Below are 168,478 nucleotides of genomic sequence, written 5' to 3'. Positions count from 1 at the left end.
TCACGAGTTGGGGTCTCCGGCAAAGTCGGGGCGGTTCAATCTACCCGAGATCGACCAAATATCAGGAAGCTTTCGAAATTCCGTATCTCGACATGTTCGCCGCATTTCAAGCAGCTCTTCGTGAACCAGATACCGCACTTTTGATCGCTGGTTTCGGCTTCGCTGACGATCATATCAGCGCCCCCATCTGGTCAGCTTTGGAGTCAAACCTCAGCCTCCGGCTCATTTTGGTTGATCCGTCTTTCATCCCAGCCGTGAAGCTGGAAGCCTATCCGGCCCCCGACCACCTCCTCGACGTTGGGCTGCCAACAAGAAAATATCAGAACCGAATGGCTCGCCTGGTCGTAGAGGGCGATCCGCGAGTGACCTTGTTGAATGGCAGGTTCGAAGACTTGGTCGATGCCATTCCCGCGATCACGGGTGAGTCAGATCGACAACGCCTCCAGATGCGCCTTGATCAGATCAGGGATGTCGCATTATGACCGAACCAGTGATCGCGTTGATCGATCCTGACAAGCGCGTTGGCACCGTGACGAGGGTGAGTGCGTCGTCGATTGAACTGACGATCCCTAAGGCCCTGGCCGCTAGTGGGCAACGAGGCTTGGCAAGAGGCGCAACTGGTGACTTCGTGTTCGTCGATTGCGATCAGGAGACGATTCTCGGGCGGATAACTGACGTAGTCATTCCCGACCGGCAACGTCCGGGGCTAGAACGGCAGATGGAAGTTGATGCAAGCGCGGAACCACAAGGCCGTGCACAGCTTCTTGCGACCGTCAATAAAGCAACCCACAAAGTCACGCGGGGGATCAACGTCAAGCCGCGCGTTGGAGATGGGGTTTATCTGGCGGATGGCGGAGCACTCGCAGCGGCCATTCGAGAAGCGCTTCAAGGAGAAATCGAGCCGGGAAAGGATGAACGCCTTCTGGTGCATCTCGGTAGGCTCTCCGGTATCGCAGACGCATCAATTGCTATGCCACCTGAAAAGCTGTTCGGGAGGCACTGCGGAATATTTGGAGCAACCGGAGGCGGGAAGAGTTGGACATTGTCGAAGCTCCTGAACGAGATCGTTCGGCTGGGCGGCAAATGCATCCTGTTCGATCCCACGGGCGAGTTTGCTGGGAAGGTATCTGGAGCCAAGGAATTTTCCTTCTCGAAGGCGAATGACAAACAGCCCCTGGCCAGATTTCCATATCGGCAGTTGTCCGAGATCGACCTGTACGCCCTCTTGACGCCGTCAGTTCAAAGCCAAGGACCCAACCTTCGCAGCGCAATCAAGAGCCTGCGTCTAGTCACTGCCCTTCGTAAGACACCGCATAGATATGCGCAAACTCTAGATGGTGCGAATGAGCGCTATCAAATTGGAGACAGGGGGTACGTCGAGGTTCGACGTAAGGGCGTCGTCAAAAAAGCAGGAAACAGCCGGAATGCGCTGTCCGTAGCTGTTATCGAGTTTACTACCGAGCTAGATTCCCAGTTGTGCGACTTCGACATTCGCCTCTTATCTGACCAGATCAAAGAAGAGTGCATCAAGCAGCATACGCCTGACGAGATGGGAAAGTACGGTGCCTACGACGATTTTGCCTTGGGTAATTGCAATTCCTTGAACGTACGCATCGAGAATTACTTGTCTTCACCGGAAATGCGGTGCTTCTTCTCTCAAGACGGTGCTGACATATGCGAGGAGATAAAGAAATTCATCGCCGATCCAGATCGGCACGCGCTCGTTCTTTCTTTCGAGCATGTCAGTTTTAAATATAATACGCGTGAGTTGCTGTTGAACACGCTTGGTCGCTACCTGCTCGGCCTTGCTCGGCAGAACGTTTTTCAAAAGTGCCCCCTGGTCTGCTTTCTTGACGAAGCCCACCAGTTTATCGGTCGATCAATCGGGGACGATACGAACCATGTGACGCTCGATGCATTCGGTCTAATTGCCAAGGAAGGAAGAAAGTACGGGCTGACGACAACCATAGCCACGCAACGGCCGAGAGACGTTCCGACGGATGTCCTCAGCCAGCTCGGCACGCTTTTCGTGCACCGTCTGACCAACGACCGTGACCGTGAGACCATTGAACGTGCGTGCGGTGACCTGGATCGCGCCGCCGCCGCTTTCATACCCTCGCTTGCGCAGGGAGAAGCGGTCATCGTCGGACCGGAGTTACCGGCTCCGCTGCCTGTGCTCGTCGACCGTCCCGAGAAAGGGCAGCAACCAGAATCCCATGGACCGCGCTATCAGGCGTTCTGGGGAAATAACTCATAAATGGCGGATCACCCCGCTTCTTTGAATGCTGTTGTCTGTATTTGGCGTCTCGTAGGTTTCGCCGATACCTACGGGTGAGCTGTAGAGTCAGAACGGGCAACTCCGAAAGCGACGTTATGGTTTGACAGACCAGTCCGTTCAAATGGGTGGACATCGCTTCTATCGCCAATCTAGAGGAGGATTTTATTCGATACCGAAGCCGTCTTTTTCGTCTGAGCGGTGTTGAATTGTGCCTTTCTTCGATTCTGGGAGAAGAAGAATCAATGGACGTATCGGGACCAAATGTACTGAACGCGACTGATGTTGCCGCAAGCGATTCCGAATGTTTGTTCCTATAGCCCTGCAAGCTCGCGAATCGTCTGAAATCGCTGTAAAGTTGGGTGCATGAAAGCCGGTGCTGCGACTTCGTCGAAGGGCAAGCGACCAGCCTCATCGTATGTGAGGCCGGATCAAATCCGCACGGCTACTCTGCAGGAAGTGCTCCACCGCTTCGGGCGCAGTGCTAACACCACCGGTCAGGCTGATCTCCTTCGAAGCTACGGTGAACGCGATACGTTCCTCTATTTTGCTGGTGATCTCCGCCTTTTGAGCAAGCCCACGGTCTCGATTGTTGGTACGCGGCAAATCAGTCCCGATGGAATTCGTCGTGCATCCAAGCTCGCGCGTCAGCTTGCGGAAGCGGGTGTTCTTGTAATGAGCGGACTGGCAAAGGGCGTAGATACCGTCGCCCATAATTCTGCGCTGGACGCCGGTGGCAACACGGCTGCTGTGATTGGTACGCCCCTGGATCGGGTGTACCCGGCCGAAAACGCCGAATTACAGATGGAGATATACAGTCGTCACCTCCTGATCTCGCCGTTCAACACCGGTGAGCAGGTCTACAAGTCCAACTTCCCAGCCCGCAACAAGGTAATGGCGGTCCTGAGCGATGCAACGGTGATTGTCGAAGCGTCGGACACCTCAGGCACGCTCCACCAGGCGGCCGAATGCCAAAGAAATAATCGGTGGCTGTTCATCATGAAGTCGGTCGTCGACGATGTGTCGGTCACTTGGCCGTCCAAATTTCTGAAGCATCCCAAGACGCGAGTGCTGACTGAAACATCCGAGCTGTTGGAAGCCACGCGCCGATGACCGATATCTCTGTGACTTGCTTGATCCCATATAATGCGGAACATAAAGACAACCGCCCCCAGATTGAATGGGAAGCGATCCATATGAAGCGGGTGGTGAAAGCTGAACCTCTGAACGGCAGCTTCAATTTTATCGTGAATGGCGTGCTAACGAAAATCGACAAGAACAACGTTGGTGCTTTTCAGCATGAAATAAATCGGAGATTTGCAGCCAAGATAGTTGCAGACCACCCGTACCCAGTCGCAGTGGTCCCGATACCAAACGGCGACGGCGTAATTGGGCAAAATAATGTGTTCAGAACATTGAGCATTGTTCGCTCATTCGTTCGGGTAATGAACAACGGCTCGGTTTGTCTCGACCTGCTCCGATGGAATGCGCCCGTTGGCAAAGCTCATTTGGGACAACGTGCCCGTCGCGTCGACGACCACCTCGATGCGCTGCAGATCAATGGCGGAACGCATTTCCCGGTAGTAGTATTCGACGATTTCCTAACGACCGGGTCCCAAATGGCTGCCGCGAAGATCAAGCTCGAAGAAGCTGGCCTCAATGTGGTCGGCTGCTACACGATTTTCGAAAGACTTGATGCGGGCGACCCTGTGAACCCTCCAGGGTGGAGGATCGCGACACGCAGCGTCATGCGGATCGCGGATTTCTTTGGCTTTGGCCAATGACTGTCTCGCCGCCAATTCTCCGACAGGTCATTTCTCATATCATCGTCAGACCGAAGACGACGAACGCCGTTAGAGCTTCTCGCGCCGAGCCGAGCCGTTAAAATATCGCGCGATCATAAAAACTGGCGCGAAATATAATCTCACGGTTTGTTTTGCGCTCATCTTAATGGAACCTAGTACGTACTCCCAAAAGCCGCCAAGTTCACGCGTTTTCGACCCATTCTGCATTTGCCACCTTCCAAATATCTCTTAAGAATTGTGCGGATAATATTAACAAGACAATAGCGTACGCCAGACCATCAACGGCGAAAACAAAATATTCAAGCGATTTGAATCCCAGGAGTATTCCACCTGAGATGCCTTGGTGCTCAAGCCACTCTGTGAACCAATGCACGCACACCGCTGCCGCACCGATGCCAATAAAAATAGACGTGCTAAAGAGAGAGTGTAGGCAAAACCGCCAAATAAGCTTGAAAATTTCCATCACAATCACCTTTCAGGGGAAAGGTGCAACTTGCCTACAGCCAGCTAACAAAGTGTGAATTTCGGACTGGTGTAACGCCTGATTTAATGGCGCTTCAAGGCTCTTATTGGCGAGCACAGACAAGACTTCTAAGTAACCTGTCATGAGCCGCAGGTTCAGACTGAGCATATATCGATTGTATTAACCATATCTCCAACACGCAAATTCCCCGCTAGACTCCCGGTACCGCCGCTGACTATGTTTCGCCCCAGTTTCAAACACGGAGCCCCACGATGATACGCATCGTCAATCTAGGAAAGACCTTCCTCAGCTCCATCTGAAGTAAGGACACTGCGTCCTCTACCTCCGGATGGGCTGCCACCCATGTGCGCCCAGGAGGTATCTATGCGCCCATCGAAAAATGTGCTGCACCACGTGTTGGTGCGTCGTGCCATTCTGACCGAATTGCGCTCCGGCAACGGAGAAGGCGTTCATTCTCGCTTCCAGGTTTTCCAGGATGGCGGAATTGATGCCGACAAGAACGCAATGGTCGGGATGCGTACGTCCAAATGGTAAGCGCGACCAGCTTTTCCCCCAACCTCCACGATGAACCAGAACTTTGGGTGCCACCTCGTCTTCACGGTGGCGCACGCAACGTTCCTGTGAAGCACATGCTGAAAACCAACGGCGCGTCGGTCTTCGACAATCGCCAGGTTCAGCATGAAAGCGAGCTTGAGCAGCAGGTCTCTGCTGTCATCCAGGCCCGCCACGGCATCGTGGAGGTCCGTTCCCAGTTCCCGAAGGTGACGTTTGTCGATCCGGAGGGACAAGTGCGGGAACACACCTTCGATTACTGGGCCCGGTTCAAAAGCGGCTTTCGTTTGGCTATTGCGGTCAAATACGAGCGCGAAAAAGCCAAACTCCACCCGGTCTTTGCTGGTGTCCAGACAATACATCGTGCGCTGTTCGATGACATGAGGATCATGACTGAGCGGCATGCGACCAAGGACGATTTTCGCAATGCAAAGACCATCCTCTGGTCTCGCGAATTTCATGATGAGGGCCATGTACGCACGCTGTTGAGCGAGCTGCATGGGCAGAGCGATAGCCAGATACAGTTCTTCCAGCTGTATGCGCCGCATGTCGAACGGACGGATCGCACCATCGCGATCTGGCGGCTGATCGATCTGCAGGTCCTCAAACCAGTTCAACGCGGCCGGGTCAATGAACTGACCTGGTTCACCATCAACCTCTAACCAACCCCAATCCTGCCCTCACTCAGACACGTCGTGCCTGAGGACGGCGAAGCTATGTCCAAAGGAAATTAAGATGACCGAATATACTCCGATCACCGAAATGGGCCCACTCGACCGTTTCACCTACCGTGGCACCAACTGGGTCCCTGTTGACTACGACAGCAAGGAATACCGTTTCCAAAGGGAAACGGACCACCGTTTCGAGACGCGTATTTCCCATGCTGAAATCCGCCAGGCGCTGATGAACGACAAGGCATCGGTCCACTACAATTTCCACACCAAGACGGAGACGAAGCTGCGTCATCTCGTCGGGGACAAGCGCGTCGACGACTTCAAGCCGCGTGACGTGGCCATCGCTCGTTTCCACGAAGCGTTGATCCTTCGCTATGAGCAGCATTGCGCGGAAACCGGTCGCAAGTTCCCCCGTAGCGAGAAACTTGCGGGTCTGCTCAAGAAATGGAGCCTGGAAATCCAGATTGAGGCCCAGGAACTGACAGAACAGGAGGGCACCAAACGCAAGACGCGCTGCGATGCTAGTACAACCTTTTTTAACGCTCCTTCCGTTCGCAGCTTCAATCGTCACTACCGCGAGTACATGAGCTGCGGTCGTGATGTCCGTGCTCTCATTTATCGCCGCAATGGACCGGGGTTCCGCAATCCGAAGGTGGAGTGCGCCGAAAGCTATGCGATCTGGCTGGAGGAAGCACGCAACTATGCCAGCCGCCGCAAGCCGTCGAAGGCAAAGCTGCTCCGTGATGTCCATGCCCGCATTGCAGAGGAAAACAAAAACCGTGTTGGAAAGGCACCGCTCATTACTCCCGGGCGCAAACGTTTCGAAGCTCTGATTGATGCCATGGACGAGTTCGAGGTCGTTGCGGGCCGCGAAGGGCTTCCCTTCGCTCGCGCCCAGTTCAAGCCCAAAATGGATTCCTATGATACCGAACGTCCTGGCGAACACGTCGAGATGGACGATTGGAATGCCGATGCCATGACGTCCATGCAGGGATGCGGCTTTTGGCAAATGCTTCCGAAGGCAATTCAAGAATACCTGATTGAGAACCCCCAGCGCATCTGGTTCTGCGGTGCTGTAGACACGGCCACCAACTATGTGCTGGCACTCAAAGGAGGACGCAATCCGTCCTCGGCCCTTGTCGTCGATACCCTTGAAATGGTGATGACCGACAAGACGGATATTGCCAAGCTGGTGGGTGCGAAGACCCCGTGGTTCGGCGTTCGTCCTGAGGTAGTCTATACTGACAACGGTTCGCCCTACATCGCAGACGCGACGCGTGATGCATTCCTCATGTGCAAGATTGCGTTGACGCGTCCACCCGCCGGTCAAGCGTGGAAGCGCCCCTTTATCGAGAGCCTGTTCAAAACGCTCGCGCGCGACATCATGATGTTCTTCGACGGACGCACCTTCTCGAACGTGGTGGAGAAGAACGACTATGACGCTGAAAAAAACGCGGCCCTGGCTGTCGACGAGTTCATCAATCTGGTGATCCGCGCAATCTGCGACATCCACCACAATCGCCCGTCTGCACGCCTCAACAATCTGACGCCGCACGAAGCCTGGGTTCAGAAAACCAAAACCTATCGTGTACGTGCGATGCCCGGTCGTCACGAGAAGCGCCATATCTTCGGTGTGACGAAGAAACGCGTCATCGACAGCGCTGGTGTGACGGTCCACGGAATTCCTTACAACTCTGATATTTTGCAAACCCTCCGCCGCAAGGATGGCTCTAAGGAATACCCGGTGCGCATCCACCGCAACGATCTCTGGGCCGTGTCAGTCTTTACTGGGGAAGGTTGGCTGACGGTCGAAAATCGCATCGGTATGCCGACGAACATCTCGCTGGCAGAATGGTACCTTGCCAAGCAGGACCTCAATCGCCGCAACGGGGTGAAGTCCGAAGCCAACCTGCCGATCATGTACGAGGCGATCAACGTCATGCGTCGTGCTGGTACCAGCGCCGCAATGCGCGCGGGAATCTCCCTTCATACACTGCGCCCGGAAGAGATTTCGCACGCTACCGACCAGTTGTTCGAAGGCCGCCCGTTCACTGAGGAGGACAAGGTCGACGAGGTGAAACTGCACGAAGACGAGATCGCCTACGACCCGCTCCACGACGGCTACGTCGGTCCTCAAGGCGGTGAATTTGCCGGTCCTCCGACCAGCGAGGAGATGCAGGAAAGCAATTCGGAAGCTGACGCCTTTTCCCACAACAACGATGACGAACCTTCGCATTTTGGAGAGATCGAATGACTGACGCCAGCATGGCCAAGAACGCCCCCACCATGACCCCGTCGGACCGTAAGCTCCATCTCCATAAGCTGTACCTGCGCTACGCAAAATATCATGAGGTCGGCGAGCACCTTGATGCGCTTATTGCCAACGCGAAAGCCTGCCGTGAGGGCGGTGGCTTCAAGGAACGCGCCCTCTTCGTGATCGGTGAATCCAATACGGGGAAGTCGCGCATGCTGGAGGAGCTTTTCCGCGAAAAGGCGAGCTTCCAACCGTACCGGGATGAGGAGGGCGAGTGGGTGCGCCCCTTGATCAGCATTGAAGCACCGTCGCCGTGCAGTTCCAGGGAACTCGCCCTGAAAATCCTGAAGGAGCTTGGCGCTGTCGTTCGTAACAAACGAATTAGCAATCCCGAGCTGTACGATTTTCTGAAAGATCAGTTGCGCGATCAGCGGGTGGAGTACCTGCATATCGACGAAATGCAGGACACGGTTCTCCACAATACGGAGTTCGCCATCAAGTCCGTGCAAAGCGACGTGAAGAGCCTTCTCCAGATCAAGAACTGGCCGCTTCACGCCATCTTCTCTGGCGTCGATGAGTTGGCAAACTTCATCAGTGGCGGTGATGATCAGCTGAGCAATCGCTCTAACACCGTTCGGCTCGAACTCTTGAAAGACCCGAGGGACCTGCGAGCAGCTGAACAGATTTTGTCCAATATCGTCGTTAAGCACGCAGGCCTTGAGCCCGGCTGGTCCGAAAAGGATGAGCTTCCTGCACGTCTCATACTGGCGGGGCAGGGACGCTTCGGCACGATCTGTGACGACGTCAAGAAAGCCTGCTTTGCGGCGATTAACGCTAATCGCCGCAAAGTCACGCTGTCTGATTTTGAAGCCGTGTACCAGGTCCGCATGGCACCATTGCCCCAGGACAACCCTTTCCGTGGAAACAAGTGGCGGGACATTCTTCCAGAGAACGCGCTCGCTGACAGGCGTAAACCAGTATCCAAACGAAAGAAGTGATGATGTTCGGTTCAAAGCTTTCCCGTGAGATCGTTCTCCACGATGACGAGTGCCAGGTAATGTTCGCCTCCAGGTTGGCGAAGGCCAACGGCTACCATGACCTGGAAGAGTTTTGCTGGATGACCAGCCTGTCGCTGTCCGGCCTGCAGGCCATGAATGATGAGACCGCAGGCTTGTTGTCGGCTTGGTCTGGCGTCCCGGCAACACGCCTCAGCAAGTTCGCATTGACCGGTAACAACGTGACGAGTTTCGGGGCGACATCCGTCCGGCGGTCACAATTGGAAATGGCAACTCTCCGGGTTTGCCGCCATTGCCTTTACCAGGACATGGCTGCAGGGCATGGTCGCGCGGTCACACGTCCTTATGTTCGTGCTGCATGGAGGTGGATGGTGATTGGCACATGTCCGATCCACGGGTGCGAACTTGAAGTGATCTCCGCAGGCGATATCACCGCATGGATCGCACGGCGCGGTGACGCACTGGGTTTGAACCTTCCTGAAATTCGCGAGCCGGACCTGGCTGATGTCTACTTCTCTAACCGCGTGAACGGCGCAGGAAAGGCGTCCGAGTTTCTGGACGAACTCCCGGCCTATGTGGCGGCAGAGTTCTGCACCGTCATCGGGCATTTTAAAAACCTTCCTGAGGACGGACGTGCGCGAAACCGCATTCCGGATGGATTCATGAATGGCTCATGCCGCCGGGAGGGCTTCCTGATTGCCAAGCAGGGCAAAGAAGCGGTCCTGTCTTTTCTCTCCCACCACGTTCATGCGGCTATCGAAACTGCCACCGAATTCATGGATATCTATGGCGTAGCACGTCGTTGGCTGCGGAAGTTCGTAAATGACCCTGACTATCGACCGGTCGTTGAGCTGTTTCAGCGCCACGCCGAGCAGCACATTCCCATGGAGGCAGGCGATGTCTTCCTCACCGAAGTCAAGGAACGTCAAGTCCACACAGTTCGCTCTGCGGCCGTCGAGTACCAGCTTACGCCTGACCGGGTGAAGAACGTAATCGAGAAATACGGCTTCACTACCGGCACCCCGGATGGTGGTGTTAAGGCCGCACGCGTGTTTCCTCGTGCAGCTCTGCATGAACAGCTGGTTCTGGAGACACAGCTCCTCACGACACCTGAGGCAGCCAGCCTCCTGGGCTGCACATGGCAATTCCTCGACATCCTTCTCCAGCAGGGACACCTGCCGTATCATGCGAACTCGGAGGACTATGCAAGGGTATTCCGGCGCATCTCTCGTGAAAGCGTGGTAAGCCTCCTGGCACGGCTCAAGGCGCAACGGAACTGTGTGTCGAACGATGGCCTCGTCTCGATCCACATCGCCACAGCTATCTGCCATTGCAAGGTTCCCGAGATCGTTGATCTCATTTTCGGCGGCAAGCTGACAAAGGTGTCGTGGTCAGGCGATGAGCTGCTCCTTAAGAACCTGCTCGTTGATCCGCAGGAGGTCCTTCCGCACGTGGCCCTTGATGAGGCAGAGAACTATCTTGATGTAGCTGCGCTGGAGAAAGCACTGCGCACGACGACCGTCACCATCGACGAACTCCTTAAGCGCGAGGTCCTCCCGGTAGAGATGCGGCGTCATCCTCGCACTCGCGTCCACCAACGTTTCGTCCATCCGGTCGCCGTCGAGCAATTTCTGGAGAAGCACATTTCGTTGAGCACAATGGCCCGTGAGAATGGCAAACAGATTGCCGGTTTGAAGCAGACGTTGGACAAGGAAGGGATCAAACCGATCTTTGAAACGACCGGCAAGATTGCCAGATTTTATCGAAGGTCTGACGTTCAACGGCTTGGATTGGCGTAACGCAGCATCCGGATACAGTTTTCAAAACCCGCGAAAGCGGGTTTTTCTTTGCCTATGAGGCTATTCCGGCCACCGATAATCGCACTTTCTGCAATGGGCAGATGAACGATTTTCCTCCGAAACCCCAGGAAACCTGGGCTCTCATATTCATCAGGGCCAAACTTTAGGGGCCGCACCAGCCGCTGGCGGAAATGCCGTCCGTGTGCTGGCCGGGACTTGTCTCAATTCTCTGATCCTCGCGATTTACGCTCGCCCTTCCGAATATCCTGCGCTAGATCGGGGCCGGTAGGGAGATCGCATGTCCAGGAAATCAAAGCGCAACCGCCTTCAGAAGCTTCAGAATTCCTGGGAGAAGGCATCCGAGCAGCAGCGCTATGCATTCCTGCAATGGCTCGGCGGTGCCACGCATGTCAGCGACGGCGACATGGCGGGCGAGGCAAATATAACGGGACTGCTTTCCGGCTCGCCGATTGCCAGCGGGCGTTATCTCATGCCATCGAGCGTGGCGCGTATCAGGGCGATCATGGCGGCACGTTCGCTTTCTGCAAGCGAGGTCATGGCGGAAATAGGCTTTGAGGAGGATGGGACAGCGCTAGAACGCGCCCTTTCCGAGGGCGCATGCCTGAGGCTTGCAATCGTCGCAGCACTGCAGAAGTGGCTTGTGGCGAACCGGGGTCACTGACGGCCAGCACAGGATACCGCGCCACACCCTAATGCATTACGGTCAGTCGAGCTGGCTGATTCGCAAGTTACTTTCGCCGATCATGCCGACATAAAGGCCTGGCTCTTCCTTGTCCGCCCGTCCGACCATCTCCAGGCCCGAATAGGTCGTGTAGAGCATGATGGTGTTGTCGCCATTGCTCATCGAGTAACCCGACACGGCCTTCAGAGTCTCGGGGCAGACATCGTCGTGCTGCAAGGTGGCAAAGACGCCATCGGCGACCGGGTCCTCATGAAAGGAAATGCGGCAGGTTCCCTCAGAAGTGGTCATCGCCCAGATTTCCTCGGCCGCGGCCGGAGCGGCCAGAAGCACGAGAGTTGCGATCATAATCGGGAGGCGGAAGGTCTTTGCGATCATCTGAAACATCTCCGAAGAAAGAACGGCTTCCAGCTAGGCGCGGCCCCCAGGGCCGTCAACGGGCAAGAAGCTCACAACCGGGGCGCACCCATATTTGGGCGATCCTTGACGACGGTTCGTCGACGAAACGCGAGTTCCGCACATTGCCAAAAGCCCGCCCGGCATATACATATTAATTGCTATATGTTTTATCGCGGAAGCGGTCACCAACAATCCCGCTTTCTGCGCTGCAGGCCGTCATCGAAAAACGAGGGAAAGAATGCATATACGCCCGGTTACCCAGAGCTATCATGTGAGTGGCCAGCTCGACCCGGCTGACATGGCCCAGGTCGCGGCGTCAGGCTACGCCGCTGTTATCTGCATGCGGCCGGATGGTGAAGGCTGGGGACAGCCGAAGTTTTCTGCCATCGAGGAGGCTGCGAAGGCCGCCAAGCTGAAGGCTTACTACTTGCCTGTCATCCCCGGTTCCGTTGCCATGGAACAGGCGACGACGTTGAAAGATCTGTTGAGACAGACGGAAGGTCCCGTTCTCGCTTTCTGTGCTTCCGGGGCGCGTTGCGCCGGCCTTTACCAGATGGCGCAGCAAATCGGCTGATCTGCCGAAGGCTGGAACGGCGGTCCACCGCGCCCCACCGACGAACTCCGACCGATTTCAGAAACTGCTCGCGGCAAGACGGCGGCGCAGACCTTCGATATCGGGCGTCTCGTCGTGGGAAAGACGACGCTCCCAATCGAGCGTCGTCGCAACGATCGTCTTCAGATCATCGTGACGCGGCACCCAGCCCAGGGTGGAGCGGGCCAGCGTTGCATCGGCAACGACAAAGGCGGCATCTCCCTCTCGTCTGGGGCGGTATTCGATAGAGATCGGCGCATCCGCAACCTTTTGCACGGTGCGAAGTACATCGAGAACAGAATAGCCTTTTCCGTAGCCGCAATTGGCGGTCAGCGTGGCTCCGCCGCGGCGCAGATAGTCGAGGGCGTTCAGATGCGCGAGCACCAGATCGCTGACATGGATATAGTCCCGAACGCCGGTTCCGTCCGTCGTGGCATAGTCTGTGCCGAAGACCTCGACAGAGCGTCGTTTGCCGAGCGCGGCCTCACAGGCCACCTTGATGAGATGGGTCGATCGCACGGTCGATTGGCCCGTGCGGGCGAGCAGATCGGCGCCGGCGACGTTGAAGTAGCGGAGCGCCACATAGCGGAAATCATGGGCGCGGGCCGTATCCTTCAGCATGATCTCGCTCATCAGCTTGGACTGGCCATAAGGATTTTCCGGCCGCAGGGGCGCGGTTTCGACCACCGGCACGGGCGCATCCGGCGTGCCGTAGACGGCTGCCGTCGAGGAAAAGATGAACTTGTCGATACCGGCCCTGACCGCCGCAGAGAGCAGGATGCGGGTATTGCCGGTGTTGTTGTCATAGTAGCCAAGCGGGTCGGCGACGGAATCCGGGACCACGACTGAACCCGCAAAATGAATGATGGCCTCAATATCGTTTTCGGCGAAGATCTGCGTCAGAACCTTGTCGTCGCCCACATCGCCGAGATAGAAACGCGCCGCGGGAGCAACGGCCCAGCGAAATCCAGTGGACAGGCGATCGATGACAACCACGTCTTCACCGGCATCCAGGAGAGACCAGACCATATGGCTGCCGATGTAGCCAGCGCCGCCCGTAACCAAGATCGCCATTTTTACTTCCCGTTTCTTTATCGATCGGGAAGAACATATTCATTTCCGGCTTTAACAAGATTTACGTCCGGCGCCCAATCCGTCCATTCGCGCCGTTTAACTTTAACTATACTAAATACAGGCTTTCGAAAATCGATCTAATTTTACCGATCGGCAGGGCAAGCCGTTGCAGCGCGCCCTGCCGGACGCGATCAAAGGGAGAGGATGTCGCGGCTAAGGCGGTCCGCTGCCTCTTCGATCTGACGGGGATCGCGTAGGAAACAGGCACGCAGGAAGCTTTCGCCGCCCTTGCCGAAGGCTGATCCGGGCGCCAGCGCGACACCGGTGCGATCGACGATATCCATCGCCGCCTGCCGGCTGTCGGTGATGCCGTCGATCTTCAGGAAGGCATAGAGCGCACCTTCCGGCTTCAGCGTCTCAACACGGTTCGTCGCAATCAGGGCATCACAGAGAAGGTCTCTCGACCTTGCGGCGCGGTCGAAATTCTCGCGCACGAAGCCATCGCCATGGTCGAGGGCCGCAACCGCGCCACGCTGCATGAACTGCGCGACGCCGGAAGTGGAATACTGGATCAGGTTTTCAAAGACCTGTCCGGTTTCCGGGGGCGCCACGATCCAGCCGACCCGCCAGCCGGTCATCGACCAGTTCTTGGAGAAGGAATTGGCGAACAAGACGCGGTCGCCCGGCTCCATGACATCAAGGAAGGAAGCCGCACGCGGTCCTGCTCCGTAGTAATAGAGCGCGTAAATCTCGTCGGCGAGGATCCAGAGATTATGGCGGCGCGCCAGGGCCAGGATGGCGGCGAGATCATCGCGGCTTGCGGTCCAGCCGGTCGGATTGGACGGCGTATTGATGAAGAGCGCCCTCGTCTTCGGCGTGACCGTCGCTTCGAGCGCGTTCATGTCGAGCGACCAGCGGCCCTCGGCAAAGGTCAGCGGCAGGCCGACAGCTCGGCCACCGGCAATCTCTATGGCGGAAACGATGTTGGGCCAGGCCGGCGACAGATAGACCATTTCGTCACCGGGCTCTGTCAGCGCCTGGACACACAGCGCAATCGACTGCATGCCGGAACCGGTCACATAGAAATGCTCCGGCGGCAGGTTCACGCCGAAATGCCGCGCGTAATATCGCGACAGAGCCTCTCGCAAATCCGGAATGCCGCGCTGCCATGTGTAGAAAGTTTCACCCGCGAGAAGCGCATCGCTTGCGGCTCGATTGACAAAATCCGGGCTGGGCAGATCGCCCTCGCCTGCCCAGAGCGGCAGCAGGCCATCACGCCCGCGGGCGTAGTTGATGATTTCGACGATCCCGCTCTCCGGCGCCGCCAGAGCGCGCGGGCTGAGATCCTTGACGAGCGACATGCGGAACCTCTTTGAAAGTCTTTCAGATGTTCAGGAGCTCTACCCCATCACGCACGGAAAATCCCATGACATTCGGTGAGCACAGAATCGATTCTGGTGATGAATGAAAAAGACCGCAGACTGGCTGCGGTCTTTGGATTGTCTGCAGATACGATCAACGGGTCTTCAGCAGGTCGCGGATTTCCGTCAGAAGCTGGATATCGGCCGGCGGCGGAGCTGCTTCGGCAACCTTCTGATCCTGCTTTTCGAGCGAGGCTCTCAGCGTGTTGACGCCCTTGACCATGAGGAAAATGATCCAGGCCAGGATGAGGAAGTTGATTACCACGGTGATGAAATTGCCGTAGGCGAAGACAGCCCCCTGTTCGCGTGCGGCGGCGAGCGATGTCGCCGTCACTTTCGAGCTCAAGGGCAGGAAGTAGTTGGAGAAATCGAAACCGCCGAAGATAACTCCGACGATCGGCATGACGATATCCTGAACCAGAGAATTGACGATCAGACCAAACGCGCCACCGATGATGACGCCGACTGCGAGATCCATGACATTGCCGCGTGCAATGAATGTCTTGAACTCGTTCAGCATTACCCTTCTCCTTCTAAAAAGACAGCAAGACGCGCCCGCCGCCCCGGACACCTCACCTTCCGCATGGTTAATCAAGTTTCGAGCTTTCGAAAACAGTAAATCTGCAATCGCGGAACGGGCATCTTCGACTTAATGTCAAGCTGTAAGCGATTTCAAATGGATGGAAACTCCCTTAAAGTTCCCTCCAGTTCCAGCGCGCCGTTCATGAGGAGGAAGCGTGCTTCCGGGTTGGGTCATTTTCGCATCGGCCTTCGCCTATCTGCTGCTGCTCTTCGCAGTGGCGAGCTATGGCGATCGGAAAAGCCGGGTCTACGGGGTGCCCGCAAGCGGGCGGCCGGTCGTCTATGCGCTCAGTCTTGCCGTCTACTGCACCTCTTGGACCTATTTCGGCGGCGTTGGGCTCGCGGCCGAACGCGGGCTGGAATTCACCGCCATCTATATCGGCCCGATCCTGATGTTCACGATCGGAATGCCGATCGTGAGACGCATCATCGAACTCGCCAAGGCGGAAAAGCTGACCTCCGGCGCCGACTTCATCGCAGCCCGCTACGGCAAGAATCCCATCGTCGGAATGCTGGTGACCGTGATCTGCCTTGTCGGCACGATCCCTTATATCGCACTGCAACTGAAAGCCGTTTCCAATTCGGTCACGGCCATGGTGGACCCGACCGACTACGGCATCGGCACCGGCAATCTCTATTTCGTGGACCTTCCGCTGGTCGTTGCGTTCTTGCTCGCCTGTTTCGCAGTCGTCTTCGGTACCCGCCACACCGACGCGACCGAACACCAGGACGGCCTCATTCTCGCAATCGCCTGGGAATCCGTCGTCAAGCTGGTAGCCTTCTGGACACTCGGGATCTACGTCGTCTTCTTCCTGTTCGACGGGCCGGCCGATCTCTGGCAGAAGGCCGTCGAGAACCAGGCCGTCATGGCGGCCCTGACGCATCATACGCCGCCCGGTCGCTGGATCCTGCTGATTGCGCTTTCGGCCTTCGCCATCGTCATGCTGCCCCGGCAGTTCCATGTGACCGTGGTCGAGAACCGCACCACGCGGGAACTGAAGCTTGCCGGTATATTGATGCCGCTCTACCTGGTGGCGATCAATATCTTCGTGCTGCCGGCCGCGATGGGCGGCGTCATGCTGTTCGGCGGCACCGGCGACGCCGATCTCTACGTGCTTTCGCTGCCGCTCACGCACGAGATGCGGTTCGTCTCGCTCATCACCTTCCTCGGCGGTTTCTCCGCCGCCACCGCGATGGTAATCGTCGCGTCCGTGGCACTGGCGATTATGATTTCGAACGACATGGTGCTGCCGATCTTTCTCCGGCAGAAGCTGCTCGTACGGCCCAGCCACCGGGCCGACTTCGCCAAGACGCTTCTCCATATCCGGCGAACCTCGATCTTCGGGGTCATGCTGCTCGGCTATGTCTACTATCGCTCGGCGGACAATTCGACCGGGCTTGCCTCGATCGGCCTTCTGGCCTTCGCCGCGATCGCCCAGATCGCACCGTCTCTGTTCGGCGGTCTCTTCTGGCGCCGGGCCAATGCCCGCGGTGCGATCGCGGGTCTCAGTTCCGGTTTCTTCGTCTGGGCCTATCTGCTGTTCCTTCCGAGTTTCGGCGCCGAGGACAACAGCCATATCGCGGCATCGATCCTGAGCTTCCTCTTTCCGGGCATCGACATGTTCACGGGTGCGGAAGCCGATCCGCTGGTCAACGGCACACTGCTCAGCCTGCTGGTCAACACCGCCGCCTTCGTCGCCGGCACGCTCAGCCGCAACCCCAGGCCCGTCGAGCGCATCCAGTCCGGCATCTTCGTCAAGCGTCATCCGCGCACGCAATTTGCCACGCGAGGCTGGAAGACGCGGGTCTCCGTCGGCGACCTCAAGGCCGCCATCGCCCGCTATCTCGGCGACGAGCGCATGCAGCGGTCGTTCCGCAGCTACGAGCAGACGGTTGGTCGCAGGCTGGACGACGACAGCCCCGCCGATATGGCGTTCATCCATTTCTCGGAACAACTGCTCGGCAGCGCCATCGGCTCGTCCTCCGCACGCCTTGTGCTGTCACTGATCTTGCAAAAGGCCGAGGATACCTCTGCCGATACCGCCTGGCTGCTCGATCAGGCAAGCGAAGCCCTGCAATACAATCAGGACATGCTGCAGACGGCACTTTCGCAGATGGAACAGGGCATCGCCGTCTTCGATGCCAGCAATCGGCTGACCATCTGGAACCGACGCTTCCGCAGCCTGCTCGATTTGCCCGAGCATGTGGGACAGGTCGGCTATCCGCTTGCCGAGATCGTGGCGATGCTGGCGGAACGCGGCGACGTGGCGGCGGGCGAACAGGCACCGCTCGTCCGACGCTTCCAGCAGTTCGACACGCCCTTTCAACTGGTGACGGCGGGGGGCGACCGGATCATCGAGGTTCGCTGCAACGCCATGCCCGACAAGGGCATCGTCGCAACCTTCACCGACATCACGAGCCAGGTGGCCGCCGACAAGGCGCTGAAACAGGCGAACGAGACGCTGGAACAGCGCGTAAGCGAACGCACCGCGGAGTTGACCCGGGTGAACCATGCGCTCGCCGAAGCCCGTGCCGCCGCCGACGAGGCCAATATCGGCAAGACGCGCTTCTTCGCAGCGGCCGGCCACGATATCCTGCAGCCGCTCAACGCCGCACGCCTTTACTCCTCCTCGCTGGTCGAAAGGCTCGGCGAGAGCGAGAACAGTTCGCTGGTGCGCAACATCGATTCTGCGCTGGAGTCCGTCGAGATCATTCTCGGCGCCGTGCTCGACATCTCGCGTCTCGACACCGGCGCCATGAAACCGCGTGTAACCTCCGTCGCGCTGCGGGATCTGCTCGAACGCATCGAGACCGACTTCGCACCCATGGCACGCGAGAAAAACCTGAAACTGATCGTCATGCCGACCTCGCTCAGGGTACGCTCAGACCCCAACCTGCTGCGTCGGCTGGTGCAGAACCTCGTCTCCAACGCCATCAAATACACCCCTTCCGGCCGCGTTCTGGTCGGAGCCCGCCGGCAGGGCAAGGAGGTCGCGATCCAGGTGATGGATTCCGGCATCGGCATTCCGTCTTCGAAATTCCGCACCGTCTTCAAGGAGTTCGCACGGCTGGAGGAAGGCATGCGCACGGCCTCGGGCCTCGGCCTGGGCCTTTCCATCGTTGACCGTATCGCGCGTGTGCTCAACCACCCGGTGCAGCTCTCTTCCAAGCAGGGCAAGGGCACAACCTTCCGGGTCCTCATGCCGCTCGACCAGTCGGTGCCGATGGGCAGCGGCGTGGCGGAACTGGCAAGGCAGGACAAGGGTGTACAGCCGCTTCGAGGCCTCAATATCCTTTGCATCGACAACGAACCCAAGATCCTCGAGGGCATGCAGCTCCTGATTTCCGGATGGGGATGCAACATCCGCTGTGCGGGCTCCATCGAGGAACTGGATGCCATCGTCGCCGCGGACAGGGAACCGCCGGACCTCATCATTGCCGACTATCATCTCGGCGACGGCAGCGGCATCGGCGCCATCCTTCGGCTGCGCGCGCTCTATGAACGCGATGTGCCGGCTCTGCTTTTAACCGCGGACCGCACGCTCGAAGTACGGGCGGAAGCCGAGAAACAGAATATCGCGCTCCAGCACAAGCCGGTGCGCCCGGCAGCGCTTCGCGCCTTCATCGCACAGATTTCAGCGCTGAAACAGACGGCGGCCGAATAGGAGGCCGTTCGCCCGCCGAAGGCGGTCATGGCGCGGTCACCAGGACTTCAACGCTCTCAGCGTCGGCGTCTTCTTCTGGATATGCTCGTCCATACGCGACAGAAGACGATCGAGCAGTTCTACTGCCTGGGCGACAGCAGGGCCTTTGTTCAGCATGACGCATTCCGCGCGGACCGCCATGGCGGCATCGGTCATTTCCCCGCGCGTTGGAATGCCCTCACGCACCAGATCCTCCAGAACCTGTGTCGCCCATATGGCTGGCACGGAAGCCGCCTCACAGATCCACAGGATCTCCTCCTGCATTTCCGCCAGCCGCTCGAAACCGATTTCCGCGGCAAGATCGCCACGGGCGATCATGATGCCGAACGGCCCCCTGCGGCGGGCGCGGGCGATCAGTGCCGGCAGATTGCGCACCGCTTCCGGCTGTTCGATCTTGGCGATCAGGCCGAGGCTGCGCCCCCCGACGCCGTAACGCTTCAGCACCTCTTCGAGAAGATCGATGTCTTCCGGACGGCTGACGAAGGAGTAGCCGATGATGTCGCCGCACTCGATAACGGTCGCAAGATCGGTCTCGTCCTTGGCGGTCAGGGGCGAAAGGCCGAGCGACGTATCGGGCAGATTGATTCCCTTTTCAGGTTTCAGCCTCGTGCCGCCGGCCTTGGTCTTCTGCACCAGTATCACCGCCTCGCCATCCGCAAGACTTTCCACCACGGCTTCCAGTTTACCGTCATCGTAACGCACACGGTCGCCGACGGACAGGCGGGTGACCATTTCCGGAAGCGAGACGCCAGCAGAGAATTTCACCCGGTCGCAAACGCGCGGCTTGCCGGAGGCCACGAGGCGAACTCTGTCGCCAGCGACAAGTCTGGCCTTCTTTTCCGGCAGCACCACTTCTGCCGTGCGGATTTTCGGGCCGGCAATATCCATCAGCACGGCGATTTCGCGGCCGACCGCCGCTCCCGCGGCCCGGACATGGTCTGCCATGGCCCGCCAGGCTTCCGGTCCGTCATGGGCGCAATTGATGCGCGCCACATCCATGCCGGCCTTTGCCAGGTCCAGCAGAAAATCCGGATTTGTCGCCGCCTCGCTCGGAAGCGTTACCATGATGCGCGTGCGGCGGGTGGGATGCGCCGGTCCGATGAGATCGCGTGCGGCTTCGGCAAGACGAACCTCGCCCACAAAGAAATCGGATTCGGACGGCATGGCGACGGGAACCGGCCTGCCTGCAAGCGCACCGAGTGCCCCAATCACCGCATCGAGCGTCGGCAGTACGCGGCTTTCAAGCCTCCCCAGTGAGGAGAGACCCAGACACATCAGGCGCCTTTGCAACGACCGCAGGTCATGGTGGCGGAGCGCGAGATAGTGCGCCAGATTGGCAAGCGCCGGATCAGCCTCCACCGCATCGACCCCAAACTTTTCGATCAGTACTGCCGAGGAGTCGAGGATTTCGGCACGCAGGCCGACGACTTCCTCGAGGAGTGCTTCGACAGGCCTTTCGGTCACATGCTTTGGCAGCGTGTTCATTCCTTGCTCCACTTGGCGATACATCACCGTCCCATAGACGTTGCGGCTTCACCAGAGGGGCGAATGCCGCAGTTACGGACCGGAAGATCTTCACGCTACTTCGGCTGTTTGACGCAGCGATGACGCCTTCAGCTTACTTTCGCAAAAGCGAAATAAGGTTCGTTGCATGACAGTTTTGTGACCGCTAAGGTCTTCCTTATGCTTCGCGGGGCGGGCGCGGCACACAGGGATAAAGAAGAAGATTTACGAGGCTCTTGTCGACGGCGCGTCCGCCGGATTGGTAGACGCTGCATTGTTTGCCTATGTCCAGGAACGCTGCCCGCAGGTAAACAACAAGAAGCTAGTGCGTGCCTCTCTTCTGGCCCTGACCGATCCGCATCTTGCCGACCGTAACATCCTTCAGACAATCTATTCGCTTTCGATCAAGAAACGGCTCGAAGACCTGCACGCCACGGGCTCTGCAACATCGGAGAACTCAGAGCGCGACAAGAAGGCTCCTCCGGCAGAGCTACAGGGGCTTCATCCCGGCTGAGGCAAGGGTCTGGACAACCCTGTACACCCTCCTTCCGGCCAATAGCGCACCCTCGAAAAGCACCCTAGATTGAGGCTCAAGCATTCGTCGCCAGGGAGGGGCCATGCGGATCGCTTTGCTTTCGGACATTCACGCCAACCGCGAGGCCTATGAAGCCGTGCTCGAAGCGGCCGAACGACAAGGCGCGGCGCGCTACGTCGTGCTCGGCGATATTGTCGGTTATGGTGCTGATCCGGTCTGGTGCACGCGCAAGACCATGGAACTTGCAGAGCGTGGTGCGATCGTGGTGCGCGGCAATCACGATCAAGCGCTGGAGGATACGGCAATCTCCATGAACGAAACCGCGGCAGCCGCCATCAACTGGACGCGCGGTCTGATGAACACCGACGAACGCGCCTATCTTTCGGGGTTGCCGCTGTCGGAGGAGGATGGAGACCGCCTTTACGTACACGCGAATACGACGACCCCGGGGCGCTTCAGCTATGTGACGGATACCGATGATGCGCTATCGCAGTTTTCCGCCTGCAGCGCCCGGCTGATCTTCTGCGGCCACCTGCACCGCCCGGCGCTCTACTGTCTCGGAGCGAACGACAAGGTATCCGCCTTCACGCCAACCTCTTCCCACGGCATCCCGCTCCTGGCCCACCGGCGCTGGCTTGCCGTCATCGGGTCGGTCGGACAGCCGCGCGACGGAAATCCCGCAGCCGCCTTCAGCATTCTCGACACGGACAAGGGTGAACTCGAATTTCATCGCGTCGGCTACGACATCGAAACCGCAGCGGCGAAAATCCGCGCGGCGGGCCTGCCCGACAGCCTCGCTGCACGACTGGTCAAGGGACGATGACGATGGGAAAGGCGCATCCAGCAAGCGGCAGCGTTATCGACGGCTTCACCATCGGCAATCTTGCCCACAAGGGAGGGATGGCCCGTCTGTTCGAGGTCACTCGGCCGGACATCGATTTTCCCATGCTGATGAAGGTGCCTGATATCGGCGGCGGCACCGATCCGGCCATGATCGTCGGCTTCGAGATGGAACAGATGATTATGCCGCGACTCTCGGGTCCGCATGTGCCCCGCTTCGTCGCGAACGGGGATTTCGCGGTTCAACCGTATATCGTCTTCGAAAGACTGCCCGGCGCCTCTCTCTATCCCCTTCTCGATGATCTGCCCCGCGCGGCGGAAGAAGTTGCGATGCTCGGCAACCGCATCGCCACGGCGCTCGCCGATCTGCACCGGCAGAACGTTGTGCATCTCGATATCAAACCCTCCAACATCATGTTCCGCGAAACGGGCGAGGCCGTTCTGGTCGATTACGGCCTTGCCCGGCATCTGCAGCTACCCGATCTGATGCACGAGGAATTCCGGCTCCCCTACGGCACGGCACCCTATATGGCGCCGGAACAGATACTCGGGGTCCGCAGCGATTTTCGCAGCGATCTCTTCGCCCTCGGAGTCCTGATGTATTTCCTCGCCACGGGCCGGCGACCCTTCGGCGATCCCCAGCGGATGAAGGGGCTGAAGAAGCGGTTGTGGCGAGACGCCATCCCGCCCCACTTGCTGAACCCGGATATTCCCAAGGCGTTGCAGGAGGTCATCCTGCGATGCCTCGAGATCAACCCGGCGCGGCGCTATCCGACGGCCGCGCAACTGGCGATGGACCTGCAGGATCTTTCGAAGGTGACGCTGACCGCGCGGGCGGAGAAGCTGAAGCGGGACGGTCTCTCCCTCGTCATCAAACGCAGGTTCAATCCGGACCCGATCGAGCTTCTCAAACCGGCGAATGCCGTCGCTAGTCTTGCGAACGCGCCGATCGTGATGGTGGCGATTGACCTGTCGAGTGGATCCGAACCGCTTGCCGATGCCCTGCGGCTCACGGTGGGCCGTATCATCGAAAAGACACCCGACGCCCGCATCGCCTGCCTGAACGTTCTGAAGATCGCGCGCATCAGCCTGGAAAGCGATCTCGATGCAGAGGGCAACAACAAGCATGTGGCACGACTGGTGCAACTCAAGCACTGGGCTGAACCGATGAAGGCGCCCGAGGGGACCGTGACCTACCACGTCATCGAGTCGGTCTCGCCGGCGCAGGCCATTCTCGATTACGCGCAGGACAATATGGTCGACCATATCGTCATGGGGGCGCGCGCGAATTCGGCCATGCGCTCGCTGCTCGGCAGCGTTTCCGGCGAAGTGGCAGCAACCGCTCCCTGCACGGTGACGGTTGTGAGGGTTCGCGGAGCCACCGCAGCGGCGGAATAGGGCGACGCTAGAGCCTCAGCGCCCAGATAGTTGCCGAACGGATCACACCGGCGGCGGCAAGAAGCCGGGCGGATCGGACCGGCTCGAAGCCTTCGATGCGCTTGGTGCCGGCGTAACGTCCTCCATCGGCGAAAACCTCGATGGAACCGTAATCCAGAAAGACGCGGAGACGGCTGACGCGCGCTCCCTCCGCAACGTAGCGCGGCCTCGCGTCGTCATCTCCGCCATAGCGGATGAAGAGCCCTGCTTCATCCTGCACCACACCCAGCCGGAGATTGGGATGATCCAGCACAAGATCGAAGGGAGCGCCGGCTTCTGCAAGATCGAACAGGATTTCGACCGCGCCGTTGAGGAAGGTGACGTCACTGCCGGCCGCAAGGCGCGTCCGGTCCAGAATATGGCTTCTGAGGCTCTCCGCGGCACCGATCGGAGGGGTAAGAAGCTGACCACTCTCCAGCCGTAACGTACGCGGCAAGGTCATGGCGCTCGGGAACTCGATTGTCGGCCCGGTGTCGACCCAGTTGCCGAGCCAGCCGATACCGACGGGCGTCTGGCCGTCCATGAAGGCCTGAAAGGCGTAATTGTCCGTAGCGAAGTCGAGCTCCCGGCTGAACTCCCGCGAAAAGGTCCGCCCGTCGAACCAGCCGACATCGACCATGGTCAGGTTTCGCCGCCCGGTCTTTTCGTCAAGCGAATGCATCAAGCCGTAGATCAGTGCCCAGCGCGTCTTCGGGTCAGTCGCCTCGCCATCGATCGGCAACAGGCACGGGCATTCCAGCGCGGTCGTGCGATAGCGGCGGTCGACCATCAACTTGCCGCGATAGGTCCAGCCGCTCGCGGCCTGGGAATCATCTGTATCATAAAGCAGGATGACGCCGCCCTCCTCGCTCTGGCTACCCAGCAACATCTTCCAGAGGCCATCCGGTCCCTTGAAGACATAGGGGTCGCGAAAGTCGAAACTCAGGCCTTCCCCGGCCGGGCGTTGTGCCAGAAGAACGGAAGCTTCCCCAGCGGTAAAGAGATCGGCGGAAGCGGCCGTCATCTGAATCTCCTGCTCGGGCATCCGCTCCGCCACCTTCTCGGTGAAGAAGACACGGATGCCGGGTCCGTTCGGCAAGGGGATCGCCGAGCCCGAGAAAGCACCACCTCGCTTATCCGGGCGTGCCGTCAGGTCCTCCGAAGGAAAGAGGAAAACCGGCATGTGACGCCAGCGCAGGTAATCCGAGGAGACGGCATGGCCCCAATGCATGTTGTTCCACATGCGGCCATGCGAATAATGCTGATAGAAGAGGTGCGGCCGGCCACCGAAGCGACCGAAACCGTTCGGATCGTTCATCCAGCCGAAAGGTGGGCGGAAGTGATAGCTTGCCGGCAGATCCGGCGGCTGGTTGGCCAGGCTGGTGTGCAAAACTGTAATACCGGTTTCCAGCACGTCCGCGGCGGTGAACCAGTAGGCGACGGAAACGGCGGTGTCGCGGCTGTCGTAGCGCAATTCGATCGGCCCGCCGCCGAACACCTGATAGATGCGGAAGGAATGTTCCTCGGCATTGATCGCCTGCACCTCCCCGAACTTGCCATTGACGCTGTGCAGCGACACAGATCCGGGCCTTTCCTCGTTCACCGCTTTCAACCACAGATGCAGCGTCGCGTTAACGGGCAGGTCCGCATGGATGACCCGTATGGTTTCCTCAACTGCATCGTCCGTCTGGTCCATACCGATCACCCTTTCTTCGTTATCCTGTTTTGGAGAAGCAACGACCGCGGCGGCCCCACTGTTCCATGACTTGCGTCACGCAAGCGTCACCAATCCTTCATCCCCCTGTGATCCGGCGATTCTATCGCGACGTCATGTTCCATCCGGACCAGGAGCCGTACCATGCGTCTGATCGTTCCGTTCATCGCCGTGTTTCTGTCTCTCGTCCCCATCTTTCCTTCCGATGCCTACATTTCCGAAACCGGTCATACGACGCTGATCCGCGAGAGGCTGACGGACGCCAACCGATGGCGCGATCATGTGATGGTGGTCGCCCATCGCGCAGGGTGGAAGGAAAACGGCAAGGTCGTACGCGCGGAAAATTCCAGGGACGCCATCGATCATTCCGTGTCGCTAGGCGTCGATATGGTCGAACTCGACGTACGCCGGACGCAGGACGGAGCGCTTGTCGTTATGCACGACGCGACGCTGGAGCGCACGACGACATGTAAAGGCGCGGTCGTGGAACGGCGCCTCGCCGCGTTGAGAACCTGCCGGCTGGTGGTGGAAGGAACGGGCATCGTCACCGACGAGCCGGTGCCGACGCTGGAAGAAATGCTGCTGCACGCCAAGGGCCGCATCCTCGTCAACATCGACAATAAGCTTGAGCCGGAAGACCTGGTGGACATCGTCGATAGCGCGCGCAGGATCGGTATGGCCGACGGCATCCTGATCAAGACGGCGATCTGGAACGAGGAGCGGCTGGAGCGTGCCCGCGCGGTGATGGCGCGGATCGGACCCGATATCGCCTTCATGCCGATCCTTGCAGACGATGCCGTACGGGACAGCGCCTTCGTGGCTAAGGTCGCAGGAGCATTCGACGCTCCCGCCGCCGAAATGATTCACTGGCACAGGGATGCAGCCGAACCTCTGACGGCAACGGGCGGACCGCTTTTTTCCCCGCGCGCCCGGGCAGCGGCAATCTGCGGCAATTTCCACATGTGGATCAACACCTATCCGATCACCGACCGTCCGGAAGGCATGGTCGCCGGGGGGCGCGGTGACGGAATGGCATGGTCGCAGGGGCAGACGGATGCGGTCTACGGCTTCTGGATCGACCGCGGTGCAACCATTATCCAGACCGACGAGCCGGAAGCCGTGATCGGCTGGCTGGAAGGTCAGGGCTTGCGGCAGTCCTACGCCGTCCTACCTCAGCGACTTCTCTGACGGCAACCGAAGAGCAAAAAGCGCCGATGGAATACGCGCGGGCGCTTTGCCTGAGATCGCAGCGCCGATATAGCGTGGCCTCAGATCTGCAAAGCGAGGCCGAACGACCATGATAACCACCGAGCGCCTTCATCTTCGACGTCCCGAACTTCAGGACTTCGAAGCCTATTCGAAGATGTGGTCCCATCCCGACGTTCTGCGCCACATCTCGGCCGAGCCATTTTCGGAAGAGATGATGTGGGGCCGGTTTCTGCGGCAGGCCGGAGGCTGGCAATATCTGGGTTTCGGCTACTTCATCATAGAAGAAAGGGATAGCAGTCGGTTCGTCGGGCAGATCGGCTTTCAGGACCTGCATCGGGACATTACGCCCTCGCTTACCGGGACGATGGAGGCCGGCTGGACACTGCATCCGACGGTGCATGGAAAGGGCTATGCCAGCGAAGCGGCCTCAGCGATGTTTCACTGGGCAGAGCGCCGTTTTTCCGGCAGGCGCGTGACCTGCATCATCGCTCCGGAAAACATCCGGTCGCTGAAGATCGCGGCCAAGATGCAGATGCGCGAATTTGCCCGCAGCACCTATCGCGGCAAACCCGTCATCATGATGGAACGCCATCTTTAAAAAGACGGGAAATCCTTCTCCCCGCGAACGGGGAGAAGGACAGGGGCTCGCTCAGGCCGCCTTCTTTTCCTCGCCGTAAGGATCGAACCGTCCGTAGAAGGTCTCTCCCTTGGCCGCCATGTCGATGAGCAGCGGCGTCGGCTTGAAGTGGGCGCCGTAGTCCTTCGCCAGACGTTCCAGGAGTTCGACGAAAGCCTTCACGCCCATCCCGTCGATGTAGCTCAGCGCGCCGCCGGTGTAGGGCGCAAAGCCGAAACCGAGGATGGAGCCGACATCGGCTTCGCGCGGGTCGATGACGATGCCTTCCTCGACGGTGCGGGCAGCTTCCAGCGCAATCGTTGCGAGGAAACGTTCCTGCAGCGTCTTAATGTTGACGTCCTCGGCCTTCTTCTGCGGGTAGAAGTCCTTGAGGCCCGGCCACAGGAACTTCTTGGCCGGCTTTGCCGGATATTCGTAGAAGCCCTTGCCGTTCTTGCGGCCGAAGCGGCCTTCCTTCTCGACCATGCGGGAAACGAGTTCCATATGGCGCGGATCGATGGCCTTCTCGCCGAGATCGGCGACAGTCGCCTTCAAGATCTTGAGCGAGAGATCGATCGCCACTTCGTCATTGAGCGACAGCGGGCCGACCGGCATGCCGGCGAACTTCGCGGCATTCTCGATCATGACCGGGGGCACGCCCTCGATCAGCATGTTGTAGCTTTCCGACATGTAGCGCAGCACGCAGCGATTGACGAAGAAGCCGCGGGTATCGTTGACGACGATCGGGGTCTTCTTGATCGCGGCAACGTAATCGAGTGCGACGGCGAGCGCCTTGTCGCCCGTTTCCTTGCCGAGAATGACCTCGGTCAGCATCATCTTCTCGACCGGCGAGAAGAAGTGAATGCCGATGAAATCGACCGGACGCTTCGAATTCTTCGCCAGACCGGTGATCGGCAGCGTAGAGGTGTTGGAAGCGAAGATCGCGCCTTCCGGCAGAACGGCCTCGACCTTCTCGATGACGGCCTTCTTGACGTCGCGGTCTTCGAAGACGGCTTCGATGACGAGGTTGGCATCCTTCAGGGAGCCATAGTCATCCGTCGGCGTAATCAGCGAAAGCAGCGCCTCGCCTTCTTCCTTGCTCATCTTACCCTTGCCGACGGCGCCAGCAACCAGCCCCTCGGACACGGTCTTGCCCTTGCCGGCGGCCTCCATGTCGCGGTCGATCAGCACGACCGGAATGCCTGCGGCAGCCGTTACGTAGGCGATGGAAGCGCCCATGAAACCTGCGCCGACAACGCCGACCTTCTTCAATTCGGTCTTGCCCGCGCCTGCCGGACGACGGGCGCCCTTGCCCAGTTCCTGCATGGAAACGAACAGCGAGCGGATCATCGAGAAGGCTTCGGTCGTCTGGACAATCTGGGTGAAATAACGCTGTTCGATCTTCAGGCCCGTATCGAAGGGAACCTGCAGACCTTCATAGACGCATTTCAGGATAGCCAGGGCGGCCGGATAGTTGCCGGCAGTCTCGCGGCGCAGGACTGCCGGAGCAGCCGGCCAGAGCTGTGCTGCGGCAGGCGTCCAGATACCGCCGCCCGGAGCCTTGAAACCCTTTTCGTCCCAGGGAGCCACGGCTTTCAGGCCATCTTTTATCATCTGCTTGGCGGCCGGGATCAGCTGATCGGGCTCGACCACCTGATGCACAAGGTTCATGGCCTTGGCGCGCGATGCAGTCAGGCTCGAGCCCGTCGTCATCATCTGCAGCGCATCCTGCGTGTTGGCAAGGCGCGAGACGCGCTGGGTGCCGCCGGCGCCTGGGAAGATCCCGACCTTGACCTCGGGCAGAGCGAGCTTCACCGACTTGGAATTGGAAGCAACACGGCCATGGCAAGCCAGCGAAAGTTCGAAGGCACCGCCCATGCAGGTGCCGTTGATCGCGGCGACCCACGGCTTGCCGCAGGTCTCGATCTTGCGCCACAGCCAGGTCATGCGGCCGGCAGCGTCAAACAGCTTCTTCACGGCTCCGGCAGGGTCCTTCGCCTTTTCCTCCTCGAGCATGGAGAACATGCCCTTAATCATGGTGAGGTCGGCGCCGCCGGAGAAGGTCTTCTTGCCGGAGGTGAAAACCACGCCCTTGACACCGGCATCGGCCACGGTCTGGTCGACGATCTTCTCGATCTCGTCCATGACTTCGACGGTGAAGACGTTCATCGACTTGTCGGGCATGTCCCAGGTGACAAGGGCAATGCCGTCTGCGTCGGTCTCGATGGTGAAGTTCTTGTAGGTCATTGCTTCCTCCCAGAAATCAGACGCGTTCGATGACGGTTGCCGTGCCCATGCCGGCGCCGATGCAGAGCGTGACGAGTGCCGTATTCAGGTCACGGCGCTCCAGTTCGTCCAGCACCGTACCGAGAATCATCGCGCCGGTGGCACCGAGCGGATGGCCCATGGCGATCGCACCGCCGTTGACGTTCATCTTCGAGTGGTCGACTTCGAAGGCCTGCATGAAGCGAAGCACGACAGCGGCGAAAGCTTCGTTAAGCTCAAACAGGTCGATATCCGAAATCTTCATGCCGGTCTTGGCGAGGAGCTTCTCGGTGACGTCGACCGGGCCGGTCAGCATCAGCGCCGGATCGGAACCGATATTGGCGAAAGCCCTGATGCGGGCGCGGGGCTTGATGCCCATGGTCTCGCCGCCGGTCTTCGAGCCGATCAGCACGGCGGCCGAGCCATCAACAATGCCCGACGAGTTGCCGGCGTGATGGACGTAGTTGATGCGTTCGATTTCCGGATGGGCCTGGATGCCGACGGCTTCGAAGCCACCCATTTCACCCGGCATCTGGAACGAGGGCTGAAGCTGGGCCAGCGCCTGCATGTCGGTGCCCGGCCGCATGTGCTCATCCTTGTCGAGGATGGTCAGGCCGTTGATGTCCTTCACCGGAATGACGGACTTCGAGAAGTAACCCTTTTCCCAGGCATGGGCGGCGCGCTTCTGGCTTTCCACGGCATAGGCGTCGACATCATCGCGGCTGAAGCCGTATTTGGTGGCGATCAGGTCTGCGGAGACGCCCTGCGGCATGAAATAGGCCGGGAAGTTGACCGACGGGTCCATGTACCAGGAGCCGCCCGACATGCCCATGCCGACGCGGGACATGCTCTCGACGCCGCCTGCAATGACGATATCGTCCGAGCCCGCCTTGACCTTGCCGGCCGCGAAATTCACGGCATCGAGACCGGACGCGCAGAAGCGCGAGATCTGCATGCCCGGAGCCTTGTTCGAATAGCCTGCCTCGAAGGCGGCCGCCTTCGGGATCACGGCGCCGGCATCCATGACCGGATCGACGCAGCCCATAATGATGTCGTCGACGGTCGCGGTATCAAGACCGTTGCGGTCACGGATCGCTTCCAGCGACTTGGCTGCCAGACGGACGGACGGCACTTCGTGCAGCGAACCGTCCTTCTTGCCGCGCCCGCGCGGCGTGCGCACGTGGTCGTAAATGAAGACTTCTGTCATCGTTCTCTCTCCCTTTGGCGCTCAAGCGCCGAATTGTTGCTGGCCATACGATGATGGCCCCTTCATCCGCCTGCCGGCACCTTCTCCCCGTCCTGACGGGGAGAAGGACGATTGCCGACCTCTCCGTGCCGCATTTAGGGCACGTTCCCTCTCTCCGTGCACGGGGAGAGGGCCAGGGTGAGGGGCAAATCCTCAGAATGCTTCCGCCGTCATCTCCATCAGGCTGTCGCTGCCAGCCTCGATACGGGTCTTGCGCAGTGCCGTTTCCGGCATGATCTTCTCCATGTAGAAGCGGCCGGTCAGAAGCTTGTTCCGGTAATAGTCTGCATCGCCATTGCCGGCGGCAAGAGCCTCGTTGGCGGATTTCGCCATCTTCGCCCACATGTAGCCGAGGACGACGAGGCCGAAGAGGTGCATGTAGTCGGTGGAGCCGGCACCGGCATTGTCCGGCTTGGCCATGGCGTTCTGCATGAACCACATGGTCGCGGCCTGCAGGTCGTTCAGGCCCTTCTTCAATCCCTTGGTGTAGAGGACGAGGTTCTCGTCGCTACGGTTTTCCTCGCAGAAGGCACCGATCTCGTTGAACAGCGCCATGACGGCGCGGCCGCCGTTCATGCCGAGTTTGCGGCCGACCAGGTCGAGCGCCTGAATGCCGTTTGCGCCCTCATAGATCATGGCGATACGGGCATCGCGGACATACTGGCTCATGCCATGTTCTTCGATATAGCCGTGACCGCCGAAGACCTGCTGCGCCATGACGGCGTGATCGAAGCCCTTGTCCGTCAGCACGCCCTTCAGGATGGGCGTCATCAGGCCAAGCAGATCGTCGGCCGCCTGTTTTTCCTTCTCATCGCCGGAGCGATGGGCGATATCGGACTGCAGCGCGGTCCAGAGCGTGAAGGCGCGGCCGGCTTCGGTGAAGGCCTTGATGGTCAGGAGCGAACGGCGGATGTCCGGATGGACGATGATCGGATCGGCCTTCTTGTCCGGCGCCTTGACGCCGGAAAGCGAACGGCCCTGAATGCGCTCGCGGGCATAATTCGCAGCGTTCTGGTAGGCGACTTCGGCAATGGAAAGGCCCTGCAGGCCGACGCCGAGGCGGGCCTCGTTCATCATCACGAACATGGCGGAAAGGCCCTTGTTCTCCTGACCGATCAGGAAGCCGGTTGCCTCGTCATAGTTCATGACGCAGGTGGCGTTGCCGTGAATGCCCATCTTGTGCTCGATCGCACCGCAGGAAACGCCGTTGCGCGCACCGAGCGAACCGTCTTCATTGACGATGTATTTCGGCACGATGAAGAGCGAGATACCCTTGGTTCCCTCGGGCGCGCCCTCGATGCGGGCAAGCACCAGATGAATGATGTTGTCAGTCATGCCGTGTTCGCCGGCGGAGATGAAGATCTTCTGGCCGGAGATCCTGTAGCCGCCGTCGCCGTTCGGAACGGCCTTGGTGCGCAGCAGGCCGAGGTCGGTGCCGCAATGGGGTTCCGTCAGGTTCATCGTGCCCGACCAGGTGCCCTCGACCATCTTCGGCAGATAGGTCTGCTTCTGCTCTTCCGAGCCGTGGACGAGGATGGCTGCAATCGCGCCCTGGGTCAGGCCGGGATACATCATCAGTGCCATGTTGGCGGACGACATGTATTCGCCGACAGCAGCGTGAAGGGTGTAGGGCAGGCCCTGCCCGCCGAATTCCTGCGGCACGGCAAGGCCGATCCAGCCGCCCTGGCAATAGGCATCATAGGCTTCCTTGAAACCCTTCGGAACGCTGACGCTCGCATCGTCGTGGCGCTTGCATCCTTCCTGGTCGCCGGAAAGGTTGAGCGGGAAAAGTTGTTCCTCAGCCAGCTTCGCGGCCTCCCCGACGATCGCTTCGACCATGTCCGGCGTCGCATCCTCGAACCCGGGCAGGTTGTGGTAGCGCTCGAGGCCAAGAACATTGTTCAGAACGAAAAGCGTGTCGTTTACGGGAGCCTTGTAGACAGGCATGGATCATCTTCCTCCGAGACTTGAAACCGGGCAGGCCGGCATAGTTCATGCTTATACAAATAATTGACGTGCGCGTAAACGTCAAAATCTGGATGCAACCGCATTTTTGCTGTGCTGACACTCCCCCACACCTCACCCGAAGGGGTTAATCCGCCCACTAGCCGCCGGATCTTATCGCTCAAACGTTAAAAAATTTTCAGGCAGGTTAACGGCTTGTTTACCACGTTTCATGAATTGTGGCCGGAGAAAGGTGATGATCCGCAATCCGTGATCGCATTGAGTCGGCACCACCGCCGAAACAGGCGAAAATGCGCATCGTCGGCCCCAATTGTTCACCTTCAGCCCAACCGAAGGTGCATTTTCGAAGCGAGCAAGACCATGAACGGATCGCGATCCACTTCTTCCCGCCCCGGCGGATCTTCGTCGCTTGATGCGCTGAGCCGCACGATCGAGGGATTGGAAGCGAGGATCGAAGGACTGATGGGAACCACCTCGTCTCGCGGACGTCTCGCGGAGGACATTGCGCGCGAAGCCTATCGTGAGCGCGGCGACGATCGCTATGCGCGGCCCGCGCGCGAAGCCTCGACGGATCCGCTTGCCGAAATACGCCAGCGCCAGCGCGCTCTGGAAGACAGCCGCCAGCGCCCCGCCGAGCGGACGACTGCTGGTTACGGCCGCGCTTACGACCCGCAGGAAGACCGCCCGCGGCAGGCGCCGTTCCGCCAAAACCCACCCTCGCCTTACGGCGCGGCTTCGGCCGTCGCGAGCCCTGACACCATGACCCGTGAAATCACGCAGGCCCTGCTCGGATTGCGCCAGGAACTGAAGCAGGACATTTCCGAGAGCCTTTCACGCGAAGTCGGCACCCTGCGCGCAGAGATGCGCAGCATACGCGCGCTCGCCGAAGACCAGCGGCCCTCGGAGGCGCTGCGCAACGATATCGCCCGTCTCGCAGAGAGCATTCAGCATCTCAGCCTGTCACGCGCTCCGGGCGCCGACGGTCTGCGCGAGGAATTCGAGGAGCTTCGCTCTCTCATGGACGGACTTGCCCGCGAGGATTCCGTGCGCCGCATGGACAATCGCTGGAGCCATATCGAGGAAAAGATCAGCGACGTCGATCCGGCTGCAATGCGCGAGGAACTGGTGCTTCTTGCAGACCGTCTCGACGACATCAAAAGCCATATCGGACGCACCGGCGACAACCGCGCCCTCCACGCGCTCGAAGACAAGCTGATGAAGGTCGCGACCGCGCTCGAGCAGATCGGTTCGCATATCGACCCCAGCGAGCGGATGATGAGCGAACAGTTCGCCGGCATCGACATGCGGCTGGACGAGATCAGCCGCGCCATCGTGGCCGGCGCACGTAATTCCGGCGGCCCGGACAACGGCTTTTTTCAGCGTCTCGAAGACCGGATTGCCGGACTTGCCCACCAGATCGAGGCCTTTGCCAATCGTCGGGCCACCGAAGAACAGCCCGCCTCGGATCTTGCCCGGCGCATCGAGTCGCTGACCGGCCGCATCGAGCAACTGTCCGAAGCTCGCACCGCAAGCCATCTCGAGGAACGGCTGGACATGCTCTCGCACATGCTGGAGCGCACCCAGGCGCCGGTGCCGCAGCCGGAACTGACCGGCTATCTGGCTGACATTTCCCGCAAGATCGACGCTTTGGATCACGGCGCCGTCAACGACAGGCTGGCTGACAGGCTGGAGCTTCTCGCACGCCGCATCGAAGGTCTGGAAGTACCGCAGCCCGCCGTCGTCGCGCGTATCGACGACAGCCTGTTGCGCGGGCTCGAGGACCGTCTGAATGCCGTGGTCGACCGCATCGAGGAGAATGCCGGCGTACCGGCCGGCGAAAGCGCCAGCCTGCGGGGACTGGAAGAGCAGATTGCCCATCTTTCCACGCTGATCGCCAGGCCGTCAACGGGTGGCGGCATAGATGATGCGGTTGCGGAACGTATCTCGGCGCTCGAAGACTATATGGCGACGAGTGACGAATACATCATCGAAGCCGCCCGGCAGGCCGCCGAGACCGTTATGGAAAGCTATGCGCAGCGGCTTCCGGCGCAAGGGGCCGCCGGGTCGGCGGATATCGCCGCACTCTCGGCGCTTTCAGAGCATCTGCGCAATCTTGAGGATTTCAGCCGGAACTCCGAGGAACGCACTCATCGCACCTTCGAAGCGCTGCACGATACCCTTGTGCAGATCGCGAACCGGCTCGACCAGATCGATGACCGCACGGCCCATTTCGAGGAGCCACAGGTTCCCTTCCGCCAACCGTCGCAATCCGTCGAAACGCCCTCTATGGCAGAGGAACCGTCGATCCGGGCTCCCCTCGCCTCTCATGCCATGGAAACGGCAGACACCGGCCGGAATGATGTCCCACATATCGAGGCGCCAGCCGTCGAAGCGACGATGACGGCCCTGCCAGTCATCGAGGCAGCGCGATCCGACAGGAAACCGGGCAAGCCGAGCCTGCTCGCCGGATTGGGCAAGCGCCTCCTTCCCGGCCAGAAGAAGAATGAGGAGCCGGTGGCAGGCCGGCAGGTGATCGATCCGACGCCGTCGATCGATCCCTCCGATATGCTGCCGCCTGAACAGGCAAACGAACTGCTGGAGCCCGGCTCCGGGGCTCCCGACGTCCGCAAGATCCTGGAGCGCGTGCGCGCCAGCCAGGCGAAGAACGAGAGCGGTGCTCCCGCAGGAGAGGCAGACCGGGCCGACTACATCGCCGCCGCTCGGCGCGCAGCGCAGGCCGCCGCCCAGGAAATGGACCTCAGCCAGAAGAGTGTGCGCGGCGCCAAGCCCGGCGCCGCCGCGCTTACGGGCTTTGCCCGTTATCGCCGTCCGATCCTGATGGCCGTCGGTGCAATCCTGCTCGCCGCCATGGCAATGCCGCTCGTCACGACCCTCATCCGTGGCGAGAAGGCGCCGCCCGTCGTCATCGAGACGCCGAAGCCGCAGGAAAGCGGCATGGCGCCGGCCACCGCACCCGTGGAAGAGCGGCCGGAAACCAATGTCGCCGCGGCCATCGCTCCGCCCGCTTCAGAGGCAACCGGCGCTTCCGAACCCGTTCCGGCGGCTCCGGTTGCACGTGTGGAACAGGCGCCGCTTGACAGCGGCGACGCTCTTTCGACGCTACAGCCCGCGACCGAGGACAGCCAGCAGGACAGCGCCGCCTTCGCGCCTGCGACCGGAGAGGCCCAGACGGCAGAGACGACGGACAACACGCCGGTGCAGCCTCCGCAGTCGGAAACCGCTCCGGCCGTCGCGATTGTCGTTCCGGACGCAATCTCGCCGCCCTCGCTTGCCATTGCCGCGAAGGAAGGCGATCCGATCGCACTTTTCGAAATCGGAGCCCGCTATACGGAAGGCCGCGGTGTGGCCAGCGATTTCGCCGAGGCGGCAAAATGGTATCAGCTTTCCGCCGACCGCGGCTTCGTGCCGGCGCAATACCGGCTCGCCAACCTCTACGAAAAGGGCACAGGCGTTTCACGCGACATCGCCAAGGCCAAGAGCCTCTACCAGCAGGCGGCTGAAGCGGGCAATGCCAGCGCCATGCACAATCTCGCCGTGCTCTTCGCATCCGGCGCCGATGGCGGCCAGGACTATGCAAAGGCGGTGGAATGGTTCTCGAAGGCCGCCGAATACGGCGTATCGGACAGCCAGTTCAACCTAGCCATCCTCTATGCGCGCGGCAACGGCGTGCAGCAGGATCTCGAGGCTTCCTACAAGTGGTTCGCGATCGCAGCGAGAGACGGTGACAAGGACGCAGCGCAAAAGCGCGACGAGGTCGCGAACGCCATGCGGCCGGAACAGCTCGAGCGCGCCCGCGCGCAGGTCGATCTCTGGAAGCCGAAGCCACTCGACCCCGATGCCAATACGGCCAACACACCGGACGAATGGGCAGGCAAGGGCCTGAAGACCGCGAGCGTCGACATGAAGAAGGCAATCCGCAACATCCAGGCGATCCTGAACAAGAACGGTTTCGACGCTGGCACACCCGATGGCATGATGGGCGCCAAGACCACCGCCGCGATCAAGGCCTTCCAGACCTCGATCGGCGAGCAGCCGACGGGTCAGGTCACCGACAAGCTGGTGAATGCGCTGCTGGAACGCAACAAATAGTCGCTAACGGTCATAAAAATCGGAAAATGCCGGCGTATGGCTTGAGCGCGAATTGACTTGACCGGCCTGTGAGCGCAAGAGAAATGACGGGGATCAAGTCCGGCAAGGACTTGAGCCCGTTTAGCTTTTGCCTGAGACCGGCCGCATTTCCGATCCCGTTTTGTACCAGCTCGCTCCGGCGGGCAGACGCATTCAGAGGCCCGAGCGTGACGATCTACCTGCCGATAGCAGAATTGTCGGTGAACATCTTCATCATTCTCGGGATGGGCGCGGCGGTCGGTTTCCTTTCCGGCATGTTCGGCGTCGGCGGCGGCTTCCTGATTACGCCGCTCCTGATCTTCTACAATATCCCACCGGTGGTTGCCGTTGCGACGGGCGCCAATCAGGTGGTCGCCTCCTCGGTTTCCGGCGCTATCACCCATTTTCGCCGCGGCACGCTGGACGTTAAACTCGGCACGGTGCTGCTAATCGGAGGCCTTGCGGGCGCCTCGGTCGGTGTCGTGATCTTTTCCTGGCTCCGGCGGCTCGGCCAGCTCGACCTTGTCATCTCCCTGCTCTACGTCATCTTTCTCGGCACGGTCGGCGCCCTGATGCTGATGGAAAGCCTGAACGCCATGCGGCGGGCCGCGAAAAACCAGCCGATCAGCCTGAAACGACCGGGGCAGCACAACTGGGTGCATCGCCTGCCGTTCAAGATGCGCTTCAAGAAGTCGAAGATCTATCTGAGCGTCCTGCCGGTGCTCGGTCTCGGTTTCGCCATCGGCATCCTGACCTCCGTCATGGGCGTCGGCGGCGGCTTCATCATGGTGCCGGCGATGATCTATCTCCTGCGCATCCCGACAAGCGTGGTCGTCGGCACGTCGCTGTTCCAGATCATCTTCACCACCGCCTTCACCACTGTGATGCAGGCCGCGACCAACTATTCCGTCGACATCGTGCTCGCCTTCATCCTGATGCTTGCCGGCGTGATCGGCGCGCAATACGGCGTTCGCGTCGGCCAGAAGCTGCGCGGCGAACAATTGCGCGCCCTGCTCGGCCTGCTGGTCCTTGCCGTGGGCCTGAGGCTCGCCATCGAATTGGTGGTGACGCCGGACGACCTCTATTCGATCGCGATCGGAGGCTGACATGCGCAGGCTCCTCGCAACGCTCTCCATCGCAGCCGGCCTCTTCTCCGCCTCCCACGGTCTCGCGCAGATCCCGCTTGCCGGCGACATGATGGGTAAGGAAGGCCTGGATATTGGGACGTCGACCAGCGAAATCGCCATCACCTCGGATTTTCGCGGCGCAGACCTTACGATCTTCGGGGCGCTCACCAATGCCGATCAATTGCTGCTGGCCATCGGCCAGTACGACGTTGTGGTGACGCTGGAAGGCCCCCGGGAAGAAACGACGGTACGCCGCAAGGACCGGCTGTTCGGCATATGGATGAACCGGACCTCGATGACCTTCGAGCGCATGCCGATCTCCTATTCGCTGGCGAGTACCCGCCCGGTGGAACAGATCGCACCGGCTCAGACACTGACGGGTCTCGGCATCGGCATCGACCATCTGTCGCTGACGCCGACCGGCTATATCAGCTACGACGCCAACCTCACCGAATTCCGCGACGCCTTCCGTCGCATCAAGCAGTCGCACGGGCTCTACCAGCGCGACACCAACGGCGTCCGCTTCGTCAGTTCCAGCCTGTTCAAGGCGACGCTGCGGCTACCGGCAAACATTCCCGATGGCGTACACATCGTGCATGCCTATTTGTTCAAGACCGGCGAATTCATCGGCGAGAAGGAACTGGCGCTGCGGGTCATCAAGACTGGTATCGAGGATTCGATTTCGAGAGCCGCCCACGAAAATCCCCTCTCCTATGGCATGCTTTCCGTACTTCTGGCGTTGGTCACCGGCTGGGGTGCAAGCCTGTTGTTCCGCAAGGATTGATAGCGAGTTCCCGCATCCATCAGCCGAGCAGGTTGGCAAAGCGCACGGAGTAGATGCGGTCGCGGCCGAGCAGATGGGCAACGAGTTCAGCCCGGTCGAACAGACCGGCAAACGCCCGGTGGCGAAGGTCGAGCCCTCCTGTCATGACCCCGAAAGCCGGCATCAGCAATCGCTGCCCATCGGTCGCGAAACAGGGGCGCCGCACCGATTTTTCCCTTCGCCGCACGGTGGCGCAGGGATGGAGGTGGCCCGAGACCTCCCCCTTGCCGGCAATCAGGCTCGGCTCGTGGCGAAACGTCAGGCCACCGAAGACGATTTCATCGGCGGAGATACCCGGCAGGTCGGCAATGCCGTCGGGATCGTGGTTGCCGTTGATCCAGATCCATTCGCGGCCCCGGGCCATGGCGGCGATCTTCTCGCGAAACGGCGCCGGCAGCAGGGCGGAGCCGACGGGATCGTGGAAATTGTCGCCCAGGCTGATAACGATCTTCGGATCGTGTCGCGCAATCGCAGCTTCGAGGATGCGAAGCGTCGACAGCGTGTCATAGGGTGGCAGCAACAGGCCGCGGCGCGCGAAGGCGGCACCCTTTTCGAGATGCAGGTCCGACACGACGAGCATGCCGAGTTCTGGCAGGATCAGCACGCCACCGGCATCGGCGATCGCCTCCACTCCGTTCAGCACGAAACGGGCAGAGTAATCGGGATCATCGAGGGCCGGAGCCTTGAGTTGGGCCAGGCGGTTCATGCGGTGTTCTTTTCCTTCACGCCATGGCCTCGGCGATCAGATCGTCTGCGGCTTCGGCAAGCACGTGTTCCTGGGCTTCACCAGCGACCGGCTCCCGGCCGATCTCCAGCATCACCGGCACGGCGAGCGGTGAAATATGGTCGAGCCGCATGTGTGTGATATGCCCTTTGATTCTCTTTAGCATATCGCCGAGCCGGGCAATATCGAGAAGACCCGCGGCGGCATCCTGTCGCGTCGCTTCCAAGAGGATATGATCCGGTTCGTGGCTGCGCAGCACGTCATAGATCAAATCCGCCGACACCGTCACCTGCCGGCCGCTCTTTTCCTTGCCGGGATGCCGCTTTTCGATCAGGCCGGCGATGACGGCGCAGGTGCGGAAGGTTCGCTTCAGCATCCAGGATTCGTCGAGCCACGCCTCGAGATCGTCGCCCAGCATGTCCTCGTCGAACAGATCGGCGAGGCGCAGGCGGGCAGAGGCGATCATGGCGCCCATGTCCTCCAGCCCCCAGACGGCCAGCGAATAGTCGGTCGCGACAAAGCCGAGGGGTTTCGCACCCATTCGCTCAAGCCTACGGGTGAGCAGCATGCCGAGCGTCTGGTGGGCCAGCCGTCCCTCGAATGGATAGGCGACCAGAAAAAAGCGGTTGGCGCGGGGAAAGGTCTCGATCAGCAGTTCGCCACGCTTCGGCAGGATAGACTTCTCCCGCTGGATTTCCAGCCAATCCCGGACCTGATCCGGCAGGCCGGCCCGCCGGGCGGGATCATCCAGCATGGCACGGACCTGTTCGGCGAGATAGGTGGAGAGCGGAAACTTGCCGCCGGCATAGGCCGGGATCTTCGGGTCCTGAGAAAAGGCATTGGAAGCGAGGCATTCATTGTCCCGGATGCCTTCGAAGCGGAGCACCTTACCAGAAAACAGAAAGGTGTCTCCCTGGCTCAACTGCTCCAGAAAATACTCCTCGACCTTGCCAAGCGACATGCCGCCCCGGCCGATGGAGCCGAGATGGTTGCGCTTGACGAGCCGGATGTTGAGCATCGGCATTTCGACGATGGTGCCGAGATTCAGCCTGTATTGCTGTGCGACCTGGGGGTTGGAAACCCGCCAGCGTCCCTCCCTGTTCAGCCGGATGCGGGCATAGCGTTCATAGGTTCTGAGCGCGTAGCCGCCGGTGGCGACGAAATCGACGATACGGTCGAAGGTCTCGCGCGGCAGCAGCGCATAAGGCGAAGCGCTCGTCACCTCCTCATACAGGTCATCGGCAAGGAAAGGTGCCGCACAGGCCATACCGAGCACATGCTGCGCCAGAACGTCGAGCGAGCCGTCGCCGATGGGCGGCGTGTCCTGTGCCCCCACGTAGTTGGCATCCAGCGCCGCCTGACATTCCATCACCTCGAAACGGTTGGCCGGCACGAGGATCGCACGGCTCGGTTCGTCCATGCGGTGGTTGGCACGGCCGATGCGCTGGGCAAGCCTCGATGCCCCTTTCGGCGCGCCAACGTGAACCACGAGATCGACGTCGCCCCAATCGATGCCGAGATCGAGCGTTGAGGTAGCGACGACGGCCCGGAGCCGGTTGTCGGCCATGGCTGCCTCGACCTTGCGGCGCTGGGCGACATCGAGCGAACCGTGATGGAGCGCAATGGGCAGGTTGTCGTCGTTGATCGTCCAGAGTTCCTGAAACAGCAATTCGGCCTGCGAACGTGTGTTGACGAAGATCAGCGTCGTCCGAAATTCCTTGAGCACCTGATAGAGCTCCGGCATGGCATAGCGAGCCGAATGGCCGGACCAAGGAACACGTTCCTCGGTCTTCAGGATTGTGATCTCCGGCTTGGCGCCGCCGGTCACCGTAATCAGCCCGGCATGGCTTGCCCCCCGCGGCGGCTGGCCAACCAGCCAGCGCTGCAACTCCATGGGCTCGGCCACCGTAGCCGAGAGACCGACGGTGCGCAGATCGGGTGCGAGGCGACGAAGACGCGCAAGCCCGAGCGACAGCAGGTGACCGCGTTTGGATGTGACCAGCGAGTGTAGTTCGTCGAAGACCACATAACGCAGGTCGCGGAAGAAGCGTTCGGAATCCGAGTGGGAAAGCAGCAGGGCCAGCTGTTCGGGCGTGGTCAGTAGTATGTCGGGCGGATTGAGCTTCTGGCGCTGGCGCTTGCCCTGGGGGGTATCGCCGGTGCGGTTTTCGATCGTAACCGGCAATGCCATTTCCGATACCGGCTTCATGAGATTGCGCTCGATATCGACAGCAAGCGCCTTCAGCGGCGAGATGTAGAGCGTGTGGACGCCGGTGAACGGCGCGCCGGGCGGAAGACGTCCACGTTCGGCAAGTTCCGTGAGCGACGGCAGGAAGCCGGCGAGTGTCTTGCCAGCGCCAGTCGGCGCGATCAGCAGGAGGCTTTCCCCGTCTCGCGCTCTTTGCAGAAGTTCCAGCTGATGGGCACGCGGCTGCCATCCCTTTTCCGCAAACCAGCGGATGAAGGGAACGGGCAGCGGCATATCGGCGGCCTGATTCATGAACACAGCGTCAACCTAGTGCATGCAGCGCGAAAGAGAAGCGCTGTTGACAGCATTGAAAATCACGGATAATTATTATCCACGATTTGGAGATGACGATATGAAACTCGGCGACGGCGTTGAACAGGCCATTCACAGCATGACCATGCTGGCTTCGCTTTCTGGGGACGGCGTCCTGTCGGCGGCAGCGCTTGCGGAATTTCACGGCGTTTCTCCCAGCTATCTCCTGAAACACCTGCAGGCGCTTTCCGCTGCGGATCTGGTGACGACGGTTCCCGGTCCCAAGGGCGGGTATCGCCTTGCACGCAAACCGAACGAGATCACCCTGCTCGACATCGTGATTGCGGTGGAAGGCCCCCAGCCAGCCTTTCGCTGTCAGGAAATCCGTCAACGGGGACCCAATCCCCTCCCCGGGCGGTATTTCGAAAGACCCTGTGGGATTGCCGCTGCGATGCTGGCGGCCGAGCGCGTCTACCGGGCGGAGCTCAAGAAGACGAGCATCGCGGATCTTATTTCGGATCTGAACGCCACCGACGATGGAGGTATCGCCGCCCGCGGCTGTGCCTTCCTCGAAATCAACGAACGCAAATCCGCCCGCCAGGGGCAGGAATGAAAGGAAGAAAGCCATGCATCCGCGTCTCGATCTCCAGAAGGCATCCCCGGCCGCATTCAAGGCCGTCTATGCACTCGAACTCTTCGTGCAGAACAGCGGCCTCAGCCGCGCCGAAATCCACCTGATCAAGCTTCGGGCATCGATCATCAATGGCTGCGCATATTGCGTCGACATGCATGTGAAGGAATCCCGCCACGACGGTCTTTCCGAGCAGTGGATCAACCTGATGAGCGTGTGGCGGGAATCGCCGATCTACACGCCTCGCGAACGGGCCCTGCTCGCCTGGGTCGATGCCGTCACCAATATTGCCGCCACCGGCGCACCGGACGCTGAGTTCCAAGCGCTGAAGGAATATTTCAGCGAAGCGGAAATTGCCAACATCACGGTCGCAATCGGGACTATCAACGTCTGGAACCGCATAGCGGTCGGGTTCCGCTCCCAGCATCCGATCGACCAGCCGGCCGTTGCGGCCTGACACCAGTCGGGTTGATGCCAGCAGAAAGACCGTTACATCGCGATGTAGCGGTCTTTCCGGTGATTGATGGCAAGCGTCAGATTGAGCACGACAGCGCCCATGACCGAGCAGAAGATGATGAAGGGCGTGGCGACAAAAAAGGAAAAGACCAGCACGAGGCCATCGAAGCCGAGTTGCACCAGTCCGGCGCGCCAGCCGAAGCGATCCTGCAGATAGAGCGCGAGGATGCCGAACCCGCCAAGGCTCGCCCGGTGGCGAAAGAGCGCCAACATGCCTGTTCCCACGAGCAACCCGCCGAAGACCCCGGCGATCAGGGGGTCGAGCGAGGAGAACGAGACGAAGCGTGGCAGCGTTGCTGTGAGGAACGACGTCAGGGCCACAGCGGAAAAGGTCTTGATGGTGAAGGCCGCGCCGAGTTGCCGGTAGGCGAAATAATAGAACGGCAGGTTGAGGATGAAGAAGATGGGGCCGAAGCCGGTCTCCGTCAGGTAATGCAGCAGGAAGGCCACGCCCGCCGTTCCGCCTGAAAGCAGCTTTCCACCCGACAGCAACAGAACACCGAGAGCCGCCAGCATGCTGCCGGCGAGCACACCCTGCACATCGTCGACGAGCGAATGCCGTTCGGCCGAAGACGCCAGCAAGCCCTTTAACCGCGTCTTCACCTCACCTGTCGCCATAAACCGACTCTCTCCTTTGAAGCCTTTCAGTTTCGGTATCGCGCCCGAGACAATTGCTCAAGAGGCAAGGCGAACAGGTTTCAGCGGAGAGCGATGTAGCGGTCCGAGCGGTGATTGATCGCAAGGAAGAGATTGAGCACGACAGCACCGACCACCGAATAGGCAACCACCATGGGCGAGAGAACCGCGAAGGCGAGCGCCATGATGCAGAGATCGAAGGCGAGCTGGACAAGGCCCGCGCGGATACCGAAACGATCCTGGATATAGACCGCGAGAATGCCGAGGCCGCCAAGGCTTGCGCGGTGGCGATAAAGCGCAAGAAGGCCGAAACCAAGAAGCAGGCCGCCAAGCACAGCGGCCCAGAAGGGCGCGACCGTCTCGATAACGAGGAAACGGCTCTCGATTTCAACGAGGAAAGAAGTCAGGCCGACGGCGACGAAGGTCTTCAGGGTGAAATCGACGCCGACGCGACGCAGTGAAAGCCAATAGAACGGCAGGTTGAACAGGAAGAAGAGAAGACCGAAGCTCACGCCGCTCCAGTAATGGATGACGAAGGCCAACCCGGCCATGCCGCCGGTCAGCAATCCCACTTTTGCCAGAAGATAGAGGCCGAGCGCGGAAATCATGACCCCGGCCAGAATTCCCTGTATGTCTTCCACGGGCGTGTGACGAGAGGGGTTCGTGTTCCAGATACCCAACATGCTGCTGATCTGTGCCATGCCACCATCTCCGGATACCGGGCTTCGATGGCTTTAGGGTAGCGCAGATTCAGGTGTTCGCAAGCGCAATACGTAAGCAATACTGACCTATCGCAATCTTCGCAATTTTCGGTCGGATCATGCCTTTCGCACCGCAATAAAAAGTATACCGGAGACGGGTTTTCCGCCATCCATGCGAATGACTGTTCGCTCGATATCGGCGACCTCGAAGCCCGCAGCGACAAGCTTCGCGCGCACATGCGCCTCAGAATGGGCATAGCGGAGCGACGGCGCGAGATGGAAACCCTCGTCCGTGCCGGCATCCTCGACGGAAAATGCAAAGAGAGCACCCGGCCGGGACAACTCGGTTGCGAGCGACAGGGCCGCATCAAGGTCACCGAGATACATCAGCACATCGGCCGCAGTCAGCAGATCGGCACGATGCCGGGCAAGCCCTGCGCCAAACAGACCGGACCCTTCCGCATCGAGCGAAAGGTCAGCGCGCCCGAGCAGATCGTAGACGCCCTTTTCCGCGGCCTTGGCCAGCATGTTGACGGAAAGGTCGAAGCCTTCGAGACGCTTCACGATTGAACGGACCTCCACGCCGAAAAGGCCGGTTCCGCAGCCGAGATCGACGGCAAGCCGGAAAGGCGGGGCGTCGCCATGGTAGCGCGCGAGAAGCGCCGAGAGTTTCTGCGGCACACTGTAATCGAGCCGTTCGACGAGGGCGGCCTCGAAGCGGTCGGCATAATCGTCGAAAAGTGCCTCGACATAGCGGCTCGGAGGTTGGACCGGCACATCGACAGCGCCAAGCAGCGCGAGTTTCAGCCGCGCGCCGAAGATTTCCTCCGCATCGAGTTCCTCGACTTTCCGTAAGGCTTTTATCGCTCGCTTACCGTCTCCCGCCTTTTCCAGATATTCGGCAAAGCGCAGCCAGCCGGCGGCCCATTCGGGCGCCAGTTCCAGCGCCTGTTCCATCAATTCGGCTGCTGCCGCAGGATCGCCACTTTCGGCAAGCATTCGGGCATAATCGGCGCGGCGGTCGGCGATAACGTCGCCGGACGAGAACTGGATCGTCTGCATGATGAAACCTCTGGCGGCGCGCGGTCTTGACCGATACGTGAGAAAAACACAAGAGCTATTTGCTGCGCTGCGCGCCGGCCGTCCGCGCACCGCGCTTGCGGGACCGGAAGAGTCGACCTATCTCAGGCGAAACAGGAGATTTGCATGTCGGATCGAGTGAACAGATTTCTGGGCGACACACCGGGCCGGACCCTCGTCAAGCTTGTGGTCGTATCGCTGATCGTCGGTTTCATCATGACCGTCTTCGGCATCTATCCGCTCGACATCGTGGAAGGCATCCGTCATTTCTTCCTCGAACTCTGGTACAGGGGCTTCGCCGCGCTCGGACGGGTCGGCGATTATCTCCTGCTCGGGGCGACTGTCGTCATACCGGTTTTCATCGTTCTTCGTCTTTTCAATAGCCGCAACTGACATGCAGCTTTCCGTCATCGCTCAGCCATTGCAGCGCCGCGGCCTGCTGATTCTTGCCGGCAGCGGGCTCGCGATCGCTCTTGCCGGCTGCCGCAGCACGGAAGTGCTGACAGTTTCGGACGACACGGCCAAGCCCGAGACGGACGCGGCACTTCCGCTCGTCAACGCGCTGCGCGCAAAGAAGGGACTTGGCGCGCTTTCCAAGAACCCGGCGGCGGAGACGGCGGCGATCTTCCAGGCGCGACGTATGGCCAGGGCCGACAAGATGTCCCATCTGATCGGCTTCAACGACAGCTTTCTGAGCCGCATGAAAGCCGGTGAAGTGCCTTTGCCTGCCGCTGAAAACATTGCAACGGGCCAGGACACGGTCGAGCGGGCGGTACAGGCCTGGATCGACTCGAAGAAGCATCTCGAAAACATGCTCGGCCAATATAACGGGCTTGGCGTTGCCGTGGCCCACGCGCCCTCTTCCGCCAACAGACCTTTCTGGGCCATGGTGCTATCGGCCTGAGCGATTCCCGCCCGGCCGGAAAAGAGCGATGGCATGGATCAGGCCGGCAGACAGCAGAACTCCTTCGCGGTGACACATCGACTGGTGCTGTCGATCGCCGTCCCCATGACGCTCGGCTTCGTCACCACGCCACTGCTGGGTCTCACCGGAACGGCAGTTGTGGGACGCACCGGTTCGGCGGAAGCTCTTGCGGGGCTGGCGATTGCAGCCGTTCTCTTCGATCTGATCTTCGCCGCCTTCGGCTTCGTACGCGCCTCGACCACGGCACTGACCGCGCAGGCGCTCGGTAGGGCTGATCGGGTAGAACAGCAGGCGGTCTTCTACCGCTCCTTTCTGCTGTCAATCGGCCTCGGCGTCGTCGTCCTTGCGGCTTCGCCATTGATCCTGCGCATCGGCATCGTGCTGATGGGTGCGGAAGGACGGGTTGCCGAGGCGACTGCGACCTATTTCGCTATCCGCGTGCTTGGAGCGCCGCTGACGCTCGGCAACTTCACCCTGCTGGGCTCGGTGCTCGGCATGGGGCGGGGCTCCATCGGACTTGCCCTGCAGATCCTGCTCAACGGCGTGAACATCGTCCTGTCGATCTGGCTGGGGCTTTGGCTCGATTTCGGCATTGCCGGTGTTGCCTGGGGAACGCTGGCGGGCGAAGCCGTCGCCTTCATCGCCGGGCTCGCTTACATGCTGTTTGCCTTTCGCGGAACCCCGCGCCCCAAGCTGCCGGTCGTTCTATCCCGCGAAAAGCTGAAAGCGCTGTTTTCCATCAACCGCGACATCATGATCCGTTCCCTGGCGCTGGTGGCCGCCTTCACGCTGCAGACCCGGATCGGCACACTTTTCGGACCGGAACTGCTGGCGGCCAATGCGCTGCTGATGAATTTCTTCCTGATTGCAAGCTTCTTCCTCGACGGCATGGCCAACGCCGCCGAGCAGATTACCGGAAGGGCCGTCGGCGCCCGTTTCCGCATCGGCTTCGAACGGGCAATCCGGCTCACGGCCATCTGGTCGTTCGGGCTTGCCTCGGTCTGCGCCCTGTTCTTCCTCGTTCTCGGCGGCACGCTGATCGACGTCATGACCACCTCTGAGCCCGTGCGGGCGCTGGCGCGCGATTTTCTGCCCTGGGCAGCGCTCACGGCACTGACCGGTGCGCTCGCCTTCCAGATGGACGGCGTCTTCATCGGGGCAACATGGTCGCGCGAGATGCGCAACATGATGCTCGTCGCGCTTGCCGGCTATTGTGCAGCGCTTGCGTTATTTGCCCCGACGCTCGGCAATCACGGCCTCTGGCTGGCGCTGAACGTCTTTCTGGCACTCCGCGGCCTCACCCTTGCCGCGATCCTGCCGCGCAAGCTCGCTCAGACCTTTACCGCCAGCCAGTGATCCAATCTGGTGTCGCGCAACTGCGAAACCGAGTTCACCTTCTCCCGATCCATAAGCGCCGAGAGACCTCGGACGATGCTACCGGGAAGACCCGGCCCCTCATACACCATGCAGGAATAGAGTTGCACCAGGTCGGCGCCCGCGCGGATCTTTTCCAGTGCCGTCTCGGCAGACGAAACACCGCCAACACCGACGATCGGAAGCGCGGCACCGACCCGCTTGCGCATGCGCGCGAGAACCGCCGTCGACTTTTCGAACAAAGGCCGCCCGGACAAGCCTCCGGTCTCATCGGCAAGACGGGCATCGACAAGCCCCTCCCGCGACAGGGTGGTGTTGGAAACGATCAGGCCATCGAGATCGTGGGTCAGCGCTTCTTCGGCAATGTCGTCCATGCCCTCTTCGGTCAGATCCGGCGCGATCTTCAGGAAGACCGGCCGCCGCTTGCCGGTCGCCTTCGCACCCTCGTCGCGGGCCGTGAGAACGGCGGAAAGGAGAGCCGCCAGACTTTCGCGAGCCTGCAGGTCGCGCAGGCCGGGCGTGTTCGGCGACGAGATATTGACGGTGAAATAATCCGCAACCGACTGGAAGCGCCTGATACCGAGGACATAATCGCCGATGCGATCCGCGCTGTCCTTGTTGGCGCCGATGTTGACGCCGACGATGCCGGAAGGCCGCCTGGCGGAAAGACGCGCAAAAGCCGCCTCATGGCCTTCATTGTTGAAGCCCAGACGGTTGATGACCGCCATGTCCCGCTCCAGACGGAAAATGCGTGGCTTCGGGTTGCCGGACTGCGGCTTCGGCGTCAGCGTGCCGACTTCGGCGAAACCGAAGCCGAGGCGTAAGAGAGCGTCCGGCACTTCGGCGTTCTTGTCGTAGCCTGCGGCCATGCCGAGCGGGTTTGGGAAGCGGAGACCCGCGACCGTTACGGCAAGCCGGGAATCCTCGGACTGGCGGCAGGCCGGCAGGAGGCCGGATTTCAACGCAGCGATCGACATGCCGTGTGCCGTTTCGGCATCAAAGAGAAAAAGGCCGCGGCGGGCAAAAGTCCTGAATGCATCGATCATCATGCCATCTCCGGAAAGTCATGGGTGCCGTCCGGCTTCAGCGGCAGCGGCTTTTCCCAAAGCACGGCGCCAAGTGGCAGGTCGGCGTAAAGATGCGGGAAGAAATCCCCGCCCCGCGATGGCTCGTAACGCAGCGCATCGCCGAGGGCCGCCGCCTCCACGGCGACCAGCAGCAGGCCGGCAACACCGGCGAAATGACGCTGCGCCGTCTCCACGGCCTGCTCCGCCGTCGAGAAGTGAATATAGCCATCTTGAAGGTCGATGGCCGCGCCGCGAAATATACCTTCGGCCCGCGCCTCTTGCCATAATTCCTGCGGCACGATCTTGTATATGATGCGTTGCAAGGGCGCGTCCTTCCGTCTCCGATGCGATCGATGCATGCGGTTTGCCGGAAAGTGCCCGGCTTGTCCACGCCCATCACCGCTTCATCCTTCGGTGTCGGGTCATTTCGGGAGACAGATGCATGAAGCCGATAAGTCTGATGGCAGTGCCGCTGCTGAGTGTGCTGGCCTGTGGCGCCACTCAGGCCCTTGCCCAGGACGCCGACACCACCCGTTTCACACTCGAAAAGACCGATTCGAGTTTCGTGCGGCTCGACCGCAGGACCGGCGCGCTGACGCTTTGCCAGGAGAAAGACGGCACGCTGACCTGCCGGATGGCCGCCGACGAACGCGCGGCCTATGAAGAGGAACTGGACCGTCTGGAGAAAAGAGTCGCAGCAATCGAAAAGACGTTGGGAGACGGTCAACCGCTTGCGAAATCAGGAAAAGACCTGCCATCCGACGAGGAGATCGAACGCTCCATCGGCATCATGGAACGCTTCATGCGCGCCTTCTTCGGACTGGTGGAAGAGTTCAAGCAACAAGAAGAGAATGGTTCTTCGAACAAAACATAGACCATTGTATATATTCACAGCAGCGGCTAAAAGAAAAACATCCGCCGGCGCGGCGTAAGGACTTCGCTCTTGGGAGGGGGCTTCGACATGACGGCATCCACTTTCATCATTGCAGACGACCATCCGCTTTTCCGCGGAGCGCTTCGACAGGCTGTCGGGGGGTTAGAAGGCGAACAGACGATCATCGAAGCCGGTGATTTCGAGGCAGCCCGCAAGGCCGCATCCGCCCATCCGGAAGCGGACCTGCTGCTGCTCGATCTCGCAATGCCAGGCGTCTCCGGCTTTTCCGGCCTGATGGCGTTGCGCGCAGAATTCGCCAGCCTACCAATCGTCATCGTGTCGGCCTCCGACGATCCGACCACCATTCGCCGTGCGCTTGAACTCGGCGCCTCCGGTTTCATCTCGAAATCCTCCGGCATCGACGATATCCGCGCGGCGATCCAGTCCGTCCTCGAAGGCGATATCTGGACCCCGAAATTCTATCATGGCGGGCAGGAACAGGATCCGGATGTTGCCGATCTCATCAATCGCCTGCGCACGCTGACCCCGCAGCAGAGCCGTGTTCTCGGCATGCTCGGCGAAGGACTGCTCAACAAGCAGATCGCCTATGAACTCGGCGTTTCGGAAGCGACCATCAAGGCGCATGTTTCGGCCATCCTGCTGAAGCTCAAGGTCGACAGCCGTACCCAGGCCGTGATCCAGCTCAGCAAGATCAACATGGCGATGGTCGCCTGACGGACCGGCAGCAGACCAAAGAGGATTTTATTCCTCTTTGGTCTTTACTCCAGGGAATGGCTTCGCTAGAATCGCGGCCAGCGCCCGGCAGGAAGGAATGCGTCAGGGCTTGGAGCATGGGCGACAATGCTTTCGCACGACAAGATCTGGGCCGCGATCGACAGGCTTGCCGAACGGCATCACCTGACCCCCTCCGGACTGGCGCGCCGCGCCGGTCTCGATCCCACGTCGTTCAACAAATCCAAGCGGATCGCGTCCGACGGCCGCATGCGCTGGCCATCGACGGAATCGATCTCCAAGGTCCTGGAGGCAACCGGTGCCAGCATCGACCAGTTCATGAGCTACATGCAGAGCGACGGCGTTCCGAACGGCACGTTTCCGCCGCAGGCCGGATCGATCCCGCTTCTCGGCTTTGCGCAGGCAGGCGCCGGCGGGTTCTTCGACGATGGCGGATTTCCGGCCGGCCAGGGCTGGGACCTCGTCGAATTTCCGGCGGCCCCGGGTCTGAAAGCCGGCGTCTACGCGCTTGAGGTACAGGGCGACAGCATGAAGCCGCTTTACCGTGACGGCGACGTTCTGATCGTCGAGCCGGGCGCTCAAGTGCGCCGTGGAGACCGGGTGGTGGTCAAGACTCGCGAGGGCGAGGTGATGGCAAAGGTGCTGGCGCGGCAGACCGCGAAGGCGATCGAACTCATCTCCCTCAACCCCGAACATCCGAACCGCAATCTCGACATGGCCGATGTCGAGTGGATCGCCCGCATCATCTGGGCAAGCCAATAGGAATTACGACCTATGCGATCAGCATCGACGCTCGTCATCGGATTTGCCGGCCTGACGCTGTGGGGGATCGCCGTCGTCGCGGGTGCGCGCAATATCGACACGGCCGAAGAGACCGCGTCCGAGTTCGATCCGTCGACCATGGAGACTATCGACATCACAGATGTTCCGCCGGCGGCGGAACCGGAGATTTCGTCGGAAGCATCCTCCGCGCTCGAACCAGCGGCACAGGATGGCGAACAGCAGTCCGCAGGCCTGCCTGAAAAAAATGCGGCGGAGGCCGCATCCACCGGAACCATCATTGCGCAGACGCAACCACAGCAGTCTTCCGGCACACAAACCGCGACGGGGCAAGGCGAAGGCATCGCCCTGCCTCGGCCGCAGACTGCGGAAGCCGGCATTCTGACCTTCGGGGACAGAATCTTGAAGCTTGCCGACATAGAGCCGACGGACCCGGCCCGTACATGCACGGGCGCCGGAGGCACGCAATGGCCATGCGGCATGCTGGCGCGCACGCAGCAGCGGCTGTTCATCAGAAACCGCACAGTCACCTGCGACGTCGACGGCGCGGAATGGCAGGGAACGCTTGAAACCCGTTGCCGGCTCGGAGAGATCGACCTTTCCTCCTGGCTTGCGGAAAACGGCTGGGTCGAGACCCCACAGGGCTCACCACTTCGGCCGCTGACCGAAAAGGCGCGTTCGGCGCGTCTTGGACTGTTCGGCGGCGATCCGCGCTGATCCGCGGGGCGAACTTGAAAGCGGCGCCATCACTTCCTACTCTCCGCCAAAACAACGAGGAACCCTGAGCAGATGACAAACCGCGTAACGCCCCATGACGCCCTTATCTTCGTCATGGTGATGGCCTCCGCCGTCGACAACTCGATGAACGAGAAAGAACTGCGCCGGATCGGCCAACTGATCGACATCCTTCCGGTATTCGCAAGCTTCGAAAAGGAGCGGTTGATCGAGGTTTCGCAGCGCTGCGCGGAGATCCTCGCCGGGCAGGAAGGTCTCGATATCGCACTCGAGACAATCAAAGACGCGCTGCCGCCTCATGCCTATCGCGCTGCCTATGCGCTCGCCGTCGAGATCATGGCCGTCGATCTTGCCGTCAAGCCGGAAGAAATCCGCTTCCTGCAATTGCTTCGGGACCGCCTCAACCTGGACAAGCTGACCTGCGCGGCGATCGAACATTCCGCCGTCATCCGCTACCGTTCGCTCTGAGTGGCACCGGTGACCGAGACGCCGTTTCAGAACAGTCCGTAGGGAAAATACCGCAGGTAGATTTCCTCCAGCCGGCCATCGTGCGACAGGGCTGCGAGTGCGCTGTCCAGCGCCTGCGCGAGGTTCGCGTCCTGCTTGCGCACCATGACCGTCAGGCCTTCGCCGAGAAAACGTTCCGACACATAAGGCCCGTCGAACAGGGTGCAGCAGCCGGCGGAGGCCTCACCCGATGCCCAGAACGAGAGCTGAAGGCCGTCGGCGAAAACAGCATCAATCTTGCGCTGCTTCAGTTCCTCCAGCATCGCAGCCCGGTCAGTGAACCCAACCGCGCGAATATCGGGAAAGAAGGCCTTGAGCATGGCCTCATGGGCCGTATTGCTCATGACACCGACGGGGCGGCCGAACAAGGCGCGGGCATCCTGCCCCGCAAGCTCCGCCTGCCTGTTGCGAACGAACCGCGCCGGCAGCATCATGAACGGCCGGGTGAATGCAAAGCGCCTGCGCATCTCCTCCGTCACCGCGACCCCGGCGATGATCGCTTCCCCCTGTCCGCCGTTTAACGCCGTCTCAAGCTCGGCATAGGGCAAGGCCTGAATCTGACACTTGTTCTCGATGCCAAGCTCAATACAGATGGCGCGCGCCAACTCCACATGGAAGCCTGCGAGCCGGCCGGTCTGGTCGGTGAAATTGAACGGTGGAAAATCCGTGGTTGTGAGAAAGCGCAACCGCAGCAGCGTCGAAAGATCCGGCCGTACCAGCCGCTCGCGCACGTCGAACATGACCGGCATGTCATCGGCGCGAGCCGTGCCGGGAACGAAAAATGTGGAAAGAACCGCCAGAAGATATGCAATTATAAGCTGCAACCCCCTGAAATCCGGGGATGAAAACGTGGAGTGTTTCATTATCATGCCGATCCAGGGGTATGTGGGGCGTCATCACGTATGACGATGTAACAGAGTCATGCAGATCGGGGAATACGGCAGTCCGGAGCACGCGGCCGCCACAGCGGCATTGCGTGAAAAATCCGAAAATATGGCAACGACGGATGGCGGTTCGGGAAATCTGTCCTCGCTGCAGGCCGAAGCGTTGATCCTGAAATCACTGGGCTTCGCAAAGCCGCTAATCGCGCGCATGGGCCGCGCGGCCATTGCGAACGGCACGACGATCGAGCGGGAACTGCTGACCAGCGGTCACGTGCGCGAAGAGGCCTATTACGAAGCCATGGCCAGGCTATTGCGGCTGCCCTTCGTCGAGACCATTCCCGAGACGGCAGTCGTCGATCACCGGGGGCTCGACAGCCAGTTGAAACGGCCCTGCACGATCCGCCTGCACGATGCGAGCCGCCCGCCTGTCACGTTGATCGCTCCGGAAGCCAAGCGCATAGACCACCTGATCGAACGGCTTCAGCGTTTTCCCGCACTTCGAAATGCGCTGGCGATCGCGACGCCTTCGGCAATCCGGGCGGTCGCCTGGAGAGCCGGTGCGGAACGGCGGGTGGAGCGAAGCGTCAATCACCTTTTCGAACAGCACCCCCGGCATTCGGCTCGCATCGTCATGACGGGACGGCAGGGCTTTTTCTCCGGCACCCTGCTCAGCCTCGCCATTGCGTTCTTCCTGCTTCTCCCGGAAGAGGCCGTGCTGACGACCCATATCGTTCTGTCCCTGCTCTATCTCGCGGCACTACAGCTTCGTCTTGCCGCTCTCTTCCATGGTAATCGCCCGAAAAGCCATCTGCCCGCAAACCGGGAGGACGGCGATTTGCCCGTCTACACGGTTCTTGTCGCGCTCTACAGGGAACAGGATGTCGTGCCGCAGCTTCTGGCTGCGCTTGATCGTCTCGACTGGCCGCGGTCCCGGCTCGATATCAAGCTGGTATGCGAGGCCGACGACGCGGCAACGATTTCGGCAATCCGGGCACTTGCGCCCGGTCCGCACATCGAGATCGTCGAAGTTCCGCCCGTGGCGCCCCGCACGAAGCCGAAGGCACTGACCTATGCGCTTGCCGGCGCACGGGGCGCCTATGTCGCCGTATACGACGCCGAGGACCGGCCACATCCCGGCCAGTTGCGGGAAGCCCATGCGAGGTTCCTGGCGGCGCCACCGGAAGTCGCCTGCCTGCAGGCCCCGCTCATCATCACCAATATCGAACAATCCTACATGAGCGCGTTGTTCGCGCTTGAATATTCGGCACTCTTCCGGCGATTGCTGCCCGTTCTCTCCCGCTACCGGATGCCGTTGCCGCTCGGCGGCACCTCCAACCATTTCCGCACCCGCCCGCTTATCGAAGTCGGCGCATGGGACCCTTTCAACGTCACGGAGGATGCCGATCTCGGCATGCGCCTCTATCGGCAGGGCTATCGCTCGCAAACCATGCGCCGCCAGACGCTGGAGGATGCGCCGACCACAACGCTTGTCTGGCTCGGCCAGCGAACCCGCTGGTTCAAGGGCTGGCTGCAGACCTGGCTGGTGCTGATGCGCGAGCCGGTGAGGACGGCACGGGAGATGGGCGTCATCGCCTTTCTCGTGGTCCAACTGATGGTGGGCGGCATGCTCATCTCCTCGCTCGCCCACCCCGCCATCATCTTTTTCCTCGCTTCATCGGCCATTGCGATGATGCAAAGCCCGGCGGAAAACATCGGCCTGCTGCAGGCGGTGCTCTTCTCGATCGACTTCATCAACATCTTCGGCAGCTATGCGGCCTTCCTTGCGCTTGGGGCTGCCGCGATGACCGAGCATGAGAAGAAGCGGATCGGACGTCGCTGGGCCGGCGTTCCGTTTTACTGGGTCATGACCTCCGTCGCCGCATGGCGCGCCGTGTTCGAGCTCCGCTCTCGCCCATTCTTCTGGAACAAGACACCGCATCAACCGATCGCAGCTCAATCGCCGCAGGCAGCGACTCTGCCATCCGCCGAGACGAGCCCCGAGCCCGCTTGACGGCAGCGGCCGAATCCCGAACATCTTCACCACCGCCGCCCTCAATGCGTCGGACCAACCGGAGCTTCGGACGATGGGCCACAAGAGGACGGCAATCGCTGCCTGGCGCAGAGTGCCGCGCAGCATCTGGACCATCGGCTTCGTCTCCTTCTTCATGGACATCTCCTCGGAAATGATCCATGCGCTACTGCCGCTTTACATGGTCGGCGTTCTCGGCACATCGACACTCGCGGTCGGTATCATCGAAGGCATCGCGGAAGCGACCGCTGCGATCACCAAGGTCTTCTCCGGCGCCCTGAGCGACTGGCTCGGCAAGAGAAAACTGCTCGTGGCGCTTGGTTACGGGGTCGCGGCCCTGACCAAGCCGATCTTTCCGCTCGCGCCTCACATCGGCTTTCTCGTAGCGGCCCGCTTCATCGACCGCATCGGCAAGGGTATTCGCGGGGCGCCGCGCGATGCTTTGATTACCGACATAACGCCGCCCGACCTGCGCGGTGCAGCCTTCGGCCTCCGGCAATCGCTGGATACCGCGGGCGCTCTGCTCGGCCCCCTGCTTGCTATCCTTTTCATGGCGCTCTTCTCCGAAAATTTCACGCTCGTTTTCTGGATCGCCGTGGTTCCGGCCTTTCTTTCCGCGGGATTGGCCGTTTTTGCGGTCGAGGACCCGAAGCGCGGTGACGGCCAGCACAAGGTGCGTGCACCGCTCAGCCGCAAGGAACTCGCCAAGCTCGGAGCGACCTATTGGTGGGTGGTGATCGTCGGCTCGGCTTTCACGCTGGCGCGCTTCAGCGAAGCCTTCCTCGTGCTCAAGGCACAGGATATCGGCGTATCCATCGCCCTTGTGCCGTCAATCATGGTGGTCATGAACGTCGCCTACTTCCTGTCGGCCTATCCTGTCGGTGCACTCTCCGACCGGATGAACCGGCTGTCGCTGCTTGCGAGCGGGCTTCTCCTGCTGCTTGCCGCCGATCTTGTGCTTGCTTTCGCTCCGGGCGTTGCCGGCCTTGCATTGGGGGCAACACTCTGGGGTCTGCACATGGGCTTCACGCAGGGCCTGCTGTCGACGCTGGTCGCAGATACGGCGCCACCGACGTTGCGGGGGACTGCCTTTGGCATGTTCAACCTGGTGACGGGTCTGGCGCTGCTTCTTGCAAGCGTGATCGCCGGCGCGATCTGGGACGGCATGGGCCCAACCGGCACCTTCATCGGCGGGGCAATCTTCACACTTCTAACGCTTGCCGGCCTGTTGCCGCTCAGGGAGCGGATAGGCATGAGCCACAAAAACGAGACATGAAGCACAATCGGGAAAGCTGGAGCGGGTGAAGGGAATCGAACCCTCGTATTCAGCTTGGGAAGCTGCTGCTCTACCATTGAGCTACACCCGCAACGGCCCGCACAGTTCCAACAGTTGCAGCGTCATGTCAAGAGTGAAAGCCGCGGACGAGACGAACGCGCGGGGTGCCCTACAGATCATTTCCAAGGGAAGATATTAACCTCGGGCCGCCAAGATGCGCTTCGGATATTCTCTCTTTTCTGTTGCTACGGTTTCATCATGAATGCCTTGCGCCGGCTCATCGAGTCCCACGCCTTCGAATCCGCCATCACCGCGCTGGTCCTTGCCAATGCGCTGACACTCGGGCTTGAGACCTCGCCCGAACTGATGGCGCGTTTCGGTCATTTTCTGCATTGGGCGGATCAGTTCCTGCTCGGCCTTTTCGTGCTCGAACTCGTGGCAAAGCTTCTGGTCTATCGCCGGGATTTCTTTCGCGAGCCGTGGCGCATCTTCGATCTTGGCGTCATCGCCATTTCGATCGTCCCCGCGACGGAGAGCATTTCCATCCTGCGCGCACTGAGGGTAATCCGGATCTTCCGGTTGATCTCCGCGGTTCCGTCGATGCGCAGGGTCGTGGGCGGGCTTTTTTCCGCCCTTCCCGGCATGGGATCGATCTTCCTGCTGCTCGGCCTCGTCTTCTATGTCTCGTCCGTCGCGGCCACAAAGCTGTTTGCTGCGGATTTTCCCAATCTCTTCGGCTCGATCGCCACCTCCGCCTTCACACTGTTTCAGGTGATGACACTCGAGGGATGGACGAGCGAGGTGGTTCGGCCGGTCATGGCGCTGCACCCGCTTGCCTGGGTGTTCTTTATCCCGTTCATCGTCGCGACATCATTTACCGTGCTCAACCTGTTCATCGGCATTATCGTGTCCTCGATGCAGGCCGAACACGAGATCCCGACACAGCATGCGCAGGACAAGATGGCTGAAGAGCAAAGGCAGATCCTCGACGAGTTGCGGGCGCTTCGCCGCGAGGTGGCCATGATACGCGCCGAGGGACGGTCAACCCCGGCGGAAGTGCTTGGATAGCTTGAGGCCCTGGGCCTGATAGTTCGAACCGACGCCGGCGCCATAAAGGCCCTGCGGGTGTTCCTGCATGTGCTCATAGACCAATCGGCCGATCACCTGGCCATGTTCGAGGATGAAGGGCACTTCATGGCTGCGCACCTCGAGCACCGCCCGGCTGCCCGAACCGCCGGCCGCCGCATGACCGAAGCCGGGATCGAAGAAGCCGGCATAATGCACGCGGAATTCTCCCACCAGCGGATCATAGGGTGTCATCTCGGCCGCATAGAGCGGCGGGACATGAACCGCCTCGTTCGAAACGAGGATGTAGAATTCGTCCGGGTCGAGGATCAACTCGTTGCCGCCACGACTGTAGAGCGGTTCCCAGAAATCCAGAATATCGTGTGCGTCCTTGCGGTCGACATCGATGACGGCGGTATGATGCTTGCCGCGATAGCCGATCAATCCGTCGCTGCCCGAACCCCTGAGGTCGATGGAGAGCGCGATGCCACCGCCGGAAACGTTGGGAGCATCGCTCGCCACAAGGGTCTCGGCTGCGTGCAGGTCCAGCAAATCCTTCTCGTTGAGCAGGGCATGCCCGACGCGGAAGCGGATCTGAGAGAGGCGAGAGCCGCGCCGGACAATGATCGGGAACGTCCGCGGGCTGATTTCCAGATAAAGCTGTCCCCGGTAACCCGCAGGCACCTTGTCGAACTCCTGGGCATGATCGACCATCACGCGGGTAAAGATATCGAGCCGGCCGGTCGAGCTTTTCGGGTTCGCCGACGCCGAGATTTCTTCCGGCAGGTCGAGGCTTTCCATCAGGGGTACGATATAGACGCACCCAGTCTCGAGAACGGCTCCCTCACTCAGGTCGATCTCATGGAGCGTCAACCGTTCGAGCTTTTCGGCAACCGTATGGGCGCGACCCGGCATGAAGCTCGCACGCACACGCATGGCCTTTGAGCCTAGACGCAAATCGAGGCTCGCCGGCTGGATCTGGTCGTGGTCGAGCATGACCTCGCTCTTCAACCGGCCTTCTCCGAACAGTGCGCCGATGGCACGGTCGGCCAAAATCCCCGAATTCCTCATCATTCTGCCCATCCTTTTCGGAGCCGACAAAACCAAACTCAAGGAATTGACGCAAGCCCGAGATAGGCGTAATGCAGCCTTATCCCGTGGTGATTTGGCCGGTCGGCTTGCAGCCACGTTAAACAAATGGCTAAAGAGACCGGGGTGAAACCGGTCTGCTTCCTGCGACCGGTTTTTTTGTTTTGAAAGGCGCATGGCATGAGCAAGAACTGGCGTCCGGCAACGCAGCTGGTGCATGGCGGAACCCTCCGTTCACAGTTCGGCGAAACCTCAGAGGCGATCTATCTCACCCAGGGCTTCGTCTACGAAACGGCGGAGGCGGCGGAAGCCCGCTTCAAGGGCGAGGATGACGGCTTCATCTATGCCCGCTACGGCAGCCCGACCAACGACATGTTCGAAAAGCGCATGTGCCTGCTCGAAGGCGCCGAGGAAGCCCGCGCCACCGCTTCCGGTATGGCCGCCGTCGCCGGCGCCATCCTCTGCCAGTTGAAGGCGGGCGACCATATCGTTGCGGCACGCGCCCTGTTCGGGTCCTGCCGCTGGGTGGTCGAAACGCTCGCCCCCAAATACGGCATCGAATGCACGCTCGTCGACGGACGCTTCCTGGAAAACTGGGAAAAGGCGATCCGTCCCAATACCAAGGTCATGTTCCTCGAAAGCCCGACCAATCCGACGCTCGAAGTGGTCGACATTGCCGGGGTGGCAAAGCTTGCCAACCAGATCGGAGCGAAGGTCGTTGTCGACAACGTCTTTGCAACGCCGCTGTTCCAGAAGCCGCTCGAACTCGGCGCTCATGTCGTCGTCTATTCGGCGACCAAGCATATCGACGGACAGGGGCGCTGCCTCGGCGGCGTTGTGCTTTCGAGCAAGGAATGGATCGAGGAGAACTTCCAGGACTATTTCCGCCACACCGGCCCGTCCATGTCGCCGTTCAACGCCTGGACGCTGCTGAAGGCCGTCGAGACGCTGCCGCTGCGTATCGGCCAGCAGGCCCGCAACGCTGCGCGCATAGCCGATTTCCTGGCCGAGCAGAAGCAGATCGCCAAGGTCATCTATCCGGGTCGGGCCGACCACCCGCAGGCCGATATCGTCGCCAAGCAGATGAAGGGTGGCTCGACGCTTGTCGCACTTGAACTCAAGGGCGGCAAGGCTGCCGCGTTCGCGCTCCAGAATGCCCTTGAGGTCGTGAAGATCTCCAACAATCTGGGCGACGCCAAGAGCCTGATTACCCATCCGGCCACCACTACCCACAAGAACCTGACCGAGGAGGCTCGTGCCGAACTCGGGATTTCCGGCGGCACCCTGCGTCTTTCCTGCGGCATCGAGGACACGGACGACCTTCTCGAAGATTTCGCCCGCGCGCTGAAGTCGGTACCCGCCTGAGGCATCAAGCCCGGCGGCCAAAAGGCCGCCGACGCGGCACTTCCGGGCGGTTCCAGCATATTCGCCCGGAACGGTTTCACCGCGCAACCATTAGCGTTAACGACGTTACCCAAGGCAGCCGGTAACCTTTCCGGCATTATTGAATTCCAGAGCCGGGCCGCTTGCTGTAAGCTATGGTAAGTGAGGCATTAAGAAGGTCTGGTGCATGTATCGCGCCCTGACACGAGATATAGAGGTCTGCGTCGAGCCATACTATCTGGAGGAGCAATCCGATCCGGATGACAGTCGCTATGTCTGGGGCTACCGGATCGTGATCGCCAATCATTCCAAGGTGCCTGTCCGGCTTACCCATCGCTATTGGCACATCACCGACCAGAACGGTCAGGTCGACGAGGTCAGCGGACCGGGCGTGATCGGCGAACAGCCGCGTCTGCGGCCCGGCGACACCTACGAGTATTCCTCGGGCTGCCCGCTGGACACTCCATCCGGCATGATGTTCGGCCACTATCGGATGGAAACGGACGACGGCGACGAATTCGACGTCGCCATCCCCGCCTTCTCGCTCGACGCACCGGGCATGCAGCGCATCCTTAACTAACCTCTGAACAGGCCGCAGAGCGGCCTCCTCAGGCGTCGCGAACCTCTTCCGCCTCATAGTGATACACTGTCGAGCAGAACTCGCAGGTGACGGTGATCTTGCCATCTTCAGAGCTGGAGGCGATCTCGTCTTCGGAAAATCCCTTCAGCACGCCTTTTACCTTTTCACGCGAACAACTGCAGCGATCATAGACAGCCTGCGGCTCGTAGACCCGAACGCCGCGCTCGTGGAACAGGCGGAACAACAGGCGTTCGATCCCGACCTGCGGATCGGTGAGTTCGTCCGCATCGATCGTCTCGACCAGCATGCGGGCTTCCGACCAGGAATCGTCTTCGGAGAATGCCCGTTCGCCGTTATCGCCGTCGCCACCGTGCAGGTCCGGTTGACGCATTCGCTCCGGCGCTTCGGGAAGGAATTGCGCAATCAGGCCGCCGGCCCGCCAGCCGCGGCGCGGACGCCCTTCCCCATCGCGATCGAACAGTTCGGCCACGCCGAGACGCACGCGGGTCGGGATCTGCTCCGACTGGCGGAAATAAACGCCGGCTATATCTTCAAGCGAGGCCCCGTCCAGCGGCACGATGCCCTGATAGGGCTGCATGAAACTGCCCTGGTCGATGGTAAAGGCCAGAACGCCCGTCCCGAGAAGCTCCTGCGGCGAGGTGCGGCCAGCGGCAATGGCTTCCGCCAGCGCTTCTTCATTGAACCGCGCATAGGCACGCAGGTTCTCCGGCGTCGAGAAATCGGCGACGAGCAGATCGACCGGGCCATCACTCTTCGTCTGGACGATGAACTTGCCCTCAAACTTGAGAGAGGTTCCAATCAGAACCGTCAGGACGATCGCTTCCGCAAGCAACTGCGCCACGGGCTGCGGATAGTCGTGCCGTCCGAGAATTGTGTTGAGCAAGGGACCGAGCTGTACGGCTCGGCCGCGCACATCGAGCCCCTCCACTTGGAAGGGGACAACGCGGTCGTCTCCGGCGAAACCGAATTCGCCGAGTTCGGCAGGCCTGCTTTGCATGTCATGAACTCCTGGCGCCGAGGCGCATAAAGATGCGGGGCGAACACCCCATTTTCGGCACAAATGGGGTCCTTGCACAACAAGGTCAAGCGAATGGCCGGCACAATCCCGTTAAACAACGCTCCGGCACGTCATGTACTCAGATGGCGCCGAGGCACCACGCAAGGATCGCCTTCTGGGCATGGAGACGGTTTTCCGCTTCATCGAACACTACGGATTGCGGCCCGTCGATCACATCGTCGGTCACCTCCTCGCCGCGATGGGCAGGCAGGCAATGCATGAACAGCGCATCAGCCGAAGCGCGCTTCATCAGCGACGAATTGACCTGGAAGGGCTGGAAGACATTGTGCCCACGCGCCTTATGCTCCTGGTTCATCGACACCCACGTGTCGGTGATAACCGCGTCGGCTCCGTCGACGGCCCGTTCGGCCTCATGGCACAACATGATCTCGCCGCCATTGTTGCGGGCCCAGTTCAGGAACTTATCGTCGGGCTCGGAACCGAGCGGCACCGCCATGTTCATGCGGTAACCGAAGCGGGCGGCGCCTTCGACCAGGGAATGAAGCACGTTGTTGCCATCACCCGTCCAGGCAATGGTCTTGCCCTTGATCGGGCCGCGATGCTCCTCGAAGGTCATGACATCCGCCATGATCTGGCAGGGATGCGTGCTGTCCGTCAGCGCGTTGATGACGGGAACGGTTGCATGCTCCGCCATTTCCAGCAACCGGGAATGATCGGTCGTGCGGATCATGATGGCATCGACGTAGCGCGAGAGAACCTTGGCTGTGTCGCCGATGGTTTCGGCACGGCCAAGCTGCATCTCGGTTCCGGACAGGAACAGCGTTTCGCCGCCGAGTTGGCGCATGCCCACATCGAAAGATACGCGCGTGCGGGTGGACGGCTTTTCGAAAATCATCGCCAGCATCTTGCCGGCCAGCGGCTTGTCAGCCGTGCCGGCCTTCGTGGCCTGCTTGCGGGTTTTGGCGTCTTCGAGAATCTGCCGAAGGTCGGAAGAATTGACTGCCGAAAGATCGAGAAAATGCTTGGGAGCGGCCATGCTGTTACCTGTTTAAATCCGGGCAGTCGTGTCGAGTGTCGTCTGAACCTTTTCCGCCGCAAGGCCGATGCGGTTCAGCCCCTCCCTGGCATCCTCGGTCGTGACGACAAGCGGCGGCAGAAGGCGGATGACGTTATCGCCCGCCGGTACGCCGAGGATATGCTCGTCGCGCATCGCCTGCAGCAGTTCCGCGGAAGGCACCTTCGCCTTGATGCCAAGCATAAGGCCTTCGCCGCGTATCTCCTCGATGACACCGGGGAACCGGTCCTTGAGCTCGGCAAGACCCTGGCGGAAGACGAGCGCAACGTCGCGCACATGTTCGAGAAAACCGTCGGCGAGGACGACATCGAGAACGGCATTGCCGACTGCCATGGCAAGCGGATTGCCGCCATAAGTGGAGCCATGAGTGCCGGCCTTCATGCCCGAGGCAGCGTCTTCTGTCGCAAGGCAGGCGCCGAGCGGAAACCCGCCGCCAATGCCCTTTGCCACGGCCATGATGTCAGGCGTGATACCCGTCCATTCGTAGGCGAACAGCTTGCCTGTACGGCCGATCCCGCACTGGACCTCGTCGAAGATCAGGAGAAGACCGTTGTCATCGCAGATCTTGCGCAGTTCCCGCAGGAAACCGGCAGGCGCGGTGCGGATGCCTCCCTCGCCCTGAACGGGCTCGATGAGGATCGCCGCCGTCTCGTCGGTGATCGCCGCCTTCACAGCTTCCAGATCGCCGAAAGGCACCTGATCGAAACCCGGCGCCTTGGGGCCGAAGCCTTCGAGATATTTCGCCTGGCCGCCAGCGGCAATCGTCGCCAGCGTGCGGCCATGGAAGGCGCCTTCGAAAGTGATGATGTGGAACCGCTCGCCATGTCCCTTGGAGAACTGATAGCGGCGGGCCGTCTTGATGGCGCATTCAAGCGCCTCTGCACCGGAATTCGTGAAAAACACCCGGTCGGCAAAGGTCGCCTCGGTCAGGCGCTTGCCGAGCTTTTCCTGGCCTGGGATCTCATAGAGGTTCGAAAGATGCCAGACCTTATCGGCCTGCTCACGCAATGCGCCGACGAGATGAGGGTGGGCGTGGCCCAGCGAATTCACGGCGACACCCGCTGCGAAATCGAGATATCGCTCTCCGTTTTCCGTAATCAGCCACACGCCCTCGCCTCGCTCGAAACGCAGCGGAGCGCGCATGTAAGTCTGATAAAGCGGAGAGGCCTCGGCCATAGCGAAAGACTCCTTTCGAAGAGCTTTTGTCTTTTCGGGTGCGGACCGACCGGAACCCCTGTTCCGCCGGGTCCAAAAAATCAAAAATGCCGCCTTGCGGCGGCGGCTGCACTATCGTCATTTCGCCCCTCCCTGTCAACGAAACACCGCGGAAAAGCGGAATTTTCGCCACTCGGAGTCGAGGGACAGAGCCAAGCGGCGCATGGGCGAACACGATCGCGCCTCGGTAGCAAGTTGGGGAAAACTTCGAAATCGATTCCCGATGATTCCGCCGACTCTTGTCACGGAGTCAGCCTCACACTAGGTTAAGAACCAATAAAGAAATTGCATGCGGCGGAATTAGTCACCGACAGTATCGAGGCAGTTTTGTTTCGGAATTTTCCGAAGCAACGGCGAGGGATTCTGCCAGCACGAATTGCGACCGGCGGAGAAAATGGCATGAACTGGACGGATGAGCGAGTAGAAAAGCTGAAGCGGCTTTGGGCCGAAGGCTTGAGCGCGAGCCAGATTGCCGCGCAACTTGGCGGAGTGAGCCGCAATGCCGTTATCGGCAAAGTTCACCGCCTCAGCCTTCCGGGCCGCGCCAAGGCCGGCGGCAGCGTCGCGACGACGCGGACGGCAAAGCGCACGGCGACGCCGCCCCGCGCCCAGAACTATGCGCCGCGCGTCACCACCCGCACCGTTGCGCGGCCTGCCGGCGCCAACATGCTCAAGGAAGAAATCGAGATCGAAGGCATCGAGGAAATCGATATCGCTCCGGCGAGCAACGTGGTCGTGCCGATTTCCCGGCGTCTGGCGCTGACGGAACTCACGGAACGCACCTGCAAGTGGCCGATCGGCGATCCTATGAAGGACGATTTCCATTTCTGCGGCTGCGAGTCGTCCGATAATTCCCCTTATTGCAACTATCACGCCAAGCTCGCCTACCAGCCGGTTGGCGACAGGCGTAGGTCGGCTCGATAAAGTCCGGCGTCTTCGGACAAAACCGGAAATGTAAAAACGGGCCTTTCGGCCCGTTTTTTGTCTGTCACAACGTATCCGCAATGTGATCCTGGAAAAACCCAATCAGGCTTCCATGGAATATCCCGCGCCGCGCACGGTGCGGATCACATCCTGCATATTCGAGAAGTTGAGAGCCTTGCGAAGGCGACCCACATGCACGTCGACCGTGCGTTCGTCGACATAGATGTCGTGGCCCCAGACGCCGTCCAGAAGCTGGGAACGCGAGAAAACGCGCCCGGGGGAAGCCATCAGGAACTCCAGCAGACGGAATTCGGTCGGCCCAAGCCGGACTTCGCGGCTCTTGCGATGAACCCGATGGGTCTCGCGGTCCAGTTCGATATCGCCGCAACGCAAGACACTGGAGAGGACCTCCGGACGTGCGCGGCGCAGCATGGCCTTGACACGCGCCATCAGTTCCGGGGTCGAGAACGGCTTGACGACATAGTCATCCGCCCCGGTCGCCAGACCGCGCACGCGCTCGCTTTCTTCGCCGCGGGCCGTCAGCATGATGATCGGCAGACGTTCCGTCTCCGGCCGCATACGCAACCGGCGGCAAAGCTCGATGCCCGAGACACCGGGCAGCATCCAGTCGAGGATGAGCAGGTCGGGAACCCGCTCCTGCAGCCTCAACTCCGCTTCATCGCCACGCAGGATGGTCTCGACCTCGTAACCTTCAGCCTCGAGATTGTAACGAAGAAGCACGCTCAGTGCTTCTTCGTCCTCAACGACAGCAATCTTGGGCAACATCGACTTCAACTACCTCTCTCAGGACCGACGGCTCACTCGGCGATGGCGCCGACGGTAGCTGTCAGGTCTTCCTTCGGGCGCTCGCCTTCCGGCTGAGCGCCGGTCGCCATGTAGTAGATCGTCTCAGCGATATTGGTGGCATGGTCGCCGATCCGTTCGATGTTCTTGGCGCAGAACAGAAGATGCGTGCAGCTGGTGATGTTGCGCGGATCTTCCATCATGTAGGTCAGAAGCTCGCGGAAGAGCGAGGTATAGATGGCGTCGATCTCCTCGTCGCGATCACGAATCGACTTGGCCTTTTCGGCCGAGCGTGTCGTGTAGACGTCGAGCACTTCCTTGAGCTGCACGAGCGCAAGCTCCGACAGATGCTCGATGCCGCGGGCGAGCTTGCGCGGAACGCCGGTGGCCTGAACGGCCATGACGCGCTTGGCGTTGCTCTTGCCGAGATCGCCGACCCGCTCCAGGTCATTGGCAATCTTGAGCGCGCCGATGATCTCGCGAAGATCAGCTGCAACCGGCTGGCGGCGGGCGATGGTGACGATCGCCTTGTCGCCGATCTCGCGCTCGGCGGCATCCATGATGACGTCGTCGGAAATGACCTTCTGGGCAAGGGCGGCATCGGAATTGACAAGCGCGCGAATGCTGTCGCCCACCATCTGTTCGGCAAGCCCACCCATCTCGGAGATGCGGCGCATCAGGTATTTCAGTTCCTCGTCATAGGCCGAGTAGATATGCGATGAAGACATGTTCTTGGTATCCTTGAAATGGAAGATCGATCACCGGATGCGGCGACATCAGCCGAAGCGGCCCATGATGTAGTCCTGCGTGCGCTGATCGTCCGGATTGGTGAACATCTTGTCGGTATCGTTTTCCTCGACCAGCAGACCGAGGTGGAACATCGCCGTGCGCTGGGAAACGCGGGCCGCCTGCTGCATGGAGTGCGTCACGATGACAATCGTGAAGTTGGTTCTGAGCTCGTGGATCAGTTCCTCGACCTTGGCGGTCGCGATCGGATCGAGTGCCGAGCAAGGCTCGTCCATCAGGATGACTTCCGGGCTGACGGCGACTGCACGGGCAATGCACAGGCGCTGCTGCTGGCCGCCGGAGAGACCGGTGCCAGACTCATGGAGGCGGTCCTTCACCTCGTTCCAGAGGCCGGCCTTCTGAAGGCTGGTCTCGACGATCTGGTCGAGATCGGCCTTCGACTTGGCGAGACCATGGATGCGCGGGCCGTAGGAAATGTTCTCGTAGATCGACTTCGGGAACGGGTTCGGCTTCTGGAAAACCATGCCGACGCGGGCGCGCAGTTCGACCACATCGATGGACGGATCGTAGATGTCCATCTCGTCGAGCGTGATCTTGCCGGTGACCCGGCAACCGTCGATCGTGTCATTCATGCGGTTGAGCGTCCTGAGGAAGGTCGACTTACCGCAGCCCGAAGGGCCGATGAGCGCGGTTACCGTATGCTCGCGAACGTTTAGGTTCACGTCGAAAAGCGCGCGCTTCTCGCCGTAGTAAACCGAGACGTCCTTGCCAATCATCTTGTAGTTCACATCGCTCATTTTCTGATCCAGCGCCTTTTCAACTGCTGATTCCGACATCATGTTCATGTCTCTTCTCCCTCTACCAGCGCCGTTCGAAGCGTCGCCGCAACAGGATTGCGCCCACATTCATTACCAGAAGGAACAGGAGCAGAATAATGATCGCTCCCGATGTACGTTCGACGAAAGCACGCTCCGCCTCGTTCGCCCACTGGTAGATCTGCACCGGAAGGGCGGTCGACGGCTCGAGCGGCGTACCTGGATAGTTGGCGACGAAAGCCACCATGCCGATCAGCAGCAACGGTGCCGTTTCACCGAGAGCATGCGCCAGGCCGATGATCGTGCCGGTCAGAATGCCCGGCATGGCAAGCGGCAGCACATGATGGAAGACCGTCTGCATCTTCGAAGCGCCGAGGCCGAGCGCGGCAGCGCGGATAGACGGCGGCACGGCCTTCAAAGCCGCACGCGTGGCAATGATGATGGTCGGCAAGGTCATCAGCGTCAGCACGAGACCGCCGACAATCGAGGCCGAACGCGGCAGGCCCATGAAGTTGATGAACACCGCAAGACCAAGAAGACCGAATACGATCGAGGGGACGGCAGCAAGGTTGTTGATATTCACTTCGATCAGGTCGGTGAAGCGGTTCTTCGGGGCAAACTCTTCAAGGTAGATTGAAGCCGCGACACCGATCGGCAGCGAAAGCACGAGGACGATCAGCATCATGTAGGCCGAACCGATGAGTGCCACCCCGACACCCGCCGCTTCCGGACGGCTGGATGCGCCGTTCACGAAAATGCCGGTGTTGAAGTGTCCGGCAAGCGCGCCGCTTTCGGCGAGCTGGTTCATCCATGCGAGCTGCTGGTCGGAAACCTTGCGGTTCTGCTCGGCAACCGACAGATCGATCTGGCCCTTGTAGGCGGAGTCGATGTTGGCGTTGGCAAGCAGGGTCACCGGAACCGTCTTTCCGATCAGCGATTGATCGGCAAGAACCATATCGCGCAATGCCACGCGAACGCTGTCGGACAGCATGTCCTGAACGGCGCGCGCCTTGACGCGATCACTCGTATCGACACCGAGGACTTTGGCGACCGCATCCCTTGCCAGAAGCGGATAATTCGCCATCTGCAACACATTCGGGTTTTCTGCCCGCTTGTTATTCGGGTCGATGACCTTTTCCGAAAACTCGATCGGAACGGTAATCATCGTCTGTTCAAAAGCCGTATAGCCCTTGGAAACGACCGAGAACAGCAGGAGGAACAGGAACAGCAGACCGAAGGCGATGGCGGCAACGCCATAGGCACGGAAACGACGTTCTGCGGCATAGCGGCGCTTGATGCCGATATCGCGGCGTCCGGAGGTTCTGGCGGCGCCGGAGACCGCAGTCGAGGCGGGGGTGACGACCTGGCTCATTCGTACTGCTCCCGGTATTTGCGCACGATGTAGAGCGCGTAGATGTTGAGGCAAAGCGTGATGACGAACAGCGTGATGCCGAGGGCGAAAGCCACCAGCGTCTGCGGCGAGGTGAACTCGAGGTCGCCAGTGAGCTGGTTGACGATCTTGACGGTCACTGTGGTCATCGGTTCGAACGGATTGAGCTGCATGCGGGCAGCAACGCCGGCGGCGAGCACCACAATCATGGTTTCGCCGATAGCGCGGGATGCGGTCATCAGCAAGGCGCCGACGATGCCGGGAAGAGCAGCCGGAAGGATGACGCGCTTGACTGTCTCCGACCGCGTGGCGCCGAGGCCGAGCGAACCGTCACGCAGCGCGCGGGGAACCGCGGTGATGATGTCGTCCGACAATGAGGAAACGTATGGGATGAGCATGATGCCCATGACGAAACCGGCGGTCAGAACGCTCTGCGCCTGAATGAAGCTGACATAGTTGCCGGTCGCAAGACCGCTGAGTTGAGCCGAAAGGTCGCGCAGGAAGGGACCGACGGTGGTCATCGCGAAGAAGCCGTAGACGATCGTCGGAATGCCTGCCAGGACTTCCAGCAGCGGCTTGGCGATGGAGCGGACCGTCGGGGTCGCGTATTCGGCCATGTAGATGGCTGAAAACAGGCCGACGGGCACCGCAAACAGCATGGCGACGAAGCCGATGTAAAGCGTGCCCAGCAGAAGCGGCAGCAGGCCGAACTGACCGGAGGAGTCCGTCGAACCGGCGGCCGCAAATCGCGGGTCCCACACTGTTCCGAAGAAAAACTCCCAGGCCGGAACCATGCGGAAGAAGTGGATCGCCTCGGTCAGCATGGACAGCACGATGCCGACGGTCGTCAGGATCGCGATCGACGATGCGACGATCAGGCCGATGAGCATCATCTGTTCGACGCGATTGCGTGCGCGGAAACGGGGGGCGATCAGGCGCTGGCTGACGATTGCGCCGATGACGGCGACGGCTATCACGGCGACGACCATGGCGAGACGATTGGTGTCGGCGAACTCAATCATCGCCTTCGCGGCCGTCACCATGTAGGGCTGCGGATCATCGGCGATCGCGACACCGCGTTCTGCGAGCAGCGCGCGTATCTCGGCCGGAGCTGCAGTCTCAACCGCAGCACGTCCGTTGTCGTCAAGCCGACGCAGACCGTTCGCAATCGACGAGATCATGCCGTAGTTGAGGTTGCGCGTCGTTTCGGGCAGCGCCTTGACCTCTTCCGGAAAAGTCGCGGCGACGCGGCTTTCGACCATGGCCGGCGTGACTGCAGCCCAAACGGCCAGCAGCAGAACGGCGGGCAATATGGCAACAAGCGCAGAAAATGCGCCATGATAGCCGTAACGGGAATGAAGGCTGGAGGGCCTGCCCGCAGCGAGACTTGCGGCTCTCGAGGAACCGATCACATAGGCGACGATGCCTATGACGATCACTATCAGCAGCAGAAGAGATGTACTCATCGTCACTTCCCCGGACCTGCAGGCCTGACCACCATGCGTCCGTTGCTCGAAGTTTCACCTGATCACGACTTAAAAAATGGGCCAGCGGCCCAGGCCGGAGCATTAGCGGGACGGCCACAGTATTCACGAAAGAAACCGGCGCGGCGAAAACGCCGCGCCGGGAATTCTCATTACTTGCCTTCGGCAAACTGGGTGCGAGCGGCTTCGCGCTCTGCATCCGGGGCGGGTACCAGGCCGTAAGCAGCCAGCGGGCCTTCCGGGCCAACCATCTGATCGTCGAGGAAGAACTCAACGTATTCCTTCAGGCCCGGGATCACGCCGAGGTGGGCCTTCTTGACGTAGAAGTACAGCGGGCGGGAAACCGGATATTCGCCGGAAGCGACGGTTTCAACGCTCGGCTTGACGCCGCTGATGGTGGCGACCTTCAGCTTGTCGGCGTTGTTTTCATAGAAGGAGAGGCCGAAGACGCCGACAGCGGTCTTGTTGGCGTCGATGCGAGCGAGCGTTTCGGTGTAGTCACCGTCGATATCGACAGCCTTGCCGTCCTTGCGAACAGCAATGCACTTCTTCGGCGCGGTCTTTTCGTCGACCAGCGTCTTGATTACGTCCTGTGCGCCGGTGTCCTTGCAGCCGTGGGCCATAACCTTTTCTTCGAAGACTTCACGGGTGCCATGCTTTTCGCCCGGAATGAAGGCTGCGATTTCAACGTCCGGCAGATCCTTGTTGACTTCCGACCACTTCATGTAGGGGTTGGCAACCAGCTTGCCGTCAACGACGACTTCAGCGGCCAGAGCCTTGTAGATGTCGGCCGGGGTCAGCGCGAGATCCTTGTTGGAAGCATCGACGGCGAAGACGATACCGTCATAGCCGAACTTGACTTCCTGGATTTCCGTCACGCCGGCAGCCTTGCAGGCCTCGACTTCGGAATCCTTGATCTTGCGCGAAGAATTGGCAATGTCGATCGTTTCAGCGCCAACGCCCTTGCAGAATTCCTTGAGACCTGCGGACGAACCGCCGGACTCAACAACCGGGGTTTTGAAGTTGGAGAAGGTCTCGCCGAAGGTTTCAGCGACGATCTTGGCATAGGGCAGAACGGTCGAGGAGCCAGCGACCTGCACCTGGTCGCGAGCAGCAGCGGCGCCAGCGAAGGCGACGGAGGCAACCAGGGCTGCAACCGAAATCTTGAGGATGTTCATACAAAATCTCCCGTCAGTGGGCTTGTGTGTCGATGCGACCGCCAACGGCATTCATTGTCGTCGCGATCGGCAGGCCCTTCTTAGACCCTGTTCACCCACCCTTTTATGTCAGTTCGATGAAACATTTATGACATATCAAGCTGTTGATATTTAAAACTTTTCTTAAGGCACGGGGGCATTTGGCGCGGTTTTTGTGTCAACCGCTGCAACATTTCACCCGACCGGGCGAGGCGGACGGCGGCGAGCCTTCAGAAGCGGACGGTGAACTCCGTACCCACGCCAACGGCCGACTTGACGATGAGCCTTGCGCGGTGCCGTGTCAGGATGTGCTTGACGATTGCGAGACCGAGACCGGTGCCTTTCTTGGACCGGCTGTCGGCGACGCTGACGCGGTAGAATCTTTCCGTCAATCGCGGAACATGTTCGGCTGGAATGCCGGGGCCGAAATCCAGAACGCTGACCTCGACCGGACCACCTTGCGGATTGCGCACATAGACATCGACGACACGCCCCTCCTGCCCGTATTTGCAGGCGTTTTCAATGAGGTTTTCGAAGACCTGGACCAGTTCGTCGCGATCCCCCAGAACCTCGACCCTATCTTCCGGCAAGTGCAGGCGGATTTCGACATCGAGATCCCTGGACAGAGGGGTCAGGGAATCCCGCACGTGGCCGATCACCGGCACCAGATCCACCTTCTGGTCTGGGGCCAGATGGGCTTTCAGCTCCAGCCGGGAAAGCGAGAGAAGATCGTCCACCAACCGGCTCATTCGGTTGGCCTGTTCAAGCATGATTGCCAGAAACCGCTCCTGCGCCTTCGGATCGCCGCGCGCCGGCCCCTGCATCGTTTCGATGAAACCGCGCAAAGAAGCGAGCGGCGTGCGAAGCTCGTGGCTCGCGTTGGCGACAAAGTCGCTGCGCATGCGGTCCAGCCGGCGCAGCTCCGAAATGTCCCTGAACGACAGAAGGAAGAGTGCTTCACCGCCCTTTTCCGCAGACTGCGGCACCGGGGCGATCCGAACAATATAGACCCGTTCGGAGGGAAGCCGTTCGGAATGTTCGATCTGGTTCGGCTCGTCTGTCGCGATCGTCTCTCGCACCATGTCGAGAATGCTCGGAGAGCGCCAGCGCGCGGAGATATGCTGCCCTGGGGAGAGGGCTCCGAAGGCTTTCTCCGCCGCGAAATTCTGCCCTCGCAGCATGCCGTCCCTGCCAATGATGAAGACCGGCAGGTCCAATGCGGAGAGCGTTGACAAGATGACAGGCAAAACCGGCTCGTCGTCCCCCGCCTCGTCCGCAACATGTTCTGGCGGGGCGACGAAGGAAACCTCAGCCTGTTCGTCGCCCTTCTGCACCAGGATGGCCAGAACGCCGAGGACGAGGAGAATGACGGCAAATACAGGATCGGCGCCGGACAGATAGGCGGCGACGGAAATCAGCACGGCCGCCAGCAGGTAAGCCCAGCCGGACCGCATCCGCCGCAGGAGCCTGCGCCACTCGAATGAACTTTCTGCCACAAGAACCTCGCCTGATGGATGCGTAGCCGATCATCAAACAACCGTGATATCGCCGATTCATGACAGATCTATGCGGGGGCCGCCATCATTCCCCCCGGTTATCCCCATGACTGAACACGACAGCGGCGAACCCGCGGTGTTATTTCAGCAAGATCTTGAAACAACGCAGCAAATATGTCCCTTTGGCGGATTACGATCGCATCGTCGCCGAACCGGGAGAGGAAAGAATATGGAAACCGGACAGGAAAGCCGTGCCGTCACGCTTGTCATCGACGGGGAAAGCCGCATCTTCGACATCGACGATCCCAAACTGCCAAAATGGATCGACGACGAATCCCTCGCTTCCGGTGATTTTCCCTATGACAAGAAAATGGACGAGGAAGAGTTCGAGGACGAACTGGAGAAACTGCAGGTCGAACTGGTGAAGCTGCAATTCTGGCAACAGAAGACCGGCAAACGGGTTATGGCGCTGCTCGAAGGCCGCGATGCCGCGGGCAAGGGCGGCACCATCCACGCCACCCTCTCCTACATGAATCCCCGCTCCGCCCGGGTCGTCGCGCTCACCAAGCCGACCGAGACCGAGCGCGGACAGTGGTATTTCCAGCGCTATGTCTCGCATTTCCCGACAAGCGGAGAATTCGTGCTGTTTGACCGCTCCTGGTACAACCGCGCCGGCGTGGAACCCGTCATGGGCTTCTGCACCAAGGATCAGTACGAGGATTTCCTGAAACAGGCGCCCCGCGTCGAAAAACTGATCGAACAGGACGGCATTCATTTCTTCAAGTTCTGGCTGGATATCGGCCGAAAGATGCAACTAGAACGCTTCCATGACCGCCGGCACGATCCGCTCAAAGTCTGGAAATTGTCACCGATGGATATCGCCGCCCTCAACAAATGGGACGATTATACGGAAAAGCGCGACCGGATGCTGAAGGAAACCCATACCGAGTATGCGCCCTGGACAATCGTAAAGGCAAACGACAAGCGGCGGGCACGCCTCAACGTTATCCGGCACATCCTGCTATCGATCGACTACGAGGACCGCGACGAGGAAAAGATCGGTAAGATCGATCGGAAAATCATCGGTTCCGGCCCGGATTTCCTGTCGAAGAAATAGCCCGCGGGCGGCGTCACTCTCCCGGCAACACCCGCACGGAGTAGAGATTGATGCCGCGCCCGGTGCCGGCCAGGTCGCCATTCAGCACGAGACGTCCGGGCGTACCCGGAGCAATCGATCGTTCGAACGACACCCGGAAAAGGGCGTCCGTCTTTTCAGGATTTGCGGTGAAGCGATGGCGGGCGCAATCGCCCAGCCGATCGAACTCGCAGGAGACCGAGATCTGCACCTGCTTGTCATCTGCCGACTGCAGGGTTAGCGCGATGGTCGAGGTACGACCCGCCATTTCCCTCAGCACCTCCGTCGGGAAAGTGATCTCCACGCTGCCATCGGCATCGCCGCTGCGCGAAAGGACGCGGACGGCTGTGCCGTCACTGGCGGTGACGACATCGACCAGGGCATTGCCACGCGGACGGATGGCAGAAATCTGCTTCGGTTCGAAAACCTCGATCCAGTCGTCGGAGAAACCGCTGCGCGCATCGAGCGCCTTCGGCTCCTGGGTCGGCTGGGCCGCGTCGAAATCTTCGGCTTCCGCATGCGGCGGAGGATTGGGCACGCTGGTATCCCGCTCGGCCGCAGTCAGCAGAACGCCCGAGGTATAGACCCACCAGACACCCATGCCGAGAGACGCGAGAAGCGTGCAGGATATGAAGAGCCGCGAATAAAAGCCCCGGCGGGGCCGGCGCCGAACGACGGCTTCCGGACGAATATCGAGCTTGGGGCCTTTCCCCCTTGCGGACACGTCCCCTCCCACCCTGATTTCAGGTTCGGGCTCGATTCTGTCAGACGGATCGTCCAGCCAAGGATCTGCCTCCCGCGATGGAGATTCCACATCGAAGGAGGGCTCGACGGCGGGGCGTTCGCCCGCATGGCGTTCAACGGCCTGATGGTCGGCGAAACGCGGTTCCTCGCGCAATCCCGGCCGAGCCGGCGCCGGGGGCGTCGCGACCGGGGGGACAGAGGCTGAAGGCGCGGGCACAGGCGGCGCAACCTGAACGTCGACGCGCGCCCGCTCCTCAAGCTCGATTGCATGAATGACCGTTTCCAGCCGATGACGCTGATAGGCTATCGTTTCGGGATCGTTGACATTCTGCTTGCGCAATCCGCTTTCGAGCGCCTGACGCGCCGACTGATAGATGCGGGCACGGGTTTCCGCATTGGTGCGATCCGACCGCTCGAGAGCGTTTCTGATGGCCGTTTCCAATCCGCTCACTGGCTATACTGCTCCTTCAGGCGGATTGACGCCGCCGAGACCCGTTTTCTTAACGATTCGGTAACGGCTGCCGATCCGATCCGCAAGCCCCGCCCTTTCGCTTCCCACCGATACCTGGCAGAAAGTCGCCGGCCGGAAGGCGGGCGGCAAGGGAAGGACATGCATCGAAAGAACATGAAGATGCCCGATCCGACCCCGCCTTATTTGCGATGCTTTCACGTGCCGGACCGGCATCCACACCCTTTTCCCGAAGACAGGACTCTGGTAGACAATTGACGTTTTCGTAAACGTCATAGTGGGGAGGTTACCATGGCGCTTCCGCCAGTTCTGTCCGACAACCTGAGGCTTCCTGTGGTCGCCTCGCCGCTTTTCATCATTTCCCATCCGGACCTGACGCTGGCGCAGTGCAAGGCTGGCATCGTCGGCGCCTTTCCGGCGCTCAATGCAAGGCCCGAGGCCCAACTCGACGAATGGCTCGCCCGGATCACCGAAGAACTCGCGGCACATAATGCGCGAAATCCGGATCGGCCCGCCGCCCCGTTCGCAGTCAACCAGATCGTGCACACCTCCAACAAGCGGCTGGAACACGACCTTATGCTCTGCGTCAAACACAAGGTGCCAATCGTCATCTCCTCGCTCGGCGCGGTGCCGGAAGTGAATGCGGCGGTGCATTCCTATGGCGGTATCGTGCTGCATGACGTGATCAACAACCGTCACGCCCATTCGGCAATCCGCAAGGGAGCCGACGGGTTGATCGCAGTCGCGGCCGGAGCAGGCGGGCATGCCGGTACGCTGTCGCCTTTCGCGCTGGTGCAGGAGATCCGCGAATGGTTCGACGGCCCCCTGCTGCTGGCAGGCGCGATCGCCACTGGCGGCGGCATTCTGGCTGCCCAGGCGATGGGCGCGGACATGGCCTATATCGGCTCGCCGTTTATCGCCACCACGGAGGCCCGCGCCAGCGATGCCTACAAACAGGCGATCGTGGAGGCCCATGCCAGCGACATCGTCTATTCCAACTATTTCACCGGCATACACGGCAATTACCTGAAACCCTCGATCGTCGCCGCCGGGATGGATCCGGACAACCTTCCGGTCGCAGACCCATCGAAAATGGATTTCGACAAGGCGACCACCGGCGCCAAGGCCTGGAAGGATATCTGGGGCTGCGGCCAGGGCATCGGCGCCGTCAAGGCGATTGATCCCGTGGCGAAGGTCGTCGACCGGCTGGAGAACGAATACAAGGCGGCCCGCGCACGCCTTTCGCTTTGAGACCTGCTCTAAGACGAGGTGTTGCGGCGATCAGGAGGAAAACCGCAACACCACCGATTTCCCCGCTTGAAATTCCGGCGCGATGCCTGTATCAGCGCCGACATATCGCAACCGCAGAGACGACGGTTGCCAAGGGCCGCTTTAGCTCAGTCGGTAGAGCACATCATTCGTAATGATGGGGTCACGTGTTCGAGTCACGTAAGCGGCACCAGTTTCCTCAAAAACCAATGAGAGATGGAAAATCGAGCGGCATGGGTCCGATCGTTTTCATCTGGTCCGTTCCTGCCGCGTGGAGCCGGTGCCCCCAAACAAAAAGGGCGCCCGTGTGGGACGCTCTTCTTGTTTCGGGGAGATCGGGCCGGAACACAGGCGCCCCGACCGTGCATCGTCAATCGGCACGACCAACGCTGTCGTAGATGAAGCCGTGGCTCAGTGGCTCGGACGGTACGTACACGTTGCGCAGATCGATCAGAACCGGCTGCTTCATCAACGACTTCAGCTTCCCGAAATCGAGCGCGCGGAAGTGCTTCCACTCGGTGATGATGACCAGCGCATCGGCATCCTTCGCAACGTCTTCGACACCGTCGCGATAGCTGATTTCCGGCATCAAGCCACGGGCAGCGGGCATACCCTCGGGATCGTAGGCCTGAAGGATGGCACCCTTATCGAGAAGGGCCTGGACGATCGCCAGAGCCGGCGATTCGCGAATGTCATCGGTGTCCGGCTTGAAGGTCAGTCCGAGAATGCCGATGGTCTTGCCGCGAATATCGCCTTCCAGGGCGCGTTCAACCTTGCGGGCCATGGCGCGCTTGCGGGTCTCGTTGATGCCGACAATCGTCTCGATGAGGCGGATCGGGCTGTTGTGATCCTGCGCGGTCTTGACGAGGGCGAGCGTATCCTTCGGGAAGCACGATCCGCCATAGCCGGGGCCGGCATTGAGAAACTTCTGGCCGATGCGGCTGTCGAGGCCCATGCCCTTCGACACGTCCTGCACATTGGCACCGACCTGTTCGCAGAGATCGGCGATCTCGTTGATGTAGGCAAGCTTCAGGGCGAGGAAGGCATTTGCCGCATATTTCGTCAGTTCCGCGGTACGACGCGATGTGAAGAGCACCGGATGCTTCTGCGGATCGAGGGCTGCATAGACATCGGCCATGATGGTCTTGGCGCGATCGTCATTCATGCCGACGACCACGCGGTCGGGCGCCATGAAGTCCTCGATCGCCGCACCTTCCCGGAGGAATTCCGGATTAGAAACCACGGCGACATCGGCATCCGGATTTTCTTCGGCAATGATTCGTTCGAGCTGGTCACCCGTACCGACGGGAACCGTCGACTTGGTGACAACGACCGTGAACCCCTTCACCGCGCGCGCAATCTCCCGGGCGGCGGCAAAGACATAGGCAAGATCGGCATGACCGTCGCTCTTTCGCGACGGCGTGCCGACGGCGAGGAAGACAACATCCGCCTCGCCGACCGGGCCGGCGAGATCCGTGGTAAAGCTCAGACGCCCGGCGGCGACATTCTTCTTGATGAGTTCCTCAAGACCCGGCTCGAAAATCGGCACTCTGCCGCTATTGAGCATGGAGATCTTTTCTTCGACCTTGTCGATACAAACGACATCATGACCGAAATCAGAAAGGCAGACGCCCGAAACGAGGCCGACATAACCGGTACCAATAATCGCTATGCGCACAACAGACTCCACTCGATTTTGTGTGGGGAATGGCAGTCTCGCATGACCCCTCCGCCGGCTTGGGAGACCCGGCGAGCGACCGCGAAAACCGGTCATTCCGCTGACCGATACTCAGAAATGTTAATTGCCGGTTAACACTTACCGCATTGCGAAACGTAAACCAAGCTCATCCTGCCAAAAGCCCCCGTTACTTTCCTGCTCCGTCACTTAAGGGATTTTGCCTTCCCGTTTTACATAAAAAAAACCCCGCCGAAGCGGGGCCTTTTCAGGGTGAAAGTCCTACATCCAATAGGGCGGCACGCCATAGTAATCATAAACGGAGCGGCCGTTTTCGCGATACCAGTCGCGGTCTTCGCTGCGGAAGCGCGGTGCACGCTCGATCTGCTCCCGGGTCAGGTCAACCCGATATCCATCGAGTTCCTCGTCATAGGTAAGCTTCTCCCACGGCAGCGGATAGTAATCGTCCCCGATACCGAGGAAGCCACCGAAACTCAGGACTGCATAGGCGACGCGACCGCCGCGCTTTTCGAGAATGATTCGCTGGATGGAACCGATACGCTTGCCATCGGCGCCGTAGACAGCCGTGCCTTCCACCTTGTCGCTGGCGATCAGGGTCGGGGTATCCTTCACATAAGGGTCACGACCAGAAGTTTGTCCGCTTTCGTGCAGCATGATGCACCTCCTTTTTCTCTTCGATACGTCAGGGGCAACGCCCCAGCGGCTCCGGTGTTCCTTGAACACCCGCGCAAAACACACCTGGTTCTCGCCGGCAGCGGCTCGAGCCATTGGAAATACATTGAAAAGCCGCGACCAAGGCAAAGACGAAGAGCACGAGATTTATTGACGCTTACGTTAAGGTTATATAGAGCTAAGAGGGCTTGAACCGGCTTACCAAAGGCATAAGCTCGGTTTGCGCGTCGAGGAGGGGGCATGCCGGCCACGGGAGGGCGGGCATGAAGGAAACTTTGACCGGGAGGTAAACATGTCTGATCTCGCGAGCCGCCATAGCGGCCGGGCAGCGGAAAAAATCTGGCTTTCATCTTATCCGTCTACGGTGCCGGCGGAAGTTCCTCCCCCGGAACATGCCTCGCTCGGCGCGCTTTTCGAGAGCAGTTGCGCCAGATATGCGGATCGTCTCGCCTTTTCCAGCATGGGACGCGGCATGACTTATCGCGAACTGGAAGCACAGTCGCGCAAGATCGGGGCTTGGCTGCAGGCGCAGGGCTTGCAGAAGGGTGACCGTGTAGCGGTGATGACGCCCAACATCCTGCAAAATCCCGTGACGGTCTACGGCATACTGCGAGCCGGCTTCACCGTGGTCAACGTCAATCCGCTCTATACGCCGCGTGAACTGGAACACCAGTTGAAGGACAGCGGCGCCAAGGTCATCTTCGTCCTTGAAAACTTCGCCCGGACTGTCCAGCAGGTGATCGCCCATACTCCGATCCGGCATGTGGTGGTGGCCACCATGGGCGATATGCTGGGCCTCAAGGGCCACATCGTCAATTTCGTGGTGCGCAAGGTCAAGAAACTCGTGCCCGCCTGGTCCATTCCCGGGCACAAGAGCTTCAATCGCGTGTTGGCGGAAGGCGCACGCCAGACGCTGAAGCCATCCGATGTCGCGGGCGATGACATCGCCTTCCTGCAATATACCGGAGGCACGACGGGTGTTTCCAAGGGCGCGACGCTCACCCATTCCAACCTGCTGGCCAACAAGGCGCAGATCGCACTGTGGCTCGAGGCGGCGTTCAACAGCAAGGGCCGGCCGGAGGTAATGACCTTCATCTGCGCGCTGCCGCTCTACCATATCTTCGCGCTGACGGTGAATTCGCTGATGGGGGTCGCGACAGGCAGCCACAATGTTCTGATCGCCAATCCGCGCGATATTCCCGCCTTCGTCAAGGAACTTCAGCAGCACAAGGCCCATATCTTTCCCGGTCTGAACACCCTGTTCAATGCGCTGATGAACAACCCGGACTTCAAATCGCTTGATTTCTCGTCCCTGCTTCTGGTGCTTGGCGGCGGCATGGCGGTACAGCGGCCCGTCGCCGAACGCTGGTTCCAGATGACCGGCTGCCCGATCACCGAGGGCTACGGTCTTTCGGAAACATCGCCTGTCGCAACCGTGAACCGACTCGATAGCAACGAGTTTTCCGGTATGATCGGCCTGCCTCTACCTTCGACCGATATCGAGATCCGAGACGAGGACGGGAATACGCTGCCGATCGGCGAGACCGGCGAGATCTGCATCCGCGGGCCGCAGGTCATGGCCGGCTACTGGCAGCGCCCCGACGAAACCGCCAAGGTGATGACCCCGGATGGCTTCTTCAGGTCCGGCGACATGGGCATGATGGACGAGCGAGGCTACGTGAAGATCGTAGACCGCAAGAAGGACATGATCCTGGTGTCCGGTTTCAATGTCTATCCGAACGAGATCGAGGAAGTTGCGGCCATGCATCCGGGTGTCCTGGAATGCGCGGCAATCGGCGTTCCCGACGAACATTCCGGCGAGGCGGTCAAGCTTTTCGTCGTGAAGAAGGACCCGGCGCTGACCGAGGCCGAGCTCAAGACCCATTGCGCCGAAAACCTCACCAATTACAAGCGCCCGCGTTACATCGAATTTCGCGCGGAATTACCCAAATCCAACGTCGGCAAGATCCTGCGGCGCGAGCTCCGCGACAGTTCGGCCGCCAAGTAACGTCTTTGCAACAATGGCCGGCCGGCGGAGCCGATACCTGCCGTCGATGTTTCATTCTCGCGGAGTGCGCCTTGATCGGGCGCATTCCCCAGAATAGTGTCGCCCTCATCTTTGCCAACCAGGGAAAAGAAGATGCAGGCTATCATCGACAAACTCATCAGCACTGCCGCCGCCACCCGCGCGGAGGATCTGCGAGCCGCCTTTGCCGCCGACGCCCAGCGCTTCACCCGGTTCAGCACGTCCCTTGACGATTTGCTGATGGACTACTCGAAATGTGCCGTGAACGATGAAATCATGGCGCTGCTGGAAGAACTCTGCATGGCCGCCGGCGTCGCGGAAAAGCGTGACGCGATGTTTGCCGGCGAGAAGATCAACTTCACCGAAAACCGTGCCGTGCTGCATACCGCGCTGCGCAATCGGGCAAATACGCCGGTGATCGTTGACGGCGCCGATGTGATACCCGACGTCAACGGCGTTCTTGCAGCGATGGGAAGGTTCGCCGATTCGGTTCGTTCCGGCCGGCTTACCGGCGCGACGGGCAAGACCATCACCGACGTCGTCAACATCGGCATCGGCGGCTCGGATCTCGGCCCAGCCATGGCGACACTGGCGCTCGCTCCCTTTCATGATGGCCCGCGCCTGCATTTCGTGTCGAATGTCGATGGCGCCCATATCGCAGATACGCTGAAGCAGCTTTCTGTGGAGACGACGCTGTTCATCGTGGCGTCCAAAACCTTTACCACCATAGAGACGATGACCAACGCACAGACGGCCCGCGCCTTCATCGCCAAGGCGCTCGGCGAGGATGCCGTCGGCGCGCATTTCGCTGCCGTGTCGACCGCACTCGACAAGGTCGCCGCTTTCGGCATCTCCGCCGATCGTGTCTTCGGCTTCTGGGATTGGGTCGGCGGTCGCTATTCGATCTGGTCGGCCATCGGCCTGCCGCTGATGATCGCCATCGGGCCTGAGAATTTCGGCCGCTTCCTCGATGGCGCCCATTCGATGGACCAGCATTTCCGCACGGCGCCGTTTTCGAAGAACCTGCCAATGCTGCTTGGCGCGATCGGCGTTTATCACCGCAACGTGCTCGGCTATCCGACTCGGGCCATCCTGCCCTATGACCAGCGTCTGTCGCGCTTTCCGGCCTACCTGCAGCAGCTCGACATGGAATCGAACGGCAAGAGCGTGACGATCGACGGCAAGCCGGTCGCCGGCGCCTCCGGCCCGGTCGTCTGGGGCGAGCCCGGCACCAATGGTCAGCACGCCTTCTATCAGCTCATCCATCAGGGAACGAGCATCATTCCGGCCGAATTCATGATCGCCGCCAAAGGCTTCGAGCCCGACCTCCGCCACCAGCACGAACTGCTGATTTCAAATTGCCTTGCCCAGTCTGAGGCCCTAATGCGCGGCCGCACGCTTGCCGAGGCCAAGGCGCAGCTGACGGCAAAGGGCGTGGACGAAGCGACAGCGGATTTCCTCGCGCCGCATCGGGTGTTTTCAGGCAACCGTCCCTCGATCACCTTCGTCTACGAGCAGTTGACCCCGTTCGCGCTGGGGCGATTGATCGCGCTCTACGAGCATCGCGTTTTCGTGGAAGGCGTGATCTTCCGCATCAACTCGTTCGACCAGTGGGGCGTGGAGCTCGGCAAGGAACTGGCGACCGGCCTTTTGCCGGTGGTGGAAGGCAAGGTCGCAGCAACCGGTCACGACAGCTCGACGGCCGGTCTCGTCGCCGCTCTTCGAAATGCGCGCGGCTGAGGCCGCGCTTATTTTCCTTAAAACCCGATTTCCGCTGCGAAGGGCGGATTGGCCCCTGCCCGCGAAACCGTCACCGCCGCGGCCTTTGCGCCCAGTCGAAGCGCCGCCTCGACACCCGCTTCGTCGAGCGTGGCGATCTTTTCCTTGGTAAGTCTATCCTGACGCTTCAGTGAGGCGAGAATACCGGCGTCGAAGGTGTCGCCGGCACCGACGGTATCGACGACCTCAACCCGTTCACTCGGCACGGAAAGCTTGAAACCGGCTGTATAACCGGTGGCACCTTCCGCACCGCGGGTAATCACCACGAGCTTGGCACCCTTGTTCAGCCAGTGACGGGCGAGAGTATCTTGATCGCCTTCCAGACCGAACCATGCAAGGTCCTCATCGGAGAACTTGATGATATCGGACATGGCTGCCATCCGGTTGATGCGCGCCATATGCGCCTGCTTGTCCTTGATGAAGCCGGGACGAATATTCGGATCGAGCGAGATCACGCGCTTCGCGTGTTCACGGGTCATCAGCGCTTCGTAGGTCGCGCCGCACGGCTCGGGGATGAGGCTGATCGCACCGAAATGCAGGGCCTCGCAATCGTCGCCGAGCACCGGCAAGTCAGACTCGGCAATCATCCGGCCGGCAGTGTTCTCGTCATAGAAGGCGTAGCTTGCGTGCCCGTCGACCAGCTTGACGAAAGCGATGGTGGTCGGACGCGAGAGCGTCGCGCAGAAGGCGTAGTCGACATTGCTCTGCTTCAGCGTCTCACGCAGGATGTCGCCCATCATATCGTCGGAAAGACCGGTGAAGAAACCGGTCGGAATGCCGAGGCGCCCGAGCGCAATTGCGGTGTTGAAGATCGCGCCGCCGGCATAGGGCGCAAATGCCCTCTCACCGCGCGTGGTTTCGCGCGGCAACATGTCGATGAGCGCCTCGCCACAGCACAGGATCATCCGGGCATCCTCCCTTACCAAGAACGACTTTCAATCGATTTAAAGCAATCCGGGTGGAAACGCCAGAGCTGCTTTCGGTTTAAGCGAGTTCCGTGACGCCACCGTGGCGGCCCGACCAGGCCAGCGGGGCATCGAGGAAGGACTCGACCTCGGTCAGCGTCCTTTCATCGAAAAGCTTCTGCTCGCGCGCGACGGCCAGCACATTACGCCAGGTGGCGATGTAATGCAGCTTCACATTGCCGTTGGTGAAACGTTCCTCGGCTTCGGCAAAGATACCGTAGTAGAAGAGGGCGATACCGTGATCGACCACGCCGCCGGCAGCGCGCACGGCATCGATGAACTTGAACATGCTGCCACCGGCCGTCGTCAGATCCTCGATGACGAGGACACGGGCGGCTTCCGGCATATGGCCTTCGATCTGGGCATTGCGGCCATGCCCCTTGGGCGCCTTGCGGACATAGATCATCGGCAGGCCGAGACGATCCGCCAGGAGAGCGGCGAAAGGAATGCCAGCCGTTTCGCCGCCAGCGATGCAGTCGAACTGCTCGAAGCCTGCATTGCGCATCAGGGTCGCGGCGGCGAAATCCATGACGGCCGAGCGGATGCGCGGATAGGACAGGAGCTTGCGGCAATCGATGTAGACGGGGCTGCGCATGCCGGAAGAGAGCTTGTAAGGTTCGGCCGCATTGAAATGCACCGCCTTGATCTCCCAGAGCATCCTGGCCACCAGTTCAGCCATCACGGCCGGTTCGGGAAATGTCGTCTGAATCATGCGCCCGCTCCTTGATCGTCCTTGTCAGGCGAATAGCAGCATGCGCCGGCGGATACTAGATAGTGCTGCCATTCAGGGGGAAACGTTGGTACGGGTTTCCACCGTTTCGACCCTGTGCAGGAAGTCTGCCATTTCGACCCGGTTACGACCGTTGCGCTTCGCCTGATAAAGGGCCGCGTCAGCGAGGCTCAGAACTGCGTCAAAGCTGTCTGTCTCCTTTGTACCGAAGGCAATGCCCGCGCTCACCGTGCATCGCAGCACCGCCTCCCCGATCCGGATTTCGCGCGCGGCAAAGCTGCGGACGATATCGCCGGTCACACGTTCGGCCCGGCCCGGCAGGGTGTTGGAGAGGATGACGGCGAACTCCTCGCCCCCCAGTCGGGCGACCGTCTGCTGGCCACCGGTTCCGGTCGTCAGTTCTTCCGCAAATATCCGGATGACCGCATCGCCGGTGGCGTGGCCGTGCTCGTCGTTGATCGACTTGAACCGATCGATATCGAAGACGACGACCGCCGTCTTCGATCCGATGGGGCGACCGGCGACCTGGTCGAAAAGCGCCCGGCGATTGAGAAGCCCGGTCAACGGATCGGTGTTGGCCTCGTGCCGATGGCGCGCCGCAAGTCGCCACTGGTGAAGCGCAAGCGACAGCGCGCCGATGCCGGACATGCCCGCAATGCAAATCGCGATATTCAGATCTTCCGCCCAATTGTCCGGCGCATGGCCGAGAACCCACTGGCGTTTGTCGATCAGCACGGCGGCACACAGCGCGAAGGACAGTCCACTGACGACATAAAGGAAAACCATTCCGATGAGCGGTCCCGGCGCCTCCGCACGCGCACGCCAATATTGCCATCCCGTGCCGATCAGGAGCAACGCGGTGGCCGCATTCATGAAAACGATGCCCAATCCATCGAGCCCGCCGAGTATCAGTGGCAATCCAGGTGCGATGGTGGCGATCGAAAGAACGATCGATCGCGTCCAGGGGGCCCCGCCGGTCCTAAACTGCACGGAGCCCGCGTAGATCATGCTGAAGCCGATCATCAGGAAGACATAGGCAAAAGACGCCCTGAGAAGACCCGCTTCCAGCGTGTAGGAACTGTAGGCAAAGATACCGATAACGATGAAGAGCAGCGCGACGACGAGGGTCAGCAGGAAGGAATCCGTGCGACGCGATACCCAGGTTCCCAGAAGGGTCACCATGAGACAGGTCGCGGAAAAACCCAGGGCGAGCAGAAGAGAATTATAGTCAAGCATCATGCCAAGCGCTCTCTTCAGCGTGAAACCGCCGCCGATCTTCCTTGGCGAAGGCTAACCACCGGTTCTCTCCAAAAGGTTACCCGGATCGCAACAATCCTAGCAATTCGCGGTCAATTCAACGGACCCGCCAAAATAGCGGGAACATCGGATCGAAGACCGTCACCGGACCCGCGCCAGTCTCGATCTTGGCGGGGAAGACCACCGGTTCGTCACCCCTCTCCAGCGTGATCGTTTCCTCGTTGGCGGCAAGGCCGTACCAGGCCGGCCCGTTGAGCGAGGCGAAAGCCTCCAGCCGGTCAAGCGCATCCTCCTGCTCGAAGACATGGGCAAGGCAGCTCATGGTGTTGATCGAAGTGTAGATGCCGGCACAACCGCAGGCGCATTCCTTGAGCGGATCGACATGCGGTGCAGAATCGGTGCCGAGGAAGAAGCGAGGGTCGCCGGACGTGGCGGCAGCCCTGAGTGCGAGGCGATGGCTTTCACGCTTGGCGACCGGCAGGCAATAGTAATGCGGCTTGATGCCGCCCACCAGAATGGCATTGCGGTTGATGATGAGGTGATGTGTGGTGATCGATCCCGCGATGTTGCGGGCGGAGGAACGGATGTAGTCCACGCCGTCGGACGTCGTGACATGTTCCATCGTCACCTTCAGTTCCGGCAGACGTCGGCGCAACGGGTCGAGGACCGTATCGATGAAGACCTTCTCGCGGTCGAAGATATCAACCTCGGGGGTCGTCACCTCTCCGTGAACGCAGAGCGGCAGACCGATCTTCGCCATGCGTTCCAGAACCGGCATGGCGTTTTCTATGTTGCGCACGCCGCCATGGGAATTGGTGGTTGCGCCGGCCGGATAGAGCTTCACGGCGGTGATGAGGCCGCTCTTCCTGCCCTCCTCGACATCGTCGGGGCTGGTATCTTCCGTAAGATAGAGCGTCATCAGGGGCTCGAAGCGATCGCCCTTCGGCAGGGCGTTCACGATGCGCTCGCGATAGGCCCGCGCGTCCGCCGTCGTCACGACCGGAGGCACGAGGTTCGGCATGATGATAGCGCGTGCGAAATGCCGGCTTGTATCGCCGATCACCCCTTCGAGCATGGCGCCGTCCCGCAGATGCAGGTGCCAGTCATCCGGACGGCGAATGGTGAGCGAGCGCATGATGTAACCTCCGGGCATCGATTGTCGCCCGCAGATACCATGTTCCGCCAGCCGGTCAAAGCCGCGTTTCGGGACCGCGTCTCAGGCAACCTTTTCATTACTGGTGGTAAACGTCTTCTGCACAGCTTCCTGGGCCTGTTCGCGACGATCGTCCTCCATGATCTGGCGAATGCGCGGCAGGGCACGCTCGAAGGCAGCGACACAATCCGGATCGAACTGGGTGCCGGCACGGCCGAGAATATGTTCGACGGTGCGTTCGAAACTCCAGGCCGGCTTATACGGGCGCTCCGTGGTCAGGGCGTCGAAATTGTCGGCGATGCAGACGATCCGGCCGGAAAGCGGTATGGCCGTGCCGGCGAGCCGGTTCGGGTAGCCCTGGCCGTCCCAGCGCTCGTGATGGCTGACGGCAATTTCCGAGGCGAGCTGCAGCAGCGACGAATGGGAGCGCGCAAGGATATCGCTGCCGATCTGGGCATGCGCCTGCATCTGGCGGTATTCCGCCTCGGTTAGCCGGCCCTGTTTCAGGAGCACCGTATCGGGCATCGCGACCTTGCCGATGTCATGCATCGGCGCCGCCATGCGGATGTCGTTGCAGAATTCCGGGGAAAGGCCGAGTTCGAGCGCAATTGCCTCGGAATAGGCGGCAACGCGCAGCGTATGGCGCGACGTTTCCGGGTCCTTGTAACCGGCAGCGACCGTCAGGCGGTGAATGATTTCCTGTTCGCGCTGCCGAAGTTCGCCCACGGCGCGATCCACTTCGCGACGCAGCCACTCGGCCTGATCCGCTAGCTGACGGCGCGCGCGCGACAGGCTGACGATATTCTGCACACGCGCCTGGAATTCCATCGGATTGACCGGCTTGGTAAGAAAATCGATCGCGCCGGCGTTGAGCGCGGCCATTCGGGTCGTCATGTCCTTATCGGCGGTGACGAAGATAACCGGCACATCGGCATATTTGTCGAAGCGCACGATCTCCGTGTAGAGTTCGACACCGTTATAGACCGGCATCTGGTAGTCGATGATGGCAATGTCGAAATCGATGTCCGGCAGCGAGGAAAGAACCTCATCCGGGCTCGAGAAAGCAACGGCCTCGCAATTGTCGAGCTTGCCGACGAGCTTCGTCAGAAGCTTCAGGTTGGTGCTGTTGTCGTCCACCAGCAAGATACGCATTGACGCCTCCTTCGTTCTAAGCGACCAGCTTGAACTTCATCGTTTCGATTTCGTTGTTGAGCATTTCGACATCGGCCGTCGTCGGCTGCTGCTCGCGCAGAGCGTTGGCCTTGCCGGCAATTTCCTTGAGCCCGACATTCACCGCCGCACCCTTGATCGTGTGGAGCACGCGGTCGACATGTTCGGCGTCGCGGCTTTCGAGCGCGCCATGCAGTTCGCCAATGAGCGCGGAAGCATCGTCGAAGAAGGATTCGACCAGTTCCTGGAAGACATCCTCGCCGAGAGCGTCCACAAGCTCCGAGTAACGGGCTTCGTCGAGGCCATCCGGGCAGAGCTGCTGAAGGCCGGGAATATTGAGCCCCTCAAGCAGCACGGGGTCCGGCAAGGCGCCATCGTCGGCCGGCGTGTCGACGAAATCGGCCACCAGTGTCTCGTTCAGCGAGGACAGCACGTTGCGCAACCTTTCCATGGTGACGGGTTTGGATTCGAAACCGGTCATGCCGGCATCGAGACAGCGGCGGCGATCGTCATCGGAGGCATTCGCCGTCATCGCGATGATCGGAACGCCGGCGCAGGGACCGCCGCCGGACATGATCCGGCGGGTGGCCTCGATGCCGTCCATCACCGGCATCTGCATGTCCATCAGGATGACATCGAAAGCCTGGCTTGCGGCGATGGCGACCGCCTCCGCACCGTCGTTGGCCACGACCACATCCTGGCCCAGATGATTGAGGAAGCGGGTTGCCACCTGCTGGTTGACCCTGTTGTCCTCGACGAGCAGAACACGAAGCTGCGGCAGCTCGTCCCCCTTATGGCTTTTGGCGGTGGAAAGGCGGCGCATCTCGTCCTTGCCCACGGCAACCACTGCCAGCTCGAACCAAAAGATGCTGCCGACACCGACGGTGCTGCTCATGCCGAGTTCGCCACCAAGCTTCTCCACGATCTGCTTGCAGATGGTGAGGCCGAGGCCCGTGCCGCCATATTTCCGGCTGATCGAGGCATCGACCTGCGAGAAGGGTTTGAAGAGCTTGGAAAGGCCGGCCTCATCGATGCCGATACCGGTGTCCTCGACCTCGAAACGCAGCATCAGCTTGCCGAGGCGATAGAATTCGCGCAGCCGGAGCGTCACCGTACCGTTGTTGGTGAATTTCACCGCGTTGGAGAGCAGGTTGAGGAGCACCTGGCGGAGACGGGTGGGGTCGGTGCGGACATAGAGCGCATCGAGCGATTCCGGGATGTCGAGAACCACGGTATTCTCGTGGTCGTCGGCGCGGCCGCGAATGATGCTGACGGTCGTCTCTGCCAGAGCGGCAACGTCGACGATGCGCTCCTCGAGTTCCAGCTTGCCGTGTTCGATCTTCGAATAATCGAGGATCTCGTTGATGATCTCGAGCAGCGCCTCGCCCGAGGACCTGATGGTCTTGACGCTTGAAAGTGCGTCGGGCGGAAGCTGCGATAGTTCCAACAGTTCGGACATGCCGAGGATGGCGTTGAGCGGGGTGCGGATCTCATGCCCCATGGTCGCCATGAACTGCGACTTGGCGCGATTGCCGGCATCGGCGCCTTCCAGCGCTTCGGTAAGCTGCCTCGCCATGGTTTCGAGTTCGAGGCCCGCCTTGCGAACCGATTTCAGCTGACGGCGAAGGGTGACGACAAGAAACACCACGGAGACCATCAGAAGACCCAGCATCACCGCGGAAGTCTTTTCGAGACTGACGATGTTTGCCCGAGCGGCGGCCCGCTCTTTCCCGAGCCGGGTGTTGGTATAAGCAAGAAGGCTTTCGCTCACCTCGGAAAGTTCAGCCAGCTCGGATGCGAGTGCATCAAGCTTTGCCGCGTCGGGCCGTGATGCCTGCTCACCGCTTCCAGACAGGAGAGCAAGACGTTCAACAGAGCCGGCAATCCGGTTGAAAAGGGGCGCGGTTTCGGGATTTTCCAGAATGACGCGGCTGAACTGCGGTTCGCGCAGGAGGGCGACACCAGAGCGAAGGGCATCGAGACGCCGAGACAATGCATCGCCAAGAACATCCCCCGGAAGGCGACGCAGTTCCTCAGCGGCGGCTCCTGCCGCACGGACATCCCGGTCGAGCTGGTAGACCGACCAGACGGTATTTTCGCCGGCACCGTCATGAAGAGAAAGGAATTGCCGGGAAATCTCAATCGCCAGCAAAATCAGCACGATCAGCAGGACAGTCGACAGAACCTGGAGGATCAGGGTCGTGCTGCCTGCCTTCTTCATGATTGCGCTGCTGGAAGAAAGGACTGTCACAGCATCACTCCGATGCGCTTGACTTCCTCGCCGCAACGGGCGACCTGTCCGCCATTGCGCAGCGCCATGAGACGGAGCGGGCGAAGCAGTCTATCCGGAAGTGCGTTGGAGAAGTGCGTCATGCGGATGTTCCGACGGCTCCCAGGGTTCAGCGGGCAGCCACGCGCGGCGGCGGCACATGACCGACATGGGCTGCGAGCAGATCTCGGAAGGTGACGGCGTCGACGGGCTTGGTCAGAAAACCGGTGACGCCCGTTGCGGACGCGGTTTCACGCAACTTCGGATCCTGATCGGCTGTGACCATGATTACCGGCACATCGTCATAGCGATGCAGCATGCGGATCGCCTTCACGAACTGCAGGCCGCTCATGCCGGGCAGCATCTGATCGACGACGAGCATGCTGAAGAAGGTATTGTGGCAAAGGGAGAGAGCGCGGGACCCGTCCGCCTCGATGACGATTTCCTCGTCCGTGACCTTTTCGGCGAGACGCTTCAGGATCAGCGCGTTGGTGGCATTGTCTTCCACGATCAGAATGGTCATTGGTTCTGTCCTCCAGCGTGCCGGCTGTCGAGTTCCATCCCTTTCATCCACACTGAAGGGGAAATTCCTCACCGGTTCATGGAGGGGTTGTAGCAACCGGACCCTGAAATTCGTTGAAGCAAATCGCGACAATTTTAACTGTTGCTACATTAAGTGCTCCTTAAATTTTTAGACGGAGCTAAAACGCCGCCTTTCCCTTTGGTTTCAGGGAAAAGACGGCGCAACAGGCAAATCGGGTTGGGTATCAGTTGTCGCCGAACACGAAGTCGGCCTTGCGGCTGCGTGAAAGCACGAGCCGTCCGTTCGGCAGGTCGTTCTGCTCGACCTTGGCGGCGACTTCGGCTTCGCCGAGGCCGAAACCCCGCCAGCGGGCTTCGAGGCGCCGCCTGAGTTCGTCCGCCGGCGGCGCGATCATCACCGTCAGGTCGAAGAGCGGCGCAAGCGCGAACCAGGGTTCGTCTTCAAGCAGGAGATAATTGCCCTCGGCAAGCACGATGCGCGGGCCCGCCGGAATCGTGCGGGCAGCGGCAATGGCAAGCTCGCGGCTGCGGTCGAATACCGGCACAAGAACTTCTCCGCCGGCCCTAACCGCGCGGACGATATCGATCAGTCCGCGGACGTCGAAGGTATCGGGTGCGCCCTTGCGCGCCAGCCGGCCGCGTTCTTCCAGCACGGCATTATCCATATGAAAGCCGTCCATTGGCAAGACGGAGGTCGGTACGCCCCGCGCGACCAGTTCCCGTTCCAGCGCTTCGGCGAGCGTGGACTTGCCCGAACCCGGAGGCCCTGAGATAGCAACGAGCAAGCGTGGAGAGCCCGCCGCCTGCTCGCTGATGGCTTTCGCCAGTGTGTCAACCGCCGACATGGCTGACGTCATGCCGCGATGCTCTCTTCCGGCGCCGGACGGGCGCCCGTCATGAAGGCAACGGCGTCCGACATCGTATAGTCCTTAGGGTTGATGACGCAGAGCCGCCGTCCGAGACGGTGGATGTGGATACGGTCGGCCACCTCGAACACATGCGGCATGTTATGCGAGATCAACACGATCGGCAGTCCACGCGAACGGACCTCCAGGATCAGTTCGAGAACGCGGCGGGATTCCTTGACCCCGAGTGCGGCTGTCGGTTCGTCCATGATGACAACCTTGGAGCCGAAAGCCGCCGCGCGGGCAACCGCAACCCCCTGACGCTGGCCGCCCGAAAGCGTTTCCACCGCCTGGTTGATGTTCTGGATGGTCATCAGGCCGAGTTCGGAAAGCTTGTCGCGCGCGACCTTTTCCATCTTCTTGCGGTCCAGGGTGCGGAACAGCGATCCCATGATGCCCGGCCGGCGGATTTCGCGGCCGAGAAACATGTTGTCGGCGATGGAAAGCGCCGGCGAGAGGGCGAGGTTCTGGTAAACCGTCTCGATGCCGGCGTCGCGCGCCTCCATCGGACTGCGGAAGTTCACGAGGTTGCCGTCCAGCCTGATCTCGCCTTCATCCGGCGTGATGGCGCCGGAAATCGCCTTAATCAGCGAGGATTTGCCTGCGCCGTTATCGCCGATCACGGCGAGGATTTCGCCCGGGTAGAGATCGAAATCGGCGTTGTCGAGAGCGGTGACACGGCCATAACGCTTGACCAGACCGCGGGTGGTAAGAATGGGGGTGCGTTCCATCAGCCTGCTACCTTTCTGATCCACTGGTCGACGGCAACCGCCGAGATGATGAGGACGCCGGTCAGAAGCACTTTCCATTGCGGATCGGCGCCAAGCATGTTGAGACCCATCGACACCACACCGACGATCAGCGCGCCGAACAAGGTTCCGAGAATGGAACCGCGCCCGCCGAAGAGCGAGATACCACCGATGACCGCCGCCGTTATCGCCTGAAGATTGTAGTCGGTGACGGCTGCGGACGGAGAAATCGAACCATTGCGGCCGATCGAAACCCAGGCAGCAAGCGCTGCAATAAACCCGGCCAGCGCATAGGTGCCGAGCAGCACACGATCCGAACGGATGCCGGCAAGCTGCGCCGCTTCCGGATCGTCACCGACAGCATAGAGATGTCGGCCCCAGGCGGTATGATTGAGCGCATACCAGAGCACGAAGACCAGGAGGACCATGAAGAGGACGCCGAGCGTAAACACTGCCTTACCGATCCGGAAGCTTTCGCCGAAGATCTGCAGGAAGGGCGCAATGGCCTCGATGTCGGCATCGCGCAACGTCTCGTTGGCCGAATAGATGAAGTTGGTGGCCATGACGATATTCCATGTGCCAAGCGTCACGATGAAAGGCGGCAGCTTGATCTTGGCTACCAGGAACCCGTTCAGGAGACCGCACAGCGTGCCCACCGCCAGCCCGACGATGACGGCGATTGGCGAGGGAATGCCATAATGCAGGGCGCAGTTACCCATCACCACCGCCGAGATGACCATGACGACGCCGATCGACAGATCGATGCCGGCTGTCAGGATCACGAGGGTCTGGGCCGCGCCGAGAATGCCCACCACCGCGATCTGCTGAAGGATCAGGGTGAGGGTGTAGCTGGAGAAGAATTTGCCGCCGATGGCCAGACCGAAAATGACGATCGATGCGATCAGCACGATCAGCGGCACTGCGGCCGGCGTGGAATGCAGGAAATGCTGGATCCTGCGAAGGGGCGAATGATCCTCGAACGCGGCAACGGACGTGTCGCTCTTTTCAAGAACCTTCTCGAATTCCTGGATGCTTGCCATGGACGTGTCTCCATCCCATAGGACAGGTGCGTTGCACCTTCGGAAAGGGCGGCCTACACCGCCCCTTCTTCATGATGTCGTGGTGTTATCGATCAGCCGATCAGCCCCAGCACTTTTCCGTGCCGACCTTGGTATCGATCGATTCCACGCCAGGGGCCGGCTTGTCGGTCACCAGCGAAACGCCGGTGTCGAAGAAGCTCTTGCCGGGCGTCGGCTGCGGCTTGGTGCCGTCCTTCGCATACTTGGCAATCGCCTCGATGCCGAGCGAAGCCATCAGCAGCGGGTATTGCTGCGAGGTCGCGCCGATCTGGCCGGCAGCAACAGACTTGACACCCGGGCACCCGCCGTCGACTGACACGATCAGGACGTCGTTCTCCTTGCCCACAGCCTTGAGAGCCTGGTAGGCGCCGACGGCAGCGGGTTCGTTGATCGTGTGAATGACGTTGATATCCGGGTCCTTCTGGAGAAGGTTTTCCATCGCCTTGCGGCCGCCTTCCTCGTTGCCGTTGGTCACGTCATGGCCGACGATGCGCGGATCGTCTTCATCGCCGATCTTGTTCGGGTCCTTCGGATCGATGCCGAAGCCGATCATGAAGCCCTGGTCGCGCAGAACGTCGACGGTCGGCTGGGACGGAGTGAGATCGAGGAAGCCAATCTTTGCATCCTTGGCCTTGTCGCCGAGGGTTGCTGCCGCCCACTGGCCGATCAGCTTACCGGCGAGAAGGTTGTCGGTCGCAAAGGTGGCGCCCGCTGCGTCCGCCGGATCGAGCGGCGTGTCGAGCGCGATCACCAGAAGACCGGCTTCCTGCGCCTTCTTCACCTGATCGACGATGGCCTTGGTATCGGAAGCGGTGAGCAGGATACCCTTCGCGCCGTCTGCAATGCAGGATTCTATGGCCGCGACCTGGCTGTCATGGTCGCCATCAACCTTGCCGGCATAGGATTTCAGCGTGACGCCGAGTTCCTTGGCCTTGGCGGTGGCACCTTCCTTCATCTTCACGAAGAAGGGGTTGGTATCCGTCTTGGTGATCAGGCAGGCGGAAACGTCGGCCGCGCTGGCCGGCGCGGCGAAGACTACGCCGAGAGCAAGCGTGGACAGGGCTGCTGCGATCAGTGATTTTTTCATATTTTCCTCCCGAAAAAGACTCGACCGGCTCCTCCGGCCACGAGATGTCGGCCCGGGCAAACCCATTTGCCCGGTCGGGCACGCCGTTCTCGGCCGTACCGCTCCTCCACGTCGCCATTTAGAACATCAGAAAATTCGAGCGTCAATAAATAAATCCAATTGAATTATTAATTGGATGTGACATGCTGGCGCCCTCTGCTGCTTCAAGGTAGGAGAGGGTCGAGAGGAGCGGCCATGTCCCTGACGCACGACAATTCATCATCGCCGACCCGCACGCCCGAACCGATCAGCACCGGCGGCGGCGCTAATCAGGTGCGTGTTCGCGCCTATAACGAGCGACTGGTGCTTTCGGTCGTGCGACGTCACCTGGGACTTTCAAAAGCCGATATCGCAAGGCGCACCGGTCTTTCCGCGCAAACCGTCTCGGTCATCATGCGGGCACTGGAAAAGGACGGCCTGCTGATGCGCGGCGAACCGATGCGCGGCAAGGTGGGCCAGCCCTCGATACCGATGTATCTCAACCCCGAGGCGGTCTTCTCGTTCGGCGTGAAAATCGGCCGACGCAGCGCCGATCTCGTGCTGATGGATTTTGTCGGAAAGATCCGCAAGCAACTCCATCGCACCTATCGCTATCCGGATCCGGAGGAAATCCTTTCCTTCATCAGCGATGGAATTGCCGAAGTCGAAGCTGCAATTCACTCCGCTCAGAGAGACAGCATCGCCGGTGTCGGTATCGCCGCCCCCTTCGAACTCTGGAACTGGGCAGAGGAAGTAGGCGCCCCCGAGGGCGCAATGGACGCCTGGCGAGGCTTCGACCTGCAGGCAGAAGTCGCCGCGCGGATCAGCTATCCCGTCTATCTCCAGAACGATGCGACAAGTGCATGCGGGGCGGAACTCGTCTTCGGCGCCGGCCCGCGCTATCCCGACTTCATCTATTTCTATGTCGGCTCGTTCATCGGCGGCGGCATCGTACTGAACTCGTCGGTCTTCGTGGGGCGCACCGGGACAGCCGGTGCGATTGCCCCCCTGCCCGTGCGCAACAAGCATGGCGAAACCCGGCAGTTGTTGGAAATCGCCTCCATTTTCGTCCTTGAAAACCTGCTCCGCGAACGCGGCCTCGACCCGCAGCCTCTCTGGTATGCGGCCGAGGAATGGATCGATTTCGGGGACCCGCTGGAAATCTGGATACAGGACAGCGCCGACGCCCTGGCACAGGCCATCGTCGCGGCGGTATCGATCATCGACTTTTCGGCCGCGATCATCGACGGCGGCTTTCCAGACTGGGTGCGCGCCCGCCTCGTCAAGGCGACGGTCGCAGCAGTCAACCGTCTCGACCTGCAGGGGATCGTCACACCCGATATCATAGAAGGCGTCGTCGGCCCCCAGGCCCGCGCCATCGGCGGCGCCAGCCTGCCGATCTTTGCCCGTTACCTCATCGACCAGACGGTCCTGTTCAAGGAAATAGACAATGCTGAAGGGAATTGACCCGCTTCTGAGCCCCGATCTGCTCGCGACACTGCGCGCCATGGGCCATGGCGACGAGATCGCCATCGTCGACGGCAACTATCCGGCGCTGGAACATGCACGGCGCCTCGTTCGCCTTGACGGACATCAGTTGGTTCCCGCGCTCAACGCCGTTCTCAGTGTGCTGCCTATCGACGACTTCGTGCCACAGGCAATCTTCCGCTCGACAGTGGGTTCCGACCCCCAGCGGCTCGATCCGGTGCATCAGGAAATCATTGCCTGCTGCACCCGTCACGAACCCAACACGAATGTCGTGCCGCTGGTGGGGGCTACCTTCTACGATCGCGTACGCGCGGCGCATGCGGTCATCCAGACGGGCGAACCTCGGCTTTATGCCAACGTCATCCTGCGCAAGGGCGTCATCTATCCCTGAGCGGGCTTAGCCCTCCAGAGCCTTCGAAATCCGCCTCGAAAGCTCGACGGGGTTCTTCAGCACGATCGCCCGGCTGGTGCGTTCGATCAGCTGCTCGCGGATCAGGCGGGACATTTCGCGGGATACCGTCTCGCGACTGGAACCGATGTGCTCGGCAAGCTCCGCATGCACGAGCGGCGGCGAGATAATGCGTTCGCCGCCGCCATCGCCGCGCGAACGGGAGAGCCGCAGCAAGGCGTTATAGAGCCTATGCTTGGTATCCAGGAAGGAAAGCTCCGAAACCCGCTCGTTCATGGCCCGGATGCGGAGAGACAGGAGCTGCATCAATGCCCGTGTCACGCCCGGGCAAGTGCGCAATATGTCGTGAAAAACTGCATAGGGAATGACGGTTACCACCGCATCCGTCACCGCCATCAGGCTTGCCGAACGGGAGAGATCGTCGATCGCCGACAGCTCGCCCATCAGGTCGCCCCGCCGAAACGTCCCGAGAATAGCTTCCTTGCCAACCGAGAAACGCAAGACCGCGCGCATCTCCCCGCTCTGCACCAGAAATACATCCTTGGTGAGATCCTCGTAATCGACGAGACTTTCGCCGGCGTAGAGGCTGCGGGTGTGGCACTTCGTCAACCACTCCCTGTCCTCCTCCACAGTCAGACTCGAAAAAATCGGGCCTCCACGCAAAGAAGACAAACTTTGCGAGATTGTCAGCAGGGTGGCTCCTGTCGTCAATTGTGCGTTCCACTTATTATACTTGCTAATTTACGCGATGCGCGGGCGGAATTCCTACATATTCCCTGCATTTCATCAATAGCAAGATGGGCGACGACAAGAAGCCTACTGAACTATTACCAATTTTGTTCGAGGATAACTTCTCTTCTTTTCTAGCCTATGGACCCGGCGGAGGGTCCCCAGACATCGGTCAGGGCAAAGCCGTTCCCGAGCGGATCGAATGGATCGAGCGCAACCTGATGCAATCCGAAGGTGAAGCCGCGCCCGCTGATCGTCGGGATCACGGCTGTCTGCCCAGCCACCTCGGCAACCGAATCAAGCCCTACCTCGAATTCCGAACCGATGATGGAGCGGGACTTGAAGGTGTCCCCGACCTTGACCTTGCCGCGGGCATAGAGCGTCGCGAGATTGGCGGAGTTGCCCGTTCCGCATGGAGAACGATCCACGCGCCCCGGCCACATGGTGGTGCAGGTGCGAATCGCGCCATCGGGATCGACGTCCCGGAACATTACGTAGGCCACACCGGAGATGGCCGGAATTTCCGGATGCACGACCGGGATCGCTCGGTTGATCTGCTCCTTGAGGATCATGCCCGCTTCGACAAGACCGCGTGCATTGGCCTTTTCAATCGTGAGGCCGATCTGGCCGACATCGACAAGCGCATAGAAGATACCGCCATAGCTCAGGTCGAAGGTGATTCGCCCCCATTCGGCGGTATCGATACCGACGTCGAGTTCATGCACGAAGGAGGGAACCATGGTGAGCCTCACCCGCTCGCAGCGGCCGTCCCGGCAGGTGGCCGTCGCCCGGACGAGTCCGGCGGCCGTATCCAGCATGATGATCGTCTCGGGCTCCTGCATTTCGACGATGCCACTTTCCAGCAAGGCGGTGGTGACGCAGATGGAATTGGAACCGGAGCTCGCGTGGGCCTGGTCAGGCTGCAGGATCACAAACCCTGCATCGGCCTTCGGGTTCTTCGCCGGCAGCAGCAGATTGACGGAACCGATCGGCGCGCCGCGCGGCTCCAACACGAGCATGCGGCGCAGTTCCTGGCCCTTGGGATCAGTGTTCAGCCAGTGCAATTGCTCGGCAATCGTCTCGCCCGGGACCTTCGGCACGCCTCCGATCGCCACCTTGCCGATCTCACCTTCCGCATGCACGTCGAGAAGCTGAAGGGTCCGTTTCCATCTCATGAGATTGCTCCGTTAATCAAAAGGGTTCATTCCGCCGTACGACCGACCGTCCTCCGGTGGCGTGTCGCGTCCCGGCGGGCAAGCGCGGCTTCGTCCGCCACGCGCGCGAGCGCTCTCCGCTGGCGCTTCAAGGCTTCAACCGCTTCGTGGCGGTTCACGATGGTGAAACGCAGTTCGGTTCCGACCGGCGCCTGCCCCAGGCGCCAGAGATCGGCCTCGATGACATGCGCGATCTTCGGGTAGCCGCCGCAGGTATTCGCTTCGGCGAGCTGTATGATCGGCTGTCCGGATGGCGGCACCTGGATCGTGCCGGGCATGATGCCGTGAGAGAGAAGTTCGAGACGGCGGGTCAGCTTCAGTTCGGGACCGGCAAGACGGTAGCCTTGACGGTTGGCCTCGTCCGTTACCCGCCATGGCGCGGCTTCGAAAGCCGAAAGCGAAGCGGGATCGAAAACCGGATGTTCGGCGCCGGCGATAACCCGGATCGCATCGCCTCCCGAGGCATTGAGCCTTATCTCGGCCGGATCGAGACCAAAGCCACCCGGCAGATTGGCAAGGACTGAAGTGCCAGGGGAAAGCTTCAGCCTGTCACCACGCCGAAGGCCCCTGCCCCCGAAGCCACCCCAGCCGCTCTTGATGTCGGTGGAGGCGGAGCCGAGCACGGGAGGGACGGAGATCCCCCCGGAAAAGCCGATATAGGCGCGCGCACCGAAACGCGGCAGGCCAAGCTCCAGGACGTCGCCAGCGCGAGCCTCCTGAACCCACCAGCTCGGATAGATCCTGCCGCCGAGCGATACCGGGCAATCCGCACCGGTCACGGCAATTAGAGTTGAAGAATCGAAGCGGGCGCGGAACGGGAAAACTGCAATCTCCAGTCCCGCGGCCTCCGGCCGATTGCCAAGCAGGAGGTTCGCGGTTTCGAGCGCCGGCCCATCCATCGCGCCGGAACGCGAAACGCCAGCCTCGAGATAACCGAAACGGCCGAGATCCTGTACGCTGTTGGCAACGCCTGTCGTCAATATCTCGATCATGCGATGACCTCCGTGGGCACAAAGCGGATCTTGTCCCCCGGGCGGAGCGCCGCCGGCTGTTCACGGAACGCATCGAAAAGACGGAAGTCGGTGTGGCCGAGAATATGCCAGCCGGACGGCGCCGTGAGCGGCATGATGCCGGCCTGGGCACCGCCGATAATCACCGAACCCTCGGGAACACCCATACGCGGCACCGCTCGCCGCGGGATTGCGAGCTTTGGATCGAGGCCGGAAAGATAGACAAAGCCGGGCATCGCGCCCACGGCAGCCACCGAATAGACCGGAGCGGCATGCAACTTCACCAGTTCCTTCGGCGTCATTCCCTTGACACCCGCGACCTCCTCGAGATCCGCGCCGCCCGACCCACCATAGATAACGGGAATTTCAACGAGACGGCCCCTCGAGTGACCGGCCTCGGCCTTTTCCCATGCGGCGAGAAGCTTCGTCTGAAGCACGTCCGGATCAAGTCGCAAGGGATCGAAAACGACCATGAGATTGTTCATGCCCGGCGCCGTTTCAAGAACGCCGGGAAGCCCCTTGAGGGCTTCCGCAAGCGTCCAGATGCGCTCCTGCTTCGACTGATCGAAGACAGGGCCGGCAACATCGAGCAAGAGGGAACCGGCGCCTTCCGCGTTCACTCTCGGATTGCCGTCCTGCTCATTCATACTGCCCGTCATGATAACCTCGCCAGATGTGATATATCAGAAGCCTGTGGAGACCCCAAGCATTTCTTCGCGGCCGCCATTGTCTGTTCCCCGAAGCTCCCCTTAGAATTGGCAAGGACCGAACACACGGAGCAAGGACATGAGCCTCAGCGTCGATCTCAACTCAGACATGGGCGAAGGCTTCGGCGCCTACAGGATGGGTGACGACGCGGCAATGCTGTCGATCGTCAGTTCCGCCAACATAGCCTGCGGCCTGCATGCCGGCGATCCCGAAATCATGGCGCAGACTTTTGCTCTGGCGAAGGAAAAGGGCGTGGCGGTCGGCGCCCATCCCGGCTTTCCCGATCTCTGGGGTTTTGGCCGGCGCAATATTCCCTTTTCGGCTGGAGAAATCGAACGGCTCGTCGCCTACCAGATTGGCGCGGCACAGGCGCTTGCAACCTATGTCGGTCACCCGATTACTCATGTGAAAGCCCATGGCGCACTCGGCAACCTGACCCAGCAGGACGAAAGCGTCGCGCGGGCCGTCAACAATGCGATCAAGGCGGTCGATCCGAAGCTTGTTTGCCTCACCATCGCGCTCGGCCATCAGGAGCGGCTGGCGCGGGAGATGGGACTTGCCTGTCGTTCCGAGATCTTCGCCGACCGCGCTTATACCGATGAAGGCTTCCTCGTTCATCGCAGCAAGCCGGGAGCGGTCATTCATGATGCTGCTACCGCTGCGGAACGGGTGGTGCGCATGGTCAGGAACGGCGCGATCGAGACCATCACCGGCCGGGCGATCGTTACGCCGATCGATTCCATCTGCGTCCACAGCGACACGCCGTCCGCCGTCGGGATTGCGGCACGCGTGCGCGCCGGGCTCGAAGATGCCGGCATCACCATCCGCAACTTCCTGCGCTGAGGACATCGCATGGATCTGGCCGTTATCGCCAAACTTATGGAAATGCTGCAGGATTCGACGCTGAACGAGTTGGAGGTTTCTGAGGCGGGCATGCGCATCCGCCTTTCCAAAACCTCGGGCCGGAACGGGGCATCGGTCGTTCCGGCCTCGGCGCGAAGCGAAACGCCGGAAGCAATGGCCGCTGCCGAAATCGCTTCGCTGCTTGCTCTGCCGGAGGTCGAAAGCAGCGTCGAAACGGTCGTGGTCGCCGGCCTGCCCGGCACCTTCTACCGCGCACCGGCGCCGGGCGCCGACCCCTATGCCCGGGAAGGCGATCTGATCGAAGAAGGCCAGACACTTGCGCTCATCGAGGCGATGAAGATGCTCAATCCGGTCGAGGCCCCCATTGCCGGTCGTATAGGCCCTATCCTCGTCGAGGACGGGCAGCCGGTGACAGCCGGGACACCTCTCATCACTTTGCTGACGGACTGAGGCGATGTTCGACAGCGTCCTGATCGCCAATCGCGGGGAAATCGCCCTGCGCATTCTCCGAGCCTGCCGCGACCTTGGCCTCAGGACCATCGCCATCCATTCCGAGGCCGACCGGGAGCTGCGCCACGTACAGCTCGCCGATCAGGCGCTCTGTATCGGGCCGGCTCCGGCCGCCCGCAGCTATCTCGACATCGATGAGATCCTGCTTGCGGCAAGGTTGACCAGCGCCGGAGCCATCCATCCCGGCTATGGCTTTCTCTCGGAGAACGCCCGCTTCGCAGCAATGGTCGAGGCGGAAGGGCTCGCCTTTGTCGGACCGCCTGCCGACGCGATCCGCATGATGGGCGACAAAGTAGCGGCCAAGCGTGCAATGATTGCAGCCGGCGTGCCTTGCGTGCCCGGACCGGACAGCAGCCTGCCGGACGATCCGGAAGCCATCGCGGCAATCGGCGATGAAGTCGGCTATCCGCTGATCGTCAAGGCATCGGGCGGCGGCGGCGGGCGCGGCATGCGCATCGTGCGCGAACCAACGGCGCTTGCCGCAGCGGTACAGATGGCACGGGAGGAAGCCGGGCGCGCCTTCGGCAATCCGGAAGTCTATCTCGAGCGTTTCCTCGAATTTCCGCGCCATGTGGAGATCCAGGTGCTTGCCGATGCCCACGGCCATGCGATCCATCTCGGCGCGCGCGACTGCTCTACCCAGCGCCGACACCAGAAACTGATCGAGGAAGCGCCCCCTCCCGGCATCGCATCCGAGACCATCGACAGCATAGGCAGGCGCTGCGCCGAGGCTTGTCTTGCCATCGGTTATCGCGGAGCGGGAACCTTCGAGTTCCTTTACGAGAACGGTTCGTTTTACTTCATCGAGATGAATACGCGGGTTCAGGTCGAGCATCCGGTGACGGAGGAAATCACCGGCATCGACATCGTGCGTGAACAACTGAAGATCGCGATGGGCGAACCGCTAAAGGTGAAACAGGAGGACGTTGCTTTCTCCGGCCATGCCATCGAATGCCGGATCAATGCCGAACATCCCTTCACCTTCACGCCCTCTCCAGCCGAGGTGTCCCGCTTCATCGCGCCCGGCGGGCCTGGAATCCGAATGGATACGCATCTCTATCCCGGCTACACGATCCCGCCCCATTACGATTCGCTCATCGCCAAGCTGATCGCCCATGGTCCAACACGCGAAGTCGCGCTTGCCCGCATGCGGCGCGCGCTGAATGAAACGGTCATCGCCGGACCGGAGACAACGATTGCGCTCCATCAGGCGCTTCTCGGTGAACCGGGCATCATACATGGCGGCTTCGACATCCATCACCTCGAACGCCTGCTCGCCGAGGGTTTCGGGAGAAAGAGCCGATGAGCGACGCATGGCTTGAGGCCGTCCTTAGACTTCTCGAACGATACGACATCGCCGAATTCGAATACGAGGACGAGACAAGGCATATCATCGCCGGCAACGGCCGGATAAGCGAAGCAACGCCCGCTCGACCCGCCGAAACTTTACCGCTCCCCGCACCGATCGAAATCGGGTCACCCCATATCGGCATCTTCCGTTCGGCACATCCCGTCTCACCGCAACCGGTCGAGTTACCACGGCACGTGCGGGAAGGCGAAATCATCGGTTTTCTGCAGATAGGCATGCTGTTACGTCCCGTGCTCGCGCCTCGGGACGGTATTTTGACCGAACGACTGATCGAGGACGGCACGCTTGCCGACTACGGCAGGCCCCTCTTCCTTCTGCATCCGGGAAGGCGCTGACCGGTCAGTTCCCCACGGTTCCCAGGCTGTCTCCCACCGCACCGACAGTATTTCCGGCGGAATTGCCGAGAAGCAGCAATTGCTGACCGTAGTTTCGGCGGGTGCGTGGATCGAAGATGGCAATCGGAGCCGAGATCACAGAACTCGCCGCCTGACCCACGGTATTGGTGGCGCCAATCGCCACGGCGCCAAGGCTCTCGCCAATGCCGATCTGGGATTCCGTCACCGCTTGGCCCGCGATCAGGCGGTCTCCAATGAGGCGAACGACCTCGGGACTTTCTGCAAACTTGCCGTGATTGAGGCGGTCGCCGGATTTCAGCTTGGTCAGGTCCAGAACCGTAATCCCGGCCTTTTCCAGTTCACTGCGATAGGGCTCAACCGATGGATCGATGCGGCCGAGGCGCTCGACATTGCCGGAAATACGCTTGGAAAGCGTCAGCGCACGATCGTCACGCGAAACGAAGAGCGTGAAATGCGGCGCCTTGCCCCGGAAACTCTGGAACTGCTGGGCGAACACGTCGACATCGAGGTCCGGCGCCGCTAGGATAACGTTGCCGATCTTCGGGTCGATGCGCCCATTGCGGATCGCCATCTGACGCAAGGCTTCGACGGCAAGCCAGGTTCCCATGGAGTGGGCCATGACAGTGATCTCGCCTACCGCCGGGTTGCGCGCGATCTGGGTCAACAGATCCTCCAGCGCGTCGCGTGAATAGTTGGTGCTCTCCTTGTCATAGGCGTAGTCGAAAATCGACCCGCGGGACGGCCATGTGAACACGACAGGCACGACGTCCGCCTTTGAGTCATGCACAATCTGGGCGAAGCGGTAGACCGCCTCTTCATAGAGATTGTTGAAGCCGTGCACGAAGACCAGGACGCGGCGGCTTTTCGGCACATGCCGGGCGAGCCATTTCTCGCCTTCCTGGCGCGTCTCGATCGGCTCGACAGCGACCGTTGCGAAATCCTTTTCAAGATCCGGCGGAAGCTTCTTGGGCCATTGCACCTGGCCGACGGTCCGTTTGTCATCGGGTGGAATGGAAATTGTGACCGCATCGATCATCAGGCCCGTGCCGCGCTCCCCGGTAAAGAGGATCGCCTTGTCGGCTGCGGGCGCACGGGTGGTCGCGGCAATCAGGTCCACTCGGGTCGCTCCATCGGCGATCTTTCCGACCGGCTCCATGACGCCGATCGGCCGGCCGGCACAGGCTGCAAGCACCGGAACGACGACCGAAAGGGCGCAAAGGCCACGGACGATCAAGCCAACTCGGCGAAGGAGAGCAATTCGAACTCCGGTATCAAGTTCGACGGATGTCAAGGACGGCAGCCCTCCAACGCAAGACGCAAGCAGCGGCTTTAGTTTTAGCGGGCTTCAAGGCCGGTTTCCAGTCCCCATACTCCCTCTGGATCGGGCGGTCAGGCAGCGCCGCCGAGGGTCCCCTTCGTCCAGTCGACGATCTGGCGGGCGGTCATTGCACCAGACACGCGGCCGATTTCCCGTCCGCCGCGAAAAAGCAGCATGGTCGGAATGCCACGGATGCCGAGGCCTGCGCTCACCTGGGGCTCTGCATCCGAATTGAGCTTCAAAAGGCGTACGGAAGGCTCAAGAGTCGCCGCTGCCTCCGCGAAGGCCGGTGCCATCATGCGGCAGGGACCGCACCAGGGTGCCCAGACGTCGACCAGCACCGGGATGTCGTTCCGGCTCGTGTGTTTTTCAAAAGTGACGCCATTCGCCTCCACGGGATGCCCCGCGAACAGCGCGTGCCCGCATTTGCCGCAACGCGCCTCTGCAGCCGGACGCGCCGATGACAGCCGATTGACGGCAGAACATTGCGGACAAACGATTTTTAGCTCGTCGGACATCTTGCAATTCTCCGCGATTTCAAACCCCATGCTGGCGGGGTGGGTCACTTGACAATATATTCATTCTAACGTAGATACGCAACAATGAAAATTGACCCCGATTCCATGCAAACTGCGGCCGACGACGCCAGCGAACTGCTCAAGGCGCTGGCCAACCGTCACCGGCTGCTGATCCTTTGCCAACTGGTGGATGGCGAACGCTCTGTCGGGCAGCTCGCCGAATTTCTCGGTATCCGGGATTCGACCGTGTCGCAGCATCTGGCGCTCCTGCGCCGCGACAAGATCATCGCCGGTCGCAGGGATGGCCAGACCATCTGGTACCGGATAGAGAGCGAACCGGCGCGCAACGTGATTACGGCTCTTTACGGAACCTATTGCGCCGTGTGACCCGCCTCAGGCGGGCCGCATGGTGCCTTTCTCACGCAGGTTCACATGCCAGGACAGCGCCTCCTCGATGACGTGAGGCGTCTGGCCGCCGCGCTTCACCGCGCGGTCGAAGTAATCCTGCAGGGCATCGCGGTAGCTCGGTTCGACACAGTTGGCGATGATGACCGCGGCACGCTCGCGCGGAGCGAGACCGCGCAGGTCCGCAAGGCCGACCTCTGTTACCAGCACGTCGACATCGTGTTCGGTGTGATCGACGTGGCTTACCATCGGCACGACGGAGGAAATGGCACCGTTCTTGGCAACCGATTTGGTCACGAAGATCGACATGAAGCCGTTTCGCGCGAAATCGCCCGACCCGCCGATCCCGTTCATCATGTGGGTGCCGCCCACATGGGTCGAGTTGACATTGCCGTAGATGTCGAATTCGAGCGCAGTGTTGATACAGATCAGGCCGAGACGCCGGATAACCTCCGGATGGTTGCTGATCTCCTGCGGCCGCAGGATCAGGCGATGTTTGTATTCGGCAAGGCGCGGCAGCACCTTCTGATACATGCCGGCCGACAAGGTGATCGATGAACCCGAAGCAAAGGTGAGCTTGCCTGCATCAAAAAGTTCGAAAGTCGAATCCTGCAGCACTTCCGAATACATCTTCAGGTCATGGAAGGGCGTATCGATGAAGCCGTGCAGAACGGCATTGGCGATGGTGCCGATACCGGCCTGCAGCGGCTGCAGTTCGTAGCCCATGCGCCCTTGCTTCACTTCGTTCAGCAGGAAATCCGTGAGGTGTCCGGCAATGGCCCTGGTTTCGACATCCGGCGACTGGATGGTCGCGGAACTGTCGAGCTTCTCCGACACGACGATCCCGACGATCTTTTCCGGCGGAATCGGAATGAAGGGCAGTCCCACGCGGGCTTCCGGCGTGACTACCGGGATCGGCATGCGGGCGGGTCGGCGGGTCGGAATATAGATGTCGTGAAGACCTTCCAGCGTCACCGGCTGGGAGAGATTGAGCTCGACGATGACCTTGTCCGCAAGAATCGCAAAACTTGCCGAATTTCCGACGGACGTGGTCGGCACGATGCCACCGTGCTCGGTGATGGCGACGGCCTCGATCACAGCGATATCGACCGGCTTGATCTGGCTGGTCCGCAACTGCTCGACCGTTTCGGAAAGATGCTGGTCGATGAACATGACCTCGCCGGCGTTGATCGCCTTGCGCAGGCCGGGATCGGACTGGAACGGAATGCGGCGGGCGAGCACATGAGCCTCCGCCAGGGTCTTGTCCAGATCGTTGCCCAGCGAGGCCCCGGTCATCAGCGTGATCTTCAACGGATCCTTCTTCGCGCGCTCGGCCAGAGCCAGCGGCACCGCCTTCGCTTCGCCCGCACGCGTGAAGCCACTCATGCCGACAGTCATGCCGTCCTTGATGAAGCTTGCGGCCTGTTCGGCGCTCACCACGCGGTCAAGCAAGGGCTTGTATCGGATCCGGTCGCGCAACATCTCTCGTCCTTATCGATGGAATAACTTTACGGGCGCCTGACAGCGAGGCGAGTGGCCAATGGCTTACCGGCCAGCCCGCCACGGACGCAATCATCCTTCAGTCTCATCGGCAGCAGATCTGATATGCAATCAGCGCATATCTTCTGGGCGCGAGTCGACCATGAGATGCGATGGGGACATGCGGGCGATACTCTCAGCAGCCAACACACGAGATGTCAGCGACGAGTCGTTCGAGGCCACGAGAAGGAAAGAATATATGGAAAGAAATGGCGCACCCGAAGAGATTCGAACTCCTGACCCCCAGATTCGTAGTCTGGTGCTCTATCCAGCTGAGCTACGGGTGCTTGCCTCGCCGGTGTGTCACCGGCTGCGTGGCGATCCTCTAAAGCGTGCCGCGCAGGAATGCAAGCGCCTTTCGGAAAAAAAGTCATTTTGCTGTAACAAGCTGATCGGCCCGCTGAAATCGCGGAATTTCCCGATCACGCCCGAACCCGCCAATCGTCAAGCGCCACAGGGCGATCCGGGATTTCGATGCGGAAAAGCGTCCCTGGCCCGGGTTTTTCCACAAGGGCAATCGTTCCCCCATGAGCGAGCACGAGTTCACGGGCAATGGCCAGACCAAGCCCCGTGCCGCCGGAACGAGCGGAGCCTCGAAAGGCTGCGAAGAGGTTTTCCCGCGCCTTGCGCGCCATGCCCGGACCGGTGTCATCGATGGCAATCGCGACGACACTGCCCACGCGCTGGGCGGAAACGGTGATTCGACGCAGGGCATCCGGATCATCGGCCCCATGGTTCGTCAGCGCCTGAACCGCGTTGCGGCAGATATTATGAACCACACGAAACAGCTGCTCGCTATCCCCGTCGACCTCGATGTCAGGCCCCACCAGATCGACAAACTCAATGCCGCTGTCGGAATCGAGCGCGAGGATATCCCGCACTTCCTGGCTGAGTTCAGCGAGACGGAAGCGGCGGCGGCGCGGCGCGGCCTCCGAAGCCTGGCCATAAGCGAGAACCTCGCTCGTATAGCCGACAGCACGGTCGATGGTGCGCAGAAGCTTCGGCGCAAAGCTCTTCACCATGGGGTCCTCGACGTCGACCAGCCGGTCCGACATCAATTGCGCCGAGGCGAGAATGTTGCGCATGTCGTGATTGATCTTCGAGACCGCGAGGCCGAGATCCGCAAGGTTCTTCTGCTGCTTCAGCGTCTTCTGCAACTGCTGCTGCATCATCGACAGGTGACGCCCGGCGATGGCGACCTCATCATCGCCGGGTGCCGGCACCAGCACACGCGCCGGATCCTCCGGCTGTTCCGCGAAGGCCTGCATGCTGTTCGTCAGCTGTCGTACCGGCCGGATCATCATGCGATTGATGGCGAGATACATCAAAAGCGCCGTGAATACGGAAATCAGCAGCGAGACGGTGAAAACGCTGCGAGCATAGGCTATCATCGCATTGCGCAGGCTTTTCTCCTGCATCACCATCTCGACGACGGTGCCGGTGTCTCCGACCGGGCCGTAGACGCGCACGATTCGATCGCCACCCAGCGCAAGTGTATAGAGTGCATCGCTGATCGATTGCAGGGTCGTCACGCTGGCAAGGTCGAACTTGGCATCGACCTCTGGTGGCATGTTATCGACCACGAGCAGCCGCGAGGTGCCTTCCTTGCGCAGCACGATCGCTTTCGTACCGGTGGCGAGGAGGGTATCGTCCTGGACGGTGCGCGGAAGTTCGAGCGGCTGGAGACCATCGATCACGACGGCGGCCGCGGCCGCAGTGTTCAGGCGATCCTGCAGCCAGCGCAGTCGCATGTTGGCAACCGAGGGCACAAAGATCAGCACCTCCGCAAGCATGACGAAACTGACTGTCAACCAGAGCAGCTTGCCGGAAAGGCCCCGCACCCAGCGCGGCCGCGCTGCGATGCCGCCGCCCTCCGCGTTCGTTTCGGCCCCTTCGTGCTCCAACATTCCACATCTCCGGACCGCCGCCTCCAGCGGCGCATCGGGTGCAAATCGCTCATTCAGACTTGCCATCATAAACGAGCGAACCGGACTTGGCCAATACTGGCAAATCACAGCCAAGGCGAATGAAAAGGCCCCGGAATAGTCCGGGGCCGATATCTCTGGGCAGCGATCGGGTATCGCTCAGAATTCTTCCCAGCTTTCGGTTTCCTGAACTGGGGCCCTGGCCGTCGCTGCGCGACCGCCGCCGAAGGCCCTGGCAACCGTACCGACCATCTGGCGGGCCGGAGACGACACTGGCTTGTGCTGCGTGGCACGGGCCACCGTCGCCGGCGAGGCCTGCGCATGCCCCTCGCCGGTGCGGAACCGGGCGACCAGGGCCGCGAGGTTGTCGGCCTCGGCCGAGAGCTTGTGCGTGGCGGCAGAGGTTTCCTCGACCATCGCAGCATTCTGTTGCGTCACCTGATCCATCTGGTTCATGGCGGTGGCAACCTCGGCAAGGCCGGTCGACTGCTCCTTGGCCGCCGATGCGATCGAATGAATGTGGTCATTGATCTGCAGAACCCGGGTCTCGATCTCGGCGAGAGATTCGCCCGTACGCTGGACGAGAGAGACACCGCCGGCAACTTCCTGGCCGGATTTGGTGATGAGCGCCTTGATGTCTTTGGCCGCATTGGCGGAACGCTGGGCAAGTTCGCGCACTTCCTGGGCGACGACGGCAAAGCCCTTGCCGGCTTCGCCTGCGCGGGCGGCCTCGACACCGTCGTTACGCGCCAGAAGGTTGGTCTGGAAGGCAATCTCATCGATCACGTTGATGATCTGACTGATCTCGCGCGAGGCCTGCTCGATGCGCCCCATGGCCTCGACAGCGTCGCTGACGACGATGGCGGACTGGGCAGCGCTTTCCTTGGCCTCGCTTACCATGCGGCTTGCTTCCTGGGCGCGTTCGCTGGAACCGCGGACCACGACGGTGATCTGGTCGAGCGCCGCCGAAGTCTCCTCGAGCGCCGCCGCCTGCTGTTCGGTACGCTTGGCGAGATCATTGGTCGCGGACGTCAGCTCATAGGTGCTGCCGTTGATCGTATCGGTCTTGCCGCGAACCTCCATCATGGTCTGGCGCAGGCGATCGAAGGTCGTGTTGACGTTGGTCTTGAGTTCGGCGAAGGCGCCGCGGAACTCGCCCCGCATCGACTGGGTGAGATCCCCGGATGCAAGGCTGGCAATGACGCGGCGGGTCTCAGAAACGCCCGAGTCGACGGAGGACAGGAGGTCGTTGATATTGGCCGCAAACTGGTTGAGATTTGCGTCCTGATAGTCCTTCTCGATGCGCTTGCTGAAATCGCCGGCCGCGGCCGAAGCGACCACGACGGACATGCCGGACTGCAGGTCGTCGCTCTTCGCCCGCATGGCGGCTTCCTGGGCGTTCAGACGCTGGACAGCGAGGCCGTTCTGCTTGAACACCTCGACGGTTGCGGCCATTTCACCGATTTCATCGGGCCGGCCGTTATAGGGTACCTCAGCGGAGAAGTCGCCCTCGGCCACCCTCTTCATGGCAGCGGTAACATTGCGGATAGGGCGGCTCAGATGATTGACGCCGATGTGGATGCCGAAACCGACGCCAATGGCAACAGCGACAAACGTGACACCGGAGATCAGAATGAGCATCAGCTGCTGAAAGGAGGCAAGCGAGCTGCTCAATGCCTGCAGTTCGGTCTTGTCGGCATTGACCACAGCATCGATTTCCGCCTGGAAGGCCTTGCGGTTCGCGCGGTTCGCTTCGTTGTTGCCCTGTTCGTTCGCGGCGGCGGGCGAAACCTCGGTGCCGAGACGCACCGTCTCGGATCGGAAGGTGCGGAATTCCTTGGCACGGCTGACCATTGCATCGAAGGTCGCCCTCTGAGCTGCCGGCACCAGCGGCTGCCATTCGGCAATCACCTTGTCCATTTCGTCCAGGTTCTTCATGAGACCCTTGCCGAAGGAGGCTGCCTTTTCAGTATTCGGCGCAGCATAGATGCCGCGTGCCTCCATGACCACCGCGGTCACCATGCGGTTCAGACGTTCGCCCAGATAGGCACGATCGGAAACCGTCTTGAGCTCGTAGGATTTCGCTCCATACTGAACGGTCACGAAAATGCCCATCGCCGCTATGACGATGGCCGCCAGTCCCAGGATGCCAACTAATGAATAAACCTTGCCGCTAATCTTCACGAACCTCTCCCTGATGGCCTCGACGGGCGTCTGCGAAGACCCCTACATTTTTACTAAAGTAGAATATGCTCGTTAACGAACTGTTGCAGCGAGGAATTTTCGATTTTTCACCTCTCCGACGCGCATGATTGACGCAAAATCCGTCGCTCGATGAGACCTTCATGCACGCGGCGGACCGATCCCGCCCATTATTGACGAAAAGCAAGATTCCCGCCCCCGACCGGCCGGGTCCGAAAAGTTAACAAATGACTGCGATTTTTTGCAGGGCCTACAAATCAAGGCGAAGACGGCTCCGGAATTGACTCAGGCGCCTTTCGCACCTATAAGCCGCGCACGTTCGGCTCGACCTGCCCGTACCGACGGGTGTCTGCCGTGCGCTCAATCCAACGCTCTTGCAGCAATGCAAACCCAAGAAGGGCCGCACACCGCGGTATTAAATAAATGAAGCGTACCTACCAACCCTCCAAGCTTGTCCGCAAGCGCCGTCACGGCTTCCGTGCACGTATCGCCACCACCGGCGGCCGCAAGGTCATCGCAGCCCGCCGCGCCCGCGGTCGCAAGCGTCTCTCGGCCTAAGGCCGGGCCGGCCCGTTGAGAGAGCCGGGCGAATGACTGCTCCCAAAGACAAGAAATCTGTCGGGCGGCTGAAAAGCCGGCCGCAGTTCCTTGCGGTCCGCGCAGGAGAGAAACGCAGGGGAAGCCTGTTCCTGCTCGAGGTTCTCGATCGCAAGGCGCCCGACAGCGAGGCCCGCGTCGGCTTTACCGTCACCAAGAAACATGGAAACGCCGTCGAGCGGAATCGCATGCGCCGCCGCCTCAAGGAGGCCGTGCGGCTGAACGCAGCGTTTGCAATGCAGCCCGGACATGACTATGTGGTTGTCGCCCGGAGGGACGTGCTGAACGCCCCCTTCCAGCAGCTTGCCGCGCAATTGGCCGACAGGATCAAGGCCAAACCAAGAAACGCTCGGTCCTCCGCGACCGATTCCAGGAAAGAATGATGCAAAACAACCGCAATTACATCATCGCGATTGCTCTGTCCGTGCTGATCGTCTTCGGATGGCAGTTCTTCATCATGAATCCGAGGATCGAGGCGCAGCGCCAGGCAGAGCAGGCCCGGATCGCCGAACAGGCCAAGACCGCACCCGCCGCAAACCAGAACACCGCCGCCTCCACACCCGGCACCGTCAGCGGGACGCTTCCGGGAAGCACGGCGCCGGCCACCGGGGGGCTCGATCGTGAAGCAGCGCTCGCAAAATCGACGCGGGTGGTCATCGATACGCCCGCCCTTTCCGGCTCGATCAATCTCGCCGGTGCCCGTTTCGACGACCTGAAGCTCAAGGGATATCGCGAAACCGTGGACCCTACGAGCCCGATCATTACACTCTTCAACCCGGCCGATACCAAGGACGGTTATTTCGCCGAGCTCGGCTACATCGCCGGCGCGGGCGCAGGTGCTGCTCCGGGGCCCTCGACTGTCTGGACGCTGGCCGAGGGCGACAAGCTGACCCAGACGACGCCGGTTACTCTTTCCTTCACCAATGAGGCCGGCCTCACCTTCCAGCGCAAGATTTCCGTCGACGACCGCTACATGTTCACGGTCGAGGACACGATCACCAATGCCGGTGCGGCAGCCCTCGACGTCGCCCCTTATGGCCGCATAACGCGCTACAACAAACCCTCGACGCCTTCCGTGTACGTCCTGCATGAGGGCTTCCTCGGCGTTATCGGCGCCGACAACGGCCTCACCGAGGACAAGTACTCGAACATCGAGAAGGAAGCCGTCGCCAACGAAGCCGCGACCGGCGGCTGGCTCGGCATTACCGACAAGTACTGGGCGGCCGCCCTCGTGCCGCAGCAAACGCTGAGCTACGAGTCGCGCTTCTCGCATTTCACCGACGGGCAGCCCCGCTTCCAGGCCGACTACAAGAACGCCGCGGTTTCCGTGGCTCCCGGTCAGAGCGCGAGCGTCAAGCAGTTGGTTTTTGCCGGGGCCAAGGAAGTTCCGGTCATCGACAGCTATGAAGCGACCTATGCTATCCCGAAATTCGATCTGATGATCGACTGGGGCTGGTTCTATTTCATCACCAAGCCGATGTTCAAGATGATGGATTATTTCTATCGTCTGGTGGGCAATTTCGGCGTCGCGATCCTGCTGACCACAATCGTGGTCAAGCTGATCTTCTTCCCGCTCGCCAGCAAGCAGTATGCCTCCATGGCCAACATGAAGCGCGTGCAGCCGAAGATGGAAGAGCTGAAGGCCAAGTTCGGCGACGACAAGATGGGCCTGCAGCAGGCGATGATGGAGCTTTACCGCACCGAGAAGATCAATCCGGTGGCCGGTTGCTGGCCGGTGCTCCTGCAGATCCCGGTGTTCTTCGCGCTCTACAAGGTGATCTACGTTACCATCGAGATGCGGCATGCGCCGTTCTTCGGCTGGATCCAGGACCTTTCCGCTCCCGATCCGACGACCTTCGTCAACCTGTTCGGCCTGTTGCCGTTCGAGGCGCCAACCTTCCTGCATCTCGGCATCTGGCCGATCATCATGGGCATTACCATGTTCCTGCAAATGCGCATGAACCCGACGCCCCCGGACCCGACGCAGGCGATGCTGTTCAACTGGATGCCGCTGATCTTCACCTTCATGCTCGGCACCTTCCCCGCAGGTCTCGTCATCTACTGGGCCTGGAACAATACGCTTTCGATCCTGCAGCAGGCGATCATCATGAAACGCCACGGCGTCAAGGTAGAGCTGTTCGACAATCTGAAGGGCATGTTCAAACGAAAACCGGCCGAAACCAAGTAAGACGGAAAAGCCCCGGTTCGTCCGGGGCTTTTTTTGTAAGGATCTTGCGAGTATACGGACCGATCAACACACCGGGAGAGGCGACGCCCATGACAGCCAAATTGCCAGCCGGCGAACAGCCCCTGTTCGGTCGTCCGTGGATCTTCATCCGCGGCGTACCCTCGATGAAGTTCCTGCCGCCGGAAGGACCGCTCGAGGTCGCATTCGCCGGCCGCTCCAATGTCGGCAAGTCGTCGCTCATCAATGCGCTGACCGGGCAGAAGGGACTTGCCCGCACCTCGAACACGCCCGGCCGTACCCAGGAACTCAATTATTTCGTTCCCGACGGGTATTCCGGCGAGGCAGGCGACCTGCCGCCGATGGCTCTTGTCGATATGCCCGGCTATGGCTATGCCCAGGCGCCGAAGGAACAGGTCGATGCATGGACCAAGCTCGTCTTCGATTACCTGCGCGGCCGCGCGACCCTCAAGCGCGTCTATGTGCTGATCGATGCTCGTCACGGCCTCAAGAAGAATGACGACGAAGTTCTCGACCTGCTCGACAAGGCCGCGGTTTCCTACCAGATCGTTCTGACCAAGACGGACAAGATCAAGGAGGCCGGCGTGCCGCGGCTTGTCGCGGAAACGCTCGACAAGATCAGGAAGAGGCCGGCCGCATACCCCTTCGTCCTCGCCACCTCATCCGAAAAGGGCAACGGTCTCGAAGAGCTGCGCGCGGCAATCGTAGAGACCGTCAGCTAGAGCATTCCCGGCAAGAACGGACGCGCATTCAAAGCCCTATTTCCCTGTTGTCACGCAATTTCGCGCGCAGGACAGCCGAACAGTTTTGCGCGGCAGGCCCTAGGACATCTCAGGGATGCGCCAAGCCCAGAGCCATGACGGGTCCGCTCGCCTTGCCCGAGGAGGAGCCTCCAAGGGGCTCGGCACTGAAGGCAAGGCTCGCTCCTTCGAGAAGCCGGTTTCGCAATTCCGGGGGAACGACAATCTCGCTTTCTCCGGTCTGCGGCAGAACGCCGAGCGAGCGCGGTTCCTCCTTTTCTCCGACCAACCATAGCTGGAGCGATTTCTTGCCGCCGCCGCCGACCACCGCTGGCGTCACCTGCAAGCGCCCCGAAACATCGTCATAATGGGCGACCAGGTTTATGGCCCCATCGCCGCCAACCGAGCGAAGGGCCATGGGCTGACCGGGGCCGGGGCGCATGTCGGCGCCAGCCTCGAGACAGAGATAAAGCGCGAAGGTGCCAAGCACGGCGAGCCCGATGCCACGCCAGAAGGGAAGCGAAGACCAGAAGGCAAAAACAATGCCCGCCACCGACCCCCGGCGCCGGCGGGGGGGCCACGGAAGGCCTTCCATCTTCGAGAGCAGCATTTCCGGCGGCACCTCGGCGCCATTGGCCGTATCGAGTTGCAGGAGATTATCCTCCCAGCGGCGAACCATGGCTGCAAACAGGCGATCGCCGCGCAGTCGTTCCTCCACATTCAGCCGTTCCTCGCTCCCGAGGACGCCGAGCACATATTCGCCCGCAAGGACCTCATCCCGCGAACGATCACCCTTGCTCTTGTGCGGTATCGTCATGCATGCCCTCCTCCCCCACGATCAAAAGGCTGCAACGCAGCCACGAGCGCACACCATCCCCTACGGCACGCCACGCCGTCCCATCGGTCCGGATATGAGAGCTCCTCCTCATCGGCACGCCTCCCCGCGTACACAGCATCAGGATCTATCGCTTATATACGAGTGTCAATCCGCTTTCGTTCCACGGGGATCGAGGTTTATTGAACGGACCCGGCGATAAGAGCCCCACTACCCATCGGGATCGATCTTGCACTGGAAGGCCGAGATCCAGCGACGATGGTATTCCATGACGGCTTGCCACCTGTCTTTTCGTCGCTGCCACCTCCTCGGAAAAAGGAAATGGCCTCGAGGATTTGCGCGCGGCAATCCTCAAGGCCATCGGCCAGGCCACCTGACGCAGTGGGCCCGGCCTTCTGGAGCCCCGCCAGAGGCGGGGCCAGCGGCTTGATCTTCAAGCCTTCGGCAACAGGACCTTGTCGATCACGTGGATGACGCCGTTCGATTGCTTGACGTCGGCAATCGTGACAGTCGCCACACCGCCGTTTTCGTCAGTGAGGGTGATCTTGTCGCCGTCCATCTTGGCCTTCAGCGTGCAGCCGCCAACGGTCTTGACCGCATGGCTGCCGCCCTCATCGGCGATCATCTTGGCAACGGCGGACGACATGGCTTCGGCTGCCACGACATGGCAGGTCAGTACCTTGGTCAGTTGTTCCTTATTCTCAGGCTTCAGCAGCGTATCGACCGTGCCTGCCGGCAGGGCATCGAAGGCGGCGTTGACCGGAGCAAAGACCGTGAACGGGCCAGCGCCGGACAGGGTTTCGACCAGGCCAGCAGCCTTCACGGCGGCGACCAGGGTCGTGTGATCCTTGGAGTTGGCGGCATTCTCGACAATGTTCTTGTCTGCATACATGGCTGCACCGCCGACCATGGGGTTTTCGGCGTGGGCGGCCACGGTACCGACTGCGAGTGCGGCGGCAAGGGTGAGCGGGCGAAGAGTGGTCTTGAACATTTCGGTTTTCCTCTGTCCTTGTGTTCTCGATCCGTCCTCGGCGGCAGAATTGCCATCCGGGCGGCTGTTTTGATCCCGATATCGGGAACACGACAAGGGACGAGAGGTCGGCGAAAAAAGTTTCAGAGAGCAGCCAAAAGATCGGAAAAAACTCAAGTCACTGAAACGAAAAGAGAGTTTTCGCGCAGCAAGAGCCCATCAGAGATGGGCGGGTCCGAGGGCAATGACCGGACCGGTGGCCTGGCCGGTCGGAGAGCCGCCAAACGGCTCGAGGCTGACAGCAAGCACGACTCCTTCGGCGAAACGGTCCCGGAGGCTGTCAGGAACGATGATCTCGCCCTCCCCCGTCTGTGGAAGGACACCGAGCGAGCGGGGTGCCATATCGCCCTCGATCAGCCAAAGCTCCAACGATTTCTGCTGGCGCTCGCCGGTCGCAACCGGCCTCACCTGTAGCCTGCCCGATCCGCTGTCATAACGCGCGACCAGACTGATGACACTGTCCTTGCCAGCAAGTTCGGCAACCAACGGAGGCCCACCCGCGGGCCTGTCCCACAGACCGGCTTCCGTCCCGGCGACAACCGCCGCGACAACCACGCCGGCGAAAGCAAGGCCACGCCAGAGAGCGAGCGAGTTCCACAGGGTCCCGAGGACGGAGGTCCAGGCGCTCTTCGGCGGTTCCCTGAACAATCGCCCCTCGATCCTGGCAAACAGCGCCTCGGGCGGCAGTTCCATACCGTAATCGTCGTTGAACTGCGAAAGATTGTCTTCCCAGCGGCGCACGATGGCAGCGAAGGTGCGATCGTGGCGCAGCCGCTCCTCCACCTTAAGGCGGTCCTCGACGCCGAGAACGCCGAGCACATATTCGCCAGCGAGGACTTCTTCTCGCGAGCGGTCACCCTTGCTCTGGTCTGGCGTGGTCATCCATGCACTCTCTCAATTTCAACAGGCTGCGACGTAGCCATGTCCGCATCGTGTTCAGCGGCACCGAGAACCGATCCGCAAGCTCCTGATAGGACAATCCCTCCACATAGGCATGCCTCACCGCGCTCGCACAATCAGGATCCAATGCTTGCAGACAGGTGTCAATCCGCTTTCCTTCCGAGCGCAGCACTGCGCTCTGTTCGGGGTTCGCCGCCCTGTCGGCAAGCTCGAGGACCGTTTCCAGTTCCTCTGTCGTCGGACGGCGGACCCTCAGACGGTCGATGCAGTGATAGCGTGCGATCGCCGCCAGCCATCCCATGGCGCCATTGCCGGACGAGGCGAAAGTCTCGGCGTGCTGCCAGACCTTCACGAATATATCCTGTAACGCCTCCTCGGCGTCGGCCCTGTTTCGCAATATACGCAGGCAGATGGCAAAGAGTTTCGGCGATGAACGGCTATAGAGTATGGAAAAGGCAGCGCGGTCTTTAAGGGCCACGCGGCTCAACAATACGGCGATCTCGTCGTTTGGCATCGGCTTTCAGGCCCTCTCCTCCAGACAGCCCCCGCCCGGGTGCAGTTTTTTTCTGTTCTGCTGGGGATTACGCCCACTGGTCATAGGCGGATCATCCACCTCGCTTATCTTTTCCCGGATTATTCCATCGGGATCGATCTTGCGCTAAAAGGCCGCGATCCAACGACGAGGGTATTCCATGACGGCTTCCGATAGCGAAATCCAGGCGCAACTTCTGGCCCAGGCCCTGCCCTTCATGCAGCGCTATGAAAACAAGACGATCGTCGTGAAATATGGCGGCCACGCCATGGGGAATGCGGAGCTCGGCAAGGCGTTCGCGGCGGATATCGCGCTGCTCAAGCAGTCGGGCGTCAACCCGATCGTCGTTCACGGCGGTGGCCCGCAGATCGGCGCCATGCTGACCAAGATGGGCATCGAATCGAAGTTCGAAGGCGGCCTGCGCGTGACCGACCAGAAAACCGTCGAGATCGTCGAGATGGTGCTCGCCGGCTCGATCAACAAGGAAATCGTCGCGCTTATCAACCAGACTGGCGAATGGGCGATTGGCCTTTGCGGCAAGGACGGCAACATGGTCTTCGCCGAAAAGGCCAAGAAGACCGTCACCGATCCCGACTCCAATATCGAGCGCGTTCTCGACCTCGGCTTTGTCGGCGAGGTCGTGGAAGTCGACCGGACGCTGCTCGACCTTCTGGCAAAATCGGAAATGATCCCGGTCATCGCTCCGGTCGCGCCGGGCCGTGACGGCCACACCTACAACATCAATGCGGACACCTTCGCCGGCGCCATCGCCGGGGCGCTGCGCGCCGACCGCCTGCTGTTCCTCACCGACGTGCCGGGCGTACTCAACAAGCAGGGCGAACTTATCAAGGAACTCTCGGTGGCCGAGGCGCGTGCCCTCATCAAGGACGGAACCATTTCCGGCGGCATGATCCCGAAGGTGGAGACCTGCATCGATGCCATCCATGCCGGCGTTCAGGGCGTCGTCATCCTGAACGGCAAGACGGCCCATTCCGTGCTGCTGGAAATCTTCACCGAACACGGCGCCGGCACGCTGCTGGTTCCCTGAACCGGTACATCCGTCCGGTCACAAGGCGAAAAGGCCGACCGGACGCATCTTGCCCTCGTGGCGCAGGAGCCATTTCTTGCGCCATAGTCCCCCGCCATAACCGACCAGCGATCCATCCGCGCCGATGCAGCGGTGGCACGGGACGATGATGCCGATCGGATTGGCGCCATTCGCCTTGCCGACGGCCCGCACGGTTTCCATGCCGCCCACATTTCTTGCGATATCGCCATAGGAACAGGTTTCGCCGAGCGGCACCTTGAGAAGCTCCGCCCATACCTTCTGTTCGAATTCGCTCCCAGCCGGTGCAAGTGGCACGGAGAACTCAAAAGCGCGGCCAGCGAAATAGGTTTCGAGCTCCTTGCCCACCGTCCGGGTCAGGGCATTGCCGGGCAGCACGGCATCCGCGTTCATCTGCCGCCGGATCGCTGCATCGTCGGTCTCCGGTGTCGTGCGTTCGCGAAACTGCAGCGCCAGCAACGCCTTATCGTCGGCAATCGCGACCAGATCTCCGACCGGACTGTCGAGCCATTCGCAATACACCGTCCGTTTCATGACCCGCTTCCTCTCCTGGAGCCACAGTCTACCCGCCTGCGGCGAAGAGAACAATCAGTGCACAGATGCAATCCGGGTGGCTCGCTTTCAGCCGAGCAACAACAGAAGGATGCCGGCAACGATCAGGAGGCAGCCGGCGACCTCCGTGCGATTTACGCGCTCGTGAAACAGAAAGAACGAGGCGAGGAAGGTGAAGACCAGTTCGATCTGACCGAGCGCTCGAACGTAGGCGACTTGCTGCAACGTCATCGCCGTGAACCAGCAGGCGGAGCCCAGGACGCCGGCGAGACCGACGAGCGAGGACGAGCGCCAGGAACGGATCACGTCGACGATCTCGCGCCTGTCCTGCAGGACCATCCACACAAGCATGAAAACCGTCTGGAAGGTCGTTACGCAGGCAAGCGTGACGGCCGCCGCGACGATGGGATTGTGATCCCCCAGCGACAGTGATGCCGATCGGTAGGCCACGGCGGATATGCCGAAAACCGCACCGGAGGCAATGCCTATCAAGGCTGTGCGACCGGCAAGCGCCTTCAACAGGTTGGCGAAAGTGAGCGGCATGCGCGCCACCGAGATCATCATCACGCCGGCCACACCCACGATGATGGCGCCCACCGCACCGGTCGTCACGCGCTCACCGAGCAGGATGAAGCCGAAAATCGCGGCCTGCACGGGTTCCGTCTTCGAATAAGCGGTTCCGACTGCGAAATTACGCAGCGAGAAGAGATGCACCAGCAGCATGGTCGCGAAAATTTGGGCAAGGCCACCGATGATGGCCCACAGGGCGAAGACCGGATTGGGGACCGGCAATTCATATCCGCCGAGAAAATGCAGACCAAGGACATAAAGAATGGCGATCGGAAAACCGTAGCCGAACCGGACGAAGCTTGCGCCTCTCGTACCGAGCGATGTCCGCAGATGTTTTTGAAGGGCCGACCGCAGGTTCTGCAGGAAAGCGGCAGCGACGGTAATCAGTATCCAAGGTTCCATGCGGCGGCGGTATCACGGCATCGACAGCGCCGCCAAGGTCACTTCCGGCTGGAATCGGAGTTTCGCATTTTCTTCTGCCGGCGAGGCATGCCATAAGGACGTCATGAACAAGAGAGCCTCCGCCCCCACAGCCGGCGATTTCGCCCATGTCCGTGACTGGGTCTTCGACCTGGACAACACGCTTTATCCGCATCACATCGACCTGTTTGCACAGATCGACCGCAACATGACGGCCTATGTTTCGGAACTCCTGCAGATGGAGCCCACCGAGGCGAAGCTTCTGCAGAAGAAATATTACTACGACCACGGTACGACGCTGGCCGGCCTGATGCTGCATCACGGGGTCGACCCGAACGACTTCCTCGCCAGGGCCCATGCGATCGACTATTCCGCGCTGCTTCCCGATGAAGCTCTGGGAGCAGCAATCAAGGCCCTGCCGGGCCGCAAATTCATCTTCACCAACGGCACCGTCGCTCACGCGGAAGCGGCGGCGCGTGCGCTCGGCATCCTCGACAATTTCGACGACATTTTCGATATCGTCGCCGCCGATTACCAGCCGAAGCCGGCCGGCAGCACCTATGACAAGTTCATGAGCCTCAACCGGGTGGATACGAAGAAGGCCGCCATGTTCGAAGACCTGCCGCGCAATCTGATGGTTCCGAAGGCTCTCGGCATGAAGACCGTGCTGCTCGTGCCCCGAAATCTGGAGAGCGTGGTTCTGGAAAGCTGGGAACTGGCAGAAAACGCCGAACCCGAGAACATCGATTTCGTCACCGACGATCTCGCCCGGTTCCTTGCCGGGCTGGTTGGCTGATCTCGGCAGGGCTTGCCAACATTACGGAAGTTTCATCCAGCCTTAACAAGGTTTAAGTCGGAATAGGCGAACGTCGGCGGTAATCTTTTCTTCGTAAACGAGGAAAGGAAAGTCTTATGTACGCTCGCAAAACGACGCTTGCCGCTCTTGCGACCGCGCTGCTTGTCAGCGCCTCCTCCGGTATCGCGCTCGCGCAAGGTGGCAAAGGTCCCGGACCGATGGACGGCCCCTGCGGCCCACGCCCGATGATGATGCGCGGACCGGCCGGCATGTTCATCCACGGGCTTCAGGAATTCGACGTCAACAAGGACGGCAAGATTTCGAAGGATGAAGCCAAGGCCGGCTCCGACACGCTCTTTGCCGCTATCGACGCGGACAAAGACGGCAACCTGACGCCCGGCGAATTGCGCAAATACCGCGAAGCTCGCATGGAAGCCTGGAAAGCTTCGATGCCAAAGCCGCCGGCCGCCGAAGATGCGGACAAGGCGCAGGCGCCTGCACCTCAGGACGATGCCTCGACCGCGCCCCCGCCTCCCCCGGACGACATGGCGGATGACGACGACATGGGCATGCCGAACGGTCCTCGCGATTGCGGTCCGCGGGACGGCAAGGGCCCGCACGATGGCAAGGGCTGGAGAGACGACAAGCCGCGCTTCGGCCGGCATGACGACCGCGACGGCCCCGATCGTAATCGCCCGCGCGACGAGATGGGTATGGGGCCGATGGGGCATCACGGGATGCGCCGCATCATGGCCCGGATGGATACCGACGAGAACGGCCAGATCAGCAAAGCGGAAGCAGCAGCAGCGACCGACAAGCTCTTCGACCGGTTCGACACGAACAAGGACGGCTTCATCTCCGCCGACGATTTCCCGGCCGGGCCGAAGATCCTGCCCTGACAAAATCCGATCAGGGAACAAAGGAAGCCGCCAGACATCTGGCGGCTTTCCGCATTTCTTGAGCTCACTTCACCGCGACATCGTGGGTGTGTTCATAGCGATCCGCGATGATCTTCCATGCCTCCTCTGCCGTCTCGACAAAATGGAGAAGCTTCAGGTCATCGGGCGCGATGGTGCCGAACTCGGCAAGCGCCTCGAAATTCACGATCTTGCGCCAGAATTTTTCGGCGAAGAGGATAAGCGGGATCGGTTCCATGCGCTTTGTCTGGATCAGGGTCACGGCCTCGAAAAGCTCGTCGAGGGTGCCGAAGCCGCCGGGAAAGATCGCGATAGCCTTCGCGCGCATCAGGAAGTGCATTTTCCGGATGGCGAAATAGTGGAAATTGAAGCTCAGTTCCGGCGTCACGAAGGCGTTGGGCGCCTGTTCGTGCGGCAGGACGATGTTTAGACCTATGGTCGGTGCGCCAACCTCGGCGGCCCCACGGTTGCCGGCTTCCATCACGCCCGGTCCCCCACCGGTGACGACCACATATTCCTGGTGATTGTGGAGGGCCGCATGCTCTCCGCAGAGACGGGCGAACTTGCGCGCTTCCTCGTAGTAGATCGACGCTGCCTCAAGATTGGCTTTCTGGGTTTCGTTGCGGGCCGCCCAGGCGCTTGCGCCGGGCGCGGGAATGCGCGCACCGCCAAACATGACGATCGTCGACTTGATGCCGCGCTCGGTCAGGATCATCTCCGTTTTCAGAAGTTCGAGTTGAAGCCTGACGGGCCGTAACTCTTCACGGCAGAGAAAATCGTCATCGAGATAGGCCAGCCGGTAGGAAGGCGATTCCGATTGCGGAGTCCGTGGGATGCCGGCCACGCGGCTGCGATCCGTCTGACTGCTCTTCAGCGTCTTCCAAACCCCGTCGTCCTGCCGATGCCGACCGTTGCGCAGCTTTGCCATGCTTCATGCCTTTCTTTGCCTTACCTGGACGCGAATGCGCCGGCGGCAGTTTTCAACCCCGGGCGAATACGCTAGATCAGTGCCGGTTCCCCGATTGAGAATTCGGATATCGTCCGTTTCCACGATAGACAACGAAATTTAAGGAAATCAAATGAACGCCACGGATATCAGCGCCCTCGAAAAGGTCATCGAAGCCGCCTTCGACAATCGCGATACGGTCACGACGGCGACCAAAGGCGAAATCCGCGATGCCGTGGAAGCTTCGCTGGAACTGCTGGACAGCGGCAAGGCACGCGCGGCGACCCGGGGAGCGGACGGCACCTGGACCGTCCATCAGTGGCTCAAAAAGGCGGTCCTGCTCTCCTTCCGCTTGAACGACATGGGCGTCGTCAAGGGCGGCCCGGGCGCTTCCACCTGGTGGGACAAGGTTCCGTCCAAGTTCGAAGGCTGGGGAGAGGAACAGTTCCGCTCGGCCGGCTTCCGTGCGGTTCCCAACGCCGTGGTACGCCGCTCGGCCTATGTCGCAAAGAACGTGGTGCTCATGCCCTCTTTCGTCAACCTCGGTGCCTATGTCGATGAAGGCACTATGGTCGACACCTGGGCGACGGTCGGCTCTTGCGCGCAGATCGGCAAGAACGTGCATCTATCCGGCGGCGTCGGCATCGGCGGCGTGCTGGAACCCCTGCAGGCCGGGCCGACCATCATCGAGGACAACTGCTTCATCGGCGCCCGCTCCGAGGTCGTCGAGGGTTGCATCGTCCGCGAGGGCTCGGTGCTCGGCATGGGTGTCTTCATCGGCAAGTCGACCAAGATCGTCGACCGCGCGACCGGCGAGATCACCTATGGGGAAGTCCCGCCCTATTCCGTCGTCGTTGCCGGCACCCTGCCGGGCAAGTCCTTCCCGAATGGCGAACCGGGACCGAGCCTTTACTGCGCGGTGATCGTCAAGCGCGTCGACGAGAAGACACGCTCCAAGACCGGCATCAACGAACTGCTCAGGGACTGATTTCCATGCTCGCTGCGGCCCGCCGGCCGACTGTCGCGTGGCTGTTCTTCAGCCCGTCCGGCCGGGCGGGCCGGCAGACCTTCATTCTCGGCTGGCTGTTCTGGCTGATGCTGAATTCCTTTGCCCTGGCAAAACTGGCGCTCGTTCCGGAAGACGACGATCTTCTGCCGCTCTACAGCCTGATGTTCCTTTCGAGCATGGGCTGTTCCATCGTGTCGGCGATGATGCTGAGCATCAAGCGGCTGCACGACATGGGCATGCCGGGATTGATCGCGCTTCTGATCCTGGTGCCGGCACTGTCCCTGGTGATGCTTCTCGTGCTCTGCCTCTGGCCGTCGGCGCGCAAAGCCAATACCTATGGAGGAGCGACCGACTGGCCGCAGACATGAAGCCGCCTTCGGTGGTGACACAAGGCAACCGATCGGATAAATCTGCCCGATCCTCTTTCGTGCCCGGTCCCCTGTTTACAGTTCCGGGCTGCATCCAGCGCAGTATGTCATGATCGCCACGAATCCTGTCGACGTCCTTCAAGCCCTTATCCGCTGCCCCTCAGTAACGCCCGCCGAAGGTGGCGCCCTGACCGCGCTGCAACGGTTTCTCGAGCCGCTGGGTTTCAAGGTCTCCCGCGTCATGGCGCACGAGGACGGCACACCCGACATCGAGAACCTCTATGCCCGTCTCGGAACAGACGGCCCACATCTGATGTTCGCCGGGCATACGGACGTGGTCCCCGTCGGCAACGAGGCGGCATGGAGCCATCCACCATTTGCCGCGGAGATTTCCGATGGCATGCTCTACGGTCGCGGGGCGGTCGACATGAAAGGCGGCATTGCCTGCTTCATCGCGGCGCTTGCACGGCTGGTCGAGGAGAAAGGCGCGCCGAAGGGTTCTGTCTCGCTGCTCATCACCGGTGACGAGGAAGGCCCCGCGGTCAATGGCACGACAAAGCTGCTCGAATGGGCGACTGCGCAAGGCGAACGCTGGGACGCCTGCCTCGTCGGCGAGCCGACCAACCCGGACCAGCTTGGCGACATGGTCAAGATCGGCCGTCGCGGCTCCATTTCCGGCACGGTGACCGTGCGCGGCGTGCAGGGCCATGCCGCCTATCCGCATCTCGCCGACAATCCGGTGCGCGGCGCCATCAAGCTGGCCGAATCCCTGATGCACCCGCCCTTCGATCACGGGACGGACAACTTCCAGCCGTCGAACCTCGAGGTGACCTCGATCGATGTCGGCAATACCGCGACCAACGTCATTCCGGCGAGCGCCGTCTTCAAATTCAATATCCGCTTCAACGATACCTGGTCGGCGGAAAGCCTGCAGACCGAGATCCTGCGCCGGCTCGATGCCGCCGCGGCCGATACGACGTTGCGACCCGGTCGCGAGCCTATCCGATACGACATCGTCTGGTCCGAACGCCCGAGCCAGGTTTTCCTGACCCGCAATAATGCCCTGATTGCGTCACTTTCCGATGCAATCGAGAACGTCATCGGCGCCACGCCGCAGCTTTCAACGACAGGCGGGACTTCCGATGCGCGCTTCATCAAGGACTATTGCCCAGTGGTGGAGTTCGGCCTCGTCGGGCAGACCATGCACATGGTCGACGAGCGTGTGGCGGTAGAGGATCTCGAAACATTGACCCGCATCTACCGTACCTTCATCGAACAATGGTTTGCGAATGCCATCGCTTAAGGAGGTCGAGACCTACCTGACCGGACTTTGGCTCCTGTTCCGACAGGACCCGCGAGGCTTCGCCTTTCTCGATCTTTCGGATCGCGGCGCATTGCGCTCCTTCTGGGCGGCAGCCTGGGCATTGCCGACCACGATCATATCCTTTCTCTGGTGGCGCAGCACTTTTCTCGAAACGCTTCCCGAAGGCGCCGAGGTCGGAACGCTCTTCTTCTTTCGCCTGACGTTGGTCGAGTTCGCCAACTGGATCGTGCCGCTGGTGCTTGTCGGCTTTCTGTGCTGGATGGTGGGGATCGGCTCGAAATTCTCCGCCGTCGTGGCAATCGCCAACTGGATGGCTTTGCCGGTATCCTATGCCTATGCGACACTCGTCGTTCTGATGATGCTTTTCCCGGCGATCGACACCCTGGTTGCGCTCGCCTGGCTCGGCTTGATGCTTGCCTTCGTGGTCAGTCTTTTTCGCATCTTCCGCATGGTGTTCGGCAATCACATCCTGACGATCTCGACCATCACGATGGTGTTGCTTGTGCCCTCGATGATCCTGTCGGAGATGCTGGAACGCTTTCTTGGGGTCTTTCCCGGCTGACCACCGCTCCGGCTCCCAGCCGTTTATTCGTCGCCGGGGTAATCCACCTTCAGAAAGAACAGGCCTTCAGGCGGCGCGACCGGCCCACAGGCCGAACGGTCGCGGGCATCCAGTGCCGCGCGCACATCCTCAGGCGTCATCTTGCCCTCGCCAGCCAGCTTCAGGGTACCGGCGAAGGACCGGATCTGGTTGTGCAGGAAGCTCTGCGCCGAGGCCCGGATTTCGATCAGTTCGCCGGTTCGCGTCACATCCAGCCGATCCAGCGTACGCACCGGGCTCGTCGCCTGACAGTGCGCCGAGCGGAAGGTGGTGAAGTCGTGGTGGCCGACGAGCATCTGGGCCGCCGCATGCATCGCTTCATGGTCGAGTGGTTTCGGCACCCACCAGGCACGCTCGGCCTCCAATGCGAGGCGGGCGGGCCGGGTGATGATGCGATAGAGATAATGCCTCCGCATCGCGGAAAAACGGGCGTCGAAAGCCTCGTCCACGGCGGCGACATCGAGAACGGCAACCCGTTCGCCCGCCAATGCCAGATGAGCGTTGAGCGCGTTGCGAAGCTTGTAAGGCTCCCAGGCACGTGCAAGGTCGACATGGATAACCTGGCCAAGTGCGTGAACGCCGGAATCGGTCCTGCCGGCACCGCGAATCGAAACGGTTTCCCCGGTCAGAGACAGGACTGCATTCTCCAGCGCGCCCTGAACGGACGGACCGTTTTCCTGTCGTTGCCAGCCGACATAGGGTGTGCCGTCATATTCGACGGTCATACGAAAACGGGGCATCAGGAAAGCACCGAGCCGGCCGCGACCGGCGTGCCCCGCAGGAATTCGGCAGCGTCGAGCGGCTTGCCGCCCGCTTTCTGCAGGCGCGTCAAGCGCACGGCACCGGAGGAACACGCAACCGTCAGTGCGTCGTCAAGCACCGTTCCGCCGGGTGCGCCTGCGCCATCCGCCATGGTCGAGCCGAGGACCTTGACCCGCTCAGACCTGCCGTTCAGTTCGATTTCAAACCAGGCGCCGGGGAAAGGCGAAAGGCCGCGAATGTGGTTGTGAACAAGCTCGGCCGGCCTGTCGAAATCGATCCGGGTCTCCGCCTTGTCGATCTTCGCGGCATAGACCACGCCATCTTCCGATTGCGGCATGGTCTCGAGCGTGCCGCCTTCCAGCCTGCCCATGGCCTCAACCATCGCCTCCGCCCCGACATCGCGTAGCCTGTCGTGCAGTTCGCCGGCGGTCATGTCAGGGCCGATCTTCACCCTGCGGGTCAATGCCACGGGGCCTGTGTCGAGCCCCCTGTCCATCTTCATGACCATCATTCCGGTCTCGGCATCGCCCGCCATGATCGCCCGCTGGATCGGAGCGGCCCCTCGCCAGCGCGGCAGGAGCGACGCATGGCCGTTGAACGCGCCGAGCCGGGTGCCCGTGAGGATCGCTTCGGGCAACAACAGCCCGTATGCCACCACCACGGCGACATCGGCGCCGAGTGCACGGAATTGCTCGCGATCTTCCTCCGCCCGGAAATTCGGTGGATGCCGGACGGGGATGTCGAGCTTTTCGGCGGCAAGATGTACGGGGGATTTCTGCAGATCGAGCCCACGCCGCCCGCCCGGTCGCGGCGGCTGAGTGTAAACGGCAACGATATCGTGGCCAGCGGCAGCCAGCGCCTCCAGCGTTGCGACCGAGAATTCCGGAGTTCCCATGAAGATAATGCGCAGTGCCATTGCCGTTCAGCCTCCGTCGATCACGCATGTCCGCCGCATTCGCGGTCAACGAACCATGAGATGGCTCAGAGCGCCTTCTGCTTGGCCGCCTTGGTGAACTTCTTGATGACCATATCGCGCTTCAAGCGAGAAATGTGATCGATGAACAACACACCGTTCAGGTGGTCGATCTCGTGCTGCAGGCAGGTTGCCAGCAGGCCATCGGCTTCGGTGATCTGCTCCTTGCCGTCGCGGTCGAGCGACCTGACGGTGACAAGCGCGGGACGCTCAACCTCGGCATAATAATCCGGAATAGACAGGCAGCCTTCCTCGTAGACGGAGCGTTCGTCCGAACTCGTCAGGATTTCGGGATTGATGAAGATGAGCGGCTTCTTTTCTTCGCCTTCCCGGCTGACATCGATCACCAGCATCCGGCGAGGAACGCCAACCTGGATGGCGGCCAGCCCGATGCCCGGCGCATCGTACATCGTCTCAAGCATGTCGTCGGCAAGCCGGCGCACGTCGTCATCGATGCGCTCGACCGATGCGGAAACCTGGCGCAGAAGGGGGTCGGGAAGGATAATGAGGGGCTTGATGGTCATGGCCTCCCATAACCGATCTTTTCCCCATATGGAATCGAAAAACGCGGGACATGCCCGCGTTTGAAGAGCTTAGGAGATCGTTGCGCCATCAAGCCGCGCGGGCACGGATGACGCGCTCTTCCCCGGGGTTGGTGCGAATGCGAATTTCGCCAAGCAACTCGACAAGTCCCGCCACCTCGTGGCGGAGACGCTGGGTTTCCGCCGAGGTCTGCTCGACCATGGTGCTGTTCTCGTGGGTCAGCAGATCGATGCTGTGCGTCGCCTGATTGACCTCGCTCAGGCCGGTCGCCTGATCCTTGGCCGCACCCGCAATATCCGAGACGATGGCATGCACCGCATCGATGCGGGAGATGATATCGCCAAGAGCCGTGCCGGTATTGGAGACGAGGCCGACGCCTTCATTGACCTGATCCGAGCTTTGCGAGATCAGACGCTTGATCTCCTTGGCGGCATCGGCGCTGCGCTGTGCCAATTGGCGCACTTCCTGCGCCACGACGGCGAAACCTTTTCCCGCATCACCCGCCCTCGCAGCCTCGACGCCGGCATTCAGCGCCAGCAGGTTGGTCTGGAACGCGATCTCGTCGATGACACCGATGATCTTGGAAATCTCGGCGGAGGATTTTTCGATCTCTGCCATCGCCGAAATGGCATCCGAAACGACTTCGCCGGAGGTTCGGGCCTGCTGCTGTGCCTCCTTTACAGCCTCGGAGGCGCGCTGCGCGTTGGCGGCGGTCTGGCTGACGCTCACCGACAATTGCTGCAGGGCGGTCGAGCTTTCCTGGATGCCGGCGGCCTGTTTCGTGGTTCTCACTGCGATTTCGTCAGAGGCATTGGCAATCGTTTCCGTGCCATCGAGGATCTCCTCGGATGCACGGCGGATCGAGGCGAAGGACTCGCTCAGGCGGACGACGGTTTCGTTGTAGTGCTGGGCCATTTCCTTAAAATTGTCCGGCAGATCGGCAGACATCCGATTTTCGAAATCGCCGCGGGCGAGCGCCTCCAGACCATGGCGAAGGTGTTCCATAGCCAGGCGCTGGTCGGCCTCGAACCTCTCGCGCTCCTCTTCCAGCCGGTGACGCTTCTCGTCGAGAGCGTCCAGGTAGACCGAGATCGAATAATCCATGTCCAGCATGGAGGCCTTTATCAGCGCGGCGAGCTTTTCGCCGAGCGCCGCCGCATGCTGCTTGCCGAAGGGAAATGGCCAGTGCTTCTTCAGGACACCGGAGACGAGTTCCGTCATCAGCATGGAGTAGCCGCCGATATACCATCGCGGCTCGAGGCCCGTGCGGGCATGCGCCATGCCCACGGCTGTTACGCCCTTGACATAATCGGCGGTAAATCTGCCGCTGGAAAGCTTGTCCCAATGACCGATCTGGGCGTTCTTGGCAGCATCCATGTGCCCCTTGTCGCGGAAGAAACGCTTCAGTTTCGGAGTCGCAGCCACCTTGGCATAAAACTTGTCGAGAGCGCCGCCGATAATTTCGGCAAGCGTCGGGCGAAGGGAACTCAGCGTATCGCAGGTCTTCTCGTCAAGCTCAAGGAAGGCAAGCCGCTCGGACAGATTGTCATCGGGGTTTATATTTTTCATCGTCTCGCCACGATTTTTCAAGCTCCCCCAGGAAGCTCATGAATGTCATCAATATGAGACGAGCATTCGTGAAAATCCTAAACGACCGATGAACAAGGCCGAACAAAATTGACAAATTCGAAGGCCGCGGCATGTGGCCACGCCCTTCTCTTTCCCAGTATCAGCCCGCCCTGCGATATGCCGGATGGTCGCCGGCGCGGCGATAATGAACGTTGTCCTCAGCAGCGTCAGCATTGCGGGTCCGGAAGCCGCGCAGGGCGGTTACCAGTCGTTCGACCTCATCCTTGAGGGTCGCGGTCTGGGCCGAGGTCTCCTCCACCATGGCTGCGTTCTTCTGGGTAATCGTATCCATCCCGCCGATGGCGGTATTGACCTCGTGAAGACCGCTCGACTGATCGGCGGCAGCGGAAGCTATGCCAGCCACGATCCCGTTGATCTCGTCGATCCGGCCGATGATCTTGTCCAGAGCCTCGCCGGCATTGTTGACGAGCCCGACACCGGTCTGAACCTGGGAGGAGCTTTGCGAGATCAGGCCCTTGATCTCCTTAGCAGCGCTTGCGCAACGCTGCGCGAGTTCGCGAACCTCCTGCGCGACGACGGCAAAGCCACGTCCAGCCTCACCGGCGCGGGCGGCCTCGACGCCGGCATTCAACGCCAAGAGGTTGGTCTGGAAGGCAATCTCGTCGATCACGCCGATGATCTTGGAGATTTCGTCGGAGGATTTCTCGATCGCCCCCATGGCGCTTACGGCATTCATCACGACATCGCCGGAAGCCCGCGCCTCATTTAGCGTGAGACCTACGACCTTTGCCGCCTTCTGAGCGCCCTCGGCGCTCAGCGTGACGTTCTGGGTCAGTTCATGCAATGCGGCGGTGCTTTCCTCGAGACCTGCGGCCTGCTGTTCGGTTCGCTGGGCGAGATCGTCGGACGCATCCGAAATCGCGGCGGTGGAGCGGAGAATTTCTTCGGCGGCGCTGCGCACCGTCTCTATGGTCGAGCGCAGTTTCTCCACCGAGGCATTGTAGTCGGATGCCATGCCGACAAAATTCGGTGGCTGCTCACTGGAAAGCTTGGCCTCCAGGTCACCGTTCGCGAGCTTGGTCAGCACATCGCTCAGGGATGCGAGGGCAACCGCCTGCTCCTGTTCGGTCCGAATGCGCGCCTCATCGGCGGCCTTCCGCTCCGACGCCAGAATGTCGAGATAGACGGTGATGGAATAGTCCATGTCCAGAAGCGCTGCCTTGACCAGGATGCCCACCTCCTCGGCAAGTGTCTGAGCTTCCTTTCGGGCAAAGCGCGTTGGCCAGCGTTCGCGGATTACGGCGTGGATCAATTGCTCGACGAGCACGGCATATCCGCCGATGTACCAACGCGGCTCCAGGCCGATACGGGCATGGGCCTTGCCGACGGCCACGACGCCTTCGACGTAACGTTCGTCGTATTGGGCATTGGCGACGACGTTCCAATGCCCCTCCTGCCTCTTCTTTGCACCCTGGATATGGTCTTCACTGCGGAAGAATGCGGCGGTTTCCGGCGTGCTGCGAACCTTTTTGTAGAAGATATCAAGCGCCGGACCGATGTTTTTCGTGATGGACGGCACCAGTTTGCGCAGGGTATTCTTTGCCTTTTCATCGAGACCAAGAAAGCTCAGGCGCGCCGCCAGCGCGTCTTTTTCGTCCACCTGCTTCATTATCATCCCCAGCTCGAAAAGGACTTGGATATGAGGCGTCGTGCACCTATCCAATTAGAATTTTATGAAATACCTGAATGGTAAACATTGTATTGCCCTAATATTTGAATTTTAGCATTTATTGCAATTCTTGCGTTCCGCCACTCTAGCGAGAACCCGAACCGAACGGCGGTTACGGCTACTGCTCCGGCCGCTCCTCCACAGTTTGTTCCCCATTTGATCTATCATCAATTCGGGAATCTGTTAGGATCGGGCAATGAACCAGATCGATACCTCGTTCCTCAATCCGTATCTCATCCACCTCACTCCGGCCATCGCGGTCATCTGCACGACCGCGATGCTGGCGCTGGTCGGCCTCGTATTGATGATCTTCCTGATACGGCGATCCAGCCGACTGCAGGCCGAGCGCCAACTGGAAGCCGACAGGCGCGAGGCGGCGGCCGAGGCAAGACTTTCCGAATTGCTGAAGGCACAAGCGGAAATGCAGGGACGGCTCGCCGCGATGTCGGAGGTTTTCGGCAACCGGCAAGCAGAACTGAACCAGGCAATCAGCCAGCGGCTTGACGGCATGACGCACCGGATCGGCGCGACGATCACCGAGCAAACCAAATCGACCCATGAAAATCTGCGCCACCTGCAGGAACGGCTTGCGGTCATCGACGCTGCCCAGAACAACATCCAGTCGCTCGCCAAGGACGTGGTCGGGCTGCAGGCCATCCTGTCAAACAAGCAGACACGCGGAGCCTTTGGACAATCCCGCATGGAGACGATCGTCGCCGACGGTCTGCCGATGGGCGCTTACAGTTTCCAGCCCACCTTGTCGAACGGCTATCGTCCCGATTGCACGATCCGCATGCCGAACGATGCTCCGCCTCTTGTGGTCGATGCAAAGTTTCCGCTTGAGGCCTGGAACGCGATCCGCGAGGCAGAAAGCCCCGAATTGAAGAAAACGGCGGGGCAGCAGTTCCGTCGGGATATCGAAGTGCATATCCGCGACATTGCCGAGAAGTATCTCGTGGCCAGTGAGACCCAGGATATGGCTCTTCTGTTCGTGCCCTCGGAATCGATCTTCGCCGAAATACACGAGAACTTCGAGGCCGTGGTTCAAAAGGCCCACAGGCAACGGGTGGTTATCGTCTCCCCTTCGCTGCTCATGCTTTCGATCCAGGTGATCCAGGCCGTTCTGAAAGACCAGCGGATGCGGGAACAGGCACATCTCATCCAGGGCGAGGTCATCCATCTGATGGAAGATCTCACCCGCCTGGACGAACGGACAAGGAAACTGCAGGGGCATTTCCTTGCGGCGCAGCGGGATGTCGACATGATCCTGACATCGGCGGACAAACTCAACAAGCGTGGCACCCGTATCGAGGCGATGGAGTTCGACACTGCCGGCGGCGGGAACGTCGGCGACAACGATCCGGCCGGCAAAGCGGTCGAAAGCCGCACGGGCTTCCTCAAGCTCAGGGTTGTTGACGAGGACTGAGCACTTCGTCCAAAAGGAGCGGAACGGAGGACGACAGTTCGATGATTACGGTATTCGGTTCCATCAACATGGATCTCATCGCCACGAGCCCCAGGCTTCCCAAGCCGGGAGAGACGGTCGGCGGAACCGGCTTCTCGACAGCGGCCGGCGGCAAAGGGGCCAATCAGGCTCTTGCGGCCCGACGCGCGGGGTCGACGGTGCGTATGGTCGGCGCCGTCGGCAGCGATCAGTTCGCCGAACCTGCCCTCCGCCTGCTCGATGAAGCCGGTGCGGATCTTTCGGCCGTAAAGCATGTGACGGAGCCGACGGGCACGGCGTTGATTATTGTCGGCGCCGACGGTGAAAACATGATCGTGGTCGTTCCCGGTGCCAACGGCACCGTCACAGCGGCCGACGCGCATAGAACGGTCGACAGCATGCAGGCTGGCGACATCCTGATGCTGCAAATAGAAGTCCCCGCTTCCGCCGTCGAAGAGGCCCTGATCGCCGCAAATCGGCGAAAGGTCACCACGATCATCAACATCGCGCCGCTGACTGCGGAAGCCGCCAGGCTTGGGCGCATGGCCGATATTGTCGTTGCCAACGAAACGGAGTTCGAGCGGCTTGCCGCACGGGATGGCATGAGCGCGGACGAGCGCGAGAAGGTCCTGCTGCAGTTGCATTCCGAAACAGGCCAGACGCTGATCGTCACGCTCGGTGCCGACGGCGTCATCGCGGCGCGAGACGGCAGGCTTTATCGCACGAAGGGGCTCGACATCACCCCGGTCGATACCGTCGGCGCCGGAGACACTTTCTGCGGTTACATCGCCGCCAGCCTCGACCAGGGGCTCGATTTCGAGCTTGCCCTGCGCCGCGCCGCAGTCGCGGGTTCACTCGCCTGCCTGAAGCCGGGAGCACAACCTTCGATCCCGGTGACCGAGGACGTCGCAAGGCATCTTTAGACCTCGAAGACGAAAAGACGCCGGCATCGCGGTTTACAAGAAAAACCACCCGTCCTTCAACGACCGTTAAACATTGGCGCATAGCTTCTCGGCAGATGAAGTGCGTTCCGGCATGACGCTAGACGCACACGTGCACCATGATGGCGCCGGAAATCCCCTGCTGTTCCGAGAACCCCCGGTCTCCCTTCGAGGTCCAAATGTTCAATTTCATCTCGCGCTCCATTGCCGCGAAACTTCTTATTGTTACCGGCGCCGCCATCGCCACGGTGCTTTTCCTTTCGAACTTCATCCTTATTTCCGAAACCCGAAGCCGCGTGTCCGGCCTGACGATGGATCAGGCGAATTCGGAGGCGAAGGCAATCGCCAACGGTGTTGCGAGCGACATCGGCGAGTTGGCAAGCGCCGCCCGGACCATGTCCGGCATCCTCGGTCGCGGCCAGTCTGAGAAGAGCTTCGACCGCAAGGGCGCGATCAACCTGCTGAAAGCCAATGTCGACCAGAACCCCTTCGCCTTCGGAAGCTGGTTCTGCGAGGAAATCAAGGCGTTCGACGGACAGCAGGAAACGGTTGCGGGCAATACCGAACTCGGCGCCAACGATCAGGGGGTCTTCACCCCCTACTGGTCCAAGGACCGTAACGGCAAGATCCAGTTTTCCACCTTCAGGAACGATTACAGCGCCGAATGGTATGCGCTGGCCAAGGCAAGCGGCAAGGGTGCGATCACCGCTCCATACATGACGCAGGATACCGATGTCCCGGTCGCGATGACATCGATCGGCTATCCCGTCTTTTCCGGGGACAAGCTGATCGGCGTTACGGGCGTCGACATCTCCCTTTCGTCGCTCTCGGAAAAACTGAAGGCTCTCCGTCCCTTCGAAACGGGTCGCGTCCTGCTCGTTGCCCAGGCCGGTCAGTGGCTGGTCGCTCCTTCGGACGACCTCATGATGAAGCCCTACGACACGACCGGCGCCGACGTTCTGAAGACGGCGCTCTCCTCCGGCAAGGCGGAACTCCTCTCCAACCTCCAGGCAGACGGCCAGGAAGGTTTCGACCGCCTCATCTACCCCTTCGCCGTTCCGGGTGTGAACACCAACTGGGCCGTCATCATCGATATTCCGCACAGCGCAACCGGCGCTGCCGTGGAAGCCCAGACCTTTACCATGATCATCGCCGGAATCATCGTGCTCGGCGCGGTGATGACCGCCCTCTTCTTTGCAGTCCGCTTCTTCGCCCAGAAGCCGCTCCACAGCCTGGTTGCCGACGTCGACCGCCTGAGCCAGGGCGAATACGGCGCTGCCGTGAACGGCCAGGAACGGGCCGATGAACTTGGCCTTGTGGCAAAGGCGCTGGAGGGCTTCCGCCATCGCCTCGCGGAAAGCCGGACCGTTGCAGCCGAAGCCGAACGTCACCGCAACGCCGCCGACGACGAACGCCGCCGCTCCGAGCAGGAGCGCAACGAAACGGCAAGCGTCCAGCAGCACGTGGTTGCGATTCTGGGCACCGGCCTTTCCGAGCTCTCACGCGGCAATCTGGGTTACCGCATCTCCGACGAGTTCCCCGGTGAATATGCGGGCCTGAAGCGCGACTTCAACGCAGCCCTTGCAAGCCTCGAAGGCACGATCGATGCGGTCAATGCGAGCGTAATCAACATCGGCAACGGCTCCGGCGAGATCGCCGACAGCGCGGCAGACCTTTCGAAGCGCACCGAACAGCAGGCGGCGAGCCTGGAAGAGACCGCCGCAGCGCTCAACGAGCTTACCGAGCAGGTCAACGCCAGCGCCGACAACGCCAATACCGCGGCGACGACGGTCAATCTTGCCTGTCAGGACGCGGAAAAGTCCGGGGAAGTGGTGCAGAAGGCCGTTGCCTCCATGCATGGCATCGCCCAGTCTTCGCAGGAAATCTCGCGGATCATCGGCGTCATCGACGAGATCGCCTTCCAGACGAATCTGCTTGCGCTCAATGCGGGCGTCGAGGCCGCACGCGCCGGCGAAGCCGGCAAGGGTTTTGCCGTCGTGGCCCAGGAAGTCCGCGAACTCGCCCAGCGTTCCGCCAATGCCGCCAAGGAGATCAAGACGCTAATCAACACCTCCGGCGCGCAGGTCAAGGACGGTGTCGAACTCGTCGGCCAGGCCGGCCAGACGCTGCACAAGATCGCCGAACAGGTCATGCAGATCAACGATCTGATCCGCCAGATTTCGGCGTCGGCAAGCGAGCAGGCTTCCGGCCTCAAGGAGATCAACTCGGCCGTCAATCAGATGGACCAGGTGACCCAGCAGAACGCCGCGATGGTCGAAGAAACCACCGCTGCCAGCATGACCCTGAAGAACGAGTCGGAAAACCTCAAATCGCTGGTTTCCCGCTTCTCCGTCTCGGGGGCAATAAACCCGGTCGCCGCCTTGCAGGCCGCCGCCCAGTCGATGCGCTCGCCCGCGCCGCGTCCGGTCGCTCCGGCCTATCAGCCGGCACCCCGGCGCACAGCGGCAGGCGGTACGGCTGCTGCGGTCGCGACGGACGACTGGCAAGAATTCTGAGCCATATCGCCTGCAAAAAACGAAAAGAGGCCGCCGGAGCGATCCTGCGGCCTTTTTCATTCAACCGTCGCAACACGATCAAAGGCGGGCGAAGCGCTCGATCAGCAGATCGAAGAACCCGTCGGCATCGACATTGCGCATGACGCGAACGTTTGGCTGGCGGCCGGAAACACGCCACCAGTCGACAACCGTCATGCCCATGGTCAGTTCCGACTGCGTTTCAATCTCGACATTGCAGTGACGGCCGGAAAAGAGTTCCGGCTTCAGCAGGTAAGCAATCACCGTCGGATCATGCAGCGGGCCACCATCGGAGCCGTATTTCTCCTCGTCGAAGCGCTCGAAGAACTGCAGCCAGTCCACCATCACCCTTGAAGGGCGGGTGCCTATCGCGGCAATCTTCGCCACACGCGCCTTTGTCGTCAGCAATTGATGGGTCACGTCGAGCGACATCATGACCACCGGAATTCCTGCGCCGAGCACGATGGCGGCGGCCTGGGGATCGACATAGATGTTGAATTCTGCGGCAGGCGTGATGTTTCCACCTTCGAAAAAGCCGCCACCCATCATCACCAACTCGCGGATGCGCGGTGCGATGTCCGGTGCCTTCTTCAGGGCAAGTCCGACATTGGTCAGCGGACCAAGCGTGCAGAGGGTGACCGTTCCCTCGTCTTCCCGCCGCAGCGTCTCGATGATGAAGTCCACCGCGTGCTGCGGCTTGACCATCATCTTCGGCTCGTCGAGTTCGGCGCCGTCGAGACCCGTCTTGCCGTGAACATGTTCGGCGGTCACCAGCTTTCGCTCGATCGGATGCTCCGCCCCCTCATAGACGGGAATATCGGTCCGGCCGCACAGTTCGCAGACAATGCGCGCATTCCTGCTCGTCAGCCGCAGCGGCACATTGCCCGCGACCGTCGTAATGCCGAGAACCTCAAGTTCCTCGCCGCTTGCGAAGGCGAGCATGAGTGCGGCCGCATCGTCCTGGCCGGGGTCGGTGTCTATGATAATCTTTCTGGGTTCGGTCATGATTGGGTCCTGATTTCCAAGGCCGGCCTGATGCCCGCGCCACTTGCCTTTGTCAAGGGTAAGCCCGCTTGCACGCAGGCTGGGCAGACACCATATAGTTCAGCAAGTATGCGGGCAGACGAGTGCCCGAAGCCGCTGCCCAAGGACCGCAATGAGCCAGACGAAAGCACCTGAACAGCCCCTGCCCGTAGGTTTCGAGACTGTACAGCGATCGGGCTCCCGAAACGGCCGCGCCGGAGACGGCTATCCGCCGTTCAACATCGAACGATTGCTCGGCTACGAGGTGGAGAGGCTGCGCATAACCCTTGCCGTGGCCGGCTTTTCGGAGGACGAACTGGAGATCATCCAGCAAGGCCGAGAACTCCTCATTCGCGGCCGACATGCGGAGCGTGGCGAGCCCGTTTTCCTTTTTCGCGGCATCGCCGCGCGGCAGTTTCAGCGCATTTTTCTGCTGGCCGAGGGAATGGATGTCGAACGTGCACATCTGCGAAACGGCTTGCTGTCGATCTATCTCTTTCGTCCCGAACCGAAGCATGGAGAAAAGAAAATTAACATTTCCGCTTCACTATAGAATCAACGGCCTGAAACGCCGTAGCTCCCTCATCGGTGGAGGATCGGAATGTTACTGAGAGAAGCGAACGCACGGCTGACCCAAACCGAACTTGCCCATTTGGGTTCCGGAGAGGTCGGTTACATCCGGAAAATGCGTTCGGAAGAAGTGTCCCGCTGCTTCCCGGAAGCTCCCGATATCGATCCCAGCCTCGATCTATGGGCATTGTTCGGCGCCGACGGCACGCCGATTCTCTTGACGGATAACCGTTCGAGCACCTTCTACAAGGCTGCGGAAGACGACCTGAAAACGGTCAGCCTGCACTGAAGCGCCGCAATCCGGCAAATCGCTCCAACGTCCAGGATCGACGTATCGCGCTTTGCGAAGATCATTCCGGTTTTCAGATCGATGCGGTATCGCAACGACACATTCCGTAATCAGATCTTCCGGAAGGTAAGATAGGCCGACGAACGGCCTTCACGCTTGGCCTTCGCCTCGTAGCGCGTGCCGGGCCAGCCGGCAAACGGCGTCACCCAGTCCGCGCGATTGCGCGCTGTCCAGTCAAAACCGCCGTGGTCCCGGCAGTGGATCAGCGTCCAGTTGACATAGGTATCGATGTCCGAGGCAAAGCAGAACAGCCCGCCCGGCTTCAGCACACGATAAAATCGATCGAGATTGACCTTGGAAACGAACCGGCGCTTCCAATGCTTCCGTTTTGGCCACGGATCCGGATAAAGCAGGTCGATCTGGTCCAGCGATGCCGCCGGAAGCCAATCCAGCAATTGCGTGGCATCGTTGTCGTAGACACGGATGTTGCGAAGTTCCTTCGTCTCCACTTCGGCCAGCAGCTTTGCCATGGAATTGACGAATGGCTCGACGCCAATGAAGCCCGTCGAAGGGGTCTCTCCGGCCCGGTGCACAAGGTGCTCGCCGCCGCCGAAACCGATCTCCAGACGCAGACGCTCAACGCGCGAAGGGAAAAGGCCCGCCAGATCTTCCGGCGCCGGTGCCTGAAGATCAATGCAGATCTCCGGCAGCAGGTGTGTCATGCGCTCGAGCTGCAGTTCCCGGAGGGGTTTTCCCTTGCGGCGACCGAAGAAAGCCTCGGTCGCCCGGCTGCGTCGTTCAGTTGGCGTCATTCCAGCATCAAGCCTTGATGGCTTCCTTGAGCGGCTTTACCAGATCAAGGCGCTCCCAGGAGAAGGAACCGTCGCGACCCGGCTTGCGGCCGAAGTGACCATAGGCAGCGGTCTTGGCATAGATCGGGCGGTTCAGATCGAGATGACGGCGGATACCGCTCGGCGACAGGTCCATGACCTTGCGGATCGCAGCTTCCACCGCATCTTCCGTCACCTTGCCGGTACCATGCAGGTCCACGTAGATAGACAGCGGCTGGGCAACGCCGATGGCGTAGGAAATCTGGATCGTGCAGCGATCGGCGAGGCCGGCGGCCACCACGTTCTTCGCAAGGTAGCGAGCGGCGTAAGCTGCCGAACGGTCGACCTTGGTGGTGTCCTTGCCCGAAAAGGCGCCGCCGCCATGGGGAGCTGCGCCACCATAGGTGTCGACGATGATCTTGCGACCGGTGAGGCCGGCGTCGCCATCCGGGCCACCGATCACAAACTTGCCGGTCGGGTTGACGTACCACTTGCAATCGTCAGCGATCCTGAGGTCGCCGAGCGCCTCGCGGATATAGGGTTCGACAACCGAACGAACCTTGGCCGAATCCCAGCTTTCGTCGAGATGCTGGGTGGAGAGAACGATCGAGTCGACTTCCGACGGCTTGCCGTCGACATAACGCACGGTCACCTGGCTCTTGGCGTCGGGACCGAGCTTGGCAGCGTCACCCTCGCCCTTCTTGCGGGCGGCGGCGAGAAGCTGAAGGATCCTGTGCGAATAATAGATCGGAGCCGGCATGAGATCCGGCGTCTCGCGGCAGGCGTATCCGAACATGATGCCCTGATCGCCGGCACCTTCGCTGTTGCCATGGTCGGCTGCCTTGTCGACGCCCTGGGCGATATCGGCCGACTGCGCATGCAGGAGAACGTCGATCTTCACCTTTTTCCAGTGGAAGCGGTCCTGCTCGTAGCCGATATCCTTGATGGCCTTGCGCGCAGCAGCCTTGAACTTCGCCGGATTGACCGCGGGATCACCATAGGCGTCCTTGGCCACGGAGCCGTCCTTGTCCTTTTTCAACAGGCTTGCCGGCAGCCGCACCTCGCCGGCAATCACCACACGGTTGGTGGTTGCCAGGGTTTCGCATGCGATGCGCACGGTCCAGGGATCGACGCCAGTCTTGGCAGCTTCGCGATAAACCAGGTCTACGATTTCATCGGAAATTCGGTCACAGACTTTATCCGGATGACCCTCGGACACGGATTCGCTGGTGAAGAGATAATTAGCGCGCATTCGGGATTCCCCTCAAAGAATTAGCCGTGTTCTTGTTAGTCAGTTCGTGGCGGAAAAACAAGCGCACAACGACATAAATATATCTTTATGTGAGCAAGCACCGCCCTGAAGACAGAAAAAAAGCGGCCTCAGGGCCGCTCTCTTTCAACACGACTGAAACCAGGCTCAGTCGGCATCTGCCTCGGCTGCAAGCGCCTTCACCAGATCGACGATCTTGCGACGCACCTTGGGATCGGAAATCTTCACGAATGCCCGGTTCAGCTGGAGACCTTCCGAAGAGGAAAGGAAGTCCACCACATAGTTCGAACTCGACGCCTCCGCCATACCCGAAGCACCGGTCGACTGTTCGCCCGGAGCGTCTTCGAAGAAGAAAGACACGGGAACATTGAGAATACTGGAAATATTCTGCAGCCGGCTCGCGCCGACACGGTTAGTGCCCTTTTCGTATTTCTGGATCTGCTGAAAGGTGATGCCGAGGCTTTCGCCCAGCTTTTCCTGACTCATGCCCAGCATTGTGCGGCGAAGACGAATCCGGCTGCCGACATGGATGTCAATCGGGTTCGGCTTCTTCTTATTCTCGATCATGTTTTGATCCTGATGATGATTGCATACTAATCATAAACCTTTCGTCCCAGGGAAGCCATAACGAGACGTTGTATTCGCCATCGCCGAACTTTAAGCATACGTAGAGACTTATGACCTTATCCACTATGCAATTTTAGGGGTTTTTGGTCAATTCTTTCCGAAAATAAAACCTGCGCGTGAAATTGCAGCTATCGCAGTGATGGCAAAAAATACATACCAAAAGTTGTATCGCGTCGACATTCTGTATCGTTCCGGGACAGATTCCACACTTATGGTTGAATCCACGACGCCACGTGAATTCAACGCCAGTCCCGAAAGAATACGGCCGTAGGGGTCGATTAGCGCCGAAATGCCGTTATTGGCGTCCCGAATGAGCGGGAGACCGGTCTCAACGGCGCGAATTCTGGCTTGCAGAAAGTGTTGATAGGGGCCGGGGCTGACACCGAACCAGGCGTCATTGGTGATGTTCAACAGGGCTTTCGCCTCGCCGAGATCATCCGTCCATTCGTCCGGGAAGATGATCTCGTAGCAGATCAAGGGATAAAGGCCGATCCCCGAAGGCAGGGTCAGCATCGAGCGCTGGGAAGCCGCCGAGAAGCCGCCCGGCAGGCTGATGACATTGTCGAAGCCCAAGCGGCGTAGGATGTCCTCGTAAGGCACATATTCACCGAAAGGCGTGAGGTGCACCTTGTCCGAGGCCGCCAGCATCTGCCCCTTGTCGTCGATCAGATAGACGGAATTGTAATAACGCGGCGCAAGACCGGCTCCACGGTCCTCGGACCGGACGGCACCGGTAATCAGCACCTGTCCGTCCTGGAGCATGTCGCCAATGCGTGCCAGGGCATCCGGGTTTTCGGTCAGGATGAAGGGCACGGAGGTTTCCGGCCAGACGATGATATCCGGCCTGGGCTTTCCAGGCGCTGACGGCTGGGCCGAAAGCGCCAGATGCTCGTTGAATATCTCGACCCGTTCGACGTTTTCGATCTTCCGCGCCTGATCGACGACCGGCTGCACCAGACGAATGTTCAGGCTGACGGTGTCCGGGCGGTTCTCCACCGGCAGGGACAGGCGCCAGGCTCCGTATCCGAGATGGGCCGCCAACAGCGAGGCAGCGATCGCCAGTCCCGGCACCATGCCCTTGCGCGTGCCGATCAGCGCCGGTGCGGAAAAGGCGAAAACGGCAAGTGTCGTCACGCCGAGCGCACCGATCACATGAGCCGACTGCATCATCAGTGGGATCGGCATCGCTCCGTAGCCGATGGCATTCCATGGAAACCCCGTTGCCACGAAACCGCGCAACCACTCGGCAAGGCCGAAACCCACGGCAAGCGCGGCAAGGCGTCCCCAGCCGTCCGACCAGAGAAAGCGGGCGACCAGCGTCGCCAGACCATAGAAGATTGCGAGCACCGCCGGCAGACCGACGATGGCAAGCGGCAGCGCCCAGGCGAACTCGTCGGCCTCCACCAGCAGGGCGTTTCCAAGCCACCACAGTCCGGCGACGAAATAGCCGAAGCCGAATAACCAGCCGGTCAGAAAAGCAGAGCGCAGGCCGAACGAGTGCCTTCGGTCGGGATTTCCGGTCGCCCCGTCAAGCAACCAGACCAACAAGGTAAATGAAACGAAGAGGGCAGCAAAGAACCCTATGGGCGGCAAAGCCAGGGCGCCGACCGCGCCTGCGACGATTGCCAGAAGGGCGCGCCTGACACCCCAGAGCAGCATGATCCTGCCCGCCAGCCTCTCCATGCCTTCTCCTTCGCCTCGCGCCGTGCGAATCACGGCGCGGGCAGTCTCCCAAAATTCGCGGGAGTTGTCCCGTCGTTTGAGGACGGGAGCGTCAGGATGCGACGTTGGTGTCCGTCGGCGAACCTTCCGCGCCGGGTGACGCGTTCGCCGACTTCGATCCGCCAGTCACTGCTGCGGCGGTTTCCGTCTCTGCCTTGGCACGGCGGCGTACCTGGGGCCGTTTGCGAGTGATGCGTATTCGCTTGATACGGCGCGGATCGGCGTCGAGAATCAGGAATTCAAAACCCGGAAGGGCCTGCACGACCTCTCCGCGCACGGGAATCCGACCAAGGGCGGAGAAAATCAGCCCACCCAGCGTGTCGACTTCGTCGATCTGATCGCGCACGTCGAAATCGGGGCCGATCGCTTCCGCGATCTCCTCAAGTTCCACGCGCGCATCGGCGACGAACACGTCGTCGGACGTGCGCGTGAACATGGCCTCGTCGTTATCGTGCTCGTCATCGATGTCTCCGACGACCATCTCGACGATGTCCTCGTGGGAAACGAGGCCGTCCGTGCCGCCATACTCATCGATCACCAAGGCGATCTGCGTGCGCGCCGCCTGCATCCGGCTGAGGAGATCGGAAGCGAGCATGGATGGCGGTACAAACAGGATCGACCGCACGATCCCGGCTTCCGCGACAGTCTTGGAAAGATCAACGCGGCCGAGGTCGAAATCGGCCTTGGCACCGCGAGCAGGTTTATCGGCCTTTCCCGTCGCCTCGGAACCGATCTCACTCGATCCGTTGCCGTTGCGCCGCTTGTTACGGGCCTGTTTCGTCACATAGGAGAGAAGGTCGCGGATATGCACCATGCCGCGCGGGTCATCGAGCGTTTCACTGTAGACCGGCATGCGCGATCGGCCGGAGACCTCGAAGATGGTCATCAATTCGCCGATGCTGACATTCTGGTCCACGGCCTCGATATCGGCACGCGGCACCATGATGTCCTCGACCCGGACCTCCCGGAAGCGAAGTATGTTGTTCAGCATCGCCCGTTCGTCGGGGGTGAACACTTCGCTGGTGACGGCGTCTTCCTTCAACGCATCCGTCAGATCTTCACGCAGGCTAGATGCCTGGCTCGGCTTCAGGATGCGTACGGCGCGCGCCCAAAATGAATTGCGTTGTCGGCCGGGTGTCTCCGGCCGCGAAGGACTACTGCCTTCGTCCGAAGAGGAACCCTCCGACCCTTCATCGGCCTCTGCGGCCACTTTCGTCGAAAAATCGTTCATTGGTCCTGACTATCAAAGCGGGTCCTGCCCCGCATAGGGATCAGATAAGCCAAGTGAGGCCAAAATGCGAGTCTCCAGAGACTCCATTCTTTCCGCCTCCTGCTCTTCCATGTGGTCATAACCGAAAAGATGCAGGAATCCGTGCACCAGAAGGTGCGTCAGGTGCTCCTCGAAGCTCTTGCCGAGATCGACTGCCTCCCGCGCCACAGTTTCCCGCGCTATGATGATATCGCCCAGCATGGGACCGGGCTTGCCGCCCGGCACCAGCGGAAAGGCCGGAAAGGAAAGCACGTTGGTCGGCTTGTCCTGGCTCCGCCACTCGGCATTGATGTCCCGGATCGTCTCGTCGTCGCAGAAGACAAGCGACACCTCCACCGGCGTGGCGGGGAAAGGCTGCTTCTCCTCGTCGCGGAGGAAATCCGCCGCCGTGCCGAGCACACGGGAGGCCGTGGCCTCCAGCACGTCTTCCGTCGGCCAACCTTCCGTTTCGATCGATATCTGTATGTCCAGTAACAGCATCAGGGGCCGTTTCGACCTCAAAGGTCGATCTTTTCGCTTTCCTCGTGCACCGCATACTGGGCATCATAGGCCTTGACGATACGTCCGACCAGCGGATGTCGCACCACGTCGACATCCTTGAACCGCACGACGGAGACGCCTTCGACCCCCTTCAGGATCTGCAGGGCCTCAACCAGCCCGGAGGTCACGCCTCGCGGCAGGTCCACCTGGCTCGGGTCGCCGGTCACGATCATGCGGGCGTTCTCGCCGAGACGGGTCAGGAACATCTTCATCTGCATCGACGTGGTGTTCTGGGCCTCGTCGAGGATAACCGCCGCGTTGGACAGAGTCCGGCCGCGCATGAAGGCGAGAGGCGCGATTTCGATGACGCCGGCGGTAATCGCCCGCTCAACCTTATCGCCCGGGATCATGTCGTAAAGCGCATCGTAGAGGGGCCGCAGATAGGGATCGACCTTTTCCTTCATATCGCCCGGCAGGAAGCCCAGGCGCTCGCCAGCCTCGACGGCCGGGCGCGACAGCACGATCCTGTCGACGGCGCCGCGCTCCAGAAGCTGGGCGGCATGGGCTACTGCGAGATAGGTCTTACCGGTGCCGGCAGGGCCGACGCCGAAAACCAGTTCCGAACGTTCCAGCGCCCGCATATAGGCATCCTGGGTCGGGGTGCGGGCAGCAATCGTCTTCTTGCGCGTGGAGATCTGCGCCATCGTCAGCTTGGCCTTGCGCTCCAGCGTCGGCAGCGTCAGCTGGTCGTCGGCGGCGACTGCCATGCGGATCGCCCCTTCAACGTCGGAGGCCTCCACGGAACCGCCGCTCTGAAGCCGGGCGTAGAGGAAATCGAGTGCCCTGCGCGCCTGATTGGTGGCAACCACGTCGCCGGAAATGGACACGGAATTGCCCCGCGCTCGCGCGTCGACCTGAAGGCGCTGCTCAAGCAGCTTGAGGTGCTGATCGAATTGCCCGAACAGTTCGCTGGCGAAGCGATTGTTCTCGAACGTCAAGATGAAGTGATTGGCGTCGGTCGCAGCGGTTCGGGTATTGCGCGAAGGTGAAGAAATCACTTCTTGTGCGTTCAAGCGAAAAGGCTCCTGCTCGATCAGGTATCAGGCCCTCACTCTAACCCTCTGCCACCTCGGCAAACAAGCTGTTTGGGCCGGTTGCGGTGATTCGTACCTTTATAATGTCACCGATTTGCGATGACTTTGCATCAACATTCACAGACTGCAGCCATGGAGAGCGTCCGATCAGCTGTCCCGGCATCCGTCCCGGCTTCTCCAAAAGTAGGTCGATTGTCTCGCCAATCAAGGAGCGAGCGAATTCCTGCTGCTGCCGGAGCAGCAAATCCTGCAGTCGCGCAAGCCTTTCGGTCTTCACATCCTCCGGTACCTGATCGGGGAGATCAGCTCCGGGGGTTCCCGGACGGGTCGAATACTTGAACGAATAAGCCTGTGCATAACCGACCTTGCGGACGAGTTCGAGCGTCGCTTCGAAGTCTTCCTCCGTCTCGCCGGGGAAGCCGACGATGAAATCACCTGAAAGGGCGATGTCCGGACGGGCCGCGCGAATGCGCTCGATCAGGGCAAGATATTCGGCGGCCTTATGACGGCGGTTCATCGCCTTCAGGATACGGTCCGATCCCGACTGAACTGGCAAATGCAGATAAGGCATCAGCATCCTGAGATCGCGGTGCGCCTCGATCAGCCGGTCGTCCATGTCGCGGGGATGGCTGGTGGTATAGCGCAGGCGGGCCAGTCCCGGAATCTCCGCCAGCCGGTAAAGGAGATCGCCAAGGCCCAACTCCCGCCCCGCGGCATCGACGCCATGCCAAGCGTTGACGTTCTGGCCGAGCAAAGTGAGTTCCCGCACGCCGGTGGCAACGAGCTTTTCCGCTTCTCCAACGATCTGTGCGAGCGGCCGAGAAACCTCAGAACCACGCGTATAGGGAACGACGCAGAAGGTGCAAAACTTATCGCAGCCTTCCTGCACAGTCAGGAACGCGGTGACGTTGCGCGGGCCGGTCTTTGCCTTCTTCGGATCGGGAAGGTGCTCGAACTTGTCTTCCAGCGCATATTCCGTATCGACCACGCGCTCGCCCGTGCGGGCGCGCTTCAGAGCCTGTGGCAGGCGATGATAGGTCTGCGGGCCGATCACCACGTCGACAGCAGGTTCACGTCGGGAGATTTCCTCGCCTTCGGCCTGAGCAACGCAACCGGCTACGCCGATCATGAACTCGCGGCCTTCGGCGGCGCGTGCCTTCTTGGTCTCGCGCAGACGGCCGAGCGCGGAATAAACCTTTTCAGCTGCTTTTTCGCGGATGTGGCAGGTGTTGAGCAGGACGAGATCCGCCTCTTCCATTTCCTCCGTCGCGACATAGCCTTCGGCGGCCAGCGCATCGGTCATGCGGCCGGAGTCGTAGACGTTCATCTGGCAACCATAGGTCTTGATGAAGACCTTGCGCGATGCTGCGGCTGCGCCGGCTTCCGGCAGGTCGGAAACGGCGGAAATGGCGATATCCTGGGTCATGCCGGCTATTTAGTGGTTTTTGCGCGTCGATAAAACCGAAAAATCACGCATCGTGCCGCGGCCGTCCGCGCAGGCGGGCAAGCAACATCCTGCGCATGCGGCTTTCGACGAATGCGGCGAGATGCTTGCGGTTGCTGCCATCGCGGTAATCGTATGTCTCGCCGAAGCTGACGTCCACATCGAGAGCGCCGGCTTTCAACACGCCCATGAGATGGGGCAGAAGCGTCACATCGCCCGGCCATCCGGCGATAGGGCGATGGTAGCGCCCCATGGGCAGGCCCTGCACGCGGGTATAGGCAATCGCCACCGGCTGCACATGCACGACGCCTTCGGGAGCAAGCGGCAGCGCAACGGCCGCCGCTCCGAAGAGCGATGTCTTCACCTCCAGGACGCGGTTTCCGTCAGATGTGGTTCCTTCCGGGAAGAGCACGACGATCTCGCCATCCGCCATGCGGGAGGCAATCTCGTTCACCTGGTCGCCGGTGCGGCGCCGCTCCTCGCGAACCACGAATATGCTCTTCTGCAGCTTGGCCAGGGTTCCGAAGACCGGCCAGGACGCAACTTCGGTCTTGGCGATGAAGACGACATCGGCCAATGCGCCCAGGACGAGGATGTCCTTCCACGAGGCATGATTGGCGGCGAGCATCAAAGGACGTCGGCGGTCGATCGCGCCGTGGACATGAATACGGATGCCAAGCATGCGGCAGGCAATGCGATGCCAGAGCCGCGGAAGCCGCCGTCGCAGCCTCCAGTCGAAGGCAAGGGCCAGGACCTGGACAGGAGCCAGAACGAGCGTCACGATCGCCAGAATGGTCATGGTGACGACAATGCGCAACCAGTCGATCAAGCCGCAGCCTCCGGGCGGGAGCTCATCGCTCAGCCTTCGTCCTTGGCGATCGGCACACCATAGAGCTCAAGGCGATGGCCGACGAGCTTGAAGCCATGTTCACGGGCGATGCGCTCCTGCAATGCCTCGATTTCCGGTGAGTGGAACTCGATGACATCGCCATTCTTCAGGTCGATCAGATGATCGTGATGCTCCTCGGGAACCGTTTCGTACCGCGAGCGGCCATCGCGAAAATCGTGACGTTCGATGATGCCAGCATCCTCGAACAGCTTCACCGTGCGGTAGACGGTAGAAATGGAAATGCGGCCGTCTACCTTCACCGAACGCCGGTAAAGTTCCTCGACATCGGGATGATCCGCCGATTCTTCCAGTATGCGCGCGATGACGCGGCGCTGTTCTGTCATGCGCATGCCCCGTTCGGCACACAACGCTTCCAGCGATTTCGGAGTGTCGTTCATGGCCCCGGGTTCTCTTCGCACAAGGGTAACGATCGAACGGAACTAGCGAAGATCGCGGCGCATGACAAGCGCCGACGACCGCCGACCATTTTCATCGGCATAATATGCCGGCCGTTCGCCTGCCCTTTCAAAGCCGAGCTTTCGGTAAAGGCCGAGAGCGGGCGCATTGCCATCATCAACCTCGAGGAACATGGTTTCCCCGCCGCGACTTCTCGCCTCGCGCATCGCTGCCTGCATCAGCCGCCAGCCCAGGCCGAACCGGGCGGTCTTTTCATTGACGGCAATCGTCAGGATCTCGGCCTCGCCGGCAACCTCTCGGGCCAGCACGAATCCGGCCAGCGGGGCCTTGAAGATCAGCGTATTGGTTTGCCACATGACAAAACCGAAGGAACTCGGCTGCAGCAGCAGGCTCAGAAATTCACCGTCGTTCCACGGCCGGGCAAACCGCTGGGCATGGAGACTGGCGACCTCGGCGCAATGCTCCGCGGTCATGGGTACGATCTCGAACTCAGGCGGACGGTAGAAATAGGTATCGCGCATTGATCTGATGCCCTGGGATTTCATGTTCTGGCAACCGCAAAGCCGGCCTGCGGCTTGGCATCGGGGCCACGCAGATAAAGGGGTTTCGGCGATGTCGTCGCTTCGGTTTCAGCCCCGAGACGGGCGACGATTTCGATCGGAAAATGATCCGGCAACGTTGGTGCTGCGGGATCGTGTGTCAGAGCTTCCGCCGAACCGACGACATGATAGCCCCCCCCTTTTGCAAGGGCCAGGAAGGTGTCGAGGCTTTCGATACGCGCCTCGTCGAGCGGATCGCCTGCAATCGAGAATGCCTGGAGATAGATCTCGTCGCGCTTGGCATCCATCGCCGCCAGCACGGGTTTGCTCGCCTCGCCGCTTGCGCCGGCGATAACGGCGAGCGTCGAGACGCCAACGGACTCGACACCCAAGGCCAAGGCAAGGCCCCGAGCGGTCGCCACGCCCACCCGGATACCGGTGAACGACCCGGGACCGATCGTGACTGCGATACGGTGGATCTCGTCGAGAGAAAGCGAGGCCTGGGCGAGCGCCTCATCGATCATGCGCATCATATGCTCCGCATGACCCCGACCGAGTGTTTCGGTCGCAGTCCCCAGGAGCTCGCCCTTATCGCTGTCATATATAGCGGCGGAACAATCGACGCCCGCCGTATCGATCGCCAGAACGATCATCCCCTCCCCTTCCGGCCCGTATCAGACCGCCTCGACTTCCTGCACTTCCGGCACGAAGTGCCGCAGCAGGTTCTGCACGCCATGCTTCAGCGTGGCAGTCGAGGACGGGCAGCCTGAGCAGGCGCCCTTCATGTTCAGATAGACCTTGCCGTTCTTGAAACCGCGGAAGGTGATGTCGCCGCCATCCTGGGCGACCGCAGGGCGGACGCGCGTCTCAAGGAGTTCCTTGATCGTCGCGACGATGGTCTCATCGCCCGCGTCGAAGAATTCGCCATCCGCATCGGTTTCGTCGGGCGCGGCGACCGAGCCCATAACCTTGGCGCCGCTCATGAAGTGCTCCATGATCGTACCGAGTATCGCGGGCTTCAGATGTTGCCATTCCGGGCCATCCTTGGTGACGGTCACGAAATCGTAGCCGAAGAAGACACCGGTCACACCGGGAATATCGAACAGCCGAGCGGCGAGCGGGGAAACCGCGGCGCTGTCGACATCGCGAAACTCGGCGGTGCCGCTTTCCATCACCACCTTGCCGGGCAGGAACTTCAGGGTCGCCGGGTTCGGCGTGGCTTCCGTCTGGATGAACATTTGAACCTCCGGGCGACGTTTTACGCATCGCCGATAAAATTAGAATTCTTCAAAAGAAGATAGGCCCGATGGGAGGCCGCTTCAAGTGAGATTTGACGATTGCCATCTTCCCTAGCAGAGGGCGTCGATTTCCTCGTCCGTCAGTGAATCCGGCAGGACAGTCACCGGAATCGGAAATGCCGCGCCGCGACCTGCTATCATCGAAACCAGCGGTCCCGGCCCCTCCTTGGTCGAACCGGCCGCCAGAACGAGAATCGCGATATCGCGGTCCTCCTCGATAAGCGCGTTGATTTGCGCTGCCGCACTGCCTTCACGAATAACGATCTCGGGCTCGATGCCGATCGTCTCGCGCACGGTCTGGGCGGCCTTCGCCATCACGGCCTCCGCCTCCTCGCGCGCCTCGGCCCTCATGATCTCCTCGACGCCGAGCCATTGCTGGAAGTCACCTTCCGGAATGACGTAGATCAGCACGAGGCCGCCGTTGGAGTTCTTGGCGCGGCGACCGGCATAGTGCACGGCGCGCGAGCATTCCGGCGTATTGTCGATCACCGCCATGAACTTGCGGCGGTGACCCTCAAGGCGTGAAAGCCGTGTTGAAACCATTCAGGACCCCGCCGCCGGATCAGTTTATCTTCCACCCTGTCCGCGGCCGGCTCCGGTCGAACGGCCGCGTGACTCGTCGGGACTTTACTTCACGAAGCCGATAATGTCGCGGACTTCGTTCATGGTTTTCTCGGCCCGCGCCCGCGCCCGTTCGCCACCGTCGCGCAGGATGCTGTCGATGTGGGCGGGATCGGCCATCAGCCTGCGCATCTCGGCGCTGATCGGCGACAACACCTCCACCGCAAGATCCACCAGCGCCGGCTTGAAAACCGAGAACTGCTGACCGCCGAAATCCTTCAGCACGTCCTCCTTGGACTTGTCTGCAAGCGCTGCAAAAATACCGACCAGGTTGTCGGCTTCCGGACGACCCTTCAGTCCTTCCGTTTCGCTCGGAAGCGCGTCCGGATCGGTCTTCGCCTTGCGGATCTTCTTGGAGATCGCCTCGGCATCGTCCATCAGGTTGATGCGGGAGAGGTCGGACGGGTCCGACTTCGACATCTTCTTGGTGCCGTCCTTCAGGCTCATGACACGCGGCGCCGGGCCATCGATCAGCGGCTCCACCATCGGGAAATAGGCATGAACGGGTTCGTCGCCGACCGTGATGTCGATGCCCTGGCCGGCCCGGCGGATATGGTCCATGAAGTCAAGGTTGAACTTCATCGCGATATCGCGGGTCAATTCGAGGTGCTGCTTCTGGTCCTCGCCCACCGGAACGTGGGTGGCACGGTAGACAAGGATGTCGGCCGCCATCAGGCTCGGATAGGCATAAAGACCGAGCGAGGCCTGCTCACGGTCCTTGCCGGCCTTGTCCTTGAACTGCGTCATGCGGTTCATCCAGCCGATGCGAGCAACGCAATTGAAGATCCAGGCAAGTTCCGCATGCTGCGGCACGGCCGACTGATTGAAGACGATATGGCTCTTCGGGTCGATGCCGCTCGCCAGGAAGGCGGCGGTGATCGAACGGATCTGGCCCGGCATGTCTTCGTGAACGAGCTGCGCGGTCAATGCGTGCAGGTCGACGACGCAATAGATGCAGTCGTTGTTTTCCTGAAGGGCTACGAATTTCCTGATAGCGCCGAGATAGTTGCCGAGATGAAGGTTGCCGGTCGGCTGAACGCCGGAGAAAACCAGCGGCTTGAACTCACCCATGATTGTCCTCAACAGGCTGGTGGAGGGCCCGATCTGTCGATCGAAATACGTTGGGCTTATGCACCGCCGCGAACCGGCAATCAAGGGGCTCGTTGGATGGCGATCAGCCGGCGTGTTCTATGAGATCCCAGTGGTTTCCGTAGAGATCCCGGAAAACGGCGACGGTGCCGTAAGGTTCATGGCGCGGCGCCTCGAGGAAGGTAATGCCGGCGGCACAAAAAGACGCATGATCCCGGACGAAATCGTCTGTCTTCAGGAAGAAGCCGACGCGACCGCCCGTCTGGTTGCCGATGGCGGCAAGCTGTGCATCCCCGTCCGCCTTCGCCAGCAACAGGGCAGCGCCTTCGCCGCCTGCCGGCCTCACCACCACCCATCGCCTGGCGCCGGGCAGGTCCTTGTCCTCCAGGCATTCGAAACCGAGACATCCGCAATAAAACGCCTTTGCGCGGTCATAGTCATCGACGACGATAGTGACGAGAAAGAGCGATTGGCCAGACATGGAAAACTCCGGAACGGGAGGCCGAACCATGCCGCACGGATGAGGCTCCATCAACTCGAAAGACATGCATTCCGGCAAGCATTTGACATAGCTTGACACAAGAAATAGCTAATCCTAATTCGTGGTATTGTGTTCCACATTTTTTCCATATTCCGAAATGAAATTGCCACCTCCGAAATCGGCTCCGACTACGGACGCCATTTTTCAGGGGGATGCCATGCGCACGGTCATTCGCGTCATGCTTGCCTGCCTCATGACACTCACGACGCAAGTCGACGTCAATGCCGGGGAGACCCGGAAAAACCGGACCACCACATTGAAACACGATTACACGGCCGCCTACACGCTGCAGCGGATCAGCGTTCGGGCCAGTTGTTTTCCAAAAAGCCTGCGGGTGATCCTTGCCCATATCGCCCGACAGACCGGACGGCGGCTTATCATCACGTCGGGACATCGGCCCCGTTCCGGCCGCTCACAACACCGGCATTGCCACGCTGCGGATTTCCGGATTCCCGGCGTTTCGGAAAAGAGAATTCTCCTGGCGGCCGCGAGCGCGCCCGGTATCGGCGGGATCGGTCGATACTGCAACGGCCTGGTGCATGTCGACATAGGACCCAAGCGCCGCTGGGCCCATTGCGGCGGGGGCGGTGGCAAGGGCAGCCTCGCCAACCTGAAGCCCCGAACGAAATCGTGATTCAAGCCTCTGGCGTGGCCGCGCTCGGCTTTCGCTTGAGGTTCCGACGCAGCATGCCGAGATTGGCTCCGCCGATGGCGAAAGCGACGCCGAAATAAACCGCCATGGCAACAGCAATCAGTCCGGCGAGAGCGGTAACTTGCGTCAGAAGCGGCGACTGCGGCGTCAGCCAGCCGGACCACAGGTCCGAAAGATAGACCAGCACAACGGCCATCAAAGCCGCTGCAGCCAGAAGCCTCAGCGTGCGCCCGACCAGCGGCCATTCCCATTCGAGATGGCCGCGCCGATAAAGCGTTGCGCCCAGCAGCAGCGTATTCGTCCAGCCGGCAGCGGCTTCGGCGACAGCGATGCCGCGTTCGGCGATCAGCGGGAAGAGGCTGACGGCAAGAGCCGTGTTGATAACCACCGAAATGCCGGTGAACCGCATCGGCGTGCGCGTATCCTCACGCGCATAGAATCCCGGCTGCAGCGCCTTGATGAGCACGAAGCCCGGCAGGCCGAGGCCATAGATGGCAAGGATACCGGCAACGACCGCGGTGTTCTGTTCCGAGAACGCACCACGTTCATAGAGTACCCGGATGATCTCGTCGGAGAGCACCCAAAGGGCGGCAGCCGCCGGCAAGGTGAGGAACAGCACGAACTCGATGGATCGGTTCTGGGTATTGGCGGCCTCCTTCATAAAGCCGGCCTTCAGCGCGCGTGCAAGTTCCGGCAGGAGAACGACGCCAACGGCAACACCGACGACACCGAGCGGCAATTGGTAGATGCGATCGGCATATTGCAGCGCTGCGATGGCGCCTTCCTTGCCCGATGCGATCGCCTGTCCGATCATCTGGTTGATCTGGGTGATCCCGCCCGTAACGGCTGCGGGAATTGCCAAAACCAGCAGCCGCTTCACATTAGGGGTAACGCGCGGGAACTTGAAGGCGATGTTCATGCCGGCGTGGCGAACCCCGGCATAAACCACGGCGAGTTGGAGAATGCCGGCGCCGAGCACGGACCAAGAGAGATACCAGGCCGTCACCTCCGGATCGGAGCCGGTATAAAGCGCCCAGAACAACGCGCCGATCATCATGACGTTGAGGAAGACGGGAGCGATCGCGGCAGCGAAGAAATGATGCAGCGAGTTCAGCATGCCGCTCAGCATCGCCGTCAGAGACATGCACATCAGGTAAGGAAACATCACCGCCGCGAGGCGCACGGTGAGCGAGAACTTGGCGTCGTCGCCGACGAAGCCCGGCGCGATGATCCACGACACCAGAAACGGCATGGCGAGTTCCATGACGATGGTTATCAGCATCAGCACGGAAAAAAGGACGCCGAAGACCTCTTCGGAGAAACGCTTGGCGCCGTCGACGCCATTCGCCTCGATCTCCTTTGCGAAGAGCGGCACGAATGCGGCGTTGAAGGCCCCTTCGGCAAAAAGCCGGCGAAACAGGTTCGGAAAGCGGAAGGCAGCGTAAAAGACGTCCGCCATCGGTCCCGTGCCGAGAGCTGCCGCCATCAACGTCTCGCGGGCAAAGCCGAAGACGCGGCTACCGAGCGTCGCACCGCCGACGGTCATGAATTTCTTGACTAGGCTCATCTCAGGCCCGGGCTTTCTTCGGCAATGCCTGCGGCTGCGCAAGCGATGCGCCGGCGGCAGGAGCCGCGCTGCGGTCGCGCGGCTCGTCATTCTGTTCCGCCATGACAGACTTGAGGCGCGTGGCTATGCTCGCCTGACGGTTCTCGCTCGTAACCTTCTGACCGACCAGATCGGTGACATAAAAGGTATCGATGACCTTTTCGCCAAATGTTGTGATGCGGGCCGAGTGAATGTCGAGCGACAGGTCCGCCAGAACGGCCGTGATCTCGGCCAGAAGACCGATACGGTCGAGGCACTCGACCTCGACGACAGTGAACTTGTTGGACAGGCTGTTGGAAATGGTAACGTCGGGCTGAACGGGGAAGGTCTTGTTCTTCTTCTTGCCCTTGCTGCGGGTGGCGATCACTTCCGGCAGGCGTTTCTTGCCCGACAGAACATCCTCGATCATCTTTCCGATGGTCGCGGCCCGTCGCATCTCGTCTTCATCGATCGGAAACTCGCGGTTGACCATGATGGTATCGAGCGCGCGCCCGTCGGAGGTCGTGAAGATCTGTGCATCGGCGATGTTGGCGCCAGCTGCGGCGCAAGCGCCCGCAATGACCGACAACAGACGCGGATGGTCGGGCGCCAGCACGGTGATCTCGGTGATGGCGTGGAAGGAGTCCGTGCGCACCATGGTCGCAAGCGCCTGCCCAGCCTTGTCGGCCTGACGAATGAAGTGCGCGTGGCGCACCTGGTCCTCCAGGGCAACCGACAGGAGATAGGGCTCGTAGTGCAGCTTGGTATAGCGCTTCTGATCCTTCTGGCTCCACCCGCCGAGCGCATGGGCAAGCTGTTCCGCCGCATGGCGGGCGCGTTCCTTGCGCGGCACCTGGGAGAAGCCGCCGGACAACAGCAATTCCGTTTCGTAATAGAGCGTGCGCAAAAGCTGGCCCTTCCAGCCGTTCCAGACACCGGGGCCGACGGCACGGATATCGCACACCGTCAAAACCAGCATCATGTTCAGCCGATCAAGCGATTGGATCTTCTCGGCGAAGTCGGTGATCGTCTTGCGGTCGTGCAGGTCGCGGGTCTGCGCCACCATCGACATCAGGAGATGCTGTTCGATAAGCCAGGCGACAAGCTCCGTCTGCTTGGGGTTCAGGCCGAAGCGTGGGCAGAGCTTGCGTGCAACCCTTGCGCCGGCAATCGAATGATCCTCCTGCCGCCCCTTGGCAACGTCGTGGAGCAGCACCGCGACATAGAGCGCCTGTCGTTCCTCGATAGCGGGCATTACCTTGGCGGCCAGAGGATGAAGCTCCTCGGCCTTGCCCTTGTCGATCTCTGACAGAACTTCCACCGTGCGGATCAGGTGTTCATCGACGGTATAGTGATGATACATATTGAACTGCATCATCGAGACGATCTTGCCGAATTCAGGAATGAAGCGGCCGAGCACGCCCGCCTCGTTCATGCGCCGCAGGATGAAGCCCGGATCGCGGCGTGACGTCAGCACGTCGAGGAAAAGACGGTTGGCCTCCTCGTTCTCGCGGAACTCATGATCGATCAGCGACAGCGAGCGCGTGACGGCTTTCAGCGCATCTGGATGAAACTCCAGGCCGTTGAGATCGGCCACGTGGAAAAGCCGCATGATCGCAATCGGGTCGCGCTTGAAGACGTCAGGCCGGGCGAGCGCGATACGGCCACGGTCATCGAGGAAATCGACCGTTCCGGCGATCTTGCGCGGCCGGTTGGCAAAGCGGCCGATTGCGGCGGTAATGCCCGGCGCGGCCTTGGCCTGCTGTTCCTCGAGCGTCGCGGCGAAGATGCGGGTGAGATCCCCGACATCCTTGGCGATCAGAAAGTAATGCTTCATGAAGCGCTCGACGGCCGAGAGGCCCGGACGAGCCTGATAGCCGAGGTTGCGGGCAATCTCGGGCTGGATGTCGAAATAAAGCCGCTCCTCCGGCTTGCCGGTCAGGTAGTGCATATGGCAGCGCACCGCCCAGAGGAAATCATCCGCCTTCTGGAAGAGGTGCCATTCCTGCCGCGACAGCACGCCGAGGCGCACCAGGTCGCCGGAATCACGGACGTGGTACTTGTACTTGGCGATCCAGAAAAGGGTCTGAAGATCGCGCAAGCCGCCCTTGCCTTCCTTCACATTGGGTTCGACGAGATAACGGCTGTCTCCGGCCTTGCGGTGACGTTCATCGCGCTCAGCAAGCTTCGCGGCGATGAATTCCGGCGCCGTATTGTTCGTTACTTCCTGGTCGAAACGGCGATGCAGTTCGCTGACCAGATCCTCCTTGCCGCAGACGAAGCGCGTTTCGAGGATCGCGGTGCGGATCGTCATGTCGCCCTTCGAAAGCCGGATGCATTCGTCGATGCTGCGCGTCGCGTGACCGACCTTGAAGCCCATGTCCCACAGCAGATAGAGCATGAACTCGACCGCCTTGTGCATGGTATCGGAAAGCTTCTGGGGCATCAGGAAGAGCAGGTCGATATCGGAGCCTGGCGCGAGCGTGCCACGTCCATAACCGCCGACCGCAGAAACCGCGATCCCATCGGCGCTGCCAGGATAGACATGGGTTATGGCGATCTCGAAGATCACCGCAATGAGCTGATCCTGGATGTCGGAAATGCGCCGGGCGCAGTTCAGTCCGCTTCCGTCCTTGAATAGGAGTTCACGCGCCTTCTCGCGACCGTCACTGCTCGCCTTGCGCAAAACGGGAAGCAAGGCGGCGCGCGTTTCCAGGAGATTTCCGGCGTGGGTTCGGGCGATGGTGTCGCACTCAGCCTTGAGTGCGGCGATATCGATCAGATCCGCATGTTCGTATTCGGTCTTGGCCATTATTGCTGCAGGCTTTCGTGGCTTGCCGGCTTTTTCAAGGCGGCGACGGATGGCGCTATAGCGCCTTTGCGGCGCACCGGACAAGCATATTAGCGTTCAAGGCTTGCCAAGTTGTTTCTTGAGATCGTAAAGCGCCTCGAGCGCCTGACGCGGTGTCATGTCGTCGAGATCGAGAGCCTTCAACGCCTCCTCCACCTTGGACGGGCCTGCCTTCGATGCCTCTTCGCGGCGTACCGCCACCTGAAACAGCGGCAGATCGTCGATGAGCGAACTTGCCGGGTTCTTGCGGTCGGCGTCTTCCAGCCGGCTCAGCACATCGCGGGCGCGGGAGACAACGGATGCCGGCAGGCCCGCAAGGCGCGCAACCTGAATGCCGTAGGATCGGTCGGCTGCGCCCGGACCGACCTCATGCAGGAAGATCACGTCGCCGTCCCATTCCTTGACCCGCATGGTGACGTTGGAAAGCCTGAGCAGCTTTTCCGACAGCACCGTCAACTCATGGAAATGGGTGGCGAAAAGCGCCCGGCAGCGGTTTACCTCATGCAGGTGTTCAACGGCCGCCCAGGCAATCGACAGGCCGTCGAAGGTCGCCGTGCCTCGGCCGATTTCATCAAGGATGACCAGCGACCGGTCGGTGGCCTGATTGAGGATCGCCGCCGTCTCGACCATCTCGACCATGAAGGTCGAACGGCCGCGCGCGAGGTCGTCGGATGCACCGACACGGGAAAACAGCCGGTCGACGACGCCGATATGGGCCGAGCCAGCCGGTACGAAGGAGCCCATCTGTGCCATGATGGCGATCAGCGCGTTCTGGCGCAGGAAAGTCGACTTACCACCCATGTTCGGGCCGGTCAGCAGCCAGATCGCCCCGGTATCGTCAGATCCATCCGGGGACAGGTTGCAGTCGTTGGCTATGAAGGGGCTTGCCGCCTGCCGGCGCAGCGCCTGTTCGACCACCGGATGCCGGCCGGCGACGATTGCGAACATGCGGCTGTCGTCGACCAGCGGACGGCAATAGCCCTGCTCCTCGGCGAGCGTCGCAAGACCTGCCGCGACATCGATGACTGCAAGCGCACGGGCCGCCGCCTTGATCGGCTCGGCCGCAGCGACGACAGCCGCCAGCATACGATCGAAGGCTTCGAGTTCAATGGCGAGCGCCTGACCCGCGGCATTGGCGATACGGCTTTCGAGATCGGCAAGCTCGGTCGTGGTGAAGCGCATGGCGCTCGCCATCGTCTGGCGATGGATGAAGCGGGCCTTGGCGGCCTCTCCCTCCGTCATCGTGCCGGAGTTTCCGGCGGTCACCTCAATGAAATAACCAAGTACGTTGTTATGCTTGATCTTCAGCGACTTGATGCCGGTCTCCTCGGCATATTGCAGCTGGAGACCGGCGATGACACGCCGCGACTGATCCCTTAGCGCCCTGACCTCGTCGAGTTCAGGAACGGCACCCTCCCTCAGGAATCCGCCATCACGCTTCAGCAGGGGAAGATCGTCCGCCAGCATCGAAGCGAGCAGTTCGCCGACGGAGACGGGAAGCGCCGCGAGGTCGGCGACGGCAGCAGCGAGTTCGTCCGGCAGGGGCATACCGGCCAGTCGCTCGCCCACTTCTCGGGCGGAAGCGAGACCTTGCAGGATCGCTCCGAGATCGCGCGGCCCGCCACGGTCGAGCGCCAGCCGCGAAAGCGCCCGCGGCATGTCCGGCACCCGCTTCAAGGCGTCATGCAGTTGTTCGCACAGCGCCGATTCGCTCAGCATGAAGGCAATCGAGTCCTGCCGTGCGGATATGGCCGAGGGATCGGTCAGCGGCGACATCAGCCGCTCGGCCAGAAGGCGGGCACCGCCACCGGTCACCGTACGGTCGATCGCCTTCAGGAGCGATCCGTTACGATCACCGGAGAGTGTCTTGACCAGCTCCAGATTGGCGCGCGTCGCCGGATCGATGAAAAGCGTCGAGGACGCGCTTTGCCGCTCCGGAAGCCCGAGCGGGGGGCGCTCCGATATCTGGGTCTTCTCGACATAGGCGACAGCAGCGGCCGCGGCTGCGATCTCGGCGCGGCTGAAAGAACCGAAACCATCAAGTGTGCCAACGCCGAAATACCGGGCAAGACGGGTCTCAGCCGTGGCGCTGTCGAACAGCACGCCCGGCTGAGGCACGACCACGCGCCCCAGCGCGTCGAAGACCGGTTTCATTTCGGGATCGTGGAACAGCGTGTCGGGCACGATCAGTTCACGCGGCTCGATCCGGAGAATGTCGGCGAGAAGCCGGCCTTCTTCCGACTCGGCCAGTCGGAAGATGCCGGTCGAGATATCGATCCAGGCCAGCGCGAGCTGCGGCGTCGAGCCGCCACGGATGCGGGCAAGCGCCATCAGATAGTTCGATTCGGATGGCGACAGAAGCTTCTCTTCGGTCAGCGTGCCGGGAGTGACGAGGCGCACGACGTCACGGCGCACGACGGATTTCGAACCGCGCTTCTTGGCTTCCGCAGGGTCCTCGACCTGTTCGCAGACGGCGACGCGGAAGCCCCGCGCGATCAGCTTTTGCAGGTAGTCGTCGGCCGCATGCACCGGCACGCCGCACATGGGAATGTCATAGCCGAGATGCTGGCCGCGCTTGGTGAGCGTGATACCGAGCGCGCGGGACGCCTCGACGGCATCCTCGAAAAACAGTTCGTAGAAATCCCCCATCCGGTAAAAAAGCAGGCTGTCCGGATTGGCCGCCTTGATCTCGATATATTGCTCCATCATCGGGGTCGCGGAGGCGCGACTTTCCTCGGAGGCAAGCTCGGCGGCATTAAAGACTTCGTTTGCGGGCGCGGTATTGATCGTCACGGGCCAAAGTTTTCTTGAAAAAGACGTCGGGCAACACTAACGACCTAAGCCGAGCAAAAACAACCACCAAGGACAGCCGCACGCATGGCTGCCCACAACAAGGTTCGAGGGAACATGCCAAGCAAGGATCAAGGGAAAGCCGTCAAGACATCCGTTACCGAACAGGAAGCGCTGGATTTCCACGCACAGGGACGCCCGGGTAAGCTGGAAATCACCCCGACCAAGGCGATGGCCACGCAACGCGACCTATCGCTCGCTTATTCACCGGGCGTCGCGGTTCCGGTCAAGGCGATCGCCGCCGATCCCGCCACGGCCTATGACTACACCACCCGCGGCAACATGGTCGCCGTCATTTCCAACGGCACGGCGATCCTCGGCCTCGGCAATCTCGGGGCGCTCGCCTCGAAACCCGTCATGGAAGGCAAGTCCGTTCTCTTCAAGCGCTTTGCCGACGTCGATTCGATCGACCTCGAAGTCGATACACAGGACGTCGAGGAATTCATCAACTGCGTCCGCTATCTCGGGCCCTCCTTCGGCGGTATCAACCTTGAGGACATCAAGGCGCCCGACTGCTTCATCATCGAGCAGCGCCTTCGCGAACTCATGGACATCCCGGTTTTTCATGACGACCAGCACGGCACCGCAATCATCGCCGCCGCCGGCCTCATCAATGCGCTCGAACTGACCGGCCGCGACTTCAAAACGACGAAGCTCGTCTGCAATGGTGCAGGCGCAGCGGCCATCGCCTGCATCGAGCTCATCAAGGCCATGGGTTTCAACCCCGAAAACATCATCCTCTGCGATACCAAGGGCGTGATCTACCAGGGCCGCAGCGAGGGGATGAACCAGTGGAAGTCCGCCCATGCCGTCAAGACGGACCGTCGCACGCTGAAGGAAGCGATGGAAGGCGCCGACGTCGTGCTCGGCCTCTCCCAAAAGGGCGCGTTTTCGGCCGAGATGATCCGCTCGATGGCACCCAACCCGATCATCTTCGCCATGGCCAATCCCGATCCGGAAATCACGCCGGAAGAAGTCGCCGAAATCCGGACGGACGCGATCATGGCGACCGGGCGTTCGGACTATCCGAACCAGGTCAACAACGTTCTCGGTTTCCCCTACATCTTCCGCGGCGCGCTCGACGTCCGCGCGTCGTCGATCAACGACGCCATGAAGATCGCCGCGGTCCACGCACTTGCCGCCCTCGCCCGCGAGGATGTGCCGGATGACGTGGCCGCCGCCTATCAAGGCCAACGGCCGAGGTTCGGCGCGCAGTACATCATTCCGGTACCCTTCGATCCGCGTCTTATTTCCTCCATCCCGGTTGCGGTGGCCCGCGCGGCAATGGAGACCGGAGTGGCACGCAAGGAAATCACCGATCTCGACGCCTATGCGCGCGAACTTTCCGCTCGCAAGGACCCGATTGCCGCCACCACCCAACAGCTCTACGAGCGGGTGCGCCAGAATCCGAAGCGCGTTGTCTTCGCCGAGGGCGAAGAGGAACAGGTGATGCGCGCTGCAATCGCCTTTGCCAACCAGGGCCTCGGCACCGCCATTCTGCTCGGCCGCGACGAGCCGTTGAGGGCGACCGCCGAACGCGCCGGCATCGATCTCGACCGTCCCGGTATCGAGCTTGTCAACGCCCGCGTTTCCACGCGGGTCGAGGCCTACACCGAATATCTCTATTCGCGCCTGCAGCGGAAAGGCTACCTGCACCGCGACTGCCAGCGCCTCATCAACACGGATCGTAACCATTTCGCCGCCTGCATGGTGGCGCTCGGCGATGCCGATGCCATGGTCACCGGCACCACCCGCAATTATTCAACCGCACTGGAAGACGTCCGCCGCTGCATCGACCCACAGCCCGGCCACCGTGTGATCGGCGTTTCGTTGGCCTTGACGCGAGGCCGTACCGTTCTGGTGGCCGATACCGCCGTGCACGACATGCCGACGGCGGAAGAGCTTGCCGATATCGCCGAGGAGGCCGCTCACGTCGCGCATCGTTTGGGTTACCAGCCGCGCGTCGCGCTTCTGGCATACTCGACTTTCGGCCACCCGACCGGCGAGCGCTCGGAGCGACTGCGCGAGGCCGTCAAGATCCTCGACAAGCGCAAGGTCGATTTCGAGTATGACGGGGAAATGGGAGCCGATGTGGCGCTCAATGCCCACCGCATGGAGCAGTATCCGTTCTGCCGTCTCTCCGGCACGGCCAACGTGCTCGTGATGCCGGCGATCCATTCTGCGGCAATTTCCACCAAAATGCTGCAGGAACTCGGCGGATCGACCGTCATCGGCCCGCTTCTGGTCGGCCTCGAAAAATCGGTCCAGATCGCCCAGATGGGCGCCAAGGATACGGACATCGTCAATATGGCGATGATCGCAGCCTATAACGCGCTCTGATCCCGGCTCGCTTCGTCCGGATCGATGCCCGCCGACCGGACGAAACCTTCGAGTGCCGCCATGTCGGCGGCGAGAGCCTCGCGCAGCCACGATCCGAAGGCCTCGACCTTCGGATCGTGGGATGCATTTTCAGCCGTTACCAGGTAATGCCCGTCCCCAGTTGCGGCGAAAGGTCCGAAGGGCACGACCAACTGTCCGCTCTGGATTGCATGGGACGCCAATGTCTGCCAGGCCAACATGACACCCTGGCCGGCGATCACCGCATCGAGGCATAGCGACGCCTCATTGAACACATGTCGTCCGGCAACCCGGCCAACCGGCAACCCCGCACATTCAAGCCAGACATCACGCGAAAACAGGGCGCGCGCGTCAACAACCCACGGCATATCAAGAAGATCCGCAGGCGAAGAGAGGCTGGCGGCCAGTGCCGGCGTACAGACGGGAAAGACACGCAGCTGCAGAAGCAGGTCGGCCCGTACGCCCGGCCAGCGACCTTTTCCAACCCGGATACAGAGATCGACATCGCCGACATTGGGGTCGGCAAGGCGGTCGGTGGCATCGAGCCGGATACGGATGTTCGGATAACGCTCGGCAAAGAGCCCGAGCCTGAAAACGAGCCATCGCGCGGCAAAGACGGGTGCGACCGAGATCGTCAGTACGTCATCGCGCTCATGGCGCACCACTTCCACCGCCCGGGAAAGACCTCCAAAGGCCTCCGTCAGTCGTGCCAGGAACTCTCTGGCGCCCGGCAGCGCCACGAGGCCTCGGGGCTCGCGCGCAAAAAGCGTGCGCCCGAGCTGTGTCTCGCACTTGATGATCTGCTGGCTGACCGCACCGATCGTCACGCCGAGTTCATCCGCGGCAGCCTGCAGCGAACCGAGACGACCGACCGCCTCGACCGCCCGCAAGCCGTTCAGGGTTATCACGTTCAGGTTACGCATATAGAAAATCTACAATCGCTTGCCGAATTCATCAATGGATGATCGCACAACACAGGACTACGTTACTGGAATAGAAAACCTTTTTCATTTTCTCAAAACCGGAGTTCGCACCATGCTCAAGATATTCTTGATCTGGACCGACCTGTTTCGCCGTATCGTCAGGTCCCATGAAGGCCGTACCGCCTATCGGCGCGATCCGCTCAGCCATCCGGAAATTGCGGCCATGAGCGAACGCCAGAAGGGCGACTTGCCCTTCGACGCTTGCACGATCCTGCCGGATTGAATGCCTGGCAGCTTATCAGCTGGAGAATCGGCCGGCGTCCGCGCCATAATAATTCACGTAGCGGCCCGAAATGCTCTTGATCGGAAGCACGATCAGCACGTCCGTGGTGTTGAAGGCATGATCCACCACGGCACCGTTTCCGACCATGGCGCCAAGGCGCAGATAGCCTTTAATCAGCGGCGGCATGGCGGAAAGCGCCTTGCGGGCATTGATCGCCTCGACCGGCATCAGGTCCATCTCGCGATAGAGTTCCGGCTTTGCCGAAACTGTCCACTCACCGCGAACGCCGGTATTGTGATGCAGGAAGGACAGCGCCAATGCATGCTCTTCGGGGTGAACCCCTGGGAAAGAGCCGCAGCCGAACATCGCGTCGGCGCGATGGAGAAGCGCATAAGCCCAGCAGCCCTGCCACAGGAGCTCGACGGTACGTTTGGTGCGGTAGGCGGGCAGGACGCAGGAACGACCGAGCTCCATGAACCGTTTTTCGGGATGGCGGGCGACCAGTTCGCTGATCGCGAACTCCGAATCCGAATAAAAACCACCATGGGCCATGGCCACTTCGTGCCGTAACAGGCGGTAGGTGCCAACGATCTGGTCTTCCGGATCGCCTTCGAGCGAACGATCGAGCACCAGCAGGTGATCGCAAATGGCATCCCAGGTATCGACGTCACGCTGGCGGCGAGCCGCTTCCGGCGCAACCTGAGCCTTCATCTCCTCGACGAAGACACGATAACGCACCGCCTGGGCGGCATCGATCTCGCGCTCGTTTCGCGCAAGCCTCGTTTCCAGCGAGCCTATACGGCCGAGCAAGCCCTCGGAATCCGGCTGAGCGGAGGTCGCGGACGCTGCGCCGCCATCAAGCAGGGACTTTCCATCCAGAAGTTCAATGCTCATCGCGACTCGTCCAGGTTAAGCTAGAGGTGATAAAACACGGCTGTACGACAAGAAAGTGACAGAGACTGTCACGTTTACGTGGCCCCGTAATGTCCGGGATGCGCGGCGATGCCGTCATTTTTTTGCCTGCGTGCGACATGGTTGAAGCCTACACTTTCGCTCGCCTGTGCGCCAGCACTTCATCCAGCAAGATAAACCCGGCGCCGATGGTAATCAGGCTGTCCGCGAGGTTGAAGACAGCGAAGGACCACGTCCGCGTGTGGAACAATATATAATCAATAACATGGCCGTAGACAAAACGATCGATCAAATTGCCGAGCGCGCCGGCGATAATGAGGGCGAAGCCGAGATGCGCGAAATGGTGGTCGCGCCCGGTGCGATGCCAGAGCCAGAGCACGAATGCCACGATCGTCAACCGCAGAGTGACGATGAACCAGCCGCTGGTATCGGACAGCATGGAAAAGGCAACGCCGAGATTATAGGTGCGGTAGAGCGCCAGCATCGGCATCACCGGCACGGCCTCGTTCAGCGGCAGGTAAAGCTCCACGGCATATTTGATCGCCTGGTCCAGCACCAGCATCAGCACGATGAGCACGAAGGCCGCGAAGGGCCGCGTCAGTCTTTCCAGAAATGTCGTCATCGGCTTCCGTCGAGAGCAAGGAGATGGCGTCGTACCTCGAACAGCATGACGCCGGTCGCAACCGCGAGATTCAGCGAGTCGGCGCGCCCCGTCTGGGGGATGCGCGCCAGCGCGTCGGCCGCACCGGCCAGATCGTCCGGCAGGCCCGACTGCTCGTTGCCCATCATCAGGATCACGGGCTTGCTGCGATAGTCGATGGTGCGGTAGTCGACGGAACCGGCCAGATGCGTTGCAACCAGGCGCGCGCCGCATGAGCCCTTCCATTTGAGGAAATCAGCGGCACTCGTGCGCACCAGGGGAACCGCAAACAAAGACCCCATCGTCGCGCGGACGGTTTCCAGCGAAAACGGATCGGTGCAATCGCCGACCAGCATGACCCCGGAAGCGCCGGCTGCATCGGCTGTACGGATGATCGTCCCGAGATTGCCGGGATCACGCACACGATCGAGCGCCACCCAGGTCTCGCTGCCGACAGGCCTCACATCCTTGAGGGCCTTCCAGCGCTGGTCGAAGATGCCGGCCACCATCTGCGGATTGTCGCGACGGGTGATTGCCGACATGACCTTTTCGGAAACCTCGAGCACCAGTCCGCCCGAGGCGACCGTGCGGGCGGCAACCTTCTCGACCAGCGGCTTACCCTTGGCTGCCTTGGAATAGACGAGCGTCCTGATCGTCCAGCCGAGATCGAGCGCGTCGATCACCAGCTTAAGCCCCTCGGCCATGAAGGTCTTCGTCTCGTCGCGCGCCTTTTTCTGCGCAAGCGCCTTGATGTCCTTGACGATCGGGTTGGCAAGGCTGGTGATTTCCTTCACCTGGCCAACGCGCCGCGCGCCATCGTTCCTGAAATCGTCGTTCATTTCGGCACCCAGCGGCTGAAAAGGGAGGTGGAAAGCGCCCGGCCGGGCGTCTTGCCGTCGAGACCGGCTTCGCGGATCACCAGTTCGCCTGATTCGACGATGCCGCCCTTGCCGCGCATGGTTTCACGCATCAGTTCGTGGATCGAGTAGAAACTGGCCCGGATCGAATAGGCCGTCAGCACCAGTCCGAGCGCCTTCGGCGAGAGCAGTTCCCGGCATATATCGAGCATCAGGGGCAGGTGATCGAAAAGCTGCCAGACCTCGCCATTGGGTCCGCGCCCGAATTTCGGCGGGTCCGTGAGAATGATGTCGTAGCGGCTGCCACGACGCTCTTCCCGCTGGATGAACTTCATCGCGTCCTCGCAAATCCAGCGGATCGGCGCCCTGTCCAGACGGCTCAACGCCTGATTTTCGCGCGCCCAGCCGATCGCCTTCTTCGAGGCGTCGACATGCGTGACCTCGGCGCCGACGGAAGCTGCAACCAGCGAGGCAACACCGGTGTAGCCGAACAGGTTCAACACCTTGAGCGGCCTTCCCGCTTCCTCGACCCGCTCCTTCATCCATGTCCAGTGAGCGATCTGCTCGGGGAACACACCGACATGGCGGAAAGAGGTAAAGCGCCCGAGAAAATCGATGCCGAGCAGAGAAAGCGGCCAGGTTTCGCCCAACGCCTCGCGCGGGAAGCGCCATCGACCCATGCCGTCCTCGTCGGTGTCGCCCGTGAAAATGGCATCGGCGCGCTCCCAGACATGCGACGGAAGAGCCTTCGGCCAGAGGGCCTGGGCCTCTGGCCGGACGATGCGATAAGGGCCGTACTGTTCGAGTTTCAGGCCTTCGCCGCTGTCGATCAGGTGGAAGTCACCGGCTCCCGGCGATTCAAGGATCAGGGGCACACGTTCGGCAGGCGGTTCACCGGTCCGGATCATCAGGGCGCGCGCCGGCTCGGCCGCCACCCTGACGGAAGAGGCCTCGGCTTCGGCCCGTGGCGGGCGCTTGTCGGCAGCGCGGGGCCGCTCTTCGCGTCCCTTACCGGCAGATCCCTTGGCACCGTCCTTGCCGCCGCGCGGACCTGGCCGGCTTGCGCCCGCAGAAGAGCCTCCCGGCCCGCTGCGCATCGGTCGGCGATCCCTGTTCTTCACGCCCATATCCTACATCTTGTGTCTTTTGCCCGAACTGAGCGCCGGGCCATAGCATCCCGGAAGACCATGCGAAAGCGCTTTCCACTCCATAATCGGAAGGAATTGCGGCCTTACTTGGCCGGAATCTGCGGAAGCGTGCTGCCGGCAATTTCCTCGGCACGGCTCTTGTGCCGGTCAGCCTCCGCCTGCCAGCGCAGCGCCGAACGGGCCTCGTTGC

156 protein-coding genes, 3 tRNA genes, 1 pseudogene and 1 riboswitch (1 of these 161 only partly in view) are annotated in these 168,478 nt (G+C 60.9%); of the genes and pseudogenes, 67 read left to right on the top strand and 93 right to left on the bottom strand.

Going from position 1 to position 168,478, the window contains the following annotated elements; genetic code table 11:
• The 4 genes and pseudogenes from J5N58_RS13860 to J5N58_RS13845 all read left to right on the top strand — a co-directional run.
• A pseudogene (locus tag J5N58_RS13860) lies at nucleotides 1-482 on the top strand (hypothetical protein); the annotation flags it as partial.
• Nucleotides 479-2,257, top strand: a complete 1,779-nt coding sequence (locus J5N58_RS13855; protein ID WP_244711215.1) for an ATP-binding protein — start codon at nucleotides 479-481, stop codon at nucleotides 2,255-2,257. The pseudogene J5N58_RS13860 and the gene J5N58_RS13855, both read left to right, overlap by 4 nt.
• Nucleotides 2,258-2,641: 384 nt before the next feature.
• Nucleotides 2,642-3,388, top strand: coding sequence for a DNA-processing protein DprA (locus J5N58_RS13850; protein ID WP_244711212.1), 747 nt, complete (start codon nucleotides 2,642-2,644; stop codon nucleotides 3,386-3,388).
• On the top strand, nucleotides 3,385-4,059 hold the full coding sequence (locus J5N58_RS13845; protein WP_244711210.1) for a phosphoribosyltransferase: 675 nt from the start codon (nucleotides 3,385-3,387) through the stop codon (nucleotides 4,057-4,059). Before J5N58_RS13850 ends, J5N58_RS13845 begins: the two co-directional genes overlap by 4 nt.
• Nucleotides 4,060-4,261: 202 nt before the next feature.
• Here J5N58_RS13845 and J5N58_RS13840 read toward each other — a convergent pair whose 3' ends face one another.
• Nucleotides 4,262-4,543 carry a hypothetical protein gene (locus J5N58_RS13840; protein WP_244711208.1) on the bottom strand — a complete coding sequence of 94 codons (282 nt, stop codon included), beginning with the start codon at nucleotides 4,541-4,543 and terminating at the stop codon, nucleotides 4,262-4,264.
• 384 nt (nucleotides 4,544-4,927) lie between these two features.
• Here J5N58_RS13840 and J5N58_RS13835 point away from each other — a divergent pair, with 384 nt between their 5' ends.
• From J5N58_RS13835 to J5N58_RS13810, 6 genes are all read left to right on the top strand, one after another.
• Nucleotides 4,928-5,098: a hypothetical protein gene (locus tag J5N58_RS13835; protein WP_157835782.1), complete on the top strand. Its 171-nt coding sequence runs from the start codon at nucleotides 4,928-4,930 to the stop codon at nucleotides 5,096-5,098.
• Nucleotides 5,099-5,193: 95 nt separating this feature from the next.
• On the top strand, nucleotides 5,194-5,778 hold the full coding sequence (locus tag J5N58_RS13830; RefSeq protein ID WP_244711206.1) for a hypothetical protein: 585 nt from the start codon (nucleotides 5,194-5,196) through the stop codon (nucleotides 5,776-5,778).
• Between the two features lie 73 nt (nucleotides 5,779-5,851).
• Complete coding sequence (locus tag J5N58_RS13825; protein ID WP_244711203.1) at nucleotides 5,852-8,044, top strand: integrase; 2,193 nt, start codon at nucleotides 5,852-5,854, stop codon at nucleotides 8,042-8,044.
• The gene (locus tag J5N58_RS13820) at nucleotides 8,041-9,042 is read left to right on the top strand and encodes a TniB family NTP-binding protein (RefSeq protein ID WP_244711201.1); all 1,002 of its coding nucleotides are present in this window, start codon (nucleotides 8,041-8,043) and stop codon (nucleotides 9,040-9,042) included. Before J5N58_RS13825 ends, J5N58_RS13820 begins: the two co-directional genes overlap by 4 nt.
• Nucleotides 9,042-10,859 (top strand): TniQ family protein, encoded by a 1,818-nt coding sequence (locus tag J5N58_RS13815; RefSeq protein ID WP_244711199.1) that lies wholly within the window; start codon nucleotides 9,042-9,044, stop codon nucleotides 10,857-10,859. Before J5N58_RS13820 ends, J5N58_RS13815 begins: the two co-directional genes overlap by 1 nt.
• A 298-nt stretch (nucleotides 10,860-11,157) precedes the next feature.
• Nucleotides 11,158-11,541 (top strand): hypothetical protein, encoded by a 384-nt coding sequence (locus J5N58_RS13810; protein WP_113444363.1) that lies wholly within the window; start codon nucleotides 11,158-11,160, stop codon nucleotides 11,539-11,541.
• A gap of 42 nt (nucleotides 11,542-11,583) precedes the next feature.
• On the opposite strand, the gene J5N58_RS13805 is transcribed toward J5N58_RS13810, so the two are convergent.
• Nucleotides 11,584-11,937, bottom strand: a complete 354-nt coding sequence (locus J5N58_RS13805; RefSeq protein ID WP_162757487.1) for a hypothetical protein — start codon at nucleotides 11,935-11,937, stop codon at nucleotides 11,584-11,586.
• A gap of 259 nt (nucleotides 11,938-12,196) precedes the next feature.
• Here J5N58_RS13805 and J5N58_RS13800 point away from each other — a divergent pair, with 259 nt between their 5' ends.
• Complete coding sequence (locus J5N58_RS13800; RefSeq protein ID WP_113444361.1) at nucleotides 12,197-12,532, top strand: protein tyrosine phosphatase family protein; 336 nt, start codon at nucleotides 12,197-12,199, stop codon at nucleotides 12,530-12,532.
• Nucleotides 12,533-12,589: 57 nt separating this feature from the next.
• Here J5N58_RS13800 and galE read toward each other — a convergent pair whose 3' ends face one another.
• From galE to mscL, 3 genes are all read right to left on the bottom strand, one after another.
• Nucleotides 12,590-13,624, bottom strand: coding sequence for a UDP-glucose 4-epimerase GalE (gene galE, locus J5N58_RS13795; protein ID WP_113444360.1), 1,035 nt, complete (start codon nucleotides 13,622-13,624; stop codon nucleotides 12,590-12,592).
• 191 nt (nucleotides 13,625-13,815) lie between these two features.
• Nucleotides 13,816-14,985: a pyridoxal phosphate-dependent aminotransferase gene (locus tag J5N58_RS13790; RefSeq protein ID WP_113444359.1), complete on the bottom strand. Its 1,170-nt coding sequence runs from the start codon at nucleotides 14,983-14,985 to the stop codon at nucleotides 13,816-13,818.
• 154 nt (nucleotides 14,986-15,139) lie between these two features.
• Entirely contained in the window at nucleotides 15,140-15,565 is a 426-nt protein-coding gene (mscL, locus tag J5N58_RS13785) for a large conductance mechanosensitive channel protein MscL (protein WP_112827812.1), read from the bottom strand.
• Between the two features lie 217 nt (nucleotides 15,566-15,782).
• Here mscL and J5N58_RS13780 point away from each other — a divergent pair, with 217 nt between their 5' ends.
• Entirely contained in the window at nucleotides 15,783-19,292 is a 3,510-nt protein-coding gene (locus tag J5N58_RS13780; RefSeq protein ID WP_113444358.1) for a hybrid sensor histidine kinase/response regulator, read from the top strand.
• A gap of 36 nt (nucleotides 19,293-19,328) precedes the next feature.
• Here the strand turns inward: J5N58_RS13780 and J5N58_RS13775 are convergent, their stop codons facing one another.
• The gene (locus tag J5N58_RS13775; protein WP_244711196.1) at nucleotides 19,329-20,816 is read right to left on the bottom strand and encodes a pyruvate kinase; all 1,488 of its coding nucleotides are present in this window, start codon (nucleotides 20,814-20,816) and stop codon (nucleotides 19,329-19,331) included.
• A gap of 229 nt (nucleotides 20,817-21,045) precedes the next feature.
• On the opposite strand from J5N58_RS13775, the gene J5N58_RS13770 reads away from it, so the two are divergent.
• The 3 genes from J5N58_RS13770 to J5N58_RS13760 all read left to right on the top strand — a co-directional run bounded on the left by J5N58_RS13770 (nucleotide 21,046) and on the right by J5N58_RS13760 (nucleotide 23,607).
• Entirely contained in the window at nucleotides 21,046-21,348 is a 303-nt protein-coding gene (locus J5N58_RS13770; RefSeq protein ID WP_244711238.1) for a hypothetical protein, read from the top strand.
• Between the two features lie 103 nt (nucleotides 21,349-21,451).
• Entirely contained in the window at nucleotides 21,452-22,192 is a 741-nt protein-coding gene (locus J5N58_RS13765; RefSeq protein ID WP_244711194.1) for a metallophosphoesterase family protein, read from the top strand.
• 2 nt (nucleotides 22,193-22,194) lie between these two features.
• On the top strand, nucleotides 22,195-23,607 hold the full coding sequence (locus tag J5N58_RS13760) for a protein kinase domain-containing protein (protein WP_425314467.1): 1,413 nt from the start codon (nucleotides 22,195-22,197) through the stop codon (nucleotides 23,605-23,607).
• Nucleotides 23,608-23,614: 7 nt separating this feature from the next.
• On the opposite strand, the gene J5N58_RS13755 is transcribed toward J5N58_RS13760, so the two are convergent.
• On the bottom strand, nucleotides 23,615-25,321 hold the full coding sequence (locus tag J5N58_RS13755; protein ID WP_244711189.1) for a GH32 C-terminal domain-containing protein: 1,707 nt from the start codon (nucleotides 25,319-25,321) through the stop codon (nucleotides 23,615-23,617).
• Nucleotides 25,322-25,483: 162 nt separating this feature from the next.
• On the opposite strand from J5N58_RS13755, the gene J5N58_RS13750 reads away from it, so the two are divergent.
• Together J5N58_RS13750 and J5N58_RS13745 are read left to right on the top strand one after the other, a co-directional pair.
• Entirely contained in the window at nucleotides 25,484-26,527 is a 1,044-nt protein-coding gene (locus J5N58_RS13750) for a glycerophosphodiester phosphodiesterase family protein (protein ID WP_244711187.1), read from the top strand.
• Between the two features lie 109 nt (nucleotides 26,528-26,636).
• Nucleotides 26,637-27,146, top strand: coding sequence for a GNAT family N-acetyltransferase (locus tag J5N58_RS13745; protein WP_112827804.1), 510 nt, complete (start codon nucleotides 26,637-26,639; stop codon nucleotides 27,144-27,146).
• Nucleotides 27,147-27,197: 51 nt separating this feature from the next.
• On the opposite strand, the gene J5N58_RS13740 is transcribed toward J5N58_RS13745, so the two are convergent.
• From J5N58_RS13740 to J5N58_RS13730, 3 genes are all read right to left on the bottom strand, one after another.
• On the bottom strand, nucleotides 27,198-29,411 hold the full coding sequence (locus tag J5N58_RS13740; protein WP_112827803.1) for a 3-hydroxyacyl-CoA dehydrogenase NAD-binding domain-containing protein: 2,214 nt from the start codon (nucleotides 29,409-29,411) through the stop codon (nucleotides 27,198-27,200).
• 16 nt (nucleotides 29,412-29,427) lie between these two features.
• Nucleotides 29,428-30,636 carry an acetyl-CoA C-acetyltransferase gene (locus J5N58_RS13735; protein WP_112827802.1) on the bottom strand — a complete coding sequence of 403 codons (1,209 nt, stop codon included), beginning with the start codon at nucleotides 30,634-30,636 and terminating at the stop codon, nucleotides 29,428-29,430.
• Nucleotides 30,637-30,828: 192 nt separating this feature from the next.
• Nucleotides 30,829-32,622 (bottom strand): acyl-CoA dehydrogenase C-terminal domain-containing protein, encoded by a 1,794-nt coding sequence (locus tag J5N58_RS13730; protein ID WP_113444353.1) that lies wholly within the window; start codon nucleotides 32,620-32,622, stop codon nucleotides 30,829-30,831.
• Nucleotides 32,623-33,000: 378 nt separating this feature from the next.
• On the opposite strand from J5N58_RS13730, the gene J5N58_RS13725 reads away from it, so the two are divergent.
• The 3 genes from J5N58_RS13725 to J5N58_RS13715 all read left to right on the top strand — a co-directional run bounded on the left by J5N58_RS13725 (nucleotide 33,001) and on the right by J5N58_RS13715 (nucleotide 38,679).
• Nucleotides 33,001-36,750 (top strand): peptidoglycan-binding protein, encoded by a 3,750-nt coding sequence (locus J5N58_RS13725; protein WP_244711184.1) that lies wholly within the window; start codon nucleotides 33,001-33,003, stop codon nucleotides 36,748-36,750.
• A 206-nt stretch (nucleotides 36,751-36,956) separates the two neighbouring features.
• A complete protein-coding gene (locus tag J5N58_RS13720; protein ID WP_244711182.1) occupies nucleotides 36,957-37,874 on the top strand; it encodes a sulfite exporter TauE/SafE family protein in 918 nt (305 codons plus the stop codon).
• A 1-nt stretch (nucleotide 37,875) separates the two neighbouring features.
• Complete coding sequence (locus J5N58_RS13715) at nucleotides 37,876-38,679, top strand: TIGR02186 family protein (protein WP_112827798.1); 804 nt, start codon at nucleotides 37,876-37,878, stop codon at nucleotides 38,677-38,679.
• A 19-nt stretch (nucleotides 38,680-38,698) separates the two neighbouring features.
• Here J5N58_RS13715 and pdeM read toward each other — a convergent pair whose 3' ends face one another.
• Complete coding sequence (gene pdeM, locus J5N58_RS13710; RefSeq protein WP_112827797.1) at nucleotides 38,699-39,424, bottom strand: ligase-associated DNA damage response endonuclease PdeM; 726 nt, start codon at nucleotides 39,422-39,424, stop codon at nucleotides 38,699-38,701.
• A 16-nt stretch (nucleotides 39,425-39,440) separates the two neighbouring features.
• The gene (locus J5N58_RS13705; protein WP_244711236.1) at nucleotides 39,441-41,942 is read right to left on the bottom strand and encodes a ligase-associated DNA damage response DEXH box helicase; all 2,502 of its coding nucleotides are present in this window, start codon (nucleotides 41,940-41,942) and stop codon (nucleotides 39,441-39,443) included.
• 100 nt (nucleotides 41,943-42,042) lie between these two features.
• On the opposite strand from J5N58_RS13705, the gene J5N58_RS13700 reads away from it, so the two are divergent.
• Together J5N58_RS13700 and J5N58_RS13695 are read left to right on the top strand one after the other, a co-directional pair.
• A complete protein-coding gene (locus tag J5N58_RS13700; protein ID WP_112827795.1) occupies nucleotides 42,043-42,555 on the top strand; it encodes an RrF2 family transcriptional regulator in 513 nt (170 codons plus the stop codon).
• Between the two features lie 13 nt (nucleotides 42,556-42,568).
• Nucleotides 42,569-43,030 (top strand): carboxymuconolactone decarboxylase family protein, encoded by a 462-nt coding sequence (locus J5N58_RS13695; RefSeq protein ID WP_113425298.1) that lies wholly within the window; start codon nucleotides 42,569-42,571, stop codon nucleotides 43,028-43,030.
• Nucleotides 43,031-43,062: 32 nt separating this feature from the next.
• On the opposite strand, the gene J5N58_RS13690 is transcribed toward J5N58_RS13695, so the two are convergent.
• The 3 genes from J5N58_RS13690 to J5N58_RS13680 all read right to left on the bottom strand — a co-directional run bounded on the left by J5N58_RS13690 (nucleotide 43,063) and on the right by J5N58_RS13680 (nucleotide 45,488).
• Nucleotides 43,063-43,707, bottom strand: coding sequence for a YitT family protein (locus J5N58_RS13690; RefSeq protein WP_112827793.1), 645 nt, complete (start codon nucleotides 43,705-43,707; stop codon nucleotides 43,063-43,065).
• Nucleotides 43,708-43,787: 80 nt separating this feature from the next.
• Entirely contained in the window at nucleotides 43,788-44,426 is a 639-nt protein-coding gene (locus J5N58_RS13685; RefSeq protein WP_244711179.1) for a DUF6198 family protein, read from the bottom strand.
• A 117-nt stretch (nucleotides 44,427-44,543) separates the two neighbouring features.
• Complete coding sequence (locus J5N58_RS13680; RefSeq protein ID WP_244711177.1) at nucleotides 44,544-45,488, bottom strand: class I SAM-dependent DNA methyltransferase; 945 nt, start codon at nucleotides 45,486-45,488, stop codon at nucleotides 44,544-44,546.
• A 144-nt stretch (nucleotides 45,489-45,632) separates the two neighbouring features.
• Here J5N58_RS13680 and J5N58_RS13675 point away from each other — a divergent pair, with 144 nt between their 5' ends.
• Genes J5N58_RS13675 through J5N58_RS13665 form a run of 3 tightly spaced genes read left to right on the top strand, consistent with a single transcriptional unit; the run spans nucleotide 45,633 to nucleotide 47,787 of the window.
• Entirely contained in the window at nucleotides 45,633-45,899 is a 267-nt protein-coding gene (locus tag J5N58_RS13675) for a DUF6460 domain-containing protein (RefSeq protein WP_112827790.1), read from the top strand.
• Nucleotide 45,900: 1 nt separating this feature from the next.
• Nucleotides 45,901-46,410 (top strand): CAP domain-containing protein, encoded by a 510-nt coding sequence (locus J5N58_RS13670; protein ID WP_113437199.1) that lies wholly within the window; start codon nucleotides 45,901-45,903, stop codon nucleotides 46,408-46,410.
• Between the two features lie 33 nt (nucleotides 46,411-46,443).
• Nucleotides 46,444-47,787, top strand: a complete 1,344-nt coding sequence (locus J5N58_RS13665; protein ID WP_113444348.1) for an MATE family efflux transporter — start codon at nucleotides 46,444-46,446, stop codon at nucleotides 47,785-47,787.
• Here the strand turns inward: J5N58_RS13665 and J5N58_RS13660 are convergent.
• Complete coding sequence (locus J5N58_RS13660) at nucleotides 47,763-48,851, bottom strand: quinone-dependent dihydroorotate dehydrogenase (protein ID WP_112827846.1); 1,089 nt, start codon at nucleotides 48,849-48,851, stop codon at nucleotides 47,763-47,765. The genes J5N58_RS13665 and J5N58_RS13660 overlap by 25 nt on opposite strands.
• Nucleotides 48,851-49,231, bottom strand: a complete 381-nt coding sequence (locus tag J5N58_RS13655) for a DUF952 domain-containing protein (RefSeq protein ID WP_162708168.1) — start codon at nucleotides 49,229-49,231, stop codon at nucleotides 48,851-48,853. Before J5N58_RS13655 ends, J5N58_RS13660 begins: the two co-directional genes overlap by 1 nt.
• A 101-nt stretch (nucleotides 49,232-49,332) precedes the next feature.
• Between J5N58_RS13655 and J5N58_RS13650 the strand changes: the two genes are divergently transcribed.
• The 5 genes from J5N58_RS13650 (at nucleotide 49,333) to J5N58_RS13630 (ending at nucleotide 52,482) form a co-directional block, all read left to right on the top strand.
• Complete coding sequence (locus tag J5N58_RS13650; protein WP_244711175.1) at nucleotides 49,333-49,746, top strand: hypothetical protein; 414 nt, start codon at nucleotides 49,333-49,335, stop codon at nucleotides 49,744-49,746.
• A gap of 87 nt (nucleotides 49,747-49,833) precedes the next feature.
• Nucleotides 49,834-50,481, top strand: a complete 648-nt coding sequence (locus J5N58_RS13645) for a response regulator transcription factor (protein WP_113444346.1) — start codon at nucleotides 49,834-49,836, stop codon at nucleotides 50,479-50,481.
• 126 nt (nucleotides 50,482-50,607) lie between these two features.
• Nucleotides 50,608-51,261 carry a S24 family peptidase gene (locus tag J5N58_RS13640; protein ID WP_112827785.1) on the top strand — a complete coding sequence of 218 codons (654 nt, stop codon included), beginning with the start codon at nucleotides 50,608-50,610 and terminating at the stop codon, nucleotides 51,259-51,261.
• A 12-nt stretch (nucleotides 51,262-51,273) separates the two neighbouring features.
• Nucleotides 51,274-51,996 carry a thermonuclease family protein gene (locus J5N58_RS13635; protein ID WP_113444345.1) on the top strand — a complete coding sequence of 241 codons (723 nt, stop codon included), beginning with the start codon at nucleotides 51,274-51,276 and terminating at the stop codon, nucleotides 51,994-51,996.
• Nucleotides 51,997-52,068: 72 nt separating this feature from the next.
• Entirely contained in the window at nucleotides 52,069-52,482 is a 414-nt protein-coding gene (locus J5N58_RS13630; RefSeq protein ID WP_112827783.1) for a tellurite resistance TerB family protein, read from the top strand.
• A gap of 26 nt (nucleotides 52,483-52,508) precedes the next feature.
• On the opposite strand, the gene J5N58_RS13625 is transcribed toward J5N58_RS13630, so the two are convergent.
• Nucleotides 52,509-53,384 carry a transporter substrate-binding domain-containing protein gene (locus J5N58_RS13625; RefSeq protein WP_112827782.1) on the bottom strand — a complete coding sequence of 292 codons (876 nt, stop codon included), beginning with the start codon at nucleotides 53,382-53,384 and terminating at the stop codon, nucleotides 52,509-52,511.
• A gap of 58 nt (nucleotides 53,385-53,442) precedes the next feature.
• On the opposite strand from J5N58_RS13625, the gene J5N58_RS13620 reads away from it, so the two are divergent.
• The gene (locus tag J5N58_RS13620; RefSeq protein WP_244711172.1) at nucleotides 53,443-55,416 is read left to right on the top strand and encodes a glycosyltransferase family 2 protein; all 1,974 of its coding nucleotides are present in this window, start codon (nucleotides 53,443-53,445) and stop codon (nucleotides 55,414-55,416) included.
• Nucleotides 55,417-55,489: 73 nt separating this feature from the next.
• Nucleotides 55,490-56,710 carry an MFS transporter gene (locus J5N58_RS13615; RefSeq protein ID WP_112827780.1) on the top strand — a complete coding sequence of 407 codons (1,221 nt, stop codon included), beginning with the start codon at nucleotides 55,490-55,492 and terminating at the stop codon, nucleotides 56,708-56,710.
• Nucleotides 56,711-56,727: 17 nt separating this feature from the next.
• Here J5N58_RS13615 and J5N58_RS13610 read toward each other — a convergent pair.
• Nucleotides 56,728-56,801: transfer RNA gene (locus tag J5N58_RS13610), tRNA-Gly, on the bottom strand.
• A gap of 167 nt (nucleotides 56,802-56,968) precedes the next feature.
• On the opposite strand from J5N58_RS13610, the gene J5N58_RS13605 reads away from it, so the two are divergent.
• On the top strand, nucleotides 56,969-57,778 hold the full coding sequence (locus tag J5N58_RS13605; RefSeq protein WP_112827779.1) for an ion transporter: 810 nt from the start codon (nucleotides 56,969-56,971) through the stop codon (nucleotides 57,776-57,778).
• On the opposite strand, the gene J5N58_RS13600 is transcribed toward J5N58_RS13605, so the two are convergent.
• Entirely contained in the window at nucleotides 57,752-58,849 is a 1,098-nt protein-coding gene (locus tag J5N58_RS13600) for a 2'-deoxycytidine 5'-triphosphate deaminase (protein ID WP_112827778.1), read from the bottom strand. The genes J5N58_RS13605 and J5N58_RS13600 overlap by 27 nt on opposite strands.
• A gap of 73 nt (nucleotides 58,850-58,922) precedes the next feature.
• Nucleotides 58,923-59,001: riboswitch (SAM riboswitch) on the top strand.
• 43 nt (nucleotides 59,002-59,044) lie between these two features.
• Here J5N58_RS13600 and J5N58_RS13595 point away from each other — a divergent pair.
• Together J5N58_RS13595 and apaG are read left to right on the top strand one after the other, a co-directional pair.
• On the top strand, nucleotides 59,045-60,229 hold the full coding sequence (locus tag J5N58_RS13595) for an O-succinylhomoserine sulfhydrylase (RefSeq protein ID WP_113437202.1): 1,185 nt from the start codon (nucleotides 59,045-59,047) through the stop codon (nucleotides 60,227-60,229).
• 205 nt (nucleotides 60,230-60,434) lie between these two features.
• On the top strand, nucleotides 60,435-60,827 hold the full coding sequence (gene apaG / locus J5N58_RS13590; RefSeq protein ID WP_112827776.1) for a Co2+/Mg2+ efflux protein ApaG: 393 nt from the start codon (nucleotides 60,435-60,437) through the stop codon (nucleotides 60,825-60,827).
• A gap of 28 nt (nucleotides 60,828-60,855) precedes the next feature.
• On the opposite strand, the gene J5N58_RS13585 is transcribed toward apaG, so the two are convergent.
• The 3 genes from J5N58_RS13585 to J5N58_RS13575 form a co-directional block, all read right to left on the bottom strand.
• Nucleotides 60,856-61,845, bottom strand: coding sequence for an Hsp33 family molecular chaperone (locus J5N58_RS13585; protein ID WP_113338336.1), 990 nt, complete (start codon nucleotides 61,843-61,845; stop codon nucleotides 60,856-60,858).
• A 139-nt stretch (nucleotides 61,846-61,984) separates the two neighbouring features.
• A complete protein-coding gene (argF, locus tag J5N58_RS13580; RefSeq protein WP_113338337.1) occupies nucleotides 61,985-62,902 on the bottom strand; it encodes an ornithine carbamoyltransferase in 918 nt (305 codons plus the stop codon).
• 12 nt (nucleotides 62,903-62,914) lie between these two features.
• Nucleotides 62,915-64,117, bottom strand: a complete 1,203-nt coding sequence (locus tag J5N58_RS13575; protein WP_244711170.1) for an aspartate aminotransferase family protein — start codon at nucleotides 64,115-64,117, stop codon at nucleotides 62,915-62,917.
• 438 nt (nucleotides 64,118-64,555) lie between these two features.
• On the opposite strand from J5N58_RS13575, the gene J5N58_RS13570 reads away from it, so the two are divergent.
• Nucleotides 64,556-65,080, top strand: a complete 525-nt coding sequence (locus tag J5N58_RS13570; RefSeq protein WP_244711168.1) for a GcrA family cell cycle regulator — start codon at nucleotides 64,556-64,558, stop codon at nucleotides 65,078-65,080.
• Between the two features lie 102 nt (nucleotides 65,081-65,182).
• Here J5N58_RS13570 and phoB read toward each other — a convergent pair whose 3' ends face one another.
• The 7 genes from phoB to phoR form a co-directional block, all read right to left on the bottom strand.
• On the bottom strand, nucleotides 65,183-65,866 hold the full coding sequence (gene phoB / locus J5N58_RS13565) for a phosphate regulon transcriptional regulator PhoB (protein ID WP_112827844.1): 684 nt from the start codon (nucleotides 65,864-65,866) through the stop codon (nucleotides 65,183-65,185).
• Nucleotides 65,867-65,898: 32 nt separating this feature from the next.
• Nucleotides 65,899-66,612, bottom strand: a complete 714-nt coding sequence (phoU, locus tag J5N58_RS13560) for a phosphate signaling complex protein PhoU (protein WP_112827771.1) — start codon at nucleotides 66,610-66,612, stop codon at nucleotides 65,899-65,901.
• Nucleotides 66,613-66,660: 48 nt separating this feature from the next.
• On the bottom strand, nucleotides 66,661-67,476 hold the full coding sequence (gene pstB / locus J5N58_RS13555) for a phosphate ABC transporter ATP-binding protein PstB (RefSeq protein WP_112827770.1): 816 nt from the start codon (nucleotides 67,474-67,476) through the stop codon (nucleotides 66,661-66,663).
• Nucleotides 67,477-67,489: 13 nt separating this feature from the next.
• Nucleotides 67,490-68,818 carry a phosphate ABC transporter permease PstA gene (pstA, locus tag J5N58_RS13550; protein WP_112827769.1) on the bottom strand — a complete coding sequence of 443 codons (1,329 nt, stop codon included), beginning with the start codon at nucleotides 68,816-68,818 and terminating at the stop codon, nucleotides 67,490-67,492.
• Nucleotides 68,815-70,302, bottom strand: a complete 1,488-nt coding sequence (pstC, locus tag J5N58_RS13545) for a phosphate ABC transporter permease subunit PstC (protein WP_113444337.1) — start codon at nucleotides 70,300-70,302, stop codon at nucleotides 68,815-68,817. Before pstC ends, pstA begins: the two co-directional genes overlap by 4 nt.
• Nucleotides 70,303-70,472: 170 nt before the next feature.
• Nucleotides 70,473-71,498 carry a PstS family phosphate ABC transporter substrate-binding protein gene (locus tag J5N58_RS13540; protein ID WP_112827767.1) on the bottom strand — a complete coding sequence of 342 codons (1,026 nt, stop codon included), beginning with the start codon at nucleotides 71,496-71,498 and terminating at the stop codon, nucleotides 70,473-70,475.
• A gap of 248 nt (nucleotides 71,499-71,746) precedes the next feature.
• Nucleotides 71,747-72,979 (bottom strand): phosphate regulon sensor histidine kinase PhoR, encoded by a 1,233-nt coding sequence (phoR, locus tag J5N58_RS13535; RefSeq protein WP_425314466.1) that lies wholly within the window; start codon nucleotides 72,977-72,979, stop codon nucleotides 71,747-71,749.
• A gap of 262 nt (nucleotides 72,980-73,241) precedes the next feature.
• On the opposite strand from phoR, the gene ppk2 reads away from it, so the two are divergent.
• Nucleotides 73,242-74,129 carry a polyphosphate kinase 2 gene (ppk2, locus tag J5N58_RS13530; RefSeq protein ID WP_112827765.1) on the top strand — a complete coding sequence of 296 codons (888 nt, stop codon included), beginning with the start codon at nucleotides 73,242-73,244 and terminating at the stop codon, nucleotides 74,127-74,129.
• Nucleotides 74,130-74,142: 13 nt separating this feature from the next.
• Here the strand turns inward: ppk2 and J5N58_RS13525 are convergent, their stop codons facing one another.
• Nucleotides 74,143-75,342, bottom strand: coding sequence for a hypothetical protein (locus J5N58_RS13525; RefSeq protein ID WP_113338343.1), 1,200 nt, complete (start codon nucleotides 75,340-75,342; stop codon nucleotides 74,143-74,145).
• Nucleotides 75,343-75,651: 309 nt separating this feature from the next.
• On the opposite strand from J5N58_RS13525, the gene J5N58_RS13520 reads away from it, so the two are divergent.
• Nucleotides 75,652-76,611, top strand: coding sequence for an NAD(P)H-dependent flavin oxidoreductase (locus tag J5N58_RS13520; RefSeq protein WP_113467001.1), 960 nt, complete (start codon nucleotides 75,652-75,654; stop codon nucleotides 76,609-76,611).
• A gap of 135 nt (nucleotides 76,612-76,746) precedes the next feature.
• Nucleotides 76,747-76,822 (top strand) — tRNA-Thr (locus tag J5N58_RS13515).
• Between the two features lie 177 nt (nucleotides 76,823-76,999).
• Here J5N58_RS13515 and J5N58_RS13510 read toward each other — a convergent pair.
• Nucleotides 77,000-78,307, bottom strand: a complete 1,308-nt coding sequence (locus J5N58_RS13510) for a UDP-glucose dehydrogenase family protein (protein ID WP_112827762.1) — start codon at nucleotides 78,305-78,307, stop codon at nucleotides 77,000-77,002.
• A 279-nt stretch (nucleotides 78,308-78,586) separates the two neighbouring features.
• Nucleotides 78,587-78,979, bottom strand: a complete 393-nt coding sequence (locus tag J5N58_RS13505; protein WP_112827761.1) for a PRC-barrel domain-containing protein — start codon at nucleotides 78,977-78,979, stop codon at nucleotides 78,587-78,589.
• 310 nt (nucleotides 78,980-79,289) lie between these two features.
• On the opposite strand from J5N58_RS13505, the gene J5N58_RS13500 reads away from it, so the two are divergent.
• Both J5N58_RS13500 and pgi read left to right on the top strand, forming a co-directional pair.
• Nucleotides 79,290-81,005, top strand: a complete 1,716-nt coding sequence (locus tag J5N58_RS13500; protein ID WP_113338346.1) for a long-chain fatty acid--CoA ligase — start codon at nucleotides 79,290-79,292, stop codon at nucleotides 81,003-81,005.
• A gap of 132 nt (nucleotides 81,006-81,137) precedes the next feature.
• Nucleotides 81,138-82,763: a glucose-6-phosphate isomerase gene (gene pgi / locus J5N58_RS13495; protein WP_244711165.1), complete on the top strand. Its 1,626-nt coding sequence runs from the start codon at nucleotides 81,138-81,140 to the stop codon at nucleotides 82,761-82,763.
• Nucleotides 82,764-82,780: 17 nt separating this feature from the next.
• Here the strand turns inward: pgi and J5N58_RS13490 are convergent, their stop codons facing one another.
• From J5N58_RS13490 to J5N58_RS13440, 12 genes are all read right to left on the bottom strand, one after another.
• Complete coding sequence (locus J5N58_RS13490; protein WP_113437209.1) at nucleotides 82,781-83,707, bottom strand: carbohydrate kinase family protein; 927 nt, start codon at nucleotides 83,705-83,707, stop codon at nucleotides 82,781-82,783.
• 79 nt (nucleotides 83,708-83,786) lie between these two features.
• Complete coding sequence (locus tag J5N58_RS13485; RefSeq protein WP_113437210.1) at nucleotides 83,787-84,479, bottom strand: orotate phosphoribosyltransferase; 693 nt, start codon at nucleotides 84,477-84,479, stop codon at nucleotides 83,787-83,789.
• Nucleotides 84,480-84,551: 72 nt separating this feature from the next.
• Nucleotides 84,552-85,736, bottom strand: coding sequence for a GGDEF domain-containing protein (locus J5N58_RS13480; RefSeq protein ID WP_113338350.1), 1,185 nt, complete (start codon nucleotides 85,734-85,736; stop codon nucleotides 84,552-84,554).
• A 115-nt stretch (nucleotides 85,737-85,851) separates the two neighbouring features.
• A complete protein-coding gene (gene pyrC, locus J5N58_RS13475; RefSeq protein ID WP_112827843.1) occupies nucleotides 85,852-86,889 on the bottom strand; it encodes a dihydroorotase in 1,038 nt (345 codons plus the stop codon).
• A gap of 81 nt (nucleotides 86,890-86,970) precedes the next feature.
• The gene (locus J5N58_RS13470; protein ID WP_112827755.1) at nucleotides 86,971-88,059 is read right to left on the bottom strand and encodes a response regulator; all 1,089 of its coding nucleotides are present in this window, start codon (nucleotides 88,057-88,059) and stop codon (nucleotides 86,971-86,973) included.
• A 16-nt stretch (nucleotides 88,060-88,075) separates the two neighbouring features.
• Nucleotides 88,076-90,298, bottom strand: a complete 2,223-nt coding sequence (locus J5N58_RS13465) for an ATP-binding protein (protein ID WP_244711163.1) — start codon at nucleotides 90,296-90,298, stop codon at nucleotides 88,076-88,078.
• A 26-nt stretch (nucleotides 90,299-90,324) separates the two neighbouring features.
• A complete protein-coding gene (locus J5N58_RS25970; protein ID WP_280519959.1) occupies nucleotides 90,325-90,450 on the bottom strand; it encodes a hypothetical protein in 126 nt (41 codons plus the stop codon).
• A 26-nt stretch (nucleotides 90,451-90,476) separates the two neighbouring features.
• A complete protein-coding gene (locus J5N58_RS13460) occupies nucleotides 90,477-90,869 on the bottom strand; it encodes a response regulator (RefSeq protein ID WP_244711161.1) in 393 nt (130 codons plus the stop codon).
• A 244-nt stretch (nucleotides 90,870-91,113) separates the two neighbouring features.
• The gene (locus J5N58_RS13455) at nucleotides 91,114-91,746 is read right to left on the bottom strand and encodes a nucleoside triphosphate hydrolase (protein WP_425314465.1); all 633 of its coding nucleotides are present in this window, start codon (nucleotides 91,744-91,746) and stop codon (nucleotides 91,114-91,116) included.
• Entirely contained in the window at nucleotides 91,743-92,525 is a 783-nt protein-coding gene (locus J5N58_RS13450) for an ATP-binding cassette domain-containing protein (protein WP_112827752.1), read from the bottom strand. Before J5N58_RS13450 ends, J5N58_RS13455 begins: the two co-directional genes overlap by 4 nt.
• A complete protein-coding gene (locus tag J5N58_RS13445) occupies nucleotides 92,525-93,583 on the bottom strand; it encodes an ABC transporter permease (protein ID WP_112827751.1) in 1,059 nt (352 codons plus the stop codon). The genes J5N58_RS13450 and J5N58_RS13445 overlap by 1 nt, the downstream gene beginning before the upstream one ends.
• A 100-nt stretch (nucleotides 93,584-93,683) precedes the next feature.
• A complete protein-coding gene (locus tag J5N58_RS13440) occupies nucleotides 93,684-94,709 on the bottom strand; it encodes a sugar ABC transporter substrate-binding protein (RefSeq protein ID WP_244711159.1) in 1,026 nt (341 codons plus the stop codon).
• A 234-nt stretch (nucleotides 94,710-94,943) separates the two neighbouring features.
• Between J5N58_RS13440 and J5N58_RS13435 the strand changes: the two genes are divergently transcribed.
• Both J5N58_RS13435 and J5N58_RS13430 read left to right on the top strand, forming a co-directional pair.
• A complete protein-coding gene (locus J5N58_RS13435) occupies nucleotides 94,944-96,194 on the top strand; it encodes an ROK family transcriptional regulator (RefSeq protein ID WP_113338352.1) in 1,251 nt (416 codons plus the stop codon).
• Complete coding sequence (locus tag J5N58_RS13430; protein WP_244711156.1) at nucleotides 96,178-96,606, top strand: RbsD/FucU family protein; 429 nt, start codon at nucleotides 96,178-96,180, stop codon at nucleotides 96,604-96,606. Before J5N58_RS13435 ends, J5N58_RS13430 begins: the two co-directional genes overlap by 17 nt.
• Before the next feature lie 6 nt (nucleotides 96,607-96,612).
• Here J5N58_RS13430 and J5N58_RS13425 read toward each other — a convergent pair whose 3' ends face one another.
• The 4 genes from J5N58_RS13425 to pxpB all read right to left on the bottom strand — a co-directional run bounded on the left by J5N58_RS13425 (nucleotide 96,613) and on the right by pxpB (nucleotide 100,236).
• Nucleotides 96,613-97,233, bottom strand: a complete 621-nt coding sequence (locus tag J5N58_RS13425) for a Crp/Fnr family transcriptional regulator (protein ID WP_244711154.1) — start codon at nucleotides 97,231-97,233, stop codon at nucleotides 96,613-96,615.
• A gap of 254 nt (nucleotides 97,234-97,487) precedes the next feature.
• Nucleotides 97,488-98,528 carry a 4-hydroxyproline epimerase gene (locus J5N58_RS13420; protein ID WP_244711152.1) on the bottom strand — a complete coding sequence of 347 codons (1,041 nt, stop codon included), beginning with the start codon at nucleotides 98,526-98,528 and terminating at the stop codon, nucleotides 97,488-97,490.
• Between the two features lie 26 nt (nucleotides 98,529-98,554).
• Nucleotides 98,555-99,559, bottom strand: coding sequence for a 5-oxoprolinase subunit C family protein (locus tag J5N58_RS13415; protein WP_244711150.1), 1,005 nt, complete (start codon nucleotides 99,557-99,559; stop codon nucleotides 98,555-98,557).
• Complete coding sequence (pxpB, locus tag J5N58_RS13410) at nucleotides 99,556-100,236, bottom strand: 5-oxoprolinase subunit PxpB (RefSeq protein WP_244711147.1); 681 nt, start codon at nucleotides 100,234-100,236, stop codon at nucleotides 99,556-99,558. The genes J5N58_RS13415 and pxpB overlap by 4 nt, the downstream gene beginning before the upstream one ends.
• Before the next feature lie 127 nt (nucleotides 100,237-100,363).
• Here pxpB and J5N58_RS13405 point away from each other — a divergent pair, with 127 nt between their 5' ends.
• Genes J5N58_RS13405 through J5N58_RS13390 form a run of 4 tightly spaced genes read left to right on the top strand, consistent with a single transcriptional unit; the run spans nucleotide 100,364 to nucleotide 103,363 of the window.
• Entirely contained in the window at nucleotides 100,364-101,128 is a 765-nt protein-coding gene (locus tag J5N58_RS13405) for a LamB/YcsF family protein (RefSeq protein ID WP_244711145.1), read from the top strand.
• A 9-nt stretch (nucleotides 101,129-101,137) separates the two neighbouring features.
• Nucleotides 101,138-101,599, top strand: a complete 462-nt coding sequence (locus tag J5N58_RS13400; protein WP_244711143.1) for an acetyl-CoA carboxylase biotin carboxyl carrier protein — start codon at nucleotides 101,138-101,140, stop codon at nucleotides 101,597-101,599.
• Nucleotides 101,600-101,603: 4 nt separating this feature from the next.
• Nucleotides 101,604-102,965, top strand: coding sequence for an acetyl-CoA carboxylase biotin carboxylase subunit (accC, locus tag J5N58_RS13395; protein WP_113444326.1), 1,362 nt, complete (start codon nucleotides 101,604-101,606; stop codon nucleotides 102,963-102,965).
• Nucleotides 102,962-103,363, top strand: a complete 402-nt coding sequence (locus tag J5N58_RS13390) for an acetyl-CoA carboxylase biotin carboxyl carrier protein (RefSeq protein WP_113444325.1) — start codon at nucleotides 102,962-102,964, stop codon at nucleotides 103,361-103,363. The genes accC and J5N58_RS13390 overlap by 4 nt, the downstream gene beginning before the upstream one ends.
• Before the next feature lie 4 nt (nucleotides 103,364-103,367).
• Here J5N58_RS13390 and J5N58_RS13385 read toward each other — a convergent pair whose 3' ends face one another.
• A complete protein-coding gene (locus J5N58_RS13385) occupies nucleotides 103,368-104,615 on the bottom strand; it encodes an alpha/beta hydrolase (protein ID WP_244711229.1) in 1,248 nt (415 codons plus the stop codon).
• 158 nt (nucleotides 104,616-104,773) lie between these two features.
• Nucleotides 104,774-105,220 (bottom strand): thioredoxin TrxC, encoded by a 447-nt coding sequence (gene trxC / locus J5N58_RS13380; RefSeq protein ID WP_113338356.1) that lies wholly within the window; start codon nucleotides 105,218-105,220, stop codon nucleotides 104,774-104,776.
• Between the two features lie 84 nt (nucleotides 105,221-105,304).
• Between trxC and J5N58_RS13375 the strand changes: the two genes are divergently transcribed.
• Nucleotides 105,305-105,607, top strand: coding sequence for an ArsR/SmtB family transcription factor (locus J5N58_RS13375; protein WP_112827739.1), 303 nt, complete (start codon nucleotides 105,305-105,307; stop codon nucleotides 105,605-105,607).
• A gap of 6 nt (nucleotides 105,608-105,613) precedes the next feature.
• Here J5N58_RS13375 and J5N58_RS13370 read toward each other — a convergent pair whose 3' ends face one another.
• The 4 genes from J5N58_RS13370 to J5N58_RS13355 form a co-directional block, all read right to left on the bottom strand.
• Entirely contained in the window at nucleotides 105,614-107,107 is a 1,494-nt protein-coding gene (locus tag J5N58_RS13370; protein ID WP_113338357.1) for a succinyl-CoA:acetate CoA-transferase ScpC, read from the bottom strand.
• A gap of 267 nt (nucleotides 107,108-107,374) precedes the next feature.
• Nucleotides 107,375-107,451 (bottom strand) — tRNA-Arg (locus tag J5N58_RS13365).
• A gap of 135 nt (nucleotides 107,452-107,586) precedes the next feature.
• Nucleotides 107,587-109,071, bottom strand: a complete 1,485-nt coding sequence (locus J5N58_RS13360) for a sensor histidine kinase (protein WP_244711141.1) — start codon at nucleotides 109,069-109,071, stop codon at nucleotides 107,587-107,589.
• 177 nt (nucleotides 109,072-109,248) lie between these two features.
• Nucleotides 109,249-111,273 (bottom strand): methyl-accepting chemotaxis protein, encoded by a 2,025-nt coding sequence (locus J5N58_RS13355; RefSeq protein WP_244711139.1) that lies wholly within the window; start codon nucleotides 111,271-111,273, stop codon nucleotides 109,249-109,251.
• 441 nt (nucleotides 111,274-111,714) lie between these two features.
• On the opposite strand from J5N58_RS13355, the gene rpmH reads away from it, so the two are divergent.
• The 4 genes from rpmH to yihA all read left to right on the top strand — a co-directional run bounded on the left by rpmH (nucleotide 111,715) and on the right by yihA (nucleotide 114,816).
• On the top strand, nucleotides 111,715-111,849 hold the full coding sequence (gene rpmH, locus J5N58_RS13350; protein ID WP_112827735.1) for a 50S ribosomal protein L34: 135 nt from the start codon (nucleotides 111,715-111,717) through the stop codon (nucleotides 111,847-111,849).
• Nucleotides 111,850-111,881: 32 nt separating this feature from the next.
• Nucleotides 111,882-112,271: a ribonuclease P protein component gene (rnpA, locus tag J5N58_RS13345; protein ID WP_112827734.1), complete on the top strand. Its 390-nt coding sequence runs from the start codon at nucleotides 111,882-111,884 to the stop codon at nucleotides 112,269-112,271.
• Entirely contained in the window at nucleotides 112,271-114,076 is a 1,806-nt protein-coding gene (yidC, locus tag J5N58_RS13340) for a membrane protein insertase YidC (RefSeq protein WP_112827733.1), read from the top strand. The genes rnpA and yidC overlap by 1 nt, the downstream gene beginning before the upstream one ends.
• An 89-nt stretch (nucleotides 114,077-114,165) precedes the next feature.
• Nucleotides 114,166-114,816 carry a ribosome biogenesis GTP-binding protein YihA/YsxC gene (gene yihA / locus J5N58_RS13335; protein WP_112827732.1) on the top strand — a complete coding sequence of 217 codons (651 nt, stop codon included), beginning with the start codon at nucleotides 114,166-114,168 and terminating at the stop codon, nucleotides 114,814-114,816.
• Between the two features lie 109 nt (nucleotides 114,817-114,925).
• Here the strand turns inward: yihA and J5N58_RS13330 are convergent, their stop codons facing one another.
• The 4 genes from J5N58_RS13330 to J5N58_RS13315 form a co-directional block, all read right to left on the bottom strand.
• Complete coding sequence (locus tag J5N58_RS13330; protein WP_112827731.1) at nucleotides 114,926-115,651, bottom strand: anti-sigma factor; 726 nt, start codon at nucleotides 115,649-115,651, stop codon at nucleotides 114,926-114,928.
• A 451-nt stretch (nucleotides 115,652-116,102) separates the two neighbouring features.
• Nucleotides 116,103-116,660 carry a fasciclin domain-containing protein gene (locus tag J5N58_RS13325; protein ID WP_113443783.1) on the bottom strand — a complete coding sequence of 186 codons (558 nt, stop codon included), beginning with the start codon at nucleotides 116,658-116,660 and terminating at the stop codon, nucleotides 116,103-116,105.
• Nucleotides 116,661-116,858: 198 nt separating this feature from the next.
• Nucleotides 116,859-117,581 carry an anti-sigma factor gene (locus J5N58_RS13320; protein WP_113443784.1) on the bottom strand — a complete coding sequence of 241 codons (723 nt, stop codon included), beginning with the start codon at nucleotides 117,579-117,581 and terminating at the stop codon, nucleotides 116,859-116,861.
• On the bottom strand, nucleotides 117,553-118,113 hold the full coding sequence (locus tag J5N58_RS13315; protein WP_113425262.1) for a sigma-70 family RNA polymerase sigma factor: 561 nt from the start codon (nucleotides 118,111-118,113) through the stop codon (nucleotides 117,553-117,555). Before J5N58_RS13315 ends, J5N58_RS13320 begins: the two co-directional genes overlap by 29 nt.
• 178 nt (nucleotides 118,114-118,291) lie before the next feature.
• On the opposite strand from J5N58_RS13315, the gene argB reads away from it, so the two are divergent.
• Nucleotides 118,292-119,179: an acetylglutamate kinase gene (gene argB, locus J5N58_RS13310; protein ID WP_112827727.1), complete on the top strand. Its 888-nt coding sequence runs from the start codon at nucleotides 118,292-118,294 to the stop codon at nucleotides 119,177-119,179.
• An 18-nt stretch (nucleotides 119,180-119,197) separates the two neighbouring features.
• Here the strand turns inward: argB and J5N58_RS13305 are convergent, their stop codons facing one another.
• Nucleotides 119,198-119,731 carry a methylated-DNA--[protein]-cysteine S-methyltransferase gene (locus tag J5N58_RS13305; RefSeq protein WP_113338365.1) on the bottom strand — a complete coding sequence of 178 codons (534 nt, stop codon included), beginning with the start codon at nucleotides 119,729-119,731 and terminating at the stop codon, nucleotides 119,198-119,200.
• Nucleotides 119,732-119,818: 87 nt separating this feature from the next.
• A complete protein-coding gene (locus J5N58_RS13300) occupies nucleotides 119,819-120,721 on the bottom strand; it encodes a DMT family transporter (RefSeq protein ID WP_112827725.1) in 903 nt (300 codons plus the stop codon).
• A 103-nt stretch (nucleotides 120,722-120,824) separates the two neighbouring features.
• Here J5N58_RS13300 and J5N58_RS13295 point away from each other — a divergent pair, with 103 nt between their 5' ends.
• Complete coding sequence (locus J5N58_RS13295; protein WP_244711136.1) at nucleotides 120,825-121,535, top strand: pyrimidine 5'-nucleotidase; 711 nt, start codon at nucleotides 120,825-120,827, stop codon at nucleotides 121,533-121,535.
• 116 nt (nucleotides 121,536-121,651) lie between these two features.
• A complete protein-coding gene (locus tag J5N58_RS13290; RefSeq protein ID WP_112827724.1) occupies nucleotides 121,652-122,434 on the top strand; it encodes an EF-hand domain-containing protein in 783 nt (260 codons plus the stop codon).
• 64 nt (nucleotides 122,435-122,498) lie between these two features.
• On the opposite strand, the gene J5N58_RS13285 is transcribed toward J5N58_RS13290, so the two are convergent.
• Nucleotides 122,499-123,380 (bottom strand): LOG family protein, encoded by an 882-nt coding sequence (locus J5N58_RS13285; protein WP_112827723.1) that lies wholly within the window; start codon nucleotides 123,378-123,380, stop codon nucleotides 122,499-122,501.
• A gap of 151 nt (nucleotides 123,381-123,531) precedes the next feature.
• On the opposite strand from J5N58_RS13285, the gene dapD reads away from it, so the two are divergent.
• The 4 genes from dapD to J5N58_RS13265 all read left to right on the top strand — a co-directional run bounded on the left by dapD (nucleotide 123,532) and on the right by J5N58_RS13265 (nucleotide 126,661).
• On the top strand, nucleotides 123,532-124,386 hold the full coding sequence (gene dapD, locus J5N58_RS13280) for a 2,3,4,5-tetrahydropyridine-2,6-dicarboxylate N-succinyltransferase (protein WP_113443785.1): 855 nt from the start codon (nucleotides 123,532-123,534) through the stop codon (nucleotides 124,384-124,386).
• A 5-nt stretch (nucleotides 124,387-124,391) separates the two neighbouring features.
• Nucleotides 124,392-124,775: a DUF805 domain-containing protein gene (locus tag J5N58_RS13275; protein ID WP_113443786.1), complete on the top strand. Its 384-nt coding sequence runs from the start codon at nucleotides 124,392-124,394 to the stop codon at nucleotides 124,773-124,775.
• A gap of 109 nt (nucleotides 124,776-124,884) precedes the next feature.
• Nucleotides 124,885-126,078: a succinyl-diaminopimelate desuccinylase gene (dapE, locus tag J5N58_RS13270; RefSeq protein WP_113443787.1), complete on the top strand. Its 1,194-nt coding sequence runs from the start codon at nucleotides 124,885-124,887 to the stop codon at nucleotides 126,076-126,078.
• Nucleotides 126,065-126,661, top strand: a complete 597-nt coding sequence (locus tag J5N58_RS13265; protein ID WP_112827719.1) for a hypothetical protein — start codon at nucleotides 126,065-126,067, stop codon at nucleotides 126,659-126,661. Before dapE ends, J5N58_RS13265 begins: the two co-directional genes overlap by 14 nt.
• Before the next feature lie 23 nt (nucleotides 126,662-126,684).
• On the opposite strand, the gene truA is transcribed toward J5N58_RS13265, so the two are convergent.
• The 5 genes from truA to J5N58_RS13240 form a co-directional block, all read right to left on the bottom strand.
• On the bottom strand, nucleotides 126,685-127,440 hold the full coding sequence (truA, locus tag J5N58_RS13260) for a tRNA pseudouridine(38-40) synthase TruA (RefSeq protein ID WP_113338369.1): 756 nt from the start codon (nucleotides 127,438-127,440) through the stop codon (nucleotides 126,685-126,687).
• Nucleotides 127,440-128,378, bottom strand: coding sequence for a methionyl-tRNA formyltransferase (gene fmt, locus J5N58_RS13255; protein ID WP_113443788.1), 939 nt, complete (start codon nucleotides 128,376-128,378; stop codon nucleotides 127,440-127,442). The genes truA and fmt overlap by 1 nt, the downstream gene beginning before the upstream one ends.
• 65 nt (nucleotides 128,379-128,443) lie before the next feature.
• The gene (def, locus tag J5N58_RS13250) at nucleotides 128,444-128,959 is read right to left on the bottom strand and encodes a peptide deformylase (RefSeq protein ID WP_244711133.1); all 516 of its coding nucleotides are present in this window, start codon (nucleotides 128,957-128,959) and stop codon (nucleotides 128,444-128,446) included.
• 88 nt (nucleotides 128,960-129,047) lie between these two features.
• Nucleotides 129,048-130,547 carry a globin-coupled sensor protein gene (locus J5N58_RS13245; protein ID WP_112827715.1) on the bottom strand — a complete coding sequence of 500 codons (1,500 nt, stop codon included), beginning with the start codon at nucleotides 130,545-130,547 and terminating at the stop codon, nucleotides 129,048-129,050.
• Between the two features lie 160 nt (nucleotides 130,548-130,707).
• Nucleotides 130,708-132,243: a globin-coupled sensor protein gene (locus tag J5N58_RS13240; RefSeq protein WP_162757548.1), complete on the bottom strand. Its 1,536-nt coding sequence runs from the start codon at nucleotides 132,241-132,243 to the stop codon at nucleotides 130,708-130,710.
• A gap of 250 nt (nucleotides 132,244-132,493) precedes the next feature.
• On the opposite strand from J5N58_RS13240, the gene J5N58_RS13235 reads away from it, so the two are divergent.
• From J5N58_RS13235 to J5N58_RS13225, 3 genes are all read left to right on the top strand, one after another.
• Complete coding sequence (locus tag J5N58_RS13235; RefSeq protein WP_113338372.1) at nucleotides 132,494-133,723, top strand: DNA recombination protein RmuC; 1,230 nt, start codon at nucleotides 132,494-132,496, stop codon at nucleotides 133,721-133,723.
• Between the two features lie 41 nt (nucleotides 133,724-133,764).
• Nucleotides 133,765-134,664 (top strand): ribokinase, encoded by a 900-nt coding sequence (locus J5N58_RS13230; RefSeq protein ID WP_113425256.1) that lies wholly within the window; start codon nucleotides 133,765-133,767, stop codon nucleotides 134,662-134,664.
• Between the two features lie 197 nt (nucleotides 134,665-134,861).
• Nucleotides 134,862-137,198, top strand: coding sequence for a methyl-accepting chemotaxis protein (locus J5N58_RS13225; RefSeq protein ID WP_244711131.1), 2,337 nt, complete (start codon nucleotides 134,862-134,864; stop codon nucleotides 137,196-137,198).
• A 78-nt stretch (nucleotides 137,199-137,276) separates the two neighbouring features.
• On the opposite strand, the gene J5N58_RS13220 is transcribed toward J5N58_RS13225, so the two are convergent.
• Entirely contained in the window at nucleotides 137,277-138,221 is a 945-nt protein-coding gene (locus J5N58_RS13220; RefSeq protein WP_112827710.1) for a nucleoside hydrolase, read from the bottom strand.
• Nucleotides 138,222-138,372: 151 nt separating this feature from the next.
• On the opposite strand from J5N58_RS13220, the gene J5N58_RS13215 reads away from it, so the two are divergent.
• Together J5N58_RS13215 and J5N58_RS13210 are read left to right on the top strand one after the other, a co-directional pair.
• A complete protein-coding gene (locus tag J5N58_RS13215; RefSeq protein WP_244711129.1) occupies nucleotides 138,373-138,792 on the top strand; it encodes an Hsp20 family protein in 420 nt (139 codons plus the stop codon).
• A 48-nt stretch (nucleotides 138,793-138,840) separates the two neighbouring features.
• The gene (locus tag J5N58_RS13210) at nucleotides 138,841-139,098 is read left to right on the top strand and encodes a BQ00720 family protein (protein WP_112827708.1); all 258 of its coding nucleotides are present in this window, start codon (nucleotides 138,841-138,843) and stop codon (nucleotides 139,096-139,098) included.
• A 110-nt stretch (nucleotides 139,099-139,208) separates the two neighbouring features.
• On the opposite strand, the gene trmB is transcribed toward J5N58_RS13210, so the two are convergent.
• The 16 genes from trmB to J5N58_RS13130 all read right to left on the bottom strand — a co-directional run bounded on the left by trmB (nucleotide 139,209) and on the right by J5N58_RS13130 (nucleotide 153,169).
• Nucleotides 139,209-139,910 carry a tRNA (guanine(46)-N(7))-methyltransferase TrmB gene (gene trmB / locus J5N58_RS13205; RefSeq protein WP_244711127.1) on the bottom strand — a complete coding sequence of 234 codons (702 nt, stop codon included), beginning with the start codon at nucleotides 139,908-139,910 and terminating at the stop codon, nucleotides 139,209-139,211.
• Nucleotides 139,911-139,917: 7 nt separating this feature from the next.
• Entirely contained in the window at nucleotides 139,918-141,180 is a 1,263-nt protein-coding gene (gene metK / locus J5N58_RS13200) for a methionine adenosyltransferase (RefSeq protein ID WP_112827706.1), read from the bottom strand.
• Nucleotides 141,181-141,345: 165 nt separating this feature from the next.
• Nucleotides 141,346-141,765: a helix-turn-helix domain-containing protein gene (locus tag J5N58_RS13195; protein WP_112827705.1), complete on the bottom strand. Its 420-nt coding sequence runs from the start codon at nucleotides 141,763-141,765 to the stop codon at nucleotides 141,346-141,348.
• Nucleotides 141,766-141,912: 147 nt separating this feature from the next.
• Nucleotides 141,913-143,508 carry an apolipoprotein N-acyltransferase gene (gene lnt / locus J5N58_RS13190; protein ID WP_244711125.1) on the bottom strand — a complete coding sequence of 532 codons (1,596 nt, stop codon included), beginning with the start codon at nucleotides 143,506-143,508 and terminating at the stop codon, nucleotides 141,913-141,915.
• A 91-nt stretch (nucleotides 143,509-143,599) separates the two neighbouring features.
• The gene (locus J5N58_RS13185; protein WP_113338379.1) at nucleotides 143,600-144,778 is read right to left on the bottom strand and encodes a hemolysin family protein; all 1,179 of its coding nucleotides are present in this window, start codon (nucleotides 144,776-144,778) and stop codon (nucleotides 143,600-143,602) included.
• 12 nt (nucleotides 144,779-144,790) lie between these two features.
• Nucleotides 144,791-145,297, bottom strand: a complete 507-nt coding sequence (gene ybeY, locus J5N58_RS13180; protein ID WP_244711123.1) for an rRNA maturation RNase YbeY — start codon at nucleotides 145,295-145,297, stop codon at nucleotides 144,791-144,793.
• Nucleotides 145,298-145,314: 17 nt separating this feature from the next.
• On the bottom strand, nucleotides 145,315-146,370 hold the full coding sequence (locus J5N58_RS13175) for a PhoH family protein (protein ID WP_112827701.1): 1,056 nt from the start codon (nucleotides 146,368-146,370) through the stop codon (nucleotides 145,315-145,317).
• 40 nt (nucleotides 146,371-146,410) lie between these two features.
• The gene (gene miaB, locus J5N58_RS13170; RefSeq protein ID WP_113443796.1) at nucleotides 146,411-147,817 is read right to left on the bottom strand and encodes a tRNA (N6-isopentenyl adenosine(37)-C2)-methylthiotransferase MiaB; all 1,407 of its coding nucleotides are present in this window, start codon (nucleotides 147,815-147,817) and stop codon (nucleotides 146,411-146,413) included.
• Between the two features lie 43 nt (nucleotides 147,818-147,860).
• Nucleotides 147,861-148,664, bottom strand: coding sequence for a lyso-ornithine lipid O-acyltransferase (gene olsA, locus J5N58_RS13165; RefSeq protein ID WP_113338383.1), 804 nt, complete (start codon nucleotides 148,662-148,664; stop codon nucleotides 147,861-147,863).
• 29 nt (nucleotides 148,665-148,693) lie between these two features.
• Nucleotides 148,694-149,122: a Fur family transcriptional regulator gene (locus J5N58_RS13160; protein ID WP_112827698.1), complete on the bottom strand. Its 429-nt coding sequence runs from the start codon at nucleotides 149,120-149,122 to the stop codon at nucleotides 148,694-148,696.
• A 42-nt stretch (nucleotides 149,123-149,164) separates the two neighbouring features.
• Nucleotides 149,165-149,662, bottom strand: coding sequence for a GNAT family N-acetyltransferase (locus J5N58_RS13155; protein ID WP_112827697.1), 498 nt, complete (start codon nucleotides 149,660-149,662; stop codon nucleotides 149,165-149,167).
• Between the two features lie 20 nt (nucleotides 149,663-149,682).
• Nucleotides 149,683-150,333, bottom strand: coding sequence for a tRNA (adenosine(37)-N6)-threonylcarbamoyltransferase complex dimerization subunit type 1 TsaB (tsaB, locus tag J5N58_RS13150; RefSeq protein ID WP_244711120.1), 651 nt, complete (start codon nucleotides 150,331-150,333; stop codon nucleotides 149,683-149,685).
• A 21-nt stretch (nucleotides 150,334-150,354) separates the two neighbouring features.
• The gene (locus J5N58_RS13145; RefSeq protein ID WP_113338385.1) at nucleotides 150,355-150,918 is read right to left on the bottom strand and encodes a NifU family protein; all 564 of its coding nucleotides are present in this window, start codon (nucleotides 150,916-150,918) and stop codon (nucleotides 150,355-150,357) included.
• Nucleotides 150,919-151,029: 111 nt separating this feature from the next.
• Complete coding sequence (locus tag J5N58_RS13140) at nucleotides 151,030-151,521, bottom strand: universal stress protein (RefSeq protein ID WP_112827694.1); 492 nt, start codon at nucleotides 151,519-151,521, stop codon at nucleotides 151,030-151,032.
• A gap of 84 nt (nucleotides 151,522-151,605) precedes the next feature.
• Nucleotides 151,606-152,670, bottom strand: coding sequence for a tryptophan--tRNA ligase (gene trpS / locus J5N58_RS13135; protein WP_112827693.1), 1,065 nt, complete (start codon nucleotides 152,668-152,670; stop codon nucleotides 151,606-151,608).
• 103 nt (nucleotides 152,671-152,773) lie between these two features.
• Entirely contained in the window at nucleotides 152,774-153,169 is a 396-nt protein-coding gene (locus J5N58_RS13130) for a VOC family protein (protein ID WP_113338386.1), read from the bottom strand.
• A 217-nt stretch (nucleotides 153,170-153,386) separates the two neighbouring features.
• Between J5N58_RS13130 and J5N58_RS13125 the strand changes: the two genes are divergently transcribed.
• Complete coding sequence (locus tag J5N58_RS13125) at nucleotides 153,387-153,863, top strand: YcbK family protein (protein ID WP_113338387.1); 477 nt, start codon at nucleotides 153,387-153,389, stop codon at nucleotides 153,861-153,863.
• Between the two features lies 1 nt (nucleotide 153,864).
• Here the strand turns inward: J5N58_RS13125 and murJ are convergent, their stop codons facing one another.
• The 3 genes from murJ to mutS form a co-directional block, all read right to left on the bottom strand.
• Nucleotides 153,865-155,448 carry a murein biosynthesis integral membrane protein MurJ gene (gene murJ, locus J5N58_RS13120; RefSeq protein WP_244711117.1) on the bottom strand — a complete coding sequence of 528 codons (1,584 nt, stop codon included), beginning with the start codon at nucleotides 155,446-155,448 and terminating at the stop codon, nucleotides 153,865-153,867.
• A 1-nt stretch (nucleotide 155,449) separates the two neighbouring features.
• Entirely contained in the window at nucleotides 155,450-158,278 is a 2,829-nt protein-coding gene (locus J5N58_RS13115) for a [protein-PII] uridylyltransferase (RefSeq protein WP_244711115.1), read from the bottom strand.
• Nucleotides 158,279-158,374: 96 nt separating this feature from the next.
• Nucleotides 158,375-161,110, bottom strand: a complete 2,736-nt coding sequence (mutS, locus tag J5N58_RS13110) for a DNA mismatch repair protein MutS (RefSeq protein ID WP_244711113.1) — start codon at nucleotides 161,108-161,110, stop codon at nucleotides 158,375-158,377.
• Between the two features lie 114 nt (nucleotides 161,111-161,224).
• Here mutS and J5N58_RS13105 point away from each other — a divergent pair, with 114 nt between their 5' ends.
• The gene (locus tag J5N58_RS13105; protein ID WP_113443837.1) at nucleotides 161,225-163,507 is read left to right on the top strand and encodes an NADP-dependent malic enzyme; all 2,283 of its coding nucleotides are present in this window, start codon (nucleotides 161,225-161,227) and stop codon (nucleotides 163,505-163,507) included.
• Here J5N58_RS13105 and J5N58_RS13100 read toward each other — a convergent pair.
• Entirely contained in the window at nucleotides 163,492-164,448 is a 957-nt protein-coding gene (locus tag J5N58_RS13100; protein ID WP_113443802.1) for a LysR substrate-binding domain-containing protein, read from the bottom strand. The two genes, J5N58_RS13105 and J5N58_RS13100, sit on opposite strands and share 16 nt — an antisense overlap.
• Nucleotides 164,449-164,560: 112 nt before the next feature.
• On the opposite strand from J5N58_RS13100, the gene J5N58_RS13095 reads away from it, so the two are divergent.
• Nucleotides 164,561-164,731: a hypothetical protein gene (locus tag J5N58_RS13095; protein ID WP_162758838.1), complete on the top strand. Its 171-nt coding sequence runs from the start codon at nucleotides 164,561-164,563 to the stop codon at nucleotides 164,729-164,731.
• 15 nt (nucleotides 164,732-164,746) lie between these two features.
• On the opposite strand, the gene olsB is transcribed toward J5N58_RS13095, so the two are convergent.
• From olsB to J5N58_RS13070, 5 genes are all read right to left on the bottom strand, one after another.
• Nucleotides 164,747-165,625 (bottom strand): l-ornithine N(alpha)-acyltransferase, encoded by an 879-nt coding sequence (gene olsB, locus J5N58_RS13090; protein ID WP_112827687.1) that lies wholly within the window; start codon nucleotides 165,623-165,625, stop codon nucleotides 164,747-164,749.
• A gap of 148 nt (nucleotides 165,626-165,773) precedes the next feature.
• The gene (gene lspA, locus J5N58_RS13085) at nucleotides 165,774-166,265 is read right to left on the bottom strand and encodes a signal peptidase II (protein WP_113338392.1); all 492 of its coding nucleotides are present in this window, start codon (nucleotides 166,263-166,265) and stop codon (nucleotides 165,774-165,776) included.
• Nucleotides 166,262-167,122, bottom strand: a complete 861-nt coding sequence (locus J5N58_RS13080) for a TrmH family RNA methyltransferase (RefSeq protein ID WP_113425241.1) — start codon at nucleotides 167,120-167,122, stop codon at nucleotides 166,262-166,264. Before J5N58_RS13080 ends, lspA begins: the two co-directional genes overlap by 4 nt.
• A complete protein-coding gene (locus tag J5N58_RS13075; protein WP_244711089.1) occupies nucleotides 167,119-168,261 on the bottom strand; it encodes a class I SAM-dependent methyltransferase in 1,143 nt (380 codons plus the stop codon). Before J5N58_RS13075 ends, J5N58_RS13080 begins: the two co-directional genes overlap by 4 nt.
• A 110-nt stretch (nucleotides 168,262-168,371) precedes the next feature.
• Nucleotides 168,372-168,478, bottom strand: the end of a protein-coding gene (locus J5N58_RS13070) for a DUF1049 domain-containing protein (protein ID WP_112827684.1). It continues 238 nt past the right edge of the window; only the last 107 of its 345 coding nucleotides appear in the window; the start codon falls outside the window, past its right edge; the stop codon is at nucleotides 168,372-168,374.

Origin of the sequence: Paenirhizobium cremeum, from assembly GCF_022884085.1 — a bacterium.
GTDB lineage: Bacteria > Pseudomonadota > Alphaproteobacteria > Rhizobiales > Rhizobiaceae > Allorhizobium > Allorhizobium cremeum.
The sequence above is the reverse complement of the archived record's forward strand: the minus strand, read 5'-3'. Positions and strand labels throughout refer to the sequence as shown.

Coding starts and splice junctions, on each gene's coding strand:
- J5N58_RS13855 (WP_244711215.1), top strand. CDS start 479: ATGACCGAACCAGTGATCGCGTTGATCGATCCTGACAAGCGCGTTGGC.
- J5N58_RS13850 (WP_244711212.1), top strand. CDS start 2,642: ATGAAAGCCGGTGCTGCGACTTCGTCGAAGGGCAAGCGACCAGCCTCA.
- J5N58_RS13845 (WP_244711210.1), top strand. CDS start 3,385: ATGACCGATATCTCTGTGACTTGCTTGATCCCATATAATGCGGAACAT.
- J5N58_RS13840 (WP_244711208.1), bottom strand. CDS start 4,543: ATGGAAATTTTCAAGCTTATTTGGCGGTTTTGCCTACACTCTCTCTTT.
- J5N58_RS13835 (WP_157835782.1), top strand. CDS start 4,928: ATGCGCCCATCGAAAAATGTGCTGCACCACGTGTTGGTGCGTCGTGCC.
- J5N58_RS13830 (WP_244711206.1), top strand. CDS start 5,194: ATGCTGAAAACCAACGGCGCGTCGGTCTTCGACAATCGCCAGGTTCAG.
- J5N58_RS13825 (WP_244711203.1), top strand. CDS start 5,852: ATGACCGAATATACTCCGATCACCGAAATGGGCCCACTCGACCGTTTC.
- J5N58_RS13820 (WP_244711201.1), top strand. CDS start 8,041: ATGACTGACGCCAGCATGGCCAAGAACGCCCCCACCATGACCCCGTCG.
- J5N58_RS13815 (WP_244711199.1), top strand. CDS start 9,042: ATGATGTTCGGTTCAAAGCTTTCCCGTGAGATCGTTCTCCACGATGAC.
- J5N58_RS13810 (WP_113444363.1), top strand. CDS start 11,158: ATGTCCAGGAAATCAAAGCGCAACCGCCTTCAGAAGCTTCAGAATTCC.
- J5N58_RS13805 (WP_162757487.1), bottom strand. CDS start 11,937: ATGATCGCAAAGACCTTCCGCCTCCCGATTATGATCGCAACTCTCGTG.
- J5N58_RS13800 (WP_113444361.1), top strand. CDS start 12,197: ATGCATATACGCCCGGTTACCCAGAGCTATCATGTGAGTGGCCAGCTC.
- galE (WP_113444360.1), bottom strand. CDS start 13,624: ATGGCGATCTTGGTTACGGGCGGCGCTGGCTACATCGGCAGCCATATG.
- J5N58_RS13790 (WP_113444359.1), bottom strand. CDS start 14,985: ATGTCGCTCGTCAAGGATCTCAGCCCGCGCGCTCTGGCGGCGCCGGAG.
- mscL (WP_112827812.1), bottom strand. CDS start 15,565: ATGCTGAACGAGTTCAAGACATTCATTGCACGCGGCAATGTCATGGAT.
- J5N58_RS13775 (WP_244711196.1), bottom strand. CDS start 20,816: ATGAACACGCTGCCAAAGCATGTGACCGAAAGGCCTGTCGAAGCACTC.
- J5N58_RS13765 (WP_244711194.1), top strand. CDS start 21,452: ATGCGGATCGCTTTGCTTTCGGACATTCACGCCAACCGCGAGGCCTAT.
- J5N58_RS13760 (WP_425314467.1), top strand. CDS start 22,195: ATGGGAAAGGCGCATCCAGCAAGCGGCAGCGTTATCGACGGCTTCACC.
- J5N58_RS13755 (WP_244711189.1), bottom strand. CDS start 25,321: ATGGACCAGACGGACGATGCAGTTGAGGAAACCATACGGGTCATCCAT.
- J5N58_RS13750 (WP_244711187.1), top strand. CDS start 25,484: ATGCGTCTGATCGTTCCGTTCATCGCCGTGTTTCTGTCTCTCGTCCCC.
- J5N58_RS13745 (WP_112827804.1), top strand. CDS start 26,637: ATGATAACCACCGAGCGCCTTCATCTTCGACGTCCCGAACTTCAGGAC.
- J5N58_RS13740 (WP_112827803.1), bottom strand. CDS start 29,411: ATGACCTACAAGAACTTCACCATCGAGACCGACGCAGACGGCATTGCC.
- J5N58_RS13735 (WP_112827802.1), bottom strand. CDS start 30,636: ATGACAGAAGTCTTCATTTACGACCACGTGCGCACGCCGCGCGGGCGC.
- J5N58_RS13730 (WP_113444353.1), bottom strand. CDS start 32,622: ATGCCTGTCTACAAGGCTCCCGTAAACGACACGCTTTTCGTTCTGAAC.
- J5N58_RS13725 (WP_244711184.1), top strand. CDS start 33,001: ATGAACGGATCGCGATCCACTTCTTCCCGCCCCGGCGGATCTTCGTCG.
- J5N58_RS13715 (WP_112827798.1), top strand. CDS start 37,876: ATGCGCAGGCTCCTCGCAACGCTCTCCATCGCAGCCGGCCTCTTCTCC.
- pdeM (WP_112827797.1), bottom strand. CDS start 39,424: ATGAACCGCCTGGCCCAACTCAAGGCTCCGGCCCTCGATGATCCCGAT.
- J5N58_RS13705 (WP_244711236.1), bottom strand. CDS start 41,942: ATGAATCAGGCCGCCGATATGCCGCTGCCCGTTCCCTTCATCCGCTGG.
- J5N58_RS13700 (WP_112827795.1), top strand. CDS start 42,043: ATGAAACTCGGCGACGGCGTTGAACAGGCCATTCACAGCATGACCATG.
- J5N58_RS13695 (WP_113425298.1), top strand. CDS start 42,569: ATGCATCCGCGTCTCGATCTCCAGAAGGCATCCCCGGCCGCATTCAAG.
- J5N58_RS13690 (WP_112827793.1), bottom strand. CDS start 43,707: ATGGCGACAGGTGAGGTGAAGACGCGGTTAAAGGGCTTGCTGGCGTCT.
- J5N58_RS13685 (WP_244711179.1), bottom strand. CDS start 44,426: ATGGCACAGATCAGCAGCATGTTGGGTATCTGGAACACGAACCCCTCT.
- J5N58_RS13680 (WP_244711177.1), bottom strand. CDS start 45,488: ATGCAGACGATCCAGTTCTCGTCCGGCGACGTTATCGCCGACCGCCGC.
- J5N58_RS13675 (WP_112827790.1), top strand. CDS start 45,633: ATGTCGGATCGAGTGAACAGATTTCTGGGCGACACACCGGGCCGGACC.
- J5N58_RS13670 (WP_113437199.1), top strand. CDS start 45,901: ATGCAGCTTTCCGTCATCGCTCAGCCATTGCAGCGCCGCGGCCTGCTG.
- J5N58_RS13665 (WP_113444348.1), top strand. CDS start 46,444: ATGGATCAGGCCGGCAGACAGCAGAACTCCTTCGCGGTGACACATCGA.
- J5N58_RS13660 (WP_112827846.1), bottom strand. CDS start 48,851: ATGATCGATGCATTCAGGACTTTTGCCCGCCGCGGCCTTTTTCTCTTT.
- J5N58_RS13655 (WP_162708168.1), bottom strand. CDS start 49,231: ATGCATCGATCGCATCGGAGACGGAAGGACGCGCCCTTGCAACGCATC.
- J5N58_RS13650 (WP_244711175.1), top strand. CDS start 49,333: ATGGCAGTGCCGCTGCTGAGTGTGCTGGCCTGTGGCGCCACTCAGGCC.
- J5N58_RS13645 (WP_113444346.1), top strand. CDS start 49,834: ATGACGGCATCCACTTTCATCATTGCAGACGACCATCCGCTTTTCCGC.
- J5N58_RS13640 (WP_112827785.1), top strand. CDS start 50,608: ATGCTTTCGCACGACAAGATCTGGGCCGCGATCGACAGGCTTGCCGAA.
- J5N58_RS13635 (WP_113444345.1), top strand. CDS start 51,274: ATGCGATCAGCATCGACGCTCGTCATCGGATTTGCCGGCCTGACGCTG.
- J5N58_RS13630 (WP_112827783.1), top strand. CDS start 52,069: ATGACAAACCGCGTAACGCCCCATGACGCCCTTATCTTCGTCATGGTG.
- J5N58_RS13625 (WP_112827782.1), bottom strand. CDS start 53,384: ATGAAACACTCCACGTTTTCATCCCCGGATTTCAGGGGGTTGCAGCTT.
- J5N58_RS13620 (WP_244711172.1), top strand. CDS start 53,443: ATGCAGATCGGGGAATACGGCAGTCCGGAGCACGCGGCCGCCACAGCG.
- J5N58_RS13615 (WP_112827780.1), top strand. CDS start 55,490: ATGGGCCACAAGAGGACGGCAATCGCTGCCTGGCGCAGAGTGCCGCGC.
- J5N58_RS13605 (WP_112827779.1), top strand. CDS start 56,969: ATGAATGCCTTGCGCCGGCTCATCGAGTCCCACGCCTTCGAATCCGCC.
- J5N58_RS13600 (WP_112827778.1), bottom strand. CDS start 58,849: ATGATGAGGAATTCGGGGATTTTGGCCGACCGTGCCATCGGCGCACTG.
- J5N58_RS13595 (WP_113437202.1), top strand. CDS start 59,045: ATGAGCAAGAACTGGCGTCCGGCAACGCAGCTGGTGCATGGCGGAACC.
- apaG (WP_112827776.1), top strand. CDS start 60,435: ATGTATCGCGCCCTGACACGAGATATAGAGGTCTGCGTCGAGCCATAC.
- J5N58_RS13585 (WP_113338336.1), bottom strand. CDS start 61,845: ATGCAAAGCAGGCCTGCCGAACTCGGCGAATTCGGTTTCGCCGGAGAC.
- argF (WP_113338337.1), bottom strand. CDS start 62,902: ATGGCCGCTCCCAAGCATTTTCTCGATCTTTCGGCAGTCAATTCTTCC.
- J5N58_RS13575 (WP_244711170.1), bottom strand. CDS start 64,117: ATGGCCGAGGCCTCTCCGCTTTATCAGACTTACATGCGCGCTCCGCTG.
- J5N58_RS13570 (WP_244711168.1), top strand. CDS start 64,556: ATGAACTGGACGGATGAGCGAGTAGAAAAGCTGAAGCGGCTTTGGGCC.
- phoB (WP_112827844.1), bottom strand. CDS start 65,866: ATGTTGCCCAAGATTGCTGTCGTTGAGGACGAAGAAGCACTGAGCGTG.
- phoU (WP_112827771.1), bottom strand. CDS start 66,612: ATGTCTTCATCGCATATCTACTCGGCCTATGACGAGGAACTGAAATAC.
- pstB (WP_112827770.1), bottom strand. CDS start 67,476: ATGAACATGATGTCGGAATCAGCAGTTGAAAAGGCGCTGGATCAGAAA.
- pstA (WP_112827769.1), bottom strand. CDS start 68,818: ATGAGCCAGGTCGTCACCCCCGCCTCGACTGCGGTCTCCGGCGCCGCC.
- pstC (WP_113444337.1), bottom strand. CDS start 70,302: ATGAGTACATCTCTTCTGCTGCTGATAGTGATCGTCATAGGCATCGTC.
- J5N58_RS13540 (WP_112827767.1), bottom strand. CDS start 71,498: ATGAACATCCTCAAGATTTCGGTTGCAGCCCTGGTTGCCTCCGTCGCC.
- ppk2 (WP_112827765.1), top strand. CDS start 73,242: ATGGAAACCGGACAGGAAAGCCGTGCCGTCACGCTTGTCATCGACGGG.
- J5N58_RS13520 (WP_113467001.1), top strand. CDS start 75,652: ATGGCGCTTCCGCCAGTTCTGTCCGACAACCTGAGGCTTCCTGTGGTC.
- J5N58_RS13505 (WP_112827761.1), bottom strand. CDS start 78,979: ATGCTGCACGAAAGCGGACAAACTTCTGGTCGTGACCCTTATGTGAAG.
- J5N58_RS13500 (WP_113338346.1), top strand. CDS start 79,290: ATGTCTGATCTCGCGAGCCGCCATAGCGGCCGGGCAGCGGAAAAAATC.
- pgi (WP_244711165.1), top strand. CDS start 81,138: ATGCAGGCTATCATCGACAAACTCATCAGCACTGCCGCCGCCACCCGC.
- J5N58_RS13490 (WP_113437209.1), bottom strand. CDS start 83,707: ATGATCCTGTGCTGTGGCGAGGCGCTCATCGACATGTTGCCGCGCGAA.
- J5N58_RS13485 (WP_113437210.1), bottom strand. CDS start 84,479: ATGATTCAGACGACATTTCCCGAACCGGCCGTGATGGCTGAACTGGTG.
- J5N58_RS13480 (WP_113338350.1), bottom strand. CDS start 85,736: ATGATGCTTGACTATAATTCTCTTCTGCTCGCCCTGGGTTTTTCCGCG.
- pyrC (WP_112827843.1), bottom strand. CDS start 86,889: ATGCGCTCGCTCACCATTCGCCGTCCGGATGACTGGCACCTGCATCTG.
- J5N58_RS13470 (WP_112827755.1), bottom strand. CDS start 88,059: ATGCGTATCTTGCTGGTGGACGACAACAGCACCAACCTGAAGCTTCTG.
- J5N58_RS13465 (WP_244711163.1), bottom strand. CDS start 90,298: ATGAAGAAGGCAGGCAGCACGACCCTGATCCTCCAGGTTCTGTCGACT.
- J5N58_RS25970 (WP_280519959.1), bottom strand. CDS start 90,450: ATGACGCACTTCTCCAACGCACTTCCGGATAGACTGCTTCGCCCGCTC.
- J5N58_RS13460 (WP_244711161.1), bottom strand. CDS start 90,869: ATGACCATTCTGATCGTGGAAGACAATGCCACCAACGCGCTGATCCTG.
- J5N58_RS13455 (WP_425314465.1), bottom strand. CDS start 91,746: ATGACGTCAGCCATGTCGGCGGTTGACACACTGGCGAAAGCCATCAGC.
- J5N58_RS13450 (WP_112827752.1), bottom strand. CDS start 92,525: ATGGAACGCACCCCCATTCTTACCACCCGCGGTCTGGTCAAGCGTTAT.
- J5N58_RS13445 (WP_112827751.1), bottom strand. CDS start 93,583: ATGGCAAGCATCCAGGAATTCGAGAAGGTTCTTGAAAAGAGCGACACG.
- J5N58_RS13440 (WP_244711159.1), bottom strand. CDS start 94,709: ATGAAAAAATCACTGATCGCAGCAGCCCTGTCCACGCTTGCTCTCGGC.
- J5N58_RS13435 (WP_113338352.1), top strand. CDS start 94,944: ATGTCCCTGACGCACGACAATTCATCATCGCCGACCCGCACGCCCGAA.
- J5N58_RS13430 (WP_244711156.1), top strand. CDS start 96,178: ATGCTGAAGGGAATTGACCCGCTTCTGAGCCCCGATCTGCTCGCGACA.
- J5N58_RS13420 (WP_244711152.1), bottom strand. CDS start 98,528: ATGAGATGGAAACGGACCCTTCAGCTTCTCGACGTGCATGCGGAAGGT.
- J5N58_RS13415 (WP_244711150.1), bottom strand. CDS start 99,559: ATGATCGAGATATTGACGACAGGCGTTGCCAACAGCGTACAGGATCTC.
- pxpB (WP_244711147.1), bottom strand. CDS start 100,236: ATGACGGGCAGTATGAATGAGCAGGACGGCAATCCGAGAGTGAACGCG.
- J5N58_RS13405 (WP_244711145.1), top strand. CDS start 100,364: ATGAGCCTCAGCGTCGATCTCAACTCAGACATGGGCGAAGGCTTCGGC.
- J5N58_RS13400 (WP_244711143.1), top strand. CDS start 101,138: ATGGATCTGGCCGTTATCGCCAAACTTATGGAAATGCTGCAGGATTCG.
- accC (WP_113444326.1), top strand. CDS start 101,604: ATGTTCGACAGCGTCCTGATCGCCAATCGCGGGGAAATCGCCCTGCGC.
- J5N58_RS13390 (WP_113444325.1), top strand. CDS start 102,962: ATGAGCGACGCATGGCTTGAGGCCGTCCTTAGACTTCTCGAACGATAC.
- trxC (WP_113338356.1), bottom strand. CDS start 105,220: ATGTCCGACGAGCTAAAAATCGTTTGTCCGCAATGTTCTGCCGTCAAT.
- J5N58_RS13375 (WP_112827739.1), top strand. CDS start 105,305: ATGAAAATTGACCCCGATTCCATGCAAACTGCGGCCGACGACGCCAGC.
- J5N58_RS13370 (WP_113338357.1), bottom strand. CDS start 107,107: ATGTTGCGCGACCGGATCCGATACAAGCCCTTGCTTGACCGCGTGGTG.
- J5N58_RS13360 (WP_244711141.1), bottom strand. CDS start 109,071: ATGTTGGAGCACGAAGGGGCCGAAACGAACGCGGAGGGCGGCGGCATC.
- rpmH (WP_112827735.1), top strand. CDS start 111,715: ATGAAGCGTACCTACCAACCCTCCAAGCTTGTCCGCAAGCGCCGTCAC.
- rnpA (WP_112827734.1), top strand. CDS start 111,882: ATGACTGCTCCCAAAGACAAGAAATCTGTCGGGCGGCTGAAAAGCCGG.
- yidC (WP_112827733.1), top strand. CDS start 112,271: ATGCAAAACAACCGCAATTACATCATCGCGATTGCTCTGTCCGTGCTG.
- yihA (WP_112827732.1), top strand. CDS start 114,166: ATGACAGCCAAATTGCCAGCCGGCGAACAGCCCCTGTTCGGTCGTCCG.
- J5N58_RS13330 (WP_112827731.1), bottom strand. CDS start 115,651: ATGACGATACCGCACAAGAGCAAGGGTGATCGTTCGCGGGATGAGGTC.
- J5N58_RS13325 (WP_113443783.1), bottom strand. CDS start 116,660: ATGTTCAAGACCACTCTTCGCCCGCTCACCCTTGCCGCCGCACTCGCA.
- J5N58_RS13320 (WP_113443784.1), bottom strand. CDS start 117,581: ATGACCACGCCAGACCAGAGCAAGGGTGACCGCTCGCGAGAAGAAGTC.
- J5N58_RS13315 (WP_113425262.1), bottom strand. CDS start 118,113: ATGCCAAACGACGAGATCGCCGTATTGTTGAGCCGCGTGGCCCTTAAA.
- argB (WP_112827727.1), top strand. CDS start 118,292: ATGACGGCTTCCGATAGCGAAATCCAGGCGCAACTTCTGGCCCAGGCC.
- J5N58_RS13305 (WP_113338365.1), bottom strand. CDS start 119,731: ATGAAACGGACGGTGTATTGCGAATGGCTCGACAGTCCGGTCGGAGAT.
- J5N58_RS13300 (WP_112827725.1), bottom strand. CDS start 120,721: ATGGAACCTTGGATACTGATTACCGTCGCTGCCGCTTTCCTGCAGAAC.
- J5N58_RS13295 (WP_244711136.1), top strand. CDS start 120,825: ATGAACAAGAGAGCCTCCGCCCCCACAGCCGGCGATTTCGCCCATGTC.
- J5N58_RS13290 (WP_112827724.1), top strand. CDS start 121,652: ATGTACGCTCGCAAAACGACGCTTGCCGCTCTTGCGACCGCGCTGCTT.
- J5N58_RS13285 (WP_112827723.1), bottom strand. CDS start 123,380: ATGGCAAAGCTGCGCAACGGTCGGCATCGGCAGGACGACGGGGTTTGG.
- dapD (WP_113443785.1), top strand. CDS start 123,532: ATGAACGCCACGGATATCAGCGCCCTCGAAAAGGTCATCGAAGCCGCC.
- J5N58_RS13275 (WP_113443786.1), top strand. CDS start 124,392: ATGCTCGCTGCGGCCCGCCGGCCGACTGTCGCGTGGCTGTTCTTCAGC.
- dapE (WP_113443787.1), top strand. CDS start 124,885: ATGATCGCCACGAATCCTGTCGACGTCCTTCAAGCCCTTATCCGCTGC.
- J5N58_RS13265 (WP_112827719.1), top strand. CDS start 126,065: ATGCCATCGCTTAAGGAGGTCGAGACCTACCTGACCGGACTTTGGCTC.
- truA (WP_113338369.1), bottom strand. CDS start 127,440: ATGCCCCGTTTTCGTATGACCGTCGAATATGACGGCACACCCTATGTC.
- fmt (WP_113443788.1), bottom strand. CDS start 128,378: ATGGCACTGCGCATTATCTTCATGGGAACTCCGGAATTCTCGGTCGCA.
- def (WP_244711133.1), bottom strand. CDS start 128,959: ATGACCATCAAGCCCCTCATTATCCTTCCCGACCCCCTTCTGCGCCAG.
- J5N58_RS13245 (WP_112827715.1), bottom strand. CDS start 130,547: ATGAAAAATATAAACCCCGATGACAATCTGTCCGAGCGGCTTGCCTTC.
- J5N58_RS13240 (WP_162757548.1), bottom strand. CDS start 132,243: ATGATAATGAAGCAGGTGGACGAAAAAGACGCGCTGGCGGCGCGCCTG.
- J5N58_RS13235 (WP_113338372.1), top strand. CDS start 132,494: ATGAACCAGATCGATACCTCGTTCCTCAATCCGTATCTCATCCACCTC.
- J5N58_RS13230 (WP_113425256.1), top strand. CDS start 133,765: ATGATTACGGTATTCGGTTCCATCAACATGGATCTCATCGCCACGAGC.
- J5N58_RS13225 (WP_244711131.1), top strand. CDS start 134,862: ATGTTCAATTTCATCTCGCGCTCCATTGCCGCGAAACTTCTTATTGTT.
- J5N58_RS13220 (WP_112827710.1), bottom strand. CDS start 138,221: ATGACCGAACCCAGAAAGATTATCATAGACACCGACCCCGGCCAGGAC.
- J5N58_RS13215 (WP_244711129.1), top strand. CDS start 138,373: ATGAGCCAGACGAAAGCACCTGAACAGCCCCTGCCCGTAGGTTTCGAG.
- J5N58_RS13210 (WP_112827708.1), top strand. CDS start 138,841: ATGTTACTGAGAGAAGCGAACGCACGGCTGACCCAAACCGAACTTGCC.
- trmB (WP_244711127.1), bottom strand. CDS start 139,910: ATGACGCCAACTGAACGACGCAGCCGGGCGACCGAGGCTTTCTTCGGT.
- metK (WP_112827706.1), bottom strand. CDS start 141,180: ATGCGCGCTAATTATCTCTTCACCAGCGAATCCGTGTCCGAGGGTCAT.
- J5N58_RS13195 (WP_112827705.1), bottom strand. CDS start 141,765: ATGATCGAGAATAAGAAGAAGCCGAACCCGATTGACATCCATGTCGGC.
- lnt (WP_244711125.1), bottom strand. CDS start 143,508: ATGGAGAGGCTGGCGGGCAGGATCATGCTGCTCTGGGGTGTCAGGCGC.
- J5N58_RS13185 (WP_113338379.1), bottom strand. CDS start 144,778: ATGAACGATTTTTCGACGAAAGTGGCCGCAGAGGCCGATGAAGGGTCG.
- ybeY (WP_244711123.1), bottom strand. CDS start 145,297: ATGCTGTTACTGGACATACAGATATCGATCGAAACGGAAGGTTGGCCG.
- miaB (WP_113443796.1), bottom strand. CDS start 147,817: ATGACCCAGGATATCGCCATTTCCGCCGTTTCCGACCTGCCGGAAGCC.
- J5N58_RS13160 (WP_112827698.1), bottom strand. CDS start 149,122: ATGAACGACACTCCGAAATCGCTGGAAGCGTTGTGTGCCGAACGGGGC.
- J5N58_RS13155 (WP_112827697.1), bottom strand. CDS start 149,662: ATGCGCGATACCTATTTCTACCGTCCGCCTGAGTTCGAGATCGTACCC.
- tsaB (WP_244711120.1), bottom strand. CDS start 150,333: ATGATCGTTCTGGCGATCGATACGGCGGGCGTCGATTGTTCCGCCGCT.
- J5N58_RS13145 (WP_113338385.1), bottom strand. CDS start 150,918: ATGTTCATCCAGACGGAAGCCACGCCGAACCCGGCGACCCTGAAGTTC.
- J5N58_RS13140 (WP_112827694.1), bottom strand. CDS start 151,521: ATGGTTTCAACACGGCTTTCACGCCTTGAGGGTCACCGCCGCAAGTTC.
- trpS (WP_112827693.1), bottom strand. CDS start 152,670: ATGGGTGAGTTCAAGCCGCTGGTTTTCTCCGGCGTTCAGCCGACCGGC.
- J5N58_RS13130 (WP_113338386.1), bottom strand. CDS start 153,169: ATGTCTGGCCAATCGCTCTTTCTCGTCACTATCGTCGTCGATGACTAT.
- J5N58_RS13125 (WP_113338387.1), top strand. CDS start 153,387: ATGCGCACGGTCATTCGCGTCATGCTTGCCTGCCTCATGACACTCACG.
- murJ (WP_244711117.1), bottom strand. CDS start 155,448: ATGAGCCTAGTCAAGAAATTCATGACCGTCGGCGGTGCGACGCTCGGT.
- J5N58_RS13115 (WP_244711115.1), bottom strand. CDS start 158,278: ATGGCCAAGACCGAATACGAACATGCGGATCTGATCGATATCGCCGCA.
- J5N58_RS13105 (WP_113443837.1), top strand. CDS start 161,225: ATGCCAAGCAAGGATCAAGGGAAAGCCGTCAAGACATCCGTTACCGAA.
- J5N58_RS13100 (WP_113443802.1), bottom strand. CDS start 164,448: ATGCGTAACCTGAACGTGATAACCCTGAACGGCTTGCGGGCGGTCGAG.
- J5N58_RS13095 (WP_162758838.1), top strand. CDS start 164,561: ATGCTCAAGATATTCTTGATCTGGACCGACCTGTTTCGCCGTATCGTC.
- olsB (WP_112827687.1), bottom strand. CDS start 165,625: ATGAGCATTGAACTTCTGGATGGAAAGTCCCTGCTTGATGGCGGCGCA.
- lspA (WP_113338392.1), bottom strand. CDS start 166,265: ATGACGACATTTCTGGAAAGACTGACGCGGCCCTTCGCGGCCTTCGTG.
- J5N58_RS13080 (WP_113425241.1), bottom strand. CDS start 167,122: ATGAACGACGATTTCAGGAACGATGGCGCGCGGCGCGTTGGCCAGGTG.